The 230,686-nt window shown below is 41.2% G+C and carries 196 protein-coding genes, 11 tRNA genes and 2 pseudogenes (2 of these 209 only partly in view); 81 read left to right on the top strand and 128 right to left on the bottom strand.

Going from position 1 to position 230,686, the window contains the following annotated elements; all coding sequences use genetic code 11:
* Positions 1-177, top strand: the 3' portion of a protein-coding gene (locus J6836_RS05005; protein ID WP_219247353.1) for a putative quinol monooxygenase. 123 nt of this gene lie to the left of the window's left edge; only the last 177 of its 300 coding nucleotides appear in the window; its start codon lies beyond the left edge, outside the window; it ends in the stop codon at positions 175-177.
* A gap of 1,419 nt (positions 178-1,596) precedes the next feature.
* Here the strand turns inward: J6836_RS05005 and J6836_RS05000 are convergent.
* From J6836_RS05000 to J6836_RS04990, 3 genes are read right to left on the bottom strand one after another with little or no spacing between them, the layout of a single operon-like run.
* On the bottom strand, positions 1,597-2,415 hold the full coding sequence (locus J6836_RS05000; protein WP_219247351.1) for a dimethyl sulfoxide reductase anchor subunit family protein: 819 nt from the start codon (positions 2,413-2,415) through the stop codon (positions 1,597-1,599).
* A gap of 2 nt (positions 2,416-2,417) precedes the next feature.
* Positions 2,418-2,966: a 4Fe-4S dicluster domain-containing protein gene (locus tag J6836_RS04995; protein ID WP_219247349.1), complete on the bottom strand. Its 549-nt coding sequence runs from the start codon at positions 2,964-2,966 to the stop codon at positions 2,418-2,420.
* A gap of 2 nt (positions 2,967-2,968) precedes the next feature.
* Positions 2,969-5,299, bottom strand: coding sequence for a molybdopterin-containing oxidoreductase family protein (locus J6836_RS04990; protein ID WP_219247347.1), 2,331 nt, complete (start codon positions 5,297-5,299; stop codon positions 2,969-2,971).
* A 206-nt stretch (positions 5,300-5,505) separates the two neighbouring features.
* On the opposite strand from J6836_RS04990, the gene J6836_RS04985 reads away from it, so the two are divergent.
* Positions 5,506-6,195, top strand: a complete 690-nt coding sequence (locus J6836_RS04985) for a helix-turn-helix domain-containing protein (protein ID WP_219247345.1) — start codon at positions 5,506-5,508, stop codon at positions 6,193-6,195.
* A gap of 59 nt (positions 6,196-6,254) precedes the next feature.
* Here J6836_RS04985 and tmaR read toward each other — a convergent pair whose 3' ends face one another.
* Positions 6,255-6,587 (bottom strand): PTS system regulator TmaR, encoded by a 333-nt coding sequence (gene tmaR, locus J6836_RS04980; RefSeq protein ID WP_004253179.1) that lies wholly within the window; start codon positions 6,585-6,587, stop codon positions 6,255-6,257.
* Positions 6,588-6,711: 124 nt separating this feature from the next.
* Entirely contained in the window at positions 6,712-7,995 is a 1,284-nt protein-coding gene (locus J6836_RS04975) for an MFS transporter (RefSeq protein WP_219247343.1), read from the bottom strand.
* A gap of 347 nt (positions 7,996-8,342) precedes the next feature.
* On the opposite strand from J6836_RS04975, the gene sbcB reads away from it, so the two are divergent.
* Entirely contained in the window at positions 8,343-9,770 is a 1,428-nt protein-coding gene (sbcB, locus tag J6836_RS04970) for an exodeoxyribonuclease I (RefSeq protein ID WP_219247342.1), read from the top strand.
* Positions 9,771-9,828: 58 nt separating this feature from the next.
* Here the strand turns inward: sbcB and dld are convergent, their stop codons facing one another.
* The 8 genes from dld to yieE all read right to left on the bottom strand — a co-directional run bounded on the left by dld (position 9,829) and on the right by yieE (position 22,506).
* Positions 9,829-11,568, bottom strand: a complete 1,740-nt coding sequence (gene dld / locus J6836_RS04965) for a D-lactate dehydrogenase (RefSeq protein ID WP_219247340.1) — start codon at positions 11,566-11,568, stop codon at positions 9,829-9,831.
* A 770-nt stretch (positions 11,569-12,338) separates the two neighbouring features.
* A complete protein-coding gene (locus tag J6836_RS04960; protein ID WP_219247338.1) occupies positions 12,339-13,721 on the bottom strand; it encodes an APC family permease in 1,383 nt (460 codons plus the stop codon).
* A gap of 600 nt (positions 13,722-14,321) precedes the next feature.
* Positions 14,322-16,319 (bottom strand): ligand-gated channel protein, encoded by a 1,998-nt coding sequence (locus tag J6836_RS04955; protein WP_219247336.1) that lies wholly within the window; start codon positions 16,317-16,319, stop codon positions 14,322-14,324.
* A gap of 285 nt (positions 16,320-16,604) precedes the next feature.
* Positions 16,605-17,393, bottom strand: coding sequence for an ABC transporter ATP-binding protein (locus tag J6836_RS04950; RefSeq protein WP_219249386.1), 789 nt, complete (start codon positions 17,391-17,393; stop codon positions 16,605-16,607).
* Entirely contained in the window at positions 17,387-18,481 is a 1,095-nt protein-coding gene (locus tag J6836_RS04945; RefSeq protein WP_219247335.1) for a FecCD family ABC transporter permease, read from the bottom strand. Before J6836_RS04945 ends, J6836_RS04950 begins: the two co-directional genes overlap by 7 nt.
* A gap of 19 nt (positions 18,482-18,500) precedes the next feature.
* The gene (locus tag J6836_RS04940; protein ID WP_219247334.1) at positions 18,501-19,637 is read right to left on the bottom strand and encodes an ABC transporter substrate-binding protein; all 1,137 of its coding nucleotides are present in this window, start codon (positions 19,635-19,637) and stop codon (positions 18,501-18,503) included.
* 246 nt (positions 19,638-19,883) lie between these two features.
* Positions 19,884-21,374, bottom strand: coding sequence for an amino acid permease (locus J6836_RS04935; RefSeq protein ID WP_219247332.1), 1,491 nt, complete (start codon positions 21,372-21,374; stop codon positions 19,884-19,886).
* A 268-nt stretch (positions 21,375-21,642) separates the two neighbouring features.
* Entirely contained in the window at positions 21,643-22,506 is an 864-nt protein-coding gene (yieE, locus tag J6836_RS04930) for a DNA-binding transcriptional regulator YeiE (RefSeq protein WP_219247330.1), read from the bottom strand.
* A gap of 191 nt (positions 22,507-22,697) precedes the next feature.
* Here yieE and J6836_RS04925 point away from each other — a divergent pair, with 191 nt between their 5' ends.
* The 4 genes from J6836_RS04925 to J6836_RS04910 all read left to right on the top strand — a co-directional run bounded on the left by J6836_RS04925 (position 22,698) and on the right by J6836_RS04910 (position 25,432).
* Positions 22,698-23,777, top strand: a complete 1,080-nt coding sequence (locus J6836_RS04925) for a YeiH family protein (RefSeq protein WP_219247328.1) — start codon at positions 22,698-22,700, stop codon at positions 23,775-23,777.
* Between the two features lie 100 nt (positions 23,778-23,877).
* A complete protein-coding gene (gene nfo / locus J6836_RS04920; RefSeq protein ID WP_219247326.1) occupies positions 23,878-24,723 on the top strand; it encodes a deoxyribonuclease IV in 846 nt (281 codons plus the stop codon).
* A 116-nt stretch (positions 24,724-24,839) separates the two neighbouring features.
* Positions 24,840-25,118, top strand: coding sequence for a type II toxin-antitoxin system RelE/ParE family toxin (locus J6836_RS04915; protein WP_219247325.1), 279 nt, complete (start codon positions 24,840-24,842; stop codon positions 25,116-25,118).
* On the top strand, positions 25,118-25,432 hold the full coding sequence (locus J6836_RS04910) for a HigA family addiction module antitoxin (protein ID WP_219247323.1): 315 nt from the start codon (positions 25,118-25,120) through the stop codon (positions 25,430-25,432). Before J6836_RS04915 ends, J6836_RS04910 begins: the two co-directional genes overlap by 1 nt.
* Before the next feature lie 53 nt (positions 25,433-25,485).
* On the opposite strand, the gene fruK is transcribed toward J6836_RS04910, so the two are convergent.
* Positions 25,486-26,421: a 1-phosphofructokinase gene (fruK, locus tag J6836_RS04905; protein WP_219249385.1), complete on the bottom strand. Its 936-nt coding sequence runs from the start codon at positions 26,419-26,421 to the stop codon at positions 25,486-25,488.
* Positions 26,422-26,586: 165 nt separating this feature from the next.
* Between fruK and J6836_RS04900 the strand changes: the two genes are divergently transcribed.
* From J6836_RS04900 to yeiP, 3 genes are all read left to right on the top strand, one after another.
* On the top strand, positions 26,587-27,024 hold the full coding sequence (locus J6836_RS04900; RefSeq protein ID WP_219247321.1) for a nucleotide triphosphate diphosphatase NUDT15: 438 nt from the start codon (positions 26,587-26,589) through the stop codon (positions 27,022-27,024).
* Positions 27,025-27,175: 151 nt separating this feature from the next.
* Positions 27,176-28,420 (top strand): tryptophan permease, encoded by a 1,245-nt coding sequence (gene mtr, locus J6836_RS04895; RefSeq protein WP_219247319.1) that lies wholly within the window; start codon positions 27,176-27,178, stop codon positions 28,418-28,420.
* Positions 28,421-28,577: 157 nt separating this feature from the next.
* On the top strand, positions 28,578-29,150 hold the full coding sequence (gene yeiP / locus J6836_RS04890) for an elongation factor P-like protein YeiP (protein ID WP_219247317.1): 573 nt from the start codon (positions 28,578-28,580) through the stop codon (positions 29,148-29,150).
* Positions 29,151-29,275: 125 nt separating this feature from the next.
* On the opposite strand, the gene J6836_RS04885 is transcribed toward yeiP, so the two are convergent.
* Entirely contained in the window at positions 29,276-29,620 is a 345-nt protein-coding gene (locus tag J6836_RS04885; protein WP_219247315.1) for a hypothetical protein, read from the bottom strand.
* Positions 29,621-29,950: 330 nt separating this feature from the next.
* Between J6836_RS04885 and J6836_RS04880 the strand changes: the two genes are divergently transcribed.
* Together J6836_RS04880 and mepS are read left to right on the top strand one after the other, a co-directional pair.
* Positions 29,951-30,550, top strand: a complete 600-nt coding sequence (locus tag J6836_RS04880) for a YrbL family protein (RefSeq protein WP_219247313.1) — start codon at positions 29,951-29,953, stop codon at positions 30,548-30,550.
* Between the two features lie 750 nt (positions 30,551-31,300).
* Positions 31,301-31,885, top strand: coding sequence for a bifunctional murein DD-endopeptidase/murein LD-carboxypeptidase (gene mepS / locus J6836_RS04875; RefSeq protein ID WP_219247311.1), 585 nt, complete (start codon positions 31,301-31,303; stop codon positions 31,883-31,885).
* A 211-nt stretch (positions 31,886-32,096) separates the two neighbouring features.
* Here mepS and J6836_RS04870 read toward each other — a convergent pair whose 3' ends face one another.
* The 3 genes from J6836_RS04870 to rsuA form a co-directional block, all read right to left on the bottom strand.
* Positions 32,097-32,438, bottom strand: coding sequence for a hypothetical protein (locus J6836_RS04870; RefSeq protein ID WP_219247310.1), 342 nt, complete (start codon positions 32,436-32,438; stop codon positions 32,097-32,099).
* A gap of 663 nt (positions 32,439-33,101) precedes the next feature.
* Entirely contained in the window at positions 33,102-34,286 is a 1,185-nt protein-coding gene (locus J6836_RS04865; RefSeq protein WP_219247308.1) for a Bcr/CflA family multidrug efflux MFS transporter, read from the bottom strand.
* Between the two features lie 17 nt (positions 34,287-34,303).
* Positions 34,304-35,011, bottom strand: coding sequence for a 16S rRNA pseudouridine(516) synthase RsuA (rsuA, locus tag J6836_RS04860; RefSeq protein ID WP_219247306.1), 708 nt, complete (start codon positions 35,009-35,011; stop codon positions 34,304-34,306).
* A gap of 222 nt (positions 35,012-35,233) precedes the next feature.
* Between rsuA and J6836_RS04855 the strand changes: the two genes are divergently transcribed.
* Together J6836_RS04855 and rplY are read left to right on the top strand one after the other, a co-directional pair.
* On the top strand, positions 35,234-36,991 hold the full coding sequence (locus J6836_RS04855) for a DEAD/DEAH box helicase (protein ID WP_219247304.1): 1,758 nt from the start codon (positions 35,234-35,236) through the stop codon (positions 36,989-36,991).
* 165 nt (positions 36,992-37,156) lie between these two features.
* The gene (gene rplY, locus J6836_RS04850) at positions 37,157-37,438 is read left to right on the top strand and encodes a 50S ribosomal protein L25 (RefSeq protein ID WP_219247303.1); all 282 of its coding nucleotides are present in this window, start codon (positions 37,157-37,159) and stop codon (positions 37,436-37,438) included.
* Positions 37,439-37,579: 141 nt separating this feature from the next.
* On the opposite strand, the gene yejK is transcribed toward rplY, so the two are convergent.
* On the bottom strand, positions 37,580-38,581 hold the full coding sequence (yejK, locus tag J6836_RS04845; protein WP_219247301.1) for a nucleoid-associated protein YejK: 1,002 nt from the start codon (positions 38,579-38,581) through the stop codon (positions 37,580-37,582).
* A 241-nt stretch (positions 38,582-38,822) separates the two neighbouring features.
* On the opposite strand from yejK, the gene J6836_RS04840 reads away from it, so the two are divergent.
* The 3 genes from J6836_RS04840 to J6836_RS04830 all read left to right on the top strand — a co-directional run bounded on the left by J6836_RS04840 (position 38,823) and on the right by J6836_RS04830 (position 40,937).
* Complete coding sequence (locus J6836_RS04840) at positions 38,823-39,050, top strand: YejL family protein (protein ID WP_219247299.1); 228 nt, start codon at positions 38,823-38,825, stop codon at positions 39,048-39,050.
* Positions 39,051-39,071: 21 nt separating this feature from the next.
* Entirely contained in the window at positions 39,072-40,787 is a 1,716-nt protein-coding gene (gene yejM, locus J6836_RS04835; protein WP_219247297.1) for an LPS biosynthesis-modulating metalloenzyme YejM, read from the top strand.
* Positions 40,788-40,860: 73 nt separating this feature from the next.
* Positions 40,861-40,937: transfer RNA gene (locus J6836_RS04830), tRNA-Pro, on the top strand.
* Between the two features lie 395 nt (positions 40,938-41,332).
* Here the strand turns inward: J6836_RS04830 and J6836_RS04825 are convergent.
* Positions 41,333-41,929, bottom strand: coding sequence for a pentapeptide repeat-containing protein (locus J6836_RS04825; protein WP_219247295.1), 597 nt, complete (start codon positions 41,927-41,929; stop codon positions 41,333-41,335).
* A gap of 189 nt (positions 41,930-42,118) precedes the next feature.
* On the opposite strand from J6836_RS04825, the gene J6836_RS04820 reads away from it, so the two are divergent.
* Complete coding sequence (locus J6836_RS04820) at positions 42,119-42,532, top strand: GNAT family N-acetyltransferase (protein WP_219247293.1); 414 nt, start codon at positions 42,119-42,121, stop codon at positions 42,530-42,532.
* 19 nt (positions 42,533-42,551) lie between these two features.
* Here the strand turns inward: J6836_RS04820 and J6836_RS04815 are convergent, their stop codons facing one another.
* Positions 42,552-43,085: a GNAT family N-acetyltransferase gene (locus J6836_RS04815; protein ID WP_219247291.1), complete on the bottom strand. Its 534-nt coding sequence runs from the start codon at positions 43,083-43,085 to the stop codon at positions 42,552-42,554.
* Between the two features lie 259 nt (positions 43,086-43,344).
* Here J6836_RS04815 and J6836_RS04810 point away from each other — a divergent pair, with 259 nt between their 5' ends.
* Entirely contained in the window at positions 43,345-43,605 is a 261-nt protein-coding gene (locus J6836_RS04810; protein ID WP_219247289.1) for a DinI-like family protein, read from the top strand.
* Between the two features lie 57 nt (positions 43,606-43,662).
* Here J6836_RS04810 and J6836_RS04805 read toward each other — a convergent pair whose 3' ends face one another.
* Positions 43,663-44,454, bottom strand: a complete 792-nt coding sequence (locus tag J6836_RS04805; RefSeq protein ID WP_219247287.1) for a MipA/OmpV family protein — start codon at positions 44,452-44,454, stop codon at positions 43,663-43,665.
* A 22-nt stretch (positions 44,455-44,476) separates the two neighbouring features.
* Positions 44,477-44,722, bottom strand: a complete 246-nt coding sequence (locus J6836_RS04800; RefSeq protein WP_219247285.1) for a hypothetical protein — start codon at positions 44,720-44,722, stop codon at positions 44,477-44,479.
* A 171-nt stretch (positions 44,723-44,893) separates the two neighbouring features.
* Between J6836_RS04800 and J6836_RS04795 the strand changes: the two genes are divergently transcribed.
* From J6836_RS04795 to J6836_RS04785, 3 genes are all read left to right on the top strand, one after another.
* Complete coding sequence (locus tag J6836_RS04795; RefSeq protein ID WP_219247283.1) at positions 44,894-45,568, top strand: response regulator; 675 nt, start codon at positions 44,894-44,896, stop codon at positions 45,566-45,568.
* Entirely contained in the window at positions 45,558-46,919 is a 1,362-nt protein-coding gene (locus J6836_RS04790; RefSeq protein ID WP_219247281.1) for a sensor histidine kinase, read from the top strand. The genes J6836_RS04795 and J6836_RS04790 overlap by 11 nt, the downstream gene beginning before the upstream one ends.
* A 94-nt stretch (positions 46,920-47,013) precedes the next feature.
* On the top strand, positions 47,014-47,589 hold the full coding sequence (locus tag J6836_RS04785) for a cysteine hydrolase family protein (protein ID WP_219247279.1): 576 nt from the start codon (positions 47,014-47,016) through the stop codon (positions 47,587-47,589).
* Between the two features lie 13 nt (positions 47,590-47,602).
* Here J6836_RS04785 and J6836_RS04780 read toward each other — a convergent pair whose 3' ends face one another.
* Positions 47,603-48,451 (bottom strand): D-amino-acid transaminase, encoded by an 849-nt coding sequence (locus J6836_RS04780; protein WP_219249383.1) that lies wholly within the window; start codon positions 48,449-48,451, stop codon positions 47,603-47,605.
* Positions 48,452-49,130: 679 nt separating this feature from the next.
* Between J6836_RS04780 and J6836_RS04775 the strand changes: the two genes are divergently transcribed.
* The 5 genes from J6836_RS04775 (at position 49,131) to J6836_RS04755 (ending at position 55,247) form a co-directional block, all read left to right on the top strand.
* Positions 49,131-50,399 carry a mechanosensitive ion channel family protein gene (locus J6836_RS04775; protein WP_219247277.1) on the top strand — a complete coding sequence of 423 codons (1,269 nt, stop codon included), beginning with the start codon at positions 49,131-49,133 and terminating at the stop codon, positions 50,397-50,399.
* A gap of 280 nt (positions 50,400-50,679) precedes the next feature.
* Positions 50,680-53,109, top strand: a complete 2,430-nt coding sequence (locus J6836_RS04770; RefSeq protein ID WP_219247275.1) for a DMSO/selenate family reductase complex A subunit — start codon at positions 50,680-50,682, stop codon at positions 53,107-53,109.
* A gap of 11 nt (positions 53,110-53,120) precedes the next feature.
* Positions 53,121-53,738 (top strand): DMSO/selenate family reductase complex B subunit, encoded by a 618-nt coding sequence (locus tag J6836_RS04765; RefSeq protein WP_206082307.1) that lies wholly within the window; start codon positions 53,121-53,123, stop codon positions 53,736-53,738.
* A 1-nt stretch (position 53,739) separates the two neighbouring features.
* Positions 53,740-54,516 carry a dimethyl sulfoxide reductase anchor subunit family protein gene (locus J6836_RS04760; RefSeq protein WP_219247273.1) on the top strand — a complete coding sequence of 259 codons (777 nt, stop codon included), beginning with the start codon at positions 53,740-53,742 and terminating at the stop codon, positions 54,514-54,516.
* A gap of 137 nt (positions 54,517-54,653) precedes the next feature.
* Positions 54,654-55,247 carry a TorD/DmsD family molecular chaperone gene (locus J6836_RS04755; RefSeq protein WP_219247271.1) on the top strand — a complete coding sequence of 198 codons (594 nt, stop codon included), beginning with the start codon at positions 54,654-54,656 and terminating at the stop codon, positions 55,245-55,247.
* A gap of 46 nt (positions 55,248-55,293) precedes the next feature.
* Here J6836_RS04755 and J6836_RS04750 read toward each other — a convergent pair whose 3' ends face one another.
* Entirely contained in the window at positions 55,294-55,836 is a 543-nt protein-coding gene (locus tag J6836_RS04750; RefSeq protein ID WP_219249380.1) for a DUF924 family protein, read from the bottom strand.
* A gap of 416 nt (positions 55,837-56,252) precedes the next feature.
* Here J6836_RS04750 and J6836_RS04745 point away from each other — a divergent pair, with 416 nt between their 5' ends.
* The gene (locus tag J6836_RS04745) at positions 56,253-56,522 is read left to right on the top strand and encodes a hypothetical protein (RefSeq protein WP_219247269.1); all 270 of its coding nucleotides are present in this window, start codon (positions 56,253-56,255) and stop codon (positions 56,520-56,522) included.
* A 40-nt stretch (positions 56,523-56,562) separates the two neighbouring features.
* Here the strand turns inward: J6836_RS04745 and J6836_RS04740 are convergent, their stop codons facing one another.
* From J6836_RS04740 to J6836_RS04720, 5 genes are read right to left on the bottom strand one after another with little or no spacing between them, the layout of a single operon-like run.
* Positions 56,563-58,305: an acetyl/propionyl/methylcrotonyl-CoA carboxylase subunit alpha gene (locus tag J6836_RS04740; RefSeq protein WP_219247267.1), complete on the bottom strand. Its 1,743-nt coding sequence runs from the start codon at positions 58,303-58,305 to the stop codon at positions 56,563-56,565.
* Complete coding sequence (pxpB, locus tag J6836_RS04735; RefSeq protein ID WP_219247265.1) at positions 58,286-59,896, bottom strand: 5-oxoprolinase subunit PxpB; 1,611 nt, start codon at positions 59,894-59,896, stop codon at positions 58,286-58,288. The genes J6836_RS04740 and pxpB overlap by 20 nt, the downstream gene beginning before the upstream one ends.
* Positions 59,897-59,905: 9 nt before the next feature.
* Positions 59,906-60,712, bottom strand: coding sequence for a putative hydro-lyase (locus J6836_RS04730; protein ID WP_219247263.1), 807 nt, complete (start codon positions 60,710-60,712; stop codon positions 59,906-59,908).
* Positions 60,709-61,488, bottom strand: coding sequence for a LamB/YcsF family protein (locus J6836_RS04725; protein WP_219247260.1), 780 nt, complete (start codon positions 61,486-61,488; stop codon positions 60,709-60,711). The genes J6836_RS04730 and J6836_RS04725 overlap by 4 nt, the downstream gene beginning before the upstream one ends.
* 14 nt (positions 61,489-61,502) lie before the next feature.
* Complete coding sequence (locus tag J6836_RS04720) at positions 61,503-62,744, bottom strand: NRAMP family divalent metal transporter (protein WP_219247258.1); 1,242 nt, start codon at positions 62,742-62,744, stop codon at positions 61,503-61,505.
* Between the two features lie 412 nt (positions 62,745-63,156).
* Between J6836_RS04720 and J6836_RS04715 the strand changes: the two genes are divergently transcribed.
* From J6836_RS04715 to J6836_RS22695, 4 genes and pseudogenes are all read left to right on the top strand, one after another.
* Positions 63,157-63,819, top strand: coding sequence for a GntR family transcriptional regulator (locus J6836_RS04715; protein WP_219247256.1), 663 nt, complete (start codon positions 63,157-63,159; stop codon positions 63,817-63,819).
* Between the two features lie 582 nt (positions 63,820-64,401).
* The gene (gene gltP / locus J6836_RS04710; RefSeq protein ID WP_219247255.1) at positions 64,402-65,709 is read left to right on the top strand and encodes a glutamate/aspartate:proton symporter GltP; all 1,308 of its coding nucleotides are present in this window, start codon (positions 64,402-64,404) and stop codon (positions 65,707-65,709) included.
* 853 nt (positions 65,710-66,562) lie between these two features.
* Positions 66,563-67,597, top strand: a complete 1,035-nt coding sequence (locus tag J6836_RS04705; protein WP_219244814.1) for an IS110 family transposase — start codon at positions 66,563-66,565, stop codon at positions 67,595-67,597.
* Positions 67,598-68,392: 795 nt separating this feature from the next.
* Positions 68,393-68,555, top strand: a pseudogene (locus J6836_RS22695) (integrase); the annotation flags it as partial.
* A gap of 60 nt (positions 68,556-68,615) precedes the next feature.
* Here the strand turns inward: J6836_RS22695 and J6836_RS04700 are convergent.
* Positions 68,616-68,691 (bottom strand) — tRNA-Thr (locus tag J6836_RS04700).
* Positions 68,692-68,696: 5 nt separating this feature from the next.
* Positions 68,697-68,784 (bottom strand) — tRNA-Ser (locus J6836_RS04695).
* A 213-nt stretch (positions 68,785-68,997) separates the two neighbouring features.
* Between J6836_RS04695 and rcsD the strand changes: the two genes are divergently transcribed.
* Positions 68,998-71,673: a phosphotransferase RcsD gene (gene rcsD, locus J6836_RS04690; protein ID WP_219247253.1), complete on the top strand. Its 2,676-nt coding sequence runs from the start codon at positions 68,998-69,000 to the stop codon at positions 71,671-71,673.
* A gap of 1 nt (position 71,674) precedes the next feature.
* Positions 71,675-72,325: a response regulator transcription factor RcsB gene (gene rcsB / locus J6836_RS04685; protein WP_206082322.1), complete on the top strand. Its 651-nt coding sequence runs from the start codon at positions 71,675-71,677 to the stop codon at positions 72,323-72,325.
* Positions 72,326-72,376: 51 nt separating this feature from the next.
* Here the strand turns inward: rcsB and rcsC are convergent, their stop codons facing one another.
* On the bottom strand, positions 72,377-75,169 hold the full coding sequence (gene rcsC, locus J6836_RS04680; protein ID WP_255586396.1) for a two-component system sensor histidine kinase RcsC: 2,793 nt from the start codon (positions 75,167-75,169) through the stop codon (positions 72,377-72,379).
* A 214-nt stretch (positions 75,170-75,383) separates the two neighbouring features.
* Positions 75,384-77,984, bottom strand: a complete 2,601-nt coding sequence (gyrA, locus tag J6836_RS04675) for a DNA topoisomerase (ATP-hydrolyzing) subunit A (RefSeq protein ID WP_219247249.1) — start codon at positions 77,982-77,984, stop codon at positions 75,384-75,386.
* A gap of 285 nt (positions 77,985-78,269) precedes the next feature.
* On the opposite strand from gyrA, the gene ubiG reads away from it, so the two are divergent.
* The 4 genes from ubiG to yfaE all read left to right on the top strand — a co-directional run bounded on the left by ubiG (position 78,270) and on the right by yfaE (position 83,055).
* Positions 78,270-78,992: a bifunctional 2-polyprenyl-6-hydroxyphenol methylase/3-demethylubiquinol 3-O-methyltransferase UbiG gene (ubiG, locus tag J6836_RS04670; RefSeq protein WP_219247247.1), complete on the top strand. Its 723-nt coding sequence runs from the start codon at positions 78,270-78,272 to the stop codon at positions 78,990-78,992.
* A 357-nt stretch (positions 78,993-79,349) separates the two neighbouring features.
* Positions 79,350-81,641 carry a class 1a ribonucleoside-diphosphate reductase subunit alpha gene (nrdA, locus tag J6836_RS04665; RefSeq protein ID WP_219247245.1) on the top strand — a complete coding sequence of 764 codons (2,292 nt, stop codon included), beginning with the start codon at positions 79,350-79,352 and terminating at the stop codon, positions 81,639-81,641.
* 11 nt (positions 81,642-81,652) lie between these two features.
* Entirely contained in the window at positions 81,653-82,789 is a 1,137-nt protein-coding gene (gene nrdB, locus J6836_RS04660) for a class Ia ribonucleoside-diphosphate reductase subunit beta (RefSeq protein WP_219247242.1), read from the top strand.
* A gap of 2 nt (positions 82,790-82,791) precedes the next feature.
* A complete protein-coding gene (gene yfaE, locus J6836_RS04655; RefSeq protein WP_219247240.1) occupies positions 82,792-83,055 on the top strand; it encodes a class I ribonucleotide reductase maintenance protein YfaE in 264 nt (87 codons plus the stop codon).
* A gap of 74 nt (positions 83,056-83,129) precedes the next feature.
* On the opposite strand, the gene J6836_RS04650 is transcribed toward yfaE, so the two are convergent.
* Entirely contained in the window at positions 83,130-84,470 is a 1,341-nt protein-coding gene (locus J6836_RS04650) for an anaerobic C4-dicarboxylate transporter (protein WP_206082329.1), read from the bottom strand.
* 422 nt (positions 84,471-84,892) lie between these two features.
* Between J6836_RS04650 and tyrP the strand changes: the two genes are divergently transcribed.
* Both tyrP and J6836_RS04640 read left to right on the top strand, forming a co-directional pair.
* Positions 84,893-86,101: a tyrosine transporter TyrP gene (gene tyrP, locus J6836_RS04645; RefSeq protein ID WP_219247238.1), complete on the top strand. Its 1,209-nt coding sequence runs from the start codon at positions 84,893-84,895 to the stop codon at positions 86,099-86,101.
* 236 nt (positions 86,102-86,337) lie between these two features.
* A pseudogene (locus J6836_RS04640) lies at positions 86,338-87,252 on the top strand (Rpn family recombination-promoting nuclease/putative transposase).
* Positions 87,253-87,400: 148 nt separating this feature from the next.
* Here the strand turns inward: J6836_RS04640 and J6836_RS04635 are convergent.
* Positions 87,401-87,943, bottom strand: coding sequence for a YfaZ family outer membrane protein (locus tag J6836_RS04635; protein WP_219247236.1), 543 nt, complete (start codon positions 87,941-87,943; stop codon positions 87,401-87,403).
* A gap of 328 nt (positions 87,944-88,271) precedes the next feature.
* Here J6836_RS04635 and J6836_RS04630 point away from each other — a divergent pair, with 328 nt between their 5' ends.
* Both J6836_RS04630 and J6836_RS04625 read left to right on the top strand, forming a co-directional pair.
* Positions 88,272-89,714, top strand: coding sequence for a catalase (locus J6836_RS04630; RefSeq protein ID WP_219249378.1), 1,443 nt, complete (start codon positions 88,272-88,274; stop codon positions 89,712-89,714).
* A 122-nt stretch (positions 89,715-89,836) separates the two neighbouring features.
* A complete protein-coding gene (locus tag J6836_RS04625; RefSeq protein WP_219247234.1) occupies positions 89,837-90,217 on the top strand; it encodes a DUF805 domain-containing protein in 381 nt (126 codons plus the stop codon).
* A 58-nt stretch (positions 90,218-90,275) separates the two neighbouring features.
* Here J6836_RS04625 and menE read toward each other — a convergent pair whose 3' ends face one another.
* The 6 genes from menE to J6836_RS04595 all read right to left on the bottom strand — a co-directional run bounded on the left by menE (position 90,276) and on the right by J6836_RS04595 (position 97,408).
* Positions 90,276-91,688 (bottom strand): o-succinylbenzoate--CoA ligase, encoded by a 1,413-nt coding sequence (gene menE, locus J6836_RS04620; RefSeq protein WP_219247232.1) that lies wholly within the window; start codon positions 91,686-91,688, stop codon positions 90,276-90,278.
* Positions 91,676-92,647: an o-succinylbenzoate synthase gene (gene menC / locus J6836_RS04615; protein ID WP_219247231.1), complete on the bottom strand. Its 972-nt coding sequence runs from the start codon at positions 92,645-92,647 to the stop codon at positions 91,676-91,678. The genes menE and menC overlap by 13 nt, the downstream gene beginning before the upstream one ends.
* Entirely contained in the window at positions 92,647-93,504 is an 858-nt protein-coding gene (gene menB, locus J6836_RS04610; protein ID WP_219247229.1) for a 1,4-dihydroxy-2-naphthoyl-CoA synthase, read from the bottom strand. The genes menC and menB overlap by 1 nt, the downstream gene beginning before the upstream one ends.
* Positions 93,505-93,516: 12 nt before the next feature.
* Positions 93,517-94,281 (bottom strand): 2-succinyl-6-hydroxy-2,4-cyclohexadiene-1-carboxylate synthase, encoded by a 765-nt coding sequence (gene menH, locus J6836_RS04605; protein WP_219247227.1) that lies wholly within the window; start codon positions 94,279-94,281, stop codon positions 93,517-93,519.
* The gene (gene menD, locus J6836_RS04600; RefSeq protein ID WP_219247225.1) at positions 94,281-95,954 is read right to left on the bottom strand and encodes a 2-succinyl-5-enolpyruvyl-6-hydroxy-3-cyclohexene-1-carboxylic-acid synthase; all 1,674 of its coding nucleotides are present in this window, start codon (positions 95,952-95,954) and stop codon (positions 94,281-94,283) included. Before menD ends, menH begins: the two co-directional genes overlap by 1 nt.
* A 128-nt stretch (positions 95,955-96,082) precedes the next feature.
* Positions 96,083-97,408: an isochorismate synthase gene (locus J6836_RS04595; protein ID WP_255586323.1), complete on the bottom strand. Its 1,326-nt coding sequence runs from the start codon at positions 97,406-97,408 to the stop codon at positions 96,083-96,085.
* 767 nt (positions 97,409-98,175) lie between these two features.
* On the opposite strand from J6836_RS04595, the gene J6836_RS04590 reads away from it, so the two are divergent.
* Both J6836_RS04590 and J6836_RS04585 read left to right on the top strand, forming a co-directional pair.
* Complete coding sequence (locus tag J6836_RS04590; protein WP_219247223.1) at positions 98,176-99,384, top strand: alpha-xenorhabdolysin family binary toxin subunit A; 1,209 nt, start codon at positions 98,176-98,178, stop codon at positions 99,382-99,384.
* A gap of 11 nt (positions 99,385-99,395) precedes the next feature.
* Positions 99,396-100,397: an alpha-xenorhabdolysin family binary toxin subunit B gene (locus J6836_RS04585; protein WP_219247221.1), complete on the top strand. Its 1,002-nt coding sequence runs from the start codon at positions 99,396-99,398 to the stop codon at positions 100,395-100,397.
* Positions 100,398-100,451: 54 nt separating this feature from the next.
* On the opposite strand, the gene nuoN is transcribed toward J6836_RS04585, so the two are convergent.
* From nuoN to J6836_RS04515, 14 genes are all read right to left on the bottom strand, one after another.
* Positions 100,452-101,912, bottom strand: coding sequence for an NADH-quinone oxidoreductase subunit NuoN (nuoN, locus tag J6836_RS04580; RefSeq protein WP_219247219.1), 1,461 nt, complete (start codon positions 101,910-101,912; stop codon positions 100,452-100,454).
* Between the two features lie 6 nt (positions 101,913-101,918).
* Entirely contained in the window at positions 101,919-103,439 is a 1,521-nt protein-coding gene (nuoM, locus tag J6836_RS04575) for an NADH-quinone oxidoreductase subunit M (protein ID WP_219247217.1), read from the bottom strand.
* Between the two features lie 19 nt (positions 103,440-103,458).
* Positions 103,459-105,300: an NADH-quinone oxidoreductase subunit L gene (nuoL, locus tag J6836_RS04570; RefSeq protein ID WP_219247215.1), complete on the bottom strand. Its 1,842-nt coding sequence runs from the start codon at positions 105,298-105,300 to the stop codon at positions 103,459-103,461.
* A complete protein-coding gene (gene nuoK, locus J6836_RS04565; protein ID WP_004912233.1) occupies positions 105,297-105,599 on the bottom strand; it encodes an NADH-quinone oxidoreductase subunit NuoK in 303 nt (100 codons plus the stop codon). The genes nuoL and nuoK overlap by 4 nt, the downstream gene beginning before the upstream one ends.
* Positions 105,596-106,132, bottom strand: coding sequence for an NADH-quinone oxidoreductase subunit J (gene nuoJ / locus J6836_RS04560; RefSeq protein WP_219247213.1), 537 nt, complete (start codon positions 106,130-106,132; stop codon positions 105,596-105,598). Before nuoJ ends, nuoK begins: the two co-directional genes overlap by 4 nt.
* Positions 106,133-106,144: 12 nt before the next feature.
* Positions 106,145-106,687, bottom strand: coding sequence for an NADH-quinone oxidoreductase subunit NuoI (gene nuoI, locus J6836_RS04555; RefSeq protein WP_004259834.1), 543 nt, complete (start codon positions 106,685-106,687; stop codon positions 106,145-106,147).
* A gap of 14 nt (positions 106,688-106,701) precedes the next feature.
* A complete protein-coding gene (gene nuoH, locus J6836_RS04550; RefSeq protein ID WP_206082346.1) occupies positions 106,702-107,679 on the bottom strand; it encodes an NADH-quinone oxidoreductase subunit NuoH in 978 nt (325 codons plus the stop codon).
* Positions 107,679-110,411, bottom strand: a complete 2,733-nt coding sequence (gene nuoG, locus J6836_RS04545; RefSeq protein ID WP_219247212.1) for an NADH-quinone oxidoreductase subunit NuoG — start codon at positions 110,409-110,411, stop codon at positions 107,679-107,681. Before nuoG ends, nuoH begins: the two co-directional genes overlap by 1 nt.
* Before the next feature lie 89 nt (positions 110,412-110,500).
* A complete protein-coding gene (gene nuoF, locus J6836_RS04540) occupies positions 110,501-111,859 on the bottom strand; it encodes an NADH-quinone oxidoreductase subunit NuoF (protein ID WP_206082348.1) in 1,359 nt (452 codons plus the stop codon).
* Entirely contained in the window at positions 111,856-112,404 is a 549-nt protein-coding gene (gene nuoE / locus J6836_RS04535; protein ID WP_004912250.1) for an NADH-quinone oxidoreductase subunit NuoE, read from the bottom strand. Before nuoE ends, nuoF begins: the two co-directional genes overlap by 4 nt.
* A gap of 2 nt (positions 112,405-112,406) precedes the next feature.
* Positions 112,407-114,209, bottom strand: coding sequence for an NADH-quinone oxidoreductase subunit C/D (gene nuoC, locus J6836_RS04530; protein ID WP_374447138.1), 1,803 nt, complete (start codon positions 114,207-114,209; stop codon positions 112,407-112,409).
* 74 nt (positions 114,210-114,283) lie between these two features.
* Positions 114,284-114,958: a NuoB/complex I 20 kDa subunit family protein gene (locus tag J6836_RS04525; protein WP_004912254.1), complete on the bottom strand. Its 675-nt coding sequence runs from the start codon at positions 114,956-114,958 to the stop codon at positions 114,284-114,286.
* An 18-nt stretch (positions 114,959-114,976) separates the two neighbouring features.
* A complete protein-coding gene (locus J6836_RS04520; protein WP_206082351.1) occupies positions 114,977-115,420 on the bottom strand; it encodes an NADH-quinone oxidoreductase subunit A in 444 nt (147 codons plus the stop codon).
* A 1,098-nt stretch (positions 115,421-116,518) separates the two neighbouring features.
* Complete coding sequence (locus J6836_RS04515) at positions 116,519-117,442, bottom strand: LysR family transcriptional regulator (protein WP_219247210.1); 924 nt, start codon at positions 117,440-117,442, stop codon at positions 116,519-116,521.
* Positions 117,443-118,244: 802 nt separating this feature from the next.
* Here J6836_RS04515 and J6836_RS04510 point away from each other — a divergent pair.
* Positions 118,245-119,459 (top strand): pyridoxal phosphate-dependent aminotransferase, encoded by a 1,215-nt coding sequence (locus J6836_RS04510; protein ID WP_206082353.1) that lies wholly within the window; start codon positions 118,245-118,247, stop codon positions 119,457-119,459.
* Between the two features lie 257 nt (positions 119,460-119,716).
* Here J6836_RS04510 and J6836_RS04505 read toward each other — a convergent pair whose 3' ends face one another.
* Positions 119,717-120,145: a hypothetical protein gene (locus J6836_RS04505; RefSeq protein WP_219247208.1), complete on the bottom strand. Its 429-nt coding sequence runs from the start codon at positions 120,143-120,145 to the stop codon at positions 119,717-119,719.
* 201 nt (positions 120,146-120,346) lie between these two features.
* Between J6836_RS04505 and yfbR the strand changes: the two genes are divergently transcribed.
* Positions 120,347-120,928: a 5'-deoxynucleotidase gene (gene yfbR / locus J6836_RS04500; protein ID WP_219247205.1), complete on the top strand. Its 582-nt coding sequence runs from the start codon at positions 120,347-120,349 to the stop codon at positions 120,926-120,928.
* 130 nt (positions 120,929-121,058) lie between these two features.
* On the opposite strand, the gene J6836_RS22690 is transcribed toward yfbR, so the two are convergent.
* From J6836_RS22690 to yfbV, 6 genes are all read right to left on the bottom strand, one after another.
* Entirely contained in the window at positions 121,059-121,460 is a 402-nt protein-coding gene (locus tag J6836_RS22690; RefSeq protein ID WP_255586322.1) for a hypothetical protein, read from the bottom strand.
* Positions 121,461-121,490: 30 nt separating this feature from the next.
* Complete coding sequence (locus J6836_RS04490; RefSeq protein ID WP_255586321.1) at positions 121,491-121,772, bottom strand: hypothetical protein; 282 nt, start codon at positions 121,770-121,772, stop codon at positions 121,491-121,493.
* 317 nt (positions 121,773-122,089) lie between these two features.
* The gene (locus J6836_RS04485) at positions 122,090-123,919 is read right to left on the bottom strand and encodes an SLC13 family permease (RefSeq protein ID WP_219247203.1); all 1,830 of its coding nucleotides are present in this window, start codon (positions 123,917-123,919) and stop codon (positions 122,090-122,092) included.
* A gap of 88 nt (positions 123,920-124,007) precedes the next feature.
* On the bottom strand, positions 124,008-124,697 hold the full coding sequence (locus tag J6836_RS04480; protein WP_219247201.1) for a sugar phosphatase: 690 nt from the start codon (positions 124,695-124,697) through the stop codon (positions 124,008-124,010).
* A 335-nt stretch (positions 124,698-125,032) separates the two neighbouring features.
* Positions 125,033-125,527, bottom strand: coding sequence for a YfbU family protein (locus J6836_RS04475; protein ID WP_219249371.1), 495 nt, complete (start codon positions 125,525-125,527; stop codon positions 125,033-125,035).
* Between the two features lie 150 nt (positions 125,528-125,677).
* Positions 125,678-126,133 (bottom strand): terminus macrodomain insulation protein YfbV, encoded by a 456-nt coding sequence (gene yfbV, locus J6836_RS04470; RefSeq protein ID WP_219247199.1) that lies wholly within the window; start codon positions 126,131-126,133, stop codon positions 125,678-125,680.
* Between the two features lie 598 nt (positions 126,134-126,731).
* Between yfbV and ackA the strand changes: the two genes are divergently transcribed.
* Both ackA and pta read left to right on the top strand, forming a co-directional pair.
* Positions 126,732-127,934 carry an acetate kinase gene (gene ackA, locus J6836_RS04465; RefSeq protein WP_219247197.1) on the top strand — a complete coding sequence of 401 codons (1,203 nt, stop codon included), beginning with the start codon at positions 126,732-126,734 and terminating at the stop codon, positions 127,932-127,934.
* A gap of 87 nt (positions 127,935-128,021) precedes the next feature.
* Positions 128,022-130,151 carry a phosphate acetyltransferase gene (pta, locus tag J6836_RS04460; RefSeq protein ID WP_219249369.1) on the top strand — a complete coding sequence of 710 codons (2,130 nt, stop codon included), beginning with the start codon at positions 128,022-128,024 and terminating at the stop codon, positions 130,149-130,151.
* A 50-nt stretch (positions 130,152-130,201) separates the two neighbouring features.
* Here the strand turns inward: pta and J6836_RS04455 are convergent, their stop codons facing one another.
* Complete coding sequence (locus J6836_RS04455) at positions 130,202-131,098, bottom strand: LysR family transcriptional regulator (protein WP_219247196.1); 897 nt, start codon at positions 131,096-131,098, stop codon at positions 130,202-130,204.
* A gap of 103 nt (positions 131,099-131,201) precedes the next feature.
* Here J6836_RS04455 and J6836_RS04450 point away from each other — a divergent pair, with 103 nt between their 5' ends.
* On the top strand, positions 131,202-131,672 hold the full coding sequence (locus J6836_RS04450; RefSeq protein WP_219247194.1) for a DMT family transporter: 471 nt from the start codon (positions 131,202-131,204) through the stop codon (positions 131,670-131,672).
* 58 nt (positions 131,673-131,730) lie between these two features.
* Here J6836_RS04450 and J6836_RS04445 read toward each other — a convergent pair whose 3' ends face one another.
* The 4 genes from J6836_RS04445 to yfcD all read right to left on the bottom strand — a co-directional run bounded on the left by J6836_RS04445 (position 131,731) and on the right by yfcD (position 135,401).
* Complete coding sequence (locus J6836_RS04445; RefSeq protein WP_219247192.1) at positions 131,731-133,173, bottom strand: sodium:solute symporter family protein; 1,443 nt, start codon at positions 133,171-133,173, stop codon at positions 131,731-131,733.
* Positions 133,170-133,367, bottom strand: a complete 198-nt coding sequence (locus J6836_RS04440) for a DUF3311 domain-containing protein (RefSeq protein ID WP_219247190.1) — start codon at positions 133,365-133,367, stop codon at positions 133,170-133,172. The genes J6836_RS04445 and J6836_RS04440 overlap by 4 nt, the downstream gene beginning before the upstream one ends.
* A gap of 18 nt (positions 133,368-133,385) precedes the next feature.
* Positions 133,386-134,621 carry a M24 family metallopeptidase gene (locus J6836_RS04435; RefSeq protein WP_219247188.1) on the bottom strand — a complete coding sequence of 412 codons (1,236 nt, stop codon included), beginning with the start codon at positions 134,619-134,621 and terminating at the stop codon, positions 133,386-133,388.
* A 237-nt stretch (positions 134,622-134,858) separates the two neighbouring features.
* Complete coding sequence (yfcD, locus tag J6836_RS04430; RefSeq protein WP_219247185.1) at positions 134,859-135,401, bottom strand: NUDIX hydrolase YfcD; 543 nt, start codon at positions 135,399-135,401, stop codon at positions 134,859-134,861.
* Between the two features lie 542 nt (positions 135,402-135,943).
* Here yfcD and J6836_RS04425 point away from each other — a divergent pair.
* The 3 genes from J6836_RS04425 to J6836_RS04415 all read left to right on the top strand — a co-directional run bounded on the left by J6836_RS04425 (position 135,944) and on the right by J6836_RS04415 (position 138,556).
* Positions 135,944-136,852, top strand: coding sequence for a TIGR01777 family oxidoreductase (locus tag J6836_RS04425; RefSeq protein ID WP_219247183.1), 909 nt, complete (start codon positions 135,944-135,946; stop codon positions 136,850-136,852).
* A 187-nt stretch (positions 136,853-137,039) separates the two neighbouring features.
* Positions 137,040-137,432, top strand: a complete 393-nt coding sequence (locus J6836_RS04420; RefSeq protein WP_219247181.1) for a hypothetical protein — start codon at positions 137,040-137,042, stop codon at positions 137,430-137,432.
* 83 nt (positions 137,433-137,515) lie between these two features.
* The gene (locus J6836_RS04415) at positions 137,516-138,556 is read left to right on the top strand and encodes a hypothetical protein (RefSeq protein ID WP_219247179.1); all 1,041 of its coding nucleotides are present in this window, start codon (positions 137,516-137,518) and stop codon (positions 138,554-138,556) included.
* Between the two features lie 13 nt (positions 138,557-138,569).
* Here the strand turns inward: J6836_RS04415 and J6836_RS04410 are convergent, their stop codons facing one another.
* The 11 genes from J6836_RS04410 to J6836_RS04360 all read right to left on the bottom strand — a co-directional run bounded on the left by J6836_RS04410 (position 138,570) and on the right by J6836_RS04360 (position 149,326).
* Positions 138,570-139,142 (bottom strand): UbiX family flavin prenyltransferase, encoded by a 573-nt coding sequence (locus J6836_RS04410; protein ID WP_219247177.1) that lies wholly within the window; start codon positions 139,140-139,142, stop codon positions 138,570-138,572.
* A 268-nt stretch (positions 139,143-139,410) separates the two neighbouring features.
* Complete coding sequence (gene purF / locus J6836_RS04405) at positions 139,411-140,928, bottom strand: amidophosphoribosyltransferase (protein WP_219247176.1); 1,518 nt, start codon at positions 140,926-140,928, stop codon at positions 139,411-139,413.
* A gap of 14 nt (positions 140,929-140,942) precedes the next feature.
* The gene (cvpA, locus tag J6836_RS04400; protein ID WP_206082374.1) at positions 140,943-141,446 is read right to left on the bottom strand and encodes a colicin V production protein; all 504 of its coding nucleotides are present in this window, start codon (positions 141,444-141,446) and stop codon (positions 140,943-140,945) included.
* A gap of 178 nt (positions 141,447-141,624) precedes the next feature.
* Complete coding sequence (gene dedD, locus J6836_RS04395; protein ID WP_219247174.1) at positions 141,625-142,272, bottom strand: cell division protein DedD; 648 nt, start codon at positions 142,270-142,272, stop codon at positions 141,625-141,627.
* Positions 142,273-142,277: 5 nt separating this feature from the next.
* Complete coding sequence (gene folC / locus J6836_RS04390) at positions 142,278-143,567, bottom strand: bifunctional tetrahydrofolate synthase/dihydrofolate synthase (protein WP_219247172.1); 1,290 nt, start codon at positions 143,565-143,567, stop codon at positions 142,278-142,280.
* On the bottom strand, positions 143,557-144,528 hold the full coding sequence (gene accD, locus J6836_RS04385) for an acetyl-CoA carboxylase, carboxyltransferase subunit beta (RefSeq protein WP_219247170.1): 972 nt from the start codon (positions 144,526-144,528) through the stop codon (positions 143,557-143,559). Before accD ends, folC begins: the two co-directional genes overlap by 11 nt.
* Before the next feature lie 104 nt (positions 144,529-144,632).
* Entirely contained in the window at positions 144,633-145,319 is a 687-nt protein-coding gene (locus tag J6836_RS04380; RefSeq protein ID WP_206082378.1) for a DedA family protein, read from the bottom strand.
* 65 nt (positions 145,320-145,384) lie between these two features.
* Positions 145,385-146,200: a tRNA pseudouridine(38-40) synthase TruA gene (truA, locus tag J6836_RS04375; protein WP_219247168.1), complete on the bottom strand. Its 816-nt coding sequence runs from the start codon at positions 146,198-146,200 to the stop codon at positions 145,385-145,387.
* A complete protein-coding gene (locus tag J6836_RS04370; RefSeq protein ID WP_219247166.1) occupies positions 146,200-147,210 on the bottom strand; it encodes an aspartate-semialdehyde dehydrogenase in 1,011 nt (336 codons plus the stop codon). Before J6836_RS04370 ends, truA begins: the two co-directional genes overlap by 1 nt.
* 79 nt (positions 147,211-147,289) lie before the next feature.
* Positions 147,290-148,426, bottom strand: coding sequence for a 4-phosphoerythronate dehydrogenase PdxB (gene pdxB / locus J6836_RS04365; RefSeq protein WP_219247164.1), 1,137 nt, complete (start codon positions 148,424-148,426; stop codon positions 147,290-147,292).
* Between the two features lie 78 nt (positions 148,427-148,504).
* Positions 148,505-149,326 (bottom strand): helix-turn-helix transcriptional regulator, encoded by an 822-nt coding sequence (locus J6836_RS04360; RefSeq protein ID WP_219247162.1) that lies wholly within the window; start codon positions 149,324-149,326, stop codon positions 148,505-148,507.
* Positions 149,327-149,427: 101 nt separating this feature from the next.
* On the opposite strand from J6836_RS04360, the gene J6836_RS04355 reads away from it, so the two are divergent.
* A complete protein-coding gene (locus J6836_RS04355; RefSeq protein ID WP_219247160.1) occupies positions 149,428-150,348 on the top strand; it encodes a DMT family transporter in 921 nt (306 codons plus the stop codon).
* A gap of 363 nt (positions 150,349-150,711) precedes the next feature.
* Positions 150,712-155,379, top strand: coding sequence for a tetratricopeptide repeat protein (locus tag J6836_RS04350; RefSeq protein ID WP_219247158.1), 4,668 nt, complete (start codon positions 150,712-150,714; stop codon positions 155,377-155,379).
* A 42-nt stretch (positions 155,380-155,421) separates the two neighbouring features.
* Here J6836_RS04350 and J6836_RS04345 read toward each other — a convergent pair whose 3' ends face one another.
* Together J6836_RS04345 and tctD are read right to left on the bottom strand one after the other, a co-directional pair.
* Positions 155,422-156,852: a sensor histidine kinase gene (locus J6836_RS04345; RefSeq protein ID WP_219247156.1), complete on the bottom strand. Its 1,431-nt coding sequence runs from the start codon at positions 156,850-156,852 to the stop codon at positions 155,422-155,424.
* Positions 156,849-157,517 (bottom strand): transcriptional regulator TctD, encoded by a 669-nt coding sequence (tctD, locus tag J6836_RS04340; RefSeq protein WP_219247154.1) that lies wholly within the window; start codon positions 157,515-157,517, stop codon positions 156,849-156,851. Before tctD ends, J6836_RS04345 begins: the two co-directional genes overlap by 4 nt.
* Positions 157,518-157,829: 312 nt before the next feature.
* On the opposite strand from tctD, the gene J6836_RS04335 reads away from it, so the two are divergent.
* From J6836_RS04335 to J6836_RS04320, 4 genes are all read left to right on the top strand, one after another.
* Positions 157,830-158,804, top strand: a complete 975-nt coding sequence (locus tag J6836_RS04335; protein ID WP_219247153.1) for a Bug family tripartite tricarboxylate transporter substrate binding protein — start codon at positions 157,830-157,832, stop codon at positions 158,802-158,804.
* Positions 158,805-158,815: 11 nt separating this feature from the next.
* On the top strand, positions 158,816-159,247 hold the full coding sequence (locus J6836_RS04330) for a tripartite tricarboxylate transporter TctB family protein (protein WP_206082388.1): 432 nt from the start codon (positions 158,816-158,818) through the stop codon (positions 159,245-159,247).
* Between the two features lie 11 nt (positions 159,248-159,258).
* On the top strand, positions 159,259-160,767 hold the full coding sequence (locus tag J6836_RS04325; protein WP_219247150.1) for a tripartite tricarboxylate transporter permease: 1,509 nt from the start codon (positions 159,259-159,261) through the stop codon (positions 160,765-160,767).
* Positions 160,768-161,271: 504 nt separating this feature from the next.
* The gene (locus J6836_RS04320; RefSeq protein WP_219247149.1) at positions 161,272-161,745 is read left to right on the top strand and encodes a hypothetical protein; all 474 of its coding nucleotides are present in this window, start codon (positions 161,272-161,274) and stop codon (positions 161,743-161,745) included.
* A gap of 43 nt (positions 161,746-161,788) precedes the next feature.
* On the opposite strand, the gene J6836_RS04315 is transcribed toward J6836_RS04320, so the two are convergent.
* Entirely contained in the window at positions 161,789-162,352 is a 564-nt protein-coding gene (locus tag J6836_RS04315) for a hypothetical protein (RefSeq protein WP_219247147.1), read from the bottom strand.
* Positions 162,353-162,513: 161 nt separating this feature from the next.
* Complete coding sequence (gene fabB, locus J6836_RS04310) at positions 162,514-163,728, bottom strand: beta-ketoacyl-ACP synthase I (protein ID WP_219247145.1); 1,215 nt, start codon at positions 163,726-163,728, stop codon at positions 162,514-162,516.
* A 202-nt stretch (positions 163,729-163,930) separates the two neighbouring features.
* Between fabB and mnmC the strand changes: the two genes are divergently transcribed.
* Positions 163,931-165,970, top strand: coding sequence for a bifunctional tRNA (5-methylaminomethyl-2-thiouridine)(34)-methyltransferase MnmD/FAD-dependent 5-carboxymethylaminomethyl-2-thiouridine(34) oxidoreductase MnmC (mnmC, locus tag J6836_RS04305; protein ID WP_219247143.1), 2,040 nt, complete (start codon positions 163,931-163,933; stop codon positions 165,968-165,970).
* A gap of 35 nt (positions 165,971-166,005) precedes the next feature.
* Here the strand turns inward: mnmC and J6836_RS04300 are convergent, their stop codons facing one another.
* From J6836_RS04300 to hutI, 11 genes are all read right to left on the bottom strand, one after another.
* Positions 166,006-166,521: a GNAT family N-acetyltransferase gene (locus J6836_RS04300; RefSeq protein WP_219247141.1), complete on the bottom strand. Its 516-nt coding sequence runs from the start codon at positions 166,519-166,521 to the stop codon at positions 166,006-166,008.
* Positions 166,522-166,593: 72 nt separating this feature from the next.
* A complete protein-coding gene (locus J6836_RS04295; RefSeq protein ID WP_219247140.1) occupies positions 166,594-166,866 on the bottom strand; it encodes a YfcL family protein in 273 nt (90 codons plus the stop codon).
* Positions 166,867-166,893: 27 nt separating this feature from the next.
* Positions 166,894-167,442, bottom strand: a complete 549-nt coding sequence (locus J6836_RS04290; RefSeq protein WP_219247138.1) for an elongation factor P hydroxylase — start codon at positions 167,440-167,442, stop codon at positions 166,894-166,896.
* A gap of 17 nt (positions 167,443-167,459) precedes the next feature.
* Positions 167,460-168,263, bottom strand: coding sequence for a TSUP family transporter (locus J6836_RS04285; protein WP_219247136.1), 804 nt, complete (start codon positions 168,261-168,263; stop codon positions 167,460-167,462).
* A 173-nt stretch (positions 168,264-168,436) separates the two neighbouring features.
* On the bottom strand, positions 168,437-169,525 hold the full coding sequence (aroC, locus tag J6836_RS04280) for a chorismate synthase (RefSeq protein WP_219247134.1): 1,089 nt from the start codon (positions 169,523-169,525) through the stop codon (positions 168,437-168,439).
* A 113-nt stretch (positions 169,526-169,638) separates the two neighbouring features.
* Positions 169,639-170,571, bottom strand: coding sequence for a 50S ribosomal protein L3 N(5)-glutamine methyltransferase (gene prmB / locus J6836_RS04275; protein WP_219247132.1), 933 nt, complete (start codon positions 170,569-170,571; stop codon positions 169,639-169,641).
* Between the two features lie 212 nt (positions 170,572-170,783).
* A complete protein-coding gene (locus tag J6836_RS04270) occupies positions 170,784-172,175 on the bottom strand; it encodes an amino acid permease (protein WP_219247130.1) in 1,392 nt (463 codons plus the stop codon).
* A 90-nt stretch (positions 172,176-172,265) separates the two neighbouring features.
* Positions 172,266-173,798 carry a histidine ammonia-lyase gene (gene hutH, locus J6836_RS04265; protein ID WP_219247128.1) on the bottom strand — a complete coding sequence of 511 codons (1,533 nt, stop codon included), beginning with the start codon at positions 173,796-173,798 and terminating at the stop codon, positions 172,266-172,268.
* 12 nt (positions 173,799-173,810) lie between these two features.
* Positions 173,811-175,490 (bottom strand): urocanate hydratase, encoded by a 1,680-nt coding sequence (gene hutU, locus J6836_RS04260; protein WP_219247126.1) that lies wholly within the window; start codon positions 175,488-175,490, stop codon positions 173,811-173,813.
* A gap of 325 nt (positions 175,491-175,815) precedes the next feature.
* Positions 175,816-176,547: a histidine utilization repressor gene (gene hutC, locus J6836_RS04255; RefSeq protein ID WP_219247124.1), complete on the bottom strand. Its 732-nt coding sequence runs from the start codon at positions 176,545-176,547 to the stop codon at positions 175,816-175,818.
* A 302-nt stretch (positions 176,548-176,849) separates the two neighbouring features.
* Complete coding sequence (gene hutI / locus J6836_RS04250; protein ID WP_219247122.1) at positions 176,850-178,088, bottom strand: imidazolonepropionase; 1,239 nt, start codon at positions 178,086-178,088, stop codon at positions 176,850-176,852.
* A 218-nt stretch (positions 178,089-178,306) separates the two neighbouring features.
* Between hutI and smrB the strand changes: the two genes are divergently transcribed.
* Complete coding sequence (gene smrB / locus J6836_RS04245) at positions 178,307-178,852, top strand: endonuclease SmrB (RefSeq protein WP_219247121.1); 546 nt, start codon at positions 178,307-178,309, stop codon at positions 178,850-178,852.
* A gap of 21 nt (positions 178,853-178,873) precedes the next feature.
* Here the strand turns inward: smrB and sixA are convergent, their stop codons facing one another.
* From sixA to J6836_RS04225, 4 genes are all read right to left on the bottom strand, one after another.
* The gene (gene sixA, locus J6836_RS04240; RefSeq protein WP_219247120.1) at positions 178,874-179,356 is read right to left on the bottom strand and encodes a phosphohistidine phosphatase SixA; all 483 of its coding nucleotides are present in this window, start codon (positions 179,354-179,356) and stop codon (positions 178,874-178,876) included.
* Positions 179,357-179,674: 318 nt separating this feature from the next.
* A complete protein-coding gene (gene fadJ, locus J6836_RS04235; protein ID WP_219247119.1) occupies positions 179,675-181,858 on the bottom strand; it encodes a fatty acid oxidation complex subunit alpha FadJ in 2,184 nt (727 codons plus the stop codon).
* Positions 181,858-183,177, bottom strand: a complete 1,320-nt coding sequence (gene fadI / locus J6836_RS04230; RefSeq protein WP_219247118.1) for an acetyl-CoA C-acyltransferase FadI — start codon at positions 183,175-183,177, stop codon at positions 181,858-181,860. The genes fadJ and fadI overlap by 1 nt, the downstream gene beginning before the upstream one ends.
* A gap of 272 nt (positions 183,178-183,449) precedes the next feature.
* A complete protein-coding gene (locus tag J6836_RS04225) occupies positions 183,450-183,746 on the bottom strand; it encodes a YfcZ/YiiS family protein (RefSeq protein WP_219247115.1) in 297 nt (98 codons plus the stop codon).
* Between the two features lie 353 nt (positions 183,747-184,099).
* Between J6836_RS04225 and fadL the strand changes: the two genes are divergently transcribed.
* Positions 184,100-185,425, top strand: a complete 1,326-nt coding sequence (gene fadL / locus J6836_RS04220; protein ID WP_219247113.1) for a long-chain fatty acid transporter FadL — start codon at positions 184,100-184,102, stop codon at positions 185,423-185,425.
* A 555-nt stretch (positions 185,426-185,980) separates the two neighbouring features.
* Here the strand turns inward: fadL and mlaA are convergent.
* Together mlaA and J6836_RS04210 are read right to left on the bottom strand one after the other, a co-directional pair.
* Positions 185,981-186,733: a phospholipid-binding lipoprotein MlaA gene (gene mlaA, locus J6836_RS04215; RefSeq protein ID WP_219247111.1), complete on the bottom strand. Its 753-nt coding sequence runs from the start codon at positions 186,731-186,733 to the stop codon at positions 185,981-185,983.
* A 284-nt stretch (positions 186,734-187,017) separates the two neighbouring features.
* Positions 187,018-187,650, bottom strand: a complete 633-nt coding sequence (locus tag J6836_RS04210) for a LysE family translocator (protein ID WP_219247110.1) — start codon at positions 187,648-187,650, stop codon at positions 187,018-187,020.
* Positions 187,651-187,926: 276 nt separating this feature from the next.
* On the opposite strand from J6836_RS04210, the gene J6836_RS04205 reads away from it, so the two are divergent.
* Both J6836_RS04205 and J6836_RS04200 read left to right on the top strand, forming a co-directional pair.
* Positions 187,927-188,001 (top strand) — tRNA-Arg (locus J6836_RS04205).
* A gap of 766 nt (positions 188,002-188,767) precedes the next feature.
* Positions 188,768-189,193 carry a hypothetical protein gene (locus J6836_RS04200; RefSeq protein WP_219247107.1) on the top strand — a complete coding sequence of 142 codons (426 nt, stop codon included), beginning with the start codon at positions 188,768-188,770 and terminating at the stop codon, positions 189,191-189,193.
* Between the two features lie 2 nt (positions 189,194-189,195).
* On the opposite strand, the gene J6836_RS04195 is transcribed toward J6836_RS04200, so the two are convergent.
* The 4 genes from J6836_RS04195 to J6836_RS04180 form a co-directional block, all read right to left on the bottom strand.
* Positions 189,196-189,627: a GNAT family N-acetyltransferase gene (locus J6836_RS04195; RefSeq protein ID WP_219247106.1), complete on the bottom strand. Its 432-nt coding sequence runs from the start codon at positions 189,625-189,627 to the stop codon at positions 189,196-189,198.
* Between the two features lie 116 nt (positions 189,628-189,743).
* Positions 189,744-190,292, bottom strand: coding sequence for an MltR family transcriptional regulator (locus J6836_RS04190; protein WP_255586320.1), 549 nt, complete (start codon positions 190,290-190,292; stop codon positions 189,744-189,746).
* A 93-nt stretch (positions 190,293-190,385) separates the two neighbouring features.
* The gene (locus tag J6836_RS04185; protein WP_219247104.1) at positions 190,386-191,534 is read right to left on the bottom strand and encodes a mannitol-1-phosphate 5-dehydrogenase; all 1,149 of its coding nucleotides are present in this window, start codon (positions 191,532-191,534) and stop codon (positions 190,386-190,388) included.
* Between the two features lie 11 nt (positions 191,535-191,545).
* The gene (locus J6836_RS04180; RefSeq protein WP_219247102.1) at positions 191,546-193,495 is read right to left on the bottom strand and encodes a PTS mannitol transporter subunit IICBA; all 1,950 of its coding nucleotides are present in this window, start codon (positions 193,493-193,495) and stop codon (positions 191,546-191,548) included.
* A 601-nt stretch (positions 193,496-194,096) separates the two neighbouring features.
* Here J6836_RS04180 and J6836_RS04175 point away from each other — a divergent pair.
* Entirely contained in the window at positions 194,097-195,329 is a 1,233-nt protein-coding gene (locus tag J6836_RS04175) for an SLC13 family permease (protein ID WP_219247100.1), read from the top strand.
* Between the two features lie 61 nt (positions 195,330-195,390).
* Here the strand turns inward: J6836_RS04175 and J6836_RS04170 are convergent, their stop codons facing one another.
* Together J6836_RS04170 and J6836_RS04165 are read right to left on the bottom strand one after the other, a co-directional pair.
* On the bottom strand, positions 195,391-196,128 hold the full coding sequence (locus J6836_RS04170) for a cyclase family protein (RefSeq protein ID WP_219247098.1): 738 nt from the start codon (positions 196,126-196,128) through the stop codon (positions 195,391-195,393).
* Positions 196,129-196,338: 210 nt separating this feature from the next.
* Positions 196,339-197,181 carry a MetQ/NlpA family ABC transporter substrate-binding protein gene (locus tag J6836_RS04165; RefSeq protein WP_219247096.1) on the bottom strand — a complete coding sequence of 281 codons (843 nt, stop codon included), beginning with the start codon at positions 197,179-197,181 and terminating at the stop codon, positions 196,339-196,341.
* Positions 197,182-197,394: 213 nt separating this feature from the next.
* Between J6836_RS04165 and J6836_RS04160 the strand changes: the two genes are divergently transcribed.
* From J6836_RS04160 to J6836_RS04145, 4 genes are read left to right on the top strand one after another with little or no spacing between them, the layout of a single operon-like run.
* Complete coding sequence (locus tag J6836_RS04160) at positions 197,395-198,519, top strand: CMD domain-containing protein (RefSeq protein ID WP_219247095.1); 1,125 nt, start codon at positions 197,395-197,397, stop codon at positions 198,517-198,519.
* Between the two features lie 4 nt (positions 198,520-198,523).
* Complete coding sequence (locus J6836_RS04155; RefSeq protein ID WP_219247093.1) at positions 198,524-199,984, top strand: flavin-containing monooxygenase; 1,461 nt, start codon at positions 198,524-198,526, stop codon at positions 199,982-199,984.
* A 3-nt stretch (positions 199,985-199,987) separates the two neighbouring features.
* The gene (locus tag J6836_RS04150) at positions 199,988-201,001 is read left to right on the top strand and encodes a methionine ABC transporter ATP-binding protein (RefSeq protein ID WP_219247090.1); all 1,014 of its coding nucleotides are present in this window, start codon (positions 199,988-199,990) and stop codon (positions 200,999-201,001) included.
* Positions 200,998-201,666: a methionine ABC transporter permease gene (locus J6836_RS04145; RefSeq protein ID WP_219247088.1), complete on the top strand. Its 669-nt coding sequence runs from the start codon at positions 200,998-201,000 to the stop codon at positions 201,664-201,666. Before J6836_RS04150 ends, J6836_RS04145 begins: the two co-directional genes overlap by 4 nt.
* A 337-nt stretch (positions 201,667-202,003) precedes the next feature.
* Here the strand turns inward: J6836_RS04145 and J6836_RS04140 are convergent, their stop codons facing one another.
* From J6836_RS04140 to J6836_RS04115, 6 genes are all read right to left on the bottom strand, one after another.
* Positions 202,004-202,297, bottom strand: a complete 294-nt coding sequence (locus J6836_RS04140; protein WP_219247086.1) for a helix-turn-helix domain-containing protein — start codon at positions 202,295-202,297, stop codon at positions 202,004-202,006.
* Between the two features lie 1,437 nt (positions 202,298-203,734).
* A tRNA-Lys gene (locus J6836_RS04135) sits at positions 203,735-203,810 on the bottom strand.
* Between the two features lie 34 nt (positions 203,811-203,844).
* Positions 203,845-203,920, bottom strand: a tRNA-Lys gene (locus J6836_RS04130).
* A gap of 37 nt (positions 203,921-203,957) precedes the next feature.
* Positions 203,958-204,033, bottom strand: a tRNA-Val gene (locus tag J6836_RS04125).
* 31 nt (positions 204,034-204,064) lie between these two features.
* Positions 204,065-204,140, bottom strand: a tRNA-Val gene (locus J6836_RS04120).
* A gap of 26 nt (positions 204,141-204,166) precedes the next feature.
* Positions 204,167-204,242, bottom strand: a tRNA-Val gene (locus tag J6836_RS04115).
* A 438-nt stretch (positions 204,243-204,680) separates the two neighbouring features.
* Between J6836_RS04115 and gltX the strand changes: the two genes are divergently transcribed.
* The 3 genes from gltX to J6836_RS04100 all read left to right on the top strand — a co-directional run bounded on the left by gltX (position 204,681) and on the right by J6836_RS04100 (position 206,474).
* On the top strand, positions 204,681-206,102 hold the full coding sequence (gene gltX, locus J6836_RS04110; protein WP_219247084.1) for a glutamate--tRNA ligase: 1,422 nt from the start codon (positions 204,681-204,683) through the stop codon (positions 206,100-206,102).
* A 172-nt stretch (positions 206,103-206,274) separates the two neighbouring features.
* Positions 206,275-206,350 (top strand) — tRNA-Ala (locus tag J6836_RS04105).
* A gap of 48 nt (positions 206,351-206,398) precedes the next feature.
* Positions 206,399-206,474, top strand: a tRNA-Ala gene (locus tag J6836_RS04100).
* A gap of 17 nt (positions 206,475-206,491) precedes the next feature.
* On the opposite strand, the gene J6836_RS04095 is transcribed toward J6836_RS04100, so the two are convergent.
* Positions 206,492-207,376 carry a LysR substrate-binding domain-containing protein gene (locus J6836_RS04095; protein WP_219247082.1) on the bottom strand — a complete coding sequence of 295 codons (885 nt, stop codon included), beginning with the start codon at positions 207,374-207,376 and terminating at the stop codon, positions 206,492-206,494.
* 113 nt (positions 207,377-207,489) lie between these two features.
* On the opposite strand from J6836_RS04095, the gene J6836_RS04090 reads away from it, so the two are divergent.
* Together J6836_RS04090 and J6836_RS04085 are read left to right on the top strand one after the other, a co-directional pair.
* A complete protein-coding gene (locus tag J6836_RS04090; protein ID WP_219247080.1) occupies positions 207,490-208,113 on the top strand; it encodes a glutathione S-transferase family protein in 624 nt (207 codons plus the stop codon).
* A gap of 14 nt (positions 208,114-208,127) precedes the next feature.
* Entirely contained in the window at positions 208,128-209,165 is a 1,038-nt protein-coding gene (locus tag J6836_RS04085) for an LLM class oxidoreductase (RefSeq protein WP_255586318.1), read from the top strand.
* A 29-nt stretch (positions 209,166-209,194) separates the two neighbouring features.
* On the opposite strand, the gene J6836_RS04080 is transcribed toward J6836_RS04085, so the two are convergent.
* The 5 genes from J6836_RS04080 to J6836_RS04060 form a co-directional block, all read right to left on the bottom strand.
* Complete coding sequence (locus J6836_RS04080) at positions 209,195-209,416, bottom strand: DUF3820 family protein (RefSeq protein WP_219247078.1); 222 nt, start codon at positions 209,414-209,416, stop codon at positions 209,195-209,197.
* 65 nt (positions 209,417-209,481) lie between these two features.
* The gene (locus tag J6836_RS04075; protein ID WP_219247077.1) at positions 209,482-210,666 is read right to left on the bottom strand and encodes a NupC/NupG family nucleoside CNT transporter; all 1,185 of its coding nucleotides are present in this window, start codon (positions 210,664-210,666) and stop codon (positions 209,482-209,484) included.
* A gap of 274 nt (positions 210,667-210,940) precedes the next feature.
* Positions 210,941-212,959 carry an NAD-dependent DNA ligase LigA gene (gene ligA, locus J6836_RS04070; RefSeq protein ID WP_219247075.1) on the bottom strand — a complete coding sequence of 673 codons (2,019 nt, stop codon included), beginning with the start codon at positions 212,957-212,959 and terminating at the stop codon, positions 210,941-210,943.
* Between the two features lie 101 nt (positions 212,960-213,060).
* Positions 213,061-213,348 carry an addiction module antidote protein gene (locus tag J6836_RS04065; protein WP_219249363.1) on the bottom strand — a complete coding sequence of 96 codons (288 nt, stop codon included), beginning with the start codon at positions 213,346-213,348 and terminating at the stop codon, positions 213,061-213,063.
* Positions 213,341-213,655 (bottom strand): type II toxin-antitoxin system RelE/ParE family toxin, encoded by a 315-nt coding sequence (locus tag J6836_RS04060; protein WP_219247072.1) that lies wholly within the window; start codon positions 213,653-213,655, stop codon positions 213,341-213,343. The genes J6836_RS04065 and J6836_RS04060 overlap by 8 nt, the downstream gene beginning before the upstream one ends.
* Positions 213,656-213,783: 128 nt before the next feature.
* On the opposite strand from J6836_RS04060, the gene J6836_RS04055 reads away from it, so the two are divergent.
* A complete protein-coding gene (locus J6836_RS04055) occupies positions 213,784-213,987 on the top strand; it encodes a hypothetical protein (protein ID WP_219247070.1) in 204 nt (67 codons plus the stop codon).
* An 88-nt stretch (positions 213,988-214,075) separates the two neighbouring features.
* On the opposite strand, the gene zipA is transcribed toward J6836_RS04055, so the two are convergent.
* Positions 214,076-215,068 (bottom strand): cell division protein ZipA, encoded by a 993-nt coding sequence (gene zipA / locus J6836_RS04050; RefSeq protein ID WP_219247068.1) that lies wholly within the window; start codon positions 215,066-215,068, stop codon positions 214,076-214,078.
* A gap of 218 nt (positions 215,069-215,286) precedes the next feature.
* Here zipA and cysZ point away from each other — a divergent pair, with 218 nt between their 5' ends.
* From cysZ to crr, 5 genes are all read left to right on the top strand, one after another.
* Positions 215,287-216,051 carry a sulfate transporter CysZ gene (cysZ, locus tag J6836_RS04045; protein WP_219247066.1) on the top strand — a complete coding sequence of 255 codons (765 nt, stop codon included), beginning with the start codon at positions 215,287-215,289 and terminating at the stop codon, positions 216,049-216,051.
* Between the two features lie 231 nt (positions 216,052-216,282).
* Positions 216,283-217,236, top strand: a complete 954-nt coding sequence (gene cysK, locus J6836_RS04040) for a cysteine synthase A (protein ID WP_219247063.1) — start codon at positions 216,283-216,285, stop codon at positions 217,234-217,236.
* A gap of 354 nt (positions 217,237-217,590) precedes the next feature.
* Positions 217,591-217,848, top strand: a complete 258-nt coding sequence (ptsH, locus tag J6836_RS04035; protein ID WP_047756382.1) for a phosphocarrier protein Hpr — start codon at positions 217,591-217,593, stop codon at positions 217,846-217,848.
* Between the two features lie 144 nt (positions 217,849-217,992).
* A complete protein-coding gene (gene ptsI, locus J6836_RS04030) occupies positions 217,993-219,720 on the top strand; it encodes a phosphoenolpyruvate-protein phosphotransferase PtsI (RefSeq protein WP_219247061.1) in 1,728 nt (575 codons plus the stop codon).
* 48 nt (positions 219,721-219,768) lie between these two features.
* Positions 219,769-220,278, top strand: coding sequence for a PTS glucose transporter subunit IIA (gene crr / locus J6836_RS04025; protein ID WP_206082435.1), 510 nt, complete (start codon positions 219,769-219,771; stop codon positions 220,276-220,278).
* A 104-nt stretch (positions 220,279-220,382) separates the two neighbouring features.
* Here the strand turns inward: crr and cysM are convergent, their stop codons facing one another.
* The 8 genes from cysM to J6836_RS03985 all read right to left on the bottom strand — a co-directional run bounded on the left by cysM (position 220,383) and on the right by J6836_RS03985 (position 227,957).
* The gene (gene cysM / locus J6836_RS04020; RefSeq protein WP_219247060.1) at positions 220,383-221,267 is read right to left on the bottom strand and encodes a cysteine synthase CysM; all 885 of its coding nucleotides are present in this window, start codon (positions 221,265-221,267) and stop codon (positions 220,383-220,385) included.
* Between the two features lie 374 nt (positions 221,268-221,641).
* Positions 221,642-222,730 carry a sulfate/thiosulfate ABC transporter ATP-binding protein CysA gene (gene cysA / locus J6836_RS04015; protein WP_219247059.1) on the bottom strand — a complete coding sequence of 363 codons (1,089 nt, stop codon included), beginning with the start codon at positions 222,728-222,730 and terminating at the stop codon, positions 221,642-221,644.
* A gap of 2 nt (positions 222,731-222,732) precedes the next feature.
* Positions 222,733-223,593: a sulfate/thiosulfate ABC transporter permease CysW gene (gene cysW / locus J6836_RS04010; RefSeq protein ID WP_219247057.1), complete on the bottom strand. Its 861-nt coding sequence runs from the start codon at positions 223,591-223,593 to the stop codon at positions 222,733-222,735.
* Entirely contained in the window at positions 223,593-224,423 is an 831-nt protein-coding gene (gene cysT, locus J6836_RS04005; RefSeq protein WP_219247055.1) for a sulfate/thiosulfate ABC transporter permease CysT, read from the bottom strand. The genes cysW and cysT overlap by 1 nt, the downstream gene beginning before the upstream one ends.
* Positions 224,423-225,445, bottom strand: coding sequence for a sulfate ABC transporter substrate-binding protein (locus J6836_RS04000; protein ID WP_219247053.1), 1,023 nt, complete (start codon positions 225,443-225,445; stop codon positions 224,423-224,425). The genes cysT and J6836_RS04000 overlap by 1 nt, the downstream gene beginning before the upstream one ends.
* A 236-nt stretch (positions 225,446-225,681) precedes the next feature.
* Complete coding sequence (locus tag J6836_RS03995; protein ID WP_219247051.1) at positions 225,682-226,581, bottom strand: Dyp-type peroxidase; 900 nt, start codon at positions 226,579-226,581, stop codon at positions 225,682-225,684.
* Between the two features lie 248 nt (positions 226,582-226,829).
* Positions 226,830-227,435, bottom strand: a complete 606-nt coding sequence (locus tag J6836_RS03990; RefSeq protein ID WP_219247048.1) for an RpoE-regulated lipoprotein — start codon at positions 227,433-227,435, stop codon at positions 226,830-226,832.
* Positions 227,436-227,525: 90 nt separating this feature from the next.
* The gene (locus tag J6836_RS03985; protein WP_047756418.1) at positions 227,526-227,957 is read right to left on the bottom strand and encodes a GNAT family acetyltransferase; all 432 of its coding nucleotides are present in this window, start codon (positions 227,955-227,957) and stop codon (positions 227,526-227,528) included.
* 136 nt (positions 227,958-228,093) lie between these two features.
* Between J6836_RS03985 and hemF the strand changes: the two genes are divergently transcribed.
* Together hemF and J6836_RS03975 are read left to right on the top strand one after the other, a co-directional pair.
* The gene (gene hemF / locus J6836_RS03980; RefSeq protein ID WP_219247046.1) at positions 228,094-229,011 is read left to right on the top strand and encodes an oxygen-dependent coproporphyrinogen oxidase; all 918 of its coding nucleotides are present in this window, start codon (positions 228,094-228,096) and stop codon (positions 229,009-229,011) included.
* Between the two features lie 159 nt (positions 229,012-229,170).
* Positions 229,171-230,307: a M4 family metallopeptidase gene (locus J6836_RS03975; protein WP_219247043.1), complete on the top strand. Its 1,137-nt coding sequence runs from the start codon at positions 229,171-229,173 to the stop codon at positions 230,305-230,307.
* Positions 230,308-230,446: 139 nt separating this feature from the next.
* Here the strand turns inward: J6836_RS03975 and rluF are convergent, their stop codons facing one another.
* On the bottom strand, positions 230,447-230,686 hold the end of the coding sequence (gene rluF / locus J6836_RS03970; protein ID WP_219247041.1) for a 23S rRNA pseudouridine(2604) synthase RluF. It continues 636 nt past the right edge of the window; only the last 240 of its 876 coding nucleotides appear in the window; its start codon lies off the right edge, out of view; it ends in the stop codon at positions 230,447-230,449.

Here is a 230,686-nt window from a genome sequence, read left to right as displayed (position 1 = left end):
GTTGACCAAAAAAATCCTGGGCATTTTGTTTTTATTGAGGAATGGCCTGACCAACACGCGCTTGATATTCACTGTGCTAGCGAACATTTCAAACGCCTCGTCCCGCTTATCAATAGTTATAAAAAATCCGACCCTATTATTAAACTGATGAACCGCGCATTTGGCCCTGATGAATAGCAACTAATGCATCTTGAGCCTTGAGCCTTGAGCCTTGAGCCTTGAGCCTTGAGCCTTGAGCCTTGAGCCTTGAGCCTTGAGCCTTGAGCCTTGAGCCTTGAGCCTTGAGCCTTGAGCCTTGAGCCTTGAGCCTAAAAATATGTTGCTAAAAATATCCTCGTCAACAAACAAGAAGACAGGATCTTATTGGCTATTTAATGCCAATCCTCTAAATAGTTCGCGCTATGGCTAGGCGGCAAAGCGAAGGCAGCACAGGAAGCATACTCAAGTATGTGACCTGTGTGACTGGGCGAAGCCAACAACGCCACAGCCCGAAATATGACTGTATACCAATGACCAATCCTCTAAATAGTTCGCGTTGTGGCTAGGCGGCAAAGCGAAGGCAGCACAGGAAGCATACTCAAGTATATGACCTGTGTGACTGAGCGAAGCCAACAACGCCACAGTCCAAAATATGTCTGTGTACCAATGACTAATCCTCTAAATAGTTCGCGTTGTGGCTAGGCGGCAAAGCGAAGGCAGCACAGGAAGCATACTCAAGTATATGACCTGTGTGACTGAGCGAAGCCAACAACGCCACAGTCCAAAATATGTCTGTGTACCAATGACTAATCCTCTAAATAGTTCACGTTGTGGCTAGGCGGCAAAGCGAAGGCGGCACAGGAAGCATACTCAAGTATGTGACCTGTGTGACTGGGCGAAGCCAACAACGCCACAGTCCAAAATATGTCTGTGTACCAATGACTAATCCTCTAAATAGTTCGCGTTGTGGCTAGGCGGCAAAGCGAAGGCAGCACAGGAAGCATACTCAAGTATGTGACCTGTGTGACTGAGCGAAGCCAACAACGCCACAGTCCAAAATATGTCTGTGTACCAATGACTAATCCTCTAAATAGTTCGCGTTGTGGCTAGGCGGCCAAGCGAAGGCAGCACAGGAAGCATACTCAAGTATATGACCTGTGTGACTGAGCGAAGCCAACAACGCCACAGCCCGAAATATGACTGTATACCAATGACCAATCCTCTAAATAGTTCGCGTTGTGGCTAGGCGGCCAAGCGAAGGCAGCACAGGAAGCATACTCAAGTATATGACCTGTGTGACTGAGCGAAACCAACAACGCCACAGTCCAAAATATGTCTGTGTACCAATGACTAATCCTCTAAATAGTTCGCGTTGTGGCTAGGCGGCCAAGCGAAGGCAGCACAGGAAGCATACTCAAGTATATGACCTGTGTGACTGAGCGAAACCAACAACGCCACAGTCCAAAATATGTCTGTGTACCAATGACTAATCCTCTAAATAGTTCGCGTTGTGGCTAGGCGGCAAAGCGAAGGCAGCACAGGAAGCATACTCAAGTATGTGACCTGTGTGACTGAGCGAAGCCAACAACGCCACAGCGCGAAATATGACGAGGATTTTTAGAACCAAGGCGCCTGAATCATTACCGCTCCATAAAACAACGCTCGGCCCGCTAACTCGCCACTAAACATAGCCATCATCAATACAGCAAGTAGTGGTATTGATGGTTCTTTACCTTTACACCCTCTTAGCGCTATTACACACGGCAATATCATGCTCATGACCACTTGCCACCATAAGAGATAACTTCCCCCTTGGCTTGCGGGTATTTGCGCTCGAATAATTTGAGATATTAATACAAGCACAACCCCCAGTATTACCCCGATTTTAATAATGTTTGGCACGGGTTTGTCCAAAGCATGAACAAGTAGAGTGATAAAACTAAAACCTAATACTATTGCACTGCCAATAAAGGCTATTTGCGTAGCAGGACTGTGCCAGAGTGGATGTGCTACCATTTGGTAATACACTTGGGCCGTGACCAGAATTGCCGCTAGCCCACCGATACCACTCAAACAACCCAATGCGATATTACGCATATTTGCCGTTGGTTGTAACCAGCAAGAAAGTGCCCAGAGAGTGACTAAGCCGTTAAGCAAAACAAATGTCACAGCTTCTCGACTTAACCATGAATGGCTTAATCCTAATACTGAACGATAGGCTTCTAGCGGGACACCTAAGTGCCCCATAGACATAGACGAGCCTATCACTTCAATTAACCAAATGATTAACACCGCAGTACGCAGGGGTTTACCAACAAGTTTATTTTCCGTACTGGCTTTCATTTGGTATAGCGTCAAGGCTAGTACTGCGCCAATCCCCCACTGGCTCATCACAGTGAAAAAGACCAAAGGGAGTTCCATATGATGAATATTCATGATCAGTCCTCCATTCCAATAATCACAATATTTGGCTGGCTAATTGTATGATCAGGCATATTGTAGAGCTTCTCCAGTACAGCCCAGTTTGTCGTGTGTTTTTTGCGAAGTTCAGAAATTTCGCCGAACTCAATTGCACCTGTCGGGCAAGACTCCACGCAGCGGGGCAGTAACCCCTCATCTAATCTTTCAGCACACATATTACATTTACTGGTTTTACCTTCCGCAGGATCAAAAACTGGGGCATGGTACGGGCACGCCATGATACACATTTGGCAACCAATACATTTTTCATGGTCTTGTACCACAATTCCATCAGGCCGCTTAGTGTAGGTATCCGCAGGGCAAACTTTTAAACATTGAGGGTCATCGCAGTGGTTACACGACAGCGTGATAAATGCCTGCGTATTCGGTGAATCAGCATTGAACTCACGAACACGGCGCCATAAAACCCCAGGAGGAGTCACATTCTCTGATTTACACGCCATCGAACAAGTGCGGCAACCATAGCAATCTTTTGTATTAATTAAAAAGCCATATTGCTTAACCATGATTATGCCTCCCTTCTAACGTCAACGAGCGTACTATTACAGCAATGACCTGTACCTAAATGCTCCACTTGGTCATTGGTCACATGGCTACTGCTTCCCCCTTGTTGCTCCCACCAGCCATTATCAAGGGAAATAACACCCTTTTTAATGTGCGTGGTGACTACCGCAATCGCTCTATGCTCCCCCCTGTCATTGAATGTGACTGCCCATTCACCATTTTTAATACCACGGGTTTGAGCATCTTCTGGGTGAATTAACACATTAGGTTGATTACGTTGTACTTCGAGGATCCATTCATTCATCCCATGGCTAGAGTGAACACTGCGCGCTAACTTGCGCTGCACTGCCATTAATGGATATTTTTTAGCCAGTTCTGGTGAGCCCTTCACCGACTCTTTTACTTGGTAATAAGCCACTACAGGTGAAAAGTTTTTCTTTTGCCAATCTTCAATAAAAAAATGGGCTTTTTTGGTTGATGTTCTAAATACACCATCTTTGAACGGGATCCAATCCCCTTCGACTGGCCTTACTGGGCCTTTTTCGAGCATTTCACGTGTAATGCCCGAGCCGACAAGACAAGCGTCAATATAATGTTCAATCGGCTGATTAAACACCTCGCCAAATCCGAAACGTTCAGCCAAACGAGCAAAGATCCAATAATCAGGCTTAGCTTCACCAACTGGCTCCACCGCTTTTTCCATTAATTGTACATATTGGCTACGTACCCCAGCCATCAAGCTGGTATCTTCGAAAATAGTTGTGACAGGCAAGACTAAGTCCGCATATAGCGCTGTTGAGCTCATTAAATTATCTGCAACCACCACAAAAGGCACTTTCTTCAGAGCTTCTCGTACTTTATTGGTATTAGGCAATTGCGTCATAACACCCATCGTCATGATCCACCAAAAATTAATCGGATGGGGCTTCTCATTGACGATATAGTCGCCGACTTTTGCCACAGGTATTGGCGGAATATTTTTTGCATTCGGTGCAGGTGGAACAATTGGGCTAAATTTAGCCATTTGTCTTGCACCACCTGCATCGCAAACACCCGCACCGCGCTTGCCAATATTGCCCGTTAATAAAGCGAGGTAAAACTGGCTTGCAGCCACGTATGCACCATGTTCAGTACGCTGAGCACCAGACATATTTTGCACAATCATTGAGGGGGTAATGGAAGAGTAATCACGGGCAAGACGCACGATAGTTTCGGCAGGCACATCAGTTTCTGCGCTTACTCGAGGGACATCCCACTCTTTCGCTTGTTGGTAAATCTGCTCAAACACCGTGGTATAGTTGAGCTGACTAGGTAATTCATGTTGGAATAATGCAGGTTTAATCCCTGTGGAATCATGGCGAACAAGTTGCTGACTTAGAATATCAAACACCAAATAGCTATCAGGGTCAGTGGCATCTTGCCTAAGCTGCTGTTGGTTCTCGTCAACTAAATAGACAGCCCCTGTATGTGTACGAAGAAAACCTTCATCAATACGGTTTTCCTCAATGATAATTTTAATTATTCCAAGTGCTAATGCCGTATCTGTCCCGGGAATGATAGGGATCCATTCATCTGCTTTTGCTGCGGTTTCATTAAACCTCGGGTCAATTACTACTAACCGAGCGCCATTTTTCCGTGCTTGGTTGTAGTTTTTAAAATAGGCCTGCATGGTCACCGCAGGGTTATTTCCCCAGCACAAAATATAACGGCTATCCGCCACCGTATCCCGCGTATCAGCGTAACGTAATCCCACCATTGGGATCATTGCTGCAGTCACTGCTGAACAGCACAAAGAGCCCGCTTGTTTTGTTGAACCGCCTAAATAGTCAAAAAATGCCTTGCCCATATCATTTTTGATGGAGTCCATATTTCCTGCATGGGTAGAAATAAATAACCCTTCGTTACCATACTTTGCAATAGTGTCACGAATATTTTTTTCTATTAGATCAAGTGCTTCATCCCAGCTAATGGGTTTAAATTCCGCTTTTCCTTTCTCACCCACACGTAATAATGGTGTCGTAATGCGCTGGTCATGATACACCCACTTCGTTCTACTCATTCCCCGTAAACAACATTTGACGTTAAAGCCCTCTGTTGCCTGTATTTTCATCAACTTACCTTGGTAAGTGTAAGCCGTTAAGTTGCAGTGCAAACACTCCATTGCACAGGTTGAACGAAACGTTTTGTAGTCAGACAATTTTAATCGTACCTTTGGCAGAGGCTGATTATTGTTTCCCTGCGCAAAAGAACACGGTGTGATAGTCGCCAACCCAACAACACCAAGCCCTTTTAGGAGCGTTCGGCGTTTTAGGCGTAATTCATTTATTGTTTTCATTATAGTAAACCTCGACATTGCTTTTAAAAGTACACTATATATATACTCTATTCACAAATAGTGAACTTGAGGCGAATCAAGCTTTGCTATTATTTATAGGTACAAAATAACTACCACTTAATGATTAGCGTTAGACTTCTTAGCTTGTTAGCGGGGACAGGTGACTCATGGTAAAATAGAAGGAATTGTTAAAATGAGGTTTATGTATGTCTACCCTGCAAGGTGTTAATTCTGTTGATATCGCTGTCAGCATTCTGAATTTTATTGCTCAAAATGGTGGGATAGCGCGAGCCGCAGATATTTCCAAAGGTTGTGAAATATCCAAAAGCCGATTGCATAAATATTTAGTCTCGCTGTGTCGAACACAAATGCTATACCAAGATGCCCAAACGAGCCGTTATGGCTTAGGCCGAAACCTCACCTTTTTAGCGAATTTTGTCGAGCCTGAAGGGTCTTTTGTCGAGGTTATTAATAACAGTTTGGTTCAATTTCGTGATGAACAAAACGTTTCCACTGGCGTCGCATTGCGTTCTGGGAAATTGTTGTCTCTGGTTAAATACAACCGTAGTTTTAAAAATATTGAAATTGATTTCTTACCAAACACCCCATTACCCACTGCCAAAAGTGCAGCAGGTTTAATTTATGCGGCTTTTGATAAGCAATTTTTGTGTGAAGATTATTCGCAAGATGAACTCAATAAAGTGGTTAGCCAAGGTTATGCGATTCGATATGAACCCACAAAGGGGATCCCCGGCGCACAGTCTATTGCCTGCCCAGTATTTAATCAAAATGGTGAATTCGTCGCAGCAGCCATTACGATGGGGTTTATTGAAAAAACAGAAATGGAGTCATTAGCTAACGCGCTTATTAAGCAGGTGAAGACTCTCACATTATAATGGTTAGTGTTGCTTAAATATGAGTGAAAAAAAGCCGAGATTAACTCGGCTATTTTATTCTATTTTACGTCAATGCGTGGTAATTCACCCATCTCTTTCAATTTTTTAGAGATTTCACGACGTTCTTTTGACAGTTCTGCATTTTTGATAATGTAATCATCAACACGGTCATCATAGTCGCTGCGCATATTAGCAATAATCGCCTGAATATCTTCAATTGACATCCCTGGCTTAATATATTCGCTTAAGTTATCCAGTAATAAAACACGCTTCTGGTTATCACGAATTTTTTTCTCATTGTCGGTAATTTCACGACGAATTTTATTTTTGCGACGAAACATACGCACAAATTCCAGAACATTTTGGAAAGACGGCTTGTTAGCGTTGTCCATGTTTAAAACCCTCTAGTCAATATTCAAAACGCATAATCTCATTACACAATACAATCTAATCGCCTTACGTTACAAGTCAGTTTCACATATTTATTGATTTAATCTATTGAAAAAGCTCATTGGCTTATGCTTTTACCACCTGACTCTCTGGATTATTTTGGTTTAACTCTGCTGATTTTTCATCAAGATTAGGCTTTGCATTATCCGTTTTATCATTTCTAAGACAAAAGGCAGACAATATCGTTGTTATGACCACAAACAACCCCATAATCAAATAGGTCTGTGCAAAACCAATTTTGTCATACCCCCAGCCAGCCAATGGCGATAACACACTGGCAACCACAGAGCTTACGCAACTAAACCCAACTAAATAAAGGGTTGAAGACAAACGTTTATCAAAATGGCGACTGTTATATTTGAAAATTGCCACCAGCAAAATAGGTAACTCCACAGCATGCAGCAATTTCATGACAGATATAAGAATAGGCCCTTCAACTAAACCTGAGCCAATAATCCGCAATGCCATAACCGAACTGGCAAATAATAAACCATTTTTTGCCCCAATTCGGTTGACGATGAATGGCGCTAAAAACATTCCCCCTGCTTCTAGGAATACTTGCAATGAGTTTAGATAACCGTACATCTCATTCCCCAGCTTTTCATCTGGGAATTGATGCGAAAAATACACCATAAATTGTTGGTCATACACACTATAAATACACGTGCCTAATACAAATAATATTAACGCCCAAAAACGCGGCAAAGCAAAAAGCTGTAAGGCATCACGCAATGTAATTGAAGAAGGATTACCATGCTCTAAATTATTATAAGCATCCGCATTTGCCGTTTTAAGGTTTAATAGAATGATTAAGAAAAGCACACCAGACACCGTCGCCATAATAAAATTATAGTCAGGGTCGATATTAATATTACGCCCAGCGAAAAATGTTGCAGCCGCCCACCCCAAAGACCCCCACATTCTCGCCTTACCATATTCAAAATTACGTAATCGACTGACACGCTCGGTATAAGATTCAAGGACACCGATTCCCGCATGGAACGTCATCCCAATAAATAACCCACCAACGATACTGCCAATCACTACGTTCCATTTTAATAACGACCCAAACACCATAAAAAATGGCCCAGAGGCAATCAATAAAACAGCTATAAATAATAATAAGTTTTTGCGTAACCCTAATTTGTCCTGCAAGAAGCCGTACAATGGCTGAGCGCATAGCGCCACAATTGAAATACAAGCAAAAATAAACCCAGTGTCAGCCCCTTCTAAGCCAACATACTTACGTAACCAAATAGCGACAACTGAAAATGTAGATGACCATGTAAAAAAGAAAAAAAACAACAATGCGCTCAATAACGCATAGTATTTCCTTGCACTACTATTCATGTTAATCACCTATTATTAATTTACCTTTGGCAAATGTTAAGGTTAACATTTGTTAATTCCCACTTAAATACTATTATTCTGTGATGTTAATCACCAATGTTAACGTTAACAATTAATTTATGTGATAGACATAACATTTCATGCCCTACAGACTAACAATAGTATTAGGCTCCTACCTCTAGCACTCAAAAATACCTCATTGATATTCAATTTGATTTTCCTGCAATTTAAGATGACCTTGGTTTAGCTTTGATTATAGATAAGGTATCATTGATTTATATGGAATAGTGAATCTAACAATATCCCACTATCAGATTCAAACGCACAGAATTCAAACGGTGATAACGTTGCAAGACAATAAAAAACAACCTTCTTTCTTTATTCACGATTACGAAACTTTTGGCAAGCGCCCTGCACTTGATAGGCCCGCTCAATTTGCGGGTGTGCGCACTGATTTAGACTTTAACATCATTGAAGAGCCTGAGGTTTTTTACTGTGCACCAGCGGATGATTACCTGCCGCAACCTGAAGCCGTTATGATCACAGGGATCACCCCGCAAATTGCCTTAGCACAAGGCGTTAATGAAGCCGAGTTTACTAAACGCATCCACCAAGCGTTTAGTGTGCCCAATACGTGTATTATGGGTTACAACAACATTCGTTTTGATGATGAAGTCACTCGTAATATTCTCTACCGTAATTTTTACGACCCTTATGCATACAGCTGGCAACAGAATAACTCACGTTGGGATTTACTCGACCCGCTGCGTGCCTGTTTTGCACTACGCCCCGAAGGCATTGAATGGCCTGAAAATGAAGACGGCTTGCCAAGTATGCGCTTAGAGCACTTAACAAAAGCCAATGGCATTATTCACGAAAACGCCCATGATGCGATGTCAGATGTGATAGCAACAATTAGCATGGCGAAATTACTCAAAGAGGCACAACCGCGTATGTTTGATTATTTTTATCAACTACGCAATAAAAATAAAGTCAGTCAACTTATTGATATTGTAGAAATAACACCTTTAGTACACGTCTCTGGTATGTTTGGTGCATTGCGTTCTTATGTCAGCTTAGTCGCCCCACTTGCTTGGCACCCTGAAAACCGCAATGCGGTCATTATGTGCGACTTATCCGCAGATATTTCGCCATTGTTAACCTTAAATACCCAAGAATTACGCGAGCGTTTATATACACCTAAATCTGAGCTAAATGGTGAACTTCCTGTTCCTGTAAAATTAGTGCATATCAATAAATGCCCTATTTTAGCACCTGAAAAAACATTACGTGATGAAGATGCAGTACGTACAGGGTTAGATAGGGATCTGTGCCACCGCAATTTAGATATTTTGCGTAAGAACCCCGATATTCGTAATAAGCTGATCGAATTATTTAGCGAGCCGCAAAAATTTGAAGTTTCAGATGATGTGGATACACAAATATATAATGGCTTTTTTAGCCCATCAGACCGTTCTACCATGGATATTATACGTGAAACACCTCCACAAAACTTACCTGCTTTAGATTTAAGTTTTGAAGATAAGCGAATGAAAGAGCTCTTTTTCCGTTATAAGGCACGTAATTACCCAGCGACCCTTTCTTATGAAGAACAGCAGCGCTGGTTACAGCATCGCCGGGATTATTTCAGTGAAGCTCGCTTAACGGAATATATGCAACAAATACAATTTTTATTAGAAGAACATCAACATGATGAAAAACGCTGTCAGCAATTAAAAGCGTTGGTCAATTATGCGATGGAATTAGCAAGCTAATAAAAAAACGGGCAGAATAGAAACGCTCTGCCCGTTTTTAGGTTTAAATTAATTTAAATTAATGATCACCTGATTGCCCGCAACCACAATCCCCTTCCCAATGTTTACGTTTAGTCGTTTTACCTAAACCAGGGTTCATCGTATTGGTCGGGTCTGCATTTTTATAAAATGACTTTAATTGTGGTGGCGCTTTATATAAGTGCCCAACATTATGCTCTGCGGGATACTGCGCACCACGTTCATCCAATAAAGCCAACATTTTTTCTTTTAATTCTTTCGGGTTAACCCCTTTTTTCAAAACATAGTCTTGGTGCATAACGTGGCACATAAAATGCCCACAATACAATTTATGCACTAAGAGATCTTCAATTTCAGGTGGCAGCTTTTCAAACCAATCCCTGTCATTACGGCGCAGTGCAATATCCAGCGGTAATACATCCTCAACATCTTTGTTATGAACCGCATGGTAACGTACCGCAGAACCTGCCGCAGCAAAACGGTGTAAAAAGGCTTTTGCCCCTTCTTCTGGGGTACATTCAAAATAGCCGCCATCTGCATGAGCAAAATAGGATTTTAGCCAAACTTTTGCTTCATCGATTCCATCCCCGGCCATTTTTAACATTAAATGATGTTCATAACGGTCGCGGAACTCTTTCATTCGATGCGGTAAATGTGATGGCCATAATTTACTGAGTACTTGCATTGTACGGTCAATTAAATTAGACGGTAAGAATGGCACTTTATTTAATACTGCATCCATACGCCCTTTAATGGTAAAGAACATTGGCATTTTATCGGTGCCAAATTTATCAATCATTAAGAAAGTGTCTTTACCGTATATTTCAGCAATATCAAAACAACCACGGTGCATATATTCCCCAGCAACAGGCAGGTTTTTAAATTCGCTCAGAATATAACGGCGAATATCTTCCAGTACATCTGGGTTATTTGAGCCGATATAAAAAACCTGTGTTTTTTTATCCGCTGGGAAGGTATCTAAACGCACCGCAAATACAGCTAATTTACCCGCACACCCTGACGCTTCAAATAAACGACGTTCATCCGCATTAAAACGTGATGGTGAATCTGCATCAACGTCCCTAACACGTTCAGCATATTCATGGTCAGAAGCTAATTTATCACTAACTTGCACATCTTCACTGCTATAACCACGGTTTTGCAGGTTAGTCAGAATTTCTTCTGGCGTATTCCCTAAATCAATTCCTAAATGGTTTACTAGCTCAACTTTTCCATCGTCATTAACGCGACCATACAACGCAAGCTCGGTATATGCAGGGCCACGGCGTACTAATGAACCGCCAGAACTATTGCAAATTCCGCCAACAACGGATGCACCAATACAAGATGAACCAATCAGTGAATGTGGTTCACGTCCAAGAGGTTTTAGAATTTTTTCTAAGTCATATAAGGTGCTGCCCGGCATGGCAACCACTTGGTTAAACTCGGGAAGCACTTGAATTTGGTTTAATCGTAATGTACTGATAATCACAATATCGCGGTCATAATCATAACCGCTAGGTGTTGAGCCTTCGGTCAAACCAGTGTTTGCCGCTTGCATTAAGACAATTTTATCGGCTTCCACACACGCTTTGAATACGTGCCATTGCTCCAGCAAGGTCGTCGGGAATACAACCGCGATTGCATCTCCAGTTCCTGAACGGAACCCTTTACGGTAACGTTCTGTTTTGTGCGGCTCAGTGAGGATATTTTTCTTACCAACAATATTCCTGAGTGTGAGTAATAATCGTTGATTCTCAGGTTTTTGTGCATCTTTCATGTGTGCGCCTTCTTACTCGAATTCATATTGATTATGAGTTGTGCGATATTAGTTCCAACAACAATATCACATAATATTAAGATGTTAATAGGCTACACGGTTTATCTTAAAGAATTCTTAACAGGCAAAAAAATAGCGCCCAAGGCGCTATTTTTAATTTCGTACTGATTAGAACGACCTCTTGCCGTTATTTATCTTTCTTACAATCGGTATATTCAAATAGTTCGCGTTGTAGCAAGGCGCGGAGCTAAACGATCATGGGGAGCATACATAAGTATGTGACCCATGTCGTTTTGAGAACGCAACACCGCTACAACGTGAAATATGAAGAATATTTTTGTAACTTGTATATTCAAAATAGTTCGCGTTGTAGTAAGGCGCGGAGCTAAACGATCATGGGGAGCATACTAATGTATGTGACCCATTTCGTTTTGAGAACGCAACACCGCTACAACGTGAAAAATGAAGAATATTTTTGTAACTTGTATATTCAAAATAATTCGCGTTGTAGTAAGGCGCGGAGCCAAACGATCATGGGGAGCATACATAAGTATGTGACCCATTTCGTTTTGAGAACGCAACACCGCTACAGCGTGAAATGTGATAAATATGTTTTTCTTTCTTGCAAACGGTATATTCAAAATAGTTCGCGTTGTAGCAAGGCGCGGAGCCAAACGATCATGGGGAGCATACATAAGTATGTGACCCATGTCGTTTTGAGAACGCAACACCGCTACAACGTGAAATATGAAGAATAATGAAGAATATAGTTAGATGTCGCTCATCTGCGGCATAGGCCGCTTAAACATCCGCGTCAATGCAGCCATATAGACTAAACCAACCGCTGTCCAGATCAGGCCATAAACCATTGAATCTTCTTCGATATTCAACCATAACACACACACGGTTAATGTGCCGATAATAGGTAAAATTAAATAGTTAACAATGTTTTTGAAACCTGTCATACGGCGTTCACGAATAAAGAACTGGCTGATCACCGAAATATTGACGAAGGTAAAAGCGATTAATGCACCGAAGTTAATGAGTGCGGTCGCAAAGTCCATTTCGAACCAGATTGCCCCTAATGCCAAGAAACCGACCATTAAAACGTTGTACGCTGGTGTACGCCATTTCGGGCTAACATAACCAAATACTTTTTCTGGGAATACGCCATCACGGCCCATTACGTACATTAAACGGGCACTCCCTGCGTGAGCCGCCATTCCTGAAGCCAATACTGTTACGCATGAGAAAACAAGAATGATTGACTGGAAGAATGCTCCAGCAACAAAACGCATGATATCTGGTTGTGTCTCATTGATATTCTTAAAGCGCGATACGTCTGGGAAGTATTGCTGTAAGAAGAATGAAACAGTGATAAAGATAATTCCACCAATGAGTGCCGTTAAGAAAATAGCACGAGGAATGACTTTACCAGCGTTTGGCGTTTCTTCTGACAGGGAACTTAAACCATCGAAGCCTAAGAATGAGAAACAGAGTATCGTTGCCCCAGCAATTAATGGGATCATTTCTGTTTTTTCATTGGCGAATGGGTTGAATGTCCAGATTTCGCCAGAGCCTTCACCGCTAGAAACACCGTGGATCACTAACCCTGTAAATACCGCCATCACACCGATTTGAATAATCGCAATGACTGTACTTAGGTTCGCAATCACGTTGATACCACGTAAGTTTGCCGCTGTCATCACGATGACAAGACCGACAACAAAAATCGCAGGTTCTACGTTAGGGAAAATATCTTGTAAATAGATTTTAGCCAATAAGATATTGATCATTGGCATAAAAATGTAGGACAGCAAAGATGTCCAACCCACAAGGAAACCAATGTGTGGGCTCATTGATTTTTGAGCATAAGTATACGCTGAGCCAGCAGATGGGAAGCGTTTCACCAGCTTGCCGTAGCTCAGAGCAGTAAACAGTATCGCAACCAGTGCAATAATGTATGAAGTCGGGACGTGTCCACCTGTTTTGTCCGACACCATGCCGAATGTATCAAAGATAGTCATTGGCTGGATGTATGCCAGACCGATCATCACGACTTGCACCAAGGTTAAGGTTTTCGCAAGTTGTACGCGGTTATTGGCGCCAGTTTGGTTTGGACCGATGGATAAAGGTATTGAATTATTTGGCATGTCTAAGCCCTCCCATAACTTTCGATTGTGAGCTACTTCGGCTCAATCGACAGTTACTGGGAAGACTTTGCATCTGCCTATAGGCAGAAAAAAACGTGGAGGAGGTCAGAAGAGTGTGTGCGAAGCTGCGCAGAGCTCCGTAGTCATCGATGCGGCAACGACGGCCGCTTGGCCCTGCTGCGATAGCGAAAAAGTAAGCCATAAAAGCATTCCTCAAATCGGTAGCGTAAAATGTTTGCTACACGTAAATATTAAAATTATCTCTCCGGCTCTATGTCCGGCCCCGCTAGAATGAACGTTCCTAAAAACAAAAAAACCGATGCTTAAGTTTATTGAGCATCAGTTATTTTTTAGTTCGCGCATTTTGCACGCCATAACCTTAAATAGCAAGTTAAATTGTTAACAAACCACCCTATTTCCGATGAGAAATTTTGATGGTTTGGCCTATTTTGGCGAGGTAACTAATAACTGTATTTTTCCCGTCATTTTCTCACCCAAAAAACCACTTTTTATTTATTTTAACGGCTGTATTTGGCGAGAGATAAAAAAACCCTTTGGCATAAACCAAAGGGTTTTGATTAACAACAGTAAATAGTTGTATTAGAAATTATAGTTGATGCCGATATTATAACGGCGGCCTTCAAGCTCTGCGCCATAACCCTCAGAATCAATACGACGATCTAATACGTTATAAACACCACCAACTAAATTCGCATTTTTGTTTAATTTGTAGCTCGCCCCTAAATCAAACAATGCATATGATGGCGTACCATTATTCATTTTTTCACCACGACCTTGATAGTCTGAGGTTTTACCACGGAAGTTCATGCGCGACCAAGTTTGCAAGTCTTCAGTTGTTTCCCAAGTCAAGGTAGTATTCGCCATATGTTTAGGCTGTTTATTTAATGGCTTGCCTTTATTTACACCACTTTTTTGTTCCGTATCTGTGTAAGTATAGTTCGCTGCAAAATCTAAGTTATCTAAAATACCCCAATTAAATGTTAACTCAACACCACGCATTCTGGCTTTATCCACATTTTTTCTGTCGCTAATAAATCTGTATGGATCTTTACCGTTATCACCTGGACCATCAAGATCAACACTACATTCTCTTAAATTTGGGTTGTCTTTTTCACAACGTCTAACTTCAGTAATTTTATCTTTAAAGTCCGTATTATAGATAGTAATACCCGCAGTAATATTGTCTTGGTTATTCCAAATTACCCCAATCTCTTCTGTGATACTTTTTTCTGGCTTCAAATCAGGGTTACCATAGATAACTGCATTTCCTGCATTTCCACCTGTTGCCTGCCCCCAATTTGCTGAAGATTGGCGTAAATCAGGTGCTTTATACCCCGTAGAAACACCACCTTTAATTGTCCATTGCTCATCTGCATGCCATACACCATAAACACGTGGTGTCCAATGCGTACCGTAGTTTTCGTCCTTATCCATACGAAGACCGCCTGTTAACGCAAAGTCATTGGTCATTAACCACTCATCTTCAGCAAATAAAGCCCAACTGTATCTATCACGTTCATTTGATGCACCGTGAGTTGCAGCCAGTTTATTATCACTACCTTCTAATTTTTCTTTACGATACTGGCCACCTATACTTAAACTATGGTCACCTAATAGAAAGACGCTTTGATTACGGATAGTCGTATCTTGCGCTTTCATCTTACGACCAATATTCTTAGATTCGTCATGCTGAATATAAGTATCAGTAGAGATGCCATCATAGACACCGTAATGGGTTAAGGCTGCATGGGTGTTTTCAAATTTTTCAAGGTTCGCCTCCTTGGATGTACTTGGTCTTGAATAACCAAATCGAGAGTCACGGTGCTGGTTATCTTTTTTAAAGTCTAAATCAAAGGTATTTTTATCATCTGGTGTCAGTGATAGTGTACCGCCGCCACTCGTCATAATTTGGCGATTAAATCCACCTTCATTTTTATCTTCGCCACGATGGGAATATTGACCTTGGAATTTAGCACCTAATAAACCATCAACTAGTGGTCCCGATGTATAGAAACTGCCTTGCCCTGTATTACCTGAATTTTTACGTTCTGTAATTGTGGTATCTGCACGTAAACTGGTCGTCCATTCTTGTTGTACACGACGGGTGATAATATTGATAACACCGCCGATCGCATCTGAACCATAAAGTGATGACATTGGTCCTCGTACCACTTCAATACGTTCAATCGCTGGCAATGGCGGTAACCAGCCTTGCTCTACGCCAGAATTATCACTATTTGGACGCGTACTACGGGTATCAACACGTTTACCGTCGATCAGGATCATTGTGTATTTTGCATCCATACCACGAATACTAATATCTGAGCTGCTTCCGCCACCTGTCACTAAAACACCCGGTACATCTTTTAGCGCATCGGTCACATCACGGTAAGCTTTCGTTTCAAGTTGTTCGCGCGTCACAACAGAAATAGATGCTGGTGCATCTTCAATTTTTTGTTGATAACCTGACGCTGTTGTCACATAGATTTTATCTTTACTATCATCAGCAAATGCAGGCGACGCAGCGATGGCGGCAATAATGCTAATCGCCACTTTTCTTTTATTAAAAACAACCATTCCCAACTCTCCAAGAGATATTCTGTTTTATATATGAATTGATATGCTCAACATTGGTTTCTTTGAACCTAATAATTATGATTATTTTTATTATTTGGATAATAAATACCCATAGGAAATTTATGGTAAAAAACATTCCCTAATACAAGTAAATTTCCTGTGGGTAATTAATTTTTATTAATTAATATATGCGAGTAAATATTCAATAACCTATTTTATTTCTTCTCCTTGAGGTTTATTAAATGTGCTTGCAGGATAACAAGCACATTTATTATTAATTACACATTAACTCGCGAGTTTGTCCACCAGCCCGTCAATCAATACTTGCGGTACACCTTGGGAGCAACGTTCAATGCGCCCTCTTACACCATAGACCTCGGCAAGGCTTTCTGGCGTAATTACTTCGGCAGGTTCACCTTGGGCAATTAACTTGCCTTGTTTTAACATTAATACATGTTCCGCGTGTTTCAATGCGATATTAATATCGTGAACCACGACGACCGTAATAATATTTCGGCGTTTAGTTTCTTTCGCCACTAAATCCATAACATGATATTGATAATTTAAATCTAGCGCGCTCAGTGGCTCATCCAATAATAATAAGTTGGGTTGGCGAATTAATGATTGAGCCAAACCCACTAGTTGTTTCTGTCCACCTGAAAGCTGATCTAAATAACTTAACGCCAGATGTTCAATACCTAATTGGCGCAATAAGTGCATCACTTCGTCTTTATTGTTTTCATTGCTTAAACCGCCAGAAGCACGTTGTGCAACAATCACTGACTCTAAAACATACAGATGTACTCCCGCAGGCAAAGTTTGGGGTAAATACACCACATTCTGAGCACGCTGGGCAAAATTTTGCTGCGTTAAGTCCAAACCATCCAACAATAATTGACCAGTGGCTTTATTCAGCCCCGCTAACGAACGTAATAACGTCGATTTACCACTGCCATTTGGGCCAAGCAATACAGTGATTTTTCCCCTTGGCAGTACATCCGTTGTCAAGTTCTCAATCACTGCGCGTTTTGGGTAGCCCGCATTAAATTGGTTAATAATCAGGCCACTCATGATACGTTACCTCGATGACGCAAAATAATACTTAAGAAGAACGGGACGCCCACTAATGAGGTCACAATACCCACAGGAATAATCACGCCTGGGATAATGTTCTTCGAGGCAATTGAAGCCATCGATAATATCAACGCACCAATTAATGCACTTGCAGGTAAATAAAAGCGGTGATCTTCACCAAAAATTAAGCGAGCAATGTGCGGTGCGACTAAACCAATAAACGCTATCGGCCCAACAAATGCCACCGCTAACGCAGATAAGATACTGATCCGTAATAATGTGGTCAGTCTTAAACGGCGAACATCAATACCAAAACTAATCGCCCTGTCTTCGCCCAGCCTTAATGCCGTCAATTTCCAAGAGCTCATCATGGCAATCGGGAAAATCAATGCAAAAACCAGTGCCATTACACCTAATTTCACCCACGTTGCTTTTGATAGGCTTCCCATCGTCCAGAATACAAGGCCTTGTAACGTGTCTTCTGTCGCGATGAATTGCATCATCGAAACCAATGCATTAAAGGTAAACACTAACGCGATACCAAATAAAACCACGCCCGATGTTGCAACACGAGTCCAACGGGTGACGGCATCCAACATTAATGCCGCTAATAAGGCAAAAATAAATGCGTTCGCAGAAATCACCCACTGGTCAGGAACGCCCGGAATTGCAATCCCCGACACAATAGCGAGTGCAGCACCAAATGCCGCCGCATTAGAAACCCCAAGTGTAAATGGGCTTGCTAGTGGGTTATTCAATATGGTCTGCATTTCTGCGCCAGCTAACCCCAGAGACATTCCGATAACCACCGCCATCAAGGCGTAAGGCAAACGAATGTCCCATACAATCACACGGGTTCCTGCATCAACCGCTTCAGGCGTCATCAAGGTTTGCCATAACCGTTCTAGTGATAAACCCGATGGCCCTAATGTAAAATCAATAACTAGCGACAATAAAATTGCCGCAATAATTACCACAATCCATGTAAAACGACGGCGCAACATACTTTGGTAATGTTGTTTTACACCATCATCAGCCTGTTTAGCGGTTTGTTCCACCGCTGTTAGTGGCTCGCTTGTAATACTCATTAATTCTTACCTACTCTCATTACTTTTCGCTGACCCAATATACACCAGTTGGCTCGACAGCAAGAAATTCTCTGTGCAGTTCTTCCAGTGTTTTTTGTGGATCAAGGCCTGAAAACTGTTCAGGATAGAACCACTTGGCGAAAACTTGTGTCGCAATGACGTTGTAAGGCGAATTATAGTAATTGTGCCAGATAGCATAATCTTGCTTATCTTTAATTGCCGATAATGAGCTAATACCTTTGCGTTCTGTTATCTTTTTCAGGCTATCTTTGGCGTCATTCACTGTGCTTTGCGCACCTAATTGTACGCCAGCATCTTTACTGCCCGGCGCTTTTGCGCCAGTTGCAATGTAAATATTCGGGTCAGCCGCAATGATTTTTTCTAAATTCATGGTGCCCAATGCGCCCGGTAAAACTCCTTTCGCGATATTTTTGCCACCCGCTAAATCAATAAAATTCCCCATATTGCCATCACCTGCGGTGCCACAACAATCTTCAAAGGCGCCTGCACGTAATTCAATAAAGACACTTGGCTTTTTGTCTTCAGGGATTTTTGACGTGATATTCGTAACAAGCTTTTGATTTCTTTCATAGAAATCTACATATTTATTTGCAACTTGCTCACGATTTAATGCTTTACCTAACAAACGCATACTTGGCAGCGTATTTTTTAATGGATTATCCCTAAAATCGACAAATACAACGGGTACTCCCGCTTTTTCCAATTGATTAACTAGTTCGCTGTTTTTACCCGGCCCGTGACCTGATAAACCAAAGATAGCAATGTCAGGGTTCAACGTGAGGACTTTCTCAGAGCTGACGCTGTCTGCACTGGTGTTTCCAATCAATGGGATATTATCAATCGCGGGGAATTTAGCTTTGTAAGCCGCATAAGTTTGTGGGTCTAATTTGCGTAAATCACCTTGCCACCCCACAATGCGCTCAATGGGTTTATCACCTTCGAGTAGAGCAACCGCGCTGAATAAGCGGCCTTCACCAAGTAAAATACGGTTAACATTATCCGGTACTTCAACGGTTCGACCTGCAATGTCAGTCACCGTTGCTGACCAAGCGCTCAAACTGGCACTCGCTAATAACGCTAAACCTATTCCCTTTACTACCGACCTAGCTACAGACTTCTTGGCTACCGACGACATAGTATTAAGCTCCACCATTAACCTCATTGACTTACATTTTAATGTGGTAACAATAAAGCAAATAAGAATACTTATCAATACGATTATTGATTTAATAATGGGTTATGTGAATAGAATTGTGTGAGCTGCCTCGAAAAGCAAAACATTTAAAAGAAGTAACGAGCAAACCGTGAGTTTATTGCGCTATATACAAAAAAACAGCACCCTATAAAGGGTGCTGTTTTTCAGTACATAAATAATGATGGATTATTTATTTAAATTCTCGCGGTAGCTTGGAAAACTCATATCTTTATAGCGAATAAAGGTTGTTTTCTTGGCAATTTTATAACCAAACCAAATGGCTAAAAAGAGCGGGAGACCAATATACGTTGCTGTAACGCCAATCCAATCAATATTATCTTCTAAGAAGGCTTGGTAGTTCTGGCCCAGTGTTATAGTCAAACACAAAATAAAGGCAAAAATTGGCCCAATTGGGAAGAAACCAGAACGGTAAGGCAAGTCATTGAGGTCTTTACCTTGAGCGATATACCCTCTACGGAAGCGGTAATGGCTGATGGCAATGCCTAGCCATGCAATAAACCCTGTCATCCCTGAAGTATTCAATAGCCATAGATAGACCGTTTGGTTACCAAACATAGAACTTAAGAAGCACAGACCCGCAACAACTGTCGTGGCTAATAATGCATAACGTGGTACGCCGCCTTTCGATAAACGCGCAAATATGCGTGGCGCTTTGCCTTCACGTGCTAAGGTGTACAGCATACGAGTTGATGCATACATCCCAGAGTTACCTGCAGACAATACCGCCGTCAAGATAACCGCATTCATCACCGCCGCTGCTGATAATAACCCTGCGTTTTCAAATACTAAGGTAAATGGACTCACGCTGATATCTTTAACATCGTTACGCAGCAAGTTAGGATCAGTATAAGGAATGATCAAACTAATAATTAAGATGGCAAAGATATAGAACAATAGGATACGCCAGAATACTTTACGCACTGCTTTAGGAATATTTTTAGCAGGGTCTTTTGACTCACCCGCTGCAATACCAATTAACTCAGTACCTTGGAAGGAGAACCCAACAATCATTGCCACACCAATCATGGCAGAGAAACCACCTGCAAATGGCGCATCACCAATTTCCCAGTTATGCCAGCCTGCATTTTCCGCACCATTCATGATGCCAAAAATCATCAGGACACCCACGATGATAAAAACAATCACCGTGGTGACTTTGATAAGCGAGAACCAATATTCTGCTTCACCAAAACCTTTAACAGAAATGAAGTTCAGTAAGAAAATGATAGCAAGGAAGATGGCACTCCAAATCCAACCTGGAGTATCAGGGAACCAATAGGTCATCACTAATTGTGCCGCAACTAAGTCAACCGCAATAGTGACCGCCCAGTTGTACCAGTAGTTCCAACCTAATGCGAAACCAAAACCTTCATCAACGTATTTCGCGCCATAAGTGGCGAATGAGCCTGAAACTGGCATATAGGCAGCTAACTCGCCCAAGCTCGTCATTAAGAAATAGACCATTAAGCCGATTATGGCATAAGAGAGTAGTGCCCCTCCGGGGCCTGCTTGTGCAACGGTTGCACCCGATGCCACAAATAAACCGGTACCGATAGAGCCACCGATAGCAATCATCGCAAGGTGACGCGCTTTTAATTCACGGCGCAACTTTTGTGGTCGGTCTTGCGTGATAGTATTGGTATGTTGTTCTGACATTTGTTCCCTGTATTTTATTATTCAGCCAATATCGCGTGAATTCTAGCAAAATAGGCTGTGAGAACTAAGCAACTCTTCACTGTTATAAGATACCTTCATAATTCACGCAGAATTATAAGTAAAACGCGTTATCGCAATCACAACACATTCATTGCAATCCTCAAAATATTTTGGCTTGTCGCTAGGCGGCAAATAAGACTACCCAGTATGTGGCTTGGATAGTCGATTGCAGCCAACAACGCGACAAGTTAAAAGATGACGAGGATTTTTAATTACAGTAGGCTAACAAGTTAGTAATCGCATTCGAAAGGTGCTTTTGACGGTGGTAAATCAAATACAACGTTCTTTCCAACTGCAGCTCATCAACCTCAAGCTCAACTAGGGTACCATTGTCCAGTTGCTCTGCGATTACTCGTCTTGATAAACAGCTTATCCCCATACCAAAACGCACGGCATGTTTAATCGCCTCTGAATTACCTAGCTCCATTAAAATATGAAAGCCTGGGAGATGAGCAAAAAGCAGTTGGTCAAGGACATCTCGAGTACCTGAGCCTCGCTCACGTAAAATCCACGGTGCGTCTCTAAGTTCTTTTAATGTCACTTTTTTATTCGCTAACGGATTTTTCGGTGAAGCAAATACTACCAGCTCATCTTTCAACCAAGGCTTCGAAATCAGTTCAGGGCTATGACAAACCCCTTCGATGAGTCCCACATCTACCCGAAATTCCATCACTGCTTTAATGACTTCTTCTGTATTGCTAATAAAAAGCTCTAAAGGGATATCTGGGTGGTCATGCCGGTACCCCGCTAAAATCTCAGGCAACATGTAGTTACCGATCGTGGTACTCGCTGCCAGACGCACAGCACCCATCTCTTTTTTGAATAGTTGCTCGACTTCTGCCCCTTGCTCTAATAAAGCTAATGCTTTGGGATAAAGAAGCCTTCCATGCTCGTTTGTAACAAGTCGTTTACCCACACGGTCAAAAAGCTGAACGCCAAGTTGACCTTCTAAATCCGTTAGCGACGCACTGACCGCAGATTGGGACAGCGCTAATAATTGAGATGCTTGCGTCGTGGAGCCACTTTTTAATACTTCTGTAAAAACCTCAAGTTGCCTAAGTGTTATTCGCATAAAGGTCGCCCCAACGTGTTTTTAGTACTTGTAATAATATTGTTAATATTAATGATTTATTAGCAATATTCCAGAAGAAACTTATAATCACTTTTTTTGATAGATTATATACAAACAATCAATTTAAATTATTATGCTTTTTATTATATGCTTATTACCAAATCTTATAAGCAGCAATAAAGAGCATTATCATGGATAAAAGCGACGTTCATACCCTAAATCAAAATAGCTTTCACCCTATTTTGAAATTATTACCAGGGCTTATTTTAGCTGGTATTTTAACCGCCATCGCCATCTACCTTGGTGACCAATCATGGTTTATGGATATAGGTTTAGGTGCGTTAACACTCGCCATCTTATTGGGGATTGTTGTGGGGAACACCTTTTACCCAGCCGCAAGTCAATCTTGTGATGCAGGCGTCAAATTCGCCAAACACTATTTTTTACGTGCGGGGATCATACTTTACGGCTTTCGTTTAACGTTCCAACAAATTACTGATGTGGGCGCTACAGGGGTTATTATCGATGCATTGACCCTAACTTCGACCTTCTTATTAGCCTACTGGTTAGGAAAAAAAGTCTTTGGCTTAGATGATGAAACGACCATTTTGATCGGCGCAGGTAGCAGTATTTGTGGTGCAGCAGCAGTCATGGCAACAGAGCCTGTAGTAAAAGCTTCAGCGAGTAAAGTCGCCGTCGCCGTTTCTACTGTCGTCATTTTCGGTACAATTTGTATCTTTGTTTACCCTTGGATTTACCAATTAAATGCACATTTTGGCTGGTTCCCAGCGACCCAAGAAACATTCGGCATTTATATTGGATCAACCGTGCATGAAGTTGCACAAGTGGTTGCCGCAGGCCATACCATTGGTACCGATGCAGAAAATGCGTCTGTTATTGCAAAAATGATCAGAGTTATGATGCTTGCGCCATTTTTAATTATTTTATCCGCATTTTTAAGCCGTAAAGCGGCGGCAAAAAACGGCAGTTCAGCGGAAAAAAGCAAAATTACCATCCCTTGGTTTGCTGTATTCTTTATCTTAGTGGCTGGGTTTAACTCATTACATTTATTGCCAGAAGCGTTAGTCCAGCAAATCATCGTGTTAGATACGGTTTTACTTGCGATGGCAATGGTTGCGTTAGGTTTAACCACTCATGTCAGCGCAATCCGCCAAGCAGGCATTAAACCATTATTAATGGCATTGATTTTATTTGCTTGGTTAATCGTTGGTGGTTTATTAATTAATCTCTTGATACAAAATATCTTTTAATGTGTGTGCTTCCGACTTTAGCCGCTTAATTAAGCGGCTTTTTTTGTTGATTTCATTTATGCGCCTATTAATGGCATACTTCAATAAAAAGGAGTCAAAAATGAAATTTGTTGGAGCACACGTCAGCGCCTCTGGTGGCGTTGATCAAGCCGTTATTCGCGCCCATGAGATTAATGCCACTGCCTTTGCATTATTCACCAAAAACCAACGTCAATGGAAAGCCGCGCCATTGAGTGAAGAAGTTATTCAAAAGTTTAAAACTAACTGTGCAAAATACGGTTATGGGAAACACCAAATCCTGCCCCATGACAGCTATTTAATTAATTTAGGCCACCCTGAGTTTGAAGCCCTAGAAAAATCACGAGTTGCCTTTATTGATGAAATGCAGCGCTGTGAACAGCTTGGCATTGATTTATTAAATTTCCACCCTGGTAGCCATTTAAAACAAATAGAGGTGGATGATTGCTTAGCACGTATTGCTGAGTCCATTAATATTGCGTTAGCCGAAACCGAAGGTGTCACCGCTGTCATCGAAAATACCGCAGGGCAAGGCACTAACTTAGGTTTTGATTTTATTCATCTCGCGAAAATCATCGAGGGTGTAAAAGATAAAAGCCGTGTGGGTGTTTGTATTGATACCTGCCATGCCTTCGCCGCAGGTTATGATTTACGCACAATTGAAGATTGCGATAAAACATTCACCCAGTTTTCAGAGATTGTGGGTTTTGAATTTCTAAAAGGCATGCATCTGAATGATGCAAAGAGCGAATTTGCCAGCCGCGTTGACCGCCACCACAGCTTAGGCGAAGGTAATATTGGTTTTGTGCCGTTTACGTATATTATGCAAGACAGCCGTTTTGATGGGATCCCACTGATTTTAGAAACGATCAACCCAGATATCTGGCCACAAGAAATTGCATGGTTGAAATCTCAACAAAATATCTAACATTGGTAGAGCTCTATTAAAATTTAGGATTCATTTCTATTTGCTCATGCCATCTTTTTGTTGCACGACTTGTAACACCCTGATAAGGTGTTACAAGTCACGTAACGGAAGGTGATATGATTAAATCATTTAAACACAAAGGATTAAAGCAACTATTTGAAAAAGGAACACTTTCAGGTGTTTCCCCTAAAGATACTTCACGTATAAATGATAGGCTTCAGGCTATTGATTCCGCCAACTTTATTGATGATTTAGATATTTTCACATTTAACCTTCATCAATTAAAAGGTGATCGAGTAAATATTTGGTCAATTACTGTTCGTGCAAATTGGCGTATTACATTTGAATTCATTAATGGCGATGCTTACATTTTAAATCTAGAGGACTACCACTAATGAAACAGGCCACTGTTACCCATCCCGGTATTATGGTTGCAAATATCTTAGATGACTTAGGCGTTGGTGTTCGGCAATTTGCCAGAAATATTGGTGTCACACCCGCAACCGTTTCCCGCTTTCTTTCGGGAAAAACAGCCTTAACCCCTGCTCTCGCGATCCGTATTTCAGCGGCTTTAGGTAGCAACCCCGAGTTTTGGCTACGCCTACAAACTCATTACGATTTACGCTTACTCGAAGATAAAATCGATATTTCTGGGATAGTTTTATACGAAAATTTGCAGCAACCACAACAACCAACGTCTGAATACTAACAAAAAACCCCACGTGATGAATAACGCGGGGTTTCTTTTCAAACTATTACCCGTTACAGCGACTTCATTTCAATCTTGGCCATCATGTCAGCTAACTTGCTGCGGTTCTTTAAACCGACATCTGCTTGTGAAACTGATAACGCGGAAATTGCGGTGGCCATGCGCAATGTGTGTTCACTTGACTCACCATTGAGTAGCCCATAAGCAAGGCCAGCCACCATCGAATCGCCCGCGCCTACCGTGCTGATGACTTCACAATGTGGTGGCTTAGCTAACCAAGAGCCCGAAGCATTAACCCACAATGCCCCTTCCTCACCCAATGAAATTACAACGTGAGAAATGCCTTTATCTCTTAGCTCATGTGCCGCAGCAATTACATCTTTTAAATCAGGCAGTTTGCGACCAACCCAACTTTCTAATTCATGACGATTTGGTTTCACCAACCAAGGCGAGGACTTTAAGCCCGCTTTTAATGCTTCACGGCTACTGTCGAAAATGATACATGGGCACAATTGACGTAAACGAGTCATCCAACGGGTAAATTCTTCAGGGTCGATACCATTGGGTAAGCTTCCACTCACCACCACCATATCAAAGTGACCTAACCAATTTAATGATTCCGTTGAAAAGCGGTTCCAGTCTTCTTTGCTTACATCAAAACCAGAAAAATTAAAATCGGTTGATTTACCGTTATTTTCAGTGAGCTTTACATTAATACGTGTGCGCCCAGGCACCATGCTAAAACGGTTTGCCATACCATTTTCACTGAAGAAATGTTGAAATTCTTCTTGATTGTCTTTTCCCATAAAACCACTAACGGTAATATCAATGCCTAGATCACGTAGCACTTTGGCCACGTTGACTCCTTTCCCTCCGGCATTCAGGCTAGCAGTTTTGACTAAGTTAACTTCACCCACTTCAATAGACGAGCACAACCCTACAAGGTCGTAAGCAGGATTTAATGTAATTGTAGCAACCCGGCGAGTCATAACCACTAATCTCCCTTATCATGATTATCATATCATTAGATGTATGCCATAGTTATAACATTAAAACGTGTTGTTTTCAGTGCTATTTATACTTTTTCCTGCTTGTTTTTCTCTTATCCCATGGCAAAATCTTCGCGCTGAAAATAAAAAAAAGAAGGATAAAGTATGTCTCAATCAATTAACGTTGTTGTTGGTGTTGGAGTCATCATTACCAATAAACAAGGACAGGTTCTATTGGGCAAACGCAGTAGTAAACATGCTCCCTACTGGTCTATTTTTGGTGGGCATGTCGACCCAGGGGAAACATTCGAGGCTTGCGCAATCCGAGAAATAAAAGAAGAAATTGGCATTGATATCACAACACCTTGTGTATTTGGTATCAGCAATAACTTGCAAACTTATCAGCAAGAAGGCAAGCATACGGTTTCCATTTGTATGCATGTCGAATATAACGGCGATAAACAACCGCAAATTATGGAAGCAGATAAATGTGAAAGCCTGATGTGGGTTTCCCCTGATTCTCTGCCAGAACCCCATTTTGAGGCAAGCCGTAATGCCATCAATCTTTGGCTAAACCAACACTTTTATAGCCAGCCTATTTAATTTCCCTCAAAACATACAGATTAAATTAATTTGTATGTTTCTTCACCATCCCTTTCAAATTGTTCATTTTATTTTATTTTCGTTATTTACAATGCGTTGTCACTACCGTATCATTTAGCTAGTACAGTGAAACAATTTATTAGGAGCCACCATGGCCGTTAATGGGACAACACAAGCAAAAAGCCCTTCTATATTAGGAGGCGCAATGATCATTGCAGGTACCGCTGTTGGTGCAGGCATGTTTTCAATTCCAATGGTGACTTCTGGCGTATGGTTTTCAGGTTCAGTAATCCTGCTAATTTATACCTTTATTTGTATGTTACTTTCAGGGTTAATGATTTTAGAAGCGAATATGAATTACCCAGCAGGTGCTAGTTTTCACACCATGGTAAAAGATTTACTCGGTAGCGGCTGGAACACCATTAACAGTTTATCCGTGACTTTCGTCCTGTATATTTTGACTTATGCTTATATTTCTGCAGGCAGTTCTATTATTACCGCAAACTTAGCAAAACATATTCAAATTCCACAAGCTGGGGCAGGTTTGGTTTTTGCATTTATTGTTGCATTCTTTGTTTGGCTATCTACACGTGCAGTGGATAGATTAAGCACAATTTTAATTGGCGGGATGGTTATTACTTTTATCATGTCAATTGGTGGGATGATCTCAACCGCTTCACCAGCCATTTTATTTAATCAAGTAGAGCAAAACAACACGCAATATTTACCTTATGCTTTAGCCGCACTGCCTTACCTGTTAACTTCATTTGGTTACCACGGTAACGTACCTGGTTTGGTCAAATATTATAATAAAGACAGTCGTAGTGTGGTTAAAAGCTTAACTTACGGCGCCATTATTACGGTTGTTATTTATATTTTATGGCAGTATGCGATCCAAGGAAATATTCCTCGTTCATCGTTTATTGAAATCAGAGAAAATGGTAACAATATCGATGCACTACTGACTCAGATGAATATTTCTACACAGAGTAGCTTTATTTCCCAATTTTTGAATCTGTTTTCATATATGGCATTGGCAAGTTCTTTCTTAGGTGTGTCATTAGGTTTATTTGATTTTATTGCCGACTTCTTTAAATTCGCGGATGATAAGCAAGGGCGTTTGAAATCTATTTTAGTCACCTTTGTTCCACCAACAGTTTTGGCATTAATTTTCCCTAATGGCTTTATTTACGCCATTGGTTTTGCAGGGTTAGCAGCAACTATCTGGGCGGTGATTGTCCCTGCATTAATGGCAAAAGCAAGCCGTAAACGCTACCCAAACAATAGCTACAGAGCACCAGGCGGCATGTTTATTATCGGTTTTGTCATTTTATTTGGTTTGATCAACGCCGTTGCACACATCATGTCCTTAGCAGGTCTACTCCCTATTTACTAATTTGTTGCTCTTAATATAGCCCTACGGGGCTATATTATTTCCCATCTGCACTTTTTCAAAAATTTTTCACTGAAAATTGACCTCAACATCTTGCCTAATCGCGTTTGTGCGAGTAATTTTGTCGCACTCTTTTTGACAATACCGAAGAAGGTTATTTATGGCCAAGGCCAACGAAATCAAACGTGGATTAGCGATCAACTACAATGGCAAATTACTGCTGGTTAAAGATATTGATATTCAAGCTCCGAGTGCTCGTGGAGCCAGTACATTATACAAAATGCGCTTTACTGATATCAAAACAGGCCAAAAAGTTGAAGAGCGGTTTAAAGGCGATGACATTTTAGAAACGATTTCGTTAACTCGCCGTGGTGTTAGCTTTTCTTATATTGATGGCGATGAGTATGTTTTCATGGATAACGAAGACTACACGCCGTATATTTTCAAAAAAGCAGATATTGAAGATGAACTGCTGTTTATCCCTGAAGAAGGGTTACCAGGCATGCAAGTTCTGACAATGGATGGTCAAGTTTTAGCGCTAGAATTACCACAAACAGTTGATATGGTTATTGTTGAAACAACACCTGGGATTAAAGGCGCCTCTGCCAGTGCACGTACTAAACCTGCAACGATGGCAACGGGCTTGACCGTTCAGGTTCCTGAATACCTCACCAGTGGTGAAAAAATTCGTATTCATATTCCTGAACGCCGCTATATGGGCCGTTGTGACTAACCATATTTCAGCGAAATAACATCTATATTCTTATGCCTATGAATAACATACTCATAGGCATACATTTTTATTTAACATTATACTCTCCTAGCCTACTACTTCCTCATTCCATTTAATTATTGGAATTAATCGTACTTAATAGTGTAAATACCCATCGTTTTTTCTTTATTAATCCAATTAAATTGTTGTGTACCTTTCGAATTTGGTAATAACTGTTCAGTTTTTTTCAGCTTGGAAATATCAACAGACTTCGTTTTCTCTTTTCCTGAGTCGCTCCAGCATGTAGTTTCTACAAAATTTTGGTTGGTACCAATGATACATGGAGCAGCAACAATTGCCCCTGTGAAGCGGATAACACCAGAATTAGAACTTCTTTGATCACTGTTCTGTGAAGCAAATGTCGAAATACTGGTCATTAATGCAGTTGTAGCCAAAAATGTCACTATTGTTTTTTTTACTAAGCTATTCATAAGAATTTTCCTCTTAAAATTAAGTTATCGTCATTTTTAGTAATTTATTTACTCTTAAAATGAATAATTCAGTTCAACTGAATGAGGACGACATCTTATTCCTAATGAATAGCTAGAGATTTCACTTATGGTCGTAGTTTTTTATTTTTTATAATGAATAATATTCGATATAAAATTACCAACCTAGATCACACTTTTAATTACCACACGTTTTGCAACACATATAAAATCTGGTCTATTAAAATAAGACGGAAATATATCAATATTCGCCGAAATTAACGTTATTTCTATTTATTTGTATTCAATGTGTCAAAAATAGTGTTATTAGATATGAACAAGAAGCTCAACTATAAAATTAATTTATTACCTACAGATTTAATTGCATCTGGACGACAACGAGCCTGCTACCAGCACCCTGATTATGATGAGCTTTGCATCAAAATTCATCTAAAAGGCCGTGATGACAAAGAAACACTGAGAGAAGTGCGTTACTATAAACGCCTTTATCGAAAGGAATACCTAGCCACAACCGTTTCCCACTATTTTGGTACCCAAGAAACCAATCTTGGACTAGGTTACGTGTTTCAATTAATGAAGGATAAAACAGGGAATGTATCGCATACATTAGATTATTATCTCAAAAACAAAAATGCGTACCTAAAGCATCAAAAAAATATGAAAATTGCTTATGACCAATTTAAAAAATCCATTTATAAAGAAGCAATCGCTACCATGGCACTAAAAACTTACAATATCGTTTATCAATTAGGCTATAAGCCACATGGCCAATTTATAATTATCGATAACCTTGGTTCATCTAATTTAATTCCACTCGATTATTTTTCATCCAAAATTGCACGTTCCACATTAAACCGCCGCTTTGCAGATTTTGAAAAACGACTATACAAAGAGTTTCATATCAAATTATAGAGATCAATTTTCTATATTTTTTCATTATCATTTTTATTTAATAATTATTCGGTATATTGAAGAGTTTCGACAATAAAGAGAATAATCATTATTATCCTCTTTATTGTTTCAGTCATCCCGTCAACAAATACTGTATATTTATCAGTATTTATTAATCACCATATCTATATTTGCTGATTAAATCACCAAGAGAGCAATAAACCATCACTTTTTAACTTTCTAAATTTGTCAAAATTCGAGCTCACTTTATATAAATTTAAACTTCTTTACATTCGGGGTTCAAAAAAAGCTTATTACGTATATAAATTAAAACAAGATATGAATAAATGTGAGAAAGATCATATTTTATTATCAATAATCGGCGCAACTATACGCAAAAATACGCGATACATGACAGCAATCACATAACTCAATGGCAAATATGCACTTTTATCTAATGTTTTGTAAATTACCCCCCTATTAACTCGCCATTTCGGCTTTGTTTATGTATGCTCTTAAAGGTTTGGTATTCGGGTTGTTACGGTACTAACCTCAAGCAATAACTGAATTAGCAAATATTGAGGTTTTGTCTATACTCAGTAAGGTCATAAGAAACCTCTAGTTTAGTAAAGATTTAGATGGCGCTATAAACACTTTCTGCGAAAAGCACACTTTATTTATCAATGCGTTTTTCACAGGGAAAAGTTTAGTTTTGTTGTGTCTCTTTACACAATAATGCGATAAAGAAAATGGTAAGGGATATATATAAGAATGTTAACCTCTGAAAAACTTAAGCGCTATGCTTGGCGCATTGTTCCAGCAATTGCTATTGCCGTAACACTCACAGCATGTACTAACCCTAAGTCGACAAAAAATACACAGTACACAGCTAAATCAGATGTTCGCATGTTAAATGGTGCCGCAGGCGACTCTTTAACAATGGCATCTCAAGACGAATTTGAAGAGTTAGTGCAGAGTGTTGACACTAAATCTAAAATCATGAATCAATACGCTAGCTGGAAAGGTGTTGCTTACCGTCTAGGCGGAACAACTAAAAGCGGCATTGATTGCTCAAGCTTTGTTCAACGTACCTTCTTTGAACAATTCGGTGTTGAATTACCGCGTACAACATCAGAACAAGAGTCTTCAGGCAAAAGCGTGAAACGTAATAATTTAAAAGTGGGCGACATTGTCCTGTTTAAAACAGGCCGTACAATGAAACACGTGGGCATTTATATTGGTGATGAAAAATTTGTTCATGCATCCACCAGCAGTGGTGTTATTGTCTCTGAAATGTCTAACAATTACTGGAGCAAAAGATATTACGCAAGCCGCCGTATTATTAATGGCTCGTAATCATCAGTAACCCCCCTCCCCTTACCAATAAAAAAAGCTTCCAAAATTGGAAGCTTTTTTTATTGGTAACCTTGTTGTTAAGTAAAAAGCCAACACAGCATTTTTGCCAAGCAAATCTTTTGAAACTTGATATAAATATCAACTTTCACTAACCACCGCAAAATGAGTAAATATCATATCCACCCACTAAAGATACCAACGCTTTCGCTAACTAAGCGCAATAAAAACCTGAAGAAAGCTCTGCGATTGCTACACCTGTTGCTTTTAAACGGCACATTGCAGCCAATTCATCATTAGCATGAATAAAAAGGCAAACCTCTTTTTGCCACTCTAAGATAGCACTTGAAATTTGCATATCAGATAACGATTCAGATAACTGCTGCATCGCAATACAATCTGTTGCACAGTTATGACTAAGTAATTTTAGCCCCACAAGATTATCGCTATCGGCATCATTCATAGGGACAACTTCGACATCGGTCCCTATTTTACCTGATAACCAGCGGTAGCTTTGCGGTAGCCTGTGCACCACCGAAAGACCTAATTTTTCCACAAAAATATCCTATTAAAACAATTGGTATTTTGCCTAATTACAGGAAATAACCCTGCAAACAAACTTAACACTGGGTAATGACCCTATCGCTTGTGCGTTATTTGAGAACCAACTCACGAATTACAAATATTACTCGTTCAAACCGAATCTTTAGCACAATAAAAAGTAACGACAATGTTAAATATTAGAACCTAAATATAACATTAAAATTATGATGTGTCGTTAAATTTTTGTGACACAAATCATTGCACACGTGTTTTTTCGCTAAAAATATTAAAAATTAAATTATTTTTAATATTAGTTTTCAACATTCACGATAAATCATTCAACTGTTTTTTACACTTTCCAAATGAAACCAGCAATATTGATTTAAATTTTTGATGGTACGTTATTTTTCAACCAGAAAAATCACTCTCATTTTGAGTGATATCTAAAACATAAATTTAACAAAAAGTACGATAATGATAATTGATTTAGATCATTTTTCATCATGTAATTTAATACCGCAAATCAACTAGTCGAAATTACCGAGTAATAATACGGAGAAAACTCAACATAATGTGAACAATAACAAGCAACTTAAGGAAAAATAAGAATATTCGGGGAGATGAAAAGGTAAGAAAGAAATTATCAGTTTCATCCATGAAGCTGATAACTCAGAGATTATTTTGCTTTTTTGGCCAACAAAACAAAAAGCATAGATAAAGCGACACAAGCCACCATCGAACCCACCATTGGCCACGCATTCTTAGCTGGGATCAGTGACAGAAGCGTTCCTACTAGTGCACCAATCGAGAAACGAATTGTGCCAGCTAAAGAAGAGACCGTCCCCGCAATATGAGGGTAATTATCCAGGATCACGGCCATTGCATTAGATGTAATCATAGCAATACCACTGACATAGATAGCGACGCCAATCACTAATGTCCAAAAATCAAGGCTAAATGCGGTTGTCGCTAATAACCAGATGCCCATAATAAACTGGATAATAATGCCAAAATATAGCATTTTTTCCGCGCCAAAATGCCTAACATAACGGCTGTTAATGGTTGTCATAACGAATAGAAAGACAATATTAATACCAAAATAGTAGCCAAAATGTTGTGGAGAAACACCATTTAGGTCGATATAAACAAATGCACCCGCATTTAAGAATGAAAACATACCTGCAAATGAAAATGAACTTGCAAGGATATAGAACAGAACTTGTTTCGCTCTAAATAAAGTCGCAAATTGGCGTAACGTTGTACCCACATGGAATTTTTGTCTTTTCGCTGCAGGCAATGTTTCACGCACAAAAAAGCTAACTAAAATCACCGCAATCACGGCCGCAATTGCAATGCTCCAGAAAATCGCGTGCCATGAGAACCAACGCATCAATTCACCACCTAAAATAGGTGCTAATAAAGGTGCAATGGTCATCACCAAGACCACGAATGACATACTTCTAGAAAATTCATCACGTGTGAACATATCGCGCATCAATGCATTAATCACCACACTGGCAGCAGCGGCGGCAAAGCCATGCAAAAAGCGTAACCAGATAAGTGAATCAATTGATTCGGTGACTGCACAAGCGGCTGATGCTAAAGCAAATACAACCACGCCCCCTAAAATCACTGGTTTACGGCCAATACTATCGGCCATCGGTCCATAGAAAAGTTGCCCAATCGCAAAACCAAAAATGTAGCTGTTGAGCGTCATCTGAATACGCCCCTCATCTACATTAAAATAATGCATCATCGTCGGAAAGCTAGGTAGGTACATGTCGATGGCTAATGGCATGAGCATAGACAATAAACCTAGTATTAAAATCAGCCCCAAATAGGATGAACGCTGCTGTTGCACTCTATAAACTCCTGCTTTTATTTACGTGGTACAGTTATGCTATTAATTTCTTCATCTGTCAGTGGGCGATACTCGCCCTGCTCTAAAGTTTCATCCAAGTGAATATCCCCCACTCGCTCACGGTGCAATCCACAAACATGGTTTCCTACCGCGGCAAACATCCGTTTAACTTGATGATAACGACCTTCACTAATGGTTAAGCGAACATCACGAGGAGTGATAATTTCCAGTTGAGCGGGTTTTGTTGAGTACTTTTCACCATTTAGCATAACACCTTGCTCAAATTGCTTCGCAACATCAGTGCCAATATCTTCACTTAATTGAACACGGTAGGTTTTTTCACAGTGGTGTTTTGGCGATGTAATGCGATGCGACCACTGCCCATCATCCGTAAGTAGGACTAACCCTGTTGTATCAATATCTAAGCGCCCCGCAGAATGTAATTTCTGTGCCAGTGGCTCATCAATAAAATAGAGAATTGTTGGGTGCGTTGGGTCGTCGGTAGAACAGATGTAGCCCTGAGGCTTATGTAACATAAAATAACGAGGCCCTGTAACTTGCACTAGCACATTGCCATCATAAGCAACTTCATGGTCAAGCGTGACTTGAAATGACCCCGATTTGACGACTTCATCATCAATCGTCACAAGACCTGCACGCAGCTCACGTGCTACCAAACTCCGGCTTATCCCTAACTGTTGGGACAAAAATTTATCCAGTCGCATAGATTCTCTTAACTTGATGGAATGCCAGTGAGGCGTACAATAGCACTCGACTGTCAGAATAAAGATTGAAAGGTTGCTGTGATTACTATCACAAAATTCATTATAACAATAACCCTAGTTAAGGGATAGTTTCCATGAAACAACCTGTATCTTTAGACAGAGTCATTGTTTTAAATTAAATTTAACCTCATTCACCTGTTTTTTTAACCAATACTGAGCAATATGTCTTTTTCCTTACGCCCATACCAACAAGAAGCCGTCGACGCGACAGTCCACTACTTTCGCAAACACACTCAGCCCGCCGTTATTGTGCTACCAACTGGCGCAGGGAAAAGTTTAGTCATTGCTGAATTGGCACGTCTTGCCCGAGGACGGGTATTGGTATTGGCCCATGTTAAAGAATTAGTTGAACAAAACCATAATAAATACCTCGCATATGGCCTTGAGGCAGATATTTTTGCCGCTGGACTGAACCGAAAAGAGTCACAAAGCAAGGTGGTTTTTGGCAGCGTTCAATCTGTTGCACGTAATCTTGCGGCTTTCGATGGGCAGTTTTCGTTAGTGATTATCGATGAGTGCCATCGCATCAGTTTGAATGATAAAAGCCAATACCAACAAATTATTCAACATCTACAAAAAAGTAATGCCGCCTTACGGATCTTAGGGTTAACTGCCACCCCTTACCGTTTAGGCAGCGGATGGATTTATCAATATCACTATCATGGCATTGTTCGAGGTGATGAAAACTGTTTTTTCCGTGATTGTATTTATGAATTGCCACTGCACTATATGATCAAAAATAAGTTTCTTGTTCCTCCTGAACGCTTAGACATGCCTGTTTTACAGTATGATTTTAGCCAAGTTTCGTTAACGTCAGCGGGAATTTTTAGTGAGCAAGAACTTAATCTTTCACTAAAAAAACAGCAGCGTATTACCCCTAAAATTGTGGATCAGATAATTCAATATGCCGCACCGTTGCAAGGCTGTATGATTTTTGCTGCTACTGTTGAGCACGCAAAAGAAGTTTTGGGTTATTTACCTGCAAAATCGGCAGCATTAGTGACCGCCGAAACGCCTGCGGCGGATAGGCAATCCATTATTAATCAATTTAAAAACCGAAAATTACATTACCTCGTCAATGTATCTGTTCTAACAACTGGCTTTGATGCCCCCCATGTTGATGTGATTGCAATTTTGCGCCCGACTGAATCAGTCAGCTTATATCAGCAAATTGTGGGCCGTGGTTTACGACTTTGCGAAGGGAAAACCCAATGCCTAATTTTAGATTATGCAGGCAATCCCCATGATTTATATCGCCCTGAAGTCGGTAGCAGTAAACCAAACTCATCCAGTGTCCCTGTTCAAGTTTTTTGCCCTCTGTGCCAATTTGCCAATGTGTTTTGGGGTAAATGTACCTCTGATGGGCAAATTATTGAGCACTATGGCCGACGATGCCAAGGCTGGGAAGAAAATGACAATGGCCAAAAGCAACAGTGTGAGTTCCGCTTTCGTTTTAAGCAATGCCCCCACTGTGGCGCTGAAAACGATATCGCTGCTCGCCGCTGCCAAAAGTGCCAAGAAGTCCTCAGTGACCCTGATGATATGCTTAAAGCCGCATTAAAATTAAAAGATGCGCTAATCATTCGATGTGGTGGGATGCAATTCATCAGCGGCAGTGATGCAAAAGGAGAATGGATAAAAATCAACTATTTCGATGAAGATGGAACAAGTGTTTCAGAGCGTTATCGCTTAACAACGCCTGCTCAGCGTCGTGTATTTGAATACCGTTTTTTACGTGAACACCAACGTGCACCTGGTGTACTATTTAAATGGAATGATGCGAACGATATTATTTTGCAACAATCATTATTACGTTACCCTCAATTTATTGTCGCTCGTAAAAAAGACCGCTTCTGGGAAATAAGAGAGAAAATTTTTGATTATCAAGGACGATTTCGCATCTCAGACGCCCTTTCCTAACGCAATAAATGATCTTAATGATTGCTGGATGGCGGTTTTTTCGATAAAATGCCGCCGCCTTCAAATATCTCTTTCTTGAAAGAGTTATTACTAGGCCAAATCTCGAACCTGCTGCTGGGTCGCCTGTAGCAGGAATTTATATTTTCTTTTTATAGAGAAATAGTAATGTTAACTATCAATGCAATTGAACGTAAAGAGCAGGGTAAGGGTGCGAGCCGCCGCCTGCGCAGAGATAACCAGCTTCCAGCTATCGTTTACGGTGGCAACCAAGAGCCTATCTCTATCACTCTGAACCACGATGAAGTGATTAACCAAGAAAGCAAAGCAGAATTTTACGAAGTTCTGTCTCTGGTTATCGATGGTAAAGAAACAAAAGTAAAAGTTCAGGCTGTTCAACGTCACCCATTTAAGCCAAAAGTGACGCACATTGACTTCCTGCGCGCTTAATTAAAGCCCACAGCCGAGCTTTAGAAATTTTCGGGACGCCGAGTAAATAACGCCGCAATTGCGGCGTTATTTATTTCTAAGATATTATTTTGTGCACCAATCTCAAACCATCAATGCACTAAACCAATTATTCTAAGAATCTTATTTGTTACCACGACGTTGCAACTGGTCGCGTAAATTTGGTGGTGTACCACGAATGGTTAGCGTATCCGTCACTGGATCCCAAAAAATACGTTCTCCCATCAACATAGCATCAAAGCTAATCGTTATACCGCCACCACTGCCCGAGAATTTAGTCAATTGTTTAAGCGTTCCCCTATCTGCTGGGAAACTCTCTTCCAATTGATAGTCATTTTGACGAGCAAAGTCATCAAAACTCTGTTCTTCTACCATTGGCAACTCTTTTGCCAATTCCTGTAGTTCAATTTCTTCGCCAGATTGCAGCTGTTCAGTACAGTAGCTATGCACTTGTTGGCGATACGCTTGGCGAGTGTTTTTATCCATCTGCGCATTATCACAAAAGTCGTCCAACGCTTGGACTAAACCTTTGTTCTGTACTTTTGCATTCAAGCCTTCAGATGCAGCCAAGAAATCCATAAAGAAATCAGAAACTTTTCGCCCTACTCGACCTTTTAAGAATGTTAAGTAGCGTTTTGACTCTGGATTGGTTTCCCACTCAGTTAAATCAATTCGTGCAACAATATCTGCGTGTGGAATATCTAAATAGTGTGTCGTCCCTAAATCTAAAGTATCCGTGACAAACATGCTGTCACAGCTATTTAGAACGGAAATCAATAAATATTCAACGGCAAGGTAACGATATTGGCAGAAAAGGACAATCCCACCTTCCGCAAACGGGTATTTCGCTAACTCATCCTTTAAACGAACCGTCATGGCACGGCTAAAACCTAAAAATTCTTCTTCACCCTTACGCAAGAGTCTTAATGCATCAGCTAATTCACTTTCTTCATTGAATTCACCAAAGGCTTTACTTTTTGCGCTATAAACACGGTGCAATTCTGCCATCATGTCTTGCACGACATCATCTGCCGTCAATAAAGAATCCCGTAACATCACCTCTAAGGTTTGTTCATCTCGCTTAATCAACTGATGTAAGGCTATCTGGGTAATTTCCAGACTCATTGTTGGCTCCTTCTTCTAGCAGAAATATTATCGCGCGTATTCAAACATTGATATCTGTGCGCTGCAATAGAAACTATCATTTGCCACATTTTTCATCACCAAATGCTGAACTAATACGCATTTTTTGAATCTGAATAAGCATTATTATCACTTAAACGAAAATTTGTTGCGAAGAAAGAAGAAAAACATGCGGCTATACGCTATGATATGTAGCTTTCATTAATTTAGGATGTCTCAATTTATGCCACAATCATCTCGCTATAGTGATGACAAAGTTGAAGGTTTACTCTCTGACCTCGTAAGTGTGTTAGAAAAAAACCATACCCCTGTTGACCTTTCCCTAATGGTGTTAGGTAATATGGTAACGAACCTGCTCAATACGTCAGTTGCCCCCGCACAACGTAAAATGATTGCAGAATCCTTTGCCAATGCGTTACTTTCTTCTGTAAAAGAAGATAAATCACACTAACAGATTAATGAAATAAACAGTATGGTCACCCATCAGCGCTACCGTGACAAAGTCTCTAACATGATTGGTTGGGGGCACTGGTTTGCACTATTCAATATACTGCTTAGCCTCGTGTTAAGTAGCAGCTACCTGTTTATTTTTGATTGGCCAGACACATTAGCTGGCCGCATTTATGCCTTCGTCAGTTGGTTAGGTCATTTTAGTTTTGTGGTCTTTGCCGCTTACCTACTCATTATTTTTCCACTGACCTTTATTGTGATGTCTCAGCGGCTGCTGAGACTAATTTTCGTTGCACTTGCCACCGCTGGCATTACGCTCCTCATCTTTGATATCCGTGTTTTTAGCCAATTTGGCCTTCATTTAACACCGCAAGTTTGGGATTTAGTTATCAACCCAGCCAAAGGTGAAATGGCTCGTGAATGGCAGCTGATGTTTATCAGCATCCCCATTATTTTCTTGGTTGAAATGCTATTTGCAACATGGAGTTGGCAAAAGTTACGCAGCTTAAACCGCCAAACGTTTGGTAAGCCTCTAGCAGGCATTTTCATTGTGACTTTTATTATGACGCATTTAATGTACGCATGGGCTGATGCGAATTTTTATCGTCCGATCACCATGCAGCGTTATAATTACCCACTTTCACAACCAATGACAGCTCGCAAACTATTAGATAGATATGGTTTGCTTGACCTCGCTGAGCACCAAAATCGTGTGTTCCAACAAGGTAGCCCAACCGCACTGAAGCTCAACTACCCTCTTAAACCTCTGAGTTACTATGACCAAGGTGCTGGGTATAACCTACTCTTATTAGTTGTTGACGATCTGGGTGATGATGCTCAGCAAACCCAAATGAGTGCTCTTAATAGCTTTAAAAAAATGAGTACGCAGTTTACAAATCACTATACTGCTGGCTTACATGATGACACTGCCTTATTTGGCCTTTTCTATGGTATTTCATCTACTTACATTGATAATATACTTAATGGCCGTCATCCTTCAGCCTTGGTTGAAGCGCTGCAACACCAAGGTTATCAGTTTGGTTTATTCTCAACGGATGGATTTAACTCACCGTTGTTCCGCCAGGCTATTTTATCCGATTACTCATTACCAGCTAAAACAGCAGATAATGATAACTTGACTATTAATCAATGGGTTAACTGGTTAGACAGTCTTAAACATGACTCACCTTGGTTCTCTTTCTTAAATATTAAAGGAGTGCCTGGTAGCCCTAAAACCAATGAGCAAATTGACCAGGTTATTACAACTTTAAAACGTGAAAACCGACTTCAAAATACCATTGTGGTTATTACCGCCAGCTATAATAACCAAGGAAAACAAGTTGATGGTTGGATAAATGATAAAAAATTCAACCGCAGTCAAATGCGCGTTCCCCTGTTTATTTATTGGCCAAATACACCTGCCCAACAAATTGGTAAGTTAACGAGTCATCAAGACATTATGACCACGTTGATGCAACGGTTATTACATGTTACTAATCAAACAGATGATTACAGTCAAGGTGAAGACTTATTCAGTAACCAACGTATATACCCATGGGTAATTACTGGTGATAATGATGATGTGGTTATTACAACTGACAATGCCACTTTATATATGGATCATAATGGCCAGTTTAATATTTATGATAAACAAGGTGTTATTGAAAAAGAGGCAAAACCTGATTTAGCTGAGCTTCTAAAAATTTTCACAGAGTTAAAACGATTTAATGAAAATTAGTGCTTAAAAATCAATCAGACTCGATATAGGGCTCTTGATTTTAAGGGCAAATTGAGTAGTATAAATCACAGTTCGGCATGTAGCGCAGCTTGGTAGCGCACTGTCATGGGGTGTCAGGGGTCGGAGGTTCAAATCCTCTCATGCCGACCAAAATTCCTTAGAGAAACCAACCTGTTAGGGTTGGTTTTTTTATGTCTAAAATTTGAAATGGGTAAATTCGGGTAAAAGACAGGTAAAATTCCAACAAAAAATACTTCCTTTTTATTTCCAAATTTAAAAAACTCATTTATTCTTAAATTGAGCGAACACGCTTATGCGCAGTATCGTTAACGCCAAGCATTACGGGAGGTTTGTATGTTTCTCGTATATACCATCATTGTCATTGCTTTTTTCATCTCTTTGGCAACTATTGATATGCCTGATAGTGACAAAATTAGTATTGAGATTGAAGATAAGCAGATAGGACTTATGTATGCTATGTGATATTAGGTAACCCGCCCTTTCAGGTTCTCCCTGCAAAGGGCATTTTTATTATTTATATTCAATTAATCAACAAGTTGAATATCTAAACCATACAGTAACTCTAATGCTTCGAAACGTGAAAATTTAGCCTGTTTTAGCGTATTTTGGCGAATATCAATCGTAAAGGAATGCGTTCCCGTAAAATCTACCGACGTTAAATTGGTTTGCATAAATAAGCTATTTGATAAATCGCAATCTGTTATCACCGATTTATTAAGTTCCGCATTTCTAAAATCAATATCATGTAAACGGCAATCATCAAATTGTGTTTCATGGAGCTTAAGTGCAAAAAAATTGCCACCGCTTAAAATGCAGCTTTTAAAACTCAACTGTGAATAAAAATCAAAGCGAGGCCAATACGCTTTTGTCCAATCAATCCCCACTAATTTGCTACCATTAAATTCACAAGCAGAAAAACGTGAGTTAGGAATGATGACTAAGCTTAAATTACATTTTGAAAATGTACATTCTACAAATCTACAATCTGTAAAACGACTTCCCGTAAAGTTGCAATTGATAAATTCACACCGCTCAAACAGGGAATGTTCAAATTTTTCATCTTCAAATTCTAAATCACAAAATTTTTGATCTAAATATTCGCTTTGACTTCCTATTTCCATTATGACCTCGTTGCTACTAATACCTAGAAACCTTTCAATACTGTATATAATACCATGCATTTTTTATGAAAACTCGATGCCTAGCACAAAAAGCGCGATTGGATGTTTTACCGATATTTAGATAGCATTGATAAGTAAAATAATTTTGCTCTATACTGCATAACCACAATAAATTGGTAAGAGAGTTATATGAATTGCCGTTTAGCGACAGTAGATGATATAAACAATATCTACAGAATAGACACTGTAGCGACAGATACTCGATTAAGCGAAATCACACATTGGGTCAAACAGGATCATTGTTTTGTATTGGAAGAAAATGAACAAATATTCGCGTACGGTGTTATAACGCCACAGTTTTTTGCACATGGGTTTATTGAACTCTTGATGGTTAATAACCTATATCGCCGACAAGGCTTAGGACTACTATTAATAAAACAATTAATCAAAAGAAGCCCTACAACAAAAGTTTTCACCTCAACAAATCAATCAAATACAGCCACCCAACAGCTTTTTGTGAAAGCTGGCTTTATTCCGAGTGGCAGTATTGAAAACTTGGATGATCATGACCCAGAACTTATCTATTGCTACATCCCAAGCTAAAACTGTCTTATTAACAGATTTACAATAACGTTTTTTCCATCACAACTGTTTGTAGCATCTGGTTAAAACGTTGATAAGTTTCTTTATCTATAGCTTGTGGATAGCTTAATACTTCTAGTTCATGAGGCTTATTTTCAGGGTAATAGCTTGGGTGCGCATGTGCATATTCATTTTGTTGAAAACCACAGTGCTGATAAAACGAAAGTCGCTTCCTGCTTACTTCATCAATAACAGGGTCAATTTCAAGAATAACTTGCCCAACATCGAGGCAAAATTGTTTTAACACTTTCTGTCCATAGCCTTGCCCTCTTAACGAGTCTGCAATAGCGAGGTGTTCAACATAAAAATAATCTTTAATTTTCCAGCAACCTATAAAACCCACAAATTCACTATTATCTGTAAAGTAATAAAGATGATAATCATTGAGCCCTAAAATCGACTCTCTACCTTGGTAGCTTCTTTGCTCATAAAGTGGAAAGGATTTATCATATAACTGATTAACAAGCTCTTTCTCGTTTATATCATTCCTAGATAATCTGATTGAATGTAACATTTATTCCTATACTCATCATTACGTGAACACAATACACTTTTAGAATACATATTTTTTTTATACTAACAATCAATTTATCCTCTACAACCTTATTTTTAGTTATTCTTAACTATCTGTTTTAATTGTTTATTATTTCTCCCCTAAAATCCATTGCCCTTTATCTCATCTAATTTGAAAAATTTTTTATAATCTTATTGACTTTTTTCCCTTATACATCTAAAAATACTGTATATTAATACAGTCTTTAGCCGAGGCTATTATGTTACGGATTGAAGTTTTATTTGATAAAAACGCACCACAAAAACCAAGCACAAACGTTTTACATGCACTTGAATCTGAGATTCTACGTAAACTACAGAATCAGTACCCTGATATGGTAACTCGTGTTGGTTTTAGCTCACAGCAACGTGTAAATATCTCAGGTACCAAGATGTCAGAAGATAAGATTCGTATTGAAGAAATATTAGAAGAAATTTGGTTGGATGACGGGTGGATCCCCGAAGAAAATACTACTGAATAAACTTCATTAATTAAAGGAATGTTAGCAATAAATAAGCATTCCTTTATTTTGTTATACTTAGAACGCGTAGCGGAAGCCGGTTAACCCTACAAAACCTAATTTTTGCTCTGTTAATGAACTCTTACCTGCATCACCAATTAAATAATATGCAGCAACACCTGTGTATAACGTAAGATTTTCATCCATATTATAATTTAATATAGCTGAGCCATGCACATCTTTAAAACCACTACTTGCATCATATTCTGTAAACTTCGATTTACTTGCTTGCTGTTTGGAAACACCAAAATAGGCTTGGTTATAGGCTTTATTTCCCCAAACCGTCGCTAAGTTATATTCCATTTCCCATGAATCATTAATTTCATAGTTTGTATTCATACCTAATTCTACAGTAACAGTGCGACCTATGTGGCGCCCACCGTAATGTCTATCTTTTGTTGCAACATCACCCATAATATAAAATGCATAATTGTTCAATGTGTAATAAAGATCAGCGCCGACTAACAGAGAGCCATCTAAGTCCCCCATTCCTTTAAGATCTTTATTTTTATTACCTAAAAAACCATTTTTTTCATCACGGCCATAATCGTAGCCCAACGAACTAACAAAAGTGAGATTATCTGTTAAGCCTATCCCCCATGCTGCACCGTCAATGCCTAAGCTAAATACACCATAATCCTCAGAGAGGTAAGCATATGTTGCCTCTAAATTTGGTCCAAACTGGTATTTTTTTGAACCTTCATAAACTGGCGCTATATTGACGCCTGCCCCTACAATAAATGTACTTTCTCCTGCGACAACATAACTACATGGCAAAATACCAACCATTAATGCTACAATTTTTTTCATATTTAAATGTCACTCATCGTGATTAATAAATCTTTTGCCTTATAAATGTTTTAATTTCTTTTAATGGGCTTAATTTTCTTTTTCTTTCATCAGAAAGCTGCGCCTGAGAAATACATTTATTAATATCCGTACACGTAGCTATTTCATTGATTGCTATGTTTGAAAAATGAACACTCGATGTTTTATTAAAATCTTTTCCCATAATTATCAATGCAATAAGAATTACTGCGATAAATATTGGTACTTCATAGATAGCTTGTTTCATCATCAATGCTCTTATTCTTAGGAAGGTGTAAGAATAATAATCCGTCTATATTTTTGTACCTTAAAAATGGGTTAAACCAAGCTTAAGATAAACTTAAATCTAAGCTGAAGTTGGGACGACTAGATGTTGTCTGGTTTCCATTGGCTGCTTATACTGACGCCCAGAGGTGATAATATGAATATCCTATTAGTAGAAGATGATCTCCAACTGGGGAAAGCACTTTGTCGTGGGCTTGAATTGGCAGGTTTTAATCCCTGTTGGGTGCGATTGCTTACCGATGCAAAATCACAGCTCGCTTCTCGTAATTTTGATTTAATGCTATTAGATTTAGGGCTACCTGATGGTGATGGTCATGATGAGTTAATTGCATGGCGTAACTCTGGGGAATCAATCCCAATCATTATATTAACTGCCCGAAATCAAATGGATAATTTAGTTTCTAGCTTAGACTCAGGTGCGGATGACTTTTTGACCAAGCCATTTGCCATGCCCGAACTTATATCTCGCGTCAAAGCTGTAAGCCGTCGAATAGCTGGATTTTCATCCGAAATTTGGCAATTAGATAATCTGCAATTGAACCCAGTAAATCATCAAGTCACGCTTAATGAACAGCTACTCTTGCTCTCTGGAAAAGAGTATTTATTGTTGTATGAATTAATTAAGAATGCAGATAATGTTGTTCGAAAGACAGATTTAGAGCAGCGACTCTTTGGTATCGATGATGTGGAAAGTAACTCTTTAGAAGTTCATATTCATAATTTGCGCCGCAAGATAGGTAAAGACCGTATTATTACTATCCGTGGTATCGGTTATTTATTAAAAAAAGAAGCTCAGCCAAGTGAAAGTTAAATCCTTTTTTATTTATACCTTCGGCTTACAAATTAGTTCTGTGATTTTTCTATGGCTAATATTAGTCGGTTGGCTGCAATTTTTCTATTGGCCATCAATTCATGAAGAATTAAACAAGCAACAAGTAATCATTACGACTGGGTTTGCCAAAACACTAGGCGTCGTTTCTGATAATCCTGAATATTTTAATGAAATCGCCAACATATTACAAAATCTCTATACAGAGGCTATTGAGAATGGTGAAGGGATTAATTATCGACCATTTATGGTTGTTAGAGACAACTTAGGTAATGTTCTTTACCGCAATAGTGAAAAATTAGCAGTACCTTCGCTAAAAACAATTGACGAGTTAACAAGGCAATACCCAGATTGGCATTTTACATCCGCATGGAATCACTCTAAGCAATTTGAAGTGATTATTGCAGAATCCTACGCAGACCGTACCTCATTGTTAGGTACGCCAGCGGAAGGGACTGCAATACCCTTAGCTTTTATATTAGCAATCATGTTTCTTGCTATTGTCATTACAGCCTATTTTAGCTTAAGGCCATTAAGACAAGCTGCAAAAATTATATCCAGTCGCCAACCAGGCAACTTATCGCCTATCGAAGTTAAAGAACAATATAAAGAAATTCGTCCTATTATTGCGGCAATCAATAACCTGATGACCCGCGTTGATGCAGCAAATCAGCGCGAAAAACGCTTTATGGCAGATGCAGCACATGAACTACGTACCCCTATTGCCGCAGTTATCGCTCAGTTACATTTATTAATGCAAATCGATAATCCAAAAGAAAAAGAAGAAATTATTAATGATATGCAGGAAACATTGAACCGCGCAGCTTCTTTATCTCATCAACTTATTGATTTAGCCCGTTTAGAAGCCGAGGATTTTGTCTTAAATAAAGAGAAAATTGATTTACCCACTTTAATCAGCACCATTATTTCATCCCATGTTCCTTATGCGATTAATAAAAATATCGATGTTGAACTGCAAAGCCCAGATTCTTTCTATATATTCACAGATAAGCTAGCGCTCACCAATATCTTTACCAATTTAATCGAAAATGCGATTAAATATTGCCCTGAGAAAGGCAAAATTAAAGTTTCTATTAAAGACTTAACCCCTTTTGGGGCCACCATTTCATTACAAGATAATGGACGAGGTATTCCAGAACAAAGCCGCCAACTCATTTTTTCTCGTTTTTACCGTGTCCCAGGCACAATGGAAACAGGAAGTGGCTTAGGTTTATCCATTGCCCATAATTTAGCGCTGAAAATTAATGCGTCAATTAAAGTTACTGATGGATTAGATAATAAAGGGATTGGTTTCATTATTGATTTACCTTAAATTGAATTCTGTAATTGAGTTAACAGCATAGGAACTATTTTGCAGTTAACATAACGCCTTTAAGTTAATTTACTTACAGAAAAAAGAGGCAATAATGTCCAAGGCATTAGTAATTATTGATCTCATTGAAGAGATAATTGGTAAAAATGGCTTATCAAATTCGAGCTATCAACAAGCATATGAGCGAAAGATTATTGAAAAAGCGAATCAGGCAGCCACTCATGCAAGAAACCTTCGAATTCCTGTTATTTGGGTAAAAGTGGGGTTCTCAGATAATTACCACGATGTTCCCGCTGGCTCTCCTATGTTTCAACACGCCAAAGAAATTGGTGCATTAAAACTAAGTGACAACGGCTGTAATTGGGTACATGACCTTGATGTGGGTTTTCGCGATCCTGTAATGATTAAAAAAGGTGTCTCCGCATTTGCTGGAAACCATTTTAATAAGTGGCTCACGAATAATGGAATTACACAGTTGTTTATTGGTGGTGTTAGCACCGTAAAAGCCATTCAGAGCACAGCGCGTGAAGCGCATGATTTAGGCTACTTTGTCACTATTTTAGATGATTTATGCGCCGCTCCAACACTTGAACTTCATCAGCAAAGTCTCCAAGCATTAGAGGGCATGGTCACGGTTTCTTCCGTTAAGGAATTTCTGCAATCAAAATAACAAAGTCTATTTGTTATTTTGTATTCTCTAGGTAAATCTCGCGTAGCCGGATGGCAATACTCCCCGGCTTACCGTCCCCAATCACCTGATGATTAATTTTGATGACAGGGCAAACTAATGTTGTAGCCGATGTCATAAAAACTTCTTTCGCGGTTAGCATTTCTTCAAGGCTAAATGCTTTTTCAATAATCTCTATACCCTGCTCTTGAGCCAGCGAAATGACCGCTTTTCGTGTAATACCGGGTAAGATCTCATGAGTCAACCCTCGAGTCTGTAATTGATTATACTGATTCACAATAAAGCAATTACTGGAACTTCCTTCTGTTACAATCCCATCCTTGACGAAAATTGCATCATCAGCACCTTGTTGTTTAGCATGCTCTTTTGCTAAGGACGCAGCTAATAAAGCCACCGTCTTAATATCACACCGCCCCCAGCGAATATCTTCTACTGTGACAGCCGTAATGCCATTTTTTACTTTTAGGCTATCAACAATGTTCGTCTTTTGTGCAAACAATACTAACGTTGGTTTAGTCTCTTTATCAGGAAATAAAAAATTACGCTGTTTTGCATTTCCTCGAGTGAATTGAAGGTAAATAAGTCCTTCATTGATATTGTTACGCTCAATTAATTGCGTATGAATTTGTTTAATCTCATCCACGCTATACGGTAAATCAAGTTGCAATTCATGACATGAACGCTGTAAGCGTGCAATATGGTTTTCAAAATCGACAAGTTTTCCATTGATAATGGCGGTCACTTCATATACTGCATCGGCAAATAGAAAACCTCGGTCGAAAACAGATACTGTAGCCTGTTCTTCAGGTAGATATTGACCATTCACGTAAGTTATCATTGATATACATCCCTTTAATTAGCCAATTTATTCTCTTTCGTATAATTAACCATACACCATATTTACCCATCTGCGTTTCAATTCATCTTTTTTCTTATAAAGCCTATAGAAGAAACAACTATAGTCACGACAAATACCCACATTAAAATTATGTTTAATTTTTAAAATATATTTTAGGATTAACTTGACATTAACAACCCAAAGATTAAAATGCCTTCACGTGATCGAGATCACACTTTAATAATCGGAGTTAACCATGAGCAGCATTAAAGAATTTATCAGTAGTGTTCAAGAAGTCATTGAATTACTGTCAAAACGTTTTATGTAAGTTAGTTGTTTTCTAGTCAATCAAACCTTTCATTTACCTTATCATTAGCGTTAATTTGCAAATATTCTGCACAGCGGCTTTGAATTCAAAGCCGCTTTTTTATTGCTATTTTGCAGTGTGTTAAATTTATGTTGGCATGTCTGGCACGTTACGCTAAAAGCTATCCATTCATCTACGTTATTATTACCAAAGTAATTTTATTATCATCCTAATATTTATCGCTTCCATACATTATTAAGACAGAGTTTTATTTCTCTTATAATGAAATTTAAATCTGCCCATGATAGTCTTTCTTAGTAACCAAAACTTTTTATAGAGATAAACTGCAATTAAAACATCGTCATAGAAGGAGAACACATGCAGCAGCAACTGCTCGACTGGGTACACCAGTTTAATCAAGACTATGCCAACCTCGCCTCTTTGCTCATGGTGCTTGGGCTCATACTGATTGTCGCCCTTGTATTGCACCTTTTTTTACACAAAATATTACTGCCTACGTTAGAAAAACGGGGGCAAAAATCTGCGGGTAGCTGGCCTCATTTGCTCACCCAACATTATCTTTTCAACCGAATTGCATTTGTGATCCAAGGGGTGGTAGTTAATATCCAAGCAACGCTTTGGCTATCTGCTGGCTCAACCGCACAAACCGTTCTTAAGGTTGGCTCACAAGCATGGTGCCTACTATTTGGTTTATTAACGATTTATTCTATTCTCGATATCGTATTAGGTATCCTACAACGTGCTGCCAAAACCGCACACCTTCCTCTGCGAGGCATATTCCAAAGTATTAAGCTCATAGCATCAATACTGATTGCCATCATGATCATTGCACTACTGATTGGTAAATCTCCACTGATTATTTTAAGTGGGTTAGGTGCCATGACGGCAGTGATGATGTTGGTATTTAAAGACCCTATAATGGGCTTAGTTGCTGGAATACAGCTATCAGCCAATAATATGGTGAATATTGGTGATTGGTTAGAAATGCCAAAATACGGTGCTGACGGTGCCGTTGTTGATATTGGTTTAACCACAGTGAAAGTCCGTAACTGGGATAATACCGTTACGACCATTCCAACTTATGCATTAATTTCAGATTCTTTTAAGAACTGGAAAGGCATGACAGAATCTGGTGGGCGACGGATAAAACGCAGTTTTCGTATTGATGCCACCAGCGTACATTTTTTAACGCCTGAAGAAATTACGCTCTGCGAAAAAGCCAATTTACTTGAACCATATATTGGCCAAAAAGTATCTGAAATCCAAGTATTTAATTCTGCAATTCCTGATGAGAAAGCGATCCCATTAAACCAACGCCGTTTGACAAATATCGGGACATTTCGTGCTTATATTGATGCCTATTTAAAAGCACACCCTAACATTCATAAAAAAATGACCATCATGGTAAGGCAATTGGAATCGGACTCGAATGGTATTCCTATCGAGATTTACGCATTTACAAATACAACGGTTTGGGTTGAATATGAAAGGATCCAATCAGATATCTTTGACCACATTTTTTCTATCTTACCGCAATTTAATTTAATGCCACATCAATCACCTACCGGAAATGATGTTAGATTAATTAACTCGTCGGCAGTAAAACCGTTAACACCAAGTGATTAGTAAAACTTTCTTATTTATCTACATCTAAAGTAGTATTTTAAAAGAGGGTTTAGCCCCTCTTTTTCCTCATTTCCCACCCAATCATTATATAAAAATAAATATAACGATAGTTAATAAAAATAGAACTAAAAACCTCTTCAGCTAAAAAAACCTTATAAATTATATAAATACATAAAATTTATCCGTATCAACATTGATGTAAATCATGTCACTTAACACAGACATTTTTTAACATATAAAACAAGTTAGTCGTGTTGTTATTTACATATAGGCAATGTCAATGCATAAAATTAAAAATAATACTCAATTTGGAGAACTGAGCAGAAGGGAGTTTATACAGACCTCTGCAACCGTTGCGGGTGTCGCCGCAGTGGCTGGCTCAATCACTCTCCCCTTTTCTGCTCAAGCAAAAGCACCAGCAATCATGCCTGACGAAGTCAGCGAAAAAATCAGTTACAGCGCATGCTTAGTTAACTGTGGAAGTCGTTGCCCTCTGAAGGTTCACGTTAAAGACGGTGTTATCAGCCGTATTTCTAACGAAACAATGTACGATGACTCCACGTTAGGCGAACACCAAATTCGCCCATGCTTACGTGGACGCTCAGTGCGTTGGAAAACCTATAATCCTGACCGTTTAAAATACCCAATGGTTCGTGTAGGTAAACGTGGTGAAGGAAAATTCAAGAAAATCACTTGGGATGAAGCCACTACTATCATTGCTGAAAAACTGAAATATACCATTGATAAATATGGCAGTGATGCTATTTATTATCAGTATGGTTCTGGTTCAACAGGCGCAAACTTGCATGGCCGTGCCGCGTGTAAACGTCTACTCAGCTTAACGGGTGGTTTCTTAGGTGATTACGGTACCTATTCATACGCTCAGTTAATGGAAATTACACCATACGTATATGGTAGCGTTGAAGAGTCTTATTTATCCGAAATTCAAAATTCTGATTTAGTTGTCATGTTTGGTCATAACCTCGCCGAAACACGAATGTCTGGTGGAGGCCAATTTTATGAAACACTCAATGCATTAGATAAGAGTAAAGCAAAGGTCATTATTATTGACCCACGCCGCACTGATAGCGTCACAACGTTAGGCGCTGAATGGATCCCTATCTACCCAGGTACTGACGCAGCATTAGTTGCAGCACTGGGCTATGTAATGATCCAAGAAGGGTTAACTGACGAAGAATTCCTAAAAAATTACTGTGTTGGCTGGGATGAGTCCACACTTCCCGCATCTGCGCCGCGTAATGGTTCATATAAAGACTATATCTTAGGTAATGGCCCAGATGGCATTGTTAAAACACCTGAATGGGCAAGTAAGCTAACTGGCATTTCTGTTGCACGTATCACCCAATTAGCACGTGAAATTGGCAATGCAAATCGCGCTTGGATTTCACAAGGTTGGGGCTTACAACGTACGGAAAATGGTGAGCAGGCTTGCCGTTCTATCATGATGCTGCCATTGATGTCAGGCAATATTGGTCGAGCTGGTACTAACACCGGTTTATGGGGTAATAGCTACGCTTACCCAGTTGCAGGTTTTGCATTACCTAACCCTGTGAAAGCGCTGATCCCAACCTACATGTGGTCTGAAGCCATTGTACGCGGTAAAGAACTGACGGCAGAAAATGGCGGTATCAAAGGTGTTGATAAACTGGAAAACGACATCAAATTTATGTGGTGTTACTCCAGTAATGTTATAGGTAACCAACACGGTGACTTGAATAAAACCCATGAAATTCTCTCTGATGAGTCTAAGTGTGAGTTTATTTTAGTGTGGGATAACCACGACACCCCATCGGCTAAATATGCAGATTTACTGCTACCTGACGTCACCACCGTTGAAACTAACGACCTGATTAATAACTCCTATGCAAGTGGTGCGTATCATTACCTTGTGCGCCTACAGAATGCGATTGAGCCACTATGGGAAAACCGTCCTAACTATGACGTATTAGCCGAAATAGCGGAAAAAATGGGTGTTAAAGATCAATTCACAGAAGGCCGTACTTACGCAGAGTGGATTGAGTTCTGTTACAACAAAACTCGTGAAAAAATGCCACACCTACCTGAGTTTAGTGAAACAGACGGTGCGGGTATCATTGACCGTAAGTTCCTAAATAGCAGCGAAAATATTGCACTGAAAAAATTCCGTGATGACCCGATTAACAACCCGTTAAAAACGCCATCAGGGAAAATTGAAATTTATTCAGAAAAACTGGCTGAAAGAGTTAAAAATTGGGAGTTGCCAGAAGGCCAACGCATCCCTGCTCTTCCAGAATATTGTGTAAATAAAGAAGGGGTTGAGGCACAAGCTAAAGACCAAAAACACACTTTATTGATGACAGGCTTCCATGATAAAGGTCATGTGCATTCATCCTATTATAATGTGGCGATGCTACGTGAGGCCATTCCTCACCAATTCTGGCTCAACCCAATTGATGCGCAACAGCGTGGTTTAAATAATGGTGATCTGGCTGAGATATTCAATGACCGTGGCCGTATCCAAATTAAAGTTAAAGTGACTGAGCGTGTATTACCCGGTGTTATTGCTGTTCCGCAAGGTGCATGGCGTACCCTCAATAGTGAAGGTTTAGATGTTGGCGGTTGTATCAATACCTTAACTTCACATGTGCCTTCCCCACTCGCGAAAGGTACACCACAGCATACCAACCTTGTTGAAGTTAAACGCGCTTAAGGAGTTAAATGATGAAACAGTATGGCTTTTATTTTGACTCCACAAAATGCACTGGCTGTAAAACCTGTCAAGTCAGTTGTAAGGACGAAAAAGATTTAGATTTAGGCCCTAAATTCCGTCGTGTGTACGAATTTGGCGGTGGTAGTTGGCAAAAACAAGATGGCATTTGGCAGCAAAATGTCTTTAATTATTACCTGTCAATTTCGTGTAACCACTGCTCAAACCCAACTTGTGTTGCGGGCTGCCCAACAGGCGCTATGCACAAACGTGAAGAAGATGGTTTAGTGGTTGTCGACCAGTCTATTTGTGTCGGTTGCCGTTATTGCGAATTGCGTTGCCCATATGGTGCTCCACAATTTGATGAGAAGAAAAAGCTGATGAGCAAGTGCGATGGTTGTTATGAACGTGTCGCAAAAGGCATGAAACCTGTGTGTGTTGAGTCTTGCCCACAACGCGCTTTAGATTTTGATGATATTAATGTTCTGCGTGAATTACACGGCACTGAATGCGGGATCGCGCCAATGCCAGATCCTAGCTTCACCAACCCGAACATTGTCATCAAACCCCATAAAGACGCGAAGCCATTTGGCGATAAAAGCGGCGAACTAAAAAACCCAGCGGAGGTGTAAAATGCATGAGCTACCATTAGTTTTTTTCACCGTCTTAGGGCAAACTGCCGCAGGGCTATTTTTGCTGGCTTATTTGAGCCGAAAAATGGGTTCCATTGATGACAAACAGTTAAAAACCGCCAATATCGTCGCGTTTATTGTTATGCTCATTGGCTTAGTGATTGGTGGATTGCACGTGGGTCAACCACTGCGCTTCTTTAATATGTTGCTGGGTGTTGGTCGTTCTCCAATGAGTAACGAAGCCTTCCTAAGTGGTGTATTTGTTGGATGTGCAGCAGCAACCTTGTTTTTCACGTTATTCTTTAAAAATGCGGTGTTACGCGAATTATCCAATATTGCGGCTGTTGTGTCTGGATTAGCCTTTGTTTGGTCAATTCCACAGGTATATAACATTGCAACAATTGCTAACTGGAATACTGGTTACACTACGTTGCAAATGTGGATGACCATGCTTGTTGGTGGTGGTGCACTTGCTATTGCCATTGGCGCTCGAGGGCTAGGTCTTGCCTCTTTCCTTATTGGTACGTTCGCTATTTTTGCCAGCCGTGCAGGATACCAAGCGTTCCTAACAGAAACAGGCCCTGTTCTCAGCGGCGAACAAACCGGTTTTTGGGGCTTCCAAGTGGTTGTCTTAGCCATCGCCCTAGCCGCATTTGTTGGAATAGCACTGAAACAACGTGCACCAAAAGCAACATTGGCCACCTGTGCAGCTGCTGTTTTATTGGCTGAGCTTGCGGGTCGTATTGCTTTCTATAACTTATGGCAGATCACCATGTAACCCCTTGTTGTTACTGTGTTAAGATAGCTTATCAAAGAACTCCTTTTGGGGTTCTTTGTTTAAGGACTAAAAATTATTCTGTAACGATGCCAGATTAAAATGTCATGCTGTAGCGCAAACAAGATGGATAAAATACGATGCTAGACACCACTATACTGCGCATTTTAGGTGCGTTTTTTTATTACTCTCCGCAATCAGATACGTTAAAGAACGTCTACCCAGTCTTAGGTGAAATACCGCAATTGCATACATGGGAGGACTCAGAACAAATTCAGACTATTTGTACTTCGTTATCCCAAACGTCCCCTGATGATATCACTTATGACTATTCTGTCTTATTTGAAGGCCAAGGCACTATGCCAGCGCCACCTTGGGGCTCAGTGTACCTTGAACACGACAATACTGTGATGGGCGAGTCGACCGCGGCTTATCGCAACTTACTACAATCAAAAGGGCTAGTCACCGATACTGGTATTCGTGAACCCGAAGACCAATTTGGCTTGATGTTGATGGCGATTTCAGCACTTGCTGAACAAGACGAGGATGAGGCTATTATTGAATTGCTGGAGCAGCATTTATTACCTTGGGCTTACCGCTACTTAGCTTTAGTTCAACAAACGCAAACAGAAAACCCTTTCTACCCAAACCTTGCAAAAGTCACTGAAATTTACTTGGCTGACTTACAACAACAACTAGAACTAATTCCAATTCAAGCTGAGTTATTCCGCTAGCTGTTGTCATACCAAAGAGCAACCTGCTCTTTGGTTATTCTATACGCTAAAATGAGGAGTTTGGCTCTTGTAAAAAAGTCAATTCTTCTTTGGTTGACTGGCGCCCCAAAATCTCATTACGATGCGGATAACGACCAAATTTATCAATAATCGCTTTATGGCGCATTTCATAATCTAGTGTGTTGTCATCCCCTAACATACGGAACAATTCCACTGCTTGTAAGTGAATAAAACTGGATTCTGAATGCATATAAGGCATTAAAGCAAATTTACGCTGTGATAGCGTCAGTAAATTATAATCATGCTGTTTAATGGCTTCTTGAGCTAGCGCCAATGCCATCGCATCTTGTGCAAAGGCGCGTGGGGTATCACGCCATAAATTACGAGAGAACTGATCAAGCACAATAATTTCCGCTAAACGACCTCGAATTGACGCACGCCAATAAGCCAATTCCCCTTTTGCTGCGCGCTCGCAGATAGCTGAAAAACGAAGAGCAATCGTCGAATCAAACTTTGTACTTTTTTCAAACCACTGTTTTGGCGTTGATTCTTCAAACCAAAATGAAAGCACTTCTTCCATGGAATTCATCATATAATCCTATCGATTTTCTTATTAGACGTTATCGTAATCCTAGTTAATGATCGCATTAATGGACAGGGTTAAGCTCTGAAAACGGGATTTAATAGCGAATTATTTTGTTTTTTTGCGAGCCAGCGCTAAAAAATCGCAAATTTTTTTTATCACAATTTAACAAATTAACTTGTTTATACCTAAGGTAAATTATTGTATCTATCACTATAATAGGTTTAAACTTTTTCAACTTTCATATTTTGTTATTTAATGTGAACTTATCTGTTTACCAAGGAGAAATAGATACATTTGGTTAAGCTAATGTTAGAATTTCACTGATAACATAACTGTATGACTAACGCGTTCAATCATACACATCACATTAATACTTCTTCAGCGTTTAATATTGGCTCTCATTAAGGATGGCAATGTAAATGGCAGGACATATGGTACTTATTGGTTGGGCATTATGGGTTAGCCCTTGCGGTACAGATTCATGTGATGCACTTCCTGTAACTGACACCATTTTCACGCAAGAACAATGTGTTAGTCGAAAAAGCTACCTTGAGTCTAAACGCCCAAACCTGTATTTTTTGTGCGGGGAAGTCTATCGTGATAGCGAAGAAATGACTGAAGAAGAAAAACATGCTGTACCAGCGCCCCATCCTCCTTTACGTTCATTGCCAGAGCGCCATTCACGCTAACTTGAGTTCAGCTTTGAACCCAAGTTAGCTCAAGGCTTACCTAATTTATTTCTGCGATTTGGCAATCAGCTTCAATAAAGTCACCTTTGTTAGCACTGTATTTTAATGTTCCTGTTCGATGAGCTAGCACTTGAACCTCCATTTTCATCGCTTCCATAACCCCAATGATATCCCCTTCAAGCACTTTTTCACCTTGTGGGATCAACCAATTAAAGAGCACACCTGAAATCGGGGCATTGACTGCATCTGGGTTACTCACCTTTTGTGACACATTTTTTGACTCTTGCGCACGGTTAACAGATAGCCCCGAAAGAAGTTGAGCAGGCAAACCCAATTCGCAACGTTTACCATCAATTTCAATAAACGTACGAGTTAATTCATTGCCCTCTTGTGGAATTTGGCGCGGCGCTGATGGAATATCCACATTAAATTCTGTTTCAATCCATCGAGTGTGCACTTTAAAATCTTCACAAAAATCAGATTGTTTCATCACTGCACAGTGAAAAGGTAAAACAGAAGCCACCCCTCCAATATTGAACTCTGACAAAGCACGACGAGCTCGGGAAATTGCTTGCTCACGGGTACTTCCAACGACAATAAGTTTTGCCATTAATGAATCAAAGGTCCGTGGGACTGTCGTTCCTGCCTCTACCCCACTGTCCACGCGTACCCCAGGCCCTGATGGGGCATCAAAAATAGTGATTGTTCCAGGCGTGGGTAGAAAACCATTTCCTGCATCTTCGGCATTGATGCGAAACTCAAAAGCATGGCCCCGTGGTTTAGGCATCTCACGGATGCTTAATGGTAAACCTTCCGCAATGCGCAGTTGTTCAATAACAAGGTCAATGCCCGCAGTTTCTTCTGTAACAGGGTGCTCAACTTGTAGTCGTGTATTCACTTCAAGGAAAGATAAGGTACCATCTTGGCTCAATAAAAACTCAACTGTCCCCGCCCCCACATAACCAGCTTTACGGCAAATATCGGTCGATGAGGTGATAATTTGCTGTAATTGCGCTTCTGATAAATAGGGTGCAGGGGACTCTTCGACCAATTTTTGGTTACGGCGTTGCAATGAACAATCGCGCGTTCCCACTACCAGTACATTACCATGGGTATCTGCAATAACCTGCGCTTCGATATGCCGAGGGTTATGTAAAAATTGCTCCAAAAAGCATTCACCTCGACCAAATGCCGCAGTCGCTTCACGCACAGCAGAATGATAAAGCTCTTCGACTTCATGCATTTGCCACGCGACTTTTAGACCCCGTCCACCACCACCAAAAGCGGCTTTGATGGCGATAGGTAAACCGTGTTGATGGGCAAATTCCACCACTTCTCGCGCATCTTTAACTGGGTCTTTGGTACCGACCACTAACGGAGCCCCAACTTGCAGTGCAATATGACGGGCTTGAACTTTATCACCTAAGGTCTCAATACTTTCCGCACTCGGCCCAATCCAGATTAGCCCTGCTTCACTGACTGATCGAGCAAACTCTGCACGCTCTGATAAAAAGCCATAACCTGGGTGAACCATCGTCGCCCCTGATTTTTTTGCAACATCAATTAATTTTTCAATGTTCAAGTAGCTTTCTGCTGGAGAATTCCCGCCTAACCCATAAGCTTCATCCGCCATTTTAACGTGCAATGCTGCAATATCGCTATCTGCATACACGGCGATAGATTGAAAACCATAATCACGGCAGGCACGGATGATGCGCACGGCAATTTCGCCACGGTTGGCAATCAATACTTTATGGGTTTTATTATTGTTGTTCGTATTCATAAGTACAATCACTCCCTTGTAATTCTTTAAATTCACCTAATGGATTAAAACGGATTTGAGCATTCACAGGAATTTGCCCAGCAAGGCTCAAATGGTACTCACACACCGTACCGATAACGGGGTAGCCCCCTGTTAATGGATGGTCATTTAAAAACAAAACGGGCTGCCCATTGGCAGGTACTTGGATAGCACCAATGCACGTTCCTTCACTCGGTAATTCCTGTTGGATTTCGCGCTCAAAAGGGTGTTCACCCAATAAACGTAAACCAATACGGTTCGATGCAGCGGTAACTTGCCATAATTGGTTGGTGAGCCGTTCTATGGCTTGTTGCGTAAACCAATCTGTTCTCGGCCCCAAAATAACATCTAATACCACGACATCGTCCGCTGATGGGTAATCAAAAATAGGGGTTTCACTAACCGAGATCGCTTGTGAAGTTGCTTTATTATTTATTGCCAGCACCTGCCCTACCATTAATGGCAACGGCCCTACTTGAGCAAGGGTGTCAAAAGAACGGCTAGATAAAACAGGTTCGACATTAAAGCCCCCCCGTACCGCTAAATAACTGCGCACACCTTTATTCGGTCGACCCAATTTGATCACATCCCCTTTAGCAAGGTGGATAGTTTGGTACACATCTGCTTCGTAGTGTTCTTCGTTTTCTGTCGTGATTTCAATTGCACAAGGTGCACCTGTAATAGCAACCACTAAATCTTTGTTCGCCTGTGCTTTGAAGCCACCTTGTGTAATTTCTAACACAGTTTCATCTGAAGCATTGCCCACTAAACGATTGGCACTTCGTAAGGCGCTTTTATCCATCGCACCTGATTCAGAGATACCCAGCGCTGATTGGCCAATACGTCCTAAATCTTGGAATAACGTTTGTAGCCCTGTAGCTAACACAGCAAAATCATTTGCTTGGCCTTGTGAACTTACCGTTTCTTTGGCCTTTTCAGGCAAGCTATAGCTCACCGTGCTTTTTGCTGCATCGATAAAGTTTACCCGCGAACCTGCTTGCACCAATGCAGGCTCTGCGCGGTTGATATCCCACATCGCAATGTCTGTCACACCAATCAGTTGCCATCCACCGGGGCTTGCTTGTGGATAAACGCTGCTAAATTCTCCCGCAAGTGCGACCGAACCAGCAGGGATACGAACGCGTGGTGATTGACGTCTAGGTACATGCAGATTCGCACCCCTCGACACCATGTAACCAAAGCCTGGCGCAAAACCACTAAAAGCGACTTGGTATTCATTTTCTGTATGACGGCGGATCACTTCATCGGTAGAAATACCCAATATTTCAGCGACTTCAGCTAGATCTTCCCCTGTATAATGCACGGGAATGACCACGAGTTTGCTCAATTTAGACGTGATTTTCGAAATATCTCTGGCAGATATTTGACGAACTAAATTTTTCGCATCAACAATAACTGGGTTGTATCGCACTAAAATCGTTCTTGCCGCAGGCGTGATTTCTTCCACTCCCTTGATAGGCGTTTCATGCAATGAATCTGTGAGCGCCATTGTCTGTTCAAGGCTTTGCAGCTCTACCATCAGCGCACTTAGGTTGACTGGTAAAAATCTCAATGGGCACCTCTATATATGATAAGCTGCGTCAGGGACATCAGTGATAAACATATATCCAGGGGCATGGCTTAACGCAAATGGCACACCCGATTTCATCACTGCCGCTTGTGGCGTTACACCACAGGCCCAAAATACAGGGATTTCCCCTTCTTCTATACGCACCGCATCGCCAAAATCTGGCTTCATGATGTCAACAATACCGAGCTGTTCAGGAGCACCGATGTGCACAGGTGTACCATGAACAGCGGGGAATCTTCCTGTGATACTCACGGCATCAGCAACTCGATTAGCGGGAATTGGTCGCATTGAGACTACAAGCTCCCCTTGCAAACGCCCTGCCGGACGGCACAAACGATTAGTTTTATACATCGGAACATTCGATTTATCGGTGATATGTCGCACACCAATTCCCGCTTCAATCATGGGTGTTTCGAATGTAAAACTACAACCAATCAGGAAAGTGACTAAATCAGGATATTGTTGATAAATCGCTGTCGCATCCGTGATTTCATCCGCTAATTGCCCATGTTCCCATACACGATAACGAGGGATGTCCGTTCGTAAATCCGCTCCCTCCGCTAAAATGGTTTGCCAGCTCCCGGCTTCACATACATCTAAAACGGGGCAACTTTTGGGATTACGCTGTGCATATAATAAAAAATCAAACGCCCAATCACGAGGAAGCGCAATCATATTGGCCTGCGTCATGCCCGGTGCAAGGCCTGCTGTCGGTTTATCATAACCATTGCGTATCGCTTCGCGGGCTGTTCGTGCGGCGTCAATCGCTTGCTTGGAAGCTTTCATTAATTGTGTCATTCCCGTTCCCCTTTGTGTGCAAAGCCATAAATCTCAATCCCTTGTTTTTCAAGAATTAATCGAACTTGTTGCGCCATTTCCAGTGCTCCTGGGCTATCCCCGTGAACACAAATTGACCCAGCATCAATCGGGGTAAATTGGCCATCAATGGAGACAACGCCCCCTTCTTGTACCAATTGCAGCATGCGCTCAGCCACGATTTTCGGGTCATGCAATACAGAGCCAGCCTGTTTGCGAGACACCAATGTACCATCGCTGTTATAAGCCCTATCAGCAAAAGCTTCGGCGACCACATTCAAACCACTTTCTTGCGCCCAACCAATTAATGGTGAACCCGCTAATGCAACAAGAATTAATTTACTATCAATGGCTTTGATTGCATCAATAACCGCAGTAGCTTGGCGTTTATCATGGGCAATGGTGTTATAAAGCGCTCCGTGAGGCTTCACGTATAACACGTCAGTGCCCGCTGCGGCAGCTAGCCCTTTCAATGCACCGATTTGGTAAATGACATCAGCGGTCAACTCGCTAGACGAGATATCCATATTACGACGCCCAAAGCCGACTAAATCGGGATACCCTACATGCGCCCCTACAGCCACGCCATTTTCTTTCGCCGCTTTTAAAGTTTTTAAAATCCCTTCTGGCGATCCTGCATGAAAACCACAAGCCACATTAGCACTACTGACAACAGGTAAGATTGCCTCATCATTTCCCATTTGCCATTGACCAAAACTTTCCCCAAGGTCGCTGTTTAAATCGATTTGTTTTTTCATCATCACTCCAAGGGTTATTTCAGGTAATTAAAGATGGCAGTAACAGACATAGCCGCCATATACCACGTTAGCGCACAGGTCACGATCCCCGACCAAATTAACCAACGCGGATAATGATAACCTGGCATTAAATCTGCGCGTCGCCATGCGATATACACAAAAATGGTTAAACCAAGCGGTAGCACTAAACCGTTAAACCCACCCGCAAATACTAACAATGCAGCGGGAGCTGTACCCATTGATAAATAGATAACCAACGAAATCGTGATAAAAACAATGGTAGCAACGTTGCGCTGTCTTTCAGTTATAGATGTTTTGAATACTTTCAAGAAGCTCATTGAGGTATATGCCGCACCAATGATACTGGTCAATGCAGCAGCCCATAAAATCAAACCAAAAATACGCAGCCCAAAATTACCCGCCGCCGCTTGGAACGCTTGGGATGCAGGGTTCGCTGCTTGCCCAGAAAGATCGATTGTTACGCCACTTGCGACGACACCCAAAATCGCTAAAAATAGGACATAACGCATCAGACCAACAACTAAAATTCCTTTTGTTGCTGCGCTCGATACCACATGAATGTTTTCAATCCCTACCGTCCCTTTATCTAATAAACGGTGTGCGCCTGCATAACAAATATAGCCCCCGACAGTACCGCCAACAATCGTCGTGATCATGGCAAAATCAATAGTATCAGGCATTACACTTTGTTTTAACGCCTCACCGACGGGTGGGTTAGAAACAAACATCACATACAGAGTTAATGCTATCATCGCCAAGCCTAAACCTATCATTAGGCGATCGATAAAGGTACTGGCTTTGCGAGATGAGAAAATATAAATCCCCAATAACCCACTAATGAGCCCACCCCATTTTGGGTCAAGCCCCACCAACGCATTGAGCCCCAATCCTGCCCCTGCAATATTTCCGATGTTAAATACCAAACCACCAAAAATCACGAGCACAGCCAAAACATAACCACTTCCAGGGATCGTTGCGTTGGCGATTTCAGAAGAGTGCATTTTTGTTAATGTCACCACTCGCCAGATATTTTGCTGCACAATAAAATCAATCACGATTGACGCTAAAATCCCAAAAGCAAAAGCTGCGCCTAATGCGACAGTAAATGTTGCTGTTTGGGTAATAAAACCAGGCCCGATTGCAGACGTCGCCATCAAAAAGATGGCACTGATCAACGAAGAACGGCGACTTTTCACATACTCAGCAGTGCTTGGTGCGCTTTCTTGAGCTGCCATATACGTACTCCTCTATGCGTTATTGTTTTAATTATTTATGTCGTTGTAGATGTTGTTATTGCGATTATCACTCAGGCAATTATCGTGCCATTGTTCTACTTGTTATAAAGATTGTTAATTCATTTTTAATAGATTGTTGAACAATTAGTATGAGATGCTGAATAAACAATCAATAAAAATCGTTATCCGTGATTTAAAAATCAAGGCGCGATCACTTTTTTAACAATTAAAGTAAAAATGAGGTTATGACTTTCACTGGCATGCACTAATTCAGTGCAACTTAGCCTATTTTCACCATATAAGTGCAAGTTTAGGTGTGCACCATGATGTTTTTGAAAGGAAACTTGCTGCCTAAACGCGAATATGTGAATATAGCCGCTTCATCACCCACCAAATTCAAGTGTGCTTTTTAATGAAAAAAACGCCTGTTGCTCAAACTTTGTCAGTCACGATTGCAGAAGTTATCCGCTCTAAAATCACCATTGGGGAAATAACCCCAGGGCAACGCTTGTCTGAGGCAACATTGAGTGATGAACTCGATATTTCACGTAATACCCTTCGTGAAGTCTTTCGTGTATTAACGCAAGAAGGGTTGCTGACCTATGCACCAAATAAGGGCGTTTTTGTCTCAGTCCCCGATATGGCGGCAATTATTGATATTTACCATGTAAGGCGACTCATTGAATGTAGTGCGCTGGAACACGCCTATGCACTGCACCCTGCTGTACAAAAAATGAAAGATGCAGTTTGTGATGCACGTCGACATGAGAAAATCGAGGATTGGATTGGTGTGGGTACTGCCAATATGAAATTCCATACTGCAATTGTCGAATTAACCGATAGCGAACGGCTTATCAGACTTTATCGTAATGTGTCTGCTGAATTACGTCTCGCTTTTGGGCACCTAAACGACCCCAAAATCTTATATGCCCCTTATATTGATAAAAACCAATTTATTCTTGAGCTACTCGATGAAGGCCACAACCTTGAAGCCGCCAATACCTTACGTAGCTATCTTGATTTATCTGAACGAACACTATTAGCGGCATATAAACGCAGCCAAACCTCGTTTTAATTCCTTCTTTTCTTCCAATTCACTTCTCTCTTCCCTTCTCCTAATGACTGTAAATTAAATTTTTCACTCATTTTTACATTACAAAAATTTGAGTGAATCATTTTATTCTTACAATAAATTTTTTTACTGGTATTACAGCAAGGTAAGTTTAAATTTATAAAGTAGAAAACTCTGTATTGTTAATTAATCACATTCTTATCTTTAATTTTAATATTCTATTTATATCGTCATGTAATAAAAAAAGTGCTTTTGTTTGCTTTTTTTATCTAATCTAGTTTTATTTTTACCCAAGAAACCAATTTTTAACAAAAAAGACACCAGAATAAAACACTTTCATTTTTTTAATATACTTCAAAAATTAACTTTCTCACGTCACAAGAATTCACATCACCCAATGAATTGTTACAATTAATTGACTTTTCACTCATCTTTTTAACAAAAGTAACGGTTTGATATAAATTACTTGCTGAAATTACTCAAATAAATCGAGTTAATAGTTGTAGTTTTCTCGAATATTCGCTATAAAATTTACGATAATAAAAAAGCATACATAAAAATTATTAATATAAATGAGATTCCATTATGACATTAAACCAAGTGACTAATAAGAAGCCCTTTAAATTTGGCCTAGGATGGCAAATACTGGTCGCGCTTATTTTAGGTGTTATTGCTGGTGCGCTTTTGCATGATAATACAGAGTACAAAGATTGGCTTATTTTAAATATTCTTTCTCCCGCAGGTAAAATATTTATCCAGCTAATTAAAATGATCGTTGTCCCCATTGTTATCTCAACGCTCATCGTGGGTATCGCTGGTGTCGGAAATACAAAACAATTAGGTTCTCTCGGTTTCAAAACCATTCTCTATTTTGAAGTGATCACCACAATTGCCATTATTGTTGGTATTTCCTTCGCAAACATTTTCCAACCGGGTGTTGGCATTGACATGTCTCAGCTCACCCAAGTCGATATTTCTCAATACGAAAAAACAACGCAAGAAGTTGAAAGCCACCCATCCGGGATTATCAATACCATTCTCACGTTAGTCCCTAGCAATATTTTTGCGGCGATGGCGAGCGGCGATATGCTCCCTGTCATCTTCTTTGCGGTTATTTTCGGTTTAGGATTGTCATCATTACCTACTGAGAAGAAAAAACCACTGCTTGATGTCTTACAGACCTTCTCTGAAACTATGTTCCGTGTCACAAACATGATCATGATGTATGCACCAATCGGGGTATTTGCACTGATCTCAGTCACCGTTGCAAACTTTGGGTTCTCATCATTAGTGCCATTGCTTAAACTGGTTATTCTTGTGCACTGTGCAATTATTTTCTTTGCGGTGGTGGTATTAGGAATTGTTGCGCGCTATTGCAAAATTAATATCTTCACGTTAATGAAAATATTAAAAGATGAACTTCTGTTAGCCTATTCCACCGCAAGTTCTGAAACTGTTCTTCCACGCATCATGGACAAAATGGAAAAATATGGTGCTCCAAAATCCGTAACCAGTTTTGTTATTCCAATTGGTTATTCATTTAATCTTGATGGCTCCACTTTATACCAAAGTATTGCAGCTATATTTATCGCACAACTCTACGGCATTGAATTATCCATAGGCCAAGAGCTAATACTTGTATTTACCTTGATGATCACCTCAAAAGGTATTGCAGGCGTTCCAGGCGTTTCATTTGTTGTACTGCTTGCCACTTTAGGCAGCGTGGGGATCCCACTAGAGGGCCTTGCATTCATTGCAGGTGTTGACCGTATTTTAGATATGGCGCGTACTGCCCTTAACGTTGTCGGTAATGCATTAGCCGCGCTTGTTGTTGCTAAATGGGAACATAATTACGACATCAAAAAAGCACGTGAATATGAAAATACTTTTTAATTTAAAATAAAAAAAATCTGATGACTATCATGCCCTTTCTAATAATTAGATAGGGCATTTTTTTACTGAAATAAAACGTAGCTCTAGTATATTTTTCTTTTTGTATTTATTAAAACAATATTTGTTGTTATATATTCACGACATCTTTATCATTAGTTAGAATTACTTACTTTATGTTTTATTTTACATTTTCCATAAAATTCACATTTAGTCATTGGAATTTTCTTGATATCTTAACTACAGCTATAAGCTGTATTAAGTTTCTTATATTTTGTTAGTCTGAGCAGGAAAAAATGCATCAAATAAGAAGATTTCTTTTATTTTTAAAGGTGCTTCAACACCTGATGGTAATTTTTGTATTTTCATTATCCTATTTTATGCTACACAGCTGGTTCTAACAAAAAACCTCGTGATCTCACGAGGCTTTTTTTATTTAAGTGAAACAAGTAAAATTACTTAAAATAAAAATTTAGTTTTTCATTAATAATATCTACTTTTTATTTTTCACACTCAACGAAATTTATATCCAAACCACTATCTATATTTTTATACGCCCAGCTCTATCAATCATAACTATAAATAAAATTATCGCTAATATTCTTCGGAATCAGCCATAGTTTTCTTTTATCTTTCATTACTTTACAAATCTTAATTTAATTTTAACAATCACTTTCATAAAATGACGCTCATTCGCGTATAACTAACTCTATGAGTTAATCCTAGTAGTACCATCCCTTTTAAGCCCCAACACCAGGGGCTATTTTTTTAAAACTGTAGTGATGTGATGGACGTCCCTCTATGTAAGTTTTGCCATACTTATGTTGAGCGATTTTATTCACAGAGGTACTACATCATGAACGAGATAAAAGTTATCGGTATCGATCTGGCAAAATCTGTCTTTCAGGTTTGCGTCTGGATGAGTGATGGGAATATTGCATCTAACCGCAAGGTTTCTCGGGCTAAATTGCTGGATACTATTCGTCAATTCCCTCCTGGGTCGATGATTGCAATGGAGGCTTGTGCTACTTCCCACTACTGGGGGCGTACTTTTCAGTCAATCGGTTTTCAAGTCAGACTGATACCCACGCAACACGTAAAAGCATTAACACATCACCAGAAAAATGATGCCAACGATGCTCTCGCTATTTGTGAGACAGCTTTTCGCCCAGGTATTCATTTTGTCGCTATAAAAACTGTTGAACAACAAGATATTAAAGCCCTCAGAGCTGCCCGCCAGTTGATGGTGGAACAGCGCACTGCGCTGGCAAATCAGGCCCGGTCACTGGCGGCAGAACAAGGCGTTGAGATCCCTGTCGGGATTCATATTTTACAGCAACGACTGCCTGATATTATTGAAGATGCAGAACAGTTAATTTCCCCCGTGCTGCGCCAGTTGCTGTTATCGTTGTTAGAAAATATACATTCACTTAATGAACGTATTCTTTCTGTAGAGCACAGTCTTGCGGCTCTTTGTCAGCAACAACCCAAATACAAAGTACTGATGACAATACCAGGTATTGGTCCACTTATTGCCGCTGCATTTCTGAGTGAAGTTAACGCAGCGCAATTTACTAACGGACGACAATTGTCTGCTTGGTGTGGTCTGGTTCCCCGCCAACACAGCTCTGGAGGAAAAAATAGTCTTTCTGCGATGACCAAAAACGGCAATCGTGATCTCCGGACATTGATCATTCATGGTGCGCGGTCTGTTATGCACTGGGCTCATAAACGCGATGACGCACTGGGAATGTGGCTGAAACGGCTTATTGAACGAAGAGGAAAAATGAAAGCCACTGTTGCGCTGGCTAATAAGATGACACGCATTGTCTGGCGGTTACTGACAGAATCCACAAGTTTTAATATCGACAGGGCTTTTGCGATGAACTGACCGTAGTTGTATCCAGAGAAGAAGATTTATCCTGAGTTTGCAGGTACTGATGAGAAAACGGTAAACCGACCCTGTAATAGCCTGAACTATGCCATGGTAGTGACATACCGATGTAGTGATAAGGAAACAGGGTGCGGATGACATCATGGCGCGGGTCATTAGATCCACTAACGACGCCGAATATATGGCAGCAAACCGTATCAACTCAGAGCTTGCACAACACGGGACGTCCATATATGGCATAGTTAATTTGGTCACCAGGTCAAAGGTATATTATCACTTCACAAACAGATAAGTGACTACTACATGTCCATATCAACGAAAATAATGTACACGCAAGATGTAGTCGCACATCTTTGATAGAGTATAAACCTCGCCATTCTCTGGGCAGCTCTCACAAATAACAAGTTTTTTTACTAGCAATGACTCAGGAACACTCACGCCAGAGTTCACATTAAGCCGCTCATTCACAGAATCATAGATTAAAATCAACACCCTCTTCTCTTCTGCACTGAGTTTTTTTAATATCTTAAATGCTTTTTTTCGAGAGACCTTCACTGAAGAAAATAACGATTCTATATATTTTAGTAATTTCATCTTGTATGCCCAATCAAAAACCAATGTGTTTTTATGTGATATTTTTGCATCATTAATACCGCACATTATTAACAATAACACAACATTAATCACATTAGTTTTAAAAAAAATTTAATTATATAGGCCGATTCAAAATAGATAGGAGATAGCTACTTAGTTTTAAACGAGTTAACACAATTAAGCGACGTGGGTTGTTAGCCCATCTATGGACTGGCAAAAATGCGTGGATGGGAATCAATAGAAATGGTGAGAAGATACGCACATTTAGCACTGAAATCTCACTGAACATGCAATAAAGATCGACGAGCTAATATCACACGATGACACAAATATGGCACAACCACTACTTAGAGCATTGTAATTATGCACACAAATAAAAAGAAAAAACCCGTTAACTCTTTCAAGTTAACGGGTTCTTATTTGGTGCCGGCTACCGGAGTCGAACTGGTGACCTACTGATTACAAGTCAGTTGCTCTACCAACTGAGCTAAGCCGGCTAATTTGGCGGAGAGATAGAGATTCGAACTCTAGGATGGTTACCCATCGGCGGTTTTCAAGACCGCTGCCTTCGACCGCTCGGCCATCTCTCCATGGGGCGCGATTATGGAGGAATCCAGCCTCCTTGTCTACCCCTGAAAGTAAAAAAATTGCTTTTTTTAATTCGTTTGGCTAATCTTCACTCAATTGTTCTCATTTTACCAAGAAAAATGGTAATATCTGTGCAAAATCGGAGTCTACTAGTACTCTAGGCGTATGATTTTTAATCTAATAATAAATTTGCCGATGGGATCGCGTGCTCGAGTATGTACAGACAAACATTATTAAAACCAAATGCCCTTTCACGCATTTTTGCGACATTTGTTTTCCTGTTGATAGTGATGCTTTCATTATCACTTTTTAACTACTATCAAGAATGGGTCAAAAGCCGCCAAGCTGCACTTCATAGCATGGCCGCTAGATTAGCCTATCAAATTGAAGATTATCGTTATCAAGCAAGTCACATTTATAAACTTGCCAATGACAAATCCTCCGTACCGACCAGTAACCCACTTTTCCCGATGGAAATGCGCCACGACATTTATTGGTTAACTAGTGCCAACCAAACCCTAGATGCCATCGTGTTCGGCCCCCAAAAAGCCTCTAGTAATGAACTCGCGACTAAGTTAGCTAACTATATGGAGATTGTTTGGGGGGCAAGAAATGAATACAACTCCATGTATTACCTAAATGGGTTAGATAACACCTTAGTTCTTGTTACTACTCACTCCGTTCTAAAACCTGAGTTACGTTTCAAAGAAAGTTATTTAACACTCACCGCTGAAGAAAAACGTGCCGACATGTTAGCTCAGTCCACATTACTGGATAGACGGGAAATCATCTCTAACGTACAAAAATATTCCCCTGAAAATGTGTATTACTATACTTACCGCCTCATGTTTAATTCCCCTGGGCAGTTAACAAGTGTTATATCCTTTGATATATCAATGAATTCATTGATCCCCACCTCGCTAGATGGTGATTTATTCACAATAAATTCGCGATCTTCTGGTACAGCAAGCCCTGAAGCATACAATACATTAATGGGGATGAATCTTATATTCTCCCAACCAATAGATGGCACGCCCTATCAGCTTTATTATCACATTTCGCTAAAAACGATTATTTTTAATATTATTAGCTATAATTTTTGGCTAATTACTTGCACGATAGCAATGATTTTTTTAGCTGTATCCACGTTAATTTTTCTACGTAAGCGTTTGATTTCACCGAACACATCCATGTTACAAGAACTCCAATTTAAAGAGTCCTTGAATAACGATATCATCAATCGTATCTCCTATGGCATCTTGGTTTACGATTTTAATACCAACACGAAAATTCTCAGTAATAACCTTGCAAACCAACTATTACCTTCAATGGATCTAGTTCATATAAAAGAAATGGCTATGGATAACCATGATTTTATTCAAGTTTCTATTGAAAATAACATCTTCGAAGTCGTGCTCGTCGAAAATGAAGCAATGCCAAATGCAGCACTCTTTATTATTATGGATAAAGATAAAGAAGTTCTAACCCAAAAACGCCAAGAGCTTGCGATGCGCGAGTACCAAAAGAATATTCAAATGCGCAAAGTTGGATTTGAGAACATGTGCAACGAAATTTTACCTGCTCTATCCACAATCGAAGCGCAATTTTCACAGTTAACCCCACCAACTGATACCACTGAACGTGCCATCTTCCGAGAGATTGAAAATCAATTAGTGACAATTTACTCTTGGTTCAATAACATTGAACTTCTTAACCAGTTAGAATCACAAAAAGCCTCACTGAAACCAGAAGCGATTTCTATCGGCCAATTGACCAGCCAGTTTCTCAAGAACAATCTATCTAAAATCAATAATAAAGGTCTATCGCTCTATTTTCATAACAATGTCAATCCAGAGCTGCTGATTGAAGTAAATCCTATTTACCTACAAAACCTTTTACAGCTAATTTGGGACTATTCTCTTGTTACGACCTCTTTTGGAAAGATCGCTTTCACGTTATCTTATGATATAGATAAAAACATCATATCACTCAATATTAGAGACAGCGGTACTGGCTTGAGCAACCAAGAACTGAGTAATCTGCAAAATCCATTTAGTTCGCAAACGGTTAAACCTGCACAGTTTACTCGCTCTGGAGTAACACTCTATTTATGCAAATTATTGGCAAAGAAAATGAACAGCACGCTTTCTATTCGCTCAAGTAGTGCAATTGGAACACATTATGAACTTTCAATTCCTGCCATTGATGAATCTATCGTGTCTGAATACCCTGCACTATTAGAAGACGTATACATTCGTTTAAATATCCACAATGCAGATATCTCACGAATAGTAAGAAGTACACTGTCAAACTATGGTGCTGAATATCTTGATTTAAGTGAAAACTCAGCCCAACCAGATTGGGATTTACTTATCACTGATAACAATGAAGAAGCCTTTGAATATACCGTTAAGGTTGATGGAAGTCTCTCCTCAGTAAATATAATTAACCATAATTATATTGAAGCTAACTACAACTTTGCTGATGAACTGATTGATGCTATTTCTTTATTAATAGAAAATGCGAATACCGATAGCAGTAATATGAGTGAAATAGTTCTCCTTGATGAACCTTTAGCGATCACAGAAAAAGCAATTGAAACCTACCAATTGGCTTTAGCACAAAGTGGTTATCGAGATTTGTTCGTCACAACAGTACCGATAGATATTAATAAACTGTATAATAGTGAAAGTGTTGAGGATTTAACCGAATTGAAAAACACTACACATCGTTTAAAAGGAGTTTTTGCTATGCTCGAGTTTACAGTTCTTCATAAGCTTTGTGAGGATTTAGAACATTACATAGCAGATAAAAACGGAATTGAAATAAGAAATTGCATTAGAGACCTGGATAATTCAGTCAAAAAACTAATGCCAGAAGGTAACCAATAATATGAATAACCTAAATGTCATTGTTGCCGATGATCATCCTATTGTTCTTTTCGGTATTCGAAAATCACTTGAGCAGATCGAATGGGTGAATATCGTCGGTGAGTTTGAAGATTCGACCTCTTTGATTAATAATTTGGCGCGCTTAAATGCTGACGTTCTAGTTACTGACTTATCTATGCCTGGTGATAAGTATGGCGATGGTATTACATTAATAAAATACATTAAACGCCACTATCCAGACCTTTCAGTTATTGTTCTGACCATGAACAATAACCCTGCAATCTTAAGTGCTATCCTTGAGCTGGATATTGAAGGTATTGTTTTAAAACAAGGTGCACCAGCAGATTTACCAAAAGCGCTTGCGGCTTTACAAAAAGGTAAAAAATTCACACCAGAAAGCGTTAGCAAATTACTCGAAAAAGTTAATGCAAGTGGCTATGGTGACAAACGTTTGTCACCGAAAGAAAGTGAAGTTTTACGCTTATTTGCAGAAGGTTTTTTGGTAACCGAAATTGCTAAAAAATTGAATCGTAGTATTAAAACAATCAGTAGCCAGAAAAAATCGGCAATGCTGAAATTGGGCGTAGAAAATGATATCGCACTACTCAATTATCTTTCATCGGTGAGTATTGATAATTCACCTTCTGAGTAATGATTATCATCCTATCTAAACGATAAAAACCCGACTGCGGGTTTTTATTTTTTATTTCGTGCAAAATTGTGTCAGTGTTTCACGTAAAATTGCAATGGTTGTTGGCTTAGATAAGCAGTCATTCATCCCTGCATCAATACAACGTTGTTTTTCTTCTGCCATTGCGTTTGCGGTCAATGCAATAATTGGTAATGTTTCCCCTAAACGTCGCAACTCCTGAGCCAACAGGTATCCATCCATATTTGGCATATTCACATCCGATAAAACAATATCTGCACGGTTATTTTTTAAATACTTAAGTGCATCAATACCATCAATTGCAGTACCTGTACTAAAGCCAATACTGGCAAGTTGCTCACTCAATAACATACGGTTAATTGGATGGTCATCAACAATCAAAACATGATATTCACCTAAACGACTATCAGCCTCAATAATCCCATGATTATTTTGATTCTTCACATTTTCTTCTGCAACTTTAACTAACCATTTATCGATAAGCACCGGTAACTGATCCAACTGATATGTATTATAAATCCATTCATGTGGTCCAGAAGAATAAAACTCCCCTGCATAAAAGCTTGAAAGCCTTATTTGGTCGCTACTTTGCACTTCAACTTTATCTGTAAAATCAGTGATGAGCAGGTCATAAACCCTATCCATATCAATATCATTTCCCGCTACGACGGTAAATTCAGCATGCTTGAGTAAGCGTGATAAAAAGCTCATCAAAAATGCATTTTTGCACGATATGGCAATTTGATAATTTGCGCGATACTCAGGGACATTTTTTTGAATATATTCTTGCCCATACAATGGAATACGTATGGTAAAGGAACTTCCAAGACCATGCTGAGAACTTACTTCAATATCCCCATCCATCAGGTTTATCAGTTTCTCACAGATAGCCAAGCCTAACCCTGTTCCTTTATGCCCTGTATTATTCTGGTCATAAACTTGGAAAAATGGGTCAAACAATTGCATAACAACCGCATGTGTCATGCCAATTCCCGAATCGCGAATTTCAATTTTTAAATAATTATTATCTTTCCAAACATGGAGTAAAACAAAACCAGAATGGGTAAATTTAATACTGTTGTTCACAATATTAGAGACAACTTGCTGTAAGCGCACAGAGTCATTTGATATCAAGTCAGGAATGTCAGGCTCAATATATGAATACAGTGAAATCCTTTTTTTCGACACTAGCGGCAGGTAATTAGCTAAAACAAAAGCAAAAACTTCACGGCAATTGAAAAGCTTGTTTTCAATTTTCAGTTGTTTTGACTCAATTTTTGAAAAATCTAAAATATCACTGATAATTTGCAGCAGTAAGGCGGATGAGTTATCCATCGTAGAGACTAAGCGCATGGCTTTTTCTGATAATTCATAGCGCTGCAATAACTCAATATTCCCAATGATCCCATATAGCGGCGTTCTTAATTCATGGCTCACTGTTGCTAAGAACATCGATTTTGCATGGTTGGCCTGCTCTGCCGCATCCGCGACATCTTGTAATGATTTCTCCATTTGCACACGAATACTGATGTCTATTAATACACAAATTGCAACGTCTTCATTTTGATAACGAGAGTTTACGAAGCTGATTTGTAAATGGGTTCCGTTCTTCGTGACGACATCGATATAATTACTGGTTTTTTGGCGAATAATCGTCAGAACTCGCTGTTTGTCATCATCGTTAAGCAGCCTAAAGTAATCGTGAGCAAGTTCGTTACTCAGTATGTTCCCACCGTCAATTAACCTTAAAATGATAATTCCAACAGGTGCAGATGCGACAATTTTATGATTAAACTGTTCGTGTTCTTCTAAACGGATAGCCGTATTTGCGGCGGGTTCTAACATTTTTCTTTCAAGTAGCCAAATCAAGAAAAACAATAAAACCGCAGTAAAAATATTCAGCATTGTGCCGTAGAATATGGTGCTTTCTAGGTTAGATAAAATCTCTGACGTTGAAATTGAAAAGAAAACTGTTATTTGTGCAGGTAACAACCGTTTTTTAAAAATAAGTTTTGAATAATCAGAGTTAAAGCCAAAGAACGAAGGCTCCGTAATCGTCAATAATGCAGAGCTTTTCGGGTTTCCCTCTGCTAACGAGTATAAAACAGGCTGATTATTAGAGTTTGCCACCATGATTTCGATAGATTTATCTTTGCTGATATTAAATTGATTTAAATTGATGGTACGCTCAATACCGATAAACCCTGTCACAGCCCCTGTATTTTGTATCGGTTGAATCAAATAAATCTGGCCATTATCAGGTTGTGCACCATGTACAATTGTATAGATATTCCGTTCTTTACCTTGAAGTTTTAGGCTTTGATAAGCACGCGCACTTTCATAGCCAACCTTCTTAAGCACTTCAATATCAGAAACCATCGACCGAATTGGATAATCAACTAAGCAATAACTTTGGGAACCAATTAAAAAAACGTGGTTCAACCCTTGAGGGGCGGCAATACTATCTTTCCAAAAATAGTTTAGCTGTTCAAAAGCAAGCAAATACCGCTGGGAGCGGTATTGAAAATAATCACAATCAGAGTTTAGCGTTAGTTTATAGAAAGAGTAATTTGCTGAACCAGGTAATGACATAAACTCGGGTTCATCTTCACGTGATTTTTTATACTCATCCAGTCTAACCCTATGCTGCTCAGTCATAGATTGAATGGCTTGTAGCGTTTCACCCGTTTGTTGAATATAGGATTGTAAGCTTTCAAACCCTGAATGGAATTGCTGGCGAATATCAGATTTGTATTCGTTAAATTGAGAATAGAGAAAAAATAGTGTAATAAAGGCACCCATACCCCATAACATCAAGCCGAGGATACGAAAAAGATCCCGGGACAATCTCAATGATGTTTTAAACGAGGGTAAATATCTCAAGTGCCTTCCTAATTATGCGTTATCACAACAGCTAATTATACTCGATTACAATATTAAAAAACGATAAACATGAAAAGGGTTAAAATGAATAACCAAAGAGAGAAATAAAACGGGCAGCCATCTCTGAGCTGCCCGTTATGTCAGTTAAACGCGTTGTTTATTCTTGATCATTGATATTTGCATCATCAGCACCATTTTCGTCGGTGCTTTCATCTGCATTTTCATCATCTTCAGTTTCAGCAACACGCTGCAATCCAACCACTTTTTCGTCTTCAGCCGTTCTAATCAAGGTAACACCTTGTGTATTACGGCCTACAACGCTCACTTCAGAAACACGTGTGCGAACTAACGTTCCCGCATCGGTGATCATCATGATTTGGTCAGTGTCATCAACTTGAATTGCGCCCACAACGCTCCCGTTACGCTCACTCACTTTAATGGAGATAACCCCTTGAGTTGCACGAGATTTTGTTGGGTATTCTGCTTCTTCAGTACGCTTACCATAACCATTTTCAGTCACGGTTAAGATGTGCCCTTCACCGCGTGGGATAATTAAAGAAACAACTTTATCGTCGTCCATTAATTTAATACCCCGAACGCCCGTTGCAGTACGGCCCATTGCACGCACAGCATCTTCAGCAAAGCGAACCACTTTACCTTGAGCAGAGAACAGCATGACTTCGTTAGAACCATTGGTTAAATCAACACCAATCAATTCATCGCCTTCGTTGAGGTTCACGGCAATAATACCGGCACTTCTTGGACGGCTGAAATCTTGTAGAGGCGTTTTCTTCACCGTACCGCTCGCAGTAGCCATAAAGACGGTGTAGCCCTCTTCGTACTCACGTACTGGTAAAATAGCGGTAATACGCTCATTTGGTTCCAGTGGCAGTAAGTTAACGATAGGGCGACCACGTGCACCACGGCTCGCTTCCGGTAATTGATACACTTTCATCCAATACAAACGACCGCGGCTTGAGAAACACAAAATGGTATCGTGAGTATTGGCGACTAATAAACGCTCAATAAAGTCTTCGTCTTTCGTCCGTGCCGCTGACTTACCTTTACCACCTCGACGTTGTGCTTCGTAATCCGTCAGAGGCTGATACTTCACATAACCTTGGTGAGATAAAGTCACAACAACATCTTCTTGATTGATAAGATCTTCAATATTGATGTCAGCGGTGTTTTCAGTGATTTCAGTGCGACGTGGATCATTGTAAGTGCTACGAATAATTTCTAACTCTTCGCGGATCACTTCCATTAAGCGCTCTGGGCTTCTTAAGATAAACAGCAGTGCTTCAATTTGCACTAACAGCTCACGATACTCTTCCAGTAATTTCTCGTGCTCAAGACCAGTTAATTTTTGCAGACGTAAATCAAGGATAGCTTGTGCTTGTTGTTCAGTCAGGAAGTATTGACCGTCATGGACACCAAATTGGTCTTCAAGCCACTCCGGACGCGCCGCATCATCACCTGCACGTTCAAGCATTGCGGCCACATTGCCTAAATCCCAAGAGCGTGCAATCAGCCCTGCTTTTGCTTCAGCTGGCGTAGGTGCTTTACGGATTAATTCAATAATTGGATCAATGTTAGCCAGTGCAATGGCTAATGCTTCAAGGATGTGCGCACGGTCACGAGCTTTACGCAGTTCGAAAATCGTACGGCGAGTCACCACTTCACGACGGTGACGAACGAAGGCAGCGATAATATCTTTCAGGTTTAAGATTTTTGGTTGGCCTTGGTGTAAAGCAACCATATTGATACCGAAAGACACTTGCAGTTGAGTCAATGAATATAGGTTATTCAGAACAACCTCACCCACCGCATCGCGTTTGATTTCAATCACAATACGCATACCGTCTTTATCGGACTCGTCACGTAATGCACTGATACCTTCAACACGTTTTTCTTTAACTAATTCAGCAATTTTTTCAATCAGGCGCGCTTTATTCACCTGATAAGGAATTTCGCTGACAATAATGGTTTCGCGACCATTTTTTTCATCGACTTCCACTTCGGCACTGGCACGGATATATACCTTACCACGACCGGTTTTATACGCGTCGATAATACCACGGCGGCCATTAATAATAGCTGCAGTTGGGAAATCTGGCCCAGGAATGTGCTCCATTAAGCCTTCAATGCTAATATCTTCGTCATCTATATAGGCAAGACAACCATTAATGACTTCGCCTAAGTTGTGAGGCGGAATATTGGTTGCCATCCCGACAGCGATACCTGATGACCCATTAACCAATAGGTTAGGGATTCTCGTTGGCATGACTTCAGGAATTTGCTCTGTACCATCATAGTTTGGAACGAAATCTACGGTTTCTTTTTCAAGATCCGCCAGTAACTCATGGGCAATTTTCGCCATACGGATTTCCGTATAACGCATTGCGGCTGCGGAGTCCCCGTCAACCGAACCAAAGTTCCCCTGACCATCTACCAGCATGTAACGCATAGAGAAAGGCTGAGCAAGACGAACAATTGTCTCGTAAACAGCGATATCACCATGTGGATGGTATTTACCGATAACGTCCCCGACTATACGGGCAGATTTTTTATAGGGTTTATTCCAATCATTTCCCAATACATTCATCGCAAAGAGTACTCTACGGTGTACTGGCTTCAGTCCATCTCGAACATCTGGAAGCGCACGGCCGACGATAACGGACATTGCGTAATCCAAATACGAGCTTTTCAGCTCTTCTTCGATATTGACTGGGGTGATTTCTCTGGCAATCTCGCTCATGGAACCACTGTCCCTCATAACTTCGGATTCAAAGAGTAGAACTATACCACAATTCGCCAATTTAATAAAAATAAGAGACGGGTATTTGTCTTTCAAGCTATGTATAATAGCGGAAAATTAAGTTTATGTGTCCGAAACTTGTGGGATTATTCATTAATAACTGCCTTAAGTGCATTATTGTCTAGATTATGACCATCAATGATTGACGGGCACCTATCACCGCGCCTAATTCGTATCATCATAATAGGCAATAACGGTTATAGGGTTAAAATAGGAGTTTTATCAATGAGTGATACCCAAACACCAACATACTTGAATGTCGATAAACAAGAAATCGAGAAATTTGAATCCATTGCATCACGTTGGTGGGATTTAGAAGGGGAATTTGCCCCCTTGCACCGTATTAACCCATTACGCCTTGGTTATATCATGCAACGTGTCGAGGGTATTTTTGGTAAAAAAATTCTTGATGTCGGTTGTGGCGGCGGTATTTTGTCTGAAAGCATGGCGCGTGAAGGTGCAGAAGTTACGGGTCTTGATATGGGCGCAGACCCGCTGATGGTCGCTCGCTTACACTCCCTCGAATCTGGTATCCCTGTTGAATATGTTCAAGAAACCGTTGAACAGCACGCCGATAAACACCCTCATGCTTATGACATCGTCACTTGTATGGAAATGTTAGAGCACGTTCCTGATCCACAGTCTGTTGTGAGAGCATGTGCAAAATTAGTTAAACCGGGTGGTCATGTGATTTTCTCTACCATCAATCGCAACAAAAAAGCATGGCTGATGGCCGTCGTTGCCGCTGAGTATGTCATGAAGATGGTGCCGAAAGGTACACATGATGTGAATAAGTTTATTCGCCCTTCTGAATTAATCGGTTGGGTTGACGGAACACCACTAAAAGATAAGCATATCACGGGGTTACATTACAACCCAATCACAGATAAGTTCTGGCTGGGGCCAAATGTCGATGTGAATTATATGCTCCATACAATTAGTGAGTAGTTAAGTAATCACGAAAAGAATAAATCGCAAGCAGTACGTTTAAGAAACCAGCAAACGATCGCAATTTACAAAATTTATTTTAGTCATCATGTCGGAAGCCTTTTTTTTATTAGTCCCTTTTACCATGCAGCTTACCGACATGATCACTTTTCTTATCCAACCAGTTATCCACAAGAATCTTCTAATTTGTTCACTTGATAAAATCGCATATTAACATTATCTTGTTATAAGACCTTTAGCTAACTACTATATATAGTAGTTAGCTAAAAGTAACCATACTAGTCTCATGATGTACTTCATGAGACTTTTTTATGTTGAAATATATTACTATCGCAATATTTAGAGGTGTATACATTCATGAATCAAAGTCTACTCGTCACGAAACGTGATGGACATCAGGAGCCTATTGAGCTTGATAAAATCCATAAAGTTATTACTTGGGCGGCAGAAGGTCTTCGTAATGTCTCTGTTTCGCAAGTAGAGTTACGTTCTCAGATTCAGTTCTATAACGGCATCAAGACCTCTGATATCCATGAAACCATGATCAAAGCTGCGGCGGATTTGATCACTGGTGATACCCCTGATTACCAATACCTTGCTGCACGCCTTGCTATTTTTAACCTGCGCAAAAAAGCCTATGGTCAATTTGAACCACCAGCACTCTACAAGCACGTAAAACGCCTTGTTGAAATGGGCAAGTATGACAAGCATCTTCTGGAAGATTATAGCGAAGCTGAGCTGAATGAAATGGATTCATTCATTGATCATAGCCGTGATATGACATTCTCCTATGCCGCAGTTAAACAACTTGAAGGGAAATATTTAGTTCAAAACCGTGTAACAGGCGAAATCTACGAAAGCGCGCAATTCCTCTACATTTTAGTCGCGGCTTGCCTATTCTCCCATTATCCGAAAGAAACTCGTTTAGACTATATTCGCCGTTTCTACGATGCGGTTTCAACATTCAAAATTTCTTTACCTACGCCTATTATGGCGGGGGTACGTACACCGACTCGTCAGTTCAGCTCTTGTGTCCTGATTGAGTGTGGTGACAGCCTTGATTCCATCAATGCGACATCAAGTGCGATTGTTAAATACGTTTCTCAGCGTGCTGGAATTGGCGTGAATGCGGGCCGTATCCGTGCATTAGGTAGCCCTATTCGTGGTGGTGAAGCTTTCCACACTGGCTGTATTCCGTTCTACAAACACTTCCAGACTGCGGTTAAATCTTGCTCTCAAGGTGGTGTCCGTGGTGGTGCTGCAACCTTATTTTACCCAATTTGGCACCTTGAAGTTGAAAGCCTGTTAGTCCTGAAAAACAACCGTGGGGTTGAAGGTAACCGTGTTCGCCATATGGATTACGGCGTGCAATTGAATAAATTGATGTACGAACGTTTGATTAAGAACCAAGACATCACCCTATTCAGCCCTTCAGATGTCCCAGGTCTGTATGATGCATTCTTTGCAGACCAAGATGAATTCGAACGTTTATATGTGCAATATGAGCAAGATGAGACCATCCGTAAATCCAGCGTTAAAGCGGTTGAGTTGTTCTCATTAATGATGCAAGAGCGTGCGTCAACAGGCCGAATTTACATTCAAAACGTTGACCACTGTAATACACACAGCCCATTTGACCCGCAGGTTGCCCCTGTCCGTCAATCTAATCTGTGTTTAGAAATCGCGCTGCCAACTAAACCATTGAATAATATCAATGATGAAGAAGGCGAAATTGCATTATGTACACTGTCTGCATTTAACTTAGGTGCGATTGATAGCCTTGATGAATTAGAAGAGTTAGCCATCCTAGCAGTTCGCGCATTGGATGCCCTACTCGACTACCAAGACTACCCAATTATTGCAGCTAAACAAGGCTCTATGGGTCGCCGTACATTAGGTATTGGTGTGATTAACTATGCCTATTACTTAGCAAAACACGGTGTTCGCTATTCAGACGGTAGCGCAAATAATTTAACGCACAAGACCTTTGAAGCTATTCAGTATTACCTGTTAAAAGCATCAAACGATTTAGCGAAAGAGCAAGGTGCTTGCCCGTGGTTCAATGAAACGACCTATTCACAAGGCGTATTACCTATCGATACCTATAAAAAAGAACTCGATAAGTTAACCAATGAACCACTGCATTACGATTGGGAAGCGCTGCGTAAAGATATTCAGACTTATGGTCTGCGTAACTCAACACTGTCTGCTTTGATGCCTTCTGAGACATCATCACAGATTTCTAACGCAACCAATGGCATTGAGCCACCGCGTGGCTACATCAGTATTAAAGCATCAAAAGACGGCATCTTACGCCAAGTAGTACCAGATTACGAAAACCTGAAAGGGGCTTATGAACTGTTATGGCAAATGCCATCTATCAACGGCTACCTGCAACTCGTTGGTATTATGCAGAAATTTATCGACCAGTCGATTTCTGCAAACACAAACTATGACCCAACTCGTTTCGAGAGCGGCAAAGTACCAATGAACCAATTGCTAAAAGATTTATTGCTCGCCTATAAGTTTGGTGTGAAAACACTTTACTACCATAACACCCGCGATGGCGCGGAAGATGTTCAGGGCGATCTGGAAGAAGTTGTTGAGTCAGCAGATTCCGATTGTGAAGGCGGCGCGTGTAAAATTTAATAGGAATTGTTATGTCACATACATATACAACATTTTCACAGAAAAAAAATGACCAAATGCAGGAGCCGATGTTTTTCGGCCAACCTGTTAACGTGGCACGCTATGATCAGCAAAAGTACCCGATTTTCGAAAAGCTGATTGAAAAACAATTGTCGTTTTTCTGGCGTCCTGAAGAAGTTGACGTCTCTCGTGACCGTATTGACTACAATGCGCTGCCAGATCACGAAAAACACATTTTTATCAGTAATCTGAAATACCAAACGCTGCTTGACTCTATTCAGGGTCGCAGCCCTAACGTGGCATTACTGCCACTGATTTCGATTCCTGAGCTGGAAACCTGGGTGGAAACGTGGGCGTTCTCTGAAACCATTCACTCACGTTCATATACGCATATTATCCGTAATATCGTGAATGACCCGGCAATTATTTTTGACGATATTGTTGAAAATGAAGAAATTTTAAAACGCGCGAAAGATATCTCTGGTTATTATGATGACCTCATCGAAATGACCAACTATTATCACATGTTCGGCGAAGGCACACACAACTGCAACGGAAAACAAATCACCGTTTCATTGCGTGCGCTGAAAAAACAATTATACCTGTGCTTAATGAGTGTTAACGCACTGGAAGCAATCCGATTTTATGTCAGCTTTGCCTGTTCATTCGCATTCGCAGAACGTGAGCTAATGGAAGGTAACGCTAAAATTATCAAGCTGATTGCACGTGATGAAGCTTTACACTTAACAGGCACTCAACATATGTTGAACCTGTTACGCTCAGGCCAAGATGACCCTGAAATGGCAGAAATTGCAGCAGAGTGCGAGCAAGAATGCTATGACTTGTTTGTGCAGGCAGCAGAGCAAGAAAAAGAGTGGGCAGATTACCTGTTCAGTGAAGGTTCTATGATTGGCCTGAATAAAGATATTCTGTGCCAATATGTCGAATACATCACCAACATTCGTATGCAAGCTGTTGGCCTAAAACTGCCATTTGAAGGTCGTTCTAACCCAATTCCATGGATCAATGCATGGCTGGTATCAGATAACGTTCAAGTGGCGCCACAAGAAGTTGAAGTCAGTTCTTATTTAGTCGGGCAAATTGACTCTGAAGTCAATACCGATGATTTGAGCGACTTTGAACTGTAAGTATGGCCAGTCATAAAATCACCCTGCGTACCACGCAGGGTGTGCATGTCCCTTACCACACTGACGTTCATTCGTGTTTACTTGAAGCGCTTGAAGATAGCCGTATACCTGTGGAATATCAATGCCGTGAAGGTTATTGTGGCTCTTGCCGAGTAACATTATTGCGCGGGAAAGTGGGTTACAAACGTAAACCGCTGGCATTTGTGCAGGATGGGGAAATTTTACCCTGTTGCTGCCACCCTCTGACTGATATCGAAATTGGCTAATATAATAAGCGATTGCACCATTTTTTAATGCAATCGCTTTTCTATTTATTTATCCTAATTGATGGTTCTACCTATTATAGATAGCCATAAAGCGCTGCAAATACCCAGCCAAATACGCAGGATACACCTACCCCAATCAACCCAGGTAAGATAAAACTATGGTTGATAACGAACTTACCGATACGTGTTGTCCCTGAACGGTCAAATTGAATCGCTGCGAGGTCACTTGGGTAAGTCGGTAAAATATAGTAACCATAACACGCCGGCGCTGACGCAATAATATAAGCAGGGTCAACACCAATACCTAACGCGATAGGCACAACCGCTGCCAGAGCCGCCGCTTGCGAGTTAACAAATTTAGAGACCAGTAATAAGATAACCGCATATGCCCACGGGAAGTCTTTCACTAACGACCCCAATGTGCTTTTAATTTCATCCATATGGGCACCGAACATGGTTTCTGCCATCCACGCGATACCATACACTGCCACAATCGCAATCATCCCCGAACGGAACACTTCATTTTTTGAAATTTGCCCTGGATTAGTTTTACAAATAATGATGATGAGCGCACCTGCCAGCAGCATAAACATCTGAATAACTAACACCATCGATAACGGCTTACCATTCACTAATGGTCTTAGCTCTGAGAATGCACCTAGTAACGCAACAACCACGATGGATGCTAAGAAAATCCACATCGCGACCCAGTTAATTTTTGGCAGTTTTTTGTCAAGCAGTGTCACACTACCGCCATACACGTAGTCGTGGTTTTCAGGAACAGATATAAACTCTTGGAATACTGGGTCTTTATCGAGATCTTTCCCTCTAAACCAGCTAAAAATACCAATCGCTAAGATACCGATTAAGGTTGAAGGGATAGTAATCGCCAATAAATCTAGGAATTCTAAAGACTTACCATTGATAGTCACACCGTTAAGCATGGCAACTAAGGACACTACCGCAACAGACACAGGGCTGGCAATAATCCCCATTTGCGCACCTATACTACTTGCCGCCATTGGTCTTTCAGGACGAATATTATTTTTAATCGCCGCATCATAGATGATAGGTAAAATGGTATACACCACATGACCTGTACCACACAAAATGGTTAAGATGCAGGTAACGAATGGTGCCACAATAGAAATGTATTTTGGGTTTTTTCGTAGTAATCGTTCTGCAATTTGCAGCATGACATCCAAACCACCTGATGCTTGTAACGTTGCTGATGCGGCAACAACAGCAATAATCACAAGCATAACATCAACAGGTGGTTTTCCTGGTGGCAAGCCGAATCCAAAAACCAAGATGACAAGACCGACACCACCAAGCAGCCCTAATGCCATACCACCTTTTTTTGCCCCATAGAACAAGCAAACAAGGATAATGGCGAGTTGAATCATAAAGTCCATAGTTCCATCCTTTTATATGTATTTGCCTCCTATTATCGAGATGATTTTCAAGCATTAATTTGATTTATGATAATTTAAAATCCAATATAGTTTTATTTTTATTGTATTTATTGTGACCTCATCACACTCTTTACCTTAAGTAACTGCCATACTACTCAGTCCACCAGATAATTCATTATAATCAATTGATTACACTACTTCTTTTAACAAAAAATCAAATTTAAATTTACCTTTAGTTACCTTTATTAATCATTTTTTCTTTAGTTAATTAACTTTGCTTTTTAATAGGCCATTTATTGTTGTATCGCCCTCAAATGCTGTACACATTTTCTTACACTCACTGTAATTCACATTTGACACAATACGCACAATCGCATAATCTGCATCACTTATTAATTATTCAGATTCAATTAGAGGAACTTGTGAAGAATCGTACCCTTGGCAGTGTGTTAATCGTTGCAGGAACAACAATAGGTGCAGGGATGCTGGCAATGCCACTTGCCGCTGCAGGCGTCGGTTTTACAGGCATCGTTTGTTTGCTTGTTGGGTTATGGATGTTGATGAGCTATACCTCATTATTGTTAGTCGAGGTCTACCAGCATAACCCTGCAAATATGGGCTTAGGTACCGTCGCAAAAAAATACCTTGGCCCCGTTGGCCAAGTTGTCACTGGCTTAAGCATGTTATTATTAATGTATGCCTTAACAACGGCATACATTGGCGGCGCAGGTGTGTTGATATCTGACAGCCTTTCTTCTTGGTGGGGTATTTCCATTAGCACCGAGGCTGCCATTATTGCATTTACCGTCGTTGGTGGTGCTGTTGTTTGTATTGGTACTCATTCCGTTGATTTTATTAACAGAATTTTATTTACCGCAAAAACGATTTTCCTAATCATCATGTTAGTTGTCATGATGCCCCATGCTGAAGCAGTTAATTTAAGCACGATGCCGATCGAAAAAGGCTTAATACTTGCCGCTGTTCCCGTTATATTCACCTCATTTGGCTTCCACGGTAGTGTTCCTAGCTTAGTTAACTATATGAATGGTGATGTCCGTAAACTGCGTATGATTTTCATTACAGGTAGCGCAATACCATTGGTTGCCTATATCCTCTGGCAAATAGCAACACTAGGATCAATTCCATCCAGTACATTCCTCGGTATTTTGGCACAAGAATCCGGCTTAAATGGCTTATTAACCGCAATTCGTGATGTGGTTGCAACTCCACGAGTCAATATTGCCGTTAGCCTATTTATGGACTTAGCACTTGCGACCTCTTTTCTTGGGGTTGCTTTAGGCTTATTTGATTACCTTGCTGACTTGTTTAAACGAAGTAATAGCTTATTCGGCCGTACTCAAACAGGCTTATTAACCTTCGCTCCACCGTTACTTGCTGCGCTATTTTTCAGTAGTTTTGTTCAAGCCTTAACATACGCCGCGGTAGCATTGTCTGTTCTTGCTTTGATTATCCCTGCACTACTCACCATGCAAGTTCGTAAGGTAGAGTCTAAAGGTGGATATCAAGTAAAAGGAGGCACTCCTGTTCTTGCGTTAGTGTTACTCTGTGGTGTTGCTGTTATTGCTATCCAATTCTCCATCGTCGCAGGCTTCCTACCAAACGTCGGTTAATGAACTGCCCGATTAGGCCCCGAGTTGAATAACATCAATTTGGGGCTTTTTTTATTTGTACCCCCCATAAATCAAATGCATCCTGCCCTATCTATTTAATCTTTTAATATTCATTATTAGCAAATAAAGCAAAGTTTTTTTCTTTTATTACGCCATATCACAGTTAATAATACCGAAAAGACAATCAGACCTTCTTACTTTATTGTAGTTAATAGATAAATAAGGGAGCGAGTTGGATGCAAAGGAAAAGTGTTTCTGCTGCGCATGATGCAGCATTTAAGGGGTTCATGACAAACATTGATAGTGCACGTGATTTCTTTGAAATTCACTTACCTGAACATATAAAATCACTATGTAATTTCAATACATTAGCACTCACAAACTCATCTTTTATTGATAAACAATTACGCTCTCGCTTATCTGATGTTTTATATTCTGTTCAAACTACATACGGGTAAGGGTATCTTTATTTGCTCGTTGAACACCAATCTACCCCTGATAAATTAATGGCATGGCGCTTAATACATTATGCTTTTTTAGCAATGAACCAGCATATGCAACAAGGAAATACTGCGTTACCGCTTGTCGTACCTGTTCTTTTTTACCACGGGGGCCGTTCCCCCTATCCACATTCTTTATTATGGACTGATTGCTTTCCCCTCTCTAAGATAGCAAATCAGCTATATACGGAGCCTTTTCCTTTAGTCGATGTCACGGTTATAGACGATAACGAGTTAGTAAACCACCGTAAAGTCGCAGTGATGGAACTGGCCATGAAACATAAATATTTACGTGATGAGTTTCAGCGGGTTCTTCCACTTTTGGCACAAGCACTCAATAAGCACTATAATAGCGACAACGACGTGGTTACCATCCTTAATTACCTATTTATTGCGTTAGATGCCACAAACTTTGAAGAAGTCGTTCAAACCTTAGAAGAGCAAACAGACCAACATAGGGAGACTATTATGAGTATTGCACAGCGCCTACAAAATAAAGGCCGCCAAGAAGGTATTCAACAAGGTAGAGAAGAAGGCAGAGAAGAGGCCAAGCTCACTATGGCTGCACAGCTGCTTAAAAATGGCGTTAGTCCCGAAATCATCATGAAAAGCACGGGGTTAAATCGTGATGTTTTAACTTCATTACAGTAATACCCTAAAAACACATGAGCATCTGAGGATAAATAACCAAAAAATAATCATTTGCTTTAAAAATATGTAAATACAGCCAAATAAAAAATATGCCCCTAGGTGCAAATTTGCATTAACAGCTAAGGGCAATAAACATTAGGTGACAATATTAGAATGAAAGACCAGCGCCTAAGTAAAGGCCGTCAGCAATTTTTTCATTCGACTTATTGTGTGAGCCTTTCATTTCAATTACACGATACCCCGCATCAATTGATAATGGCTTAAACACCGTATAACGTGCACCTGCTTTTGCTTCAACGTAAGACTTGCTACCTGAAGTCAGTGACTCTGGTGCACCATAGGCTTCACCATAAATATTCAGTGAAGGCAGAGCCTGCCAATTTAAACCACCACCTACCGCTAATGCGGTGCCGCTGCTGTTATTGTCTGGCGATAGATACAAGCCTTTACCCCCAACATACGCAGCAAAAGGCCCAACGGGGAGGCCAAATGTAGCCCCTAAACTTCCCATCTGACCATCATGATCACTACGTGCCCAAGAACCGTTAAACGCAAGACCTGCATTTTGATTACCTAAGCCCGCCGATAATTCAGTATAGTGCTTACCCGCTTGCGCACTCACAGATACTGCTTGAGCCGAACTCATAAAAAATGGTGACATCGCTGCCACTAACAAAACTACTTTGCGCATTATTTTATCCTCTTTAAATTATTACCTACGGATATTACGCGATTTACACACGTTTCTCAGCCTTAATTACTCAGATTTACGCAACCTATTCATATAAAAAATGGTTTTATATGAATTAAGTAGCTTTAATATATTTAATCTACTTTTTAAGAAATCCCACTTATCTCACATTCAATCACAGTGATTGGTTATATTAATTAGATAATCATATCCATAATTACTATACTGAATTACAAGCTTATTGTAGTGATATTTTTGTTTTATTACAAAATTATTACTTTTTAGTTAGGTTTATGTAGTCATTAAATTCAAAATCAGGAGCATTGTGATGAAGAAAAAAGGCCTTACGACTGCCTCTGGCGCTCCCGTCGCCAATAATAATAATGTCATGACCGCAGGTAAACGCGGCCCAATGTTGTTACAAGATGTCTGGTTCTTAGAAAAATTAGCCCATTTTGACCGTGAAGTGATCCCTGAAAGACGTATGCATGCAAAAGGTTCTGGTGCATTTGGAACATTTACTGTTACCCACGATATTACCCCTTATACCCGCGCAAAAATTTTCTCTGAAGTCGGTAAAAAAACAGAGATGTTTGCCCGCTTTTCGACTGTAGCAGGTGAGCGTGGTGCTGCAGATGCTGAGCGTGATATTCGTGGTTTCGCACTCAAGTTTTACACTGATGAAGGCAACTGGGACATGGTAGGTAACAATACCCCCGTGTTTTATTTCCGTGATCCATTAAAATTCCCTGATTTAAACCACGTTGTCAAACGGGACCCTCGCTCTAATCTGCGTACAATGGAACACAAATGGGCATTTTTCTCCCAATTACCTGAGTCTTTGCACCAATTAACCATCGATGCCAGTGACCGTGGTATCCCACAAAGCTATCGTCACATGCACGGTTTTGGCAGCCATACTTATAGCTTTATTAACGCCAATAATGAACGTTTCTGGGTAAAATTCCACTTCCGTTGCCAACAAGGTATTGAAAACCTTTCTGATGAACAAGCAGAGCAATTAGTCGGTAAGGACAGAGAAAGTTCTCAGCGTGATCTATTTGAATCAATTGAAAAAGGGGACTTCCCTCGCTGGAATTTACAAGTTCAGATCATGCCTGAAAAAGAAGCGTCAAGCGTACCTTATAACCCATTCGACCTAACTAAGGTTTGGCCACACAAAGATTATCCATTAATCGATGTGGGATATTTTGAACTAAACCGTAACCCAGATAATTATTTTGCTGATGTTGAGCAAGCGGCATTTAGCCCTGCTAATGTTGTCCCAGGTATTGGTTTTTCACCAGACAGAATGCTGCAAGGGCGTCTGTTCTCTTACGGTGATGCACACCGCTATCGCCTTGGTGTCAACCATCACCAAATTCCAGTAAACGCGCCTCGTTGCCCATTCCACAATTACCACCGTGATGGTGCAATGCGTGTTGATGGCAATAGCGGTAATCATGTGACTTATGAGCCAAATGAAGCAGGTTTGTTCCAAGAACAACCTGATTTTAGTGAACCACCATTATCTATTGAAGGTGCTGCTGACCATTGGGATCACCGTGAAGACCAAGACTATTTCAGCCAACCACGCGCATTATATGAATTGTTAGATGATGCCGAACACCAACGTATGTTTAAACGTATTGCTGGTGAACTAATTGATGCAACGGAAGCCACACAAGTACGCCAAATTGCCCTATTCAAACAAGTTCACCCAGAATACGGCGCAGGTGTTGAAAAAGCGTTAAATGAATTAAAGAAATAAGAAAATATACCGCGACGGGTAATCTACCCGTCGTATCTTGTTCCCTAAACCCTTCTATATTTACATTCACTAATTCAATCGATATACTCCCCCACTTTAAATTTAGGTTAAGGAAAATCAAAGTGAACTGGTATTTGGATGTTTTAAAAAATAATTATGCGAATTTTGAAGGGCGAGCTAGGCGTAAAGAGTATTGGATGTTTACGTTATTCAACGCGATTGTCTTTTTCGCATTGATTATATTAATCAGTATTTCAATGGATAACTATACAGGTGAAATTGGTAGTATCGGCTCTATTGCGTCTGTTATATTAGTAATCTATAGCTTAGGAATTATTGTTCCGAGTATAGCCGTTACCGTACGACGTTTACACGACACGGATAAATCGGGTTGGTGGTATTTGATTTCCTTTATCCCTTTCGGTGGAGTTGTCTTATTTGTCTTTACGCTTCTTGATAGCACTCAAGGCAATAATCGATTTGGACCAAACCCAAAAGCCTAATTCGATAGGCTCGCTTATCAAGCCGCTTAAGCGGCTTGATACAATGCAATGTCTATTTTTATTCCATCAATTGGTTTGTTAAAACCCAATTTTTCACTTGCTGGCGAGACACTTTAATTCCCCCGTTCTTCAAGCTAGGATCTAACTGATAAAAGTTTTTCGGATATTGATAAGGAGCGAGTTTGCCTTTTAACCAAACGGATAAGTCACTGAGAAGCAGATCTGAGTCGCACTCCACCACGGCCACAGGGCGCTGACCAAACTCGATATCATCAATAGGGATAATAAAACTTTGCGATACATTAGGGTGAGAATTAATGACTGCTTCAATATCTTCGGGTTGAACGCACTCCCCACCACTAATAAAGAGATTATCGAGGCGGCCTAATATTTGATATTCACCATCAATAAATACGCCTTTATCATTCGTTTTAAACCAGCCATCAATACAATTTAAAGGCTTAATTTTACCCTCAAACCAATAGCCTAGAGCCTGACTTGTCGACTGAACTTGAATTTCATCAGCGACAATGCGAACTTGTTTTCCCTTTAACGGCAGGCCTACACCGCGTTTACCGTCTGCTCGTTTAGCACACACCGTCGAAGCCATTTCAGTCATTCCATAACCACTCCAGCATGTTACCCCCCTGCTCTGCGCTAAATCCGTTAATGAAACAGGGATTGAGGCACCACCTAATAACACTTCTTTAAGTGAAAGTTGAGCATCCGTTTCGCTATTAAGCAAACGCCATAATTGCGTTGGCACCAATGAAGCGTGCGTTACCCCTTGCAAAGCTTCAGCTAATGGCTGATTTTTGAGTGCAAGCGCCCCGCCTTTAAATAACCAACGCCAAACGATGCCTTGCCCAGAAACATGAAAAAGAGGTAAAGAAAGTAACCAGCAATCGCCCTGTTGATAATTCATCACATTCACGACGCCATCAGCACTATTTAGATGAGCCTCAACACTGTGAACTGCGGCTTTCGGTAAACCTGTTGACCCCGACGTTAATATCAGCGTAGCAGGTTGTGTCACTTGTGCCTGAAAATTAGCAGGTTGAAAGTCATCCTCACCAATAAAGTGATAGTACAATTGATAATCGAGGTTTCGGTAATTAGCAAGCAGCTCAGTATCATCCGTAAAATCAATCACTGAGCTAATATCAAGATGGAGTAGTAATTCGCTGAGCGTTCGTTCAGGGATGCTAGGGTTCAGAGGTAAAACCCTTGCACCGCAAGCAATAAGGGCAAGTTGACTAAGTAATAACTCAACCGAGTTTTTCCCTCGAAGTACAACACACTGCCCCCCCGTCACTCCTTGCATTGAAAAATAAGTGACAAGGTCCTTAACCTGTTGGTTAAGCGAGGCCCACGTTAGGTTTTCACCATTCGAATATAAGGCGATTGAATCAGGTTGATGATTGGCCCAGTGCTGCCAAGGCCAATCATCAAACGGCGTTAACTCTGCCATACAACGGTTAAATCCTCTAACTGTTGTAATGAAATCTCGCACTGTGGCCAAGGACGGATTAACTGTGATTGAATTAAAGAAACTGTATCAAGACCTGGAATTGTATTAGGTGTTAACCAATGCGCAACGCGAGCTAGCTGAGTTAAGCCAAAACTGCTTTCAATAGAAGAGCTAATCACCGCTTGTAAGCCAAGGCGATGAGCTTCTTCAACTAAAGAGCGGCAATAAGCTAAACTCCCCGTAAGTGTTGGTTTAATCACTATCGCGGCAACCCCAGCTTGAGCTTCAACTTTGAAGCCCTCTTCACGCACACTTTCATCCCATGCAATATTGATACCCGTATCAGCAGCAAATTGCAGGGACTCTTCGCGGGTTTTGCACGGTTCTTCTAAGAATGCGATACGATCACGGTAGTCAGGGTTAACATATTTAGCAAAACCGTCCGCTTTTGCACGTGTCCAACTGCGATTCGCATCAAGGCGAAGCTTGAGTTCAGGAACGGCTTCTAGCAATAGATTTGCCACCATCCCATCACGTACGGCTTCATACAGCCCCACTTTGACTTTCGCCACTTTCTCACCTTCCATCGTATCGAGACTTAAGATTAAATCATCAGGATCACCACTACACAGTGGTGCTTTGCGATAATCGGCTTCTTTGGGTAACTCGCCAGTTAACTCAGCCAGTGCACAGCTACACCCGAATGCCACGGAAGGAAGTTGACTATCAGAAATTTTGCCTTCTTTCACCCATTCATTCAGACAAACAATGGTTTCAGCGGTTGCTTCTTCCAATGTCTCACGACTGAATTCAGGTAGAGGTGAAATTTCCCCCCAACCTTCGTTATCTCCATCTTGCAAGCACACCAAAAGCCCATCACGTGTTTTGAGGCGTTGATAACGAAGAATAACGCCTGCCTCCATCGGCAGGCTGAACGAATAAATCTTGGCTTTACGCATTACGGATTACGCTTATATTTAGAGAAGTCTGGTGCACGTTTCTCATTGAAAGCGTTACGACCTTCCTGACCTTCATCGGTCATGTAAAACAGCATCGTCGCATTACCCGCCAATTCTTGTAGGCCCGCTTGACCATCGCAGTCCGCATTCAATGCTGCTTTCAAGCAACGTAACGCCATTGGGCTGTTTTCTAACATTTCGCGACACCAACGAACTGTTTCTTTTTCCAATTCAGCGTAAGGAACAACAGTATTAACCAGTCCCATATCTAGCGCTTCTTTTGCATCATATTGACGGCATAGGAACCAGATTTCACGCGCTTTTTTCTGACCCACGATACGTGCCATGTATGATGCGCCCCAGCCGCCGTCAAAAGAACCCACTTTTGGCCCTGTTTGACCAAAAATCGCGTTATCTGCCGCAATGGTTAAATCACACATCATATGTAAAACATGGCCGCCACCAATGGCAAAACCCGCAACCATTGCAACAACAGGTTTTGGACAGGTACGAATTTGACGTTGAAAATCCAAAACGTTTAAGTGGTGAGTGCCGCTTTCATCACGGTACCCGCCGTAGTCACCACGAATTTTTTGGTCACCACCTGCGCAGAAGGCTTTTTCACCTTCACCTGTTAATATGATGGTACCAATGTGGTCATCATAACGTGCGTCTGATAAGGCTTGGATCATCTCTTTAACCGTTTGAGGACGAAACGCATTACGCACTTGCGGGCGGTTAATGGTAATTTTCGCGATCCCTTCAGGGGATTTGTGATACAGGATATCATCAAACCCTTCAGAGTAATCTTGCCATTCAATCGGTGCGTACAGTTTTTCTTCGCTTGGATAAATCATTCTCAAATTCCTTTAACCACAGTGTGATAAAAAATGGTGAAGTGCAGCAGCATAACCTACCGGATTTTCCCGATGTGCATTATGCCCTGCATTTTCAATCAGCGTTAATGGCAATGTATATTGTTGCGAAACGCTTCGAAACTTTTGATCTCGCTCCCCACAAAAATAGTGGTATGGGCAAATCAGTTGGTGCAAATTGGGTACTAAAAACGGTTGCTGAGATAACGAGGTGCTCTCTAACATATCCGCAATACCTTGCGGATTATTTTCTTGGCGCAATTCAATCAATTTATTTCGCTGATCCGATGATAAATCTGCAAAAACAGTTTGTTGGTACCAGTCATTTAATACCTTGCTCATGGGCTCTGCACGAAAACGCTGTGCCCATGCATTGTCATTCTTTTCACGTTCGCGTCTTGCCTGCGAGTCATCCAACCCAACATTTCCGCCTTCAATGACCAACCCTAACAGCCCTTTTGGCTGGTAAAAGCAGGCAAAGTGCATGGCAAGACGAGCACCTAATGAATAACCTATTAAGTAATATTCATCAATTTGATGATATTGCAAAAGAGCATTCAATTGTTCATTAAAGTGTTCAAAACCTTGGCACGTTTCTTCCTGCGAACCACCGTGTCCAGGTAAATTAACGGCTAATGATCGGTAATCATTAAACTGCTCAATCACAGAAAGCCAATCATCCGCACTGCCCAGCAACCCATGAAGCCAAACGAGACAAGGGCCTGATTTTTCTGGGTTGTGTAGTGTTGCAGCTAACATCAGAGCTCCGCTGCAACGCTAAGTAACTGTTTTAATGTACGTGCACCTTCATCACCCTCAACAAACAGTTCAACAACAAGTGTGCCATTTTGATTATGCCAAAATTGTTGAACAGTATTTTTTAAGCCATCCCAATCTGTCGGGGCGCTGTATTGCAGTCCAAACATTTTTGCAGCAGGTTCAAAGCTGACATTCTGCGGCATACAATAATAGTTTTGTCTCGCATCATCAGGCGTTGGCAGCATGGAGAATATTTGCCCACCATTATTGTTTACGATAACCAAAATGGTCGGAGCAGAGGGTTCGCGTAATAGAGCAAGGCTGTTTAAATCGTACAACGCAGAAATATCCCCCACGATCCCCAACGTGGGTCTCGCTGTTGCACGTTGTACACCAGCCAATGTAGAAATGAGCCCATCAATACCACTGGCTCCACGATTACTATAAACTGGGTAACTCACTGGTAACTGTGCGAATGAATCAATCAAACGTACGATTAAGCTATTACCAACAAATAATTGCCCACGAGGGGGAAGTAACTCAGGGAGCTGATGTGCAACTGCGGCTTCAGAAAATTGGCCTATTAATTGTTTTTCAACATATTTTTGGGTTTTTTCAGCAAGTTCTAATAATGATCCACACCACAAGCTACGAGGTTGTGCTGGGTGATTTTCAAGCCAGCCTTTGATTGAGCATGTCAGCTTACGCCCCATATGATTCGCAGGGTCTAAGCGTTGTGGTATCGGGTCCACAATCCAGTATTCTTTTGGTTGGCAATTAGCTTGCCATTGCAGTAACCGTTTACCTGTGATACTTGAGCCAAATTGCACGACTAATTCAACATCCTGCAATATGGCTTGAGCACTTGGATTTTGTAGCCATAAATCACTACATGGATACGGTTGCCCCGTTTGAGATAACACATCACCCAATACTGGCCAACCCAGCTCTTGAGCCCACGCTGCAACAAGTTCACCCTCTGACGCACTCATGCGTCCCGCGATAACAACACCTTTTTTTTGCCGCCAAAAATACCAATCCGCCACAAGAGCAACAGTGTGTGTTAATGGTTCACTTAACCATGGATGATTCGAATTCCACCAATCACCTAATGTTTGCTGCCATTCATACTCCCCTTCGCTCTCACCGTAAAGAGGCTCTGCAAACGGGCAATTAATATGAAAAGCGCCATGATGAAGTTGATTCATGCCGTTATCCACCGCTGTCGCCAGCCATTTGGCTGAAATATCTCCCGTTGGGCGTGGTAACATTAATGACTGGGCAGGATGTGATGCAAAAATATGCGTTTGGCGAATTGCTTGGTTTGCTCCACAATCAATCAACTCAGGGGGTCTATCGGCGGTAAGAAAAACAACTTTTTCCCCCGTTAATCCTGCTTCAATTAATGATGGATACAAATTAGCCACAGCAGTGCCTGAGGTAACAATTACACCAACTGGTTCGCCACTTGCCTTAGCGAGGCCTAAAGCAAGGTGTCCTAGACCGCGTTCATCAAAATGAGTATGGCTGTGTAATTTTGCGTTGCTAATTGCGGCCAGCGTTAGTGGCGTAGAACGAGAGCCCGGCGCTATACAGATGTGTTTCATTCCGTGACGGCTCAATGCTTCAATGATCACTTCAGCCCAACGGATATTAAATGCAGAATTCGACATAATATGCTCAGCAAATTATTAATTATCAATCAGTTTAGACTGATAGAAAAAATTTTCTTGATCTCAGAACAATTTTTAGTGAACTAATTGAAAATAAAAAGAAAATAACCATTTTTATTTTAAGGTTTTTAGCCATTACCAAACAACGATTTTAAACCCGCTGCTTTATTTTCAATTTCTTCCCACTCTTGTTGCGGGTCTGAATCTCTCACGATGCCAGCGCCTGAGTATAGTGAAACTTGCGAACCATTAATTTGAGCACAGCGCAAAGAAACGGCAAACTCGCTTTTATTCAAGCTAATAAACCCGCCAGTACCCGCATACCATCCCCGAGAAAAAGGCTCATTTTTTGCAAGAAATTGCCGTGCTATTTTTCTTGGTAAACCACAAACTGCCGCAGTTGGCTGAAGACGTTGCAAGCAATCGCTGTCAGAAGGGGTAATCAGAGTTGCTACAATTGAACGATATAAATGTTGTATCTTTCTTAAGCGAATAACTTTTGCTGAGGAAACATCAATCCCCGTAACAGCGCCCTGCAATTGCTGGCAAATATCATCCACCACCACTAAATTTTCATGCTGATTTTTTTTATCTTCCATCAGCCATTTGGCGTATTCAGCAGCAATAATATCATCAGGATCATTGGCCACTGTACCTGCGAGAGCCTCAGAATTAAGTTGCTCGCCTTGTCGCAAGTATAAGCGCTCAGGTGTTGATGAAATGAACCCTGTGTGTTTATCAAATGCCATCATAAAGTGATAGCAATGATGATTGACTTGTTGGCTTGCAGATAAAAACTCAGCAACTGATATCGCTTGTGAAAGGGATAATTGCGTTTCCCGCGCCATCACCACTTTCTCCATTTTGCCCATCTTCATATCACGAATAGCGCCATTTAATAAACGGCACCATTCATCATGGCAAGGAATATGTTTTTGCTCAGTGATCGAAGCAGAAAGCGTTAGCGGTACATCAGATGCCGTTGTCAGCTGCGAGAGAAATTCAATTGCAGCTTGAATATCCGCTTGCCCATCAATATTTAGACTCACATTGATGGTTGAGCGCAATCGGTGAATTTCTAAACGTGGAAGAAAACAATATGTTGCTTGTTGTTTTTCTTCATTTGTCAGCCCATCCCCAGCCGCATTCCAACCATTCAACCCCCATAAACGCACATCGGGTATCTGTGGATATTGGGATAAGAAATATTCAGCATCTTCGATAGAATAAAAGGACTTAACGCGCCCCAGCGCACTACATTCTTCTGCACCGGTACGTTGATACCAATAAAATTGCGGGTAGCAAGTCTGTGAAGATAGCCAAGCTAAGCCAGGAAAAGCCGTTTGTTCATCAAATTGCCAAACAAGTCGTGTATATTCTTTGTTTTCCAGTGCCAATGTAGACAAATGATCCAGAATTTCAGCTATTACTTTATCAATTTTTTTATTTATCACTTTAGATCCCTACTGCCACAGCACATCGATTGACATCAAAGATTATATAGCGCAATGAAACGCATTAATACATTGATGAATCATTGTCTCTATAGCTATTCTCCCGCAAGTACTGTTTTTGCTGATTCATAACAACCGGCTAAGGCTGGAATGTGATGTTCTTCTTGCGCCTAGTATAGTTTATTCTATCAATTATATAATGACATATTCATTTAATTAATTGATATTTTGTGGCTTTATCACTGTTCTTGGCATTACGTGACCAATTTATTAGCCAATCAACTGCTTTGCATCATAGATATCAGCGATTAAACGGTTGGGGCGCATTAATGAGTACGAAATACACTCACCTTCCACCCCCCATATTTCTTTTCATTATGAAACTTATTTTAATATAAACTGAGCACGAGTAGTGTGATGCGCTATCTTAGAACTAAGATATTTTTAGGCCATTTGCCTTCAATTCATAAAACTTAGCTTTATAAAGTTTGTCTTTCTATTAATTAAGCCAATTTTATAAATGTGAATTTTTACTATTGTGATACACACATTGAGTTATTTTTTAGCGATGATTTTCATTTTTTAGTATCAACCCCTTTCATCAGTTTCGAGTAGGTTACTCAATATAAAGCACTCACTTTATCGTTTACCGACAGTTAATTTCCAGTGAACAGAAGTAATCTCGATACCTGCTATACATACGCATCCAAATAATGAATCAAGTTAAGACTTCATTACTCATTAACTTAATAAAGTTGGAATTCATAATGCATACTCAAGAAAGTTACGACCGAATTATTGAAAAAGAAAATATAGGAAATGCAACATTAGCATTGTTAACTAATCAAGATACCCTGTCTGCACGTTCAGCAGGTATTTTCACCTTAGATGATTTGCTCAACATTCATAAACATGTTCGTTTCGCGCTTTCACTACCCTTACGAGAAATGGACATTTTAAAATGGTTTGGTATTAATGAGTCAACAGAACTTCCTATTAGTCTCAATGATTTAACTAGTGCGATCATGGATATTCGAACCCATGCACACAGTTGGGACAATGTAGAACAACAAGTGAAAGAACAATCGGTTAATCTATCTCTGACCAGCCGAAATATTATGCAAACAGGTAACCAGATCATTGAATACATTAACCATATGCCGATTTTACAAAAAATATCCGATAGCTTAGATGATTTAACCGAAAGTGATTTAGATAAAATTATCTATCAAAATGATGATCAACAAATTGCTACTGAGCTTGTTAGCATTTTAAATTTAATTAAGAACGATATAAAACAGCAATCGATAAAAACAATAAAAATCAAAAATACAGTATCAGATTTTAGGGCTTATATTACAGGTGGATATCTTTCAAACTTTGAACACGTTGAATCCTTACTGTTTAATATCAAAGGTCTTTATCAGCAACTCGAACCCGTCAATCGTGACAGCTCCGAATCCTTTTTGAAAGAAATGATTGAGTTTAAAAAACAAGATATTGTGCAGTTAGAGCAAGAGTACTCCCATTTTATCAAACTATGTTTCACTGGATTAACAGGGGGAATCATTGGCCTAGTCATCACCAGTAGTATTTTTGGGCCTAAAGCTGATGCAATAAGAACCAAAAAAAATGAGTTATTAAAAGAAATTGCCGAACTAAACATCAAGATTAACAATGAAAAATTAATTCAAAAAACCATTTTCGATATTCAACTTAACTTACATAAAATTGAAAGTTTGTTTAAAGATGCTCGATTAGCGATTGACCACCTTGACTATATGTGGCTAGTTATTTTGACTGAAATAAAACAATCCATAGATATTTTTCAACGAATAAATAATGCAGAAAAACTAATACAATTTATTGCCCAGTTCAAACGAATTATTCTGTCTTGGAGTTCAATTCAAGACTACTCAGTTCATTTAATTAAATTATTTGATGAGCTACAAATAAATAACACATCATCTCAATAAAAGGCATTAATATGCATGACAACCTTGACCTACCCATGTTACCCCCTATTGATATTTATCAATTAAGATGTATTTCAAACAATATTGTCTCATTCAATAAAAACATCATGAATTATGATTATATTATTTATGGTCGCATTCAAAAAATTGCAATAAAAACGGAACGGCTAAATGAGCTAATTAGAAATTCAATTCCAATATTACGCATAAAACTGAATTACATAATGAACAATGAATTAAAGGATATAAATCCGAGTAATGATGATTATTCAGATATAAAAAATCAATTCCTGACATCAAGTTTTATTGATGATTTAAGGGATACAAAATTAGAGCTCGAGAAATTAATTTCAAAAATTCGCTACACAAATGAGTCATTACTGGTATTTCATCTCAATGAACCCAATAAGTTAAAACTATCTCAATACACAAATCAAAAAGAAATTCTTTTGACCGCCAAGCATAGTATGCAAGCAAAAATAAATGATTTACATCAAAATTACTCTATTATTACTGCTGCTGAAGATATTGTATTACGTTCAAAACTGACTGATTTTTTTGATAAATATTTTCAAGGGAAGGAGATAATTGATTCTTTAGACATTCCGCCTAATAAAAAAGAAATTTTAAAATCAGCGATTAGTTATATTAGAAACCTGATGACGATGGTAGATGATGGTCTTGAATTTACAAAATTAGTCGATGTTCGATTGTATTTAAGTGATCAAATTATTGAACACAAAGAAGAGCTGAATACCCTTGATACAAATATTTTTAGGCTCACACAACTGATGTCTCTCTCCAATGAAATCACTGCTATCGATTTCCATAAGCAGACCATTATTCATCAAGTTGGGTTACTCAAAAATTACTGGGAATCATGGTGCCAATATATTAGTGAAAAGATGTCCGAGCAAACTCTTAACTTTGTGCAAATCAACACCGCAAGCAAAATGCTGATGACCTATTTGAATGATGTGGAATACCAATGTCAACGCCAATTACCCGATTAAAAAAAAACCGGTTACTTTACAGTAACCGGCTTCATATTACTTATACGATATTCATTAACCAACGATTGCCACGGCTAATGCCGACATATCAATAAGCGGTTGTGGCCAAACACCGAAGACTATGGCTGCAATTGCACAGATAGCCGCAAAAACCGTACCCAACGTTGCTTTTTCAGGGCCAGTATAACGCTCAGCATGTTCTGCATCACGGCTGTATAGGCTTGCCATAAAGCGCAGGTAATAGTACAAACCAATCGCACTACCTACCACCACAGCACCTGTTAACCACCACAGTTCTGCATTTACTGCGGAAACAATCACATAGAATTTACCAATAAACCCTAATGTAATTGGGATACCCGCTAAGGATAACAACGCAACCGTCATCACTGTAGCGAGAACGGGTTTATGCCAGAACAACCCACGGAATGCGCTGAAATCGTCTTGGTCATCACCACGGTAAGGGCTCGAAACGATACTGATCACACCAAATGCACCCAAACTTGCGAACAAGTAACCGACTAAATAAATTGCAATCGTCACTTGTGAAGCAACAGGGTCAACACGCAGGGCAACAAGTGCCACTAACAGATAACCCATATGGGAGATAGAAGAGTAACCCAGTAAACGTTTTGCACTTTTCTGCGTAATAGCCAGTAAGTTACCAAACAAAATAGACGCTATCGCAATCACTGAAATGACAATTGCTAGTGTGTCGCTGCTGGTAATTGGCGCTTCCATAAAGATACGCACTAATACGGCGAAAATAGCAATTTTACTGCCCGTTGCTAAGAACGCAGAAACGGGTGCTGGCGCGCCTTGGTATACGTCCGGTGTCCACAGTTGGAATGGGAACAGAGACAGTTTGAAACCAAAACCGACAATTAACATACCAAAGCCAATCATTACTAATGGTGCATGGATTTGGTTGTCAGACAGGCTTTGGCCCACTGAAGCGAAGCTTAAGCTACCTGATTCTGCATACAACAATGCAATACCAAATAACAGGAACGAAGACGCTGCTGCGGATAACAGCATGTATTTGATCCCAGCTTCTAAGGTACGGCTGCGTTCGAAGGTATAGGCCACTAAACCAAACAGAGGTAATGAAATCAGTTCGATACCGATAAACATTGACGCCATGTGGTTTGACATGGATAACAGCACACCACCTGCTACGGCAATCGCCACTAACAGATGAAATTCGTCTCTGTTGTCACCAAAGCCTTCCAGCCAATGGTAAGCAAAGATGCTGGTACCAATACCTGCGATCAGGACAAGTGCACTGTAGAACAGTGCAAAGCCATCAACACGGATAAGCGAAGTCACATCCATCAGGTAGCCATCGGCTACCCAAATGAGAGAAAGCAACGCAATGATAAAACCCGATACTGTCAGTGCGGCACTAGTCAGGTGATCGCGTCGCCACGCAATGGACAGCATCACAACCACCGCCGTCAATCCGACGATCATCAGTGGTAGTATTGCGATCAGTTCTTGAGGAGTTATTGTCATGGCGAATTACAGCCCTAATGTTGTTAGTGAAGCAGAATACAGGTTATGCAATGTTTCCATTGAACCAACTGATGTATCTAGAATTGGTTGTGGATAGAAACCGATAATAACCAGTAAAGCAGCCAGAGCCAGTAGCACACCGAATTCACGCGCCGTTAACCCTTTCATTTCTTTTTCTGATTTTGGTGTACCGTAATAAGTCTGTTGCATCATCCACAGTGAGTAGATAGACGCAAACACTACACCAAATACCATAATGCAGGTCACTAATGTGAATTGGCTGAAGCTACCGAATAGGATCATGAATTCACCAATGAAGTTACCTGTCCCCGGCATACCTAACGTTGCCGCAGCAAAGAACAGGGACATTCCTGGTAACCATTTAATGCGTTTCCACAATCCACCCATCATGCGCATATCACGCGTTTGTGTACGTTCGTACAGCTGGCCACTGATGATAATCAGCGCCGCACCTGACAAGCCGTTAGTGATCATTTGGATCACAGCACCTTGGTACGCTAACACTGAACTTGCATAAATCGCCACGGTCACAAACCCCATATGGGATAAGCTACTGTAAGCCGCCAGACGTTTAATGTCTGTTTGTTTGAATGCCAACCATGCGCCGTAGAAGATACTGATCACACCCAGTGTCATCGCCACTGGCGTGAACTGAATAGAGGCTTCTGGGAACAACGGCAATGTAAAACGTAGTAGGCCATAAGCCGCGGTTTTTAGCATAATACCGGAGATATCCACCGAACCTGCGGTTGGCGATTGCTCTTGGGTATCTGCCATCCAACCATGGAATGGCACCAATGGCATTTTAACAGCGAAGGCAATGAAGAACCCTAACATCAACATGAATGCGACGCTGCTAGACATTTGCGTGCCTAATAACTGGTCGTAATCAAATGTTAAGATACCGGTTGAGTTGAAATGTGCCAGTGCCAATCCGATGATGGACACTAACATAATCAAACCACTTGCCTGCGTATAGATAAAGAACTTGGTCGCGGCATTAACGTGTTGTCTGTTTTCTGAACCTTTGTGTCCCCAATTTGCAATCAGGAAGTACATCGGGATCAGCATCATCTCCCAGAAGAAGAAGAATAAGAACAGGTCAACCGCGGTGAAAATCCCCATCACCCCTGTGATAATCCACAGAAGGTTAAAGTGATATGCACCTTGGTTCTTTTGGTTTTCACTCCATGAGCTCAGAATCGAGAACGCACCCATGATAGAGGTCAGAACGACCATCAACAGTGATAAACCATCAATCGCTAAGTGAATGTTAATTCCCAGTGCAGGGATCCACGGCATTAAAAACTCAGATTGCCACAGTGGAATGCCTTGTGGATTAGCCAGAGAGTAGCTCCCTTGTAACCACAGTTGCACGGAAAGAATAAGTGTTAATCCCATCGTCGCCAGCGCAATCCAGCGTGGAGCGCGGTGACTGAACCGGTCAGCCTGCCAGCTCAGCAGGCCACCGATGAAGGGAATAAGTATTAGCCAGGGTAGTAGCATGGCGCAATGTGTCCCTTAATTAAACCAAAAGCAGCAGAGCAAGAATCAGCACTGCACCCAGCCCCAATGAGGCAACATACCAACGGATCTGGCCGTTTTGACTCACAGAAAGTCCTTTGTTCGCTAAGCTTGATAAGCGCGCAGGAATATTCATTAGTGAGTTAATCGGATCGCTTTCCAGTAGCCATGCAATCCCTTTAAACGGTTTCACAAAGACGACGTCATACAGCCAGTCAAATCCCCATGCTTGGTACCACCACGCACTGAAGAAGCGACCAACCGCCGTTTTCGCGATAGCATCAACAATGGAACGTCTAAATAGATAGAGGAATGCAGCAATCAACAGACCTGCGATTGCAAACCCGCCTGAAATCGCTTCAAGTAAGACTTTACCGTCTTCACTTCCTGCGGCTTCCGCTGGGAATACCCCTTCTAATGGTTGGTGAATTAAAGCACCAACAAACGTTGCAAGGATAGCCAGAATGCCAAGTGGCAATGTGTGAGTGATGCCTTTAACCTTATGCGCTTTGATTTTTGCTTCACCGTGGAACACGATGAAAATCATACGGAAGGTATAAATTGCGGTCATTAATGCACCGAGGATACCTGCCCATAACAACACAGTTTGTCCATCAAGCTGCGCGCCCCACAAAATTGCATCTTTACTGTAGAAACCTGCGGTAAACAGTGGCAATGCTGCCAGTGCGCTTCCGCCGATTAACATCACAGCGTAAATGAATGGGATTTGCTTACGCAGCCCGCCCATTTTGAAGATGTTTTGTTCGTGGTGGCAAGCGAGGATCACCGAACCTGCTGACAGGAACAACAACGCTTTAAAGAAGGCGTGTGTCATTAGGTGGAAAATCGCCGCGTCCCAAGCCTGAACACCTAGCGCCAAGAACATATAACCAATTTGGCTCATGGTGGAGTAAGCGAGGACACGTTTGATATCCGTTTGTACAACAGCGGCAAAACCTGCCAGTACTAATGTTACTGCACCCACAACGCCAACTAAGTGTAATACTTCAGGCGCTAACAGGAACAGAACATGGGTACGTGCGATTAAGTAAACGCCTGCGGTAACCATGGTTGCGGCGTGGATCAGTGCAGAAACTGGTGTTGGACCCGCCATCGCGTCGGCTAACCATGTTTGTAATGGTAGCTGTGCAGATTTACCGACTGCACCACCTAATAACATCAAGGTCGCCCAGTTGATTGCGCTTGAACCTTCAGCAAATTTTTGAGGTGCTAACACCGCCATTTCGCTGAAATTCAGAGTGCCCAGTTCATTCCAAAGAATAAACATACCGATAGCAAGGAATACGTCACCGATGCGCGTTACAAAGAACGCTTTCATCGCGGCTTTACCGTTGTCTGGATTGGTATAATAGAAACCAATCAGCAAGTAACTGCACAGCCCTACCCCTTCCCAACCGAGATACATCAGCATCATGTTATCGGCGAGGACTAAAACCACCATGCTCGCGATAAACAGGTTGGTGTAAGCGAAGAAACGTGAGTAACCTTCCTCGCCACGCATGTACCAAGAAGCATATACGTGAATAAGGAAGCCCACACCCGTTACCACACCTAACATGGTCAGTGACAGACCATCTAACATCAAGGTGAATGGGATATTAAAGGTGCCGACAGACATCCAAGTCCAAAGTGGCTGAACAAACACGCCAGCGTCGGGTTGAGCTAAAAATTCGTTACCAGCATAGAATGCGACGAGGGCAGCTAAGCCGACCGACCCCGCACCAATAATGGCCGAAACGTTTTCTGACCAGCGTCCACGGGAGAAGGCTAATAACACCGACCCCAGTAAAGGCAACAGAATAGTTAAATAGAGTAGGTTCATCCGCGCATCTCACTGACTTTATCAATATTCAGGTTCTGACGATGACGATGGAGTTGCAGTAACAACGCCAATCCAATACTCGCCTCCGCTGCAGCCAGAGCGATTGCCAAGATATACATAATCTGGCCGTCTGGTTGCCCCCAAAAACTCCCTGCGACGACAAATGCCAGTGCAGTTGAGTTAATCATGATTTCCAGTCCGATCAACATGAAAAGCAAGTTGCGGCGGATAACAAGGCAGCTAAGCCCCATCACAAATAAAATTGCCGCTAAAATCAGACCATGTTCTAGAGGTATCATTTTTGCTCCTCCGCAATGCTAACAAGGTCAGCACCGTTTTCTTTACGGTCACGTCCAACGTGGAATGCGACGACGATACCTGCCAATAACAGCAATGAAGCAAGTTCAACAGCCAGAACATATGGCCCGAACAAGCTGATACCGACTTCTTTCGCCCCAATCACTGTGCCATCAATGCCTTTCTCGAAAGATAAAGACGTGATGCCGTAAACTAAGATAGCCAATAACACGGCAGATAATGCCGCAGGACCAATCCAGTTTTTCGGTGTTAACCAAGCGCGCTCTTGTTCTTGCACAGAGCGGCCTAGGTTCAGCATCATGACGACAAACACGAACAAGACCATGATGGCGCCTGCGTAAACGATGATTTCTAACGCACCCGCGAAATACGCGCCGAGTGAGAAGAACACCATTGACAGTGCCAGCAGAGAAACAACCAGATACAACAGTGCATGCACCGGGTTGGTATTAGTTATCACCCTCAAAGTTGCAAGTATTGCAACCAGACCGGCGATATAAAATGTAAATTCCATGAATATCGCTCCTTATGGCAACAGGTCTTTGACGTTAATCGGTTTCGCTTCGTTATCCGCTTCACCTTTGTCTTTACCTGCAATCGCCATACCCGATTTACGGTAAAAGTTATAATCAGGATATTTACCTGGACCTGAAATCAACAGGTCATTTTTCTCGTAAACCAGATCCTGACGTCGCCAGTCGGCCATTTCAAAGTCAGGTGTTAATTGGATTGCCGTGGTTGGGCAAGCCTCTTCACACAGACCACAGAAAATGCAGCGCGAGAAGTTAACGCGGAAAAATTCCGGATACCAGCGTCCATCTTCGTGCTCGGCTTTTTGCAGTGAGATACAACCCACTGGGCAAGCAACCGCACATAAGTTACACGCAACACAACGCTCTTCACCGTCTGGATCGCGCGTTAGCACGATACGACCACGGTAACGGGGTGGCAGATAAACCGGCTCTTCTGGATACATTTGCGTTTCGCGTTTATCGAACGCATGTAGGCCGACCATCCAAATACTACGTACTTGGGTGGCGAAACCGACCAATAACTCTTTCAATGTCATGGTTCAATCACCCCTTACTGAGCGTTGTATAAAATCACTGCTGCAGTACCCAGCAGATTAAGCAGTGTCAATGGCAGGCAAATTTTCCAACCGAAAGACATCACTTGGTCATAACGTGGACGCGGTAAAGAGGCACGGATCAAGATGAACATCATCATGAAGAAGCCAGTTTTGATAGCAAACCACAAGAATGACGGCAGGAACGGGCCATGCCAGCCACCAAAGAACAGCGTCACAATCAGGGCAGAAACCGTTACGATACCGATGTACTCACCGACGAAGAACAGACCGAACTTCATCCCTGAGTATTCAACGTGGTAACCATCCGCAATCTCTTGTTCTGCTTCTGGTTGGTCAAACGGGTGACGGTGACATACCGCAACGCCCGCAATCGCAAAGGTCAAAAAGCCAAAGAATTGAGGAATAATGTTCCACATGCCTTCTTGGGAGTTCACAATATCAATCAGGTTGAATGAACCCGCTTGTGCGACCACGCCCATTAAAGACAAGCCTAAGAACACTTCGTAACTGACGGTTTGTGCCGAAGCACGCATCGCCCCTAATAATGAATATTTGTTGTTACTTGACCAACCTGCGAACAGCACCGCATACACCGCCAGACCTGCCATCATCAGGAAGAATAAAATCCCGATGTTTAAGTCTGCTACGTGCCAAGTCGGGCTGACAGGCACGATGGCGAATGCAAGGAACAATGAACAAAATGCGATAACTGGCGCAAGCGTAAAGATTTTCTTGTCCGCAAACTGTGGGATCCAGTCTTCTTTAAACAGCATTTTGAACATGTCGGCGATTAACTGGCCCATCCCAAATGGACCAACGCGGTTTGGACCATAACGATTCTGGAATAGACCGAGAATACGGCGCTCTCCCAGACTCATGTATGCCCCACAAGTCACAACAACCAATAAAATGACGACAGATTTGAGGATGGAAATTAATACTTCCATCACTTCAGGAGAAATCCAATCCATCATGCTCCCCTCCGCAGATTATTGACTGACACGCCAGCCATTGAAGGTGCAATACCCGGCATCCCTAATGGTAAGCCAATTTGACCTGCCGACAGGTTATTGCTGAGACGTACAGTCAAGTTGAACCCTTGGCCTGCATGGCTAAATTCAGCTTTTGTCCCTGCTGCCAAGCCAAGTGCTGCAGCATCTTGCGTGTTCAGCATGATATAGGGTTCAGGCATGCGCTGTTGAATCACCTCTGAACGCTGTGACATTTCATCACTGCCGAACAGATGGTAATACGGCGCCACCACCCACTGAGCGTCCGCTGCTTGGTAAGCTGCTGGAATATCAGTGAAGTAACCCAGTTTACTTTCTGTTGAATTGAACAAACGCACACCCGGGTCACCAAATAATAAATGGCCACCGACTTCCGCTTGGAATTTATTCCACGCTTGAGGTGAGTTCCAACCCGGTGCCCATGCAAATGGAATTTGCTGGCGTGGTGCGGTTGGGCTGTTGTTCCCTTCCATTGAGAAAGCAAATGGAGAGTCAATATCTTGCGGTTGACGTGGCTCATGCACAGATTGGTTCGCCAGCATTGCTGTACGACCACTGTAACGATGTGGTTCACGCGCTAATTTTTGTCCGCGGATACGGAATGACGCTTTCGGTGCTGAATCCACAATACCGGCAAATTGCGGTAATGCAGCCACACAGTCAGCAATCACATGGTCAAGTTGCGACCAGTCTGCATCACGTTCTTGCGCTTCTGTTTGCAGCGAGTGCATCCAGCGCCAGCTTTCGTTCATCACGATAGCCTTGTCGTAATACGTTGGGTCGAAGACTTGGAAGAAACGTTGTGCGCGACCTTCTTGGTTAATCAACGTACCGTCTGCTTCAGCGAAACTCGCCGCTGGCAGAACAAGTGTTGCTTTATCCATGATGTCAGTCTGCTGGTGATCAGCAACAATCAGGTGGCTCAATTTCGCTAATGCGCTATTGACTGCATCCACACTGCTGTGACGGTAAAGGTCATTTTCGATAACAATAGCCACATCCGCTTCGTTCGCTTCAATGCGAGCTAATGCGCTGTCTAATGGCTGTGCGTTCATCATCGCTAAACCGAAGCTGTTCGCGTGAGAGGCTAAGTAAGATAAGCCCACTTGCGCACCTTTCGCTTTCAGTGCAAATGCCACGTTCGCTGCAGCTTGGATCATCGCATCGCTCGCACTGTGACTACCGCTGATAATCAGTGGTTTTTTCGCGCTTGAAAGAGCTTGTGCAATGGTTTCCACTTTCGCTTTCAAATCCGCAGGTAAGTCGTTAACCGCAGGCGCTTCACCGTTAATCATGTTGGCGATAGCAAAACCGAAACGCGCTTGGTCAGCAACTGGTGCACGGTAATTGAAGGCAGCAACATCGTCTAAGCGAGTATCATCAACGTTGGTAATAAACAGCGGGTATTTCGCATGTTGACCAATGTTCATGATTGCCGCGATTTGCCAGTCAGCAACTTTCTGTGCTGCGGCCATTTCACGTGCTTTACCTTTCACTGCTTGACGAACAGACAGCGCCATACGCGCACCTGTCTGAGTTAAATCTTCACCCAGAACCAGTACCGCATCGTAGCCTTCAACTTCACGCAGTGTTGGCGTGTAGATACCGCCATTTTGCAGGATATTTTGCATCAGCGCTAAGCGACTTTGCTCACCTGTAGAGATACCTGAGTAGAAGTTTTCTGCGCCCACTAATGCACGTAATGCGTAGTTGCTTTCAATGCTTGCACGTGGAGAACCAATACCAATCACTTTTTTCGCTTGATTGATAATTTGCGCACAGCTTTGCATTGCTTCAATTGCAGAGATAACCTGTTTAACACCATCTTTATTCAAGACAGCCTGACGTGGACGGTCTTTACGGTTAACGTAGCCGTAACCAAAGCGACCGCGGTCACACAGGAAATAGTGGTTTACCGAGCCGTTATAACGGTTTTCGATACGGCGAATTTCACCATAACGTTCACCCGGGCTGGTATTACAACCGATACTGCACTGTTGGCAGATACCCGGCGCAAATTGCATATCCCATTTACGGTTATAGCGTTCAGAGTGGGTTTTATCGGTAAATACCCCTGTCGGGCAGACTTCGACTAAGTTACCGGAAAATTCACTTTCCAGCGTGCCGTCTTCTGTACGACCGAAGTACACATAGTTATGTGCGCCATATACACCCAAGTCCGTACCATCTGCGTAATCTTTATAGTAACGAACACAGCGATAACACGCGATACAACGGTTCATTTCATGACTGATGAAAGGCCCCAGATCTTGGTTAATGTGTGTGCGTTTCGTAAAACGATATTTACGCATATTATGGCCGGTCATCACCGTCATATCTTGCAGGTGGCAGTTACCGCCCTCTTCACAGACTGGACAGTCATGTGGGTGGTTGGTCATCAGCCATTCCACAACACTTTCACGGAATTGCTTGGCTTCTTCATCATCGATAGAGATGAATGTGCCTTCCGTTGCCGGTGTCATACAAGACATTACTAGGCGACCGCGGGTGTCATCCGCGTTCTGATACTGCTTAACCGCACACTGGCGGCAAGCGCCAACGCTTCCCAGCGCCGGATGCCAGCAAAAATAAGGAATATCTAGCCCGAGAGAAAGACAGGCTTGTAACAGGTTTTCAGACCCGTTAACGTCATATTCTTTGCCGTCTACATATATTGTAGCCATAGTCAGCATGCTTCCCAAAGGCCCGCATAAAGCAGGCGTTAATCAAAAATACGTTCTTCGTGAAAAATCTCGTTTGCGGTTGCTCAATCGCAAAACGATTACCAGCGCTGCTTCAGCAGGTTTGGCTGGATACCTGCAATCTGCACTAAATTGCGCAGATCTTTTTGCGAGATACCCGCTTCAAATTCATCACGGAAATATTTGATGGCACTTTGCAGCGGTTCGACTGCACCTGGTGCGTGAGCACAGAAGGTTTTACCCGGACCTAAGAAACGGCAAAGTTGCTCTAATGTTTCGATGTCGCCCGGTTGGCCTTCGCCTTTTTCCAGTGCTTGTAAAATTTTCACGCTCCACGGCAATCCATCACGACATGGCGTACACCAACCGCAAGATTCACGCGCAAAGAAGGTTTCTAAGTTACGCACTAACGAAACCATGTTGATTTCATGATCAACCGCCATCGCCAACGCAGTACCTAAACGGCTGCCTGCTTTAGCAATATTTTCGAAATCCATCGGTAAGTCGAGGTGATCGTTGGTCAGGAAGTCTGTCCCTGCCCCGCCCGGCTGCCATGCTTTTAATTTCAAGCCATCGCGCATCCCACCTGCGTAGTCCTCAAGGACTTCACGCGCCGTGGTACCAAACGGTAACTCCCACAGACCCGGGTTTTTCACGCGTCCTGAGAAGCCCATCAGTTTCGTGCCGGCATCTTTACTCTTACCTGCGCTTAAATCGATATACCACTGGTCACCATGCTCTAAAATCGCAGGCACGTTACAGATAGTTTCGACGTTATTTACGCAAGTTGGTTTGCCCCAAGCACCTGATGTTGCAGGGAATGGTGGTTTAGATCGTGGGTTTGCACGACGACCTTCTAAGGAGTTAATCAACGCAGTTTCTTCACCGCAGATATAACGCCCAGCACCGGTATGCACAAACAGTTCGAAATCGAATCCAGAACCAAGAATATTTTTACCTAACAGACCCGCAGCTTTGGCTTCTTCGATGGCGCGGCGCAGATTTTGCGCTGCTTCAACGTATTCACCACGCAGGAAGATATAACCGCGGTATGCTTTTAATGCATAAGCTCCCGTAATCATCCCCTCAACTAACAGGTGAGGCAGTTGTTCCATCAATAGACGGTCTTTATAAGTACCCGGTTCCATTTCATCCGCATTACATAAGAAGTAACGCAGTTTCATGTTTTCGTCTTTTGGCATCAGGCTCCATTTCAGACCTGTTGAGAAGCCCGCGCCACCACGCCCTTTCAGGCCAGCGTCTTTCACGAGATTCACAACTTCATCTGGTGCCATGCCTTTGAGCGCACGCTCAAGACCTTTGTATCCGTTTTTACTGCGATACTCATCTAACCAAACAGGCTGATTGTCATCACGCAAACGCCATGTTAGAGGATGAGTTTCGGCAGTACGGATCACTGGATTAACAGAATTTGTCATGGATACTGCTCCAGTAATTTTTGAATATTTTCAGGCTGTACGTAGCTGTGAGTGTCTTCATCGATCATCATCGTTGGACCCTTGTCACAGTTACCTAAGCAACAGGTCGGCAGCAAGGTAAAGCGGCCATCAGCTGTTGTTTGACCCGGGCGAATATTCAGCTGTTTAATGATTTCAGCTTCTAAGCCCTGATAACCTGTAATATGGCAAACAACACTGTCGCAATAGCGAATAATGTGGCGACCTACTGGCTGACGGAAGATTTGGCTATAGAATGTGGCCACACCTTCAACGTCACTGGCTGGGATACCTAAGACGTCAGCAATCGCATGGATAGCCCCATCTTCAACCCAACCGCGGTTTTTTTGCACAATTTTCAGTGCTTCAATTGAGGCAGCACGTGCGTCTTCGTAATGGTGTTTCTCACCTTCAATCTCTTCACGTTCTTTCTCAGTTAAGACAAAGCCATGATTGACTTGCGGTTCAAACACATTCACGACATTGAGCTCGTTGTGCTTCTCATTTTCGTTATGTTCATTATGCATGGTTAGCGATCCACATCCGACATTACAAAATCGATACTACCCAGATAGACGATTAAGTCTGAAACTAAACTACCTCTGATCACCGAAGGAATTTGCTGTAAGTGCTCATAACTCGGAGTACGAATACGTGTGCGGTAACTCATGGTGCTGCCGTCACTTGTTAGGTAGTAGCTGTTAATACCCTTCGTGGCTTCAACCATCTGGAATGATTCATTCGCAGGCATCACTGGGCCCCAAGACACTTGTAAGAAGTGGTTGATTAGGGTTTCAATGTGCTGCAACGTACGCTCTTTTGGTGGCGGCGTCGTCAGTGGATGGTCAGCTTTGAATGGGCCTTCTGGCATATTCTTGTAGCATTGCTCAAGAATACGGATACTCTGGCGCATCTCTTCCACTTTGATCATCACACGGTCATAACAGTCACCGTTGTGCGCGATAGGAATATCGAACTCAAAGTTTTCGTAGCCTGAATATGGACGCCATTTACGTACGTCGAAATCAACCCCTGTTGCACGTAGACCCGCACCTGTTACACCCCATGCCAGTGCCTCTTCTTTGTTGTACATTGCTGTACCAATTGAACGGCCTTTTAAAATGGAGTTTTTCAGTGCTGACGTCACATAGGATTCTAAACGTTTTGGCAGCCAGTCAAGTAACTCACGCAGCAGCTTTTCCCAACCGCGTGGTAAGTCGTGTGCAACACCACCGATACGGAACCAAGCTGGGTGCATACGGAAGCCTGTAATAGCTTCAATCACGTTGTACACTTTTTGACGGTCAGTAAACGCAAAGAATACCGGTGTCATTGCACCGACGTCTTGGATATAGGTACTGATGTACAGCAAGTGGCTGTTAATACGGAATAATTCAGACAGCATGACACGAATGGTTTTCACACGGTCAGGCACTTCGATGCCAGCCAGTTTTTCAACGGCTAACACGTAAGGCATTTCATTCACACAACCACCGAGATACTCGATACGGTCAGTGTATGGAATGTAGCTGTGCCATGACTGACGTTCACCCATTTTCTCAGCACCACGGTGGTGGTAACCGATATCAGGCACACAGTCGATAATTTCTTCACCATCAAGTTGCAGTACAATACGGAACGCACCGTGTGATGATGGGTGGTTTGGCCCTAAGTTCAGGAACATGAAATCTTCGTTTTCATTTCCACGCGCCATGCCCCACTCTTCTGGTTTGAAAGTTAATGCTTCCATTTCCAGATCTTGTTTCTGTTTTGTCAGAACAAAGGGGTCGAACTCAGTTGCACGCGCAGGGTAATCCTTACGCAGTGGGTGACCTTCCCAGTTTGGCGACATCAGCAAGCGGCGTAGATTTGGGTGACCTTGGAAGGTGATCCCAAACATATCCCACACTTCACGCTCATGCCAGCTGGCATTTGGGAACAGTGAAACCACGGAAGGCACGTTCAAGTCTTTCTCATTAAGAGCGACTTTTAACATGATATCGCGGTTACGGTCGATGGAGATGATGTGGTAGAAAACACTAAAGTCTGCTTCTGGCAGACCTTGACGGTGAATTCGTTGACGTTCATCTACCCCGTGTAAGTCAAATAACATGACATACGGTTTCGGTAATTTCTTAAGAAAATCGACTACTTCCAGTAATTGTTCACGACGAACCCATATCACTGGCATGCCAGTGCGGGTTGCTTGAACAGAAAAGGCATCCGGCCCAAATTGATTGCGCAGTTCCAGAAGCACAGGGTCATTTAAATGATCCTGTGTCTGCCATCCTGGCTGGTTACTACTCGCTTGCGCTATCTGATCTGTCATCATTCTTCACCATAACGCTTGATCAGGTTTATTATTTCGCAACAACATTGCTCTGTTACGCTGTATGGCTTTAAGCCTTAAATTTCGTCTGGTGTACGCAGATTTGTCACTGCGATACGTTCACCGTGCTTTCTTTCTCTTTCTGATTGCATATTGGCACGGTAAACCCCTTGGTCTCCAACAACCCAAGAGAGCGGACGACGCTCTTTACCGATAGATTCTTGCAACAGAAGCAGAGCCTGCATATAGGCTTCTGGGCGCGGTGGGCAACCCGGGATATACACATCCACAGGGATAAATTTATCGACGCCTTGTACAACAGAATAAATGTCATACATGCCACCAGAGTTGGCACATGAACCCATGGAGATAACCCATTTTGGTTCGAGCATTTGGTCATACAGACGTTGAATAACAGGCGCCATTTTTGTAAAACAGGTTCCTGCTACAACCATGAAGTCGGCTTGACGAGGTGAAGCACGAAGTACTTCCGCACCAAAGCGGGCTACGTCATGAACAGCCGTGAACGAAGTCACCATTTCTACATAGCAACATGAAAGACCAAAGTTATATGGCCATAGAGAGTTTTTGCGCCCCCAGTTAACCACATCGTGAAGTGCATGAGAAAGTTTCCCCATGTACACACTGTTTTCAACTTGCTGCTCCAAAGGATCGGTAACAATTTCCTGAGTTTGCAGTGGGTAACGGTCGTTCTCACCGTTCGGATCTATGCGGGTGAGCGTATAATCCATTGTATAATGCCTCGCTTTTTACTGCGGATGACGATTGCTGATTTTAATAACTTCACTAGGATGCTTCACTTTTCCGCGGGAACGGACTGGAGTCCAATCCAATGCTCCTACGCGAACCAGATAAAACAATCCCGCCAACAATACCAGAATAAAGATCGCGGCTTCGATGAAACCTACCCAACCGGCTTCGCGGATGGCAACTGACCATGCAAATAAGAACATGGCTTCAACATCGAAGATAACGAAGAACATGGCGACTAAGTAGAACTTAGCTGACATACGAAGACGTGCACTACCGACCGAGTCAAGACCTGACTCGTAAGGAACATGTTTTGTTCTGGCTTTGGCGCGGCTACCCAAGAAGTGACCTGCGACCAACATGAAAGCACAAAGACCGATAGTGCCGATAAGGAATATCGCAAACGCCCAGTTATGGGCTAACGCTAGGATTGATGTAGACATACTCGTTGCTTACTCATTACTTATGGTGCGTAAACTGCTCTTTTTTACAACACGGCAGTATTGCACCACAATTGCCCAGTTAATCGAGAAGAAAGACCAAAAATCATCACCAAACATAAATCAGCCTGATGACTGCGTTTGGTTTGTCCTCTCTCATTACAATTTACTTTACCCAAATTAGGTAAAATAACCCGTATTTATTACAAAAACTTCACACTCAAAAAACATTCGAACAACAAAAAGTACTCATGATCTGCTAAAACGTGTCAGTGTAATGAAACATAAGTAAACACTCAAACTAGTTTAACTGATTATTCGTTTTTACTACACCATTATCGCAGGAAAAACCTGTCTTAACAGATGAAAAATTGCGCTTTTTATTTGATCTAACGCACAGATTTATTGAAAAAGTACTCAATTTGTTTACATGGCATTCAATTTTACTTTAAGAACATGTAACGCTTTTTTATTCAACACTTGAACTAACTTGCTGACAATCCAGTGCTATTTTATCAATTCAGCAAAAAAAGATTGTTAATAACGTAACAAATCGTTAACTAAAAAATGAAATTCAGGTTCTGCCAGCTACATCACAATTATTTCATGGTCTTCAACATTTAACCATACTTATTAAGTGGTTAATTGCAGCTTTTGTGTACTGAAATCGATAAAAAAATGATAAATTTGAACTTGATAACGATTTCTAAAAATAGTTGCTCAATATTTATACCTCGTTTTAAAATGATTTCTTATACGTCTTCTCCAATATTGAAAATTTAACACATCAATATGAAATAATCGTTTCAGTTACTAAGCATCTTACTCTGTAGATACACGCATCTAAAAAAGAATGGCATTTCCCTTGGTTTAGTATGGTTACACTTTCACTCAGTTAATATCACTTTGGTCAATATATTCCTTTGAATTGAGTGCCCCATTCCCTTTGCGTAAAATAATTAGATTGCAAAATATTTTACCCACACTTTTCTTATGTAGATTTCTGACATAAAAAAACGGCATTCCTTAAAACATCGGAATTGCCGTTTTATTTATTGTATGACTCACTTATCAGCCTTGATACAAAATCACTTGAAACGATTAGTTATTACTTTCGTTCCCTTCAGCGAGTTCGCTTGTTGAAGCTGTAACATAAGGGATCTTTTTGTTCTCAATAGCACTAAAGACAGTCAAAACGAAGTCTTTCTGTTCATCTGCATTCTTATATAACCAATATTGAATATCAGGCAAACGAGGTAAACCATCCGTTTCGTTTAAAATCCGTAAATCGGCGTTTTGCATTTCCATCGGGCGTGCAGTCACGCCGACTTCAGCGGTTACAGCCGCGCGTACTGCGGGTAAAGAGGCGGCTTCATAGGCGACATGCCAAGGTAACCCTGCATCATCCAATGCTTGCGTGCAAAGTTTACGGTATGGGTTGGTTTCATCCATTACGACTAACGGGATTGGCTCGTTATGGCGTAATTGGAAATCCGGCGAACTATGCCATAACACTGGCACTGTTCTCAGTGCTGTTTTTGGGTGATGGCTAATACGCGCTGTTGTTAATGCTAAATCGATTTCATGGTTATCCAGCATCGATTCAATAAATTGAGCACGTTTAATACGAACTTCAACCGCAATGCGTGGATACACGGAAGCGATACGATTTAGCAAGAATGGTAGTAAGATATCAACGGTGTCATCGGATGCACCGATACGTAACTCACCTTCTGCATCGTTATAGGTCAATGATGCGGTTGCATCATCATTCGCACGCAAGATTTGTCGTGCATAACCCAGTAATTGCAAACCATGTGCCGTGAGGAGTTTATTACGTCCATGACGCGCGAAAAGCTCACGACCAACAAGTTGCTCTAAACGCTGCATCTGCTGGCTTACTGCAGACTGCGTTCTACACACTGCTGCCGCAGCAGCTGCAAATGTATTTAGATCAGCGACTGCAACAAATGTACGCAGCAAGTCTAGATCTAGGTTCATGATGGGACGATTGGAATTTATCATCGTTCATTCTCTTATATAATATTTATGTTACCTGGTGTTCTGCTCTCCTCCATGAGAATCAGCGATATAATTTAAAACTATTCATCTAATGCATCTCTAATCCCTAGATTTGCAATGACTTCCCTTTATTTTATCTGGTTACAACCAGCCCGTTATTAACGAATAACATCAATGCTGGTATAAACAGGGTACTGCCAACAAATCAAAAATGGTGTTAATAAAAAGCGTATTCTCTTCCAGAACCTGATTAAAGAAACGCTTTATAAACTACTGCCAAATAGTAACATATTTAATGTAATCGCAATTATTTTAATGTAAGCACATTATAAAATCTATTTCACCATTTTTACATTTCGTTAATTTTCAATGCATTATACTATTGCAACACAGATTAAGTGAAAAAATAGGGAGTGAAACAATCAATATTACTAACAAAAAAGGTCAAAAAAATATAAAAAATGGGCAATAAGTGACGAAATTTATGTCTAAATTAACGAATTTAGGTTCAATATTACATTTTGATACAATTTTCTAGTTCAACAGTTATTTTCCCCTTCTTCCCATATTTACACACCAAAACACACGACATTATTGAATTAAAACTCCAGACTAAGTGTGTTATTTGAAATATTGAGCCAACTTAATGAATATAATAAGATGTCAAACATCACATTTATACTTTAACCAACCTTTTACACCAAAAATAACCTTGCATCTTCAAAAGCTTCTGAGGGAGGAGTACAGTAAGACAATAAAGCCGGCCCCCCTACCAATGTAATCCCGTTAGGGTAATGAGAAAATAATGAATAATCTAACTAAATCCAGCAAGCTCGATAATGTCTGTTATGACATCCGTGGGCCCGTATTAAAAGAAGCAAAGCGCTTAGAAGAGGAAGGTAATAAAGTCCTCAAATTGAACATTGGTAACCCGGCACCGTTTGGTTTTGAAGCACCTGATGAAATCCTTGTGGATGTACTGCGCAACTTACCGAGTTCTCAAGGTTATTGTGACTCCAAGGGACTCTATTCTGCACGTAAAGCCATCGTTCAGCACTACCAAGCTCGTGGTATTCACGAAATGACAGTGGAAGATGTCTACATCGGTAACGGTGTATCTGAACTTATTGTCCAAGCAATGCAAGCGCTGCTTAATAATGGCGATGAAATGTTAGTGCCTGCACCTGATTATCCACTTTGGACAGCGGCCGTTTCCCTTTCAGGTGGGAAAGCGGTTCACTATATGTGTGATGAGCAACAAGGCTGGATGCCAGATATCGAAGATATTCGTAGCAAAATCACCCCAAGAACCCGTGGTATTGTCGTCATTAACCCCAATAACCCAACGGGTGCGGTATATAGCAAAGATTTGCTGTTAGAGATTGTTGAGCTAGCACGTCAACACAACCTCATAATTTATGCAGACGAAATTTACGACAAAATTCTTTATGACGATGCTGTTCATCACTCTATTGCAGCATTAGCGCCAGACTTATTGACAATTACATTCAATGGGTTATCAAAAACCTACCGTGTTGCAGGTTTCCGACAAGGTTGGATGGTGCTAAATGGCCCGAAAAAACATGCAAAAAGCTATATTGAAGGCTTAGAAATGCTGGCGTCTATGCGTTTGTGTGCCAATGTGCCAATGCAACATGCTATTCAAACAGCGCTAGGTGGCTATCAAAGTATCAGTGAGTTTATTCAGCCTGGTGGCCGTTTGTACGAACAACGTAATCGTGCATGGGAACTTATAAACCAAATTCCTGGAGTATCTTGTGTTAAACCACAAGGTGCGCTGTATATGTTCCCGAAAATTGATATTAAGCGTTTTAATATTCATGATGACCAAAAAATGATCCTTGACTTGCTGTTGCAAGAAAAAGTGTTATTGGTGCAAGGTACTGCATTTAACTGGCCAGAACCTGACCACTTTAGGATCGTGACGTTACCTTATGCAGACGATCTTGAAATGGCAATTAATAAATTTGGCCGCTTTCTTGAAGGGTATCGCCAATAATATCTTATTTAGATTAGTATTAATAAAAATAAAGCCTCCTATTAAGGAGGCTTTTTATATTCAACATGTAATCATCGAAAAATGAATATATTTTTTTGATTATCAAATAATGGAAATTATATATACCGCAACCAGAAAAAAACCCAGAAGTATAAAAGGAAAGTATTTCATAATATCCCTTAAAAATTCACTTAATGATTTTCCATTATATGTATTAACACAACCAAATCAAATTATAATAAATATAATTTTGCAGGCTATTTCAAGTCATTCTCTAATTGACTATCTAATAAAGAATGGTGTTTTATAAATTTTAATTTTTCAGAGCAACTCCCTGATTCAGAAAATGAAACATAGGCTGTTTTAGCCTCACCATTAATACCGATAACAGCAACACCTTTATCCGAATCAGTGATAGAACATGAAAAAAAACCGTCAGTTTCATAAACGTCGTCGTTAATGGTCAACACTTTCACTTTCCACGTATTTTTAGGTGAAAACAAACCCGTTTGATAATAAAAATGAAAAACACTTTCTTCTTTTCCACCTTGCTTTATATTTTTAACAAACCCTTCTGTTCCCTCCATATTACCTGAGTGATGTACAACTATAATTGACTGTACTTCCTCTCCCCAATAATTCTCTATCGAAACAAAACCCTTTCGTCTATGATCGTTATTAGTCATAATATCCCCTTTATTAGTTAATAAACATTTCATCAACGTTAGATAATACGTTAACGCTTTTTTAATTAAATATTATTTATTAACAGTGTAAATTACCTTTATGTAGACTCTATTAATATAATAACTTGCCATAAATGCATATCCCTTCGCGCTTATACACGTTATAATTTGCCTATTGTTTAGCGCTATTTATGAGGTCTTATGAGCTACTTTTTTGCACACTTAGCTAGAATGAAACTTATCCACCGCTGGCCACTCATGCGCAATGTCCGAACGGAAAACGTCTCCGAGCATAGCTTGCAAGTTGCTATGGTTGCACACGCACTTGCCATTATTAAAAATAAAAAATTTGGGGGGAATGTTGATGCATCACACATTGCTCTACTCGCCATGTATCACGATGCCAGTGAAGTGATTACAGGGGATTTACCGACACCAATTAAGTACCATAACCAACAAATTGCGCATGAATACAAGAAAATAGAGAAATTTGCTCAGCAAAAGCTATTAGACATGTTACCTGAAGAACTTCAAGATGATTTCAGGGAATTAATTATTGAAGATTTGCAGTCAGAAGAAGAACATTTCATTGTTAAACAAGCCGATTCTTTATGTGCTTATTTAAAATGTTTAGAGGAATTATCTGCTGGAAATAGCGAGTTTACATTGGCTAAAAAGCGTCTTGAAAAAATGTTAGCCGAAAGACAAAGCCCAGAAATGGATTATTTTATGGAAAAATTTGTTCCAGGTTTTACGCTTTCATTAGATGAAATCAGTAATTAACCGATATGTAGGAATGATCTTCATTCCTACTTTAAACATCCTACAACCAAATTGATATTTATATTTCATCATGAAAATATGATGTGTCATTCATCTGTTATTTTCAATTCATAATAATTAATTTAAATACTTATAAATCTCTTTTCATTTTAGTTGAACAACCACTTGAAGCAGGATAATGAACATAAAGATTTTCAGATTCACCATTGACACCAAGGATCACTTTTCCTTCATCGGCTTCTGTAATCGAGCAATAAAAACCTTTCTTAGTTAAATAACTCTTTCCACTTTCTGTTGTTATATGTATATACCAATAATTATAAGATGCCGGGGCACCAATTTCATAAACGAACCACATGATATCATCAACCTTTGATTTATCGGGTATATCATAGTATAAAATATTCTGAAAATGTCGTTTAGACGTTATTGAATTATAGATATCAGCCATATGATATTGTAAAAACAATGAAGTTATTTTCTCTCCCCAATAATTTTCAAAACTAATTTCCCCAACATACTTCGTCGCCATATTTTTCACCTTTAATTCGAATATTATTGGTTATAAAACTTCAATCAATTCTGTACTGCATCCCAACGATGAAGAAAATGCGATATATAACGTTCTTGCAGTGCCATTTACACCAAGAACCGCATCAAATGAATCATGGAAGGTATAAGAACAACGAAACCGGTCTTTCGTTCTGAATAGGCGTCCACTTTTAGTGTGCAATGTCACAGCCCAATAGTCATAGCGATCCAATTCCCCTATCGACGTACGTATGGCAAAAACTTTTTTTAACTCCGTTCGGTCAGCAATATTTTCTAACTCCATTGTTGACATAAAATATTTTGTTTTATTCAGCATTCCGGAAGTATAATGTTCTAAGCGGACCGAAATTAACTCCTCTCACCAATAATTTTCAAAGGTACAAAGACCATCATAGCCAGAAACAATATTTTTAACTTCTGTTTTATCATTATTCATTATTACCTCATCATTGATGTACGTTAACTGTAATCGTTGTTTCGGTAATAAAAATAGCAATATTTAGCGAGTTGGAATAATGGATAAAATATTACGCATTAATATTTATCATCACGGGCAGTAAATCTTATTGAAATTAATAGCACCTTAATAAAAAGGCGCTATTAATGTAATTAGAAAGGAAATAATATTGGAATAACCGCAATGCTAATAAACATCACAATAATCGTAAACGGCACACCAATTTTTAAGAAATCTGAGAATTTATAACCACCAGGGCCCAACACCAAAGTATTCACGGGTGAAGAGACTGGCGTCATAAAAGCCGCCGATGCCGCAATACCAACTACCATCGCAAATGGCAAAGGAGAAACTTCCATTTGCCGTGCCGCAGCAATAGCAATTGGAGCCATCAATACCGCAGTGGCTGTATTTGAGATAAACAAGCCAATCGTGGCACACAGAATAAATAAACACAGTAGCATCACATGAGGGCCTAAACCGCCCGCAATTTTCATTAATGCATCAACTGCAAGGGCTATCCCGCCAGTTTCTTGCAATGCAAGCGCAAAAGGCATCATCCCAACAATCAAGATAATACTTGGCCAGTGAATCGATTTATACGCGCTTTCCATATCGATACAGCGAAATTTCCCCATCAACAAACATGCAATTAATGCTGCGATAAAGTTAGGAATTTCATTAGTCACCATCATGGCAACCATCAATGCTAAGCAAAATAGAGCATGAGGGGCTTGTGAAGCCGCAGGGGCGACAGCTTCAACTTCTGCCGCTAAGTTCAACACAATAAAGTTACGTGGTTTCGTGGACAAAATACGGATCAACTTCCAATCACCGATCACCAGCAAAATATCGCCGAGGCGCAGCGGTTCATCCACCAGCTTGCCATCCAATGCCTTACCATCGCGGCGAATACCGACAACGTTTAAACCATATCGTGTACGAAACTTGATATCCCGTAAACTTTTCCCCAGTAACTCAGAGTCTGGGTTCATGGACACTTCTGCCATCCCCACATCGCGAGACTGATCCGAGAAATAATCCCCACGTAAAATCATTGGCTCAAGTAATTGTTCACTACAAAATAGACGTAAATCATCATCACTTACCGATATATCAATCAGTAAAACATCACGTTCACGCAGCTCCGTTACCCCTGTCGCACTGACCATCACGCGACGAAACTTTCGCCAGCGCTCAATCCCCACTACGTTAGCTTCATAACGTGAACGCAAATGCAGTTCATCAAGGGTATGACCAATTAATGGAGAGCCGTTACGAATAGCAAGACGGCGCGCACGTCCAGTGAGCTTATAGTCGCGGATTAAATCACGAAAAGTACGGCGATAACGTTCGGGGAGTTTATCCGGCTCATTACTACCTAACCAGCGGCGTGTCAGCCACATGTATGCAATACCAGCCAGTAAAATGAGGATCCCAATAGGGGTAATTGAGAAAAACTGGAAACCTTTGATGCCTTCACGTACTAATTCGCTATTTACCACCATGTTTGGTGGCGTAGCAACTAAGGTCATCATGCCACTGATAAGCCCCGCGAAGCCCAGTGGCATCATCAACCGGCTTGGGGATGTTTTCATTCGTGCTGCAACACTGAGTACCACAGGAATAAAAATAGCCACAACGCCTGTTGAGCTCATGAAAGCACCGAGCCCTGCCACCGTTAGCATCAAAAATACCAGCATCTTGCTCTCGCTACTTCCTGCAACGCGAACAAGCCAATCCCCCATTTGATATGCGATCCCTGTGCGGACAAGACCATCACCAATAACAAACAATGCGGCTATTAATAACACGTTCGGATCAGCAAAGCCTGAAGTCGCTTGCTCTAACGTTAACGTGTCGCTGAGTACAAACGCAACAATCACCAATAACGCCACCACATCCATGCGGACTTTATTCGTGGTAAAAAGAACAATCGCTATCAACAGGAGGGTTAATACCCACAGCAATTCTCCGTTCAAAATATCCCCTTTCGACGAAAAAAAACATTGCTAAAGATTTTCTTTAGTTAACCATGTTTTACGGAGAATTTCTTTGATTAGATCACGATTAAAGCGATTTTGACACTAAAAGTTCATAATCACCATTAATGTCAGGTCCCATAACGGAAATTTGCTCCAGTGAACTAACAATTACGTCGATTTCATCACGGCGGGGTAAGCTCTCTGGCGCATGGACTGCAACCACTTGGCAACCTGCGCTAAGTGCAGAATGAATGCCAGCTTGAGCATCTTCAAAGGCAATGCAGGATTTTTCAGGTAGAGAAAGCGCTTTTGCCCCTAACATAAAAGGTTCTGGATCAGGCTTACCTTTAGACACTTTTTCAAATGTCACCCAGTGTTTCGGCTCTGGTAATCCCGCAGCTTGCTGGCGTCCATGTGCGATGGGTACAGTCCCTGAGGTCACGATCGCCCAAGGAGCACCAATCTCATTCAGGCGTGTTAGCAAGGCAACGGCTCCCGGTAAGGCGACAACCCCTTCAACATCTTCACTTTCCATTTTTTCGAGCCAGCGAAAATAATTCATAATTTCTTCATCACTTGCCTCTGGCAAAAAATGGCGCAGGCTGGTCAGTGCAGGCTTCCCATGGATAAAGCTAATAATTTCTTCTGGGCTTTTCCCTATACGCTCACCAAATTTACACCAGCAACGCTCAACTACCGCCAGCGAATCCGCCAGTGTTCCATCCAAATCAAATAGAAAACCCTTTGCCTTTAATTTCACGTCTACCCCTTTCATTTACTTGAATCGATTCTATCTCTTAGTTAACGCTAAACAGACGCCAATGCGCAACCTCAATAACAAAAATAATCAAGATTTGCGTTAATCACTTAGATTTGAATGCACTGGAGAGTTAAAATAGGAAAGAAATATTGATTTGAATTTGAATTTGAATTTGAATTTGAATTTGAATTTGAATTTGAAATTTTATACCTATTCATTCCATTTGCTCTAAATAATTCACCTTGTCGCTAGGCGGCAAGAGAGGATATCTCGGGGAACATACACAAGTATGTGACCCGAGTAGCCGAACGTAGCCAACAACGCGACAAGGTGAAGTATGAAGAGCAAAACTAAGCGTTAAAGATTTGAGAAATCTCCACCGCGGAAAGGTGATACTGCCTCGGACACGCATGCCAAATCGACAACATCCGAACATATTTCTCCCACATTGGCGTTTGCGAATTAAAGCCGTGAGTTCCGCTATCAAAATGGGTATAACGCCCTTCTGTGTTCACCATGAAACGCACGTAGCTTAAATAACGAGCTTCCGTTGCTGCATCAAAACCTAAAAATTGCACACGGCGACCATCAATATCTTGTTTTTCAGGCAAATTACTGTAGGAGACCTGTAGCGCGTGGTACATCTCCATAATTTCAATCACTGTACGACAAGTTTCTTCACTTAAATGACCGAAATCTCTGTCCAGCTCGCGCATTTGTAACCCAAAACCACGTTCAATAATCGTTTGCAGGCGGCGATAACGTTCTGCATTATCTGGGTCTAACATTGTCATCATTTTATATTGATTCGATAAAATCAGGCGTTGGGCGTTAGTCATTTCCATCATGGCTCTCCTACAGAAAAGTATGGCTTATCTTCGCACTCAACCTACATCTAAGACAGTGAAAACATCGCTTTTATTGATCTAAACACGCTTTTTGTATTACTTATTGTTAAGTCTAGCTTTTAATAAAAATTGCACAGTGATTTTTTGCTAAACATCTTCCATAAAGGAGCGATCGAGTTGGTTAAATGCACGTTTAAGAAGGTCAGCCAGCGCCATGTAATCAGGCTGTTGTTCAACAGGTGCCATCGCAATTCCCGCCTCCGTAAATTTGTCGCGGATCTCGTAAAACCAGCTCAGCAAGCTAGATGGAAGAGGTGTTGACGCACGTTTCCCTAACCACCATAACCCTTGCATTGGTAAACTACAGGCAAATAATGCCGTTGCAATTGCAGGGCCAAGCTGCCCACCTAAGGCGATTTGCCATGCTAATGTGAAGATGGCAATCGGCGGCATAAAGCGAATACCAAAACGCACGGCTTTATTAATCCGAATTTCAGGGAAAATAGGTGACAGTTTTTTTTCCATAGGAAAAGTTTTCAGATAGCGATTGCCTAATCTGAAGCGTTTAAAAAAACCGGGGGGTGTGTTTTGCAATGTACTCATGAATCGTTTCCTATGCACTTCTAAAACTGACTAGCTGTCATTAAGCTTACGCCATTGTGGGCAGGAACGCACACTTAAGTTAAACAAATTATTTTATTGAATTTACCTTAAGTTTAGCGCCCCTAATTAAAATCAGCTATTCTGATAAATATCTAACTTCGTGCTATAACTACACTTTATACGACACTTATGATTTTAATCAATCAAACGACCTATTTTTAAAAAAAACGTATAAAATATAAAATATTTTTAGTAGAATCTGCCACATTTAGAATTGCTGTTGAATTTGTTATTTTATCGCTTTATCTATCCTTTTAATAAAAAGATAGACAACAGTTATATATTGGGTTTTTGGTCGTTATTTCAACACCAGATGCGAAGTTTTCTTTTATATAGCACTTTGCACAAGAGAATAACGATAGCGTTATAAAGCCCTTGAAGATTACCAAGATCTTTAACTTTTTCGCCTTTAATATGATATTAATCATGATGTTTCAGGTCATAAATACGCTAGGCTCTAGCGAGCCATATTTTTATATCTGAGTCTTTTTCATGTTTTTTAAAGGCTTCACAACAACAATTAACGATAGGTATTTCCATGTCAAGTAAGCTGGTACTGGTTCTAAACTGCGGTAGCTCCTCACTGAAATTCGCCATCATCGATCCAACTAATGGTGACGAATTTTTATCCGGTTTAGCTGAGTGTTTCAACCTCCCTGAAGCCCGTATTAAATGGAAAATGGATGGTGCTAAAAAGGAAGCTCCTTTAGGTGCTGGTGCGGCGCATAGCGAAGCATTGAATTTCATTGTCAACACCATTCTTGCTGAAAAACCTGAGTTGTCAGCGCAAATTACATCAATCGGTCACCGTATTGTTCACGGCGGCGAGAAATTCACCTCTTCTGTTTTAATCACTGATGAAGTGATTGAAGGCATTGAAGCGGCAATCCCATTTGCTCCACTGCATAACCCTGCTCACCTGATTGGTATTGAAGAGGCAAGAAAATCGTTCCCTCATCTGATCAACAAAAACGTCGCTGTATTTGACACTGCGTTCCATCAGACAATGCCACAAGAAGCCTATCTGTATGCCCTGCCATACGAACTCTATTCAGAACATAGTATCCGTCGTTATGGCGCACATGGCACAAGTCATTACTATGTTTCTCGTGAAGCGGCGAAAAAACTCAACAAACCAGTTGAAGAATTAAACGTCATCACTTGCCATTTAGGCAATGGCGGTTCTGTCACTGCAATTGTTAATGGTAAATGCGTTGACACTTCTATGGGCTTAACGCCATTAGAAGGTTTAGTCATGGGAACACGTAGTGGCGATATCGACCCTGCGATTATTTTCCATTTACATGACTCTTTAGGTATGAGTGTTGACCAAATCAACAAAATGCTGACCAAAGAATCTGGATTATTAGGCTTAACAGGCGTAACAAGTGATTGTCGCTATGTTGAAGACAACTATGGCACAAAAGAAGATGCAACGCGTGCAATGGATGTTTTCTGCCACCGTTTAGCTAAATACGTTGGTGCATACAGCGCACTGATGGAAGGCCGTCTTGATGCTATCATCTTCACCGGCGGTATTGGTGAAAACTCAGCGCAAGTTCGTGAAATTACCCTGAAGAAATTGGCTATTCTTGGTTTCGAATATGACCACGAACGTAACTTAGCGGCACGCTTCGGTAAAGAAGGTTTAATCACTACCGATAACAGCCGCCCGGCAATGGTTATCGCAACCAATGAAGAGTTGGTTATCGCTCAAGATACTGCGCGTTTAACCGCATAAAAAACGTCTACCGCCAGCACAATGCTGGCGGTATCGTTTTGTCATTAGAGTAACCGAAATAAAGAGGTTCCCGTGTCCCGTACAATTATGTTAATACCTACCGGCACCAGCGTTGGCTTAACTAGCGTTAGCCTAGGTGTCGTTCGCTCAATGGAACAAAAAGGTGTTCAATTAAGCGTTTTCAAACCTATCGCACAGCCCCGTATCTCTGGCAATAAAGACCAAACCACTGAAGTCCTGCGTTCCCATTCAAGTATTACCACCATTGTTGAACCGTTGACGATGGAATATGTTGAATCACTGCTGACCTCGTCTAAAAAAGATGTGTTAATGGAAGAGATAGTGGCTCGCTACCATGACCACACCAAAAATGCAGAAGTGATTTTGATTGAAGGTTTGGTGCCAACGCGTAAACACTCTTTTGCTCAGTCATTAAACTATGAAATTGCCAAAACATTAGGCGCTGAAATTGTTTTTGTCACTGCGACGGGCAATAGCTCAATTACACAAATGCAAGAGCGTTTAGAGCTAGTTCGTAACGAATTTGGTGGCCAACGTAATAAGAATATTATCGGTGTTATCATTAATAAGGTGAATGCTCCTGTTGATGAACAAGGCCGTACTCGCCCTGATCTGTCTGAAATCTTTGACGATTCAACCAAAGCGACAGTGGCTAACCTCGATCCGAAACAACTTTCTGCACTGAACCTGCCAGTGCTGGCATCCATTCCATGGAACTTCGATTTAATCGCTACGCGTGCAATCGACATGGCAAAACACTTGGGTGCAGAGATTGTTAACGAAGGTGAGATCAAAACACGTCGTGTTAAATCTGTCACTTTCTGTGCACGTAGCATCCCACATATGCTTGAGCACTTCCGCCCAGGTTCACTGTTAGTAACTTCAGCAGACCGCCCTGATGTGCTGGTTTCAGCATCATTAGCCGCGATGAACGGCGTTGAAATTGGTGCGGTTCTGTTAACAGGTGGCTACAACATCGATGCGCCAATTCGTCAATTATGCGAACAAGCGTTCGAAACTGGTTTGCCAGTCTTCATGGTGAAAAGCAACACATGGCAGACCTCCCTGAACCTGCAAAGTTTCAGCTTAGAAGTGCCAGCGGATGACCATGAGCGTATCGAGAAAATTCAAAACTATGTGGCTCGCCACATTAGCAGCGACTGGATTGAATCTTTAGTTGCTGACTCTGAGCGTCCAAATCGTTTATCGCCACCAGCGTTCCGTTATCAATTAACTGAATTAGCACGTAAAGCGGGCAAACGTATCGTTCTGCCTGAAGGTGATGAGCCTCGTACCGTTAAAGCCGCCTCTATCTGTGCTGAGCGTGGGATCGCAACATGCGTTCTGTTAGGTAACCCTGAAGATATCCGCCGTGTTGCCGCTGCACAAGGTATTGAATTAGGCACAGGTATTGAAATCGTTGACCCAATCAAAGTCCGCGAAGAATACGTTGCACGCCTTGTTGAACTACGTAAAAGCAAAGGCATGACCGAAGTTGTTGCTCGTGAACAACTAGAAGACAACGTAGTTCTGGGCACATTAATGCTCGAAAAAGGCGAAGTTGATGGCTTAGTTTCAGGTGCAGTACACACTACTGCAAACACTATCCGTCCACCGCTTCAGTTGATCAAAACGGCGCCGGGTAGCTCACTGGTTTCTTCAGTATTCTTTATGCTGTTACCTGAACAAGTCTTTGTTTATGGCGACTGTGCAATCAATCCAGACCCAACAGCAGAGCAATTATCTGAAATCGCTATTCAATCTGCGGATTCTGCAAAAGCCTTTGGTATCGACCCACGCGTTGCAATGATCTCCTACTCAACCGGTGATTCAGGCGCAGGTAGTGATGTTGAAAAAGTGCGTGAAGCAACCCGTTTAGCGCAAGAAAAACGCCCAGACCTGATGATTGATGGTCCATTGCAGTATGATGCGGCGGTAATGGCTGACGTGGCGAAATCAAAAGCGCCTAACTCCCCAGTTGCTGGTAAAGCAACCGTGTTTATCTTCCCAGACCTGAACACGGGTAACACCACCTATAAAGCAGTACAACGTTCCGCTGACCTCGTGTCAATCGGCCCAATGCTGCAAGGTATGCGCAAACCTGTCAATGACTTGTCTCGTGGAGCATTAGTTGACGATATCGTTTATACCGTTGCGTTAACTGCAATCCAAGCGGTACAGAACGAAAACGCATAATTCATTTATTATTGCGATAAATGCCAGCCAGCTTCATTGGCTGGCATTTTTTATTGTGCGAATAAATTAATGATAGTTGCTCTTAACCAATTCAGTGCGTTATCCGTATCACTGCGTTCATGCCAAATCATTTGAAAATCCAATGGTGCAACCTTTACGGGTGGCTCAAATATCACACAATGTTGATTCATCTCTGGCGGAAAACCTTTTTGTGCCGCTGTTAAGATAAGGTCAGTACCTGCAATAAGTTGTGGTGCAACTTGCCAATAAGGTACTGTCACTGCCACACGTCTTTGCTGATTTAACCGTTTTAGCTGCGCATCAACTTCATTGGTGTCAAACGGTTTCATACTCACAGCAATATGAGGGTGTGACAACCATTCGTCCAACGTCATTGTTCCCGCTGGGCAAATTGACTTATCGGCCAGACTCACCATTTTATCTTGGAAAATCGATTGGGCACGAAGCGTGTTATCAAGTGAATTAAAGACCCCAAACGCCAGATCTAAACTTCCTTCTAATAACTTATTTTGCATTTCTTCTCGGCTACAATGCCAAATGTTTAAATCGACATCAGGTGCTTGCTCGCGCAGAAAACGCGTCAATGGTTGAGCAATAATGGCTGCACCATAATCAGACAATGCAAGATTAAACCGTTGATGGCACAAAGCAGGTTGAAAATTTTGTTGAGCAATCAAGTAATCCAACTGCTCCAGTGCTTTCAATAACGGTGTATATAGTGCTTCCGCTTTACTGGTTAATTGGTATTGCCCTTTCTGCCGTACCAACAGAGGGTCTTGAAATAGCTCACGCAGCTGATTCAGTGCATGGCTAACCGCAGGCTGACTTTTATGAAGGGCTTGTGCCGCACGGCTGACATGGCGTTCCCGCAATAAAATTAGCAAGGTAACCAATTGATTTAAATCTAATCTTCTTAAGTTATTCATTTGGCGAATAGTACCTTATAAAATTGTTCATTTCCCAATTAATCCCCTGCTCGTTAATCTTATCTTAAATCAATAATGATCCCCTGTTAACACTGAGGTTGATATGTCTACACTTTCATTATCTGGGATATTTTTAGCATTAGTGGCGCTGTTTGCTGGGGTTGTTGTCCCTATCCAAGCAGCAAGCAATGCAGTATTAGCCCGCCACTTAGGCCATCCACTATGGGCCAGTGCCGTTTCACTGGTGATTAGCATAATTGTCCTGATCCCATTACTCTTTGTTTTTAAGGTCCCAAAACCTAATTTTAGCGCTGAATTGTTTCATCAACCCCTTTGGATTTGGTTTGGGGGAATTGCGGGCATGCTTTACCTCACTTCTGCTCTTATTTTGGTGCCAAAAATTGGTAGCACGACTTTCTTTGTGATGGTGATTGCAGGTCAATTAATGATTTCAGCTTTGATAGAGCACTTTGGGTGGTTTGGTATGCCACAAAACCCAATTCCACTCGGAAAGATACTGGGCATCGGTTTAGTGGTGACAGGCGTGTTCTGTGTTCAAATGGCACGTAAATAATGCACACAAAAATACCCGCAAAAATTGCGGGTATTTTATTTAATGAAATATCCTAATATTATTTTCTTCTGGTCAATAACGAAACAACCACGGCAACAATAATATTCAGAATAAATGCAGCAATACCAATATTCATAAAGCTTAAGCCTTCCCCTAACCATGGGAAGAGCTGCGCTAAGGATATTTTTTCAATATAAGTAACTGCAAGGAATAATACCCCTGCTGCAATACCACAAATTGCGCCCGCCGATGTCATCGGGTTATGTTGTTTAAAACTCATCAATAACGCAGGGAAAAATTGCGCCACAATATTCACACCGAGCAACATTATTGCCACTAACGTGTCATTACTGTGGAAAATAAAGTACAAGCTCACCAGTGCAACTAACGGCACCATATAGCGTGCATACACGCCGGACTGGCGTTTTTCTTCACTCGCACCTACCGCTTTTTGTACCACACCCGCTAACATATTTGAGGTCGTTAACAGTAACATAGAACCCGGTACTAACGCCGTTAGCATCCCTGCCGCACCGATAAAACCAACGACAACAGGTGAAAAGGTTTCTTTCGAAATTTCAAACAGTGATAAATCCACAGCAGAGCCTTCAAGGTGTGGAATTTGTAATATCGCCGCATAACCGACAAAAAAGGCAAATAGCATAATCAAGCTGTACGCAGGAATTAAAATACTATTTCGCTTGAGGGATTTTTCATCTTTTGCCGTAAATACCGCCGCCATATAGTGAGGCCAACAGAAATACGCTACAACAGATAGGAATATTGTGGAAATATACCAAGGAATATTCAGCCCTGTTTTTGGGAAGGTTAAAAAGCTTGGCATGGCGGTATCAATCGCTTTAAACATATCGCCAAAGCTACCGTAATAATGTAGCGGAATATAAATCCCAATAAATACCACGACAATTAAGATCATTAAATCTTTCAGAGCAGATGTCCAAGCTGACCCATGAATACCCGAAATCATCACAAACAACGTGACTGCGATAATCCCAATCCAAATGGCCATATCCGCAGGAATAGCCCCATAAGACGCTTGTGAAACAATAATGCCAAGGCCTTTCAATTGGAGCACAAATAAAGGCACCATCGCCGCAATGGAAATTAAGCTAATTAATAACCCAAGCCCTTGACTGTTATATTTCTTAGTAAATAATTCAGAAATAGTTCTGACATCATTATCTTTTGCAAACCGCCAAACACGCGGATGCACCCAATACAAAAAGATCCCCATAAAGGCATTAACCGCTAAGGTATAGAGGATGGCAGGCCCTTTACCGTATGCCCAACCGCTCCCGCCGAGGAAGGTAAAGGTAGTGTAGATTTCCCCTGCACTAAGTAGGAAAACGAGTAGCGCCCCGTAACTTCGCCCGCCCACTGACCACCCTTCGTGGTCCATAGTTTTTCCTTTTTTGGCTCTAATCGCCAAATAAACACTGAAAAGGAAAAAAACGGCAATAATAATTAATGCGGAGCTCATGAAGTTTCCTTAAGATTTTTACTGTCTAACACATTAATTAATAACATGACGAGTGCTGTCACAATCACCCATGCCACAATCCAAAACATCAAAAAAGGCAGCCCCATGACAAAGGGTTCAACTTCATTGGCATAATAGATCCCGACGGTTAACGCCAAGATCGGGAAAATAACGAGGTAGTGATACCATCTCATAAAAAGTCCTTATTTTTATTATTTAAGAGACACCAATTCACGAGGCAAATGACTTAACATTTCAACGCCATCTTCTGTAATCAGTAACATATCTTCAATCATAATACCGCCCACGCCAATACCGTAATAAGGCGTTTCCAAGCTCATGACCATTCCTGCACGAAACACTTCAGTGGTTGCTGCACTGACAAAAGGCGCTTCTTCTAAACCAACAAATACACCGTCACCATGTCCCAGATGTCCACGGTTATAGTGTGGTAAACCTGATGAACGAATTAATGCCATCGTTTCATTGAATACATCACTTAACGCCACCCCTGATGCAATGCGGCTTAACATATATTGATGGCCTTTTAATATGGTTTGGTAAATCGCATTGACTTTATCATTCGGTTTACCCACCACAAAAGTACGTGCAATATCTGCACCGTATCCCGCCACATCCACACCGCAGTCAAACTTAATTAAGTCCCCTTCTTTTGCTGGTACATTGTCTGGCAACATTTTTGGGGAAAAATCACTTCCCACTGAAATTAAGTGAAAACGACTGTAATTGGTTTCAGGAAAAGACATGACTTTGGCTTTAAAAGCGGCGGTTAATTCTGCTGATGTACAACCAACACGAATAAGTTGACTTGCAGCTTTAATGCCTGCCTCAGTAATTTGAGCTGATTTTCTCAAATGATTGATTTCCCATTCACTTTTTATCATGCGTAATTCATTAAAAAGTGGTGAAGAATCAACTAAGTTTAGTTCTGGAATGACTTTGTCTAACCAATTTTTACCTGTGTAGGTAATTTGGTTAAGCTCAATCGCAACTGGCTTGCCATACACACCCGCCTCAGATAAAGCGTCCTTTAATAAGTTAAAAATGGTTTCAATTGGGCTATTTATCGGCCTTGCTTTTACCACTTTGCCGTTATCTGGGTTATAAGGATCGTCAACATCCACCCAGATTGGGAAAGTTTTAATTTGAGCGTTTGGCATTTCCAAGCTTAAATTTGCCGCTTCAAACTCATTCATGATCACCAGTGATTTCACGGCGGGGTCACGGAAAATCACGGCAATCGCTGAGCCTGTTTGCCTAAAGGTATACATAAAGAAGCTCGCAAAGCCTGTTAAGTGATAAAAATTATCCCCAACTGTAGCAATTAGCGCTTCAATCCCCTCACGCGCCATAATTTCACGTGCTTTATTTGTTACGTTTTCAAGGTGCTGTTGTTTTAAAAGTGACTCTGTTTTTTGAATTGTCATTGTTATTTTCTCAATCCGTCGTTCTGTATCGCTAAATAATTTCACAATATGACAAGCGAAATAATAAGTTCGCTTATTATATCGAGAGTTGAAATGAATACATCGTGTAAGGTGCAAGTAGGATATAACTAATAGTTATATATTAGTCAAAAATTAACCTTGCTAGAGATTTGAATTTTGATGAAAAAATTAAAAGGACTACAGAAAATAGTCCTTTTACGATTTAAATCTGAGTGGTTATGGGTTTTCAGCACAAGTGATGGCTTTTTCGGACTCATTATTGCGCGTCAGCCATAACGAGAGCGCTTTTAGTGAGTCTGGGGTGAATTCATCACAACGAGCGCTGATTTCTTTTGGTGTTAACCAGCTCACCTCTGCTACTTCAGACTCTTGCAGCGCAAATGGACCATGACTAACACAGCTAAATAACCCACCCCACACGCGGCAATGCTCATCTTCGAAATAAAAATGACCATGCTCTGCGAATGGTACGCCAGCGATCCCCAACTCTTCTTCCGCTTCACGTTTTGCGGAGTCCAGAATATTTTCACCTTGGGTAACAACACCACCTGCGGTGGCATCGAGAAAACCAGGGTGGAAATCTTTAATGTCAGTACGTCGTTGGACTAAGATTTTCCCCATCCCATCATGCACAACAATATACGTCGCACGATGCCGTAAATTTTCAGCGCGCATTTGGCTGCGGGTTGCCTGAGCAATAACGCTATTATCCTCATCGACAATATCGACCCATTCAACGACTTCGGTTTGTTGTTCCATCCTGTAAACCTTTTATAATTAAGCTAAAAATAGCTTATGCCATAGATTGATTGCCACGACATGTCAGACAATACAACGGGCTTTTACTCGCACTTAGTCGTCGATCCTAGCCCAATTTTCACTTGGTTGCTATCACAAATAAACACTTCTTATCACATAGCTCATAGAGCTTTTGTCTTTTTTGCGATAACGTAGGCAAATCACACAATTTGTGCTCACAGATGCTATAGTTAAATCATAAAACCTATGGAAACATTGTATTAGCGTGATGACTTGATCTTAATGAGATAGTAGCTAGGCAACTAGGGCAGACAACAACGCTGCGGCTTGAATAACAATCCCCTAAATAGTTCAAATTGCAGCTAGGCGTCAAACGAAGGCATCCTTAGGAGCATACACAAGTATGTGACTAAGGTAACTGAGTGCAGACAACAACGCTGCGGCTTGAAATATGACGGGGATGAGGAGCATACACAAGTATGTGACTTAAGGTATTGAGTGCAGACAACAACGCTGCGGTTTGAAATATGACGGGGATGGCAATGAAAATACTCATAACAGGCGGAACAGGGTTAATCGGCACCCCTCTGGTTCAAAAATTAATCGCCCTTGATCATCAGGTCACTGTATTAAGCCGTTCGCCACAAAAAGTGTATAGCCACTTTTGTAAAGCTGTCGAGTGTTGGACAACGTTAAATGATGTCAATGATCTTAACGGCTTTAATGCCGTTATTAATTTAGCTGGCGAACCTATTGCTGAAAAACGCTGGACGGATGAGCAAAAAAAACACCTTTGTGATAGCCGTTGGAAAATTACCCAGCGACTCGCTGAACTTATTACTGCGAGTGATACTCCCCCTTCTGTATTTTTATCTGGCTCTGCGGTTGGTTACTATGGTGACCAAGGGCAAGTTGTTGTCACTGAAGACGAACAACCCCACGACGAATTTACCCATCAACTTGCTCAACATTGGGAAGCCCTTGCTGAAAATGCCGCGTCCGACAAAACTCGCGTGTGTTTATTACGTACAGGCCTTGTCTTATCCCCCAATGGCGGTGTATTAGGTAAAATCCTACCTATTTTCAAAATGGGTGCTGGTGGCCCAATCGGTCACGGCAAACAGTACATGCCATGGATACATATCAACGATATGGTCAATGCGATTTACTTTTTACTGACTACCCCAACGCTTTCAGGCCCGTTCAATATAACTGCGCCTTATCCTGTGCATAATGATCAATTCACCGCTATTTTAGGGGATGTACTCAACCGCCCTTCTTTTATCCGCACGCCTGCGTTTGTGATAAAAACTATTTTAGGTGAATCCGCGGCTTTAGTATTAGGTGGTCAGCAAGCCATACCTAAGCGTTTAGAAGAAGCTGGGTTTGAATTCGAATTTATCGAGTTAAAAATTGCGTTAGAAGACTTATTGGTTGCCAAGGAAAGCTAGCCCTTTTAATGCTCCTAATATACTCATATCTCTAGGCGAGATGGTTTTTACAGAATCCTATACAAATATTTTGTGAAATCATGCATATATATTGCATATAGTAAATACAAAATCATTGAGATTTGAAAGATACAAATTGAAAACATAAGTATGGTATCTATTCGTTAGATAAATTAAGGATGCCATAATGCCTGTCGAAATAAATTCATTAAATAGAACACCCTTTTATCAATCAAAATTTTTAAATTTTTTAGAAACCGATGATTCTCAGTTTTTCAAAGAGAACATCCTAAAGATTTCAAACTCAAAAGAACCTTTCACCGGTTTTTGTTATGGCGCATCTGTCAAATTCTTACACTATAGTGATAAAGATTTAGAGCAAGAATATATTAATATTTACAATAGATACTTAGATAATGTCAAAACTAACAACACGGTAATACAAAAAAAATACAGTAATTCAGCGATGACCTCTGTTTCAGACTATAAGAATTACACAGAAAAAAACATATCATTAAACAGGGAAACAAACTTCTCAAGGAAATATTTGATATACAAAAATTACAATGTGAATCCGTAAACAATTGTAATTTAGCCCTACCTATTCCATTATCCTCACCTATCCTTGAAGAAAAAAATTTTTTTAAATTAATAGACTTAGCTTTGAATGAAAACCTTAAAGGGTGTGAACACGAAAACGATAGAATGCTAAAAATAACTATGGTGCCCATAATTTCAGAAAACAGAAAATGTGCAAAAAAAACACATACATTAAATGAAAATTCAAGCCTAGAAAATGATACAATAAAAGAAACGTATCGTTTTGTTGAATCGGCCACTGATACCAAATCGAATCAAAAGAAAATTAATAGCTTATTAGATTTAATGCAAACATCCACTCAGGGAAAAATAGAAAAACAATGGACAGACCTAAATAAGCAACAAAATCTAACAACTAATATAAAAATACAAGATAAGAGTACAAGGATAACAAAATTAGATGATTTTATAAATTTCATTAAAACAGATAAAAACCAAAATCACATTATTTTAAGCCCAAACCATGCTTGTGCAATAAATATTAAGAAAAATACAAAAAGTGAAACCTATCAATTTTTTGACCCCAATGAAGGCATTTACAAATCTAATAACTTCGATGAATTCGCTTGCTTCCTAAAAAATTTTATGGATAAACATCAGGAATATGAATTTATAAAAGACAGCGACTCTAATTATCAACTTTCATTTGTTAAACTTAATAGAACAGCCCAAAATTCAGATAAATATAATACAAAAAAGGTTTTTGATAGTAATTTAAAAACAAACAAATTACTTGCATTAGATAACTTTGAGGTACTATTCAAAAGAAAATCATTCAAAAATTTGATGTTAAAAAACAAAAACTATCGCATTGTACACCGCCATTTTGACAAGAAAAATCACCTTGTGACATTGGCATTTCATTACACTAAATCAAAGAATGATATGAAAAAGACCATCTATTCATCGAACATTGTTACCCCGATCCTTCATCAGGTTATTCAAAATAACCTCGCACTATTGAAAAAAATGGATGGGGACATTTTCATTGATAAAAAAGGCAATATTTACCCTGTCGCACCCAATATTTCTATGGATGATTTTGATCTTAACACTGACCCTAGTGTTATGTTTGGCTCAAAAACACTTAATAACCAAGTATAAATACTGTCTTAATTTATTTGGTACCTTGCCAACGATTAAATAAATCCTGCTCAAGTTCAATATCAAATTGGTCAAGAACACGGTTCACCGTTTGATTAACAATATCTTGGATAGTTTGTGGTTGATGATAAAACGCTGGCATGGGCGGCATAATCACGGCGCCCATTTCGGCAGCTTGCACCATTAATTTCAAATGCCCAACATGTAATGGCGTTTCACGTACTCCAAGGACTAATTTCTTGCCTTCTTTGAGTACAACATCCGCCGCTCTTGTCACTAAGGTGTCGGTATAGCTGTGAACAATGCCAGAAAGGGTTTTCATGGTACACGGCATAATCACCATGCCTGCGGTGCGAAATGAACCTGATGAAATGGCCGCCGCAATATCGCGGCTATCGTAGTTATGGTCAGCAAGTTGCTGCACATCTTTAACGCTATACTGGGTTTCTAGCGCTAGCGTTTGGCGGGCAGCGGCGCTCATCACTAAATGGGTTTCAACCTGTTCAACAGGTTTCAGTACCTCAAGCAACCTGACGCCATAAACCGCCCCACTCGCTCCAGTTAACCCAATAATCAGCTTTTTCATTTCTCTGCCCAATCCACGGTAATTTCTGAAGATTATATACTAAATTACGTGCGGTTGTTGGCGTCTATCCGAATAATCAATATTCCTAGGGCGTTACTTAACGAATACCTTAAATTATTCATTTTGTAGCCTCTACAGAATGAATTTTCTAGATAGTTTAAGTTACAGCTAGGCGGCAAAGAAGCTATCCCAAGGAGCATACAAAAGTATGTGACTTGGGTAGCTGAATGAAGCCAACAACGCTGTAACTCAAACTATGACGAAAATTTTAGCCTTCGTTGTAGATTTCCAAATCCTCAACTTCACTCTTATCTTTCAACTTCAGTTCGTCGTCTTTGCGCAAGTTTTCCAGATAATCTAAATAACTTTGGTCAATGTCTTTGGTGACGTAAATACCGTCGAATACTGAGCATTCAAATTCGGTGATCTCTGGATTCTCTTCTTGAACGGCTGCCACTAAATCCGTTAAATCTTGGAAAATTAACCCATCTGCACCAATTAATTTGCGAATTTCATCCACTTCACGGCCATGAGCAATCAACTCGTTCGCATTTGGCATATCAATACCATACACGTTCGGGAAGCGAACTTCCGGCGCTGCTGAAGCAAAATAGACATTCTTCGCACCCGCTTCACGCGCTAATTCAACAATTTGCTCAGAGGTTGTGCCGCGCACAATAGAGTCATCGATTAATAACACATTCTTATCGCGAAACTCTGCGCGGTTTGCATTCAGTTTACGGCGCACCGATTTACGACGCTCTTGTTGACCTGGCATGATAAACGTACGCCCGACATAACGGTTTTTAACAAAACCTTGGCGGTATGGTTTATTCAGGATATGGGCGATTTCTAAAGCAATATCGCAAGAGGTTTCAGGGATTGGGATCACCACATCGATGTTAAGATCTTCCCACTCACGCGCAATTTTCGCACCGAGTTTTTGCCCCATACGCAACCTTGCGTTATACACCGATACTTTGTCGATAAAGGAATCTTGGCGAGCAAAATAGACGTATTCAAAAATACATGGCGTCAATTGTGGGTTGTCAGAGCATTGGCGTGTGAATAATTGGCCTTTTTCTGTGACATATACCGCTTCGCCTGGAGCAACATCACGTAAAAATTCAAAGCCGAGTGTATCAAGCGCAACACTTTCAGAAGCCACCATGTACTCATGTTCACCATTTTCGGTGATACGGCGGCCTAATACTAATGGTCGAATACCATGTGGGTCGCGAAATGCTAACATGCCATGGCCGATAATCAGTGCCACACATGCGTAAGCGCCACGCAATTTTTTGTGCATCGCAGCGACTGCGCTAAAGACGTTGTCTGGCTCAAGAGGGAAATGATCGAATCTGTCCAGCTCATATGCCAACACATTGAGTAAAATTTCAGAATCCGAGGTCGTATTAACATGACGACGCGCGGTTTCAAATAAACTCCGTGTGAGTTCATGTGCGTTTGTCAGATTACCATTATGAGCAAGTGTGATACCAAACGGTGAGTTCACGTAAAAAGGCTGCGCTTCTGAAGCACTGGAACTGCCTGCGGTTGGGTAACGAACATGCCCTAACCCCATGCAGCCTTGTAATCGAAGCATATGGCGAGTTTCAAACACATCCTTCACAAGGCCATTAGCTTTACGTAAACGAATATTATTTTTGCCATCAATGGTGGCAATACCTGCTGCATCTTGCCCACGGTGCTGAAGCACTGTTAAAGCATCATAAATTGATTGGTTAACTGGTGTAACACCAGCGATCCCGACAATACCGCACATTTGGTCTTTCCTCATCAGCCAGACGGAGAAATGTTCTCCGGTAGGAAACTTGACGCATTTTGCAGGTAGTCAAAAAACCACCTGATAATATGACTGAACTGTGGAATAAACTCTGAACGCTGCCAATCCTCACTTTGAGGAAGCGGTGTAAAGGTATCGAGAAAGAACAACAAGGCCGATACAATCAACACACCACGCAGTGCACCGAAGCAAATCCCCAGAACACGATCTGTGCCTGATAACCCGGTTTTTTGCACTAAAGAGCTAATCACATAATTTACCACCGCGCCCACAATTAATGTGGCAATAAATAATGCGGCGATTGCGATGCCATTTCGCACTAGTACGTCCTCAAAGCGGGTAAAATAGTCCGCTAAATAAGGGTAAAATGTACTTGCGACAAAAAAAGCACAGCCCCATGTCACCAGTGATAGTGCCTCACGAACAAAACCACGGATCAAGCTAACCAGTGCCGAGAAGCCAATAATGGCGATAATTGCGTAATCTATCCAGACCATATTTCATCCAAAATTTGCACTCACGACATCAGCGAAGTGCATTCTAACAGAAAACGAAAACGTTTGCGTAACCATTTTTCTATCAATTTACAAAAAATAACGGCGAAAAGAAAAAATCATAATCGCCGCAGTAAGTTACTAAATCCCCTTACCTTTTAGGGATTATTGTGTCTATTTATTAGGGTTTAAATGTTTGAATTATCCCTTTTGTTCCTGTAATCGCGTTAAGTTCAGGAAGAGCGGCTTCTAGCTTCTGCCTTGATGCTTCTGGTCCAACATAAATACGCGTGAGTTTATTGTTCACGGGCTTCGCTGGAACGGTATACACTTGGTAACCCGATAACCGCAACTTCGCCACAATCTCCTCAACCTTGCTGGCATTGTTCAATGCAATAACTTGAACAACAAACGCTTTGCCTTGCGGCTCAGGTTTAACCTCTGGCTTCGGTTCAGGCTTGAGTTCAGGTTTCGGCTGTGGTTTTGGTTCCGGCTTAGGTTCTGGTTTGGGTTCTGGCTTCGGCTCAGGTTTGATTGGCTCAACTGTTGCAGGGACGTTTGCCGCCACTTGTTCATTTTGCTGCTGGGTAATTGCCTCTGATAACATAGCCTCAGAGGCCCCTTCCGAAGGAGCACTTGCAGCATTAGGCGCTATCGGTGCAATCGCTTCGATATCTTCTTCGTCACCCGGCTTCGGGATAATAGGAATGGCCGCAAATTCATTTTCATTATATTTCTTATCGCCATCAAGAAGCGCAGGAAGTACGATAACCCCTGCGGCAACCAGAACAATGACACCAGCAAGACGATTTTGAAATTTACTAGCCACCAGCACTATCCTTTTTGGTTTTCTAATAACATCATGACATGAGCGACGGTGTGGAATGACCCACAAACCACAATCACGTCTTGTTCTTGCGCATCAACACAGGCTTGCTGCCACGCTTTTTCCACACAATCAAATACATTGGCCTTAGCGACATGTTGGCTCAATTGTGCCACATCTGCCCCCCTAAATTCAGTCAATGGGGCAAGATACCAATCCGTCACCGCCTGCGATAAACACTCAAGGGTGCCTTTAATGTCTTTATCGCCAAGCATTCCGACTACAGCACGAATATGACGACCTTCAACCGCAGGTAAGCCAGCTAATTTACTCACTAAATACCCGGCTGCGTGAGGGTTATGCGCCACATCCAAAATCATTAACGGCTTCTCACCAATAATTTGGAAGCGCCCTGGTAATTGGGCTGATTTCAAACCTTGATGAATAGCAGCATCCGTGACTTTTTTTGCAATATCCGCATCTATTTGCAGTAAGCAGCTAATCACACCTAGCGCTGTTGCTGCATTTGCTAATGGCACATTCGGTAATGGCAGATTATGCCACTCACGTTGTGAACTTTGCCAAGACCAACTCGCTGATTGCTCGCTGTATTGCCAATCGACGCCACGGCGAAACAGTATCGTGCCAATTTTATCGGCATATTGCCCAATCGAGTCCAGCATGTCAGGCTCACCCACCACGCCATAATGACCTTGGCGAAAAATACCCGCTTTTTCATGCCCAATATGTTCACGGTCAGACCCCAGCCAATCAGTGTGGTCGAGCGCAATACTGGTAATGGCAGCAATATCGGCATCCACCACGTTGGTGGCATCTAAACGTCCACCTAAGCCCACTTCTAAGATAACGATATCCAGTTTAGCTTGCTTAAATAATTGTAGTGCAGCCAACGTGCCATATTCAAAGTAAGTGAGCGAAATATTTTCACGCTGCGCTTCAATGGTGGCAAACGCTTCACAGAAATCAGACTCAGTAAGTTCTTGCCCTTGAATACGCACACGTTCGGTGTAACGCACTAAATGCGGAGAACTGTAAACACCCACTTTTAGCCCCGCCGCCATCAAAATTGATTCCAGCGTATGGCAAGTGGTGCCTTTTCCATTGGTGCCTGTAACGGTGATAACTCTAGGAGCAGGTTGCGTCAGGTTCATATGCCGAGCAACTTGGCCGACTCGTTCCAACCCCATATCGATATTTTGGCTATGCAGGTCGGTGAGATAAGAAAGCCAAGCCTCCAAAGGAGACTTGGCTGTAGGAATGATTAGATTACTCATCATCTTTTTTATGCTTTGCAGAATCCTTTTCTGGTTCTTCGGCATTGATCTCATCAATGGCATTCAGGTCGATTTCTACCGTTTCTGCCACAATGATTGGCGTTTCAGTGAAACTTGGTTTGTTGGTTAACATCGCCAAAATTTCAGCCAGACGATCACGCATTTCAGGGCGACGAACGATCATGTCGATGGCGCCTTTTTCCAGTAAGAATTCACTGCGCTGGAAGCCTTGTGGCAGCTTTTCACGCACAGTTTGTTCGATAACACGTGGGCCTGCGAAGCCGATCAGCGCTTTCGGTTCTGCCACGTTGATATCACCTAACATGGCTAAACTTGCTGAAACACCGCCCATGGTTGGGTCAGTTAACACAGAAATGTATGGTAAACCACGCTCTTGCATTTTTGCTAAAGCAGCACTGGTTTTCGCCATTTGCATCAATGATAACAACGCTTCTTGCATACGTGCGCCGCCACTTGATGAAAAACATACCAGTGGGCAGTTATCTTCCAGTGCTTGCTCTACCGCACGGACAAAACGCGCACCCACGACGGAGGCCATTGAACCACCCATAAAAGCAAATTCAAACGCAGCAGCGACGACAGGCATCCCTTTTAAGGTTCCTTTCATCACGATCATTGCATCTTTTTCGCCTGTTTCTTTCTGTGCTGCCGTAATGCGGTCTTTGTATTTTTTTGAGTCTTTGAACTTGAGAATATCTTTTGGCTCAAGTTCACTACCGAGTTCTGTCGTAGAATTTTCATCAAGGAAAGTTTCTAAGCGCTGACGGGCATGGATACGCATATGGTGGTCACATTTTGGACACACAGATAAATTGCGTTCTAATTCAGCACCGTATAAAACTTGTCCGCAACTATCGCATTTAGTCCAAACCCCTTCTGGGATGTTGGCTTTGTGAGATTGGGTCAAGTTACCTTTCTTTAAAATTTTTTCAATCCAGCTCATTAATGGACCTTTTTGTCTGATTCACTCTGGTTATCACCAGTATGTAATTTTTTGCCATTAAACCACAATGATATCTCACTGTAGATAAAAACTTTTTAAACCACTTAGTGGTTATCGATTTTTTGCGCTGCCGCACGCTTTTCTTTTGCTGCAATTCGGCGATGGCGAATAATTTCAACCACACCCGGCAGAATTGAAACAAAGATAATCGCGACTATCAGTAATTTCAAATTCTTTTGTACGAACGGTAATTCACCGAAGAAATACCCTGCATAAGTGAATAATAATACCCAAATAAATGCGCCCGTCACATTATAAAATGCAAAGTGACGATAAGACATTTTGCCCATTCCTGCAACGAAAGGTGCAAAAGTTCTGACTATCGGCACGAAACGCGCCAGTATAATCGCTTTACCGCCGTGTTTTTCATAAAATGCATGGGTTTTGTCTAAATAGACTCGACGAAAAATCTTTGAATCTGGATTTTTAAATAATCTTTCCCCAAAAATACGCCCAATCGTATAGTTTACCGCATCACCAATAATTGCCGCTGTAATCATTAACGCTACCATTAAATGCACGTTGAGTTCATTACTGTCTAAGGACGAAATGGCGCCCGCGACAAATAATAACGAATCCCCCGGCAAAAATGGTGTGACCACTAACCCTGTTTCACAAAATAGGATCAGGAACAGAATACCATATACCCACGTGCCATAATCTCTGACCAGTTCAGCGAGGTGCACATCGATATGTAAAATAAAGTCGATAATAAAACTGATAAATTCCATATAATCCTCATTAATAATAGCATCCGTGCTATTTGCAGTAATTATGAGATAAAGTTAACGTCGATTTACATCAGTTCATCGTCAAGAAAAAGTGGCCCCATGACATTACTTGGGAGCGCAAATTTCTCTGGATAATCCACACTGACCAAATAAAGCCCTTCCGCTTTTGCCGTGGCGGCAGCCTTAGTTCGGTCTTTTAATTCAAGAAGATGAGCCATCCAATCAATCTCTTGATTGCCACAGCCAATCTCCAGCAAACTACCAACAATGTTTCTCACCATATGGTGTACAAACGCATTTGCTTTAATATCCACCACCACATAGTTCCCGTGGCGGCTCACATTGACGTGCATTACATTACGCCAAGGTGTTCTAGACTGACACTGGACTGCTCTGAATGAGGTGAAATCACGCTCTCCAATCAGTGCCTGTGCCGCGTCGTGCATTCGTTTTTCATCCAGTGGATAATGAAAATGGGTCACACCACTGGATAAAATAGCGGGCCGATAACGATGATTAAAAATCACATAGCGATAGCGGCGCGCCGTTGCACTAAAGCGTGCATGAAACTCATCATTTACAGGTTGGCACCAACGTACCGCAATATCTGGCGGTAAATGGGTGTTCGCCCCCATCGTCCAAGCCGCTTCTTTGCGTTCAGCCGAAGTTTCAAAATGCACCACTTGCCCCGTTGCGTGAACGCCTGCGTCTGTTCGACCCGCGCAAAACACGCCAATCGGCTCAGCGGCAATTTTCGACAAGGCTTCCTCAAGGCAGCCTTGTATACTTTTTACTTCTTGTTGGCGTTGCCAACCAAAATACCGGCTGCCGTTGTATTCAATACCTAACGCGATACGATGCAACTTTGTTGACTCGGACATCAGTAAAACAGCTCCTGAGCCAGTTTTTCTGCCGTTTCAACCGCCATTAATGCACCACCGAAACGTACGTTATCCGCAACTGACCAGAACTGTAAAATTTCAGGAATACCATAGTCATTACGCACACAGCCAATACTAAGCTGGTCATTACCCGATGCTTCAGTCACTTGCGTTGGATAATCACCCTCTTCTGAGACCTGAATATCGTCAAAACGTTCAAATTCATCGTTCGCTTCTTCTGCACTGATTGGGCGTAGCGTTTCTAAATGGACAACTTGCGCATTACCATAGAAAACAGGGGATTGAATAAAACTAACGGCGACAGGTAAACCGTCGTCCTGCAATACTTTACGCACCTGTTCAACTAAGCGACGTTCATGCGACACACTGCCATCCATGTCCGCCAATAATGGCAACATGTTGAAGGCTAATTGTTTACTAAAACGCCCTTCTTCTGCGGGAATACCGTTTAATAAACGAGCACTTTGCCCCGCCAATTCGTCAACTGCGGCTTTACCATAGCTAGAAACAGACAACATATTGGTTAATGTGATACGGCCTAAACCTGCAGCATCCACTAACGGCTTAATTGCTGTTAATAACTGGCTAACTGCGCTATCTGCTAATGAAATAATATTACGGTTACGGTAATCAGCTAATACTTGTGGGTTCACACTCGGCACAATTAATGGCACATCAGGTTCTTGGGCAAATACGCCGCTAGTATCAATCACGATGCAGCCATCTTGTGCTGCGGACTCTGCATATTGTAGCGAAGCCGCTTCACCTGCCGCGAAAAAGGCCATTTGAGCTTGTGACCAATCGAAGTCTTTGGCATCAATAACTTGAATACTTTTGCCATTAACACGCACGCTCTCTCCCGCACTGCGTTCGCTGGCCAGTAAATACAGCTCACCGACTGGGAATTCTCTTTCTTGTAACAGTGAAATTATCGCTTCACCCACAGCACCGGTTGCACCCAATACTGCAACATTCCAACCTTCAGTCATGGCTATTCCTCTAAAAAATAAAAAATTAAATGACCTCAATAATTGAAGTCATTTAATTGGATGTTCATATTACTAAAATCTATGATGCGTGAATTAAGCGCGCCTTAAAACCAAGCTCTGTGAGCAAAGTAGCCGTTTGTGCGTCATCACAAATCACATTCAAGGATGACCACTCACGGCGCTCTTGGTAATTTTTACGCAGTTTATCAAATTCACCTTTGATTCCTGCAACAGCTCTTAATGTGGCATCATCATGGCGCACATCATACACTAGATGCACTAACCTTTTGAGCTGGTTTTGCGTTAATTTACCATTGAAAGTCAATTCACTGATATCGGGTTTTGGCAATAGCGATGAGAGGGAAACGTGCGCCGATTTGCCGAGAAACTGACAGTAAGCTTCATAAACTTGCGTCGTTCCTCGTGCTTTGCCCTCTAAGGTATATCCTGCAATGTGTGGCGTACCGATATCGACCAAACGGAGCAAGTCGGTATTTAAGTCAGGTTCTGGTTCCCAAACATCCAACACGACACTTATTTTCTTTTCTTTCTGAAGCACTGACAATAATGCTTGATTATCAATAACCTCACCACGGCTAGCATTGATTAAAATAGTGCCATCACGCAAGTTTTCTAAGCGTGTTTTGTCCATCAAATGGAAAGTTTGGTTTTCCCCTGCCATATTCAGTGGGGTATGGAAAGTCAACACATCCGCCTGAGCAAGCAGCTCATCAAAAGCCACAAATGGCCCTTTTTCACCTTTTGCAGCACGTGGCGGATCGCATAAAACCGTTTTCACACCCCATGCATTTAAGCGTGTAGCTAAACGGCCACCCACATTGCCAACACCAATGATCCCAACCGTTTTATCTCGTAAATCAAAGTTATCGCGCTGCGCAAGCAGTAATAAAGCGGAAAACACGTATTCCACCACCGCAATCGCATTGCAGCCTGGCGCAGAAGAAAAACCAATATTGGCGCTGGATAACCACGCCGTATCCACGTGATCAAACCCCGCAGTCGCAGTGCCGACAAATTTAACAGGCGTATTATTCAGAAGTGATTCATTGACTTTGGTGATGGAACGAACCATTAATGCATCTGCATCAATGAGTTCTTGTTCAGGGATCGGGCGTCCCGGTACGGCTTTAACATCGCCTAGCTCACTAAACAGTGCCTGAGCATAAGGCATATTTTCATCAACTAAAATTTTCACGCTGTGTATCCCAATGATTGGCAATTTTGCTCTGTATCATAATATTTTGCCACGGTTTAACCCAGATGCCTACGAGAGTTAGCGCTCTAGACTCAAGTTATCGTCCATCGCAAATTCTTTCACACGAAACCGGTCAGGTGTCACCCCAGAAATTTGTTGGAACATGGCAATAAATGCCGATGCCGAGCTATATCCTACATCTAACGCCACTTCGTGCACGCTTTTTCCGCGCTCTAAGCCTGCAACGGCATGTAAGTAGCGTAAACGTTGCCGCCACTCACTAAATGACATACCGAGTTCTTGTTGGCAACGCCTTGATAACGTTCGCTCTGAGGTATAATAACGTTTTGCCCATTCCGCCAGCGTGGTGTTATCGGCAGGGTCGTTTTGCAGTTCTTGTAAAATCGGTGCTAAAAATTTGTCCTTAGTGGCGGGCAAATAGGTGTCTTGGCATGGGGAAAGTGAAAATTGGTCAATCAGAACATGGGCAAGGCGTAAATCTTGCTCCGTTTCGGGTTGAACAACCCCCCGCTGGTACATATCCGTCATAATGGATTGAAATATCGGGCTTAAACGAACCACACACGGGCGCTGAGCTAACACCTCATTATATTCATGTGAGAAATCTACAATGCGAAATTTGACACTTTCTTTATTAAAGCTAGCATGGGAGATATTCGCGGGGATCCAGATACAAAATTCAGGCGGCGCCAAGTAGTGCTTTCCAGCCACTTCCATTTCCATAATACCGCACACCACATACAACATCTGCCCAAAGGGGTGTGAATGTGATTTATATTCGGTGAGAGCAGCGGTTTGTTCGTGGCGAAATGCAATAAGTTCAGGCTCAATAATATTGCATTCACTGATTTGCCAAATATCTAATTTTGAATTTCCCATGATACCTGTCTGAAAAGCGTTATCGATTGTCTGGTTATCAGTATATATAAAAAATCGGTCAGATGTATACTGGATCACATTCGATATGGGAGAATGTTTTAATGAAGAATTTGCTTTTTCCGCTGATTGCGGTTTTGTTATGGTCAGTCAACGCCATCGTCAACAAAGCGGCGTCCACTGCCATTGATCCTGCGGCAATTTCCTTTTACCGCTGGGCACTTGCGTTAATTGTTATGACACCTTTTGTGCTGCGCTCTGTGCTACGAAACCATAAAGTAGTGATGAAACATTGGTGGCAATTAGCTATTTTAGGGGCGCTAGGGATGATGTTATACCAAAGCTTAGCCTACTATGCCGCACACAGTGTCAGCGCCACGTTTATGGGGATTATGAACTCACTGATCCCATTATTGACGGTTATCATCAGTATTTTTGTTCTGCGCGTGATCCCAACAGTCGGTATCGTTCTGGGCTCTGCTTTGTCGCTGTTTGGCTTATTATGGTTAGTCAGCCAAGGCAACCCAAGCGCATTACTCTCCCACGGGTTAGGCCAAGGCGAGTTAATGATGATTATTGCCTCCGCGGCATATGCCCTCTATGGCGTACTGACAAAGCGTTGGTCAATTCAGCTCTCTAGCTGGGATTCACTCTATGTGCAAATTTTCTTTGGCGTGATTTTGTTGTTACCAAACTTCTTAATGGCCGAGGATGTGGCTCTGAATAGTCACAATATTGGGTTAGTGATATTTGCAGGGATTGCCGCCTCCATTGTCGCGCCTGCTATGTGGATCCAAGGAGTGATGCGCTTAGGGGCAAACACCACGTCCATATTTATGAATCTTGCACCAGTATTCACTGCAATTATCGCTATTTTCGCCTTGGGTGAAGAGCTAAAAAGCTATCATTTGATCGGCGGAGGCGTGGTATTACTGGGTGTGATGTTAGCGCAGCAGTTACGTACCCCGCTCACACAAATGTTCCGCCGTGAAAAAAAGGTGGTTCAAAAGGATAGTTGCCAGTAAAATAGAATTACAAAAGCAATAAAGCAATGTCGTCACTCATATGCCCCACATTGTGGGGCTATGTTTGAACCCCCCCTGCAAGATAATTTATCGATTTTTCTCACATCCTCATTTTTTTCGACTCTTATTTATCAACGTTAATGCTTTGTGACATTTTAAAATCACTCAGTTATTCATTATTTTTCTGCCATTGGTAAGCTCAAAGCCGCCTTATTGCCCATTGTAGACAAAATCCGATTGAATCTTCTCCATAAGCAATTAGACTTAAGCCAAACAAATACCCCTTTAGTAGTATTAACCTAGGGTATGCGCTAAACACAGGATCGTGGCAAACAATCTGATCTGCCATAACAAGGAAAAACCATGACTAAACAGCTTAAGATGGGTTTGTTTGCATTGATAATAATTGCTATCGCTGTTGGCATTTACTTTATCAATGCATCAAGCCAATCCAACTCAGCACAAGCTGGGTATGACTTATATCAACAAGGTGATGCTAAAGCCGCTGTTGAGCAGTTCCAAAAAAACGCCGATAACGATTCTCAGTCTGCGTATGCCTTAGCCATGATGTATAAAGATGGAATTGGTATTGAGCCTAATGATGAAGCTGCGCAGCGTTATTTAATCAAAGCCGCTGAAGCCAATAATAAGAATGCACTCTATAACCTAGGTTATTACCGCTATAACCGTGAGATAGATGATACGCCAGAAGATAGAAGCGGCCTCACGTCACTCACCAAAGCCGCGGATTTAGGCGTTATCGAAGCGCAAGAGTTAGTCGGCAGCGTGTACATGGAGGACAGATACGATGAAATCCCCCAAGACATCAAACTGGCACGTCAATACTTTACCTTAGCCGCTGATCAAGGCTCCAACTTATCAAAATTTGCGCTGGGTTATATTGCCCATCAATTTGATAAAGACAATAAAAAGGCCGTTGAAATCTTAACGCCGCTGGTTAGCAGAGATTTCCCATTACCTGCCATGCTACTTGCCACTATTTATGAAAACGGTGGCGATGGGATTGCACCAAACCCTGCATTGGCGAAAAAATACGAGCGCATGTCTTATTCCTCTACGTTAGATTTTATTTCCCAAAGCAATGATATAGAGCCAGCGCCTTTATCGCTGTATGGTTCACAGACAGCTGAAGAGAAACAACAAGTCCTTGCCAATCTTGAAGAAAGAGCCAGTAAAGGTGAAGAATACGCCATTTACACGCTCTATCATAAATACAGTGAGGGTGAAGGCGTCAAACGCAGTGAGTTGCGCGCCATAGCCTATTTGCGCCCTCTGATACAACAAAAGAAACCCAAAGCGCTGTACCTAAGTTACCTTGCTGATAATAAAAAAATTAAAGCGCTCACCGAGGCTGCTGACCAGCAATACCCAGACGCAATGTATGAAGCTTATCGCGCTTATTCAGGCACTACTTTTAGTTCTGTTGACCGCGATGATGCCTTAGCCAACAAGTATTTAACCGCTGCCGCCGATATTGGCCATCAAGAAGCGCTGATTACCATTACCCAGCGCGCTATCTCTGACTATGATTTTCCGACGAAAAAACTCAATGAGACAGTGGCGAAATATCTGCCTGAGTTAATGAAGAAGTACCCAAACTCAGCAAAGGCACAAATTCTTGCCAGCCAAGTTTATGGCACTGAAGGCAGTGTATTATATTCACCAGAAAAATCTTTTGAGGCGACAGTAAAAGCAAACAACATTCAGCCAAGTTATGAAACACAAATGCAGCTTGCTCGTGGTTATATTAATGGCTTCGGCACTGAAAAAAACCTCGAAAAAGCCACACAAATACTTAAAGATAACTTAGATTCACGAGGCTACCCATCCACCGCAGATCGCATGCTAGTTCATTTATACTATCGTTATGATATTAAAGCGTTTGTAGATGAAAAAACCATTATTGATATCTTAAAGAAAGACGTTGTTGAACGCGATAATGACGCATTAGCGCATTACTATGCGGATTACTTACTGCGCCAAGACCCAGAAAATAATAAAAAATTAGCCTTTGAACTGTATGAAAAAGCAAGCAAATACGATTATAACGGACGTGTTTACTATGCGGCTGCCCTGCTTAAATACCAGCCCAATGAAACCAATACCATCGCCAATATACTCGTAGATTTACTGGACTCACCTCGTGCGAGATCCGAGTTAACCCCCGAAGAACTGGCCATTGCCTACGATGTTTTATTTAAAACAGGCTTAAATCGCAGTGATACCAAAACATTACTCGTTCACTTAGCGGCTAATGAGAAAAACGCCGAAGCGCAAAAATTGATTGAGCCACTGATTGGTACAGACGCGGATATCACTTATCAATATGGCATAACCCAACTCACAAACTTAAAGAATGTTAGCGCGCTAACCAATGACGAACTCAAACCTTACTACGAGACCATTTTAAACGCGGCAGATTTAGGCAGTACATCCGCAATGTTATACATTGTGCAAAACCTTGACCGCGTGAATTACATCAATGACAAGGCCTATTATAAAGACCGCTTCCAAGCCATCTCAGGGTTAACACCCGATGACATCATCCCTCAATATAAACGTTGTGCAGCATTAGGCAGTAATCGCTGCTTATATGAACTGGGTGAAATCTACCAAAAAGGGGATTATGGCGAAGATGCGAATTATGATCTCGCGATGGAGTATTTCAACAAAATCTCTGACCCTGATTTCAGCTTTTTAAAATCACGTAAAAGAGAAATTGAAAAAGCGAGAGCCTCGTTCATTACCATTCAGGCCAATGCAAAAAACAATGACTCAGATGCGATTCGCACCCTCGCCAATGCGTATAAATTCGGAAATTACGGGCAAAAAGTCGATCAGCAAAAATGGCTGGAATACTTAGCGAAAAGCGCCAAACTGGATAATGAAACGGCACTTGAAGAGCTGATTGACTATTATAATGAAAATACCGAACTTCTGAGCGCGAACAAAAGCAAAATCATTGGTTATTATGACCAACTCGCCGCCCTTGGTAGTAAAAACTATACCCGCGAACTGGCTCACCAATATTTAAATGGTAGTCCGTTAGTCGAAGCTAATCGCCAAAAAGCCCGTGAATACTATCTAAAATCAGGTAGTTGGGGAAATGAATATATCAAATACATGGATGACTTTGATATTGGCATGAAAACGCTAAATGAAAATGCAACCGCAAAATACAAGGTTGGCCGTGCCTATTTGTATGGTAACGGTGTAAAAGAAGACCGCCAGCAAGCCAAGAAATACTTGAAAATGGCCAGTGATGAAGGAAACGATAACGCCATTATTCTGTATAGCGAAATGCTGTATATAGGGGAGCTCTCAGCGGATAAAAAAACGCTTGTTGTCGAGCCAAACTGGGATGAAGCCATTGTTTACTTAAGAAAATATTCTAACCCGAACCGCGTTGATGAATATACTAAACTGTATGATACCGCCGTCGTTCCTGCACAAAATGGCGATGCATCGGCCGCAGAAAAATTAGGGGATTGGTATAAGTCCCGTGGTCGCGCCTCCGCCGCGCAGCTTTGGTACAAAAAAGCCATTGCAGGCGGTAACCTCGCTGTTTACCCATCTCTAGACAACGTGACCGAAGGTAGCCAAGCCAAGCGCCAAAATTACCTTGATGGTACGGCAAGGGGTGACCTGTTCTCTAAAGTGCAGCTCGCAGGTGATTACCTGTATGATAGTAGTGTTCTCTTTGAATCTGACGAGTACAACACGGCTATCCAATACCTGCAAGAGGGGATGAAATCCGCTGATAGCGAACTTTCAAAACAAGCATTTAATTCCTTAGCGAACTTGTATCAAAACGGTATTCGCAGCGAGAAGAATGACCTTAATCGTAGCAAAGATGATAAGAAATACTTTGCGTTACTCGAAAGTGAAGCCCAAAACCGCCCTGACGCCCTCAAACGTTTATATCACTATTACGCCAGTAGTGATCCACAAAAAGCGTTAGAGTATCTGGAACAGGCCTATAAGCAAGGGGATATGGGCGCAATCAAAATGCTCTATGAAATTAATTCCCCAGGGCGTTACTGTTCCAATAGCCGCAATACGGATATGGATAAAGCAGGCACCTACCTGAAAGAGTGGTTGGAAAAAGGCAAATTCGAAAAAAATACCGATCGCACCTTTATCCAAGAACCTGAAGATTTATCTCGTGCCATGGGCGACCTCTATCTCGAAGGTGAATGTAGTGTTGAGCAAGACCTCGATAAAGCCATCGAATGGTTTGAAATTTCCTTGAAATATCACGATAAATACGCTCTTGGTAGCCTCTATAATGCCTACTCTCGTAAAAATGATGCAAAACACGCTTATTACATCGCGTTAAAGTTGGAAAAAGACACTGACAAGATTGAGTTGATGAATAAGCTGTCAGAGGAAGATAAGCAAGAAATTGATAAACGCTTTAAAGAAGAGCAAAACTTCCAAAAATATGGCCGATTTGCTGAAGAAATTGAAGCAAAACGCGTGAAAGCTGAAGCGGGCGATAAAATGGCCGCATTCTCGTTAGGGATCAACTACGCTCGAGGCGAAATGGTCCCTGAAGACACGCAAAAAATGATTTACTACTATGAACTTGCTGGGAAAAATGGCTACCCAAGAGCCTACAACATTTTGGGCAACCTATACCGTAAAGACAACGAGCGTGGACTTGAAAAGGATTTTGCAAAAGCGCTGTATTACTTTGATTTAGGCGCTCAGCAAAATGACAGTAATACCGCACACTTAGCAGGAGATATGCTCTACTTCGGCCAAGGTATGCCAAAAGATTACGTCCGAGCAGCCAAATACTATGATATGACCGATTTAGAACAAGGCGCTCACCATGCCATGGCAAAATACAAACTTGCCTATATGTACTACAACGGTTGGATTGGTACCAAGAGCAAAGAAGATCTGCAAAAAGCCCATGATTACCTTGAGTTAGGGGCTAAATACCAAGACAAAGATTCCATCAATGCCTTACAAAAATGGGATTTTAGTGCACTGAAAAAATAAAGAGTAGAAACAAAGGGCGCTCAATTAATAGCGCCCTATTTTTTAACGATTTGGCGCATGACTTGCGGTAAAAGCAATGCGTACAAGCAACCCACCCAATGATTCACTTTTCAATAATTGTGGCTCTGAGTCATGGTAACTGGCAATATCTTTTACCAGCGCTAAGCCAAGCCCTGCTCCCTCTTTCCCTAATGCATTATTTAACCGTGTAAATGCCTCCATGGAGCGGCTAATTTTCGCATCAGGAATACCAGGCCCAGAATCTTCAACCTCTAAAACAAGTTGCTGAGTGCTTTCATTATTCACCACTCGCACAGTCACCACCCCGCCTTCAGGGGTATATTTAATCGCGTTATCAATTAAATTGGCGCACATCTCAGCCAACAAAATAGGTTCCCCTTTAATCCAAGCTGTATCAAGCCCTTCATAGCCCAAATCAATTCGCTGGCTTTCCGCCTGCCCGAGTCGAGTAAAACAGGCTTGATGCACAATCTCCACTAAGTTAATTGCCCTATATTGGCTAACTGCCGATTTTTCATGAGCTTTTAAGCGGGATAATTGCAAAAGCCTATCCGTCAGCACAATGGTGTTATCCAGCGTTTGATTGATCGCTTGTAAGCTTTGTTGGCGCTGGCTTTCATCTTTAGTATTAATGGCAACGGACACTTGGGTTTTTAACACAGTTAATGGTGTTTTTAATTGATGAGAGGCATCCGCACTAAAGCGTTCTTGGCGCCTTACCATGCGTTTTAATCGCGATATATAACGGTTAAGCGCATCAATTAACGGTGATAAATCCGACCACGGTAATAAGTTAGGCAATGGCGTCAAATCATTCGCTGAGCGCCCTAGCATCAAGTTTGATAGTTTTTTCAATGGGGTCAGAAGCTTGCTCAATAAAATATAGGCAAGTAACAAGGTTAAAAACACCACCGTTCCTTGGCTCATTAATGCCGATATTAATAATTGATTGGCTAGGTCTTGTCGTGAATAGACAGTTTCCGCCACACGAATTTCCACCATTCCCGCAATCCCACCTTCATTAATGGGCTGAAAAAATGTCGCAATACGAATAGGCAAACCTTTATATTCCGCATCATAGAAATAAACGAGAGCGGTATAGTGTTGAGAGCGCATCCAATAAGGGGGGATAGGAGGTAGGTCATCATAACCCGAAATAGTTTCACCATCAGGGGAGATAACTTGGTAAAAAATTCTGTCGTTATTATTTAATTCAAAACTATCAAGCACCACGTAGGGTACATTGACAGATAAGTGGCCATCGGTAACTTGCAGCCTTTCCGCGACCGTGCGAGCAGAAGCAAGAAGCGTGCGGTCATACGCCAAATTAGATGCATATTTTGCACTGTAATAGTGGGTATACACGGAAACACTGCCCAATAAAATGAGCGGGATACCGAAAAAGAGCAGCAACTGATGAAAGAGAGAGCGTGGATGAGAGACTAATTTCATACACTACACTGCTCTAATCGGTATCCCAATCCGCGTAACGTATTGATATTAACGTCTGAGCCCGCTAGTTTTTTTCTCACGCGGTGCACATATAATTCAATACTTTGTAAATTGGCTTCATCTGACAACGAAAAAACCTGCTCAAATAATTGCGCTTTTGAAACAGGTCGCCCTCGTCGATGGAATAAGGTGTTTAATACTGAATATTCCCTTGGCGTAAGCCCTAATGGCTCTTGGCACAATAAAAAGTAGCCTTCTTCGTGGTAACACAGCGAACCAAAGCGTTGAGGTTCATTCACCTGCCCTTGGCTGCGCCTTAAAAGTGCACGAATTCGTGCCTCTAACTCCGCGATATCAAACGGTTTGGTGAGGTAATCATCCGCTCCTGCATTCAACCCTTGTACACGGTCTGCTACATCGGAATTCGCTGTTAGCAATAAAACGGGCGTTTCTTGATGACGTTTTCGCATTTGCGCCAATACTTCAAGCCCGCTCATTCGCGGAAGTGATACATCCAAAACGACTACGGTGTAATTTTCGGTCTGTAACAACTGGTCCGCAATCGCTCCATCAGGTGCAACATCCACAGCAAATCCTGACGATGTTAACGCTTTTTGTAGCCACAAAGATAATTCATCATGATCTTCAACCAATAAAATTCGCATACGCACACTCGTTATTATTACTTATTGGTATACGTTGGCATTACCCATCATGAATGAAAAGCAATTGTCGCCATTTTTACTATATTCATCACAACTATGACGTTACAAGTGCGTTAACAGTGTTAATTTAACATTAAATTAACATAACTCAGAAGTAAAAATATAAAACAATCTGATATATATCACATAAAAATAATATTATTTGTTAATGAAAGGTAAATGAAAGCTTCCTCGGCCAATCATGAGCTCGCAAATACAACAAGAAATCCACAATTTGTTCCTCTAATTATTGGCTTAGTAAGGAAATAAAGAATGAAAAAGTTCACATTAAACACCTTAGCAACAGCAATATTTTTAGTTGGTATAAACTCCGCAGTTGCGCTCCCTGAGCGGACTGAATGTATCGCCCCTGCCAAACCGGGGGGTGGATTTGATTTAACCTGTAAGCTGGTTCAAGTTTCCATGCTGGAAACCAAAGAAATTGAAAAACCGATGCGAGTGACCTACATGCCTGGTGGAATTGGTGCAGTTGCCTACAATGCCATCGTGGCACAGCGCCCTGCGGAACCAGGGACGATTGTCGCTTTTTCTGGCGGTTCTTTACTCAACCTCGCCCAAGGGAAATTTGGCCGCTATAACGAAAATGATGTGCGTTGGCTTGCCAGTGTGGGCAGCGATTACGGCATGATAGCGGTACGTGCTGACTCCCCGTATAAATCCCTCAAAGACTTGATGGATACCTTTAAAAAAGACCCCAATAGCATTGTCTTCGGTGCGGGTGGTTCTATTGGTAGCCAAGACTGGATGAAGACTGCATTACTCGCTAAAGCTATTGATATTGACCCGCGCAAAATGCGTTATGTTGCCTTTGAAGGCGGCGGGGAAACCTTAACGGCATTGTTAGGTAACCATATTCAAGTGTTATCAGGGGATATCAGCGAAATGACCCCGTATATCAATGAAGGGAAAATTCGCATTCTTGCCGTGTATGCAGACAAACGCCTAGGTGATGGTTTAGCGGATATTCCAACGGCAAAAGAACAAGGCTATGACATTGTTTGGCCGATTATTCGCGGGTTTTATATGGGGCCAAAAGTCTCTGATGCAGATTACAACCAATGGGTTGAAGCCTTCCAAAAACTGCAACAAACCGACGAATTCAAGAAGCAACGCGAGCTGCGTGGGCTATTTGAATACAACTTAACAGGGCAAGAGCTCGATAGCTATGTGAAAAAAGAAATCGAGCAATATCGTGAGCAAGCCCGTGCATTTGGTTTAGCCAAATAACGGAGTCGACGATGAGCCAACGCATATTTGCCCTAGTCTGGCTGATATTGTGTGTCATCGGAATTTATATCGGCTGGGGGATCCAAAGTGAGTTCTCTTATGAACCACTTGGCCCCCGCCCTTTTCCGGTTGCCATACTCTCCTTAATGGCGATTTGTGCGCTTGCCCTGCTGTTTGGTAAGCAAGAAGCCGTTGAGTGGCCGAAACCTTATGTACTACGCCGCCTTGCACTATTGATTTTATCCTTAGTGATTTATGCATGGGCGTTTGAGTGGTTGGGCTTTCCCATCGCCACCAGTTTATTGACCATCAGTGTCGCGCTGTTATTCGGCGCAACCCCTATCGCCGCGGTGATTTCGGGGCCTATCCTTGGCATCTTTCTCTTCTATGCCTTTGATAAGCTGTTGGATGTGACTCTGCCCATTGGCAGCCTGCTGAGTTAAGGAGCGACAACATGGAAACTTGGATGTATCTATCGCAAGGTTTTGAGGTCGCCCTTGTTCCTCAAAATATCTTGATTGCCTTAATCGGTTGCTTTATTGGCACCGTAGTAGGCATGTTACCGGGGTTAGGCCCCATTAATGGCGTAGCGATTTTACTGCCACTCGCCTTTGCCTTAAAACTGCCCGCCGAGTCCGCACTAATTTTACTCGCCACTGTTTATTTAGGCTGTGAATATGGCGGCCGGATATCCTCTATTTTACTGAATGTACCCGGTGATGCCGCCGCGATAATGACGACGTTAGATGGTTACCCGATGGCAAAACAAGGCCGAGGTGGCGTAGCGCTGTCAATTTCAGCGGTAAGTTCCTTCATTGGTTCAACCATCGCTATCGTTGGTATTATCTTGTTCGCTCCGTTACTTGCCCAGTGGTCTCTCGCCTTTGGGCCCGCTGAATACTTTGCACTGATGGTATTTGCTATCGCCTGCCTTGGTAGCATGATGAGCCAAAACCCCATTAAATCCCTGCTTGCAGCGTTAATTGGGTTGTCTCTTGCTACTGTTGGGGTAGATGCCAACTCTGGTGAATACCGTTTTACGTTCGATAGCGTGCACTTATCGGATGGTGTGCAATTTATCGTTGTCGTGATTGGTCTGTTCTCCGTCAGCGAAATTCTGCTGATGTTAGAAAGTACGGCGACAGGGCAAGGCTTAATTCGTAAAACAGGCCGCATGCTATTTAATCGCAAAGAAGCCAAAGCCTGTGCAGGCCCAGCTCTGCGCTCGTCATTTATTGGCTTCTTCGTTGGGGTATTACCGGGGGCAGGCGCGACAATTGCCAGCGCCATCACCTACATGACGGAGAAAAAAATCAGTGGTGAAAAAGGTGATTTTGGTAACGGTGATGTGCGCGGTGTTGCAGCACCAGAAGCGGCTAATAACGCCTCCGCGTGTGGTTCATTCATTCCCATGTTGACCCTTGGCGTTCCGGGTTCGGGAACAACCGCAGTCATGATGGGGGCATTGACCCTGTATAACATCACACCAGGGCCTGGAATGTTCACTGAGCAGCCGGACATCGTGTGGGGATTGATCGCCGCCCTGCTGATTGCCAACGTAGTGTTGCTTATCATGAATATTCCATTAATTGGCTTATTCACCCGCATGTTAACGGTACCACTGTGGTTTTTAGTCCCTGCTATCGCATGTGTTTCAGCCGTAGGCGTCTATGCGGTTCACAGTACGACATTTGACTTACTATTGATGATGGGGCTTGGGGTGTTTGGCTTTATTTTACGAAAAATGAACTTCCCTCTTTCCCCACTCATTTTAGGTTTTGTATTAGGCGAAATGTTGGAGCAAAACCTGCGCCGTTCGCTATCTATCAGTAACGGTAATTTCGATATCTTGTGGAGCAGTACCATTTCGCAAAGCTTATTAGTCCTTGCGGTGTTGGTACTGGTACTTCCACCAATTATTAAACGCATTCGCAAACGTAAACAGCAACACGCTCTCTCTTAGCTCGCCCTGCGAGTACCTTCTCTGTAAAACTTTGCCCCAGGTTGCTTTCGGGGCATTTTTTTACTTATCAATTAACAGGAAGCTTTGTATAGCTTAGCAATATCACATTTTTATTGTGTGCGCTTTCACCGTAATAGACATATTTTGATTCTGGCATTGGCAGTGGTGTTTTTGGGTGTTTAACAGACAGCGGAAATAGCTTGTTATTATTAGATAAACATTTAATTTTGCCTACGAATAGGCTTTTAATATTGTTAATTAAAGCGCTACCTAAAATCTTTAAGTCATTTTTCCATATTTTGCATCGCGTGAAGTTCATATTAGTGCCTCTGGTTAGCGTTATTTACGCTAATATCATCGCACTAACTTGATAGCAATAATTTCATTAAATGATGTTTTATTATTCGAATTGACTACTATAAATGTTTAATCAGATAAAGACGATTGGCGCAATAGCACCAATCAATTAACTTATAAAATTCATTCATTAAAATAATAAATGCTATGTTTGATAGACTATTTTTTGTTCTTTTTAATCTTCACCCTAAACCGTTAGCCCATATCCGCACGGTTGATGTTCACGGTGACAACTACGTGATCCACAGCCAAAACCCCGTTATCATCACAGAGAAAGACAGCGGTTATATTCAGATAAAATCCTTCGGTAAAATGCATATTTTCTGTGAAAAAATGCTGCATGTTAGCGTGAAAAAAAACACCAGCTTAGTGACTATTGGCTGGGCAAAGGGAAAAAGCCAAATTTTTGAAGTTCGCAAAAATGTGAAAGATACAACTCAGAAAGCACACGCCAGCCATTCCAACTCAAACTATGCTCCCTCCTATTATGACCATTCATCCAATAATGATAACCACCGTACAAGTAGCAGTTTTTGTTCGAATGATAATTCAAGCTCAGACTGTTCTTCATCAGATTCAGGTGGGGGTGATGGGGGTGGTGATGGGGGTGGTGGTGATTAAGTCAAAATGGCAGAAAATCATACTGCCATTTATTTTATCATTATTAAAAATCAAACCTTAATTTGATTCTATTGTTTGGCTTATCTGCCTTCGCAGATAATCCATCCCTATTTATTTTGTCCTTTATTTTTTCATTAATGTCAGGGCTCACCCCCTCATTAAAATGAATTTTTAATGTATAGCTTTCTGGAGATATAGAAAATATAACGGGGGAATTGATATTTTGAGTCTCAGGAAAGGAATTCTTCAGATAAGACGAATAAATATCTGACAACCTTTTTTCATATTTCTCAATACGTTTATCATTCACATCCAATTGATGGATTTTATTAATTTGTGAAACAAATGCCTTTAAGACATGCTCTTCTGTAGGTTGCTCAATCGCTTTAATCACTTTTGCTGAGGTTGCACACCTATTTTTCGTTTCTAATAAAGGAAAACCGTTGCCGCAACCTGATAATGACGTATTCACCCCCATTAAGGCCGCTGCAATTCCCACGGTAATTATGCCCGCATACACAGGAAGCAGGACCAAACCTGAGCCAATTTCAGCCCTATTATTGCGTATTCCATTGTGTATTTGATGGCCAGTTAAAGAAAAACTCATCTACATTCCTTGTCTTGATGATAAAAGTGAGCGGTATTTATAGCCCACGAGACAAAGAGATGCCTTCAAAAAAAGAAACTACAATATATTGATTTATAAAATAAAAAAGCGAGGTTAAAAGACCTCGCTTATCAATGATTCACTTGTATGAGCGATATAAATTACGCTTTATATTTGCTCATCACTAATGTGGCGTTAGTACCACCAAAGCCAAAGCTGTTTGACATCACCGTGTTCAACGATTGTTCTGTTGGTTTAGTGACGATATTCAAGCCCGCTGCTTTTTCATCTAAGTTTTCAACGTTAATGCTTGGCGCAATAAAGCCATGCTCTAACATTAATAAGCTGTAGATAGCTTCATGTACACCCGCAGCACCCAGTGAGTGGCCGCTCATCGCTTTCGTTGCAGAAATAGCCGGAGAGTTATCACCAAACACTTCTTGGATAGCTTCTAACTCTTTCGTATCACCAACAGGTGTTGATGTACCGTGGGTGTTGATATAATCAATTTTATCAATACCTTGCATTGCCATTTGCATACAACGGACTGCGCCTTCACCAGATGGAGCAACCATGTCAGCACCGTCAGATGTTGCACCGTAGCCCACGATTTCAGCGTAGATGTGCGCACCACGCGCTAATGCGTGTTCTAACTCTTCAACGACAACAATACCACCGCCGCCTGCAATAACAAAGCCATCACGGTCTTTGTCGTAAGTTCTCGATGCTTTATCTGGCGTTTCATTATACTTGGTAGACAACGCGCCCATTGCGTCGAACTCACAAGTCATTTCCCAGCTCAGTTCTTCACCACCACCCGCGAAAACCACATCTTGTTTGCCCAGTTGAATTAATTCAACCGCATGACCGATACAGTGCGCAGATGTAGAGCAAGCAGAACTGATTGAGTAGTTAACACCTTTAATTTTAAACGGTGTTGCTAAGCAAGCAGAAATACCGGATGCCATTGCACGGGTTACCATGTATGGACCGACACCGCGTAAGCCTTTAGCTCGCATACCGTCTGAACCCGCAACTTGGTTACGTGGGGAACCACCGCCAGAACCAACAACAATACCAGTACGTAAATTCGAAACTTGTTCTTCAGCTAAACCTGAATCCGCAATCGCCTGTTCCATAGACAAGTAAGCATACGCGGAACAATCACTCATAAAACGGTACATTTTACGGTCGATCAGGTCTTTGGGATCTAAATTTTTGACATTACCCCAGACATGGCTACGAAGCCCTGCCTCTTTGAATTCTTCTGAGAAAGTGATCCCGGAACGACCTTCCTTCAGAGAAGCCAGTACTTCTTCCTGGTTATTACCAAGGCTGGAAACAATACCTAGACCAGTGATGACTGCACGCTTCATTCGTTACCTCATGTCTATAATTATATGATTGCGGGATTACAGGGTGTCACTTTAGCTTACACTTGTACGCTGAACAAGTCCGATCAGGGTAAATTTTTGTATTTTTTTCTCTACGCCAGTAATAACACATTTTTATGACAGTAGCCTTACACGACTATCAGCGGTAAAATTTAGCGATTATTTGGTGATCATAGGCTTTATCGTGAAAAAGAGCGCAGTACAAACCGCACGCCTTAGCTGGAATGATGAAGGCACTCCCATGTCTGAGCAATTTGCAGATATCTATTTCTCTAACCAAAGTGGGTTAGAAGAGTCTCGCCATGTTTTTTTGCACGGAAATCATTTCCCTGAGCGTTTTAAGACGCATTCTGATGAAACCTGTGTAATCGCTGAAACAGGGTTTGGTACCGGTTTGAATTTCCTCGTTTTATGGCAATCATTTATGCAGTTCAAAGCTCAGAATCCACAATCTCCTCTTAAGCGGTTACATTTCATTAGTTTTGAGCAATTCCCCCTGACAAAATCGGACTTAATTGCTGCACATCACTGCTGGCCTGAACTTTCGGCGCTATCAACCGAATTATGTGAAAACTGGCCACCTGCATTAGCGGGTAATCAAAGAATTATTTTAGAAAATGGTGATATTACATTAGATTTATGGTTTGGGGATATTAATGAGCAAATATCGCTTCTTAAAGATAATTTAAACAATAAGATAGATGCTTGGTTTTTGGATGGTTTCGCACCTTCTAAAAATCCACAAATGTGGAGCGAACAAGTGTTCGCTGCAATGGCAATTTTTGCACGAAAAGGGGCAACGTTTTCCACATTCACCGTGGCAGGTTTTGTCAAACGCGGGTTGCAACAAGCCGGGTTTACGCTGCAAAAAGTCAAAGGGTTTGGGCAAAAACGCGAAATGCTAACAGGCACATTAACTGAAAATTCTTATCAACATTCAATGCCATGGAGCAAAAGACAACCTGCTGATAACCCAACTGATATCGCCATTATTGGTGGCGGGCTTGCCAGTTTAACAACCGCCTACTCCCTCATGAAACGCGGTGCCAACGTCGCACTGTATTGTAAAGACACTCACCTTGCCCAAAATGCATCGGGTAACCGCCAAGGCGCTATTTACCCTTTATTAACGGGTACGAATGACCCACTGGAGCGTTTTTTTGTCAGTGCTTTTCCGTTTGCTAAACGCTTTTACCACCAGCTTGCCACCTTGGAAATTCCCTTTGATGGCCAGTGGTGTGGCGTTACTCAATTAGCCTATAACGAAAAAATCGCCCGTAAAATTGCAGGGATGCTAGATACGAATTGGCCTGAAGATTTTGCCGTGGGTAAAACCCACCAGCAACTTAATGATATTTGTGGCGTTGATGTCAACTATGATGGTATTCATTACCCATCGGGTGGCTGGCTGTGCCCTGCTGATCTATGCGAGGGCTTATATCATTATCTGCAACACCAAGGTGTTAAGTTTTATTTTAATCATGATGTCACCGCATTAGAACAAAACGAACGTCACTGGCAATTGAAGATAACAACACCTGAGCAAAAAGAGCTAACACGTGTACACTCAACTGTAGTTATTGCGAATGGCCATAAACTGCGCCAATATTCACAAACCGTCAATTTGCCCATAAACGCAGTACGGGGACAAGTCAGCCATATTCCGACCAATCCAACGCTGCAACAGCTTAAAAATGTGTTGTGTTTTGAGGGCTATTTAACCCCTGCGGACAATACAGGCAAGCACCATTGTTTGGGTGCCAGCTATCAACGTGACTACCTCGATTTAAACTACAATGAAGCTGAGCAGCAAGCTAACCGCCAAAAGCTCATTGATAATTTGCCCGATGTTTCATGGCCTCATGAAATTGATATTTCACATAAACAATCGCGCCAAGGCATTCGCTGCGTCATACGTGATCACTTCCCACTTTTAGGAAACGTGCCAAATTATGAGCAACATTTAGCTGCCTATCATGATTTGCAGACAAAAATCGCAAAGAGCCACCCCGTTGAAAATGCGCCCGTTTACCCTAACTTATTTATCTTTGGCGCACTGGGCTCAAGAGGGCTATCCACCGCCCCACTGTGTGCGGAAATTCTTGCCTCTCAGATTTTTGGGCAGCCTCTACCATTAGATGATGAAACGTTGACTGAATTGAACCCAAATCGCTTTTGGGTTAAAAAATTGCGGGTAGGCCGCCCCGTAAAAATACCGTACTAACAACCAACTGGCAGGCTTAGGGATTTAAGCCTGCTTTAAGCTAATTGAATTGCCATCGCACAGCGGTCTGTTGCTTGGAACCCTGCGTCGATTTCATACTGCAAAATATCGCGCAGTGTGTCAGTCAATTGGCTTTTATTTAATATTTCAAAGCCTAAGCGTTGGTAATAAGGTGCATTCCAAGGGACATCACGGCAAGTGGTCAAGGTTACAGTCGTAATATTACGCGCCAAAGCTGCATCTAAAACCTGCTTAATCAGTTGTTTACCCAGCCCCTGCCCTTGCCATTGCTGGCAGACTGAAACCTCGCAAATAAACAGGCTATCATGATGGCTTTCAGCATTAATAAAACCAATCGGTTCACCGCTATCATTCACCGCCACCCATTCTAATTGCTCGGCAATACAATCAAGGTGGTCTTGCTCAGTTTGTCCATCGCCTTCAGCAAGCCATTTATATTTTTCAATACTCGTAAATGCCTGCCCAGCGGAAGCTTCAACAGCAGGGAGGTATTTAGCATCTGCCGATTTTGCTAAGCGAATATGCGCCATAATGTCTACTCATCACAAAATTTAGCTAACAAAAAAGCGGGTTTCCCCGCTTCCAATTCATAACACAGAAAATTAAATTGCGTTATTTAATAAATTTTTCCACATACCTAAAACCAAAATTTGGTCAGGGGGTGTTAACTCACCCGCTTTAATGGCAGTTTGAATGCTTTCTTCAACGCGTTGATACAACGCTTCTGAGCTAGTTTCGTTTTCTTCTTCAAGCTCAGCCACAGCAAGGGTTAAGTGACCACGCAGATAACCGCCCGCGAATAATTCATCGTCGCTAGCGTGTTCAACCATATCATCAATTTTTGTCAGTATGCGTGTTTCTAAATCCGCAAGCATGCTTAATCCTTACTTTAAATGTGTCAATTAGGCAAAAATGTCTTCCGGATAGGGAAAGTCTTCTGCACAAAGTGGAGGCGTATTGTAAAACGATTGTAACGCATTAATAAAGCACAATGGGCGCTCAGGAATGCCATTTTGCAAATAAGTCATCACTTGTGCATGAACTTTGCGCATAAATGCGATGCGATCGGGTTCAAAATTCCCTTCCAAGTTATCGCAACTGACATTAAAAGGAATGCCTACCGCAACACAAAACAGCCAATCAAGAGCTTGAGGTTTTATTTCAACGACTTCAAACTCACATTGCGTTTTTTCATCACGCCCATCAGGGCAGTACCAATAACCGTAATCTACCTGCTGGCGTCGGGCTTCACCCGCAATACACCAGTGAGAAATTTCATGTAACCCGCTGGTAAAAAAGCCATGGGCAAACACAATGCGGTGATAAGGAACGGCCTCATCGGCAGGTAAATAAATGGGTTCATCGTCCCCTTTTACCAGCTTGGTGTTATAGGTTTCACCAAAACATCCATCAAAAATCTCAATCAAGTCCTGATAATTATGTTTACTCATGAATAATTTAAATCATCTTAAAATAATGAGAGGAACCAAGCTTTAATCATATCACCATGGCTATCGTGGAGTAACTTAATACTCATCAACAACGAAATCACCACAATCATCGGCCTGATCAGTTTTTGTCCTTTAGTTAACACCAAACGAGCGCCTAACCGCGCGCCTATCATTTGGCCCGCCAGCATAACAAAACCGAGCATCCAAAGAACATGACCTCCGATAATAAAAAACACTAAAGAGCCGAAATTGGAGGCGAAGTTGAGTAATTTTGCATGAGCTGTAGCTTTTGCCAGATTATAACCGAGCAGCAATACATAGCCTAATGCCAAAAATGAGCCTGTACCTGGCCCAAATGCGCCATCATAGAAGCCCAGAGTCATTCCGATAGCCACGCCAAAAAATGGCATGCTCACACGTTGTTGCCTATCTTGCACACCGATTGACGGCGTTAATAAAAAATAGAGACCGACACAGATAACCAATACAGGAAGCAACTGTTTAAGGAAAGCAGTATCGATCATTTGAATAACAATCGCCCCGAGCATCGCACCAAACATTGTCATAATGAAGGGGAAAATTTGCTCGCGTAGGTCAATCGCTTTGCGCCTAACAAAATATAAAGTGGAAGAAAATGACCCGCCAACTGCTTGGAGCTTATTGGTCGCTAACGCTTCAACTGGTGTGATACCAACAGACAACAGCGCAGGTATCGTTAATAACCCGCCACCGCCCGCAATAGAATCAATAAAACCAGCAAAAAGTGCAACAAAGAAAAGTAAGGCATAAACTTCAGGTGCAACGGCGGTTAGCCAATCCATTTTTCAATCCAAAAATGAGATATATCATGATGTTAGTGCGTAATTTATCGCAACTTTGCATTGCAATATCACAACCCAGATGAAATATTTTTAAGGAGGCATCATCCAAACCTTCATATCAAAAGAGCGACTAACCGCTTCGCTCCTTTTATAACATTAGCTATTCTCCAATGTTATTCAAATGGTTGCATCGCCGGAGTCACATCAGCACACTGGCCACGGTGACGCAAGAAATGATCCATTAACACAATCGCCAACATCGCTTCTGCGATAGGTACAGCGCGGATCCCCACACAAGGGTCATGGCGACCTTTGGTGATCATATCTACTTCTTCACCATCTCGATTTAATGTTTTACCTGAAACCGTAATACTCGATGTCGGTTTTAAAGCAATATGGGCAATAATAGGTTGGCTACTGCTAATTCCCCCTAAAATTCCCCCTGCATGGTTTGACGTAAAACCTGCGCGGGTAATTTCATCGCGGTTTTCACTGCCTTTCAGGCCAATAACGCCAAAGCCATCGCCAATTTCCACCCCTTTAACCGCATTAATGCTCATTAGTGCATGGGCGATATCCGCATCTAATCGGTCAAATACAGGTTCGCCTAATCCAGCAGGAACATGCTCCGCAACAACGGTAATTTTAGCACCAATGGAATCACCTTCTTTTTTCAAGCCACGCAGCAATTCATCAAGGGCGTCTAATTTGCTAGGATCAGGGCAAAAGAATGGATTCTCTTCAACGATTGACCAGTCTTTAATTTCACACTCAACAGGACCCATTTGGGTTAAGCAACCACGAATTTGAATACCTAATTTCTCTTGTAGGTATTTTTTTGCAATAGCTCCAGCTGCAACTCGCATTGCGGTTTCACGTGCTGATGAACGCCCACCACCACGGTAATCGCGTTGGCCATATTTCTGCTCATAAGTGTAATCTGCATGCCCCGGTCTAAAGACATCTTTGATTGCACCATAGTCTTGTGAACGTTGGTCGGTATTTTCAATCAATAGACCAATGCTTGTCCCTGTGGTGATACCATTAAATACACCCGAAAGAATTTTAACCTGATCAGGTTCACGGCGCGCTGTTGTATAACGTGATGTGCCCGGTCGGCGACGGTCTAAATCGATTTGTAAATCTGCTTCTGTCAGTGCTAACCCCGGAGGTACGCCATCGACGATGCAACCTAATGCCACGCCGTGTGACTCACCAAATGTTGTCACACGAAACAGTTGCCCAATTGAATTTCCAGCCATCGGAGTTTCCTATTTTAAGCCGTTCTTGAATACCAAGAATGTGGTTGTTAATGATGATGTTATTATATTGTTCTTATTGATTACCCGATCCTAACTCTTCGTGCAACTATTGATTAATCAATATATAAATCAAAATGCGCATGATGCTCAACCAGCTGTTCACGCGTTAACATAAATACACCATCACCACCGTATTCGAAATCTAACCAAATAAATGGGATCTCAGGATATTGTTCGATAAGGTGAACCATACTGTTACCGACTTCACACACCAGAATTCCCTCTTCAGTCAGGAAACGCGGCGCATTTGCCAGAATTCGACGTACCAGTTTTAAACCATCACTACCCGCAGCAAGTGCTAATTCAGGTTCAACACGGAATTCCTCTGGTAAGTCCCCCATGTCCTCGGCATCTACATACGGAGGGTTCGTGACGATGAGGTCATATTTTACCTCTGGCATATCACGGAATAAGTCTGAACGGATAGGTACCACACGGTGATCTAAACCGTGGTTAGCGATATTTTCTTCGGCAACAGCAAGAACATCACTAGAAATATCAACCGCATCCACTTCTGCATCTGGGAATTCATAAGCACACGCAATGGCAATACAACCGCTACCGGTGCATAAATCCAAAATAGTCTGTGGCTCATCTGCTAACAATCCAACAAAGTGATTATTAATCAGCTCACCAATAGGTGAACGTGGGATTAGCACGCGCTCATCCACATAAAATTCATGACCGCAGAACCATGAACGGTTGGTTAAGTACGCCACTGGAATACGGTCATTAACTCTGCGCAAAACACGCTCAATAATACGGTGACGCTCAGTTGGCGTTAAGCGCGATGAGAGAAGTTCATCCGGCAGATCTAAAGGTAAATAAAGCGTTGGCAACACTAATTGCAGCGCCTCATCCCACGGGTTATCGGTTCCGTGGCCATAATATACATTGGCAGCATTAAAGCGACTCATCGTCCAACGTAAAATATCCTGAATGGTATGAAGTTCTGCGACAGCTTCATCAACGAAGATCTTTTCCAAGAAGGGTTTCTCCAGCGTGATTTTTGAAAGGGAAAATGCGAATAACTAAAGTTTGCCACGAAGTGAAAGACAAATCAGCAGATTAATGCAATAAAATAATTAACAAAGTGGCCAAATCGCACCTTTGAATAGCAATTTGATGCAAAAATGCCCTTTATGACGCTAAAGGGCATGAATGAAGATACCAAAACAATCAGAGAAAAATGGTGAGATTAACTTTCACTCTGGACGAGTGTCTCAGTTTCTTTTGTAGGCTTTTTAACCCATAACGCATAAGCGATAGTTAATAACACTAACCAAGCGATGCCAACATACAAGGCAATTCGAGTACTTTCAAAATAGCCAAGCACGCCAAAGATAAACACCATGAAAGCAATCGCAAGAATTGGTGCGACAGGCCACATCGGCACAGGGAATTTCAATTGACTGATTTCTTCTGGTGACATTTTCTTGCGCATCGCAAATTGTGAGAGCAGAATCATCAACCAGACCCAAATAGTGGCGAATGTCGCAATGGATGCAATCACAACAAACACGTCATCAGGAATAACATAGTTCAAGACAACGCCCACTAGCAGCACAGCCACCATAACGAGCACCGTCATCCACGGTACGCCATTTTTTGTCAATTTGGTAAAGGCTTTCGGAGCTTGCCCTTCATGCGCCATCCCGTACATCATGCGCCCTGCACCAAAAATATCACTATTAATTGCTGATATCGCCGCGGTGATCACCACCACATTCAAAATATTTGCTGCGGATTGTATCCCTAAACTATCGAAAATTTGAACGAATGGGCTACCTTGTTGACCAATTTGGTTCCATGGGTAAATACACATCAACACAAACAACGTCAGGACATAAAAGAGTAAGATGCGAATTGGTACGGCGTTAATGGCCCTTGGGATTGTCGTTTCAGGGTTTTTCGCTTCACTTGCCGTAATCCCAATGACCTCAATACCACCAAACGCAAACATCACCACAGCAAATGATGCTATCACCCCACCTATTCCATTTGGCATAAATCCATCATGAATGAATAAGTTAGACACACCCACTGCATGGTCTGCTGCCTGACCAAAGCCAAACAACATGATTGCTGCACCGCCCACTATCATCGCGATAATCGCTACCACTTTGATGATGGAAAGCCAAAACTCCATTTCACCAAAGGTTTTTACGTGGCATAAGTTAATCGCACCGATAAAAAATATAATGCTGAGTACCCAAATCCATTGTTCAACTTCTGGGAACCAGAGTTTCATATACACACCGAATGCCGTGACATCCGCGAGACAAACAATTAGCATTTCAAATACATAGGTCCAGCCAGCAAAAAAGCCTGCTCTGGCACCTAAATAGTGGCTTGCATACTGAGAAAAAGACCCCGCAAGCGGGCGGTGAACGGCCATTTCCCCGAGTGCACGCATCACCATAAACACCGCGGCACCACCAATGATATATGCCAGCAGGACCGCCGGGCCTGCAGTTTCTATCGCTTTTGCTGAACCGTAAAATAGCCCTGTACCAATCGCAGAACCGAGAGCCATAAATCGGATGTGGCGCGCAGAAAGCCCTCGCGCAAGTTGTGATGTGCTTTGCATGATTTATCCTTCGTATTATTTTATTAGTCGTGCAGATAAATACTTCAGGTGGCCGATACATTGCCGGCCACCTTTTATTTGCTTGATGTGCTATTTAGGGAAGACGGTCCCTACCGTAAAGAGTGTTGAGAGTTTGTGTTGATTAATGAGGTTAATTGCCGCTTCAATATCAGGGGCAAAATAGCGGTCTTTATCATAATAAGACACTTGATCACGCAGTGTTTTGCGTGCTTTTTCGAGTGCTTCACTGGATTTTAACCCTTCACGGAAATCCATACCCTGACAAGCGGATAACCACTCTATTGCCAAGATACCCGTGACGTTTTTTGCCATCTCCCATAAGCGACGACCCGCTGCAGGTGCCATTGACACATGGTCTTCCTGATTTGCAGAAGTTGGCAAGCTATCAACGCTAGATGGGTGTGCTAATGCTTTGTTTTCGCTTGCTAATGCAGCGGCAGTCACCTGCGCAATCATAAAGCCCGAATTCACACCGCCATTATTGACAAGGAATGGCGGTAATTGGGACATATGTGTGTCCATTAATAATGCAATACGGCGTTCTGACAATGCACCTATTTCAGCCAGAGCAAGAGCAATATTATCTGATGCCATTGCCACAGGCTCTGCGTGGAAGTTCCCGCCTGAAATAATGTCGCCATTGTCAGTAAAGACCAGCGGGTTATCTGACACTGCATTCGATTCAATTAAAATCACTTCAGCTGCTTGGCGAATTTGCGTTAAACAAGCACCCATCACCTGCGGTTGGCAACGTAGTGAATATGGATCTTGCACTTTTACGCAATTTTCGTGGGATTTAGCTAATTCACTCGTTGGCGATAAAATTTCACGGAACATTGCTGCCACATCGATTTGCCCCTTTTGCCCACGAACTTCTTGTACACGTGGGTCAAATGGTTTACGTGAACCTAGCGTGGCTTCAACACTTAATGCACCGCAAACAATACCTGAAAGCAGGAGTTTTTCCGCTTCGAATAACCCTTTAAGCGCAAATGCAGTTGAGGTTTGCGTTCCATTTAATAATGCCAAACCTTCTTTGGCTTCTAACTTCAGTGGCGACAGGCCTGCTTTTTCCAGTGCTTTCTTCGCTGAAATCCATTTACCTTCAAAACGTGCTTTACCTTCGCCTAATAAAATCAAACTCATATGTGCTAAAGGCGCTAAATCTCCTGATGCCCCAACAGAACCCTTAGCTGGAATGAACGGATAAACTTGCGCATTCACTAATGCGATCAGCGCATTAATGACTTCAAGGCGGATACCTGAAAACCCTCTCGCTAAGCTATTGATCTTTAGAACCATAATCAAGCGAACCAGTTCATCATCAAGTGGTTCGCCAACACCTGCCGCATGGGACATCACAATAGAACGTTGTAATGACTGCAAATCTTTCGTGGCAATACGGGTGTTTGCAAGCAAGCCAAAACCTGTATTGATACCATATGCAGTTTTATCTTCCGCGATGATCTTATTGACGGTTGCAACGCTTTTCTCAATCGCAGCTTGTGCGCGTTTATCAAGGGAAACGGTCACTGTTTGTTGGAAAACAATACGTAGCTCATCGAGTGTCATTTTTCCTGGATGGATAGTTAACTTAGTCATTAATGGCACTCCTTAGCGAGTTTTAATCATAGGTAAATTAAGGTTTTTTTCTTTCGCACAATCAATTGCAATCTCATACCCTGCATCCGCATGGCGCATAACCCCTGTTGCAGGGTCATTGTGAAGCACACGCGCAATGCGTTCAGCCGCTTCATCGGTTCCGTCACACACAATGACGACACCTGAATGTTGTGAAAAGCCCATACCAACGCCACCACCATGGTGTAGTGAAACCCACGTAGCGCCACTAGCTGTATTCAATAATGCATTGAGTAATGGCCAATCTGATACGGCATCAGAGCCATCTTTCATGGATTCTGTTTCACGGTTTGGACTTGCGACAGAGCCTGAGTCTAAATGGTCGCGCCCAATGACTATGGGTGCGGAAACCTCACCACTTCTGACCATCTCATTGAATGCTAAGCCGAGTTTTGCTCTATCACCTAGCCCTACCCAGCAAATACGTGCAGGTAATCCTTGGAAGCTAATACGCTCACGCGCCATATCAAGCCAGCGGTGTAAATGTTTGTCATCTGGTAATAATTCTTTAACTTTGGCATCCGTTTTATAAATATCCTCAGGGTCACCTGATAAAGCTACCCAACGGAATGGGCCAATTCCACGGCAAAATAACGGGCGGATATACGCAGGAACAAAACCTGGGAAATCAAATGCATTTTCGACGCCCATCTCCAATGCCATTTGGCGAATATTATTGCCATAATCAAACGTTGGAATGCCTTGTTTTTTAAACGCTAACATCGCTTTGACGTGTTCAGCCATGGATTTTTTCGCAGCTAACGCAGTACCTTGTGGGTCTTTTACGCTTTGCTCTCTGTATTCATCCCACGTCATTCCAATCGGTAAATAGCCATTTAGTGGGTCATGAGCACTGGTTTGATCGGTCACCATATCAGGTTTCACACCTCGTTTAACCAGCTCAGGCAGAACTTCCGCGGCATTTGCACACAAAGCAATAGAAATGGCTTTACCTTGCGCGGTGTATTCTTTGATACGAGCAAGTGCGTCATCAAGATCAGTTGCTTGCTCGTCAACGTAGTGAGTTCTTAAACGAAAATCGATACGACTTTGTTGGCATTCAATATTGAGTGAACAGGCCCCTGCTAATGTGGCTGCTAATGGTTGAGCACCGCCCATTCCACCTAACCCAGCCGTTAACACCCAACGACCCGTTAAATCACCATTAAAATGTTGGCGTGCAGCTTCGACAAATGTTTCATAGGTCCCTTGCACAATTCCTTGACTGCCAATGTAAATCCAACTTCCCGCCGTCATTTGCCCATACATTGCTAAACCTTTCGCATCGAGCTCATTGAAATGCTCCCAATTTGCCCAGTGTGGTACTAAGTTTGAGTTAGCAATTAATACACGTGGTGCATTCGAATGCGTTTTAAATACGCCGACCGGCTTGCCTGATTGGACAAGCAGCGTTTCGTCATGTTCAAGTTGTTTTAATGATTCAATGATTTGGTCATAACATTGCCAATTACGTGCAGCGCGGCCAATTCCCCCATACACCACCAGTTCATGGGGGTTTTCAGCAACATCAGGGTCAAGGTTATTCATTAACATTCGCAGTGGCGCTTCCGTCAACCAACTTTTTGCCGTTAATGTATTTCCGTGCGGCGCTCTAATTTCTATATTTCTGTATTTATTATTCAGTGCAGTCACTTATATACCCTCTTTCATCGAATCATTGGATACCATTCATGTTTATATAGATATAGTTGTATATACATGTACGATCAATCCATTTTTTAACATAAAAATTAAAAAAATTTGATATAAAAAGGTTTTTTTATTTTATAAAACATTGAGATAAGTGTTTTGCGCTTTTTGTTAACGCTGTTTTTTTCTTCTAAATTTGCCTGCGCGATCACATTTATTTCACAACAAATTTACACTTTGTGGGTAGGGGATAAAAATGAAGAATTACGTTTAATGGATGGTAAACGGAAATTTGCGTTATACAAAATTCCGTTTATAAATTAACAAATTAAGAGGAAAAACTACCTTTAAGTTTATAGCGATTCCCAGGAAACAATAATTTAGTGCTAGTGACAATAAATGCTTGTGACCACGTACGTCGAGTAATCAATAAGCAGGATGCTCCAGTGTTGATTTGTAATAGCCTCGCTGAGCGTTCATCAGCCTCAACAGCTTCAACAATATGCTCACCTTGAGTCAATGGTGCCACTTGTGATAAATAATCATGGGGGGTAATCGATAAAAAATTCTGCTTAAGGTAATCAGGGGCGGCTAATGCATTCACATAACGGTCTTCGATTTGGACTGGCACATCATTTTCCATGTGAACAATAACCGAATGAAACACCAGAGTTTCAGGGGAAATATTAAGTTCACTGGCTAATGCTGTGGAAGCCTGTATTTCTTCTAATTTAATGATCCGACAGCTGTACTTATGGTTTCTCTCAATAATTTCAGCTTCAATACTGTGAATTTCAAATAATGCAGATTGCCCTTTCGGTTCAGCAACAAACGTCCCGACACCTTGTAAACGAACAAGCAACCCTTCTGCTGTTAATTCTCTTAAAGCACGATTAGCCGTCATTCGGCTACATTGAAATTGAGAAACAAGTTCAGATTCAGAAGGAATACGGTCATTTGTACGCCACTGTGCAGTGTGTATTTTTTCAATGATTGATTGTTTAACTTGCAAATAGAGTGGAACTGGCGTTCCTTGTTTATTTTTTTGTTCGGCTGTCACAGTTCATTCCAAATTAGTCATTAAAATCTTGAATGTGCGTATGCTATTTCAATCATCATTACGCAACACGGCCTGAGTGCTATCGGATATCGTCATCCTGACAGTCGCGAATAAAATTCATCATATTTAAAACACGTTAGTTGTGTAATTAAACAATAATGCTTGATAAAAAATAGAAAATAAAATACTGCCTGTATATAGTGACCACTTACACTATATACAGCAATAAGAACTTTATTAATTAATTATGGCGATTATCACGCCAATTTAAATGTCTTTTTTTATGCTAACGGTTATCAATATTATTGGTTATCATGTGTAATACGCCCTTGATAGACCCGCATGAGCATCGGATTACTCCCCTGCTCATATATCATTTCTACAGGCTCTTTAGCATTCCAAACAATAAAATCTGCGGCAAAACCAGCTTTTAACTGACCATGGGTATGTTCTTTGCCTAAGGCTTTTGCTGCATGGCGGGTCACTCCAGCCCAGATTTCCTCTGGCGTTAATTTAAATAATACCGCCGCCATGTTCATGATCAGACGTAATGATGCAAATGGGCTGGTTCCTGGGTTAAAATCTGTCGATATCGCTATTGGTACTTGGTGTTCACGTAATAAATCAATTGGTGGCAACTTCGTTTCTCGCAAAAAATAAAATGCACCAGGTAACAACACAGCGACTGTCCCACTTTCTTTGAGAGCTTTAATTCCAGCTAAATCTAAGTGCTCAATATGGTCAACCGATAGACCATGATAACGTGCAACCAACTCACTCCCGCCGAGATTAGATAATTGCTCAACATGCCCTTTCACCGGTATGCCTAATTGCTGGGCAGCGGCAAATAATTTCTCACTTTGCTTAAGAGAAAAACCAACGCTTTCACAAAACACATCAACAGCATCAAATAACCCCTTATTCCATAATTCGGGCATAATTTTTTGGCAAATAAGGTCAATATATTCGTCTGGCTTACCTTTAAATTCTGGCGGCACCGTATGAGCAGATAATAGCGTTGAAGAAATGGAAATAGGATATTCTGCAAGTAATTTTTTTGCGACCCTCAATTGTTTTTCTTCGTTTTGATAATCAAGCCCATAACCAGATTTCATTTCAATGCACGTCACACCTTCACGAATTAATGCTTCTAACCTTGGCTGTGCTTTTTCAAATAACGCTGTTTCGCTCATCTGCCTTGTAGCACGAACAGTTGAGTTAATTCCACCACCCTGTGCGCTTATAGTTTCATAAGAAACACCATTCATACGCTGCTCCCATTCAGAAGCGCGATCACCGCCAAAGACTAAATGAGTATGGCAATCAATCAAACCAGGAGTGATTAAATTCCCTTTTATATCAATAACCTGACATTGGTTTTGCTCAATTTCTTCTGGCGGTAAAATCGCAATAATTTGGTTATCACGAACGACAATGTCATGGTTTTCGATGAACCCATAAGGCTCAATCCGATCTGAATCCATTGTCGCGATACGACCATGACGCCAGATCACATCTTGTGGTAGCGTTTTAAATAACATCAGTTTTCCTATTGTCGTGGCAGGTTTATTTATTAGTTTGAAAAATAATGGTATAGATATGTATATACAATTAGACTAGTTACACACCATTTGTCAATCTCTGTGACTTAAAAGGTGGCAATTTTGTTATGTCACGCTAAAAAATGCTTTTGTCTCCATCCCACTTTAAAATAGGTTACACTAGAGACCAGAAAAATGACTCTATACATATTATTAAAATGACGAAAAATAAATTTGGACTAAAAGATGATGAAATTCATCTATTTAAAGAAGCAATACGCGGCGCAAAAAAAATTAATCAGGATCAAGTCCTGCATGCTCCTATGCGTATGAAAGTCACGCAACCTTCTGATAGAAAAGTGAAACAAGAACAAGTCGATGCATCTTTCTACTTTTCGGACGAATTTCAGCCGCAACTAGACAATGAAGGTCCAACTCGTTATTTAAAACCTGACTCTAACCCTTATGAACTAAAAAAATTACGTCGAGGGGACTATACGCCTGAGCTGTTCCTTGATTTGCACGGCTTGACCCAAATGGAAGCAAAGCAAGAAATCGGCGCATTGATAGCCGCTTGCAGGCGTGAAAATGTGTATTGTGCCTGCATCATGCATGGACATGGTAAACATATACTGAAGCAACAGACACCACTATGGCTTGCACAACATCCTGATATTATTGCATTTCACCAAGCACCTAAAGAATGGGGCGGCAATGCAGCTTTATTACTTTTGATTGAAACTGAAGAGAGCACTCGCCGTTAAGTGCTCTATTTACTGAGTGGTTTATTTAGCGAATAGCAACTGAGATGGGCTCAGCATCCATTCAACATCGCTTTTTTGATGAACCAAATCCAATTCAATACATGCAATCGTTGATGTTGTAAACATCGGCGGTTCTTTCTGCGGGCAAAGTTCTGACACCAAGTAGCCAACTAACGGTAAATGGGATACAACCAAAATCGCCTTTGCACCTGTCACTGCTAAGTCGCGTATATGGTCGGCAACAAATGCCGCATTTCCACCTGGCGTTAACTGGGCCAAAACTTCATTTTGCAATGGCAGTTTAAGGTGCTTACTCACTGTTTGTTCTGTTTGTAATGCTCTTAGATAGGGACTAACTAACACAGTGTCAATCACAATACCGCGGTTTTTCAACCATTCGGCCATTAATATTGACTCGTCTATTCCCTTTTGTGTTAAAGGCCTCTCAGCATCGCTTGCTGCATGTAACGCCGCATCGCCGTGACGCATAATATAAACTTGCATAATCCACCATCTGAGTAGCCAACTTACTCAAAGTGGCTATTCTTTTTGTTAAGATAATTGTTGTAAAAGTAACCATCAGTTGGGGCGAAAAATGATTCTGCATTAAATGGTCGACAATTAAAATGATTTAAATAACTTTTTATTGATTTTTTTAACGTGTTTTATCAAAACATAACTCCAATTAATTAAATCGTCCGATTAAAAAAGCCTGATAACTGAATAGACTCGTATTCAGCTCAGGCTTAATTTTTCTTTAAATTCAACTGTATCGCTAGCTTATCGCGTAATACCCTTTGACCTAGCCCTCTATCACTATTCTTACTGGCCAGCTGAATAAAACGTTTGTTTGTTCTCCGCCATTTGACACAATAAGTCACACGGCTGGAATTTATCACCATGGTGTACTGCAAGTGATTTTAGCGTCTCAACGGTTTTTGTAATACCAAAATTATCCATATACCTGAACGGACCGCCAAAAAATGGTGGGAAACCAATACCAAACACGGCACCAACATCGCCATCCCTTGCACTTCGAATAATTTTCTCATCGAGGCAACGAGCTGCTTCATTTAGCATCATCATCACACAACGCTGAGCGATATCCGTTTTACTTAATTTGTTGTCTGGTGTGATACCTATAAGGGAATAAATCGCTTTATCCACCTGTCGTTTCTTAGATTTTTTCCAAAACAGTAATTTAGGAGAGGAATGACCGTACTCATAAAAACCTTTACCGTTTTTCTTGCCTTTACGGTCATCTTTAACCACTTTATCTAGGATATCTGGTGCTTTGAATCTTTCTCCAAACCGTTCAACCAATATAGGTAAAATTTTGGTACCAACATCAATACCAACTTCATCAAGTAAATTAAACGGCCCTACAGGGAAGCCAAACTCAACCAATGCGCTATCAATATGATCAATAGACTCGCCTTCAATCAGGCACTGCGCTGCTTCGCATAAAAAAGGGGCAAGAATTCGATTAACATAAAAGCCCGCATCATCACCAACCACAATTGCCGTTTTACCCTGCCGCTTAGCGAATGCCACCACTGTAGCAATCGTTGTTTCATCCGTTTGTTTATGCGGAATAACTTCAACCAATGGCATTTTATCGACGGGACTGAAATAATGTAAACCAATGACACTCTCTGGATGTTGCGCATTGGCGGCTATCTGGTGAATAGGCAATGACGATGTATTTGATGCAAAAATAACATCCTTTCTTGTCATTTTTTCGACATCAGAAACCATCTTTCTTTTCAGGGCTAAATCTTCAAAAACAGCCTCAATAATGAGATCAGCGGTTTCTAACCCTTGATAATTCAATGTTCCTGATATTTTAGCCATTGTTGCAGCACGTTCGCGCGCCAATAATCGGCGTTTGCTAACTCGCTGGGTCAATAAGTCCCAACTATATTTCAAAGCCTGAGCAATGCCTTTTTCTGAAATATCTTTAATTCGAACAGACACTTTTCCTTGCGTTGCACTCACATATGCAATCCCACCACCCATTAACCCTCCACCTAGCACTCCTACTTGGTTAACGTTAAGTGGCTCAGCTTGTGCACCTGTTTCATTTTTCAACGTAGTAACAGCAAAGAATAAATTGCGTAATGCTGCTGACTCAGGAGACATCGCTAATTCACCAAATGCTTTGGCTTCTTCTGCAAACCCTGCAGATAGCCCTTTATTCATCCCCGTTTTTACCGCATAAATAATTTTTTCAGGTGCGGGGTAATGGCCTTTGGTTTTACTCAATACTTTTTGCTTTGCACCATTAAATACTTGGTTGCGAAGTAATTTACTGCTCAATAAACGTTGCTGCCAATGAATAGCTGGCCGTTGAATACCGCCTTTTTTAACCATTTTAACGGCGACATCTAATAAAATTGACTCAGGGACAACATCATCAACAAGGCCCAATTTAAGCGCTTGTTTGGCTTTTAACTGGCGTCCTGTTAGCATCAAATCCAATGCGTAAGGAATACCAATTAAACGTGGTAAGCGTTGTGTACCACCAGAGCCAGGTAATAAGCCTAATTGAACTTCAGGCAAGCCGAGGCGCGTTTTATCATTATTTGAGCAAACCCTTGCATGACATGCTAATGCCAATTCTAAACCGCCACCTAAACATGCCCCATGGATAGCGGCAATAATCGGTAATGGGTAATTATCGATTTTATCAAATAGTGTATGCCCTGATTTTGATAGCTCACTAGCTTGCGCCTTCGATTCACAATGCGCAATCATGCTAATATCGGCACCTGCAATAAAGTTATCTTTTTTGCCTGAAGCAATCACTAACCCTTTTAAGCCCGAAGTAGATTGTGCTTTTTGTAAGATGGCAAGAAATTGCTCTGCAAATTCAGCTTTCAGTGTATTGACCTTTTCATTTGGAACATCAATGAAAATTACCCCTACATTTTCATCATAAATTTCTAATGAGAAAGCTTGCGGTGCCTTATCCATCACCAATTCTGTAGTAGAATTTTGTGTCATTATTCCACCTCTAAAATCATAGCTGCACCCAAACCACCCGCTGCACAAGCGGTTGTTAAACCAAAGCCACCACCGCGACGGCGCAGTTCATTCAATGTTTGTGTCACCATTCTTGCGCCTGTGGCCGCAAAAGGGTGCCCATAAGCGATAGAACCGCCGAGAACATTAAATTTGTCCATATCTATTTCACCAATTGCGTGTTTTAAACCTAATTTTTCTTGTGCAAATTGGTGACTACCAAACATTTTAACGTTCGCCAATGTTTGAGCCGCGAAGGCTTCATGCATATCAATTAATGTGAGATCTTGTAAGGATAGCCCTGCACGTTTCAATGCGATAGGCGTTGCATAAGATGGCCCCAATAGCATATCTTCCCATACATCAATCGCGCTAAAAGCATAGCTACGAATATAACCTAGTGGGGTATAACCCAATGCTTTTGCCCTTGATTCTGTCATCATCAATACAGCGGCTGCACCGTCTGTTAGAGGCGTGCTATTCGCCGCGGTAACACTGCCGTGTTTGCGGTCAAATGCAGGTTTTAATTTAGCGTAAGAAGATAATACGGAGTTACCTCGTACATTGTTATCTTGCGAAAAGGCTTGCTTAAAAGGTGGCATATACGCCGTCATCACTTCATCGTTCAATAAACCACCTTCCCACGCTTTCGCCGCAAGAACGTGGGAACGATGCGCTAACTCATCTTGTTGTTCTCTCGTGATGTGATAGCTTTTCGCCATTTGCTCCGCGGTGTCCCCCATGCGAAGCCCTGTCGAGTATTCAGCCACTCCAGGCGCAACGGGCATTAAGTCTTTTAACCGTAATTTTGTGATAAGCGATAATTTTTGCCCAACCGACTTTGCCTTACTCAGTGCAAGTAATGTCGCCGCTAATTTTTTTGAAACGCCTATTGGTAAAACTGAAGAAGAGTCTGCCCCACCTGCAACCCCAACGGAAATATCCCCAACCATCATACTTTGAGCCACATTCACAATGGCTTGAAAGCTTGTCGCACACGCCCTTGAAACACTGTATGCATCCGTTGAAACGCTCATCCCTGTGCCAAGCACTATTTCCCGCGCAATATTAGGTGCTTCAGGCATTTGAACCACTTGGCCAAAGACAAGTTGTTCAATCAACTGATTATCTAAATCGCTACGAACTAATAATTCAGCGACAACCGCTTTGCCTAAATCCACAGCAGCAATGCCTTGATAGGCTGTTGACTGCTTTGCAAACGGCAAACGTAAGCCACTAACAATGGCAATGCGCTCTTTTGTTGAATATGTACTGTCACCATGGTGGGAATGTTGATTCATGGTCGCTCCTGCAAAAGCATAAATAAAAATTATTGTTTATTTTTTCACGATGGGCCGAAAGAGGTCTGACCTGTAATGATTGTTAACATAACTTTCACAATTATCAATTGCATTGACTAAAAAATGGGAGCGCGCACGCAAGTTGGTATAAAAATAGTGCTGAAAAGAAAAGGAATGGATTTAACAAATATAAAAAACCCTTCTATTACTTAGCGTCTAATAAAAGGTGCTATGACAATAGAAGGGTTCAATTAATGAATTCAAACGTTTGATTAACGAAGGCCTAACTGAAAAATCAGACTTTCTGCTTCACAGCTAAAACTAAATTCTGCGCTCAGTTCAACACCATCATTAACTTGTTTTAAAGTGTGGTTAATCGCACAGGGATCTGACTCAACAGACTTCGCTTTTTCTGTGAGCATCTTCAACATGGATTCCGCTTCACCTTGGGTGGCAAAAACATGCTGATACGACGCAGTACAGTCTTTATTATCCAGCACTGTGCCTACATCCACACAACAGCAAGCTGCTGTTTCATCCGCACTACAACGGTTAATCGCATCAGTCATTTTACTCTCCAAATAAACAAACTGTTAAGTGGCTATCATAACGCTGAAAAAGTGATAAAAACCAGTATGTATCAAAACTTATTGCTAATAATTAAACATAAGTTTGATCTTACCCCGTATTTGATTATTTATTGCTCCAAAATAGTCACCTAATGTTGCGATTTTGTTAAATACATCGCATTTTTGAAAACGAAGTCACAATAAATACAAAACAAGCTTGCAACATATCAGGTGGTCAGACCTATACTCTAGTAACTGGTCTGATTTGTCATGACGGCAATGGACCCTACAATTCTGCGCTTCTTGCGATAGAAGTCGCTTTATTTAAAATAAAACATAAGAGGGTTTTGGTCATGAGCCAGAAAAACCTGTTTTCGAAATCAGCTTTAGCAATAGCAGTGGCAATTGTATCTTCTAACACCGGCGCGGCGGGTTTCTTACTAAATGAATATTCTACATCCGCACTGGGACGCGCATTTTCGGGTGCTGGTGCGATGGGCGACAACGCAAGTGAAGGTAGCCGTAACCCTGCTGCGATGATGCTATTTGACCGACCATCTCTGTCTGTGGGTGCGGTGTATATTGACCCGACGGTTGATATTAAAGGTAAAGGTGGTTCTCCGCTTCATAGTAATACAACTGCAAATGATATTGCACCAAGTGCGGTTGTACCTAATGCCCACTTTATTTTCCCAATTAATGATAAATGGGCCGTTGGTACGTCAATGACAACAAACTTCGGCTTAGCGACAGATTTTAATAAAAATTACGCAGCGGGCCCTATTGGCGGAAAAACCGATTTAAAAACTGTTAACTTAAATTTAAGCGGCGCATACCGAGTTAATAACAACTTTAGTTTTGGCTTAGGCGTTAATGCTGTTTATGCCGATGCAGAAATTACTCGCCATGCTGGCGATCTAGGTGCATTAGCACCAATAATTAGCGGAGGAAAGCTTCCCGCTTTCCCGGCAAATACCACGATGGCTAAATTAACAGGTGATGACTGGGGTTATGGCTGGAATGCAGGTATTTTATATGAAATTAATGACGATAACCGTTTAAGCTTAAGCTACCGTTCAAAAGTTAAAGTCAAATTTGAAGATGGTAAGTATTCCAACGACATACCAAAATCAATTGCAGCATTAAATGGAACTGGCGGTGAAAAAATTGATGGTAAGCTCGACCTCAATTTACCTGATATCTGGGAATTTTCAGGTTATCACAAAGTCGCACCAAAATGGGCAATGCACTATAGCGTCTCTTATACGGGATGGAGCGAGTTTAAAGAGTTAACCGCTTACCGTAAACATGGAAGCAGTGACCCTCTATTCCACAAGCCAGAACATTTTAAAGATGCATGGCGTTTAGCCCTCGGTACGACCTATTTCTATGATGATAACTGGACGTTCCGCACTGGTATTGCCTATGATGAAAGTCCAGTTCGTTCTGAATACCGCTCAATTTCGATTCCTGACCAAGACCGTTACTGGTTAAGTGCGGGTACGACCTATGCATTTAATGAAAACGCGTCTGTTGATGTTGGTATTTCTTATATGCACGGTAAAAAAGTGAATATCAGTGAAAAATTAATTGAAGGCCAAGCAAATTCACCGGTTTATAATTTCAAATCTGAAGGCTCCGCTTGGTTATATGGTGTGAACTTTAACTACGCATTCTAATCAATCGAATGCTTAACTATCGGGGAGGCAACTCCCTGATAGCCCTACTATCCCACTATTCAAAAAAACATTCCTATCATAAATTTATCTTGACACCTTACCACTCATATATGTAAATTAATTGTTAACTAAATAATTTGCATGGCAACAACTCTCTTTACATTATAAATTTAGCCTTATACGCTTTTTTAAGATAATTCCTTTTATATTTCATTAGATTACATTTCTTTCTCTGAATGTTCTTATTTGCAAGCACAATCTATACATGTATTTTAGAATACAGATACACAAAAAATACGTATCCATTCATCAAACTGTATTATTAATGCGATACATTCGCAGTAAAAGTACAAAAGAGGCCACAATGACAAAAACGTAGGGGGTTTTATGGGAACATTATTTACAGTCGGATTTATTGGGGTGTTAGGGGTAATAGCCTTGATTGACACCATTACCCAACGAGGAAAGCGAGACAATGACTAGCTGTGAATTTATCACTCTCACGTTTTAATACAGACAAGAGAGTGATAAACCTTCCTGATTCAATTCACTAAATTAATCAATCGAATCAAGATCCCCTTCAATCGCCGCCGCATTTGGGTTTTCAGTTGCTTTCAATACGCCGCCATTTGATAAGAAATCATTCCGTTGGAAGTAAGCTTCACGCATCATCAGGTATGGGTCTGACGAGTTTTTAAGTAAACCATCGGAATCCAGCAGACGAGCCCTTGTTTCTATCCCTTCAAGTGCCCATTTACCGGCAGACATCCAGAATGTCAGGTAACTCAACATTGGGTATAAACCATCCGCTAAATCCCCACCTTCCTCACGTGGTGTCGCACTCCCATATCCGGGTAAAACAACATATGGGCCATAACCGACATCATAATAACCAAGCGTATTACCAAAACGTTTAGGATCATCTTTCGCTAGCTGTGGGTTAGCCATTGTTGCCACATCAATCAAGCCCCCCATGCCAAAGACTGTATTGAGGAAGAAACGATTAAAATGCTTAAATCCTTGAGTCACTTCGCCACGCAAGAAACTGTTCAGCATACTTGCAGGTTCTTCAAGGTTAACAAAGAAGTTGGATAAGCCATTACGCGCAGGCATAGGAACATAATCATTCCAAGCAACAGCAACCGGTCTTAGGACATAAGGGTCTAAAACATTGTAGTTGAAATTAAACATTGCCCGGTTAAAACCCTCTAATGGGTCTGAACGTTCATGCGTATCTGGGTCGATATTACTTGCACAACCTGCAATTAACACGCCCGCTAGAAACACGCTAGTCATGCGAAACTTCATAACACCCTCTCCATTCCTTGCACCGTTCTGCTATGGTACTTTCCAAGATATTCACGAATTTGATAATAATAAGGTGAAAAAATTATTTTTTTTAACCGTTTTGAGTGATTATACAGATGAATTTTTAATTATACCCTAGCTAATCATGTCATTATTATAAGAATTATGATCAATTAGCGCAAAAACCATTACTTTCTATTTCCGTAGAAATAAGAAAGCAATGACTAGACCTAAAAAATCATCAAATGAAAGAGCAAGCCACAAAACCTTGCTCTTTCCCACAATTATTTTTTAGATTCAACCAGTATCTTGATGGCTAGCCCTGCCAAAACGGTCCCCATTAGCCACCGTTGAATTAACTGCCATGTTGGACGGCGTGTCAGTAATAATGAAATAGTCCCCGCCGCAATCACGATTAGCCCATTAATTGTTAGGCTAATCAATATTTGGGTTGTTCCTAATATCATTGATTGCACTAACACACTGCCGTGACCTGGTGCAATAAATTGCGGCAGTAGAGATAAATACATAATCGCGATTTTAGGGTTAGCAATATTCGTTAAAAAACCCATCATAAAAAGTTTTCTAGGACTATCGATATCCAATGTTTGAAGTTGAAAAGCTGAACGGCCATTTGGTTTAACAGCCTGCCACGCCAAATAGAGTAAGTACATTGCCCCTGCAACCCTCAACACATCATACGCATAAGGAATTGCAAAAATAAAAGCTGTAATACCAAAAGCAGCACATAACATATAAAAAACAAATCCGAGCGCAACACCCGCAAGTGAAATAAACCCAGCTTGTCGACCCTGGCAAATAGACCGAGAAATTAAATAAATCATATTCGGTCCAGGTGTTAATACCATACCAAGGGCAATTAAACCGAAAGCAAATAACGTACTGATTTCTGGCATTTTTACTCCAAAATTCAATATTGACTGATAATTAAGCTAGCTTTGCACTTAACATCTTTTTATGAAAATGTTGGGATTGTGTTAATATTTATAGGGGTTTCGATTATACACACAGCAAAATAAAACCAGCAACTGGAATAATTGTTAGATAAAACCAAGGCGAAAAAACAGACAAAAAAGTGTTCTTTTCAATAAATTGAATTAATTCCGCGTAACAACTTGATTCCATTGGATGTGAACAGTAAAATGCAAACCCTGCTTAGCAATAAGCTCAAAGTCCCCTTAGTTAAATGGATATAACGAGCCCCTCCTAAGGGCTAGTTGCAGGTTCGATTCCTGCAGGGGACACCAGTATAAACTAAACCAAGCTATTCCTACCTAAACAAAAATCTCACAAAAAAATCATAGCAACTATCCATACTATCCCGAACTAAACAAAGCTAAACAGGCATGAATACATGGGTAATAGGACGTTAGCCTTTAATTGATAGCTATTGATATTTGACTTATGTATATTGTTAATCACTTAATTATATGGATGTATGCATCGTCATGGCTGAACTGATTATTTATGAAATTATATTGGGAATTGCAGTATTTTTTTGTTTTTGGAATATAGGCAGAACCAATACTTTCTGGTCTTTTATTCGAGTTATCGCTGGTATATGCCTTATAGTCATCATGTGCATGCTTGGTATGATCATAGCGTACGTTGCATCATAGTAATCATCTGCCTAACTTAAACATTGGGATATATGTAGTGACATTCACCGTTATTTATCTTTTATTTGCTGCCTTTTTACTCCTGTGGCTTGCTTATTGGAGCTTTTCAGCACTATTTCCAAAATCACCACCGAGTAGTGTTTTCTGCCTTTTTGCTAGAACAATCATTGGTGTGGTCTTGGTCTTATCAGCTATCTATGTAACTCTTGTCGCTTTCACAATCACTATCTAGCCTAATGTTGCTGTCAGGGATCAATGTGAAAAATATAGCGTGAAAATTAACTCATTGAATAACAGAGAGTAGAAAAATCCTATTTTTTATCTAACCATTTTTATCATGAATAGAACCTTCTATTATCAATTCTACTGCACGTATTTACTGGATAAACCATCAATGAGAAAATTTGTCATTCTTCTTTTTTTGCCTCTTTTGCTTTTAGCTTGCACAAAAGAAAAGCCATCTTTAGTCATTATATCTGGAATAAGTAAAGCTGAAGTCATTCATATTGAAGGAACCCCCATGAGTTCAGCCAAGCAAGACCAGTATGATTTATTGTTTTATGCCGACCAGTTATTACCTGATCAACCAGATCAGAAAGCTGACCGAATATTTATCTTTGTGGATAATAGATTGATGGAATACTCAACAATGAACATTCGGTCAGTTCATGATAAAAGTTCAGAGGTAAGATTAAATGCAAAACAAAGTCTAGCCTGCTGGATAAATCAATTAAATCTACCCGTTAACCCATCCGCAACCGCAAATCAAAATACAAAAACACATAGCACTGATTGTTTTTCTGAACATTACAATCAATAGCGCTATTCATTTTTCTTTAAATTTAACTTAGTTAGGTAGTGACGTTGCATACCTGTTTGCGGAAAATCGGGTAGTGACATTTGCTGGATATAACCTAATTTTTGGTAAAATGGTAAAGCTTGAAAGCTAAAAGTGTCGACCAAAGCATGAATACAGCCTAATTTTATCGCTTCTTGCTCAGCGGTCTCCATTAATTTACGCCCTAGCCCAGCTTCTCTCACTGTTTCGTTTACCCATAAATAATCAATACACAGCCAATTCGCTTTTACTTCCGCAATTAACCCACCCTGCATCACACCTGCGCCATCTTTGAAATAAATGCCTAACTGACCAAAACGAGAAGCATCTAAATACTGGACATTAAAACTACGGAGCCCAGCCAGTAGTTCAGCCTTATCCTCTTGAGTGATGTTATGAGCAATAATAATATTCATATTTAAGCCATATAAGGTTCGATTATACATATTTGTATTTCAAACATATTTATTTAATGAAGTAAATAGGCGGGCAAGATCTTTAGTGAAAAAGAAATAAAGAATGCAAAGGCTCATTAAAAAACATCGGTTTCTAATATTTGTGCAATTAAATCAGCAACAGATAGTACTAAAGACGATTTGACCATTTGCTGATAGCGCTGTTTTTGCAAATCAATTAGCTGTTTGTCAACCATATCTTCGGGCTGATCAAAGCGCATCATTTCAGGTAATGGCCCCATGCAGTGCAACATTTTAATACTGCCGATTATTTCATCATCAATATAATCTAATTTTAATTCTTGGTATGCTAGAGAATCATTTAATGCTAGAAATAATTCAATATCTTCATAGGTTTCACGCGTTATGGCCCCCAAAGCAAATAACAGTTTCAAACGCACAGATAAATCACCTAATGGACCATTACCTGTCAAAAGAGGTTCAACGGCATATTTTACAGCATAATCATCCTTTCTAAATACTTTTAACATCAATTTATCAATTGCTTGTGAAATCAGCAAAATAACCTCTTGAACAAATAAATGTACTTCAGGCCGTTGATTTAGCCGCTCAAGGATTTGATTTTCAATGTCTTGTTTATTTTCCATAATAATTTCTTTTGTCACTTTATGGCCACCCGCTTAATATTTATTCGCTAATAACCATAAAGTGATTGAACCTCACTAATTAACTCATTATCCGTAATATTACTCGTTGCTCTACTTTATCAGTTCATACTGCGCACAAATTTTATCAATAATGACAGGATGTTGTTCTAGTCCACTCAATTCAACTACAGTTTGATAAATGCCTTTATTTTCAATCAAAGCAGCCATCTCAACAGATTGAGAGTCGCTAGAACATCTAAAATGAAGCGCAGCTGCAATACCAATTATCAGATTATTATTAGGTAATTGGTACTCAAACGTCCCTAGTAACGGTTTAATCAACCTATCTTCTGGACTGAGTTTACGGATAGGCTGACGCCCTACTCGATTGACATCATCTTTTAAATAAGGGTTAGCAAACCGACTTAATATTTTTTCAATATATTGCTGGTGCTTGTCTGCATTAAATCCATACCGTTGAATTAAAACTTGCCCACTTTCTTCCATCGCAGCTTTTACAATAGCGTAAACTTTAGGATCATTAATGGCATCACTGATTGTTTGGTGACCATATATTTGACCTAGATATGCAGTAATCGCATGACCTGTATTTAACGTAAATAGTTTACGTTCTACAAATGCCATTAAATTATCCGTTAGCTCCATTCCATCAATGGACGGAATATTGCCAATAAATTGCGTTTTGTCGACAATCCATTCACTGAATGATTCTACTGTTACCGAAAGCGGGTCATCATTTGCTGCATCCATGGGAGGAACAATACGGTCAACAGCAGAGTCAACAAAACCAACATGCTGTTCAACCCATCCATGTATTTCAATAGGCAATTGCGCGAGAACATGCCGCTTTAATTGGCTTGTTCCTCTTACCATATTTTCACACGCAATTATATTGAGTGGGTTTTGGTTATTTAATTTATTTCTTAACGTGATTCCTTGCGCTAAAGTCCCTGCTATTTTTTCGAGAATTTGCGGGCCTACTGCGGTCGTCACCATATCCGCAGTAGCAATATATTCAATTGTCTTTGGATCATTAGAATTAATTGCATGCACATGTTGCACTTTTTCAATACGGCTTTCTTGACCAACAACATGAACCTGATATGACTGTTGATGCTCTAATTGATCGATTAAAGGTTGGTTAACATCGGTGAATGTGAGCTGTGAATTCGCATCTGCGAGTAATTTACCAATAAAACCACGACCAATATTACCTGCACCAAAATGAATGACTTTCATTGTTATTCTCCTCACGCTGCACTTTGTGATGCTAAAATTTCGAGCACTTCTTGAATACTTTGGGTATTACACAGTTTCTCTATCACCCCATCGTCATCTAGTGCAGAGGTAATTTGTGTAATCACTGCAATATGCTCATTATTTTGTGCTGCTATACCAATAACAAGACGAGCGATTTCATCAGGTTCATCTCCGAATTGAACACCGTCTGGATATTGGCAAATAACAATGCCCGTTTTTAAAACACGGTCTTTCGCTTCAATAGTTCCATGGGGAACAGCTATTGATTCGCCAAGGTAAGTTGAGGTTAATTTTTCTCTCGCTAACATTGCATTAATATAGTCAGGCTCAACATATCCGCCCTCGACAAGTTTTTGCCCCGCAAATTGAATTGCTTCAACTTTATTCTTCGCCGATAAGTTTAAATGGATATGTTTAGCACTCAGTGTAAACAATGCCTCATCTTTATCTTCAAGATTAAAAGATTCATCATTTGCGGCAACGATTTTTTGCTTAATTAAATGACCATCGTTTGCAGCTTTAGGATGTTTTTTTGCGATCAGATTCGTCACTAAATCATTATATGTTTGGCCATCTAAGAAATTTGCTAAAGAAATATGCATTGCATTAGGTGCAAATGTTTTAGCTCTTTCAGTGAGGTCTTTATGTGTGATAACAATATCGACATCCGCGGGAAGGTCATTGATAGCCATATTCCTGACATTAATATCAACCAACCCGGCATCACGAACTTTTTTCACTAACACACCGGCCCCCATTGCACTTGAGCCCATACCAGCATCGCAAGCAACAATAATATTGCGCACATTTGCAAGATTAACCGTTGAATTGTTATTCGTTGCTTCTTTGTTTGATGATTTAGATTGCGTTTTCATATCACGCATTTTTTTCGTCGCATTATCTAATTCATCATCATCACCCACGCGAGTTCTTTTCAATAAAATGGCAGAGACTAAGAAAGAAACCAAGGTTGCGCTTGTGACTGATAAAATAACGCCAACTAAAGATGACTTTGGTGTCATCAGCAAAACTGCAAAAATAGAACCAGGGGATGCAGGTGAAACTAAACCAGCATGAAATAGGTTCATCACAAACACACCTGTCATGCCACCAAGAATAACTGCAAGAATTAAACGCGGATTCATTAAAACATATGGAAAATAAATTTCGTGGATCCCACCAAAAAAGTGAATTATTGCCGCACCAGATGCTGACTGTTTAGCGTTCCCTTTTCCAAAAAACATATATGCCAGCAACACACCTAAACCTGGGCCTGGATTCGCTTCAATTAAGAAGAAAATAGAAGCGCCGGTTTCAGTGGCTTGCTGAATACCTAGTGGGGAGAAAATACCGTGGTTAATGGCATTATTCAGAAAGAGTATTTTTGCAGGCTCAACAAAAATTGAAGTAAGGGGCAGTAGATTATTTTCCACCATCACATTTACGCCAGCCGCCAACACTTTTGATAAGCCAGCAACGAGTGGACCAATAGCAAGGTAAGCGAGTATCGCCAAAAGCATACCAATAATGCCAGATGAAAAGTTATTCACGAGCATTTCAAAGCCTGTTTTAACTTTACCATCAATCCAGCGGTCAAAACGTTTAATCACAAAGCCACCTAATGGCCCTGCTATCATTGCGCCCATAAACATTGGCATGTCAGCACCAACAATCACCCCCATCGTTGTGATTGCCCCAACAATGCCCCCCCGCTCACCGCCAACAAGACGTCCGCCCGTATAACCAATAAGTAGTGGTAATAAGTAGGTGATCATTGGGCCAACAAGCTGTGCCAATGTTTCGTTTGGCCACCAGCCCGTAGGTATAAAGAGCGCGGTAATTAAGCCCCACGCAATGAAAGCACCGATATTAGGCATAACCATATTACTGAGGAAACGCCCAAAATTCTGTACCTTTAATTTGATATTTGATGTTACCATGATAGAACCCCGTGGTACGAGAACGATAAGGTTGTAACGTTATCGCCAAATAACGTTAGTGAATTTTTCGACACTTTCACTCTAACATGACCTTTGTCAGATGCGTACCACGCGGGCTTTATGTGATGAACATCACCCAAACACCCTATCCACCCCCTCATAAATATTGATCAGCTTCACAAATGTGCAGTGTAGCTTTACTACAAAGACGATTTTTTAAGCAAAACAAACAAAAAACATGACTTGAGTCACACTATAATTCTTGGCTTAATTTTCAAAATAGAGATATTGATCACGAATTATTTTCATATTCACGATTTTTTAGCTCTCTTAAAAGCTCAATCAGCCTTTTTACTATTGTTAGATTTAGTTTTGTAATTAATTTTCACTCACGGCTTATTTCAAAAAAGCGCAAATGAAATGGATATTGAGCTGTATATGTGAACTTAGAATTCATCTCATTTCGCATTTTTTGTCTTTTTGCGATGATTACGAATAGGGCTTACTGCAACTTATTATTATTAAACGAATATTTAACCTTGATTCAAAAGATTTTCACCGATAAATTATCCTTAAATTTATTGATTAAAATGTGAATACAATGACTTTAACCATTATTGTTTTTCTTTTGGTTTACGTTGCCATGGGCTTTGGTAAGTTACCCGGTTTTAAAGTAGACAGAACGGGAGCTGCTGTTATTGGCGCCTTAGCCATGATGGCTATCGGTAGTATTACCCCACCGCACGCTTGGAATGCCATTGATTATCGGACAATTGGCATGTTATTCGGTTTAATGGTGGTATCTGCATCGTTTGTTGTATCTGGCTTTTATAGCTGGACAGCGAACCGTGTTGCGATGTTAAAGGTTTCTCCTCCGGCACTTTTAGCGGTATTAATCGGTGTTGGCGGGATCCTTTCTGCTCTATTAACTAATGATGTCGTGGTTGTTGCCATGACACCACTGTTAGTTTCAATTAGTTTATCCCGTGGTTTAAACCCTATCCCATTTTTATTAGGCTTTTGTTTCGCAGCAAATAACGGTGCAGCTGGCTCATTAATTGGTAGCCCGCAGAATATGATTGCAGCTCAAGGACTCGACATCTCATTTGTGGGTTTATTAGAAGCCTCTGCAATCCCTGCTTTAATTTCGTTACCCATTACATGGCTAGTCCTAGTTTGGTTGTACCGCAACCGTTGGTACATTGCTAAGGACGAAATGCAAACTAAAGCACCAACAACTCAAGAAACATTAAATGTGTGGGAAACAACCAAGGCTGGGATTATTACATTTGCCGTTATTATCGCATTTATCATTAGCGATATTCCTAGAGAATTAATTGCCCTTACTGCCGCAGGGTTCTTATTAATGAATCGTTCAATTGCATCAAGCGATATGCTTAAATTAGTCGATGGGAATTTATTACTCTTAATTATGGGGTTGTTTGTCGTTAATGCCGCCTTTGCGTCAACAGGAATTCCCCAGCAGCTCCTCAATGATTTACGCGCTCATGGTGTCGATTTAAATAACCCACTGGCATTGTTTTTAGTCACTGGTGTGCTCAGCACAATCGTAGGGAATAACCCCTCAGTCATGCTACTCGTGCCATTTTTAACACCTGATGGAAATGCAGATTCCCTTGGTGCTGCATTAGTACTTGGCTCTGGTTTTTCAAGTAATTTATTAGTTTTTGGTAGCCTTGCAGGTATTATCGTCGTTGAACAAGCTGCGGCTTATGGTGTGAAAATATCGTTTAGTGAGTTTGCAAAATCGGGAGGCATTGTTGCTGCGTTATGCATGATGTTAGCGGCAATATGGGTAGTATTAGTCTTGTAGGAATAATTGCAGCTTATTACCAGCCATACTCGGTGGATGGCTGGTAATAAAATTTCAATCTTTAAGGCAGAATGGCAAATGAGCGCACAGGAAATCCACTCGCATTATTAGGTTTAGCCACAATATTAAAAATAACAGCTCCGCGAGTCGGTACTTTATCCAAGTTTGCCAGTAACTCCACTTGGTAAGTATCTTGTTCTAAAACGTAATACTCACCCAGTAAGGCATTATTTTTGCGAAAATCTTTCGCAGCATCAGTATCAAACGTTTCATGTCCAATCGCTTTAATACCACGCTCTTCAAATAAGAATTTTAATGCATCCATTCCCCAGCCAGGTATTTGGTTATTACCTTCTGCATCTTTATTGTCCATCAACTCTTGTGATGGCCAACGTTTGCTCCAATCTGTTCTTAACGCAACAAAACTGTCAGCTTCAATTTTGCCGTGCTTCCCTTCAAAAGCCAGTACATCATTAAGAGAAAATGCAAAGTTTGGATCTTGTTTCGCTCTTTCGGACTGATCAATAACGATTAAAGGCAAAACAAGCTCTTTTAGCTCTAACTCATGTAAAAAACGTTTGCCTTCAACAAAATGGCATGGTGCATCAATATGCGTACCATACTGCCCTGGGAAGGTAAATTGCTGAGCAAAGAAACCTTCAGGGTAACCAAATAAGGTTTTAAATTCCGCAGCATCAAACATAAAAAAATGTGGCGAGTCACCATCAAAACTATGTGTTAAATCAACCCATTTCTTATTCTTTATAACATTAAATGCTTCAATCAGTTCGTGGTTCATATTTTTCCCCTGTCAGGTTGATTTTGTTCTATCTTTTTATGAAGTTGTATTTTTTGTTGTATTACTTAACTATTTAATAGCAGCAAAAACATTATGTTGTCTAGGAATTTAATAAGAATAAATTTCATATTAATTTATAAGAAAGCCACTTATTAATTCAATAATAAGTGGCTAGGTAAGAACAAAAATATAAAAAATTAGACTAGGATTTTATTTAGGGTATTTATTCCAGCTTTCTGGCTCAATAAAACCATCATAAATGCGCTGGGAGCGAATATAATCTGCATATTCTTTGGACTCAAAGGCATCTTTTAAGTCTTTAGCCCATTGAGAATCAAGGTCTTTTTGCATAACAGTGACAATAACACGATGTTCTAACGGTGAGTTTTCAACAACCAACCCATCGGCAATACGTTGGCCTGCACTTGCGACATAATTCCCATTTACTACAACAAAATCAACATCATCAAGTAATCTTAACCCTTGAGCTGCGTCCGTTTCACGCACATCTAAATGATATTTACCTGATGAAATATCATTAACGCTAAAACTCAATGTACTAACATTTGGTTTAATTTTAATCCAACCTAATTGTTCTAGAATTCGAGCCCCTCGTTCTGCATTAACGGGGTCGTTAGATAAAGCGACAATCATGCCATCTTTAACATCATCAATTGATTTGTGTTTATTTGAACGTAAACTTTGCGGCGCACTTGGTGAATCAGTTAATGCGACCATATTAATATTATTCTTTTTATTATAAGCATCCATATATGCACGACTTTGATTCACCGATGCATCAATAGAGCCTTCTTCAAATGCAGGGTTAATTTGCCTATTTTGTGAAAATTGGCGCAATGTTACCTTATAGCCTTTTTTCTCTAAAATAGGAACAATGCCTTTATCAACTTGGTCGATATAATTCCCAACCCCAAAACCTATCGTTATCTGTTTTTTATTTGGATTATCTTTTTCATTGTTATCACCACATGCTGAAAGCGTAATAACAGCTGCCGCGATTAAAGATAGTTTTATTAATTTTTGTTTTAACATATGTAACAACCCTGTGAAAATATTTTAGTCAGTATAATCATATTAATTTGATTGTTCTTAGATCAGATAGTTATAACTTAGTCTAATAGTAATATAAAAACAAATTTTAATTCCTTTTGGTTATATTGATATAACAAATAGATCGTTCGATAAATGATGTGATTGATATGTAATGAAGGAGATAAAAAACGTTTAAAAAAAGTGAGTTACTCTATGACTATTTTCAATAATGATTTAATTAACACCCTTACACATTTGCCACCAGATTCCGATTTAGCGCTAATCCGCCAAGACCGTTCAGACGCAACCTTAAATACTCAAGCTGCATACAGGGAAATATTCTCTGTGCCATCAGCAGGTTTCCCAGTTGATGTTCGTTATGATTTTGCACATCAGGTTGCAAAATTGACTGGTAGCCAAGCATTAGCAAATTTTTATTCACAACAGTCGTCATCACAAAAAACTGAAAATCTTTCACCTGCTTTACAAGCTGCTGCAGAATATCTGCAAATATTAACCCTATCCCCTAAAGAGACTCATTTTGCACTCATCGAAAAGTTAATTACACACGGCTGGAAGAATAGCGACATAATCCTGCTTGCTCAGCTTATTACTTTTGTCACCTACCAAGCCCGCTTAGTCGAAGGAATTAATCTCTTAATTACATCAGAGAGTAAATCATTCGACGTTGCAAAAATAGTCGCAGGCAAATGGAATCATCAGCCTTTAACTCGCCAAGGCAATCCATCCCCTACTGCCTTTACACAAGATAGTTTAGGTTGGGAAGCTTGGATAGCCGCTAGAGAAGTTGGAACGCTAAGCGATGAAGAAGCTCAAGTGATGAAAAAGTTTGGCCAATTAAATTCTGAATACTTCCTTTTGCTTGCTCACCAAAGCAAAATTTTAGAAATTCGAACCTTAATCGACCGTGGAGTTTTTTACACCGCAGGTGGTCTGCCACGATGGGAACGTGAATTTGCAGCTGCAGTTGTCAGCAAAGTGAATGGTTGCATTTATTGTGCATCCGTTCATGCACGCAAAGCCAGCCAGTATGCTAAAGAGCGTCGAGGTGATGTTGATAAGCTCTTAGCTACACCGACGGGAGAAGTTCTTGCCGATGGTTTTGATGATAGATTGTTAGCAATAACTGACCTCGTGGCGTCTTTATCAGCAACGCCAATTCAGGCTGCTGGATCTCAAGTCGCAACACTGCGCCAGTTAGGGCTATCCGAACTCGAATTACTTGATCTAATTCAGTCTACTGCGTTTTTCTCATGGGCAAATCGCTTGATGCTTTCCCTCGGTGAACCGTTTGAAATTACGGAGAATAAGGAATAACCTCATGGATAGGATCACAGGTTTAGCGGCTTTAGAAGCGCAAATTGCACAAGATTTGCAATATCTTAATATCCCAATCGCATCATGGACGTTATCTGATAATGATATCAATGAGCAACGTATTGACGTTGCCATTATTGGTGCGGGTATGTCAGGTGTCACCGCTGCATTTGCACTCAAGTTACGCGGTATTAATGCCATTATTTTTGATAAGTCTATTGCTGGAAATGAGGGGCCTTGGCAAAAACCTGCCCTTATGGAAACACTGCGTTCACCTAAACAGGTTGTAGGTCCTGCCTTAGCTTCCCCTTCATTAACATTTCAAGCTTGGTTTAAAGCACAGTTTGGCAATGAAAAATGGGAAGAGTTAGACAAAATTCCTCGCCTTCAATGGGGAGAATACTTGCAGTGGTATAAAGCTATTACCGAACCGAAAGTATTTAATCAATATGAACTTATTGACCTACATTTAACCGATCATGGCAGCAAGTTAGTCTTTAATACCCCTGAAGGCACAAAAGTTTACATTGCGCAGCATGTTATTTTAGCCACGGGTATGGAGTCATTTAGTGAACCGAGTATCCCCAGTTTTATGGATAATATTCCACAATATTATTGGGAGCATTCATATGCGGGTACAGATTACAGCCGTTTCAAAGGGTTAGATATTGGCGTTGTAGGCTATAGCGCAGGTGCAATGGACAGTTCAGCCACCGCCTTAGAAAATGGCGCTAAGCGTGTTGAGATTTTAATTCGTGCCGCTGATATGCCGCGTGTAAACCGAGGGAAAGTCGCAGGAAGTGCCGGTTTTTCGAATGCTTACGCCTATTTCACCGATGCACAGAAATGGCATTATGCCGAGTATGTGGCTAAAGCAAAAACTCCAGCGCCCCATGGCAGCACTCTACGCGTTTCTCGTCATTCAAATGCTTTTTTTAACTTTAATACTCAGATTGAGCATATTGAATTAAAAGATAAAAAACTCCATATTTCGACGACAACCGAAAAATTCACCTTAGATTATTTGATCCTTGCAACTGGGTATCGAATCAATTGGTTCAAACATCCTGCATTTAACCAAATTACCCCATTAATAAAAACGTGGGCTGATGTTTATACCCCACCAATCAATGAGCTGAATAATGAACTCGGCGCTCACCCCTATTTAGGAACACATTTTGAATTACAAGGCAAAAATAGTGCTGACAATGAACAGCTAAAACAATTTTATTGTTTTAATTTGAGTGCCTCCCTCAGTATGGGGCCTGTGATTGGCTTGATCCCGGGCACTAATACAGGCGCAGAGCGTTTGGCTGACCATATTGCAGCACAATTATACCTTGCTCATAGAGAAGAACATCTCGAATTAGTGAAAACAAGCCAAGAATTTGAATTATTAGGTGATGAATGGCAGCCAGCCCCTTTACCTTCAAAACGTATGCAACTAACTGATAATGTAGAGTAAAATATGATTACATTTCAAAATGTCCAAAAAGTATATGAAAAAGATGGGCAATCTTTAGTTGCATTGCAAGATATTAACTTGCATATCAATAAAGGTGATATCTTTGGATTTATTGGTTATAGCGGAGCAGGAAAAAGCTCACTTATTCGCTTAGTCAATCAATTAGAAAAGCCATCTAATGGTGCTGTTATTATTGATGGGCAAAATATTGCTCACCATAACCCTGCTGAAATTCGTGCTCACAAAAGAAGTATTGGCATGATTTTTCAACATTTTAATTTACTTGAAACCAAAACTGTCGCCCAAAACATAGCCATGCCTTTAGTCTTGTTAGGGCTAGATAAAAGTGAAATAAATCGCCGTGTTGATAGCATTCTTGAATATGTTGAACTGAGCGATAAAAAGCACCAATATCCAGGCCAATTATCTGGTGGGCAAAAACAACGCGTGGGTATTGCCCGTGCGCTTATCAATAATCCACAAATTCTATTGTGTGATGAAGCAACATCCGCTCTAGATCCCCAAACAACGCGGTCTATCTTGCTGTTATTAAAAAAGATTAGTCGAGAACAGAATATTACTATCCTGCTTGTGACACATGAAATGGAGGTCATAGAGCAGGTCTGTAATCGTGTTGCAGTGATGGAAGCAGGTAAAATTGTGGAAGAAGGTACGGTATTAGAGATTTTTGCGGATCCTAAACAACCAACGACCCAGAAATTTGTTGGTACTGTTCTAAATGAAGAAATACCTGAGCGTGTTCTTCACAATTTAGAGCATCAACAAGATATTTATCGCCTTGAATTTCTGGGGGCATCAGCCCAAGAGCCCGTTGTTAATGAGCTAATTTTAAAAGAAATAGTCAAAATTAATATTCTCTTTGCCAATATGAAAGAAATCAGTGGCGTTGTACTCGGCAGTATGTTTGTGCAAATTGTGGGTGGTAAAACGCAGATTGAAGAAGCGATACAGTTTCTACGCTTACGTGGCGTAGCAGTGAGCCAGGGGGCAATATGACAGAATTATTCGAAACAGCCTTAACAAGTAAACAATTTTTACTTGCTATGTCTGAAACATTCACCATGGTGAGTGTTGCCTTAGTACTCGGCTCCTTATTTGGGATTTTACTGGGTATATTACTCGTAATAACGAGGCCTGAAGGAATTTGGGAAAATAAATGCATATACCGAATTGTAAACCCAATAATTAACATCATTCGCTCTTTGCCCTTTATTATCTTACTCGTGGCAATGATCCCACTAACCCGTTTTATGGTAGGAACGTCTATCGGAACAACTGCAGCAATAGTGCCATTAGTGATTTTTATTGCGCCCTACACTGCCCGATTAGTTGAAAACTCGCTTTTAAGCGTTCACTCAGGAATTATCGAAGCAGCCGATTCAATGGGTGCCACAAATTGGCAAATTGTTTGGCATTTCATTTTACCAGAAGCAAAGTCTTCTCTTATTTTAAGTTTGACAGCAGCAAGCATTACTTTGGTCGGTGCGACGGCAATGGCAGGTGCTGTAGGCGGAGGTGGCGTTGGCGATCTTGCCTTGAACTATGGCTACCAACGATTTGATAATGTGGCAATGGCCATTACAGTGGTGACTCTAATCATTATTGTCCAAGGAATGCAATTTGTTGGTGATTACCTTGCCAGAAAAGCACGTTTTCATTAATGATAATAAAGCTGATAGCCTAAGCTATCAGCTTTACTTTACCGATTCGAGTGCTTAGATTTAGTTTGCTTGATTACCTAAAGATGAATATATCCAAAACTTAACGGGTTCCCCACTAATTAGTCTTTGTTTAAATTAATATTAATTCTAGATATATTTATATAATAAAAAAATAAAAGCCCATAACAGGCTTTTATTTTAACAAGTCACACAGAATAAGAGAAAAATAATATATTTATCCTTTATAATGAAAGATATAATTTAAGTTCTTAATTGAAACAATTAGAAGTTTAAATCAATTTAAGTTTCATTATGGGACAAATCATTATTTATATTATTATACTACAGAGTAAATCGAATCATCGAATCCTTTAGTATCTCTTCTTTCATCTGGTTGGGTATCATCTTGTAGCACTTCACTAAAAAACTCACCCATATTAACGCCTAAGACTTTTAATACACGAACTAAACAATCAATATCAATGCGGTTCACACCACGCTCATAGCGAAATAATTGTTGCTCACTAATATCTATCTCTTTAGCTAACTGAAACACAGTATAGCCTTGAGCTTTTCTTAGCGTTTTAATTTTTTGTCCAACTGCACAAGCGACAGGATATTTTGTATTCATAAACATTCTCGCTTCAATTTATATTAATGAAATAAAAATTAGCAGATAAGTAACTGCAATTTTTTTATTTTTATCTTTTATATAATAAGTAGAGCTTTGATAATATTGCTGACAAGCCAGCACATATCGATGGGAATGATATACTAGCAATCTAATTAGTTTCAACTAGTCTTAAAATGACGTTACAGTTATGTAACAGAATATTACAACGCATTTTAACCATAACGAATTGAACAATATTCTATATATATCATATTGTTATGCTCAGTAAAACCACCCCAACATTACCCATATTACTTGTATTTAAATGAGTGAAACAGAATATTACACTAAAAAAATAGCAGATAACCGATTCATAACCTAAAAATAAAGGAAATAAACAGAATAATTTAACACTGTAACAATATTAATGATTTTGAGAGTACATCGCCGTTTAACGATTGAAAAAACAACTAGATATCATCTATATCTGTAAATAACAGTAAAAATAATAAATTTTACTTCTAAAAATTTATAGTAACATCAGATATCAATAACTTATAAAAATAAAAGCTTTGTTACAATTAAAGAAAACGCTAAATTTTTAAAGTAACACGGTAAATTTTTACCAACTAACAGTGTTCAACATAACAAAACCATAACGTTAAGAAAGTTTATTATTCATTTTACTTGATGAACATCACAAAATTATGACAAATAAATACAATTAGATTATCTCGTTTTAATTTTGATGTTTTTATCTTCGAAAGAAGATGATTGATATTTTACATTGAAAATTTATAAATTATTAGTTTTAAACCCCAATGAATACCCCCCTCTATAATGCCCTTATTAATTATATGTCATTATGAATCATTTTCTATTCCACTGAGGGATATTTAACCTACGGTATTAAATTAACATCACCATTGGATGATCTTTTAACGATAGATAAAACTTAAATTAAATACATAAGCGTTAAGATGGTCTTTTCACTTAACGTAGTAATAACACAATTTAAGCTACGTAATGTTCAGATCAACTCAATATGTATTTACAGGAGGCCTATGGACTTATTTGATGGCCATTAAGCCTAATTAGCAAATCAAAAAAATTAAATAACCAGCTTACCTGAGCACAACTTGGCGACTGAGTTTTTACTTGATTAGGGGTAACTTGCGAGCATTTCGATTTGATGGTGGGTCATGCAGGATTTAAATCCTTTGGATTTAGCCTTCGGCCTGAATCTGCAACCAGCTTGCCTGAGCACAACTTGCCGACTGAGTTTTTACTTGATTAGGGGTAACTTGCGAGTATTTCGATTTGATGGTGGGTCGTGCAGGATTTAAATCCTTCGGATTTAGCTTTCGGCCTGAACCTGCAACCAGCTTGCCTGAGCACAACTTGCCGACTGAGTTTTTACTTGATTAGGGGTAACTTGCGAGTATTTCGATTTGATGGTGGGTCGTGCAGGATTCGAACCTGCGACCAATTGATTAAAAGTCAACTGCTCTACCGACTGAGCTAACGACCCATCGTATGGAAATTTGTTTTTTTACTGCTTGAGATGGTGGGTCGTGCAGGATTCGAACCTGCGACCAATTGATTAAAAGTCAACTGCTCTACCGACTGAGCTAACGACCCATCTATATTTGTGTTTTAATGCGAGTAACGAATGAAGTGGTGGGCGATAGCGGGCTCGAACCACTGACCCCCTCCTTGTAAGGGAGGTGCTCTACCAACTGAGCTAATCGCCCACTTCATGACTTGTACCACATTATAAATGATTGGTGGGCGATAGCGGGCTCGAACCACTGACCCCCTCCTTGTAAGGGAGGTGCTCTACCAACTGAGCTAATCGCCCAATCATTTATTTTTCATCGTCAACGGTGGTGGGCGATAGCGGGCTCGAACCACTGACCCCCTCCTTGTAAGGGAGGTGCTCTACCAACTGAGCTAATCGCCCCGTCGTCGATGGAGGTGCATTATAGGGATACGGAGTTCAGAGTCAACGCTTTTTCGATAGATTTTTTTCGTTCGTTGCAAAATTAATCAAGATGTTTCAATATTCGCCAGAAAAGCTGCCTTTTTAATCAATTACCTATATAATTTAGCGTTTTTATTCTTTCATAAACTGAAAATATATTTGCACATCTGCATCAATTTCATTTTTTCGCCTCATTTTTCCATTTTCTTTTCTTGTATCTTCATAACTTGATTGAGGAATCACCACAGGATGATAGAATAGAGGCACATTTTAGCAATGCTGACAGACTTCACGTGTTTAAAGCTTCATACAACATCACGACTAATCGTTCCATGTTGCATACATTAGCCTTCTATTTAGTCAACCGTGAACTCCTAAGCGCTTCAAAAACAATGTTTTGCAATTAAGGCAATCTCGATGAGTAAAATCAAAACCCGTTTTGCACCAAGCCCAACTGGCTATTTACACGTTGGTGGTGCACGTACCGCTCTGTATTCCTGGTTATTTAGTCGCCACAATCAGGGCGAATTTGTCCTGCGTATTGAAGACACCGACTTAGAACGCTCAACTCAGGAAGCTATCGATGCCATTATGGACGGTATGAACTGGTTGAATTTAAATTGGGATGAAGGTCCTTATTATCAAACTAAGCGTTTTGACCGTTATAACGCGGTGATTGATCAAATGTTAGAAGCGGGCACCGCTTATCGTTGTTTCTGCTCAAAAGAACGCTTAGAAGCACTGCGTGAAGAGCAAATGGCGAATAATGAAAAGCCTCGCTATGACGGTTGCTGCCGCGACCATGCGCATAACCACACTGCTGATGAGCCGCATGTTGTTCGTTTCCGGAACCCACAAGACGGTTCTGTGATTTTTGACGATAAAATCCGTGGCCCAATTGAATTTAGTAACCAAGAGTTAGACGATTTAATTATTCGTCGTACTGATGGCTCACCAACGTATAACTTCTGTGTTGTTATTGATGACTGGGACATGGAAATTACGCACGTTATTCGTGGTGAAGATCATATCAACAACACGCCTCGCCAAATCAATATCCTAAAAGCATTAGGCGCACCAGTACCTGTATATGCTCACGTTTCTATGATTTTAGGCGATGACGGTAAAAAACTGTCTAAACGCCATGGTGCGGTTAGCGTCATGCAATACCGTGACGATGGTTACCTTCCACAAGCGCTACTGAACTATTTAGTGCGTCTGGGTTGGTCTCACGGTGACCAAGAAATTTTTACCATTGACGAAATGAAGGAGTTTTTCAGCCTTGATGCTATTAGCAAATCAGCAAGTGCATTTAATACTGAAAAGCTGCAATGGTTAAACCACCATTACATCAATACATTACCTGCTGAAGAAGTGGCAGTGTACCTTGCATGGCATATTGAGCAGCAAAATATTGATACCAGCAATGGCCCACAATTAGTTGAGCTAATCAAATTACTGGGTGAACGTTGTAAGACGCTGAAAGAAATGGCTGAATCTTGCCATTACTTCTACCAAGACTTTGAAGAATTCGATGCTGATGCAGCGAAAAAACACCTACGCCCTGTTGCTCGCCAGCCATTAGAAGTGGTTAAAGATAAATTAGCCGCAATCACCGATTGGACTGCAGAAAATGTCCACCAAGCAATTGAAGCCACTGCAACTGAATTAGAAGTGGGTATGGGTAAAGTGGGTATGCCTTTACGTGTTGCTGTCACAGGCGCGGGCCAATCTCCGGGCCTCGATGTAACTGTCCACGCTATTGGCCAAGCGCGTTCTATTGCCCGCATTGATAAAGCCTTAGCGTTTATTGCTGAACGCGAAGCGTCTGCACAATAATTTATACCGTCCCTGCCCTCATTTCTTGAGGGCAGTTTTTCCGTCCTTATGTTTATTCTTTCGTTGATTGCAAAATGCTCTATATTTCAGCAATTAAACGGAAAAACCGATTATTTTATTGACACTCCTATCTAGCTTGAATATGATGCCTCCCGTCCAAAAGATTTTGTTTGGGGCTATAGCTCAGCTGGGAGAGCGCTTGCATGGCATGCAAGAGGTCAGCGGTTCGATCCCGCTTAGCTCCACCATCTAATTCCCTGTTAGATGGCATATCAAAACAACAAAGTCTATCGATTGGGGCTATAGCTCAGCTGGGAGAGCGCTTGCATGGCATGCAAGAGGTCAGCGGTTCGATCCCGCTTAGCTCCACCATATTTCCCCGCCCTTTATTAATTTCCTTCTGCTTCCGTTTTTATCCAATTTATAAATTTAATGATTTCTGGCCTTTCAATTGTTTCAGGTAACATCACCAGATAATAAGCAAATTTAGCGGGCCATGGCTTATCAAGCACTTGTACCAAACGTTTCTCTGCAATTTCTTGCATGGCATACTCTTTAGGTACCAACGCCAATCCTTGCCCTGCTATTGCAGCGCGGATCAACAAATAATCATCATCAAATGCACTTCCGCGTTTTGCCTTTTCATTGTATTCCACCCCATGAGCCGCCAGCCAAAGTGACCAATCCATACGGTCGTTATCTTGCAATAATGGGTAATTAAGGCAATCTTGAGGGGTTTCTATCACGCTGTTAAGGGGAAAATTTGGACTCATTACTGGCAATAAAACAGGGCTGATTAGCTGCTCACTGACTAAATTCGGGTAATTCCCTAACCCATGGCGAATAGCAATATCCACTCGCTGTTGGTGCAAATTAACCAATGTTGAAGAGGCTTCAATATGCACTTCGATTTCAGGGTGTAACTGGGTAAATTTACCCAAACGAGGCACTAACCAAGAGGCCGCAAATGACGGAACTGTGCTGATGGTAATCGTTTGTTCTTGCAGTATGTTTTCAAGCACATGCATAGCGCCCTCGATTTGTTCAAAAGCCTGCAGCAATGCAGGGTAAACTCGCTGCCCCGCATGTGTTAATTCCATACTGTGATGACTACGCACGAACAGTGGCACCCCCACCCGCTCTTCTAATAAGCGAATTTGCTGGCTAACTGCACCTGAGGTCACACCAAGAAAGTTTGCAGCCTGCTTGATACTTTTATGTTTTGCCACTTCTGTGAAAGCGCGTAAGGCAAGTAAGGGGAGTACTGGGTTCATGGTTTAGTTTTTCTAAATTCAAGTTGAGTTTATATGGTTTTATTTTCTTCATTAAAAAACCAATAATCAAAAGGTGATCTCAATACTATCCAGATAATAATCAGAAGGCAATTATGCTTGAACTTTATACCGATAGCTCCCCAAATGGATTTAAGGTGACTATAGCATTAGAAGAGCTAAACCTAGCTTATCACCTTAACCATATACAGATTTCCCGAGGGGATCATCAACAGCCTGCTTTTTTGCAGCTTAATCCTCATGGCCGTATCCCTGTCCTTCACGACCCAAAAGAGGACATTACCTTATTTGAGTCTGCGGCTATCTTACTGTACCTCGCAGAGAAAACAGGCAAACTTTTACCTAACTCCCCTAAACAAAAATGGGAAGCCATCAAATGGCTGCAATTTCATTCCGCTAGCCTTGGCCCGATTATTGGCCAGTGGGTCAATTTCGCAATTTTCGATAAATCAGCCAAACCCGAGGTGGTTGAACGCTATTTCACGATGACACACAAAGCACTCACGGTATTAGACCTACAGCTACAAAATAATCCCTTTATTGCAGGAAATAGCTACACAATTGCTGATATTGCTAACTTTGCTTGGCTACATATTGCGGAGGTGATTGACTTCGATTTTAGCCAACATATCTATTTATCTGAGTGGTACCACCGTATTGCTGCCAGACCTGAAGTTAGAAAAGGCATTACGCTCCCAGCCCCTGCAACTGAAGCTTAAAATAGGAAACTCCTGTGAATACAACGGCTTTTTTACCGAAAAACAAAGCACTACCTTCTACTTCATTTGCTAACCATGTGGGTTACCGCCGAATGTTCGCCCCTGATAAGCTGACATTGGGCGTCTTTCTTCCCTTACGCTTTTACCAAGGGGATGAACAAGTATTAAAAGGGCAAATAGAATTAATTGAATACATTGACCAAAAGAATTTTGCTGCGGTCTGGGTACGAGACATTCCCCTATTCGACCCCATGTTTGGTGATGCAGGGCAACTTTTTGACCCACTCACTTATTTATCGTTTATTGCCGCCAGAACAAAGCAGGTTGCACTCGTCACAGGTAGCTCTATTTTTTCACTGCGTCATCCAATTGATTTGGCCAAAGCTGCCACCACTATCGACCAACTTTCTGGTAACCGGTTGGTAATGGGAATAGCATCTGGAGATAGAGCCATTGAATACCCAGCTTATGGGATAGACTACGATCAACGTGCGGCACGTTTTGCTCAGTCGATTGATTATTTTCGCCAACTGATGCAACACGGCTCTCTGGAAATTCAGTCACCTTTAGGAACAATAAGCCGTGCAGAATTATTACCTAAACCAGTTGCAGGGCAAATTCCCTTAATTGTGACAGGCGCATCTGGCCAATCCAAACAATGGATAGCGGATTACGCTGATGGCTGGCTATCTTATCCTGAAGCAACAAGTCACTCTGAAGGGGCAATCCGATTAGGGCAGAAAATTGCGACATGGCGCTCTCTCATTCCAAACAACGATTTCCGCCCACACATGACGAACGATTGGATTGACCTCGTGGATGACCCGAACTACCCAAGAACGCCGTTATGTGGAGGATTTACCCTGCGTACTGGTCGCCACGGTTTAATCCAATTGCTTGAAGAATGGCAGGCCGCAGGGGTAAACCATGCCGCTTTGGGTATTCAATATTCAAAGCGCCCAGTGGCGGAGGTTCTACAAGAACTGGCCGAAGATATTTTACCGCACTTCCCAAGCCACACAACGGTGGAAGGAAAATCGGTAGATTGGTAGCTATTTTTGATGGATAAGACCTTGATGGTTTACTTGTTAAGGCGTTTTAATGGCTTTACTAGCCCTTCTAACCCTTCTATTTTTAGTCCAAGGGCCATTTCCATTAATTGTCCAAGACGCCCCGGCGGGAATTCTCCTTTTTTATAAAACCAAAGAAGATATTCCTCAGGTAAATCAATCAAAATGCAGCCTTTGTATTTCCCGAATGGCATATAGGTATTTGCCATATCGATAAGATCTTGCTTTTCCATTCTTGCTCCCATAAAAAAACGGCGTCCTAATGAACGCCGTTCTTAATTTAACACTTTTTTGCGAATTACAATACTAACCCGACAACCGCAGCGGATAAGAAGCTGACTAAGGTTGAACCGTACAGTAATTTCAGGCCAAAACGCGCCACTGTGTTACCTTGTTTTTCATCTAACCCTTTGATAGCACCAGCGATGATACCAATTGAAGAGAAGTTAGCGAAAGAAACTAAGAACACAGACAAGATACCAACAGAACGCTCAGATAAGCCACCAGCGATAGCTTGCAGGCCATCCATTGCAACGAATTCATTCGTTACCATTTTAACAGCCATGATCCCACCCACTTGCAGCGCTTCATCCGCTGGGATACCTAAGATCCAAGCAAATGGATAAAACACATAGCCCAGCATAGTTTGGAAATCGATACCAAAAATAGCCGAGAAAATACCGTTAATCATTGCAATCAAGGCAATGAAACCAATCAGCATTGCAGAAACGATAATCGCAACTTTAAAACCAGCAAGAATGTATTCACCTAACATTTCAAAGAAGCTTTGGCCTTCATGCAGGTTGCTCATTTGAATGTCTTCTTCACCTTCTGGTGGGTACGGGTTGATTAAAGACAGCACCACGAACGTACCAAACATGTTCAGCACTAATGCGGCAACCACAAAACGAGGCTCCAGCATTGTCATGTAGGCACCCACGATTGACATGGATACCGTTGACATAGCGGTAGCCGCCATGGTGTACATTCTACGCTCAGACATGCGGTTAAGCTGGTCTTTATAAGCGATAAAGTTTTCAGACTGACCCAGTAACAATGAGCTAACTGCGTTGAAAGATTCCAGTTTACCCATTCCGTTAACTTTAGATAACACGGTACCGATGATACGAATAACAATCGGTAGGATTTTAATGTGCTGTAAAATCCCGATTAACGCAGAAATAAAGATGATTGGGCACAGAACTTGTAAGAAGAAGAACGCTAAATTCCCTTCAATCATGCCGCCGAAGATAAATTTGGTCCCTTCTGCTGCGTAACCCAACAAGTGCGTAAATACCCCAGCAACACCCAGAACAAAGGATTCACCAATATTTGATTTTAAGAACAGGTACGCTAATGCAATTTGGATAACAAGCAGTTGAACAACATAGCGAGGACGGATCCCCCTACGGTTACTACTTGCTAAAATGGCAAGAGCAGCGATTACTACTAAAGATAAAACGAAATGCAGGATCGAGGTCATGTGCGACTCCAACAAATTTAAGAATCAGTCTATGTGCATATTCTATGTAATAGGTAACATTTAAATGAGACTAACGTCACATTAATATGAAAACTAACTAGGTGTATTTTGCAAAAAGCAGAAGGGGATCACGTTTCAAGCAGAGGAAAAGGGACAGATGACCTTTTTTGCACAGAAATTTAATTAAAAATTTAGTTTAGGTCTTACAACAAACTATCAGTGACTTAGTCACCTCACCTCAGTGAGATAACTAAGCCAAATAGAATATAGTTCACTATTTAATATTCAGCAAACGAATCAACTCATCTTCATCAATAACCTGAATACCTAACTCATTCGCTTTTGCTAATTTCGAACCGGCCGCTTCACCCGCAATCACCATATCCGTTTTCTTCGAAACACTCCCTGCGACTTTTGCACCTAAAGCTACTAGCTTATCTTTCGCTTCATCACGGGTTAAAATACTCATCGAGCCCGTTAATACCACCGTTTTACCGGCGAATGGGCTATCGATTTCTGCACGATTAACCACTTTCACTTCAGGCCAATGGATATTCGCTTTGGTGATTAAATCGTTAATAACCACTTGGTTATGCGCTTCGTGAAAGAAATTTACCACATGTTTAGCAACCACATGGCCGATATCTTGTACCGTTTTTAAAGACTCTTCATCTGCTGCCATGACTGCATCTAATGTTGCGTAGTGCGCCGCCAAGTTAGCGGCTGTCGCTTCACCAACTTCACGGATCCCTAATGCATAAATAAAGCGGGCTAACGTGGTTTGTTTAGACTTTTCGAGTGCATCAATCAGCTTTTGTGCAGATTTTGGCCCCATTCTATCCAACCCGGTTAACTTGCCTGCACTTAATTGGTAAAGGTCGGCTGGTGTTTGCACATATTCTTTTTCGACCAGCTGGTCGATAATTTTATCGCCCATGCCATCCACATCCATGGCACGACGAGACACAAAGTGTTTGAGTGCCTCTTTACGCTGCGCGCCACAAATTAACCCACCAGTACAACGGGCAACGGCTTCACCTTCAATGCGCTCAATGTCTGAGCCACAAACAGGGCAATGCGTTGGGAAGACAATTTCACGGCTATCTGCGGGGCGTTTATCCGCAACCACACTGACAATTTGTGGGATAACATCCCCCGCACGACGAATAATCACCGTATCACCAATATGCACACCAAGACGGTCTATTTCATCTGCGTTATGCAATGTCGCATTACTGACAATAACGCCCGCCACTTGAACAGGCTCCAGACGTGCAACGGGGGTAATCGCCCCTGTACGCCCAACTTGGAACTCCACATCTTTCAATAACGTAATTTGCTCTTGTGCGGGGAATTTGAAAGCCGTAGCCCAACGCGGTGCGCGGGAAACAAAACCCAATTCTTCTTGGATTGCAATTGAATTAACTTTAATCACCACACCATCGATATCAAACCCTAATTCAGGGCGAACTTGTTCAATTTGGTGATAAAAATCGAGTACGGCTTGGTGGCCTTGACGCAGCTGTACATAGTCACTAACAGGTAGACCCCACGCTTTAAACTGCTGCAAGCGATCATAATGTGTGTCTGGTAACGTACCGCCTTCAATCAACCCAACCCCATAGCAATAGAATGTCAGTGGCCTTTTCGCTGTGATGCGAGGGTCAAGCTGGCGCAAAGAGCCCGCAGCGGCATTGCGTGGGTTAGCAAAAACTTTACCATCAGTACGACGCGCTTCTTCATTTAGCGCTTCAAACCCTTTTTGTGGCATAAAAACTTCACCACGAATTTCCACACGTGCAGGGATATTATCCCCCGTTAAACGCAGCGGGATCGCACGGATAGTACGCACATTCGCAGTAATATTTTCGCCAACGGTGCCGTCTCCACGAGTTGCGGCTTGTACAAGTTCGCCATTTTCATATAACAAACTTACCGCCAAACCATCAAGTTTCAATTCACAACAAAATGTGAGTTCATCGTGGTTTTTTAAGCGATCTCTAACACGTTTATCAAAAGCTAAGTAACTCTCTTCATCAAAAACGTTATCCAAAGACAGCATCGGAATTTCATGGCGCACCGTTTCAAATGCGGACAAAGGTGCGGCACCGACACGCTGAGTTGGTGAATCGCTGGTGATAAGCTCTGGATTCGCTTCTTCTAGCGCCTTCAAACGCTGCATCAGTTTATCATATTCCGCATCAGGAATTTCAGGAGCATCAAGTACGTGATATTGGTATTCGTGATGGCGTAACTGTTTTTTTAGTTCTTCGATTTCGTTTTTGGTAGTCATGATCCACTCGTAAAGATAAAAACCCCCAATCAAGGGCTAGCGCCACAAGAAAGCAGGCATATTGAAAGTCAGGTTATTGATTTTCTGGCTCGGTGATAAAATTAGTTAATGTGGGTTTTTACCGTAAGTTCAACACCCAGCGCTTTCATCACGGCTAACGTGGATTTTAACGTAGGGTTGCCATCTTCACTAAATGAACGATATAACTGCTCACGGGAAAGCCCCGTTTCTGCCGCGATTAGGCTCATACCCTTGGCTCTGGCCACAATGCCTAACGCTTTTGCAATGTACGCTGAATCCCCTGTTTCGATTGCGTCAGCCATAAAAAATGCAATCTCGTCATCATCAACCAACGCAAGTGCGGGATCATAGGTTGTTAAATTACTCATCATTGTTTTCCTCCAAAATCCACTTCTTAGCGAGTGTTTTGGCTAATGTAATGTCCCGTGATTGTGAGCTTTTGTCACCACCACAAAGGAGCAAAATTATCGTATTACCACGCTGTTGAAAATAAACGCGATAACCAGGGCCATGGTGAATTCGTAATTCACTGATCCCCTCACCAACTGGCGTTGCATCCCCTGCTAACCCATTTGCTAAACGAAAGAGACGCATCGCGATAATGGTCTTAGCTCTTTTATCTTTTAGCTTAGATTCCCATAAACGGAATGCTTCTGTTTGTTTAAGTTCTTTCATATCCTCGATTGTAGTTTAAAAACTACACTCTGTAAAGATAACCAATTTCACGTCATTCAACTTGTGCCAACCATGGCACAAAGCCATACACATGCGCCTCGATCTTCATCCGTGGCAATCTATGTTTTATGAATAATGCAGATATTTTACGTTTGATTCGAAACCTGATCCGTATTGGCATCGTGACCGCCGTTGATGCCCAAAAAGGCCGTCGTGTGCAAATTGGAAGCCTAGAAACGGACTGGCTAAATTGGATCACCTTACGCGCTACGGTAAGTAGAGCCCCTTATAACAAGGGGCTCATGCTTAGGTGGATTACATCGTGGAGGTGATGTCGATACTGCTATACATATCCTTATGTAAAACAGTTAGTTAAAACCAATAAAAACCCCCAATCAAGGGGGCTTTGTAAACGCTTATTTAATTTAGTGTATTTCTAATCCGCGCATGATACACCTCTATTTTTTGCGGTGTCATCATCTTACGCTCATCATCTAGCACCACTCCGCCTGCATCAGATGCAATGCGCTGTGCTGCTTGTAACATCAGTTTAAAGTTTTGGCTCGCATCACCGTAGGATGGCACCATCATAAACATGGAAATACCCGGTGTAGAGAAATCCGCCATGGTTTCAGGGTCAAAAGAACCCGGTTTTACCATATTCGCTAAACTAAACAAAACAGGCCCAGTACCTGACGGGTTTACGTGACGGTGGAAAATTTTCATTTCACCGTATTGGAAGCCCGCTTGAAGAATACTTTGCAGTAATACTTCGCCCTGCAATTCTTGCCCCTGAAGCGCTGCTACATGAAGTACCAGGACTGTCTCCTTGCTATTTGTTGCAGCAGAATTTTCCTGTGGCTCAGTTTTCGTCTCAGTGTGCGGCGGCGTCTGTTCATGATGTATCGGTTGTGTCTCTTCTTGTAAATTGTGCGTGTCAATATGGGGTTCCGACGCATTATGGTGCACCGGTTGAGTACGTATTTCAGGCTCAGTAACAACTTCATCATTCATATTGATGGTGAGTTGTTCTGGTACATGCGGCGCTTTAACATGTTGAACAACAGGCTCATCATGAACAGGCTGTTCTGGCGTAGCACTCATTTTGATTTCAGGTTCAATAGACTGCGATGGCTGTATATTGGGTTCAACTTGAGACTCATTTTTTACCGGATATACAGGCTCAGTCGCAGCGGGTTGAACAGGCACCTGCTGTGTTGATTGATTTTCAGTAAATAATGTAGAATCATCATAATCCGATGAGTTCTCCTGCGTATCATTTTTTCTACGTTTTACAGGTCTGTCGCGAAATAACTTTGATCGCTCTTTACGGCTGGTCCATAAACCATGCAGTAATAAAGCGACAATCGCTATCGCACCTACGACCACTAATATTAGACGCAAATCCTGCATCGCTGCTATCTCTAGTTGATGAATGAAAGTGCCATCACGGCGGAAACTACCTTAAGATTATTTCTCAATTGCTCTAAGTGCAACCCTCAGAACGATTTTCTTACAAGAAAGAGAATATTCCGCTTTCGTTTGCTGCTTTTTTAAGCGAATAATGGCTAGTCAGCCTAAATTCATATCTATATGATACAAGGTCAACCGAAAAGGAGAGAACGAGAAGTATGACCCAATCGACATTTTCGCCACAAAAAGACCACTCCGGATTTTATTATTTTACACAAGGATGGCGACTAGTTACACGTCCTGGTATTAAACGTTTTGTGATTTTGCCCCTATTAGCAAACATTCTTTTCTTAGGAGGCGCATTTTGGTGGTTATACACTAAGCTTGGTGGCTGGATTGACCAAGTGATGAGCTATGTTCCTGATTGGTTACAATGGCTTAATTATCTTATTTGGCCTGTTGCTTTGATTTCTATTTTATTGGTGTTCACGTATTTTTTTAGCACCATTGCCAATATTATCGCTGCGCCATTTAATGGTTGGTTATCTGAAAAGCTCGAAGCAGAACTCACGGGTAAACCAGCTCCAGACGGTGGCATAGCTGATTTATTAAAAGATGTTCCGCGGATGATCAAGCGTGAATTTGTCCGTATAGGTTACTATTTACCGAGGGCTATTGGCTTATTAATCTTATTTTTGATACCCGGTATTGGCCAAACCGTTGCACCCATCTTATGGTTCCTATTTGGTGCATGGATGATGTCAATCCAGTATTGCGATTACCCTTTTGATAACCACCGTGTCGGTTTTAGTGAAATGAAACAAGCCCTTGCTAAAGATCGCACGAAAAATATTCAATTTGGTGGTGTGGTCAGCTTGCTGATGATGGTGCCGTTTATCAACTTAGTTATCATGCCTGTTGCAGTGTGTGGCGCAACATTAATGTGGGTTGACCGCTACCGTAGCCGTTACGCACGTTATTAACCCCTTTCCTTGCGCAGGTTTAACCACCTGCGCAGTTACCTATTTTCTTACACTATTCTGCCTTATTATCCATTCTTTAGAACTATTGGATCTAAAATAGCCTTTTGTTATAAGCTTAGACCTAAATCATATTTGCATTAATTTCTTCTTCACGTATGTTGAATCCATACCCTATTTTATAGTGAACGCCGAAGACTATTTATTGGCTAACCGATTTTTTAAGGATATCCCATGAGCAAAATTTATGAAGATAATTCGTTGACTATTGGCCACACCCCACTTGTTCGTTTAAAGCATTTTGGTAATGGCAATATTTTGGCAAAAGTGGAGTCTCGTAACCCAAGTTTCAGTGTTAAGTGCCGTATTGGTGCAAACATGATTTGGGATGCTGAGAAAAAAGGTATCCTGAATAAAGACAAAGAATTAGTCGAGCCAACTAGTGGTAACACAGGGATTGCGCTTGCTTATGTGGCAGCGGCAAGAGGTTATAAACTCACACTCACCATGCCTGAAACGATGAGTATCGAGCGCCGTAAGCTATTAAAAGCATTAGGAGCTAACCTCGTGCTGACCGAAGGCGCTAAAGGGATGAAAGGCGCGATTGCGAAAGCAGAAGAAATCGTTAATAGCAACCCGAAAAAATACCTCCTGCTGCAACAGTTTAATAACCCAGCTAACCCTGAGATCCATGAAAAAACCACAGGCCCAGAAATCTGGGAAGATACTGACGGTAATGTCGATGTCATCGTTGCAGGTGTCGGCACAGGCGGTACGATTACAGGGATTGCACGTTACCTGAAAAAGACCAAAGGTAAAGATGTGGCCATCATTGCCGTTGAACCTGAAACCTCCCCTGTGATTACTCAAGCATTAGCAGGTGAAGAAATCAAACCAGGCCCACACAAGATTCAAGGTATTGGAGCAGGTTTTATCCCAGGTAACTTAGACCTCGCCCTGCTAGATAAAGTCATTCAAATCAGTGATGACGAAGCGATTAAAACAGCACGTGAGTTAATGGAAAAAGAAGGTATTTTAGCCGGGATTTCTTCGGGAGCAGCGATTGCTGCGGCCACAAAAATTGCCGCTGACCCTGCTTACAAAGGCAAAAATATTGTGGTGATTTTACCGTCTTCTGGTGAGCGTTATCTCTCTACCGCGTTGTTCGCGGATATTTCCGCTGAGTAGCATACTTTCGTTACATAATCGTTAAAAAAGCACCTCAACGGTGCTTTTTTTGTGGCACGGATCAAAGTTTAGCATGGATAGAGGTGATTTCTAATCTGGGGTTTAGTATTAAACATAGTAATTATTTTGCACCTCGAAATTAATCAAATTTTAGTCAAATGAACATACCTATTAAAATGTTTTTCGGCTAACCTATATAATCACGATTTTGAGGGTAAAACGTAAAAAGGGTTGATACCGCACAAAGTAGGAAACCTTTTTACGCGTTAATAATCTAACTTATACGCAAACCTAGCCGATTTCATCTACAATAGGCTGGGTAATTAAAAAAACTAAAGTTATTGAGGAAATACTATGTTCCAGCAAGAAGTCACTATTACAGCACCAAACGGTTTACATACTCGTCCTGCAGCGCAATTTGTGAAAGAAGCAAAAGCATTCACTTCTGATATTTCTTTGATTTCTGGCGGCAAATCCGCTAGCGCGAAAAGCCTGTTCAAGTTACAAACTTTAGGTTTAACGCAAGGTACTGTTGTGACCATCTCCGCAGAAGGCGAAGATGAAAAAGAAGCCGTTGAATATTTAGTTAAACTGATGGGCGAATTGGAATAATTTCGCACGCAAGAGAACGCGTTTAATCGATTTCATTCTCCGTCCCTGAATGATTTCATTCGGGGATATTTGCATAATCAATAAAACGCACTGCAGTCTCTGCAACATCAGAACTCCCAGCACTAACCGCAGTAAGGTAATATTATGATTTCAGGAATTTTAGTATCCCCAGGTTTTGCTTTTGGTCAGGCTTTGATCCTCAAAGAAGATCCTATCGTTGTTAGCACAAAAAAAATCTCAGACGATCAGGTCGAAAAAGAAATTCAACGCTTCATTGAGGGGCGAAATAAATCTGCCGAACAACTCAGCCTAATTAAAGAAAAAGCTGAAAAAAATCTTGGTGCCGAAAAAGCTGAGATTTTTGAAGGTCATATCATGCTGCTGGAAGACGAAGAACTTGAGCAAGAAATTGTCTCTTTAATCAAAGGCGATAAAAAAACAGCTGATGCTGCGGCCTATTCTGTGATTGAAGACCAAGCCCAAGCACTTGAAGCGCTTGATGATGAGTACCTCAAAGAACGTGCTGCTGACGTACGTGACATCGGTAAACGCTTATTAAAGAATATCTTAAATATTCCTATTGTAGATTTAAGCGCTATCAACCAAGAAGTTATTTTAGTTGCCGCTGACTTAACCCCATCAGAAACCGCGCAATTAAACTTAGATAAAGTCTTAGGTTTTATCACTGATTTAGGTGGCCGTACCTCCCATACGTCCATCATGGCTCGCTCATTAGAATTACCAGCAATTGTTGGGACTAGCGATGCCACCAGCAAAATTAAAAATGGCGATTTCATTGTCCTAGATGGTGTAAATAACACCATTCACTTGAACCCATCAGATGCGGAAATTGATAAACTCAAAGCATTCCGCGATGACTATCTGCAAGAAAAAGAAGAACTGGCTAAATTAAAAGATTTACCCGCCATTACTTTAGATGGTCATCAGGTTGAAGTTTGTGCCAATATTGGGACTGTGCGCGATGTCGCAGGTGCCGAACGTAATGGCGCTGAAGGCGTGGGCCTCTATCGCACCGAGTTCTTATTTATGGATAGAGACGCCTTCCCTACCGAAGAAGAACAATTCCAAGCATACAAAGCGGTTGCCGAAGCAATGGGTAGCCAAGCCGTTATCGTCCGTACCATGGACATTGGTGGCGATAAAGACCTGCCTTATATGAATTTACCGAAAGAAGAGAACCCATTCCTCGGCTGGCGTGCAATTCGTATTTGTCTTGATCGCAAAGAAATCTTACACTCACAATTAAGAGCTATTTTACGGGCGTCAAATTTTGGTAAACTGCGTATTATGTTCCCAATGGTTATTTCCGTTGAAGAAGTTCGTGAACTAAAAGCAGAGCTAGAAATGCTAAAAGCTCAGTTACGTGAAGAAGGTAAAGCCTTTGACGAAACAATTGAAGTCGGTGTGATGGTAGAAACCCCAGCCGCCGCTGTAATTGCTCGCCATTTGGCTAAAGAAGTTGATTTCTTTAGTATTGGGACGAACGATCTCACTCAATACACTTTAGCGGTTGACCGTGGTAATGAACTGATTTCTCACCTTTATAACCCGATGTCACCAGCTGTTCTCAACCTAATTAAACAAGTGATCGATGCATCACATGCGGAAGGTAAATGGACAGGTATGTGTGGCGAGTTAGCAGGTGATGAACGTGCAACCTTATTGCTACTTGGCATGGGGCTGGATGAATTTAGTATGAGCGCAATTTCAATTCCGCGTATCAAAAAATTAATTCGCAATGCGAACTTTGCTGATACCCAAGCTTTGGCTGAACAAGCACTTGCTCAACCAACAGCGGATGAATTGATGAAACTTGTAGATACCTTTATCCAAGAAAAAACGTTATGCTAAGAACAGCACATTAGTTCGGTCCCATATAAAACGATTAGGAGAAGGTCCATGGGTCTGTTTGACAAACTGAAATCACTAGTTTCGGAAGACAAAAGTAGCAGTGGTAGTATTGAAATTATCGCCCCACTATCAGGCGAAATCGTCAATATTGAAGATGTTCCAGACGTTGTGTTCGCAGAGAAAATTGTCGGTGATGGTATCGCCATCAAACCTGCTGGCAATAAAATTGTTGCTCCAGTAGACGGTACAATCGGTAAAATCTTTGAAACCAATCATGCGTTTTCTATTGAGTCAGACGATGGTATTGAACTGTTTGTTCACTTCGGTATTGATACCGTTGAGCTCAAAGGTGAAGGCTTCAAACGTATCGCTGAAGAAGGCCAAGCGGTCAAGAAAGGCGATTTAGTCATTGAATTTGATTTAGCTCTGTTAGAAGAAAAAGCGAAATCCGTTCTGACGCCAGTTGTGATTTCGAACATGGACGAAATCAAAGAATTGAATAAACTGACGGGTTCAGTGACAGTAGGTGAAACTGTCATTATGCGTATCAAGAAATAATTATCGCGCATAATAATTGAAAAACCATCAGGTGGATAACCTGATGGTTTAACTCGTTCTAGCGTTTCCTAATGAAAGTCTTATTTTCATCAAAAAACAACATATTAAGAATCAAAAACACCTGTCGATAAGTAGCGGTCACCCCTATCACAAATAATTGCGACGATCACCGCACCCGGATTTTCTTTCGCCACGCGTAAAGCCCCTGACACCGCACCGCCTGAGCTTACACCACAGAAAATACCTTCAAGCCTCGCGAGGGCTTTCATGGTCTCTTCAGCGTCTTGCTGGTTAACATCCAGTACGCTATCCACAAGCTCGCCATCAAAAATCCCGGGAAGATAACCTGGTGACCAGCGACGAATACCCGGTATTTGGCTTTTTTCAGCAGGCTGCAAACCGACAATATGTACGTCTTTTGATTGCGATTTCAAATAACGACTAACCCCAGTGATAGTGCCGGTTGTTCCCATACTTGAGACAAAATGGGTGACCTTACCGTTCGTTTGCTGCCAAATTTCAGGGCCTGTCGTTTTAAAATGAGCAAGTGGGTTATCTGGGTTATTAAATTGATCTAAGACCTTCCCTTCCCCATTCTTTTCCATCTCTTTCGCGAGATCTCGCGCCCCTTCCATACCGACGGTGGTACTGACCAAAATTAGCTCTGCGCCATAAGCTTGCATTGATGCTTGACGCTCTTTGCTCATGTTTTCAGGCATTAAAAGCTTTAATTTATACCCTTTTACCGCGGCAATCATTGCCAGTGCAATGCCAGTATTGCCACTCGTTGCTTCAATTAATGTATCACCCGGCTTAATTTCACCACGCTTTTCAGCTTCACTGATCATGGAAAAGGCTGCTCTGTCTTTTACAGAGCCAGCAGGATTGTTACCTTCAAGCTTTACCCAAATTTCAGCATCAATCCCTTGCGTCAAACGCTGAAGTTTTACTAATGGGGTGTGACCAATAAATTGTTCCAGAGTTGACACTTTCGCATCCTTATAATTTTTATTTATCGCTTAGAATTAATAGAAATAAGATATTACCCCAATAAACCTATGAGTGAACATGAATTCTCTTCATATTATTATTAGAAAAATAGATTATCTTTATTACCCATAATGATATAGCTAATTGATATATTATATTACAATAAGTTTATAGAATTACCAGCTATATCTCTTATTTTTATGATAAATAAAATGCTTATATATCAGCACATTAAAATAAAAATCAACAAATAACGCCCGTTGCCAATAATCAATTTATGGCGAAATGAAATGATATATAAATGATAAGAATAATAGAAAATAACACCAATAAGGCTTAACTTATCAGTGTTATAAATAGTGAAAAGTTATATTCACGCACTTTGCGCTAATTGGGGAAAAACTAATTCAGTATCACCTTGATATATTTTTACTTCTTGGCTGCCAAGAAAATAATGTTCACCACGATTAGGGATTGCTGTATTTGATTGCCAAATCACAGACAATGGGCCATTCCCCCACCCTATCGGTTGCACTGTCAGTTGCCAAAAATGCCCTCTTGGGCCTGATTCTGTCACTCTAACAGGTAAGCGGTGTCGTGCATCCACTTCAGGCTTCAATGAAATGTCCCATGGGCGTAAGAAAACATCTACCTCACCTTGATGAGCACTGGTATGGTTCAACGAAAATTCATAGCCATCAATCGCTAAAACCGAACCTTTGATCTGTGCGGAAATTTGGTTAACTTCACCCATAAACTCCAATACAAAGCGGGTTTCTGGTCGCTGCCAAATATCATTTGGTGTACCGACCTGCTCAATACGCCCTTGACTCATGACCACAATTCTATCCGCAACTTCCATCGCTTCTTCTTGGTCGTGTGTCACAAACACGCTAGTAAATTTAAGCTCATCATGCAATTGGCGTAACCAACGACGTAGTTCGATACGCACCTGTGCATCTAACGCACCAAAGGGCTCATCTAACAGTAAAATTTGCGGGTCAACGGCAAGTGCTCGCGCTAACGCAACACGCTGTTTTTGTCCCCCTGAAAGTTGCGCAGGAAAACGCGAAGCTAAGTGGGCTAATTGCACCATCTCCAGCAACTGCATCACCTTTTGCTTAATCGCTTGGGATGATGGCCTCTGCTTACGTGGTAACACCGTTAAGCCGAACGCCACATTATCGAATACCGTCATATGGCGAAATAATGCGTAGTGCTGGAAAACAAAACCAACATGCCTGTCTTTCGCGTGAACTTGGCTCACATCTTGCCCGTGAAAACGCAATATGCCTCCACTTTGCTGCTCAAGCCCTGCAATAATTCGTAATAAGGTGGTTTTTCCTGAACCTGAAGGGCCTAATAAGGCCACCATTTCACCCGATGCAATATCCAGTGAAATATCGTTGAGTACTTGGGTTTTCCCAAAGAACTTACCGATTTTTTCAATTTCAATACTCATGTTTAATGGACTCCTGATTCAGACTGCTGACGACTTAAATGCCACTGTAATGCGCTTTTAAGAATTAACGTAATAATGGCCATTAACGCAAGAATAGCCGCAGCGGTAAATGCACCGACCGTGTTGTAATCTTGATGCAATAATTCAACTTGTAACGGCAATGTGTAGGTTTCACCACGGATAGCGCCTGAAACGACCGATACCGCACCAAACTCGCCAATTGCCCGCGCATTGGTCAATACAACGCCGTATAACAGCGCCCAGCGAATATTCGGTAATGTAACGCGCCAAAACATTTTCCAACCTGATGCGCCAAGTAATACTGCGGCTTCATCTTCTTGGCTACCTTGGCTTAACATCAATGGTACCAACTCACGCACCACAAATGGGCAAGTCACAAATATGGTGACTAATGCCATTCCTGGCCATGAAAACATTAATTGGATATCAAAACCTTCAAGCCACCCACCAAGCCAACTGTTTGAGCCATAAAACAGCAGGTATAACAACCCTGCCACCACCGGTGAAACTGCAAAAGGAATGTCAACTAATGTGAGTAATAACTGCCGCCCTGGGAACTGGAAGCGCGTCACTAACCACGCCATCATCGTGCCAAATATCAAATTAACAGGAACCGTAATCAACGCAATTAATACTGTTAATCCAATCGCATGCAGCATATCTGGGTTAGATAAATTAAGCAGAACTTCCCCTAACCCTTTTTGAAAAGCCGTAATAAAAATCCAAATAATTGGGATCACTAACAACAAGATGGCAAAGAAAATACCTGCCGCAATGAGAAGCCATTTCCCCCAATTAATCGGTGACCGCTGGGCAGTTTGTAACGGAGTGATTTGAGCCATTATTTGCCCCCCAATCGCTTACCAAAGCGGCTTTGTACTAAATTGACACTGAATAACAACAGTAGCGAGACAGCTAAAATAACCGATGCAACCGCACTTGCCGCAGGGTAATCAAATTGCTGTAACTGACTGAAAATCATTAAAGAAACCACTTCAGTTTGCCAAGCAATATTTCCTGCGATAAAGATTATTGCACCAAACTCACCGAGACTGCGTGTGAATGACAAAACAGTTCCCGCTAGCAATGCAGGGGAAAGCTCAGGCATGATCACACGGCGAAAAGTTTGCCAGCGACTTGCGCCCAACGTTTGTGCTGCTTCTTCGTATTCTGGCCCCAGTTCTTCCAAGACAGGCTGAACAGTGCGTACCACAAAAGGGATACTGGTAAATGCCATTGCAACGGCAATGCCTAGCCAAGTATTCACCACTTTGATATCAAACTGATGAAGGTATTGACCATACCAACCTGATGTCGCAAATAAGGTCGCCAGTGTTAACCCAGCAACTGCCGTTGGCAATGCAAAGGGCAAATCCACTAAACCGTCTAGTAATGTTCTGCCTGGAAAGCGATAGCGCGTTAAGATCCATGCCAATAACATACCAAATACCGCATTAAATAAGCTTGCCACTAAAGCAGACAACAATGTCACTTTATAAGCCGCAACCACTTGCGGGTAGCTAATCACTGCCCAATATTGTTGCCATGTCATTTCCGACAATTGGATCACTAACGCACTCATAGGTAGCAACAAAATCAAACAGGTATAAAACAAGCTGCTACCTAGCGTCAGGCCAAAGCCCGGCAAAAAACGCTTTCCAGACCGATTCATTAACGGCGCCCTTGTGCCATTAGTTCATCAAACTCCCCTCCCGTTGAGAAATGCACATCCATCACTTTTGGCCAGCTCTCAAATTGGGATTCAACAGTAAATAATTTCGTTTCTGGGAATTTACTTTTGTTCGCTTCCATCACCGCTTTGTCATTCACACGGTAATTAAAGTTAGTAATAATTTCCTGTGCTTGCGGGCTATATAAATAATTTAAATAAGCTTTCGCAACGTCTTCAGTACCATTTTTCTGTACATTCTTGTCCACCCAAGCCACAGGGAACTCGGCCAAAATATCCACTGGCGGGACAATGACTTCGTAATCGGATTCACCGTATTGTGAACGAATATTGTTCACTTCTGACTCAAAACTTATCAGTACATCCCCAAGGCCGCGCTCGATAAATGAGGTTGTCGCACCACGACCGCCTGTATCAAACACTTCCACATTTTTAAGAAACTGCTTCATTTGCTCGCGTGTTTTCGCGGTATCGCCTTTGTTTTCTTGGTTAAATGCACCCCAAGCGGCAAGATAGGTATAACGGCCATTACCAGATGTCTTTGGATTTGGAAAAATCAATTTCACATCGCTACGAACAAGGTCATCCCACGTTTTGATCCCTTTCGGGTTATCTTTTCGCACTAAAAAAGCCATCGTGGAATAATAAGGTGAACTATTATTCGGTAAGCGTGCCTGCCAATCTGCGGGGATCAAATTACCTTTATCATGCAAAATTTGCACATCAGTCACTTGGTTATAGGTCACCACATCTGCTCTTAACCCCTGCAAAATCGCCAAGGCTTGCTTTGATGACCCTGCATGAGATTGCTTGATGGTTAATTTGTCATCGGGATGTGCCTCATTCCACTGTTTTTCAAACGTTGGATTCAGCGCCACAAATAATTCACGAGCAATATCATATGAACTGTTAAGCAGTTCAGCAGCGAATAAATGCGGGCTACCTAATAAAGACACAGTCGCTAAGCTGGCTAAAGCCGTTTTCTTAAAAAAAGTTGTTTTCATGTCATTCCCATTCGTCACTAAACCAAAATATCTGTATGGCTCCACTGTAGCGGTTTTGGTTATAACTGGGTAGTTATCAATCAAGTTTTTATATATCAAATTGGAATAACAAAGAAATAGAGGAAATAAGCACTAGAATTTCATTAACTATCAAATAGCTAAATACATGAACACTGTTCAATTGGAAGTAAAACTAAAGAAAAGGAAATCGCCGCATCCGTGCGGCAAGGAGTCATCTATAGCGCAAGCAAAGTTTCAATAGAAGGCGCGTAGTAATAGCTACCAGAAACCGCTTTAGTCATGCGTAGCAGGTCATCATGTTTACCGTCTTTTTCACCGAACATGCTTAACAGTTGCTGTTCAATATTGTGTAATCTTGCACAATAGGCGATGAAAAATAACCCGTGTTTACCGCTTGCTGTGCCATATGGCAAGCTGTGGCGCATCACAGCAAGCTCTTCACCGTCTTCTTCAATTACTACCCGTGAAACGTGGGAAGTCGCGTTTCGCGCATCTTCATCCAGTTCGACACTGTCTTTCTTCGTGCGGCCAATCATTTTTTCTTGTTCATGTTCAGAAAAACGATCCCACTTTCTTAAATCATGCTCATAACGTTGTACTAAAACGTAGCTTCCGCCTTTATCGTTCCCTTCTTCAATCAAGGTAACTTCGGCAATCTCTTCCCCTTGCGGGTTTTCAGTACCATCGATAAAGCCACTTAAATCGCGGTCTTCAACCCAGCGGAAACCATGAATTTCTTCAACGACATTGATGGACTTACCGAATGCTTTTAGTGCCGCTTGCGCTAATGAAAAGTTAATATCATGGCGTAAGGACTGAATATGAATGAACATATCGCGCTGAGTTGCAGGTGCTAACCCTTTACCTAGTGCTCGAAACGGCTTTAATTCAGGTGCACTGTCTGCACGCCCCATTTGCTTCCATGTATCAGAACCAAACGCAATTACTGCACCGAGACGATCATCAGGGTATTGTGCCTGTAATTTTGTTAAAGCATCGACAAAGTTTTTGCAACCTGCTTTCACTTCATCCAGCGAACCTTCTTGCACCAATGCTTCAATAAAAATACCGAAACGACTGTGTTCTTTCAAAATACCACTTTGAGAATGAGACATACGGTAAACCTCGTAAAATGAATATGTTATCTAACCTATCTGTTATCTAGGACGATATCACTATCGTACCTTATCGTCATCTTCTTCACCTTGTTTTAACGCAAGGCTTTATAGGTTTCGCTCTCTATTATAAGAAAGAAAATTTAACAAAGGGGAAATTTCTTTAAGAAACTTAAGAGAAAAAACATCGGAGAGATAAAAAAATACCGTAAATGATTTAGTCACTTACGATATTTTTTGAAGAAAACTTATTTATGCCAAAGAATTTGAGAGATTTCCCACTCTTTTAGGTCGTTATCTGACGGCATTAAATCTTCAGGGCCTTGCCACTTACCTGTAAAGCGATACACCACTTGGCTAGATTGTGGTGAATTACATTCCACTGTAGGGGTATTATCGACGCGCTCACCTAATCCACACACTCCAAAGGCTTTTTCATAAATATCGCTAAATGGCGTACCGATTTTTGGCCCCCACTCCGTCACAACATTCGGGTCACTCACTACAATTCGTGAGACATAACCATGCTCAGGGCCAATAATTTCAACTTTAACTTTATCGTCATCCATACCTTGGAAAATCGTGACGACCTCGCCATTTTCCATTTGCATCCCATTACGGATGGCATAACGGTTATTCAGTTGTTCTTTAACAGTATCCGCCTGCATGGGGGTAAAATTAGTCACTTGGCCAAGACCAGAGCTGGACACCATTAATGGGCTACTAAACCATGTTGATGGCGAAAAAGCTTTGAACCCCGCACAACCAGATAACATTAATATCGAGCCTAAAAGGGAAACTTTTAATGCCGGGGCTAGCCATGTTTGGCCATTGAGATTTGCATGTTGGGACATATCATCCTCTTTAATTCGTCGCATAATGCATATTGTGACAATCTATTTGCTAAAACATTCAAATCAATGAAGCAACAAATAGCAATTAACTTAGAAATCCGTTTCGTGGGTTAATTTTTTCGAGTAAATCAAGCGCTCAGGCTGTTCTTCTTCATACTGCATTTTTTCAAACATATAGATAGCGGCATCAGATTCTTCGCTAACTAATAATTCAATTCTTCCACACCCACGAGCAATCAATTTCTTTTCAAGGCGGCTCACTAATGCATTTGCGATGCCACGCCCACGATAATCAGGGTGTACAGCAAGATAAACGGCAGTGCCACGGATACCATCATAACCACCCATAATAGTGCCAACAACTTCCCCAGTTACTTCAGCAACTAAAAACAAGTCTGCACCACATTGTAATTTACGTTCGATGTCTAACTCAGGGTCACCTGAGAATTCATTAAGGGAACAGCGCTCCCATAATGTCAGCACCTCTTCATAATCACCTTGGCGGAAGATCCGTATTTCCATAACATTTGCCCGTTTAAACTAATCTTCCTGCCATTATCACTGGTTTTACAACACAATCAATATTCAATATGCCTTTTTTACCTTAAAGGGGTATACTTTAACCATTATTTTTTCCCTTTGGTTTTATTAGAAAACAATGAATTACCCTGATATTGATCGTGTAAAAACCTATTTGCAAAGCTTGCAAGAGTCAATTTGCAAAAAAATCACTGAGCTAGACGGTAAAGAAACTTTTCTAGAACAAACGTGGGAGCGCGCTGAAGGCGGCGGTGGGCGTAGCCGTGTTTTAACAAACGGAGCCCTCTTCGAGCAGGCTGGTGTAAACTTTTCGCACATAAAAGGCGCACAACTACCCGCCTCTGCATCCGCACACCGTCCTGAACTAGCAGGCCGTAGCTACCAAGCGATGGGCGTTTCACTCGTTATTCATCCCTTAAATCCCTATATCCCAACGACTCACGCTAATGTGCGCTTTTTCATTGCCGAAAAAGAGGGAGAGGCCCCCGTTTGGTGGTTTGGTGGTGGATTTGATTTAACGCCATATTATGGTTTCACTGAGGATGTTGTTCATTGGCATACGGTTGCACGCGACTTATGTCTCCCTTTTGGTGAGGATGTTTATCCAAAATATAAGAATTGGTGTGATGAATACTTCTTTTTAAAACATAGAAATGAGCCTCGTGGTGTTGGCGGCTTGTTCTATGACGACCTCAATCAAGGCGGGTTCGATCACTGTTTTAATTTTACCCAAGCTGTCGGTAATGGTTTTTTACATGCTTATGTCCCAATTGTTGAAAAACGCAATGACTATTCATGGGGTGAACGAGAAAGACAATTCCAGTTATATCGTCGTGGCCGCTATGTAGAATTTAATCTTGTTTGGGATAGAGGTACATTATTTGGTTTACAAAGTGGTGGTCGAACTGAGTCGATTTTAATGTCAATGCCCCCTCTTGTTCGCTGGGAGTATGACTATCACCCTGAGCCAAATAGTCCCGAAGAAAAACTCTATACCGATTTTTTAATTTCAGGTAAAGAGTGGTTATCACCTTAATTAATAATATGTACTTATAGAGAAAGGTAGAAAAATGGGCTTTTTACCTTTCTAATAAAATGCAACAGGCATTAATTTAAATCCTTAGATATCATGTAGTTACAATTAAAACATAACCGATTATGATTCCATCTCACCCACTTGAAATGGAGTTATATCATGAGTCATATCCTTGCACGTTCACTATTATCCCCATGTTTAGTTTCTAATATCATTGCTGAAAATGATTCAACTGAGCTTAAATCTACACTATTACATATCAATGATATGATGAGCCGTACCTATACCGATGAAGAAGTCCAGCGCCAACGTAGTTTGCTCTCTCGCTGTGGGATAAGTACTGATAATAGCTATAATCGCGTTATTCGCGATGCACAACAACCTGTTGCACACACCAGCCATAAGCACTCTGAACTTCCTATCTGTCAACTTGATGAACTGTCTGATGAGGAACACATGCTCTATGATGACTATAAAGTTGTGATGAGTGAAGGAGATGCAAAAGCCCCATCCAAACCCGCGGGTCATGTTTTTGATTCAATAGGGACTATTCGCACATTTTTTAAGGAGAAATTAAATATTGGTCAAATGTTTGGCTGTGCTGCTAATATCAATGCGATTATTCATTTTGGAACAAACTACGCCAATGCTTTCTGGGATTCTCAAGCTATTTTCTTTGGGGATGGAGATGGAAAAACTTTTGGTCCATTCTACAATGACATTGACATAATTGCGCACGAACTCGCCCATGGCTACATTAGTTCGGAAGCTAATTTTAACTATATTTTTCAATCTGGCGCACTGAATGAATCTGTTGCTGACGTTATCGGCATCATGGTCAAGCAATTCGTCAACAATGAAAGTGCTAGCACGTCCAATTGGTTGCTCGGGGAAAACCTTTTCATTGATAAAGTGAAAGCCCCTGCCCTTCGGTCTATGTCTAACCCAGGTAGCGCATATTACTTTTCAAAATACAATAAAGACCCACAAGTTGCTCATATGAATGAATACAAAGAGTTATCTCAGACTATTGATAACGGTGGTGTTCATATCAATTCAGGTATTCCAAATCGCGCATTCTACTTATTGGCGACTGAATTAGGCGGTAATACTTGGGATGTTGCTGGAAAAATATGGATTGCAGCGGTTTCCGATCCTAAAATTACATCAAAATCTAACTTCAAACAGTTTGCAACTGCAACAGTGAATAATGCACGTAAACTGTTTGGGGAAAAAGTGGCCTTACAAACACAAAAAAGCTGGGAAGATGTTGGGCTGGTACTCGATAAACTTTAATTGTTCATGGCAAATCAACACATTGAAATGTAATTGATTATCCACTCGTTATTTATATAAAAAAGGCCGATGTTTAAGCGCAGTAAATGCCCAATCATTCAGCCTTATATTGCAGTAAATTTTTAACTAAACCCACACGTTAACGTTTTTTCTTTTTACGACCCGGTTGTGTAAATTTTTTACGTGTAGGGTTTTCAGGTTTAGCTTTCGGCTTACTCCCTGTATTTTGCTTCGTACCATTACCGCTCTTACTGCTTGCCTGTGCCTTTTGTGGTTTTTTCGGCTTAATATCAGACTCTGATTTTTCCATCATATCAAATAGTTCGATAAGCTCATCGTCAGTTAAATCTCGCCATTCACCAACGGGTATCCCTGCCAA

Source organism: Providencia sp. R33 (genome assembly GCF_019343475.1).
Lineage (GTDB): Bacteria > Pseudomonadota > Gammaproteobacteria > Enterobacterales > Enterobacteriaceae > Providencia.
This window is presented reverse-complemented; position numbering and strand designations above follow the sequence as displayed.

What these genes read in the sequence shown, in the direction of transcription:
- J6836_RS05000 (WP_219247351.1), bottom strand. Translation starts at nt 2,415, where the DNA reads ATGAATATTCATCATATGGAACTCCCTTTGGTCTTTTTCACTGTGATG.
- J6836_RS04995 (WP_219247349.1), bottom strand. Translation starts at nt 2,966, where the DNA reads ATGGTTAAGCAATATGGCTTTTTAATTAATACAAAAGATTGCTATGGT.
- J6836_RS04990 (WP_219247347.1), bottom strand. Translation starts at nt 5,299, where the DNA reads ATGAAAACAATAAATGAATTACGCCTAAAACGCCGAACGCTCCTAAAA.
- J6836_RS04985 (WP_219247345.1), top strand. Translation starts at nt 5,506, where the DNA reads ATGTCTACCCTGCAAGGTGTTAATTCTGTTGATATCGCTGTCAGCATT.
- tmaR (WP_004253179.1), bottom strand. Translation starts at nt 6,587, where the DNA reads ATGGACAACGCTAACAAGCCGTCTTTCCAAAATGTTCTGGAATTTGTG.
- J6836_RS04975 (WP_219247343.1), bottom strand. Translation starts at nt 7,995, where the DNA reads ATGAATAGTAGTGCAAGGAAATACTATGCGTTATTGAGCGCATTGTTG.
- dld (WP_219247340.1), bottom strand. Translation starts at nt 11,568, where the DNA reads ATGAAAGATGCACAAAAACCTGAGAATCAACGATTATTACTCACACTC.
- J6836_RS04960 (WP_219247338.1), bottom strand. Translation starts at nt 13,721, where the DNA reads ATGCCAAATAATTCAATACCTTTATCCATCGGTCCAAACCAAACTGGC.
- J6836_RS04955 (WP_219247336.1), bottom strand. Translation starts at nt 16,319, where the DNA reads ATGGTTGTTTTTAATAAAAGAAAAGTGGCGATTAGCATTATTGCCGCC.
- J6836_RS04945 (WP_219247335.1), bottom strand. Translation starts at nt 18,481, where the DNA reads ATGAGTATTACAAGCGAGCCACTAACAGCGGTGGAACAAACCGCTAAA.
- J6836_RS04940 (WP_219247334.1), bottom strand. Translation starts at nt 19,637, where the DNA reads ATGTCGTCGGTAGCCAAGAAGTCTGTAGCTAGGTCGGTAGTAAAGGGA.
- J6836_RS04935 (WP_219247332.1), bottom strand. Translation starts at nt 21,374, where the DNA reads ATGTCAGAACAACATACCAATACTATCACGCAAGACCGACCACAAAAG.
- yieE (WP_219247330.1), bottom strand. Translation starts at nt 22,506, where the DNA reads ATGCGAATAACACTTAGGCAACTTGAGGTTTTTACAGAAGTATTAAAA.
- J6836_RS04925 (WP_219247328.1), top strand. Translation starts at nt 22,698, where the DNA reads ATGGATAAAAGCGACGTTCATACCCTAAATCAAAATAGCTTTCACCCT.
- nfo (WP_219247326.1), top strand. Translation starts at nt 23,878, where the DNA reads ATGAAATTTGTTGGAGCACACGTCAGCGCCTCTGGTGGCGTTGATCAA.
- J6836_RS04915 (WP_219247325.1), top strand. Translation starts at nt 24,840, where the DNA reads ATGATTAAATCATTTAAACACAAAGGATTAAAGCAACTATTTGAAAAA.
- J6836_RS04910 (WP_219247323.1), top strand. Translation starts at nt 25,118, where the DNA reads ATGAAACAGGCCACTGTTACCCATCCCGGTATTATGGTTGCAAATATC.
- fruK (WP_219249385.1), bottom strand. Translation starts at nt 26,421, where the DNA reads ATGACTCGCCGGGTTGCTACAATTACATTAAATCCTGCTTACGACCTT.
- J6836_RS04900 (WP_219247321.1), top strand. Translation starts at nt 26,587, where the DNA reads ATGTCTCAATCAATTAACGTTGTTGTTGGTGTTGGAGTCATCATTACC.
- mtr (WP_219247319.1), top strand. Translation starts at nt 27,176, where the DNA reads ATGGCCGTTAATGGGACAACACAAGCAAAAAGCCCTTCTATATTAGGA.
- yeiP (WP_219247317.1), top strand. Translation starts at nt 28,578, where the DNA reads ATGGCCAAGGCCAACGAAATCAAACGTGGATTAGCGATCAACTACAAT.
- J6836_RS04885 (WP_219247315.1), bottom strand. Translation starts at nt 29,620, where the DNA reads ATGAATAGCTTAGTAAAAAAAACAATAGTGACATTTTTGGCTACAACT.
- J6836_RS04880 (WP_219247313.1), top strand. Translation starts at nt 29,951, where the DNA reads ATGAACAAGAAGCTCAACTATAAAATTAATTTATTACCTACAGATTTA.
- mepS (WP_219247311.1), top strand. Translation starts at nt 31,301, where the DNA reads ATGTTAACCTCTGAAAAACTTAAGCGCTATGCTTGGCGCATTGTTCCA.
- rsuA (WP_219247306.1), bottom strand. Translation starts at nt 35,011, where the DNA reads ATGCGACTGGATAAATTTTTGTCCCAACAGTTAGGGATAAGCCGGAGT.
- J6836_RS04855 (WP_219247304.1), top strand. Translation starts at nt 35,234, where the DNA reads ATGTCTTTTTCCTTACGCCCATACCAACAAGAAGCCGTCGACGCGACA.
- rplY (WP_219247303.1), top strand. Translation starts at nt 37,157, where the DNA reads ATGTTAACTATCAATGCAATTGAACGTAAAGAGCAGGGTAAGGGTGCG.
- yejK (WP_219247301.1), bottom strand. Translation starts at nt 38,581, where the DNA reads ATGAGTCTGGAAATTACCCAGATAGCCTTACATCAGTTGATTAAGCGA.
- J6836_RS04840 (WP_219247299.1), top strand. Translation starts at nt 38,823, where the DNA reads ATGCCACAATCATCTCGCTATAGTGATGACAAAGTTGAAGGTTTACTC.
- yejM (WP_219247297.1), top strand. Translation starts at nt 39,072, where the DNA reads ATGGTCACCCATCAGCGCTACCGTGACAAAGTCTCTAACATGATTGGT.
- J6836_RS04825 (WP_219247295.1), bottom strand. Translation starts at nt 41,929, where the DNA reads ATGGAAATAGGAAGTCAAAGCGAATATTTAGATCAAAAATTTTGTGAT.
- J6836_RS04820 (WP_219247293.1), top strand. Translation starts at nt 42,119, where the DNA reads ATGAATTGCCGTTTAGCGACAGTAGATGATATAAACAATATCTACAGA.
- J6836_RS04815 (WP_219247291.1), bottom strand. Translation starts at nt 43,085, where the DNA reads ATGTTACATTCAATCAGATTATCTAGGAATGATATAAACGAGAAAGAG.
- J6836_RS04810 (WP_219247289.1), top strand. Translation starts at nt 43,345, where the DNA reads ATGTTACGGATTGAAGTTTTATTTGATAAAAACGCACCACAAAAACCA.
- J6836_RS04805 (WP_219247287.1), bottom strand. Translation starts at nt 44,454, where the DNA reads ATGAAAAAAATTGTAGCATTAATGGTTGGTATTTTGCCATGTAGTTAT.
- J6836_RS04800 (WP_219247285.1), bottom strand. Translation starts at nt 44,722, where the DNA reads ATGATGAAACAAGCTATCTATGAAGTACCAATATTTATCGCAGTAATT.
- J6836_RS04795 (WP_219247283.1), top strand. Translation starts at nt 44,894, where the DNA reads ATGAATATCCTATTAGTAGAAGATGATCTCCAACTGGGGAAAGCACTT.
- J6836_RS04785 (WP_219247279.1), top strand. Translation starts at nt 47,014, where the DNA reads ATGTCCAAGGCATTAGTAATTATTGATCTCATTGAAGAGATAATTGGT.
- J6836_RS04775 (WP_219247277.1), top strand. Translation starts at nt 49,131, where the DNA reads ATGCAGCAGCAACTGCTCGACTGGGTACACCAGTTTAATCAAGACTAT.
- J6836_RS04770 (WP_219247275.1), top strand. Translation starts at nt 50,680, where the DNA reads ATGCATAAAATTAAAAATAATACTCAATTTGGAGAACTGAGCAGAAGG.
- J6836_RS04765 (WP_206082307.1), top strand. Translation starts at nt 53,121, where the DNA reads ATGAAACAGTATGGCTTTTATTTTGACTCCACAAAATGCACTGGCTGT.
- J6836_RS04760 (WP_219247273.1), top strand. Translation starts at nt 53,740, where the DNA reads ATGCATGAGCTACCATTAGTTTTTTTCACCGTCTTAGGGCAAACTGCC.
- J6836_RS04755 (WP_219247271.1), top strand. Translation starts at nt 54,654, where the DNA reads ATGCTAGACACCACTATACTGCGCATTTTAGGTGCGTTTTTTTATTAC.
- J6836_RS04750 (WP_219249380.1), bottom strand. Translation starts at nt 55,836, where the DNA reads ATGAATTCCATGGAAGAAGTGCTTTCATTTTGGTTTGAAGAATCAACG.
- J6836_RS04745 (WP_219247269.1), top strand. Translation starts at nt 56,253, where the DNA reads ATGGCAGGACATATGGTACTTATTGGTTGGGCATTATGGGTTAGCCCT.
- J6836_RS04740 (WP_219247267.1), bottom strand. Translation starts at nt 58,305, where the DNA reads ATGAATACGAACAACAATAATAAAACCCATAAAGTATTGATTGCCAAC.
- J6836_RS04730 (WP_219247263.1), bottom strand. Translation starts at nt 60,712, where the DNA reads ATGACACAATTAATGAAAGCTTCCAAGCAAGCGATTGACGCCGCACGA.
- J6836_RS04725 (WP_219247260.1), bottom strand. Translation starts at nt 61,488, where the DNA reads ATGAAAAAACAAATCGATTTAAACAGCGACCTTGGGGAAAGTTTTGGT.
- J6836_RS04720 (WP_219247258.1), bottom strand. Translation starts at nt 62,744, where the DNA reads ATGGCAGCTCAAGAAAGCGCACCAAGCACTGCTGAGTATGTGAAAAGT.
- J6836_RS04715 (WP_219247256.1), top strand. Translation starts at nt 63,157, where the DNA reads ATGAAAAAAACGCCTGTTGCTCAAACTTTGTCAGTCACGATTGCAGAA.
- gltP (WP_219247255.1), top strand. Translation starts at nt 64,402, where the DNA reads ATGACATTAAACCAAGTGACTAATAAGAAGCCCTTTAAATTTGGCCTA.
- J6836_RS04705 (WP_219244814.1), top strand. Translation starts at nt 66,563, where the DNA reads ATGAACGAGATAAAAGTTATCGGTATCGATCTGGCAAAATCTGTCTTT.
- rcsD (WP_219247253.1), top strand. Translation starts at nt 68,998, where the DNA reads ATGTACAGACAAACATTATTAAAACCAAATGCCCTTTCACGCATTTTT.
- rcsB (WP_206082322.1), top strand. Translation starts at nt 71,675, where the DNA reads ATGAATAACCTAAATGTCATTGTTGCCGATGATCATCCTATTGTTCTT.
- gyrA (WP_219247249.1), bottom strand. Translation starts at nt 77,984, where the DNA reads ATGAGCGAGATTGCCAGAGAAATCACCCCAGTCAATATCGAAGAAGAG.
- ubiG (WP_219247247.1), top strand. Translation starts at nt 78,270, where the DNA reads ATGAGTGATACCCAAACACCAACATACTTGAATGTCGATAAACAAGAA.
- nrdA (WP_219247245.1), top strand. Translation starts at nt 79,350, where the DNA reads ATGAATCAAAGTCTACTCGTCACGAAACGTGATGGACATCAGGAGCCT.
- nrdB (WP_219247242.1), top strand. Translation starts at nt 81,653, where the DNA reads ATGTCACATACATATACAACATTTTCACAGAAAAAAAATGACCAAATG.
- yfaE (WP_219247240.1), top strand. Translation starts at nt 82,792, where the DNA reads ATGGCCAGTCATAAAATCACCCTGCGTACCACGCAGGGTGTGCATGTC.
- J6836_RS04650 (WP_206082329.1), bottom strand. Translation starts at nt 84,470, where the DNA reads ATGGACTTTATGATTCAACTCGCCATTATCCTTGTTTGCTTGTTCTAT.
- J6836_RS04635 (WP_219247236.1), bottom strand. Translation starts at nt 87,943, where the DNA reads ATGCGCAAAGTAGTTTTGTTAGTGGCAGCGATGTCACCATTTTTTATG.
- J6836_RS04630 (WP_219249378.1), top strand. Translation starts at nt 88,272, where the DNA reads ATGAAGAAAAAAGGCCTTACGACTGCCTCTGGCGCTCCCGTCGCCAAT.
- menE (WP_219247232.1), bottom strand. Translation starts at nt 91,688, where the DNA reads ATGGCAGAGTTAACGCCGTTTGATGATTGGCCTTGGCAGCACTGGGCC.
- menC (WP_219247231.1), bottom strand. Translation starts at nt 92,647, where the DNA reads ATGCGTAAAGCCAAGATTTATTCGTTCAGCCTGCCGATGGAGGCAGGC.
- menB (WP_219247229.1), bottom strand. Translation starts at nt 93,504, where the DNA reads ATGATTTATCCAAGCGAAGAAAAACTGTACGCACCGATTGAATGGCAA.
- menH (WP_219247227.1), bottom strand. Translation starts at nt 94,281, where the DNA reads ATGTTAGCTGCAACACTACACAACCCAGAAAAATCAGGCCCTTGTCTC.
- menD (WP_219247225.1), bottom strand. Translation starts at nt 95,954, where the DNA reads ATGTCGAATTCTGCATTTAATATCCGTTGGGCTGAAGTGATCATTGAA.
- J6836_RS04590 (WP_219247223.1), top strand. Translation starts at nt 98,176, where the DNA reads ATGCATACTCAAGAAAGTTACGACCGAATTATTGAAAAAGAAAATATA.
- J6836_RS04585 (WP_219247221.1), top strand. Translation starts at nt 99,396, where the DNA reads ATGCATGACAACCTTGACCTACCCATGTTACCCCCTATTGATATTTAT.
- nuoN (WP_219247219.1), bottom strand. Translation starts at nt 101,912, where the DNA reads ATGACAATAACTCCTCAAGAACTGATCGCAATACTACCACTGATGATC.
- nuoM (WP_219247217.1), bottom strand. Translation starts at nt 103,439, where the DNA reads ATGCTACTACCCTGGCTAATACTTATTCCCTTCATCGGTGGCCTGCTG.
- nuoL (WP_219247215.1), bottom strand. Translation starts at nt 105,300, where the DNA reads ATGAACCTACTCTATTTAACTATTCTGTTGCCTTTACTGGGGTCGGTG.
- nuoK (WP_004912233.1), bottom strand. Translation starts at nt 105,599, where the DNA reads ATGATACCTCTAGAACATGGTCTGATTTTAGCGGCAATTTTATTTGTG.
- nuoJ (WP_219247213.1), bottom strand. Translation starts at nt 106,132, where the DNA reads ATGGAATTTACATTTTATATCGCCGGTCTGGTTGCAATACTTGCAACT.
- nuoI (WP_004259834.1), bottom strand. Translation starts at nt 106,687, where the DNA reads ATGACATTGAAAGAGTTATTGGTCGGTTTCGCCACCCAAGTACGTAGT.
- nuoH (WP_206082346.1), bottom strand. Translation starts at nt 107,679, where the DNA reads ATGGATTGGATTTCTCCTGAAGTGATGGAAGTATTAATTTCCATCCTC.
- nuoG (WP_219247212.1), bottom strand. Translation starts at nt 110,411, where the DNA reads ATGCTGACTATGGCTACAATATATGTAGACGGCAAAGAATATGACGTT.
- nuoF (WP_206082348.1), bottom strand. Translation starts at nt 111,859, where the DNA reads ATGACAAATTCTGTTAATCCAGTGATCCGTACTGCCGAAACTCATCCT.
- nuoE (WP_004912250.1), bottom strand. Translation starts at nt 112,404, where the DNA reads ATGCATAATGAACATAACGAAAATGAGAAGCACAACGAGCTCAATGTC.
- nuoC (WP_374447138.1), bottom strand. Translation starts at nt 114,209, where the DNA reads ATGATGACAGATCAGATAGCGCAAGCGAGTAGTAACCAGCCAGGATGG.
- J6836_RS04525 (WP_004912254.1), bottom strand. Translation starts at nt 114,958, where the DNA reads ATGGATTATACGCTCACCCGCATAGATCCGAACGGTGAGAACGACCGT.
- J6836_RS04520 (WP_206082351.1), bottom strand. Translation starts at nt 115,420, where the DNA reads ATGTCTACATCAATCCTAGCGTTAGCCCATAACTGGGCGTTTGCGATA.
- J6836_RS04515 (WP_219247210.1), bottom strand. Translation starts at nt 117,442, where the DNA reads ATGATAAATTCCAATCGTCCCATCATGAACCTAGATCTAGACTTGCTG.
- J6836_RS04510 (WP_206082353.1), top strand. Translation starts at nt 118,245, where the DNA reads ATGAATAATCTAACTAAATCCAGCAAGCTCGATAATGTCTGTTATGAC.
- J6836_RS04505 (WP_219247208.1), bottom strand. Translation starts at nt 120,145, where the DNA reads ATGACTAATAACGATCATAGACGAAAGGGTTTTGTTTCGATAGAGAAT.
- yfbR (WP_219247205.1), top strand. Translation starts at nt 120,347, where the DNA reads ATGAGCTACTTTTTTGCACACTTAGCTAGAATGAAACTTATCCACCGC.
- J6836_RS22690 (WP_255586322.1), bottom strand. Translation starts at nt 121,460, where the DNA reads ATGGCGACGAAGTATGTTGGGGAAATTAGTTTTGAAAATTATTGGGGA.
- J6836_RS04490 (WP_255586321.1), bottom strand. Translation starts at nt 121,772, where the DNA reads ATGTCAACAATGGAGTTAGAAAATATTGCTGACCGAACGGAGTTAAAA.
- J6836_RS04480 (WP_219247201.1), bottom strand. Translation starts at nt 124,697, where the DNA reads ATGAAAGGGGTAGACGTGAAATTAAAGGCAAAGGGTTTTCTATTTGAT.
- J6836_RS04475 (WP_219249371.1), bottom strand. Translation starts at nt 125,527, where the DNA reads ATGGAAATGACTAACGCCCAACGCCTGATTTTATCGAATCAATATAAA.
- yfbV (WP_219247199.1), bottom strand. Translation starts at nt 126,133, where the DNA reads ATGAGTACATTGCAAAACACACCCCCCGGTTTTTTTAAACGCTTCAGA.
- ackA (WP_219247197.1), top strand. Translation starts at nt 126,732, where the DNA reads ATGTCAAGTAAGCTGGTACTGGTTCTAAACTGCGGTAGCTCCTCACTG.
- pta (WP_219249369.1), top strand. Translation starts at nt 128,022, where the DNA reads ATGTTAATACCTACCGGCACCAGCGTTGGCTTAACTAGCGTTAGCCTA.
- J6836_RS04455 (WP_219247196.1), bottom strand. Translation starts at nt 131,098, where the DNA reads ATGAATAACTTAAGAAGATTAGATTTAAATCAATTGGTTACCTTGCTA.
- J6836_RS04450 (WP_219247194.1), top strand. Translation starts at nt 131,202, where the DNA reads ATGTCTACACTTTCATTATCTGGGATATTTTTAGCATTAGTGGCGCTG.
- J6836_RS04445 (WP_219247192.1), bottom strand. Translation starts at nt 133,173, where the DNA reads ATGAGCTCCGCATTAATTATTATTGCCGTTTTTTTCCTTTTCAGTGTT.
- J6836_RS04440 (WP_219247190.1), bottom strand. Translation starts at nt 133,367, where the DNA reads ATGAGATGGTATCACTACCTCGTTATTTTCCCGATCTTGGCGTTAACC.
- J6836_RS04435 (WP_219247188.1), bottom strand. Translation starts at nt 134,621, where the DNA reads ATGACAATTCAAAAAACAGAGTCACTTTTAAAACAACAGCACCTTGAA.
- yfcD (WP_219247185.1), bottom strand. Translation starts at nt 135,401, where the DNA reads ATGGAACAACAAACCGAAGTCGTTGAATGGGTCGATATTGTCGATGAG.
- J6836_RS04425 (WP_219247183.1), top strand. Translation starts at nt 135,944, where the DNA reads ATGAAAATACTCATAACAGGCGGAACAGGGTTAATCGGCACCCCTCTG.
- J6836_RS04420 (WP_219247181.1), top strand. Translation starts at nt 137,040, where the DNA reads ATGCCTGTCGAAATAAATTCATTAAATAGAACACCCTTTTATCAATCA.
- J6836_RS04410 (WP_219247177.1), bottom strand. Translation starts at nt 139,142, where the DNA reads ATGAAAAAGCTGATTATTGGGTTAACTGGAGCGAGTGGGGCGGTTTAT.
- purF (WP_219247176.1), bottom strand. Translation starts at nt 140,928, where the DNA reads ATGTGCGGTATTGTCGGGATCGCTGGTGTTACACCAGTTAACCAATCA.
- cvpA (WP_206082374.1), bottom strand. Translation starts at nt 141,446, where the DNA reads ATGGTCTGGATAGATTACGCAATTATCGCCATTATTGGCTTCTCGGCA.
- folC (WP_219247172.1), bottom strand. Translation starts at nt 143,567, where the DNA reads ATGATGAGTAATCTAATCATTCCTACAGCCAAGTCTCCTTTGGAGGCT.
- accD (WP_219247170.1), bottom strand. Translation starts at nt 144,528, where the DNA reads ATGAGCTGGATTGAAAAAATTTTAAAGAAAGGTAACTTGACCCAATCT.
- J6836_RS04380 (WP_206082378.1), bottom strand. Translation starts at nt 145,319, where the DNA reads ATGGAATTTATCAGTTTTATTATCGACTTTATTTTACATATCGATGTG.
- truA (WP_219247168.1), bottom strand. Translation starts at nt 146,200, where the DNA reads ATGTCCGAGTCAACAAAGTTGCATCGTATCGCGTTAGGTATTGAATAC.
- J6836_RS04370 (WP_219247166.1), bottom strand. Translation starts at nt 147,210, where the DNA reads ATGACTGAAGGTTGGAATGTTGCAGTATTGGGTGCAACCGGTGCTGTG.
- J6836_RS04360 (WP_219247162.1), bottom strand. Translation starts at nt 149,326, where the DNA reads ATGGGAAATTCAAAATTAGATATTTGGCAAATCAGTGAATGCAATATT.
- J6836_RS04355 (WP_219247160.1), top strand. Translation starts at nt 149,428, where the DNA reads ATGAAGAATTTGCTTTTTCCGCTGATTGCGGTTTTGTTATGGTCAGTC.
- J6836_RS04350 (WP_219247158.1), top strand. Translation starts at nt 150,712, where the DNA reads ATGACTAAACAGCTTAAGATGGGTTTGTTTGCATTGATAATAATTGCT.
- J6836_RS04345 (WP_219247156.1), bottom strand. Translation starts at nt 156,852, where the DNA reads ATGAAATTAGTCTCTCATCCACGCTCTCTCTTTCATCAGTTGCTGCTC.
- tctD (WP_219247154.1), bottom strand. Translation starts at nt 157,517, where the DNA reads ATGCGAATTTTATTGGTTGAAGATCATGATGAATTATCTTTGTGGCTA.
- J6836_RS04335 (WP_219247153.1), top strand. Translation starts at nt 157,830, where the DNA reads ATGAAAAAGTTCACATTAAACACCTTAGCAACAGCAATATTTTTAGTT.
- J6836_RS04330 (WP_206082388.1), top strand. Translation starts at nt 158,816, where the DNA reads ATGAGCCAACGCATATTTGCCCTAGTCTGGCTGATATTGTGTGTCATC.
- J6836_RS04325 (WP_219247150.1), top strand. Translation starts at nt 159,259, where the DNA reads ATGGAAACTTGGATGTATCTATCGCAAGGTTTTGAGGTCGCCCTTGTT.
- J6836_RS04320 (WP_219247149.1), top strand. Translation starts at nt 161,272, where the DNA reads ATGTTTGATAGACTATTTTTTGTTCTTTTTAATCTTCACCCTAAACCG.
- J6836_RS04315 (WP_219247147.1), bottom strand. Translation starts at nt 162,352, where the DNA reads ATGAGTTTTTCTTTAACTGGCCATCAAATACACAATGGAATACGCAAT.
- fabB (WP_219247145.1), bottom strand. Translation starts at nt 163,728, where the DNA reads ATGAAGCGTGCAGTCATCACTGGTCTAGGTATTGTTTCCAGCCTTGGT.
- J6836_RS04300 (WP_219247141.1), bottom strand. Translation starts at nt 166,521, where the DNA reads ATGGCGCATATTCGCTTAGCAAAATCGGCAGATGCTAAATACCTCCCT.
- J6836_RS04295 (WP_219247140.1), bottom strand. Translation starts at nt 166,866, where the DNA reads ATGCTTGCGGATTTAGAAACACGCATACTGACAAAAATTGATGATATG.
- J6836_RS04290 (WP_219247138.1), bottom strand. Translation starts at nt 167,442, where the DNA reads ATGAGTAAACATAATTATCAGGACTTGATTGAGATTTTTGATGGATGT.
- J6836_RS04285 (WP_219247136.1), bottom strand. Translation starts at nt 168,263, where the DNA reads ATGGATTGGCTAACCGCCGTTGCACCTGAAGTTTATGCCTTACTTTTC.
- aroC (WP_219247134.1), bottom strand. Translation starts at nt 169,525, where the DNA reads ATGGCTGGAAATTCAATTGGGCAACTGTTTCGTGTGACAACATTTGGT.
- J6836_RS04270 (WP_219247130.1), bottom strand. Translation starts at nt 172,175, where the DNA reads ATGCAAAGCACATCACAACTTGCGCGAGGGCTTTCTGCGCGCCACATC.
- hutH (WP_219247128.1), bottom strand. Translation starts at nt 173,798, where the DNA reads ATGACTAAGTTAACTATCCATCCAGGAAAAATGACACTCGATGAGCTA.
- hutI (WP_219247122.1), bottom strand. Translation starts at nt 178,088, where the DNA reads ATGTTATTTAAAACGCTACCACAAGATGTGATCTGGCGTCATGGTCGT.
- smrB (WP_219247121.1), top strand. Translation starts at nt 178,307, where the DNA reads ATGACGAAAAATAAATTTGGACTAAAAGATGATGAAATTCATCTATTT.
- sixA (WP_219247120.1), bottom strand. Translation starts at nt 179,356, where the DNA reads ATGCAAGTTTATATTATGCGTCACGGCGATGCGGCGTTACATGCAGCA.
- fadJ (WP_219247119.1), bottom strand. Translation starts at nt 181,858, where the DNA reads ATGACACAAAATTCTACTACAGAATTGGTGATGGATAAGGCACCGCAA.
- fadI (WP_219247118.1), bottom strand. Translation starts at nt 183,177, where the DNA reads ATGAATCAACATTCCCACCATGGTGACAGTACATATTCAACAAAAGAG.
- J6836_RS04225 (WP_219247115.1), bottom strand. Translation starts at nt 183,746, where the DNA reads ATGACTGATGCGATTAACCGTTGTAGTGCGGATGAAACAGCAGCTTGC.
- fadL (WP_219247113.1), top strand. Translation starts at nt 184,100, where the DNA reads ATGAGCCAGAAAAACCTGTTTTCGAAATCAGCTTTAGCAATAGCAGTG.
- mlaA (WP_219247111.1), bottom strand. Translation starts at nt 186,733, where the DNA reads ATGAAGTTTCGCATGACTAGCGTGTTTCTAGCGGGCGTGTTAATTGCA.
- J6836_RS04210 (WP_219247110.1), bottom strand. Translation starts at nt 187,650, where the DNA reads ATGCCAGAAATCAGTACGTTATTTGCTTTCGGTTTAATTGCCCTTGGT.
- J6836_RS04200 (WP_219247107.1), top strand. Translation starts at nt 188,768, where the DNA reads ATGAGAAAATTTGTCATTCTTCTTTTTTTGCCTCTTTTGCTTTTAGCT.
- J6836_RS04195 (WP_219247106.1), bottom strand. Translation starts at nt 189,627, where the DNA reads ATGAATATTATTATTGCTCATAACATCACTCAAGAGGATAAGGCTGAA.
- J6836_RS04185 (WP_219247104.1), bottom strand. Translation starts at nt 191,534, where the DNA reads ATGAAAGTCATTCATTTTGGTGCAGGTAATATTGGTCGTGGTTTTATT.
- J6836_RS04180 (WP_219247102.1), bottom strand. Translation starts at nt 193,495, where the DNA reads ATGGTAACATCAAATATCAAATTAAAGGTACAGAATTTTGGGCGTTTC.
- J6836_RS04175 (WP_219247100.1), top strand. Translation starts at nt 194,097, where the DNA reads ATGACTTTAACCATTATTGTTTTTCTTTTGGTTTACGTTGCCATGGGC.
- J6836_RS04170 (WP_219247098.1), bottom strand. Translation starts at nt 196,128, where the DNA reads ATGAACCACGAACTGATTGAAGCATTTAATGTTATAAAGAATAAGAAA.
- J6836_RS04165 (WP_219247096.1), bottom strand. Translation starts at nt 197,181, where the DNA reads ATGTTAAAACAAAAATTAATAAAACTATCTTTAATCGCGGCAGCTGTT.
- J6836_RS04160 (WP_219247095.1), top strand. Translation starts at nt 197,395, where the DNA reads ATGACTATTTTCAATAATGATTTAATTAACACCCTTACACATTTGCCA.
- J6836_RS04155 (WP_219247093.1), top strand. Translation starts at nt 198,524, where the DNA reads ATGGATAGGATCACAGGTTTAGCGGCTTTAGAAGCGCAAATTGCACAA.
- J6836_RS04150 (WP_219247090.1), top strand. Translation starts at nt 199,988, where the DNA reads ATGATTACATTTCAAAATGTCCAAAAAGTATATGAAAAAGATGGGCAA.
- J6836_RS04145 (WP_219247088.1), top strand. Translation starts at nt 200,998, where the DNA reads ATGACAGAATTATTCGAAACAGCCTTAACAAGTAAACAATTTTTACTT.
- J6836_RS04140 (WP_219247086.1), bottom strand. Translation starts at nt 202,297, where the DNA reads ATGAATACAAAATATCCTGTCGCTTGTGCAGTTGGACAAAAAATTAAA.
- gltX (WP_219247084.1), top strand. Translation starts at nt 204,681, where the DNA reads ATGAGTAAAATCAAAACCCGTTTTGCACCAAGCCCAACTGGCTATTTA.
- J6836_RS04095 (WP_219247082.1), bottom strand. Translation starts at nt 207,376, where the DNA reads ATGAACCCAGTACTCCCCTTACTTGCCTTACGCGCTTTCACAGAAGTG.
- J6836_RS04090 (WP_219247080.1), top strand. Translation starts at nt 207,490, where the DNA reads ATGCTTGAACTTTATACCGATAGCTCCCCAAATGGATTTAAGGTGACT.
- J6836_RS04080 (WP_219247078.1), bottom strand. Translation starts at nt 209,416, where the DNA reads ATGGAAAAGCAAGATCTTATCGATATGGCAAATACCTATATGCCATTC.
- J6836_RS04075 (WP_219247077.1), bottom strand. Translation starts at nt 210,666, where the DNA reads ATGACCTCGATCCTGCATTTCGTTTTATCTTTAGTAGTAATCGCTGCT.
- ligA (WP_219247075.1), bottom strand. Translation starts at nt 212,959, where the DNA reads ATGACTACCAAAAACGAAATCGAAGAACTAAAAAAACAGTTACGCCAT.
- J6836_RS04065 (WP_219249363.1), bottom strand. Translation starts at nt 213,348, where the DNA reads ATGAGTAATTTAACAACCTATGATCCCGCACTTGCGTTGGTTGATGAT.
- J6836_RS04060 (WP_219247072.1), bottom strand. Translation starts at nt 213,655, where the DNA reads ATGAAAGAACTTAAACAAACAGAAGCATTCCGTTTATGGGAATCTAAG.
- J6836_RS04055 (WP_219247070.1), top strand. Translation starts at nt 213,784, where the DNA reads ATGAATAATGCAGATATTTTACGTTTGATTCGAAACCTGATCCGTATT.
- zipA (WP_219247068.1), bottom strand. Translation starts at nt 215,068, where the DNA reads ATGCAGGATTTGCGTCTAATATTAGTGGTCGTAGGTGCGATAGCGATT.
- cysZ (WP_219247066.1), top strand. Translation starts at nt 215,287, where the DNA reads ATGACCCAATCGACATTTTCGCCACAAAAAGACCACTCCGGATTTTAT.
- cysK (WP_219247063.1), top strand. Translation starts at nt 216,283, where the DNA reads ATGAGCAAAATTTATGAAGATAATTCGTTGACTATTGGCCACACCCCA.
- ptsH (WP_047756382.1), top strand. Translation starts at nt 217,591, where the DNA reads ATGTTCCAGCAAGAAGTCACTATTACAGCACCAAACGGTTTACATACT.
- ptsI (WP_219247061.1), top strand. Translation starts at nt 217,993, where the DNA reads ATGATTTCAGGAATTTTAGTATCCCCAGGTTTTGCTTTTGGTCAGGCT.
- crr (WP_206082435.1), top strand. Translation starts at nt 219,769, where the DNA reads ATGGGTCTGTTTGACAAACTGAAATCACTAGTTTCGGAAGACAAAAGT.
- cysA (WP_219247059.1), bottom strand. Translation starts at nt 222,730, where the DNA reads ATGAGTATTGAAATTGAAAAAATCGGTAAGTTCTTTGGGAAAACCCAA.
- cysW (WP_219247057.1), bottom strand. Translation starts at nt 223,593, where the DNA reads ATGGCTCAAATCACTCCGTTACAAACTGCCCAGCGGTCACCGATTAAT.
- cysT (WP_219247055.1), bottom strand. Translation starts at nt 224,423, where the DNA reads ATGAATCGGTCTGGAAAGCGTTTTTTGCCGGGCTTTGGCCTGACGCTA.
- J6836_RS04000 (WP_219247053.1), bottom strand. Translation starts at nt 225,445, where the DNA reads ATGAAAACAACTTTTTTTAAGAAAACGGCTTTAGCCAGCTTAGCGACT.
- J6836_RS03995 (WP_219247051.1), bottom strand. Translation starts at nt 226,581, where the DNA reads ATGTCTCATTCTCAAAGTGGTATTTTGAAAGAACACAGTCGTTTCGGT.
- J6836_RS03990 (WP_219247048.1), bottom strand. Translation starts at nt 227,435, where the DNA reads ATGTCCCAACATGCAAATCTCAATGGCCAAACATGGCTAGCCCCGGCA.
- J6836_RS03985 (WP_047756418.1), bottom strand. Translation starts at nt 227,957, where the DNA reads ATGGAAATACGGATCTTCCGCCAAGGTGATTATGAAGAGGTGCTGACA.
- hemF (WP_219247046.1), top strand. Translation starts at nt 228,094, where the DNA reads ATGAATTACCCTGATATTGATCGTGTAAAAACCTATTTGCAAAGCTTG.
- J6836_RS03975 (WP_219247043.1), top strand. Translation starts at nt 229,171, where the DNA reads ATGAGTCATATCCTTGCACGTTCACTATTATCCCCATGTTTAGTTTCT.